Annotated in this window: 205 protein-coding genes, 1 tRNA gene and 4 pseudogenes (2 of these 210 cut by a window edge); 90 read left to right on the forward strand and 120 right to left on the reverse strand. The window is 72.4% G+C overall.

Annotated features, from left to right (window positions below):
* Both ACH4UM_RS10830 and ACH4UM_RS10835 read left to right on the forward strand, forming a co-directional pair.
* On the forward strand, positions 1-649 hold the 3' portion of the coding sequence (locus tag ACH4UM_RS10830) for a DMT family transporter (RefSeq protein ID WP_398176295.1). 305 nt of this gene lie to the left of the window's left edge; only the last 649 of its 954 coding nucleotides appear in the window; the start codon falls outside the window, past its left edge; it ends in the stop codon at positions 647-649.
* 94 nt (positions 650-743) lie between these two features.
* Positions 744-956: a DUF1918 domain-containing protein gene (locus ACH4UM_RS10835; RefSeq protein ID WP_398176297.1), complete on the forward strand. Its 213-nt coding sequence runs from the start codon at positions 744-746 to the stop codon at positions 954-956.
* A gap of 37 nt (positions 957-993) precedes the next feature.
* Here ACH4UM_RS10835 and ACH4UM_RS10840 read toward each other — a convergent pair whose 3' ends face one another.
* The gene (locus ACH4UM_RS10840) at positions 994-2,244 is read right to left on the reverse strand and encodes a glycoside hydrolase family 10 protein (protein WP_398176299.1); all 1,251 of its coding nucleotides are present in this window, start codon (positions 2,242-2,244) and stop codon (positions 994-996) included.
* A 168-nt stretch (positions 2,245-2,412) separates the two neighbouring features.
* Here ACH4UM_RS10840 and ACH4UM_RS10845 point away from each other — a divergent pair, with 168 nt between their 5' ends.
* Together ACH4UM_RS10845 and ACH4UM_RS10850 are read left to right on the forward strand one after the other, a co-directional pair.
* Complete coding sequence (locus tag ACH4UM_RS10845) at positions 2,413-3,273, forward strand: 3-hydroxybutyryl-CoA dehydrogenase (protein WP_398176301.1); 861 nt, start codon at positions 2,413-2,415, stop codon at positions 3,271-3,273.
* Positions 3,274-3,467: 194 nt separating this feature from the next.
* Positions 3,468-3,725 carry a hypothetical protein gene (locus tag ACH4UM_RS10850; protein ID WP_398176303.1) on the forward strand — a complete coding sequence of 86 codons (258 nt, stop codon included), beginning with the start codon at positions 3,468-3,470 and terminating at the stop codon, positions 3,723-3,725.
* Between the two features lie 16 nt (positions 3,726-3,741).
* Here ACH4UM_RS10850 and ACH4UM_RS10855 read toward each other — a convergent pair whose 3' ends face one another.
* The 10 genes and pseudogenes from ACH4UM_RS10855 to infC form a co-directional block, all read right to left on the reverse strand.
* Complete coding sequence (locus tag ACH4UM_RS10855) at positions 3,742-4,287, reverse strand: NUDIX hydrolase (RefSeq protein ID WP_398176305.1); 546 nt, start codon at positions 4,285-4,287, stop codon at positions 3,742-3,744.
* A gap of 95 nt (positions 4,288-4,382) precedes the next feature.
* Positions 4,383-5,723: a transcriptional regulator gene (locus tag ACH4UM_RS10860; RefSeq protein ID WP_398176307.1), complete on the reverse strand. Its 1,341-nt coding sequence runs from the start codon at positions 5,721-5,723 to the stop codon at positions 4,383-4,385.
* 275 nt (positions 5,724-5,998) lie between these two features.
* On the reverse strand, positions 5,999-7,048 hold the full coding sequence (locus ACH4UM_RS10865) for a PP2C family protein-serine/threonine phosphatase (protein WP_398176309.1): 1,050 nt from the start codon (positions 7,046-7,048) through the stop codon (positions 5,999-6,001).
* Between the two features lie 208 nt (positions 7,049-7,256).
* Positions 7,257-9,764: a phenylalanine--tRNA ligase subunit beta gene (gene pheT, locus ACH4UM_RS10870; RefSeq protein WP_398176311.1), complete on the reverse strand. Its 2,508-nt coding sequence runs from the start codon at positions 9,762-9,764 to the stop codon at positions 7,257-7,259.
* Positions 9,764-10,885, reverse strand: coding sequence for a phenylalanine--tRNA ligase subunit alpha (gene pheS, locus ACH4UM_RS10875; protein WP_398176313.1), 1,122 nt, complete (start codon positions 10,883-10,885; stop codon positions 9,764-9,766). The genes pheT and pheS overlap by 1 nt, the downstream gene beginning before the upstream one ends.
* Before the next feature lie 161 nt (positions 10,886-11,046).
* A complete protein-coding gene (locus ACH4UM_RS10880; protein ID WP_398176315.1) occupies positions 11,047-12,183 on the reverse strand; it encodes an ATP-binding protein in 1,137 nt (378 codons plus the stop codon).
* Positions 12,184-12,233: 50 nt separating this feature from the next.
* A pseudogene (locus ACH4UM_RS10885) lies at positions 12,234-13,095 on the reverse strand (TrmH family RNA methyltransferase).
* 193 nt (positions 13,096-13,288) lie between these two features.
* Complete coding sequence (gene rplT / locus ACH4UM_RS10890) at positions 13,289-13,672, reverse strand: 50S ribosomal protein L20 (protein WP_073947459.1); 384 nt, start codon at positions 13,670-13,672, stop codon at positions 13,289-13,291.
* A 110-nt stretch (positions 13,673-13,782) separates the two neighbouring features.
* Positions 13,783-13,977, reverse strand: coding sequence for a 50S ribosomal protein L35 (gene rpmI / locus ACH4UM_RS10895; RefSeq protein ID WP_007829094.1), 195 nt, complete (start codon positions 13,975-13,977; stop codon positions 13,783-13,785).
* Between the two features lie 108 nt (positions 13,978-14,085).
* Positions 14,086-14,850, reverse strand: a complete 765-nt coding sequence (gene infC, locus ACH4UM_RS10900) for a translation initiation factor IF-3 (RefSeq protein WP_398176317.1) — start codon at positions 14,848-14,850, stop codon at positions 14,086-14,088.
* A 305-nt stretch (positions 14,851-15,155) separates the two neighbouring features.
* Between infC and ACH4UM_RS10905 the strand changes: the two genes are divergently transcribed.
* A complete protein-coding gene (locus ACH4UM_RS10905; protein ID WP_398176319.1) occupies positions 15,156-15,533 on the forward strand; it encodes a DUF1844 domain-containing protein in 378 nt (125 codons plus the stop codon).
* A 159-nt stretch (positions 15,534-15,692) separates the two neighbouring features.
* On the opposite strand, the gene ACH4UM_RS10910 is transcribed toward ACH4UM_RS10905, so the two are convergent.
* Positions 15,693-16,439, reverse strand: coding sequence for an SseB family protein (locus ACH4UM_RS10910; RefSeq protein ID WP_398176321.1), 747 nt, complete (start codon positions 16,437-16,439; stop codon positions 15,693-15,695).
* Between the two features lie 106 nt (positions 16,440-16,545).
* Between ACH4UM_RS10910 and ACH4UM_RS10915 the strand changes: the two genes are divergently transcribed.
* Complete coding sequence (locus tag ACH4UM_RS10915) at positions 16,546-16,668, forward strand: hypothetical protein (RefSeq protein WP_398176323.1); 123 nt, start codon at positions 16,546-16,548, stop codon at positions 16,666-16,668.
* Between the two features lie 129 nt (positions 16,669-16,797).
* The gene (locus ACH4UM_RS10920) at positions 16,798-17,535 is read left to right on the forward strand and encodes a hypothetical protein (protein WP_398176325.1); all 738 of its coding nucleotides are present in this window, start codon (positions 16,798-16,800) and stop codon (positions 17,533-17,535) included.
* Between the two features lie 7 nt (positions 17,536-17,542).
* On the opposite strand, the gene mycP is transcribed toward ACH4UM_RS10920, so the two are convergent.
* Both mycP and ACH4UM_RS10930 read right to left on the reverse strand, forming a co-directional pair.
* Entirely contained in the window at positions 17,543-18,721 is a 1,179-nt protein-coding gene (gene mycP / locus ACH4UM_RS10925; RefSeq protein ID WP_398176327.1) for a type VII secretion-associated serine protease mycosin, read from the reverse strand.
* 68 nt (positions 18,722-18,789) lie between these two features.
* Entirely contained in the window at positions 18,790-19,602 is an 813-nt protein-coding gene (locus ACH4UM_RS10930; RefSeq protein ID WP_398176728.1) for a hypothetical protein, read from the reverse strand.
* 1,773 nt (positions 19,603-21,375) lie between these two features.
* Between ACH4UM_RS10930 and ACH4UM_RS10935 the strand changes: the two genes are divergently transcribed.
* Positions 21,376-22,578 carry an amino acid deaminase/aldolase gene (locus ACH4UM_RS10935; RefSeq protein WP_398176329.1) on the forward strand — a complete coding sequence of 401 codons (1,203 nt, stop codon included), beginning with the start codon at positions 21,376-21,378 and terminating at the stop codon, positions 22,576-22,578.
* Between the two features lie 23 nt (positions 22,579-22,601).
* Here ACH4UM_RS10935 and ACH4UM_RS10940 read toward each other — a convergent pair whose 3' ends face one another.
* From ACH4UM_RS10940 to ACH4UM_RS10955, 4 genes are read right to left on the reverse strand one after another with little or no spacing between them, the layout of a single operon-like run.
* Positions 22,602-23,579 (reverse strand): DUF2510 domain-containing protein, encoded by a 978-nt coding sequence (locus ACH4UM_RS10940; RefSeq protein WP_398176730.1) that lies wholly within the window; start codon positions 23,577-23,579, stop codon positions 22,602-22,604.
* A gap of 46 nt (positions 23,580-23,625) precedes the next feature.
* The gene (locus tag ACH4UM_RS10945; RefSeq protein WP_398176331.1) at positions 23,626-24,426 is read right to left on the reverse strand and encodes a 3-oxoacyl-ACP reductase; all 801 of its coding nucleotides are present in this window, start codon (positions 24,424-24,426) and stop codon (positions 23,626-23,628) included.
* The gene (locus ACH4UM_RS10950; RefSeq protein ID WP_398176333.1) at positions 24,423-25,838 is read right to left on the reverse strand and encodes an aldehyde dehydrogenase family protein; all 1,416 of its coding nucleotides are present in this window, start codon (positions 25,836-25,838) and stop codon (positions 24,423-24,425) included. Before ACH4UM_RS10950 ends, ACH4UM_RS10945 begins: the two co-directional genes overlap by 4 nt.
* An 11-nt stretch (positions 25,839-25,849) precedes the next feature.
* Positions 25,850-27,220, reverse strand: coding sequence for a glutamine synthetase family protein (locus ACH4UM_RS10955; protein ID WP_398176335.1), 1,371 nt, complete (start codon positions 27,218-27,220; stop codon positions 25,850-25,852).
* Between the two features lie 99 nt (positions 27,221-27,319).
* Here ACH4UM_RS10955 and ACH4UM_RS10960 point away from each other — a divergent pair, with 99 nt between their 5' ends.
* Complete coding sequence (locus tag ACH4UM_RS10960) at positions 27,320-28,057, forward strand: FadR/GntR family transcriptional regulator (protein ID WP_398176337.1); 738 nt, start codon at positions 27,320-27,322, stop codon at positions 28,055-28,057.
* Between the two features lie 201 nt (positions 28,058-28,258).
* Positions 28,259-28,975, forward strand: coding sequence for a gamma-glutamyl-gamma-aminobutyrate hydrolase family protein (locus ACH4UM_RS10965; protein ID WP_398176339.1), 717 nt, complete (start codon positions 28,259-28,261; stop codon positions 28,973-28,975).
* Here the strand turns inward: ACH4UM_RS10965 and ACH4UM_RS10970 are convergent.
* On the reverse strand, positions 28,961-29,911 hold the full coding sequence (locus tag ACH4UM_RS10970) for a LysR family transcriptional regulator (RefSeq protein ID WP_398176341.1): 951 nt from the start codon (positions 29,909-29,911) through the stop codon (positions 28,961-28,963). The genes ACH4UM_RS10965 and ACH4UM_RS10970 overlap by 15 nt on opposite strands.
* Before the next feature lie 71 nt (positions 29,912-29,982).
* Between ACH4UM_RS10970 and ACH4UM_RS10975 the strand changes: the two genes are divergently transcribed.
* Entirely contained in the window at positions 29,983-31,155 is a 1,173-nt protein-coding gene (locus ACH4UM_RS10975) for a TDT family transporter (RefSeq protein ID WP_398176343.1), read from the forward strand.
* On the opposite strand, the gene ACH4UM_RS10980 is transcribed toward ACH4UM_RS10975, so the two are convergent.
* Positions 31,067-31,786, reverse strand: a complete 720-nt coding sequence (locus ACH4UM_RS10980; RefSeq protein ID WP_398176345.1) for a helical backbone metal receptor — start codon at positions 31,784-31,786, stop codon at positions 31,067-31,069. The two genes, ACH4UM_RS10975 and ACH4UM_RS10980, sit on opposite strands and share 89 nt — an antisense overlap.
* On the reverse strand, positions 31,786-32,352 hold the full coding sequence (locus ACH4UM_RS10985) for a helix-turn-helix domain-containing protein (RefSeq protein ID WP_398176347.1): 567 nt from the start codon (positions 32,350-32,352) through the stop codon (positions 31,786-31,788). The genes ACH4UM_RS10980 and ACH4UM_RS10985 overlap by 1 nt, the downstream gene beginning before the upstream one ends.
* A 693-nt stretch (positions 32,353-33,045) precedes the next feature.
* On the opposite strand from ACH4UM_RS10985, the gene ACH4UM_RS10990 reads away from it, so the two are divergent.
* Positions 33,046-33,975, forward strand: coding sequence for a 5'-3' exonuclease H3TH domain-containing protein (locus ACH4UM_RS10990; RefSeq protein ID WP_398176732.1), 930 nt, complete (start codon positions 33,046-33,048; stop codon positions 33,973-33,975).
* Positions 33,976-34,078: 103 nt separating this feature from the next.
* Entirely contained in the window at positions 34,079-34,924 is an 846-nt protein-coding gene (locus tag ACH4UM_RS10995) for a siderophore-interacting protein (RefSeq protein ID WP_398176349.1), read from the forward strand.
* A gap of 50 nt (positions 34,925-34,974) precedes the next feature.
* Here ACH4UM_RS10995 and ACH4UM_RS11000 read toward each other — a convergent pair whose 3' ends face one another.
* The 3 genes from ACH4UM_RS11000 to ACH4UM_RS11010 all read right to left on the reverse strand — a co-directional run bounded on the left by ACH4UM_RS11000 (position 34,975) and on the right by ACH4UM_RS11010 (position 37,609).
* On the reverse strand, positions 34,975-35,751 hold the full coding sequence (locus ACH4UM_RS11000; protein ID WP_398176351.1) for an ABC transporter permease: 777 nt from the start codon (positions 35,749-35,751) through the stop codon (positions 34,975-34,977).
* Positions 35,748-36,776, reverse strand: coding sequence for an ABC transporter ATP-binding protein (locus tag ACH4UM_RS11005; protein ID WP_398176353.1), 1,029 nt, complete (start codon positions 36,774-36,776; stop codon positions 35,748-35,750). Before ACH4UM_RS11005 ends, ACH4UM_RS11000 begins: the two co-directional genes overlap by 4 nt.
* A 185-nt stretch (positions 36,777-36,961) precedes the next feature.
* On the reverse strand, positions 36,962-37,609 hold the full coding sequence (locus ACH4UM_RS11010; RefSeq protein WP_398176355.1) for a PadR family transcriptional regulator: 648 nt from the start codon (positions 37,607-37,609) through the stop codon (positions 36,962-36,964).
* 189 nt (positions 37,610-37,798) lie between these two features.
* On the opposite strand from ACH4UM_RS11010, the gene ACH4UM_RS11015 reads away from it, so the two are divergent.
* Positions 37,799-38,749: an RluA family pseudouridine synthase gene (locus tag ACH4UM_RS11015; RefSeq protein WP_398176357.1), complete on the forward strand. Its 951-nt coding sequence runs from the start codon at positions 37,799-37,801 to the stop codon at positions 38,747-38,749.
* Here the strand turns inward: ACH4UM_RS11015 and ACH4UM_RS11020 are convergent.
* From ACH4UM_RS11020 to ACH4UM_RS11095, 16 genes are all read right to left on the reverse strand, one after another.
* Positions 38,743-40,236 carry a cytochrome P450 gene (locus ACH4UM_RS11020; protein WP_398176359.1) on the reverse strand — a complete coding sequence of 498 codons (1,494 nt, stop codon included), beginning with the start codon at positions 40,234-40,236 and terminating at the stop codon, positions 38,743-38,745. The two genes, ACH4UM_RS11015 and ACH4UM_RS11020, sit on opposite strands and share 7 nt — an antisense overlap.
* A 70-nt stretch (positions 40,237-40,306) precedes the next feature.
* Positions 40,307-40,927, reverse strand: coding sequence for a GTP-binding protein (locus tag ACH4UM_RS11025; RefSeq protein ID WP_398176361.1), 621 nt, complete (start codon positions 40,925-40,927; stop codon positions 40,307-40,309).
* The gene (locus ACH4UM_RS11030; protein WP_398176363.1) at positions 40,908-41,315 is read right to left on the reverse strand and encodes a DUF742 domain-containing protein; all 408 of its coding nucleotides are present in this window, start codon (positions 41,313-41,315) and stop codon (positions 40,908-40,910) included. Before ACH4UM_RS11030 ends, ACH4UM_RS11025 begins: the two co-directional genes overlap by 20 nt.
* A complete protein-coding gene (locus ACH4UM_RS11035) occupies positions 41,312-41,719 on the reverse strand; it encodes a roadblock/LC7 domain-containing protein (protein WP_398176365.1) in 408 nt (135 codons plus the stop codon). The genes ACH4UM_RS11030 and ACH4UM_RS11035 overlap by 4 nt, the downstream gene beginning before the upstream one ends.
* The gene (locus ACH4UM_RS11040; protein WP_398176367.1) at positions 41,716-43,329 is read right to left on the reverse strand and encodes a sensor histidine kinase; all 1,614 of its coding nucleotides are present in this window, start codon (positions 43,327-43,329) and stop codon (positions 41,716-41,718) included. Before ACH4UM_RS11040 ends, ACH4UM_RS11035 begins: the two co-directional genes overlap by 4 nt.
* Positions 43,330-43,700: 371 nt before the next feature.
* Positions 43,701-46,553: a DEAD/DEAH box helicase gene (locus ACH4UM_RS11045; RefSeq protein ID WP_398176369.1), complete on the reverse strand. Its 2,853-nt coding sequence runs from the start codon at positions 46,551-46,553 to the stop codon at positions 43,701-43,703.
* 82 nt (positions 46,554-46,635) lie between these two features.
* A complete protein-coding gene (tatC, locus tag ACH4UM_RS11050) occupies positions 46,636-47,592 on the reverse strand; it encodes a twin-arginine translocase subunit TatC (protein WP_398176371.1) in 957 nt (318 codons plus the stop codon).
* A gap of 47 nt (positions 47,593-47,639) precedes the next feature.
* Complete coding sequence (gene tatA / locus ACH4UM_RS11055; protein WP_398176373.1) at positions 47,640-47,918, reverse strand: Sec-independent protein translocase subunit TatA; 279 nt, start codon at positions 47,916-47,918, stop codon at positions 47,640-47,642.
* Between the two features lie 258 nt (positions 47,919-48,176).
* A complete protein-coding gene (locus ACH4UM_RS11060; protein WP_398176375.1) occupies positions 48,177-48,371 on the reverse strand; it encodes a hypothetical protein in 195 nt (64 codons plus the stop codon).
* Between the two features lie 10 nt (positions 48,372-48,381).
* On the reverse strand, positions 48,382-48,675 hold the full coding sequence (locus ACH4UM_RS11065; RefSeq protein ID WP_398176377.1) for a hypothetical protein: 294 nt from the start codon (positions 48,673-48,675) through the stop codon (positions 48,382-48,384).
* Positions 48,672-49,778 (reverse strand): helix-turn-helix transcriptional regulator, encoded by a 1,107-nt coding sequence (locus tag ACH4UM_RS11070; protein WP_398176379.1) that lies wholly within the window; start codon positions 49,776-49,778, stop codon positions 48,672-48,674. The genes ACH4UM_RS11065 and ACH4UM_RS11070 overlap by 4 nt, the downstream gene beginning before the upstream one ends.
* An 18-nt stretch (positions 49,779-49,796) precedes the next feature.
* On the reverse strand, positions 49,797-50,831 hold the full coding sequence (locus ACH4UM_RS11075; RefSeq protein WP_398176381.1) for a helix-turn-helix transcriptional regulator: 1,035 nt from the start codon (positions 50,829-50,831) through the stop codon (positions 49,797-49,799).
* 140 nt (positions 50,832-50,971) lie between these two features.
* A complete protein-coding gene (locus ACH4UM_RS11080) occupies positions 50,972-51,343 on the reverse strand; it encodes an FKBP-type peptidyl-prolyl cis-trans isomerase (protein WP_398176383.1) in 372 nt (123 codons plus the stop codon).
* Between the two features lie 99 nt (positions 51,344-51,442).
* Positions 51,443-52,444, reverse strand: a complete 1,002-nt coding sequence (locus ACH4UM_RS11085) for an FKBP-type peptidyl-prolyl cis-trans isomerase (RefSeq protein WP_398176385.1) — start codon at positions 52,442-52,444, stop codon at positions 51,443-51,445.
* A 142-nt stretch (positions 52,445-52,586) separates the two neighbouring features.
* A complete protein-coding gene (gene pafA, locus ACH4UM_RS11090; protein ID WP_225076134.1) occupies positions 52,587-53,948 on the reverse strand; it encodes a Pup--protein ligase in 1,362 nt (453 codons plus the stop codon).
* A 9-nt stretch (positions 53,949-53,957) separates the two neighbouring features.
* Positions 53,958-55,214 carry an MFS transporter gene (locus tag ACH4UM_RS11095; protein ID WP_398176387.1) on the reverse strand — a complete coding sequence of 419 codons (1,257 nt, stop codon included), beginning with the start codon at positions 55,212-55,214 and terminating at the stop codon, positions 53,958-53,960.
* A 120-nt stretch (positions 55,215-55,334) separates the two neighbouring features.
* Between ACH4UM_RS11095 and ACH4UM_RS11100 the strand changes: the two genes are divergently transcribed.
* Entirely contained in the window at positions 55,335-56,351 is a 1,017-nt protein-coding gene (locus ACH4UM_RS11100) for a LacI family DNA-binding transcriptional regulator (RefSeq protein ID WP_398176389.1), read from the forward strand.
* 74 nt (positions 56,352-56,425) lie between these two features.
* Here ACH4UM_RS11100 and prcA read toward each other — a convergent pair whose 3' ends face one another.
* From prcA to arc, 6 genes and pseudogenes are all read right to left on the reverse strand, one after another.
* A complete protein-coding gene (gene prcA, locus ACH4UM_RS11105; protein WP_398176391.1) occupies positions 56,426-57,178 on the reverse strand; it encodes a proteasome subunit alpha in 753 nt (250 codons plus the stop codon).
* Between the two features lie 60 nt (positions 57,179-57,238).
* A complete protein-coding gene (gene prcB, locus ACH4UM_RS11110; RefSeq protein WP_398176393.1) occupies positions 57,239-58,084 on the reverse strand; it encodes a proteasome subunit beta in 846 nt (281 codons plus the stop codon).
* A pseudogene (locus tag ACH4UM_RS11115) lies at positions 58,036-58,251 on the reverse strand (endonuclease VII domain-containing protein); the annotation flags it as partial. The pseudogene ACH4UM_RS11115 and the gene prcB, both read right to left, overlap by 49 nt.
* A gap of 146 nt (positions 58,252-58,397) precedes the next feature.
* On the reverse strand, positions 58,398-58,616 hold the full coding sequence (locus tag ACH4UM_RS11120; RefSeq protein WP_398176395.1) for a ubiquitin-like protein Pup: 219 nt from the start codon (positions 58,614-58,616) through the stop codon (positions 58,398-58,400).
* A gap of 180 nt (positions 58,617-58,796) precedes the next feature.
* Positions 58,797-60,308 (reverse strand): depupylase/deamidase Dop, encoded by a 1,512-nt coding sequence (gene dop, locus ACH4UM_RS11125; RefSeq protein WP_398176397.1) that lies wholly within the window; start codon positions 60,306-60,308, stop codon positions 58,797-58,799.
* Positions 60,309-60,541: 233 nt separating this feature from the next.
* Complete coding sequence (gene arc / locus ACH4UM_RS11130) at positions 60,542-62,308, reverse strand: proteasome ATPase (RefSeq protein ID WP_398176399.1); 1,767 nt, start codon at positions 62,306-62,308, stop codon at positions 60,542-60,544.
* A gap of 243 nt (positions 62,309-62,551) precedes the next feature.
* Here arc and ACH4UM_RS11135 point away from each other — a divergent pair, with 243 nt between their 5' ends.
* Complete coding sequence (locus ACH4UM_RS11135; RefSeq protein ID WP_398176401.1) at positions 62,552-62,857, forward strand: ferredoxin; 306 nt, start codon at positions 62,552-62,554, stop codon at positions 62,855-62,857.
* Between the two features lie 59 nt (positions 62,858-62,916).
* Here the strand turns inward: ACH4UM_RS11135 and ACH4UM_RS11140 are convergent, their stop codons facing one another.
* The 3 genes from ACH4UM_RS11140 to ACH4UM_RS11150 all read right to left on the reverse strand — a co-directional run bounded on the left by ACH4UM_RS11140 (position 62,917) and on the right by ACH4UM_RS11150 (position 66,433).
* A complete protein-coding gene (locus ACH4UM_RS11140) occupies positions 62,917-63,495 on the reverse strand; it encodes a hypothetical protein (protein ID WP_398176403.1) in 579 nt (192 codons plus the stop codon).
* A gap of 209 nt (positions 63,496-63,704) precedes the next feature.
* Positions 63,705-64,607, reverse strand: a complete 903-nt coding sequence (locus tag ACH4UM_RS11145) for a tRNA (adenine-N1)-methyltransferase (protein ID WP_398176405.1) — start codon at positions 64,605-64,607, stop codon at positions 63,705-63,707.
* A 62-nt stretch (positions 64,608-64,669) separates the two neighbouring features.
* On the reverse strand, positions 64,670-66,433 hold the full coding sequence (locus ACH4UM_RS11150) for a site-2 protease family protein (RefSeq protein WP_398176407.1): 1,764 nt from the start codon (positions 66,431-66,433) through the stop codon (positions 64,670-64,672).
* 174 nt (positions 66,434-66,607) lie between these two features.
* Between ACH4UM_RS11150 and ACH4UM_RS11155 the strand changes: the two genes are divergently transcribed.
* A complete protein-coding gene (locus ACH4UM_RS11155) occupies positions 66,608-67,657 on the forward strand; it encodes a RecB family exonuclease (protein ID WP_398176409.1) in 1,050 nt (349 codons plus the stop codon).
* A gap of 44 nt (positions 67,658-67,701) precedes the next feature.
* On the forward strand, positions 67,702-68,373 hold the full coding sequence (locus ACH4UM_RS11160; RefSeq protein ID WP_086728460.1) for a response regulator transcription factor: 672 nt from the start codon (positions 67,702-67,704) through the stop codon (positions 68,371-68,373).
* A gap of 27 nt (positions 68,374-68,400) precedes the next feature.
* Here the strand turns inward: ACH4UM_RS11160 and ACH4UM_RS11165 are convergent, their stop codons facing one another.
* The 4 genes from ACH4UM_RS11165 to metH all read right to left on the reverse strand — a co-directional run bounded on the left by ACH4UM_RS11165 (position 68,401) and on the right by metH (position 76,513).
* The gene (locus ACH4UM_RS11165) at positions 68,401-69,981 is read right to left on the reverse strand and encodes an ABC transporter substrate-binding protein (protein WP_398176411.1); all 1,581 of its coding nucleotides are present in this window, start codon (positions 69,979-69,981) and stop codon (positions 68,401-68,403) included.
* 93 nt (positions 69,982-70,074) lie between these two features.
* Positions 70,075-71,679, reverse strand: coding sequence for an ABC transporter substrate-binding protein (locus ACH4UM_RS11170; RefSeq protein WP_398176413.1), 1,605 nt, complete (start codon positions 71,677-71,679; stop codon positions 70,075-70,077).
* 402 nt (positions 71,680-72,081) lie between these two features.
* A complete protein-coding gene (locus tag ACH4UM_RS11175; RefSeq protein WP_398176415.1) occupies positions 72,082-72,783 on the reverse strand; it encodes an HAD family hydrolase in 702 nt (233 codons plus the stop codon).
* A 217-nt stretch (positions 72,784-73,000) separates the two neighbouring features.
* Positions 73,001-76,513: a methionine synthase gene (metH, locus tag ACH4UM_RS11180; protein ID WP_398176417.1), complete on the reverse strand. Its 3,513-nt coding sequence runs from the start codon at positions 76,511-76,513 to the stop codon at positions 73,001-73,003.
* A gap of 298 nt (positions 76,514-76,811) precedes the next feature.
* On the opposite strand from metH, the gene ACH4UM_RS11185 reads away from it, so the two are divergent.
* The 6 genes and pseudogenes from ACH4UM_RS11185 to ACH4UM_RS11210 all read left to right on the forward strand — a co-directional run bounded on the left by ACH4UM_RS11185 (position 76,812) and on the right by ACH4UM_RS11210 (position 84,035).
* Complete coding sequence (locus ACH4UM_RS11185; protein ID WP_398176419.1) at positions 76,812-77,576, forward strand: IclR family transcriptional regulator; 765 nt, start codon at positions 76,812-76,814, stop codon at positions 77,574-77,576.
* A 339-nt stretch (positions 77,577-77,915) separates the two neighbouring features.
* Positions 77,916-78,710 (forward strand): MIP/aquaporin family protein, encoded by a 795-nt coding sequence (locus tag ACH4UM_RS11190; RefSeq protein WP_398176421.1) that lies wholly within the window; start codon positions 77,916-77,918, stop codon positions 78,708-78,710.
* 98 nt (positions 78,711-78,808) lie between these two features.
* The gene (glpK, locus tag ACH4UM_RS11195; protein ID WP_398176423.1) at positions 78,809-80,347 is read left to right on the forward strand and encodes a glycerol kinase GlpK; all 1,539 of its coding nucleotides are present in this window, start codon (positions 78,809-78,811) and stop codon (positions 80,345-80,347) included.
* A gap of 9 nt (positions 80,348-80,356) precedes the next feature.
* Complete coding sequence (locus ACH4UM_RS11200; RefSeq protein ID WP_398176425.1) at positions 80,357-81,973, forward strand: FAD-dependent oxidoreductase; 1,617 nt, start codon at positions 80,357-80,359, stop codon at positions 81,971-81,973.
* Positions 81,974-82,194: 221 nt separating this feature from the next.
* Positions 82,195-82,864: pseudogene (locus ACH4UM_RS11205) on the forward strand (FadR/GntR family transcriptional regulator).
* A gap of 142 nt (positions 82,865-83,006) precedes the next feature.
* Positions 83,007-84,035 (forward strand): PAC2 family protein, encoded by a 1,029-nt coding sequence (locus ACH4UM_RS11210; protein WP_398176427.1) that lies wholly within the window; start codon positions 83,007-83,009, stop codon positions 84,033-84,035.
* 55 nt (positions 84,036-84,090) lie between these two features.
* On the opposite strand, the gene mshC is transcribed toward ACH4UM_RS11210, so the two are convergent.
* From mshC to ACH4UM_RS11230, 4 genes and pseudogenes are all read right to left on the reverse strand, one after another.
* Positions 84,091-85,320, reverse strand: coding sequence for a cysteine--1-D-myo-inosityl 2-amino-2-deoxy-alpha-D-glucopyranoside ligase (gene mshC, locus ACH4UM_RS11215; RefSeq protein ID WP_398176429.1), 1,230 nt, complete (start codon positions 85,318-85,320; stop codon positions 84,091-84,093).
* Between the two features lie 764 nt (positions 85,321-86,084).
* A pseudogene (locus tag ACH4UM_RS11220) lies at positions 86,085-86,925 on the reverse strand (SCO1664 family protein).
* A complete protein-coding gene (locus ACH4UM_RS11225; RefSeq protein WP_398176431.1) occupies positions 86,889-87,479 on the reverse strand; it encodes a DUF3090 domain-containing protein in 591 nt (196 codons plus the stop codon). The pseudogene ACH4UM_RS11220 and the gene ACH4UM_RS11225 overlap by 37 nt, the downstream one beginning before the upstream one ends.
* Positions 87,480-87,570: 91 nt before the next feature.
* A complete protein-coding gene (locus ACH4UM_RS11230) occupies positions 87,571-88,257 on the reverse strand; it encodes a histidine phosphatase family protein (protein ID WP_398176433.1) in 687 nt (228 codons plus the stop codon).
* A gap of 62 nt (positions 88,258-88,319) precedes the next feature.
* On the opposite strand from ACH4UM_RS11230, the gene corA reads away from it, so the two are divergent.
* Positions 88,320-89,321, forward strand: coding sequence for a magnesium/cobalt transporter CorA (corA, locus tag ACH4UM_RS11235; RefSeq protein WP_398176435.1), 1,002 nt, complete (start codon positions 88,320-88,322; stop codon positions 89,319-89,321).
* 51 nt (positions 89,322-89,372) lie between these two features.
* On the opposite strand, the gene ACH4UM_RS11240 is transcribed toward corA, so the two are convergent.
* Complete coding sequence (locus ACH4UM_RS11240) at positions 89,373-90,161, reverse strand: ferritin-like domain-containing protein (protein ID WP_398176733.1); 789 nt, start codon at positions 90,159-90,161, stop codon at positions 89,373-89,375.
* A gap of 244 nt (positions 90,162-90,405) precedes the next feature.
* The gene (locus ACH4UM_RS11245) at positions 90,406-91,461 is read right to left on the reverse strand and encodes an LLM class F420-dependent oxidoreductase (protein ID WP_398176437.1); all 1,056 of its coding nucleotides are present in this window, start codon (positions 91,459-91,461) and stop codon (positions 90,406-90,408) included.
* 175 nt (positions 91,462-91,636) lie between these two features.
* Here ACH4UM_RS11245 and ACH4UM_RS11250 point away from each other — a divergent pair, with 175 nt between their 5' ends.
* A complete protein-coding gene (locus ACH4UM_RS11250) occupies positions 91,637-92,620 on the forward strand; it encodes an aldo/keto reductase (RefSeq protein ID WP_398176439.1) in 984 nt (327 codons plus the stop codon).
* Entirely contained in the window at positions 92,617-95,034 is a 2,418-nt protein-coding gene (locus ACH4UM_RS11255) for a helix-hairpin-helix domain-containing protein (RefSeq protein WP_398176441.1), read from the forward strand. The genes ACH4UM_RS11250 and ACH4UM_RS11255 overlap by 4 nt, the downstream gene beginning before the upstream one ends.
* Positions 95,035-95,148: 114 nt before the next feature.
* On the opposite strand, the gene ACH4UM_RS11260 is transcribed toward ACH4UM_RS11255, so the two are convergent.
* The gene (locus ACH4UM_RS11260) at positions 95,149-95,883 is read right to left on the reverse strand and encodes a hypothetical protein (protein ID WP_398176443.1); all 735 of its coding nucleotides are present in this window, start codon (positions 95,881-95,883) and stop codon (positions 95,149-95,151) included.
* 47 nt (positions 95,884-95,930) lie between these two features.
* Here ACH4UM_RS11260 and ACH4UM_RS11265 point away from each other — a divergent pair, with 47 nt between their 5' ends.
* The gene (locus ACH4UM_RS11265; protein ID WP_030244084.1) at positions 95,931-96,119 is read left to right on the forward strand and encodes a DUF5703 family protein; all 189 of its coding nucleotides are present in this window, start codon (positions 95,931-95,933) and stop codon (positions 96,117-96,119) included.
* A 139-nt stretch (positions 96,120-96,258) separates the two neighbouring features.
* Here ACH4UM_RS11265 and ACH4UM_RS11270 read toward each other — a convergent pair whose 3' ends face one another.
* The 3 genes from ACH4UM_RS11270 to ACH4UM_RS11280 all read right to left on the reverse strand — a co-directional run bounded on the left by ACH4UM_RS11270 (position 96,259) and on the right by ACH4UM_RS11280 (position 98,948).
* Positions 96,259-97,041 (reverse strand): chaplin, encoded by a 783-nt coding sequence (locus ACH4UM_RS11270; protein ID WP_398176445.1) that lies wholly within the window; start codon positions 97,039-97,041, stop codon positions 96,259-96,261.
* A 193-nt stretch (positions 97,042-97,234) separates the two neighbouring features.
* A complete protein-coding gene (gene chpH, locus ACH4UM_RS11275; protein ID WP_398176447.1) occupies positions 97,235-97,468 on the reverse strand; it encodes a chaplin ChpH in 234 nt (77 codons plus the stop codon).
* 154 nt (positions 97,469-97,622) lie between these two features.
* Positions 97,623-98,948, reverse strand: coding sequence for a M20/M25/M40 family metallo-hydrolase (locus tag ACH4UM_RS11280; protein ID WP_398176449.1), 1,326 nt, complete (start codon positions 98,946-98,948; stop codon positions 97,623-97,625).
* Between the two features lie 212 nt (positions 98,949-99,160).
* Between ACH4UM_RS11280 and ACH4UM_RS11285 the strand changes: the two genes are divergently transcribed.
* Both ACH4UM_RS11285 and polX read left to right on the forward strand, forming a co-directional pair.
* Positions 99,161-99,248: transfer RNA gene (locus ACH4UM_RS11285), tRNA-Leu, on the forward strand.
* A gap of 88 nt (positions 99,249-99,336) precedes the next feature.
* Positions 99,337-101,064 carry a DNA polymerase/3'-5' exonuclease PolX gene (polX, locus tag ACH4UM_RS11290; RefSeq protein WP_398176451.1) on the forward strand — a complete coding sequence of 576 codons (1,728 nt, stop codon included), beginning with the start codon at positions 99,337-99,339 and terminating at the stop codon, positions 101,062-101,064.
* 90 nt (positions 101,065-101,154) lie between these two features.
* On the opposite strand, the gene ACH4UM_RS11295 is transcribed toward polX, so the two are convergent.
* The 3 genes from ACH4UM_RS11295 to ACH4UM_RS11305 all read right to left on the reverse strand — a co-directional run bounded on the left by ACH4UM_RS11295 (position 101,155) and on the right by ACH4UM_RS11305 (position 104,202).
* A complete protein-coding gene (locus ACH4UM_RS11295; RefSeq protein WP_398176453.1) occupies positions 101,155-102,294 on the reverse strand; it encodes a CapA family protein in 1,140 nt (379 codons plus the stop codon).
* A gap of 249 nt (positions 102,295-102,543) precedes the next feature.
* Positions 102,544-103,878: a phosphoribosyltransferase family protein gene (locus ACH4UM_RS11300; protein ID WP_398176455.1), complete on the reverse strand. Its 1,335-nt coding sequence runs from the start codon at positions 103,876-103,878 to the stop codon at positions 102,544-102,546.
* 12 nt (positions 103,879-103,890) lie between these two features.
* Entirely contained in the window at positions 103,891-104,202 is a 312-nt protein-coding gene (locus ACH4UM_RS11305) for a dsRBD fold-containing protein (protein WP_398176457.1), read from the reverse strand.
* A 157-nt stretch (positions 104,203-104,359) separates the two neighbouring features.
* Here ACH4UM_RS11305 and ACH4UM_RS11310 point away from each other — a divergent pair, with 157 nt between their 5' ends.
* On the forward strand, positions 104,360-104,737 hold the full coding sequence (locus tag ACH4UM_RS11310; RefSeq protein ID WP_398176459.1) for a YchJ family protein: 378 nt from the start codon (positions 104,360-104,362) through the stop codon (positions 104,735-104,737).
* A 34-nt stretch (positions 104,738-104,771) separates the two neighbouring features.
* On the opposite strand, the gene ACH4UM_RS11315 is transcribed toward ACH4UM_RS11310, so the two are convergent.
* A complete protein-coding gene (locus ACH4UM_RS11315) occupies positions 104,772-105,473 on the reverse strand; it encodes a FadR/GntR family transcriptional regulator (RefSeq protein WP_398176461.1) in 702 nt (233 codons plus the stop codon).
* A gap of 143 nt (positions 105,474-105,616) precedes the next feature.
* Between ACH4UM_RS11315 and ACH4UM_RS11320 the strand changes: the two genes are divergently transcribed.
* Both ACH4UM_RS11320 and ACH4UM_RS11325 read left to right on the forward strand, forming a co-directional pair.
* Complete coding sequence (locus ACH4UM_RS11320; protein ID WP_398176735.1) at positions 105,617-106,162, forward strand: gluconokinase; 546 nt, start codon at positions 105,617-105,619, stop codon at positions 106,160-106,162.
* 73 nt (positions 106,163-106,235) lie between these two features.
* Entirely contained in the window at positions 106,236-107,633 is a 1,398-nt protein-coding gene (locus ACH4UM_RS11325) for a GntP family permease (RefSeq protein ID WP_398176463.1), read from the forward strand.
* A 324-nt stretch (positions 107,634-107,957) separates the two neighbouring features.
* Here ACH4UM_RS11325 and ACH4UM_RS11330 read toward each other — a convergent pair whose 3' ends face one another.
* The 4 genes from ACH4UM_RS11330 to ACH4UM_RS11345 form a co-directional block, all read right to left on the reverse strand.
* Positions 107,958-108,584 (reverse strand): cytochrome b/b6 domain-containing protein, encoded by a 627-nt coding sequence (locus tag ACH4UM_RS11330; protein ID WP_398176465.1) that lies wholly within the window; start codon positions 108,582-108,584, stop codon positions 107,958-107,960.
* The gene (locus ACH4UM_RS11335; RefSeq protein ID WP_398176467.1) at positions 108,568-109,293 is read right to left on the reverse strand and encodes a molybdopterin-dependent oxidoreductase; all 726 of its coding nucleotides are present in this window, start codon (positions 109,291-109,293) and stop codon (positions 108,568-108,570) included. The genes ACH4UM_RS11330 and ACH4UM_RS11335 overlap by 17 nt, the downstream gene beginning before the upstream one ends.
* Before the next feature lie 164 nt (positions 109,294-109,457).
* Positions 109,458-111,017, reverse strand: a complete 1,560-nt coding sequence (locus ACH4UM_RS11340; protein ID WP_398176469.1) for an amino acid permease — start codon at positions 111,015-111,017, stop codon at positions 109,458-109,460.
* A gap of 264 nt (positions 111,018-111,281) precedes the next feature.
* Positions 111,282-112,232, reverse strand: a complete 951-nt coding sequence (locus ACH4UM_RS11345; RefSeq protein ID WP_398176471.1) for a hypothetical protein — start codon at positions 112,230-112,232, stop codon at positions 111,282-111,284.
* Positions 112,233-112,687: 455 nt separating this feature from the next.
* On the opposite strand from ACH4UM_RS11345, the gene ACH4UM_RS11350 reads away from it, so the two are divergent.
* From ACH4UM_RS11350 to ACH4UM_RS11365, 4 genes are read left to right on the forward strand one after another with little or no spacing between them, the layout of a single operon-like run.
* Positions 112,688-113,581, forward strand: a complete 894-nt coding sequence (locus tag ACH4UM_RS11350; protein WP_398176473.1) for a DMT family transporter — start codon at positions 112,688-112,690, stop codon at positions 113,579-113,581.
* Between the two features lie 43 nt (positions 113,582-113,624).
* A complete protein-coding gene (locus ACH4UM_RS11355; RefSeq protein ID WP_398176475.1) occupies positions 113,625-114,140 on the forward strand; it encodes an NUDIX hydrolase in 516 nt (171 codons plus the stop codon).
* A 46-nt stretch (positions 114,141-114,186) separates the two neighbouring features.
* Positions 114,187-114,579: a YidH family protein gene (locus ACH4UM_RS11360; protein ID WP_398176477.1), complete on the forward strand. Its 393-nt coding sequence runs from the start codon at positions 114,187-114,189 to the stop codon at positions 114,577-114,579.
* On the forward strand, positions 114,576-114,908 hold the full coding sequence (locus tag ACH4UM_RS11365; RefSeq protein WP_398176479.1) for a DUF202 domain-containing protein: 333 nt from the start codon (positions 114,576-114,578) through the stop codon (positions 114,906-114,908). The genes ACH4UM_RS11360 and ACH4UM_RS11365 overlap by 4 nt, the downstream gene beginning before the upstream one ends.
* Before the next feature lie 156 nt (positions 114,909-115,064).
* Here ACH4UM_RS11365 and ACH4UM_RS11370 read toward each other — a convergent pair whose 3' ends face one another.
* Positions 115,065-116,030: an NADP-dependent oxidoreductase gene (locus ACH4UM_RS11370; RefSeq protein WP_398176481.1), complete on the reverse strand. Its 966-nt coding sequence runs from the start codon at positions 116,028-116,030 to the stop codon at positions 115,065-115,067.
* A gap of 490 nt (positions 116,031-116,520) precedes the next feature.
* On the opposite strand from ACH4UM_RS11370, the gene ACH4UM_RS11375 reads away from it, so the two are divergent.
* On the forward strand, positions 116,521-117,555 hold the full coding sequence (locus ACH4UM_RS11375; protein WP_398176483.1) for a phosphotransferase family protein: 1,035 nt from the start codon (positions 116,521-116,523) through the stop codon (positions 117,553-117,555).
* Positions 117,556-117,558: 3 nt separating this feature from the next.
* Positions 117,559-118,773, forward strand: coding sequence for an acyl-CoA dehydrogenase family protein (locus ACH4UM_RS11380; protein WP_398176485.1), 1,215 nt, complete (start codon positions 117,559-117,561; stop codon positions 118,771-118,773).
* A gap of 72 nt (positions 118,774-118,845) precedes the next feature.
* On the opposite strand, the gene ACH4UM_RS11385 is transcribed toward ACH4UM_RS11380, so the two are convergent.
* The 3 genes from ACH4UM_RS11385 to ACH4UM_RS11395 are packed head-to-tail and all read right to left on the reverse strand — an operon-like array spanning position 118,846 to position 121,905.
* Positions 118,846-119,439, reverse strand: a complete 594-nt coding sequence (locus tag ACH4UM_RS11385) for a TetR/AcrR family transcriptional regulator (protein ID WP_398176737.1) — start codon at positions 119,437-119,439, stop codon at positions 118,846-118,848.
* 25 nt (positions 119,440-119,464) lie between these two features.
* Positions 119,465-121,144: a class I adenylate-forming enzyme family protein gene (locus ACH4UM_RS11390; protein WP_398176487.1), complete on the reverse strand. Its 1,680-nt coding sequence runs from the start codon at positions 121,142-121,144 to the stop codon at positions 119,465-119,467.
* Entirely contained in the window at positions 121,141-121,905 is a 765-nt protein-coding gene (locus tag ACH4UM_RS11395; RefSeq protein WP_398176489.1) for an SDR family oxidoreductase, read from the reverse strand. The genes ACH4UM_RS11390 and ACH4UM_RS11395 overlap by 4 nt, the downstream gene beginning before the upstream one ends.
* A gap of 192 nt (positions 121,906-122,097) precedes the next feature.
* Between ACH4UM_RS11395 and ACH4UM_RS11400 the strand changes: the two genes are divergently transcribed.
* Together ACH4UM_RS11400 and ACH4UM_RS11405 are read left to right on the forward strand one after the other, a co-directional pair.
* On the forward strand, positions 122,098-123,342 hold the full coding sequence (locus ACH4UM_RS11400) for an exo-beta-N-acetylmuramidase NamZ domain-containing protein (RefSeq protein WP_398176491.1): 1,245 nt from the start codon (positions 122,098-122,100) through the stop codon (positions 123,340-123,342).
* Between the two features lie 82 nt (positions 123,343-123,424).
* The gene (locus ACH4UM_RS11405; protein WP_398176493.1) at positions 123,425-124,741 is read left to right on the forward strand and encodes a serine-threonine protein kinase; all 1,317 of its coding nucleotides are present in this window, start codon (positions 123,425-123,427) and stop codon (positions 124,739-124,741) included.
* Between the two features lie 24 nt (positions 124,742-124,765).
* Here ACH4UM_RS11405 and ACH4UM_RS11410 read toward each other — a convergent pair whose 3' ends face one another.
* On the reverse strand, positions 124,766-127,564 hold the full coding sequence (locus ACH4UM_RS11410) for a penicillin acylase family protein (protein ID WP_398176495.1): 2,799 nt from the start codon (positions 127,562-127,564) through the stop codon (positions 124,766-124,768).
* 252 nt (positions 127,565-127,816) lie between these two features.
* On the opposite strand from ACH4UM_RS11410, the gene ACH4UM_RS11415 reads away from it, so the two are divergent.
* The 3 genes from ACH4UM_RS11415 (at position 127,817) to ACH4UM_RS11425 (ending at position 130,495) form a co-directional block, all read left to right on the forward strand.
* On the forward strand, positions 127,817-128,419 hold the full coding sequence (locus tag ACH4UM_RS11415) for a hypothetical protein (protein WP_398176497.1): 603 nt from the start codon (positions 127,817-127,819) through the stop codon (positions 128,417-128,419).
* A gap of 164 nt (positions 128,420-128,583) precedes the next feature.
* Positions 128,584-129,342: a 3-keto-5-aminohexanoate cleavage protein gene (locus tag ACH4UM_RS11420; RefSeq protein WP_398176499.1), complete on the forward strand. Its 759-nt coding sequence runs from the start codon at positions 128,584-128,586 to the stop codon at positions 129,340-129,342.
* 85 nt (positions 129,343-129,427) lie between these two features.
* Positions 129,428-130,495 (forward strand): RNA ligase (ATP), encoded by a 1,068-nt coding sequence (locus tag ACH4UM_RS11425; protein ID WP_398176501.1) that lies wholly within the window; start codon positions 129,428-129,430, stop codon positions 130,493-130,495.
* A 49-nt stretch (positions 130,496-130,544) separates the two neighbouring features.
* Here ACH4UM_RS11425 and soxR read toward each other — a convergent pair whose 3' ends face one another.
* Positions 130,545-131,021, reverse strand: a complete 477-nt coding sequence (gene soxR / locus ACH4UM_RS11430; RefSeq protein WP_398176503.1) for a redox-sensitive transcriptional activator SoxR — start codon at positions 131,019-131,021, stop codon at positions 130,545-130,547.
* Positions 131,022-131,133: 112 nt separating this feature from the next.
* Here soxR and ACH4UM_RS11435 point away from each other — a divergent pair, with 112 nt between their 5' ends.
* Positions 131,134-131,595, forward strand: coding sequence for a MaoC family dehydratase (locus tag ACH4UM_RS11435; protein WP_398176505.1), 462 nt, complete (start codon positions 131,134-131,136; stop codon positions 131,593-131,595).
* Here ACH4UM_RS11435 and ACH4UM_RS11440 read toward each other — a convergent pair.
* From ACH4UM_RS11440 to ACH4UM_RS11450, 3 genes are all read right to left on the reverse strand, one after another.
* Positions 131,586-132,230 carry a TetR/AcrR family transcriptional regulator gene (locus ACH4UM_RS11440; protein WP_398176507.1) on the reverse strand — a complete coding sequence of 215 codons (645 nt, stop codon included), beginning with the start codon at positions 132,228-132,230 and terminating at the stop codon, positions 131,586-131,588. The two genes, ACH4UM_RS11435 and ACH4UM_RS11440, sit on opposite strands and share 10 nt — an antisense overlap.
* Positions 132,231-132,332: 102 nt before the next feature.
* Positions 132,333-132,620 carry a YiaA/YiaB family inner membrane protein gene (locus tag ACH4UM_RS11445; protein ID WP_398176509.1) on the reverse strand — a complete coding sequence of 96 codons (288 nt, stop codon included), beginning with the start codon at positions 132,618-132,620 and terminating at the stop codon, positions 132,333-132,335.
* 84 nt (positions 132,621-132,704) lie between these two features.
* The gene (locus ACH4UM_RS11450; protein ID WP_398176511.1) at positions 132,705-133,856 is read right to left on the reverse strand and encodes an acyl-CoA dehydrogenase family protein; all 1,152 of its coding nucleotides are present in this window, start codon (positions 133,854-133,856) and stop codon (positions 132,705-132,707) included.
* A 114-nt stretch (positions 133,857-133,970) separates the two neighbouring features.
* Here ACH4UM_RS11450 and ACH4UM_RS11455 point away from each other — a divergent pair, with 114 nt between their 5' ends.
* The 3 genes from ACH4UM_RS11455 (at position 133,971) to ACH4UM_RS11465 (ending at position 136,645) form a co-directional block, all read left to right on the forward strand.
* On the forward strand, positions 133,971-134,612 hold the full coding sequence (locus tag ACH4UM_RS11455; RefSeq protein ID WP_398176513.1) for a TetR/AcrR family transcriptional regulator: 642 nt from the start codon (positions 133,971-133,973) through the stop codon (positions 134,610-134,612).
* 75 nt (positions 134,613-134,687) lie between these two features.
* On the forward strand, positions 134,688-135,176 hold the full coding sequence (locus ACH4UM_RS11460; RefSeq protein ID WP_398176739.1) for a hypothetical protein: 489 nt from the start codon (positions 134,688-134,690) through the stop codon (positions 135,174-135,176).
* Between the two features lie 539 nt (positions 135,177-135,715).
* A complete protein-coding gene (locus ACH4UM_RS11465) occupies positions 135,716-136,645 on the forward strand; it encodes a DMT family transporter (protein ID WP_398176741.1) in 930 nt (309 codons plus the stop codon).
* 14 nt (positions 136,646-136,659) lie between these two features.
* Here the strand turns inward: ACH4UM_RS11465 and ACH4UM_RS11470 are convergent, their stop codons facing one another.
* The 8 genes from ACH4UM_RS11470 to ACH4UM_RS11505 all read right to left on the reverse strand — a co-directional run bounded on the left by ACH4UM_RS11470 (position 136,660) and on the right by ACH4UM_RS11505 (position 146,206).
* On the reverse strand, positions 136,660-137,742 hold the full coding sequence (locus ACH4UM_RS11470) for a Zn-dependent alcohol dehydrogenase (protein ID WP_398176515.1): 1,083 nt from the start codon (positions 137,740-137,742) through the stop codon (positions 136,660-136,662).
* 14 nt (positions 137,743-137,756) lie between these two features.
* On the reverse strand, positions 137,757-139,145 hold the full coding sequence (locus tag ACH4UM_RS11475; RefSeq protein WP_398176517.1) for an aldehyde dehydrogenase family protein: 1,389 nt from the start codon (positions 139,143-139,145) through the stop codon (positions 137,757-137,759).
* Between the two features lie 143 nt (positions 139,146-139,288).
* Entirely contained in the window at positions 139,289-140,653 is a 1,365-nt protein-coding gene (locus ACH4UM_RS11480) for an ABC transporter ATP-binding protein (protein WP_398176519.1), read from the reverse strand.
* Positions 140,654-140,880: 227 nt separating this feature from the next.
* A complete protein-coding gene (locus ACH4UM_RS11485; protein ID WP_398176521.1) occupies positions 140,881-141,675 on the reverse strand; it encodes a class F sortase in 795 nt (264 codons plus the stop codon).
* Positions 141,662-142,372 carry a hypothetical protein gene (locus ACH4UM_RS11490; protein WP_398176523.1) on the reverse strand — a complete coding sequence of 237 codons (711 nt, stop codon included), beginning with the start codon at positions 142,370-142,372 and terminating at the stop codon, positions 141,662-141,664. The genes ACH4UM_RS11485 and ACH4UM_RS11490 overlap by 14 nt, the downstream gene beginning before the upstream one ends.
* Positions 142,373-142,508: 136 nt before the next feature.
* Positions 142,509-144,740: a molybdopterin oxidoreductase family protein gene (locus ACH4UM_RS11495; RefSeq protein ID WP_398176525.1), complete on the reverse strand. Its 2,232-nt coding sequence runs from the start codon at positions 144,738-144,740 to the stop codon at positions 142,509-142,511.
* 143 nt (positions 144,741-144,883) lie between these two features.
* Complete coding sequence (locus ACH4UM_RS11500; protein ID WP_398176527.1) at positions 144,884-145,501, reverse strand: TetR family transcriptional regulator; 618 nt, start codon at positions 145,499-145,501, stop codon at positions 144,884-144,886.
* 105 nt (positions 145,502-145,606) lie between these two features.
* The gene (locus tag ACH4UM_RS11505; protein ID WP_398176529.1) at positions 145,607-146,206 is read right to left on the reverse strand and encodes a hypothetical protein; all 600 of its coding nucleotides are present in this window, start codon (positions 146,204-146,206) and stop codon (positions 145,607-145,609) included.
* A 151-nt stretch (positions 146,207-146,357) separates the two neighbouring features.
* Here ACH4UM_RS11505 and hmgA point away from each other — a divergent pair, with 151 nt between their 5' ends.
* Genes hmgA through ACH4UM_RS11520 form a run of 3 tightly spaced genes read left to right on the forward strand, consistent with a single transcriptional unit; the run spans position 146,358 to position 149,769 of the window.
* The gene (hmgA, locus tag ACH4UM_RS11510) at positions 146,358-147,674 is read left to right on the forward strand and encodes a homogentisate 1,2-dioxygenase (protein WP_398176531.1); all 1,317 of its coding nucleotides are present in this window, start codon (positions 146,358-146,360) and stop codon (positions 147,672-147,674) included.
* Between the two features lie 26 nt (positions 147,675-147,700).
* A complete protein-coding gene (locus tag ACH4UM_RS11515; RefSeq protein ID WP_398176533.1) occupies positions 147,701-148,450 on the forward strand; it encodes a GntR family transcriptional regulator in 750 nt (249 codons plus the stop codon).
* 26 nt (positions 148,451-148,476) lie between these two features.
* A complete protein-coding gene (locus ACH4UM_RS11520) occupies positions 148,477-149,769 on the forward strand; it encodes a type ISP restriction/modification enzyme (RefSeq protein ID WP_398176535.1) in 1,293 nt (430 codons plus the stop codon).
* Positions 149,770-149,776: 7 nt separating this feature from the next.
* Here ACH4UM_RS11520 and ACH4UM_RS11525 read toward each other — a convergent pair whose 3' ends face one another.
* Positions 149,777-150,490, reverse strand: coding sequence for a TetR/AcrR family transcriptional regulator C-terminal domain-containing protein (locus ACH4UM_RS11525; RefSeq protein WP_398176537.1), 714 nt, complete (start codon positions 150,488-150,490; stop codon positions 149,777-149,779).
* A 64-nt stretch (positions 150,491-150,554) separates the two neighbouring features.
* Between ACH4UM_RS11525 and ACH4UM_RS11530 the strand changes: the two genes are divergently transcribed.
* The 3 genes from ACH4UM_RS11530 to ACH4UM_RS11540 all read left to right on the forward strand — a co-directional run bounded on the left by ACH4UM_RS11530 (position 150,555) and on the right by ACH4UM_RS11540 (position 153,591).
* On the forward strand, positions 150,555-151,511 hold the full coding sequence (locus ACH4UM_RS11530) for an ATP-binding cassette domain-containing protein (RefSeq protein ID WP_398176539.1): 957 nt from the start codon (positions 150,555-150,557) through the stop codon (positions 151,509-151,511).
* Positions 151,508-152,329 carry an ABC transporter permease gene (locus ACH4UM_RS11535; RefSeq protein ID WP_398176541.1) on the forward strand — a complete coding sequence of 274 codons (822 nt, stop codon included), beginning with the start codon at positions 151,508-151,510 and terminating at the stop codon, positions 152,327-152,329. The genes ACH4UM_RS11530 and ACH4UM_RS11535 overlap by 4 nt, the downstream gene beginning before the upstream one ends.
* Positions 152,330-152,394: 65 nt before the next feature.
* Positions 152,395-153,591, forward strand: coding sequence for a CaiB/BaiF CoA transferase family protein (locus tag ACH4UM_RS11540; RefSeq protein ID WP_398176543.1), 1,197 nt, complete (start codon positions 152,395-152,397; stop codon positions 153,589-153,591).
* Between the two features lie 40 nt (positions 153,592-153,631).
* Here the strand turns inward: ACH4UM_RS11540 and ACH4UM_RS11545 are convergent, their stop codons facing one another.
* From ACH4UM_RS11545 to ACH4UM_RS11555, 3 genes are all read right to left on the reverse strand, one after another.
* Positions 153,632-153,898 (reverse strand): hypothetical protein, encoded by a 267-nt coding sequence (locus ACH4UM_RS11545; RefSeq protein WP_398176545.1) that lies wholly within the window; start codon positions 153,896-153,898, stop codon positions 153,632-153,634.
* A 115-nt stretch (positions 153,899-154,013) separates the two neighbouring features.
* Positions 154,014-154,826 carry an anti-sigma factor domain-containing protein gene (locus ACH4UM_RS11550; protein ID WP_398176547.1) on the reverse strand — a complete coding sequence of 271 codons (813 nt, stop codon included), beginning with the start codon at positions 154,824-154,826 and terminating at the stop codon, positions 154,014-154,016.
* Positions 154,823-155,365: a sigma-70 family RNA polymerase sigma factor gene (locus ACH4UM_RS11555; RefSeq protein ID WP_398176549.1), complete on the reverse strand. Its 543-nt coding sequence runs from the start codon at positions 155,363-155,365 to the stop codon at positions 154,823-154,825. Before ACH4UM_RS11555 ends, ACH4UM_RS11550 begins: the two co-directional genes overlap by 4 nt.
* 212 nt (positions 155,366-155,577) lie before the next feature.
* On the opposite strand from ACH4UM_RS11555, the gene ACH4UM_RS11560 reads away from it, so the two are divergent.
* The 4 genes from ACH4UM_RS11560 to ACH4UM_RS11575 all read left to right on the forward strand — a co-directional run bounded on the left by ACH4UM_RS11560 (position 155,578) and on the right by ACH4UM_RS11575 (position 162,344).
* On the forward strand, positions 155,578-157,122 hold the full coding sequence (locus ACH4UM_RS11560; protein ID WP_398176551.1) for a DUF4331 domain-containing protein: 1,545 nt from the start codon (positions 155,578-155,580) through the stop codon (positions 157,120-157,122).
* A gap of 105 nt (positions 157,123-157,227) precedes the next feature.
* The gene (locus tag ACH4UM_RS11565; protein ID WP_398176553.1) at positions 157,228-159,018 is read left to right on the forward strand and encodes a tetratricopeptide repeat protein; all 1,791 of its coding nucleotides are present in this window, start codon (positions 157,228-157,230) and stop codon (positions 159,016-159,018) included.
* Positions 159,015-160,652 carry a sulfite exporter TauE/SafE family protein gene (locus tag ACH4UM_RS11570; protein WP_398176555.1) on the forward strand — a complete coding sequence of 546 codons (1,638 nt, stop codon included), beginning with the start codon at positions 159,015-159,017 and terminating at the stop codon, positions 160,650-160,652. Before ACH4UM_RS11565 ends, ACH4UM_RS11570 begins: the two co-directional genes overlap by 4 nt.
* A 75-nt stretch (positions 160,653-160,727) precedes the next feature.
* Positions 160,728-162,344, forward strand: coding sequence for a serine/threonine-protein kinase (locus ACH4UM_RS11575; protein ID WP_398176557.1), 1,617 nt, complete (start codon positions 160,728-160,730; stop codon positions 162,342-162,344).
* Between the two features lie 4 nt (positions 162,345-162,348).
* Here ACH4UM_RS11575 and ACH4UM_RS11580 read toward each other — a convergent pair whose 3' ends face one another.
* Complete coding sequence (locus ACH4UM_RS11580; RefSeq protein WP_398176559.1) at positions 162,349-163,155, reverse strand: SGNH/GDSL hydrolase family protein; 807 nt, start codon at positions 163,153-163,155, stop codon at positions 162,349-162,351.
* 263 nt (positions 163,156-163,418) lie between these two features.
* Between ACH4UM_RS11580 and ACH4UM_RS11585 the strand changes: the two genes are divergently transcribed.
* From ACH4UM_RS11585 to ACH4UM_RS11610, 6 genes are all read left to right on the forward strand, one after another.
* Positions 163,419-163,844 (forward strand): hypothetical protein, encoded by a 426-nt coding sequence (locus tag ACH4UM_RS11585; RefSeq protein WP_398176561.1) that lies wholly within the window; start codon positions 163,419-163,421, stop codon positions 163,842-163,844.
* Position 163,845: 1 nt separating this feature from the next.
* The gene (locus ACH4UM_RS11590) at positions 163,846-164,940 is read left to right on the forward strand and encodes a GNAT family N-acetyltransferase (RefSeq protein ID WP_398176563.1); all 1,095 of its coding nucleotides are present in this window, start codon (positions 163,846-163,848) and stop codon (positions 164,938-164,940) included.
* A gap of 390 nt (positions 164,941-165,330) precedes the next feature.
* Positions 165,331-166,152: a glycosyltransferase family 2 protein gene (locus ACH4UM_RS11595; RefSeq protein WP_398176565.1), complete on the forward strand. Its 822-nt coding sequence runs from the start codon at positions 165,331-165,333 to the stop codon at positions 166,150-166,152.
* Positions 166,149-167,201 carry a glycosyltransferase family 2 protein gene (locus ACH4UM_RS11600; RefSeq protein ID WP_398176567.1) on the forward strand — a complete coding sequence of 351 codons (1,053 nt, stop codon included), beginning with the start codon at positions 166,149-166,151 and terminating at the stop codon, positions 167,199-167,201. Before ACH4UM_RS11595 ends, ACH4UM_RS11600 begins: the two co-directional genes overlap by 4 nt.
* Complete coding sequence (locus tag ACH4UM_RS11605; protein ID WP_398176569.1) at positions 167,198-168,001, forward strand: polysaccharide deacetylase family protein; 804 nt, start codon at positions 167,198-167,200, stop codon at positions 167,999-168,001. The genes ACH4UM_RS11600 and ACH4UM_RS11605 overlap by 4 nt, the downstream gene beginning before the upstream one ends.
* Positions 167,994-171,932: a lipopolysaccharide biosynthesis protein gene (locus tag ACH4UM_RS11610; protein WP_398176571.1), complete on the forward strand. Its 3,939-nt coding sequence runs from the start codon at positions 167,994-167,996 to the stop codon at positions 171,930-171,932. The genes ACH4UM_RS11605 and ACH4UM_RS11610 overlap by 8 nt, the downstream gene beginning before the upstream one ends.
* A 69-nt stretch (positions 171,933-172,001) precedes the next feature.
* Here ACH4UM_RS11610 and ACH4UM_RS11615 read toward each other — a convergent pair whose 3' ends face one another.
* Positions 172,002-173,423 (reverse strand): xylan 1,4-beta-xylosidase, encoded by a 1,422-nt coding sequence (locus ACH4UM_RS11615; RefSeq protein WP_398176573.1) that lies wholly within the window; start codon positions 173,421-173,423, stop codon positions 172,002-172,004.
* 134 nt (positions 173,424-173,557) lie between these two features.
* Here ACH4UM_RS11615 and ACH4UM_RS11620 point away from each other — a divergent pair, with 134 nt between their 5' ends.
* Positions 173,558-174,652, forward strand: coding sequence for a DUF5925 domain-containing protein (locus ACH4UM_RS11620; RefSeq protein ID WP_398176575.1), 1,095 nt, complete (start codon positions 173,558-173,560; stop codon positions 174,650-174,652).
* A 50-nt stretch (positions 174,653-174,702) separates the two neighbouring features.
* On the forward strand, positions 174,703-175,476 hold the full coding sequence (locus ACH4UM_RS11625; protein WP_398176577.1) for a DUF72 domain-containing protein: 774 nt from the start codon (positions 174,703-174,705) through the stop codon (positions 175,474-175,476).
* Positions 175,477-175,589: 113 nt separating this feature from the next.
* Here ACH4UM_RS11625 and ACH4UM_RS11630 read toward each other — a convergent pair whose 3' ends face one another.
* On the reverse strand, positions 175,590-175,961 hold the full coding sequence (locus tag ACH4UM_RS11630) for a GntR family transcriptional regulator (protein WP_398176579.1): 372 nt from the start codon (positions 175,959-175,961) through the stop codon (positions 175,590-175,592).
* Positions 175,962-176,047: 86 nt separating this feature from the next.
* On the opposite strand from ACH4UM_RS11630, the gene ACH4UM_RS11635 reads away from it, so the two are divergent.
* Together ACH4UM_RS11635 and ACH4UM_RS11640 are read left to right on the forward strand one after the other, a co-directional pair.
* Complete coding sequence (locus tag ACH4UM_RS11635; protein WP_398176581.1) at positions 176,048-176,977, forward strand: GNAT family N-acetyltransferase; 930 nt, start codon at positions 176,048-176,050, stop codon at positions 176,975-176,977.
* Complete coding sequence (locus ACH4UM_RS11640; RefSeq protein WP_398176582.1) at positions 176,958-177,467, forward strand: DUF402 domain-containing protein; 510 nt, start codon at positions 176,958-176,960, stop codon at positions 177,465-177,467. The genes ACH4UM_RS11635 and ACH4UM_RS11640 overlap by 20 nt, the downstream gene beginning before the upstream one ends.
* A gap of 377 nt (positions 177,468-177,844) precedes the next feature.
* Here ACH4UM_RS11640 and ACH4UM_RS11645 read toward each other — a convergent pair whose 3' ends face one another.
* Positions 177,845-178,471 (reverse strand): class I SAM-dependent methyltransferase, encoded by a 627-nt coding sequence (locus ACH4UM_RS11645; RefSeq protein WP_398176584.1) that lies wholly within the window; start codon positions 178,469-178,471, stop codon positions 177,845-177,847.
* 138 nt (positions 178,472-178,609) lie between these two features.
* Between ACH4UM_RS11645 and ACH4UM_RS11650 the strand changes: the two genes are divergently transcribed.
* Both ACH4UM_RS11650 and ACH4UM_RS11655 read left to right on the forward strand, forming a co-directional pair.
* Entirely contained in the window at positions 178,610-178,744 is a 135-nt protein-coding gene (locus ACH4UM_RS11650; protein ID WP_398176586.1) for a hypothetical protein, read from the forward strand.
* Positions 178,745-179,069: 325 nt separating this feature from the next.
* Complete coding sequence (locus ACH4UM_RS11655) at positions 179,070-180,083, forward strand: lytic polysaccharide monooxygenase (RefSeq protein WP_398176588.1); 1,014 nt, start codon at positions 179,070-179,072, stop codon at positions 180,081-180,083.
* Between the two features lie 62 nt (positions 180,084-180,145).
* On the opposite strand, the gene ACH4UM_RS11660 is transcribed toward ACH4UM_RS11655, so the two are convergent.
* Both ACH4UM_RS11660 and ACH4UM_RS11665 read right to left on the reverse strand, forming a co-directional pair.
* Positions 180,146-181,045: an esterase/lipase family protein gene (locus ACH4UM_RS11660; RefSeq protein ID WP_398176590.1), complete on the reverse strand. Its 900-nt coding sequence runs from the start codon at positions 181,043-181,045 to the stop codon at positions 180,146-180,148.
* A gap of 175 nt (positions 181,046-181,220) precedes the next feature.
* Complete coding sequence (locus tag ACH4UM_RS11665; RefSeq protein WP_398176592.1) at positions 181,221-181,667, reverse strand: MarR family winged helix-turn-helix transcriptional regulator; 447 nt, start codon at positions 181,665-181,667, stop codon at positions 181,221-181,223.
* A gap of 99 nt (positions 181,668-181,766) precedes the next feature.
* Between ACH4UM_RS11665 and ACH4UM_RS11670 the strand changes: the two genes are divergently transcribed.
* Entirely contained in the window at positions 181,767-182,141 is a 375-nt protein-coding gene (locus ACH4UM_RS11670; protein WP_398176593.1) for a cupin domain-containing protein, read from the forward strand.
* A gap of 17 nt (positions 182,142-182,158) precedes the next feature.
* On the opposite strand, the gene ACH4UM_RS11675 is transcribed toward ACH4UM_RS11670, so the two are convergent.
* The 7 genes from ACH4UM_RS11675 to ACH4UM_RS11705 all read right to left on the reverse strand — a co-directional run bounded on the left by ACH4UM_RS11675 (position 182,159) and on the right by ACH4UM_RS11705 (position 192,361).
* Positions 182,159-183,172 (reverse strand): DNA polymerase thumb domain-containing protein, encoded by a 1,014-nt coding sequence (locus ACH4UM_RS11675; RefSeq protein WP_398176595.1) that lies wholly within the window; start codon positions 183,170-183,172, stop codon positions 182,159-182,161.
* Positions 183,169-186,828 (reverse strand): DNA polymerase III subunit alpha, encoded by a 3,660-nt coding sequence (locus ACH4UM_RS11680; RefSeq protein ID WP_398176597.1) that lies wholly within the window; start codon positions 186,826-186,828, stop codon positions 183,169-183,171. The genes ACH4UM_RS11675 and ACH4UM_RS11680 overlap by 4 nt, the downstream gene beginning before the upstream one ends.
* Positions 186,829-187,080: 252 nt before the next feature.
* A complete protein-coding gene (locus tag ACH4UM_RS11685; RefSeq protein ID WP_398176599.1) occupies positions 187,081-188,160 on the reverse strand; it encodes a S1 family peptidase in 1,080 nt (359 codons plus the stop codon).
* A gap of 232 nt (positions 188,161-188,392) precedes the next feature.
* Positions 188,393-189,229, reverse strand: a complete 837-nt coding sequence (locus tag ACH4UM_RS11690; RefSeq protein ID WP_398176743.1) for a slipin family protein — start codon at positions 189,227-189,229, stop codon at positions 188,393-188,395.
* 160 nt (positions 189,230-189,389) lie between these two features.
* Positions 189,390-190,292 carry a S1 family peptidase gene (locus ACH4UM_RS11695; RefSeq protein ID WP_398176601.1) on the reverse strand — a complete coding sequence of 301 codons (903 nt, stop codon included), beginning with the start codon at positions 190,290-190,292 and terminating at the stop codon, positions 189,390-189,392.
* A gap of 240 nt (positions 190,293-190,532) precedes the next feature.
* Complete coding sequence (locus tag ACH4UM_RS11700; RefSeq protein ID WP_398176603.1) at positions 190,533-190,979, reverse strand: DUF1684 domain-containing protein; 447 nt, start codon at positions 190,977-190,979, stop codon at positions 190,533-190,535.
* 194 nt (positions 190,980-191,173) lie between these two features.
* On the reverse strand, positions 191,174-192,361 hold the full coding sequence (locus ACH4UM_RS11705; protein ID WP_398176605.1) for a DUF5685 family protein: 1,188 nt from the start codon (positions 192,359-192,361) through the stop codon (positions 191,174-191,176).
* Between the two features lie 289 nt (positions 192,362-192,650).
* On the opposite strand from ACH4UM_RS11705, the gene ACH4UM_RS11710 reads away from it, so the two are divergent.
* A complete protein-coding gene (locus ACH4UM_RS11710; protein WP_398176607.1) occupies positions 192,651-193,088 on the forward strand; it encodes a cell division protein SepF in 438 nt (145 codons plus the stop codon).
* A gap of 36 nt (positions 193,089-193,124) precedes the next feature.
* Here the strand turns inward: ACH4UM_RS11710 and ACH4UM_RS11715 are convergent, their stop codons facing one another.
* Both ACH4UM_RS11715 and ACH4UM_RS11720 read right to left on the reverse strand, forming a co-directional pair.
* Positions 193,125-194,309, reverse strand: a complete 1,185-nt coding sequence (locus ACH4UM_RS11715; protein ID WP_398176609.1) for an acyl-CoA dehydrogenase family protein — start codon at positions 194,307-194,309, stop codon at positions 193,125-193,127.
* A 156-nt stretch (positions 194,310-194,465) separates the two neighbouring features.
* Positions 194,466-196,073 (reverse strand): MFS transporter, encoded by a 1,608-nt coding sequence (locus ACH4UM_RS11720; RefSeq protein ID WP_398176611.1) that lies wholly within the window; start codon positions 196,071-196,073, stop codon positions 194,466-194,468.
* Between the two features lie 260 nt (positions 196,074-196,333).
* Between ACH4UM_RS11720 and ACH4UM_RS11725 the strand changes: the two genes are divergently transcribed.
* On the forward strand, positions 196,334-197,545 hold the full coding sequence (locus ACH4UM_RS11725) for a mannosyltransferase family protein (protein WP_398176613.1): 1,212 nt from the start codon (positions 196,334-196,336) through the stop codon (positions 197,543-197,545).
* Between the two features lie 237 nt (positions 197,546-197,782).
* A complete protein-coding gene (locus tag ACH4UM_RS11730) occupies positions 197,783-198,814 on the forward strand; it encodes a phosphatase PAP2 family protein (protein ID WP_398176615.1) in 1,032 nt (343 codons plus the stop codon).
* A 58-nt stretch (positions 198,815-198,872) separates the two neighbouring features.
* Here ACH4UM_RS11730 and ACH4UM_RS11735 read toward each other — a convergent pair whose 3' ends face one another.
* From ACH4UM_RS11735 to ACH4UM_RS11745, 3 genes are all read right to left on the reverse strand, one after another.
* Positions 198,873-199,088 carry an I78 family peptidase inhibitor gene (locus tag ACH4UM_RS11735; protein ID WP_398176617.1) on the reverse strand — a complete coding sequence of 72 codons (216 nt, stop codon included), beginning with the start codon at positions 199,086-199,088 and terminating at the stop codon, positions 198,873-198,875.
* A gap of 408 nt (positions 199,089-199,496) precedes the next feature.
* On the reverse strand, positions 199,497-200,795 hold the full coding sequence (locus tag ACH4UM_RS11740) for an ABC transporter substrate-binding protein (RefSeq protein WP_398176619.1): 1,299 nt from the start codon (positions 200,793-200,795) through the stop codon (positions 199,497-199,499).
* Entirely contained in the window at positions 200,764-201,351 is a 588-nt protein-coding gene (locus ACH4UM_RS11745) for a hypothetical protein (protein ID WP_398176621.1), read from the reverse strand. Before ACH4UM_RS11745 ends, ACH4UM_RS11740 begins: the two co-directional genes overlap by 32 nt.
* A 105-nt stretch (positions 201,352-201,456) precedes the next feature.
* On the opposite strand from ACH4UM_RS11745, the gene ACH4UM_RS11750 reads away from it, so the two are divergent.
* From ACH4UM_RS11750 to ACH4UM_RS11760, 3 genes are read left to right on the forward strand one after another with little or no spacing between them, the layout of a single operon-like run.
* A complete protein-coding gene (locus tag ACH4UM_RS11750) occupies positions 201,457-201,933 on the forward strand; it encodes a hypothetical protein (RefSeq protein WP_398176623.1) in 477 nt (158 codons plus the stop codon).
* 2 nt (positions 201,934-201,935) lie between these two features.
* Positions 201,936-204,779: an ATP-binding cassette domain-containing protein gene (locus ACH4UM_RS11755; RefSeq protein ID WP_398176625.1), complete on the forward strand. Its 2,844-nt coding sequence runs from the start codon at positions 201,936-201,938 to the stop codon at positions 204,777-204,779.
* Complete coding sequence (locus ACH4UM_RS11760) at positions 204,776-205,432, forward strand: ATP-binding cassette domain-containing protein (RefSeq protein ID WP_398176627.1); 657 nt, start codon at positions 204,776-204,778, stop codon at positions 205,430-205,432. The genes ACH4UM_RS11755 and ACH4UM_RS11760 overlap by 4 nt, the downstream gene beginning before the upstream one ends.
* Before the next feature lie 96 nt (positions 205,433-205,528).
* Here ACH4UM_RS11760 and ACH4UM_RS11765 read toward each other — a convergent pair whose 3' ends face one another.
* Entirely contained in the window at positions 205,529-206,245 is a 717-nt protein-coding gene (locus tag ACH4UM_RS11765; protein ID WP_398176629.1) for a transglycosylase family protein, read from the reverse strand.
* A 542-nt stretch (positions 206,246-206,787) separates the two neighbouring features.
* Between ACH4UM_RS11765 and ACH4UM_RS11770 the strand changes: the two genes are divergently transcribed.
* Positions 206,788-207,591, forward strand: coding sequence for a hypothetical protein (locus ACH4UM_RS11770; protein WP_398176631.1), 804 nt, complete (start codon positions 206,788-206,790; stop codon positions 207,589-207,591).
* A gap of 37 nt (positions 207,592-207,628) precedes the next feature.
* Positions 207,629-208,015: a hypothetical protein gene (locus ACH4UM_RS11775; RefSeq protein WP_398176633.1), complete on the forward strand. Its 387-nt coding sequence runs from the start codon at positions 207,629-207,631 to the stop codon at positions 208,013-208,015.
* A gap of 71 nt (positions 208,016-208,086) precedes the next feature.
* On the opposite strand, the gene der is transcribed toward ACH4UM_RS11775, so the two are convergent.
* From der to aroH, 5 genes are all read right to left on the reverse strand, one after another.
* Entirely contained in the window at positions 208,087-209,571 is a 1,485-nt protein-coding gene (gene der / locus ACH4UM_RS11780; protein ID WP_398176635.1) for a ribosome biogenesis GTPase Der, read from the reverse strand.
* A 242-nt stretch (positions 209,572-209,813) separates the two neighbouring features.
* The gene (locus ACH4UM_RS11785; RefSeq protein WP_398176637.1) at positions 209,814-210,521 is read right to left on the reverse strand and encodes a lysophospholipid acyltransferase family protein; all 708 of its coding nucleotides are present in this window, start codon (positions 210,519-210,521) and stop codon (positions 209,814-209,816) included.
* Positions 210,479-211,174, reverse strand: coding sequence for a (d)CMP kinase (gene cmk, locus ACH4UM_RS11790; protein WP_398176639.1), 696 nt, complete (start codon positions 211,172-211,174; stop codon positions 210,479-210,481). The genes ACH4UM_RS11785 and cmk overlap by 43 nt, the downstream gene beginning before the upstream one ends.
* 90 nt (positions 211,175-211,264) lie before the next feature.
* Complete coding sequence (locus ACH4UM_RS11795; protein WP_398176641.1) at positions 211,265-212,350, reverse strand: prephenate dehydrogenase; 1,086 nt, start codon at positions 212,348-212,350, stop codon at positions 211,265-211,267.
* Positions 212,347-212,709: a chorismate mutase gene (gene aroH / locus ACH4UM_RS11800; RefSeq protein WP_398176643.1), complete on the reverse strand. Its 363-nt coding sequence runs from the start codon at positions 212,707-212,709 to the stop codon at positions 212,347-212,349. Before aroH ends, ACH4UM_RS11795 begins: the two co-directional genes overlap by 4 nt.
* A 273-nt stretch (positions 212,710-212,982) precedes the next feature.
* Here aroH and ACH4UM_RS11805 point away from each other — a divergent pair, with 273 nt between their 5' ends.
* The 11 genes from ACH4UM_RS11805 to ACH4UM_RS11855 all read left to right on the forward strand — a co-directional run bounded on the left by ACH4UM_RS11805 (position 212,983) and on the right by ACH4UM_RS11855 (position 223,871).
* Entirely contained in the window at positions 212,983-213,441 is a 459-nt protein-coding gene (locus ACH4UM_RS11805; RefSeq protein ID WP_398176645.1) for a Rieske (2Fe-2S) protein, read from the forward strand.
* A 22-nt stretch (positions 213,442-213,463) separates the two neighbouring features.
* A complete protein-coding gene (locus tag ACH4UM_RS11810) occupies positions 213,464-214,204 on the forward strand; it encodes a DNA polymerase beta superfamily protein (protein ID WP_398176647.1) in 741 nt (246 codons plus the stop codon).
* A 133-nt stretch (positions 214,205-214,337) separates the two neighbouring features.
* The gene (locus ACH4UM_RS11815; protein ID WP_398176649.1) at positions 214,338-215,387 is read left to right on the forward strand and encodes a 2-hydroxyacid dehydrogenase; all 1,050 of its coding nucleotides are present in this window, start codon (positions 214,338-214,340) and stop codon (positions 215,385-215,387) included.
* A 3-nt stretch (positions 215,388-215,390) separates the two neighbouring features.
* Positions 215,391-216,920, forward strand: a complete 1,530-nt coding sequence (locus ACH4UM_RS11820) for an FGGY-family carbohydrate kinase (protein WP_398176651.1) — start codon at positions 215,391-215,393, stop codon at positions 216,918-216,920.
* A gap of 169 nt (positions 216,921-217,089) precedes the next feature.
* The gene (locus ACH4UM_RS11825) at positions 217,090-217,593 is read left to right on the forward strand and encodes an ATP-binding protein (RefSeq protein ID WP_398176653.1); all 504 of its coding nucleotides are present in this window, start codon (positions 217,090-217,092) and stop codon (positions 217,591-217,593) included.
* Between the two features lie 97 nt (positions 217,594-217,690).
* On the forward strand, positions 217,691-219,040 hold the full coding sequence (locus tag ACH4UM_RS11830) for an ABC transporter substrate-binding protein (RefSeq protein ID WP_398176655.1): 1,350 nt from the start codon (positions 217,691-217,693) through the stop codon (positions 219,038-219,040).
* Positions 219,041-219,128: 88 nt separating this feature from the next.
* Positions 219,129-220,091 carry a carbohydrate ABC transporter permease gene (locus tag ACH4UM_RS11835; RefSeq protein WP_398176657.1) on the forward strand — a complete coding sequence of 321 codons (963 nt, stop codon included), beginning with the start codon at positions 219,129-219,131 and terminating at the stop codon, positions 220,089-220,091.
* Positions 220,088-220,969, forward strand: a complete 882-nt coding sequence (locus ACH4UM_RS11840) for a carbohydrate ABC transporter permease (RefSeq protein ID WP_398176659.1) — start codon at positions 220,088-220,090, stop codon at positions 220,967-220,969. The genes ACH4UM_RS11835 and ACH4UM_RS11840 overlap by 4 nt, the downstream gene beginning before the upstream one ends.
* A gap of 82 nt (positions 220,970-221,051) precedes the next feature.
* Positions 221,052-222,086, forward strand: coding sequence for a zinc-binding dehydrogenase (locus tag ACH4UM_RS11845; protein ID WP_398176661.1), 1,035 nt, complete (start codon positions 221,052-221,054; stop codon positions 222,084-222,086).
* A gap of 244 nt (positions 222,087-222,330) precedes the next feature.
* Entirely contained in the window at positions 222,331-223,137 is an 807-nt protein-coding gene (locus ACH4UM_RS11850) for a DeoR/GlpR family DNA-binding transcription regulator (RefSeq protein ID WP_398176663.1), read from the forward strand.
* On the forward strand, positions 223,134-223,871 hold the full coding sequence (locus ACH4UM_RS11855) for an HAD family hydrolase (RefSeq protein WP_398176665.1): 738 nt from the start codon (positions 223,134-223,136) through the stop codon (positions 223,869-223,871). Before ACH4UM_RS11850 ends, ACH4UM_RS11855 begins: the two co-directional genes overlap by 4 nt.
* 94 nt (positions 223,872-223,965) lie before the next feature.
* On the opposite strand, the gene ACH4UM_RS11860 is transcribed toward ACH4UM_RS11855, so the two are convergent.
* The 4 genes in view from ACH4UM_RS11860 to ACH4UM_RS11875 are tightly spaced (at most 18 nt apart) and all read right to left on the reverse strand, a layout consistent with a single transcriptional unit that may run on beyond the window.
* The gene (locus tag ACH4UM_RS11860) at positions 223,966-225,045 is read right to left on the reverse strand and encodes a pseudouridine synthase (RefSeq protein ID WP_398176667.1); all 1,080 of its coding nucleotides are present in this window, start codon (positions 225,043-225,045) and stop codon (positions 223,966-223,968) included.
* A complete protein-coding gene (gene scpB / locus ACH4UM_RS11865) occupies positions 225,045-225,740 on the reverse strand; it encodes an SMC-Scp complex subunit ScpB (protein ID WP_398176669.1) in 696 nt (231 codons plus the stop codon). Before scpB ends, ACH4UM_RS11860 begins: the two co-directional genes overlap by 1 nt.
* Positions 225,737-227,050 (reverse strand): segregation/condensation protein A, encoded by a 1,314-nt coding sequence (locus tag ACH4UM_RS11870; RefSeq protein ID WP_398176671.1) that lies wholly within the window; start codon positions 227,048-227,050, stop codon positions 225,737-225,739. Before ACH4UM_RS11870 ends, scpB begins: the two co-directional genes overlap by 4 nt.
* Before the next feature lie 18 nt (positions 227,051-227,068).
* A protein-coding gene (locus tag ACH4UM_RS11875; RefSeq protein WP_398176744.1) for a hypothetical protein crosses the window boundary here: on the reverse strand, positions 227,069-227,547 show its 3' portion. Its footprint extends 112 nt past the window's final position; the window shows 479 of its 591 coding nt (coding positions 113-591); its start codon lies off the right edge, out of view — the gene reads right to left on this strand; its stop codon occupies positions 227,069-227,071.

Below are 227,547 nucleotides of genomic sequence, written 5' to 3' on the forward strand. Positions count from 1 at the left end.
GGCCGCCGGAGTGGTCCTCGGCTTCCCGCTGCTGACCACGCTCGCCCTGCAGACCTCGACCACCGCGCACGCCGCCGTGGTCGTGGGCCTGCTTCCGCTCACCACGGCGCTGTTCTCCGCGCTGCGCGTGGGGGCCCGTCCCTCGCGGACGTTCTGGGCGGCGGCGCTGGCGGGCGCGGCCGCCGTGGCCGGCTTCACCGTGCAGCAGAGCGGCGGCTCCCTGACGCCGGCCGACGGCTGCCTCTTCGGCGCCCTGCTGGTGTGCGCCGCCGGCTACACCGAGGGCGGCCGGCTGGCCCGGATCATGCCCGGCTGGCAGGTGATCGGCTGGGCGCTGGTGCTGTGCCTGCCGCTCGCCGTTCCCGCCGCCGTGCTCGCGCTGTCGTACGAGCCCGTGCACCTGGGTGTGCACGCCGTGACGGGGCTGCTGTGGGTGGCGGCCGGCTCGCAGTTCCTCGGACTGGTCCTGTGGTACCGGGGCATGGCGGCGATCGGGATCCCCAAGGCCAGCCAGTTGCAGCTGGCCCAGCCGCTGCTCACACTGGTGTGGTCGGTGCTGCTCCTCGGCGAGCACCTGACGCCGGCCGCCCCGCTGACGGCCGCCGCCGTGCTCGTCTGCATCGCCGTCACCCAGCGGACGCGCGACTGACCGGCGCGGCACGGACCGGTCCGGACGGTGCGGCGCGCCGTAGACTCGAAAGCCGAGGACCGCTGCTCCCGCACATGGTGAGGAGGCCCTGCAGATGCACGCATCCGTGGGCGACCAGCTTGTCCAGCACGGCAGGGTGGTCGGCCAACACGACCAGATCACCGAAGTCGTCGAAGTGATGGGCACGGAGGGCAGTCCGCCCTACCGCGTCCGCTTCCCGGACGGTCACGAGGCCGTGATGTCACCGGGTCCCGACTGCCAGGTCCGCCACAAGGACATCCGCCGTCAGGAAATGGAACACCACTAGATCAGCGAGACCAGCCGGATCAGCCGGATCGGCTGCGTCAGCGCGGGGGGTTCGCCGACTGCCGGTAGTGGTCGGCGACCACCCGCGCCATCGCACCCGCCGGGTCCGTCGCGACGTCCTTCGCGGCGAAGAAGACGTGCCCGCGCACTTCCGGGTGCTGCCCGGCGAGGGCGAGATGACGGGACAGCTCGTCCGGGTCCTGCCAGGCCGCGCCCTCGGCCGGGTCCTCCGCCCGGTACAGCGCCTCCCCCACGTACAGCTTCGTACGGCTGCCCCTCGCCACCTCCGCCCACCAGGACACGAGCGTGGCGTAGTCGGCGGCGGCGAAGCCGATGTTCCAGTACAGCTGAGGGACGACGTAGTCGATCCAGCCCTCCCTGGTCCACCTGCGGGTGTCCGCGTACAGGTCGTCGTAGGTCTCCACGCCCGCCTGGGTGTCCGAGCCGCGCGTGTCGGTCGAGGCGTTGCGCCATACGCCGAAGGGGCTGATCCCGAACTGCGTGCCGGGCCGGATCTGCCGGATGCCGGCGGCCGTCTCGCGGACCAGCCGGTCGATGTTGTCCCTCCGCCAGGCGGCCCGGCTGGTGAAGCCACCGCCGTGACGGTCGTAGGCTGCGTCGTCGTCGAAGGACTCGCCCGCCGCCGGGTAGGGGTAGAAGTAGTCGTCGAAGTGCACACCGTCCACGGGGTACTTCCGCACCGCGTCGAGCATCGCCTGCCGCACGAAGGCCCGGACGTCGGGAAGACCCGGGTTGTAGTAGAGCTTCCCGCCGTACGGGACCACCCAGTCGGGGTGCCTGCGGGCCGGGTGGGAGGCGAGAAGCCGGGACGGGTCGTCGTGGAGGGCGACGCGGTAGGGGTTGAACCAGGCGTGCAGCTGCAGACCGCGGGCGTGGGCCTCCTCGACGGCCGTGCCGAGCGGGTCCCAGCCCGGGTCCCGGCCCTGGGTGCCGGTCAGGTACTGCGACCACGGCTCGAACGGCGAGGGCCACAGCGCGTCGGCCGTCGGGCGCACCTGGAGGATCACGGTGTTGAGCCGGCAGCGCACCGCCGCGTCGAGCAGGGCGGTCAGCTCGCCGCGCTGCCGGGCCACGCTCAGCCCGGTGCGCGAGGGCCAGTCGCGGTTGTCCACGGTCGCCAGCCACATGCCGCGCATCTCCGTGACCGCCCGCCGGCGCAGCCCGTCGCCGGTCGTGCGCGGGTGCTGCGGGACGGCCGCCGCGTCCCCGGCCGCCGCCAGGGCCGACAGCGCGGCCACGGTGAACGCCCGTCGTGTCACTCGGCCCATCCGGGCACTCCCAGTACGCCGTGGATCCGTACGGTCACGGATCGTGTACCGGCCCAGCATGCCCGACCCGGACGATCGATCATCGCTGCGACAGGGGTAACGTGCACGATCGGAGCAGGCACCACATCCCGGCCGCCTGCCACACGCTGGATCAGCGAAAGGGACGATGTGACCGACATCGAACGCGTCGGAGTGGTGGGCTGCGGCCAGATGGGTGCGGGCATCGCCGAGGTGTGCGCCCGGGCCGGCCTGGACGTCAAGGTCGCCGAGACCACTGGTGAGGCCCTGGAGATCGGCCGTACCCGGCTGTTCAACTCCCTGGCCAAGGCGGCCGAGCGCGGCAAGATCACCGAGGAGGAGCGGGACGCGACGCAGGCGCGGCTGAGCTTCACCACCGACCTCGGCGAGTTCGCCGACAGGGATCTTGTGATCGAGGCCGTGGTGGAGAACGAGCAGGTCAAGACCGAGATCTTCCAGGTGCTCGACCAGGTGGTGACCCGCCCGGACGCGATCCTGGCCTCCAACACCTCCTCGATCCCGCTGGTGAAGCTGGCGGTCGCCACCGCCCGGCCGGACCAGGTCATCGGCGTGCACTTCTTCAACCCGGCACCGGTGCAGCAGCTGGTCGAGCTGATTCCGGCGCTCACCACTTCCGAGGGCACGCTGGGCCGGGCACAGCTGTTCACCGAGAAGGTGCTCGGCAAGCACGCGATCCGCGCCCAGGACCGCTCCGGCTTCGTGGTGAACGCGCTGCTGATCCCCTACCTGCTCTCCGCGATCCGGATGTTCGAGTCGGGCATCGCCAGCCGCGAGGACATCGACAACGGCATGGAGCTGGGCTGCGCCCACCCGATGGGCCCGCTGAAGCTGTCCGACCTGATCGGCCTGGACACGGTCGCCTCGGTCGCCGCTTCGATGTACGAGGAGTACAAGGAGCCGCTGTACGCCGCTCCCCCGCTGCTCCAGCGCATGGTCGACGCCGGCCGGCTGGGCCGCAAGAGCGGCTCGGGCTTCTACACCTACGGCTGATCACGGACGCTCGGAACTCGGCGGAGCCCGCGGGCCCGGCACCGGAGAGGGTGCCGGGCCCGCGGCATTCACACACCGTGCGCGCACCGGTCCCGCATATGCCGTTCGCACACTCTCCCCGCGTGCCCACCGGGCGGGTTGACTCCTCATGCGCATGCAAGGGACGCACGACGACCACGGAAGGGAGCGGACCTGTGACCGCCGATCCCGAGCATCCCGTCGTACCCGGAGAACTCGCGGAGTTACGGCGCCGTCTGGACGTGGCGTACGCCCGCGTCGAGGGCGGGCTGGCCCTGCTGAACCACCGCACCGAGGAGGCCGTGAAGGAACTGGACGAACTGAGCGCGCGGCTCGTCACGCTGGAGCACGCGCGCTGGCCGCTGCCCTCGGTCTCGGCCATCACGGCCGTGGGCGCCCTGGTCGTGACGATCTGGCAGGCGTGGGGACACTGAACACCCCATGCCCCGGTCAGGGCAGGGTGTCCTGCCCGAGCCTGAGGTGGTGCAGGAGCAGTAACGCGGCCGCCATGTTCGCGGCCGGGACCTCGCCGCGGGCGACCATGTCGGGAACGAGCTTGAGGGGGACCCATTTCCGGCGGTCGGACTCGAAGTCGTCCACCGGGTGTCCGACGTACTCGCCCTCGTCCGACCAGTAGATGTGGTGCCGGGCGTCGGTGAGTCCGTTGGACGGCTCCACGCTCATGAGGTGGTGCAGGGGCCCCGGCCGCCAGCCGGTCTCCTCCTCCAGTTCCCGGGCGGCCGCGCCGGCGATGTCCTCGCCGTCCTCGACGACGCCCGCCGCGAGCTCCCACCCCCAGCTGTCGGTGATGAATCGGTGGCGCCACAGCAGGAGGACCTCGTTGGCCTCGTTGACCACCGTGGCCACGGCGACGGGCCGCAGCCGTATCAGGAAGTGGTCGAGGTGCCGGCCGTCCGGCAGCTCGACATCCGCGAGGTTGACGGTGAACCAGCGGTTTGCGTACACAGTTTGTTCGTTCTGTTTCGTCCACTGCACGGTTCTGCCACCTTCCGTTGGGTCAGTGGCAATATCGCAGCCGGAGGGGTCTGACAGCAGGCGCACAGCCGGCCGCGCGCGGCGCGCGGCGGTCCTCACAGCGGCACGCGCAGTGCCCCGTCGATGAGTTCGGCCGCCTCCGCCGTGCCGGCGCAGCCGCTGCGCACCAGGTACTCGCGCACCGCGCGCAGTCTGTCCCGCAGCCGCTGGGACTCCATCCCGCGCGCCTGTTCGGCCATCTGCACCGCGGTGGCCACCGCCTTGTCGGCGTTGCCCCGGCGCAGTTCGATCGTGCTGAGCATGGCGAGCCGGTGCACCCGGCCGCGGTCGTGCGCGGGGTTGTCCACGGCGGCCGTGGCGTGCTCCTCGGCCGCGGCCAGTTCGCCGAGGCTGAGCAGCGCCTCCGCCACCTGGACGTTGACCAGGCCCGGTTGGACATAGCCGGTCTCGTCGGGTTCGTATCCGCGCCGGATGCGTTCGGCGGCCTGCTCGGCCCGCCGGATGCAGGACAGCGCGCTCGTGCCGTCGCCGAGGTGGGCGTACGCCTTGGCCTGCATCGCGTACAGGTCGGAGGCGAGCGCGGGAGTGATGTGCTTGCCGGCGGCGCGCAGCGCGGCCTCGGCGAAGGCGACGGCCTGGCGGTACTCGCGCATGAACAGCGACTGGTTGACCAGCAGGGCTATGACATACGCGCCAAGTCCCCGGTCCCCGCTGGCCTTGGCGAGCCGGAGCGCCTGGTGGAAGTAGCGCTGGGCGAGGCCGTGTGCGTCGGAGTCGTACGCGCAGATACCCGCGATGGCCACCAGTCCGCCGGTCGCTCGGTGGAGTTGGCGGCCGGTGGCGTCGGTGTAGCTGCCGCGCAGCAGCGGGGCGGCCTCGGCGTTCAGGAAGCCCACGATGCGGCTGCGGGTCGCGATGCCGCCGGCCTTGCGGTACATCTGCTCGTAGTGGGTGCGGGCGGCGCGCAGCATCTCGATGTCGGCGTGCGTGACCCGGTGCCGGCCGCCGCGGGAGACGTCGACGTCCTCGGGTGGGTTCTCCCACTCCCACACGGGCATCACCGCAGGCGTGCCGGTCACGGCGGGGGCGCCGAGTATGTGCGGGCGCTGCTGTTCGTCGGAGCGCCACAGGGCGGTGGCACGTTCCACGAAGCCGGACAGGGTGGTGCCGTGCGGGGCGGACGGCTCGCCGGGCACGCCCAGACCGATGTCGTCGAGGGTGACGGACCGGTGCAGCCGGGCGGCGAGCACCTCGCAGATCAGGTCGGGCACCTGCCCGCGCGGCCGCTGGCCCTTCAACCACCGTGCCACGGCGGTGTGTTCGTACCTCAGGGCGAGTCCGCGCGCCCGCCCGGCCTGGTTGACGTGCGCGGCCAGACCGGCGTGCGAGATCCCGGCCTCGTCCAGGATCGCGTCGAGCAGAGTGTTGGGCTGCATGAATGCCCCCCGGTGCCTCGGTGCGGACAGCGTAGTGCGTCGCCGTTCGCACGGGGTGTGAACGGAGTGCGCGAGTCCGCGCTGTGCGCGCGCTGTTGCGGAGAGTTTCCGGCCGGTTGACTGAAATGCCTCGTCAAGAGGCCGGCCGGGCCGCCGGCTCCCCCTCGTACAGTGCGGCGGCCCGCTTCCGCGCCGTCCGCCCGGCTGCCTGCCCGACACTCCGTGGCGGGGCGGGCGGCGCCGCCGGGCAACTCCGGGACGGCCAGGGCCTGGTACTACAGGTGCTTGCCGGCTGCGGCCGAGCGGGGGCCGGCCGCGCAGTTCCCCGCGCCGCCTGCTTCACCCCCGCGAGTCGAAGGGTCCCGGGCGTTGTTCACCACGAGAACCGCCACGTCGTCGGTGGGCCGCCGGCCGGCGTGGTGCAGCAGACGGGTGAGGACGGTGCGCAGGATCGTCTGCGAAGAGGCGGGGCCGTCACGCGTCGCCTCGGTCAGCACCGCCGGCAGCGGGAAGAACCTGCCGTGGGTGTCGCGGGCGTCCTCCACGCCGTCCGTGTACAGGACCAGCGTCTGGCCGGGCAGCAGGTGTCCCATCGGTACGGCGGCCAGGTCGGGCGGCAGGGGGAACGGGCCCAGCGGCGGCAGCGGGTCGGCACGGGAAACGTGATCGGCACCGGCGGCGCTCAGCAGGTACGGCCACGGGTGACCGCAGTTGAGCGCGTGCAACGCGCCGTCCGCGGCGATCTCCAGGAGCAGGACCGTGACGAAGTCCTCCGCGAACGGGTGCTCCGGGTCCCGGGCGTCCAGGTGGCGGGCCAGCGCCCGGTCCAGCCGGCGCAGTACGCCGGCGAGTTCGTCCTCGTCGTGCACCGCCTCGCGGAAGCTGCCGAGTACGGCGGCCACGGTGCCGAGGGCGGCGATGCCGTGGCCGCGGACGTCGCCCATCACGACCCGTACGCCGTGCTCGGTGGCGATCACCTCGTACAGGTCGCCGCCGACCGCCGCTCCCCGGTCGGCGGAGAGCTGGGCGGCCGCGACGCTCAGGCCGTCGACCCGTGGCGGCGGCGGGCGCAGCAGCACGCTCTGCGCGGCCCCCGCGACCGCGCGGGCCTGCCGCAGCTCGCGCAGCAGGGCCCGGCGGACGTGCAGGACCAGGCCCGTGCCCACGGCCAGGAACACGGCGCCGGTGGCGATCCGCGCCCCGAGCCCGTGCTGGTGCACCAGCGGGCAGGTGAGTCTGTACGTGACCGCCACGGCGCCCCAGACGGCGGGCGGCCCGAGCGACGACCACGCCCTGCGCGGAGTACCAGCCCTGATGCAGATCATGCCCATGGCCCCCCATACAGGCCCTGACAGCGCAGACCGGCCCCGAAAGGCCGCTCCGATTCTTTCGACCGTGTGCGGCACAGGGGCCGGATCGCCCGGGGTTCTCACCCGAACGAGTGAGTGATCTTCGCGCTTCCCGCATTTATGCAGATCACAGCGCGGGGGGCGGGTCCGGGGCAATCGGACCCGCCCCCCGCGCACGCTGCGATCAGGCCCCTCGGAGCTCCGCTCCCGTCCGCTCGGCGGCCAGCGCCACCGCCGCGTCGCGGGCCGCCGACGCCTCGTCGACCGTCAGCGTGCGGTCGGGCGCGCGGAACCGCAGCGCGTAGGCCAGCGACTTGCGGCCCTCGCCGAGCTGCCCGGCGTTCTCGTAGACGTCGAACAGCCGGATGGACTCCAGCAGTTCGCCGGCGCCCTCGCGCAGCGCGGCCTCGACCTCGGCGGCCGGGACCGGCCTGTCGACGACGAGGGCGACGTCCTGCGTGGCGACCGGGAAGGTGGAGATGCCCGGCGCCTGCGGGGTGTCGTCGCCGAGCTGTTCCAGGGCGTCCAGGTTCAGCTCCATCGCGCTGGTGCGCTCGGGCAGGCCCAGTGCCTTCAGCACGCGCGGGTGCAGCTCGCCCGCGTGGCCCAGGACCCGCTCGGTACCGCCCACGGCGACCGCGAGCTCGGCGCAGCGGCCCGGGTGCCACGGCCCGTACTGGCCCTTGCGGACGATCAGTTCGGCCCCCGCCTCACGGGCGACGGTGCGCGCGGCCTCGATCGCGTCGGCCCAGTCGGCCGGGCGCCCCTTGCCCCACCAGCCGGCCTGCTCGCGGGCGCCCGCGAGGACGGCGGCCACATGACGCGGCTGCTCGGGCAGCGCGGCGGTCAGCTCGGCGATCTCCTCGTCGGTCGGGCGCCGGTCCACGGGCGGCCGTTCGGCGACGCGCTGCTCCTCCCCCGGGTGGAAGACCAGACCGGTCTCGAACAGCGCGAGGTCGTGGCTGCCGCGGCCGTCGTTGCGGCGCAGCGCGCCGAGCAGCCCCGGCAGCAGCGTCGTACGGAGCGCGGGCTCCTCGTCGCTGAGCGGGTTGGTCAGCTTCACGACGCGGCGGGCCGGGTCGTCGGCCGCCAGGCCGAGGTGGTCGAAGACCTGCTCGCCCACGAACGGGTAGTTCGGTGCCTCGACGTAGCCCGCGCCGGCCAGCGCGCGGCCGACCCGGCGGTGCAGCCGCTGCCGGTGGGTCAGTCCGCGGCCCGAGGGAAGCTTGGGCAGCGTGGAGGGCAGGTTCTCGTAGCCCTCCAGGCGGATGACCTCTTCGGCCAGGTCGTTGGGGTCGGTGAGGTCGGGCCGCCAGGACGGCGCGGTGACGATCAGCTCGTCCTGCCCGTGGACGTCGCAGCCGATCTCCTGCAGCCTGCGCACGACGGTCTCGCGGCCGTACTCGACGCCCGCGACCTTGTCGGGGTGGTTCGCCGGGATGGTGATCGTGCGCGGCGCCGAGGGCGCGACGACCTCGGTGACGCCCGCGTCGGCCGTGCCGCCCGCGAGGAGGACCAGCAGGTCGACGGTGCGCTGGGCCGCGGCGGAGGAGGCCTGCGGGTCGACGCCCCGCTCGAAGCGGCGGGAGGCCTCGGAGGACAGCTTGTGGCGGCGGGCGGTGCGCGCGACGGCGACCGCGTCGAAGTGGGCGGCCTCGATGACGACCTCGGTGGTGGTGCCCTCGGTGTCGTCGATCTCGGTGTTGGCGCCGCCCATGACGCCCGCGAGGCCGATCGGGCCGCGGTCGTCGGTGATGACCAGGTCCTCGGCGTGCAGCGTGCGCTTGACACCGTCGAGGGTGGTGAACTTCTCGCCCTCCTCGGCCCGGCGCACCCCGATCGTGCCCTGGACACGGGCCCGGTCGTAGGCGTGCAGGGGCTGGCCCAGCTCCAGCATCACGTAGTTGGTGATGTCCACGGCCAGCGAGATCGGACGCATGCCGGCCTTCTGCAGCCGGCGCTGCAGCCAGATCGGGGAGCGGGCCTCGGGGTCGAGACCGGTCACCGTACGGGCCGTGAAGCGGTCGCAGCCGAGCGGCTCGGAGATCTGCACCGGGTAGCCGAAGGCGTTGGGGGCCGGCACGTCGAGGAGCGCCGGGTCGCGCAGCGGCAGGCCGTAGGCGATGGCGGCCTCGCGGGCGACACCGCGCAGGGACAGGCAGTAGCCGCGGTCCGGGGTGACGGCGATGTCGAGGACCTCGTCGACCAGCTCGAGCAGCTCGATGGCGTCCTTGCCGACCTCGGTCTCCGGCGGCAGCACGATGATGCCGTGGGTGCCGTCGTCGCCCATGCCCAGCTCGTCGCCGGAGCAGATCATGCCGTGGGAGGTCCTGCCGTACGTCTTGCGGGCGCTGATCGCGAAGCCGCCGGGCAGCACGGCGCCCGGGAGGACGACGACGACCTTGTCGCCGACGGAGAAGTTGCGGGCACCGCAGACGATCTCCTGCGGCTCGCCGGTGCCGTTGGCCTGCCCGACGTCGACGGTGCAGAAGCGGATCGGCTTCTTGAAGCCCTCCAGCTCCTCGATGGTCAGCACCCGGCCGACGACGAGCGGCCCCTTGAGGTCGGCGCCGAGCTGCTCGACGGTCTCGACCTCTAGGCCGGCCGAAATGAGCTTGGCCTGGACGTCGCGCCCGGACTCAGTCGCCGGCAGGTCGACGTACTCCCGCAGCCAGGAAAGCGGGACCCGCATCAGATCTCCATCCCGAACGGCCGGGTGAACCGGACGTCACCCTCGACCATGTCTCGCATGTCTTCGACGTTGTGGCGGAACATCAGCATCCGCTCGATGCCGAACCCGAAGGCGAAGCCGCTGTACTTCTCCGGGTCGACGCCGCAGGCGGTGAGCACCCGCGGGTTGACCATGCCGCAGCCGCCGAGCTCGATCCAGCCCTCGGACGAGCAGGTGCGGCAGGGCCGGTCGGGGTTGCCGACGGACTCGCCCTTGCAGACGTAGCAGAGCATGTCCATCTCGGCACTCGGCTCGGTGAAGGGGAAGAAGTTCGGCCGCAGCCGGGTCTTCATGCCCTCGCCGAACAGTGACTGGACCATGTGGTCCAGGGTGCCCTTGAGGTCGGCCATGGTCAGGCCCTCGTCCACGGCGAGCAGCTCGACCTGGTGGAACACGGGCGTGTGGGTTGCGTCCAGCTCGTCGGTGCGGTACACGCGACCGGGGCAGATCACGTAGACCGGCAGCTCGCGCTCCAGCAGGGAGCGGATCTGCACCGGCGAGGTGTGGGTGCGCAGCACGACACCGGACTCGGTGCCGCCCTCGGGACCCTGCACGAAGAACGTGTCGGCCTCGCCGCGGGCCGGGTGGTCCGGGCCGATGTTGAGCGCGTCGAAGTTGAACCACTCGGCCTCGACCTGCGGGCCCTCGGCCACCTCGTAGCCCATGGCCACGAAGATGTCCTCGATGCGCTCCGAGAGCGTGGTCAGCGGGTGCCGGGCGCCGGGCGGGACGCGGTCGTGGGGCAGCGTGACGTCGACGTCCTCCTCGACCAGCACACGGGCGTCCCGCTCCGCCTCCAGTTCGACCTGCCGGGCGGCGAGGGCCTTGTTCACCGCGCCGCGGGCCATGCCGACACGCTTGCCCGCGTCGGCCTTGGCATGCGGCGGGAGGGCGCCGATCTCGCGGTTGGCGAGAGCCAGCGGGGAGGCCGGGCCGGTGTGGGCGACCTTGGCCTCGTGGAGCGCGTCGAGTGAGTCCGCGGCGGCGAAGGCGGTGAGCGCCTCGTCCCGCATGCGCTCGATCTCTTCCGGTTTCAACGCCTCGACCTCGACAGGGTCGTACGACTTATTGGGTGCCGACATCTCTTCCCGTGCTTCCGATTGGCTGGCTGACGGTCCCCGTCACCGACTCGTGGACGAATCTTCTTTCGTGTTCGTCTCCGTGTTTGGGACGCAAAGGTGCCAAAGGCCGAGTCTAACGGGGCCGGGGAAAGCAAATGCGCCCGTGGGTCCTCGGCCGGTGTCTACAGCAGGTGTGCCGGGGTGCCCACGGGCAGGGTAAATCGGAACTCCGCGCCGCCGCCGGGGGCACGGCCGACCGTGATGGTGCCGCCGTGGGCCTCGACGATGCCCTTGACGATATAGAGCCCGAGGCCGGTGCCGCCGCGCTTGCTGCCCCGCCAGAAGCGGGTGAAGACGCGGTTCATGGACTCCTCCGGGATGCCGGGCCCCTCGTCGCTCACGGTGACCGACGTACCGGCGTCCTCTCCTTCACGGGGGGACGCCGCGGGTGTGATGTCAATGGTGACAGTTCCCTCACCGTGCCGCACCGCGTTTTCGATGAGGTTGCTCAGCACCTGGTCGATCTTGTCCGGGTCGGCCCACAGTGCGGGCAGCGGCTGCTCGATGCGCAGCAGGAAGCGGTCGGCTGGCCGGCCGGCGGCGACGTAGGCCTGGATGTGCCGGCCGACGGCGGCGCCGATGTCGACGATCTGGCGGCGCACCTCGAGCCGGCCGGAGTCGATGCGGGAGATGTCGAGCAGCTCGGCGATGAGCCGGGTGACCCGGTCGGCGTCGGCGTCGACGGTCTCCAGCATCAGCCGCTTCTGGTCGTCGGTGAACCTCTCCCACTTGGCGAGCAGGGTCGCCGTGAAGCCCTTGACGGAGGTGAGCGGCGAGCGCAGCTCGTGGGCGACGGTGGCGATCAGCTCGGCGTGACTGCGCTCGGTGCGCCGGCGGGCCTCGGTGTCCCGGAGGGAGACGACGACCCGGCGGACGGGGCCGGTGGGGTGGCTGCGGACGTACCTGGCCGACACGAGGACCTCGCGGCCCCCGTGCAGCAGGAGGTTGCGCTCGGGCTGGCCCACGCGGATGGCGAGGCCGCCGTAGGGGTCGGTCAGCTGCCACCAGCGCCGCCCCTCCAGATCCTCCAACGGCAGGGCCTTCTCCAGGCGCCGGCCGAGGGCGTCGGCGGCGGGGACGGCGGTGATGCGTGCGGCGGCGGCGTTGAAGCAGATCACTCGCCCGTGCTCGTCGGCGATCACCAGCCCGTCGGGCAGGTCGTCGGGGTCGATGCCGAGCTCGGCCGGATCACCGCGCCGGGGCACGGGCGGGCGCCGCGCGTCGGGCGTTCCCGGTGCGCGACTGGTGCCGACACTCATCCCCGTACCCCACCTCTCCGCCGCAGAGGGCCCCCGAGCTGGTCACCCTACTAGCTCTCGGTGACGAAGTAGCACCCTCCGTCAGGCGCGCTGTGCCCGGGCGGACGCGTAGAGACATACGGCCGCGGCGGTGGCGAGGTTCAGGCTCTCGGCCTTTCCATGGATCGGGACCCGTACGACGGCGTCGGCGAGATCACGGGTCTCCTGGGGCAGGCCCCAGGCCTCGTTGCCGAACACCCAGGCGGTGGGGCCGCCCATGGTGCCCTTGTCGAGCTCGTCGTCGAGGTCGTGCGCGCCCGTGCCGTCGGCGGCCAGGATGCGCACCCCGGCCGCCCTGAGGCCGTCGACCGCCTGTGCCACGGGGACGCCGACGGCGACGGGAAGGTGGAACAGCGAGCCGACGGAGGCGCGTACGGCCTTGGGGTTGTACAGGTCCACGGAGGCGTCGGTCAGCACCACGGCGTCGGCTCCTGCGGCGTCGGCACAGCGCAGGACGGTGCCGGCGTTGCCGGGGTCGCGGACGTGTGCGAGGACGGCGACCAGGCGGGGGCGGGCGGCGAGGATCTCCTCGAACGGCGTGTCGAGGAACCGGCAGATCCCGACCAGGCCCTGCGGGGTGACGGTGGTGGAGATGTCGGCGATGACGTCCTCGGCGGCGAGGTGCACCCGGGCCCCCGCGGCCCGGGCCGCGCCCACGATGTCGGAGTACCGCTCGGCGGCGTCGGGCGTCGCGAACAGCTCGACGAGTGTGGCGGCATCGCCGGCCCGGTGCGCGGCCGCCTCCCGTACGGCCTGCGGCCCCTCCGCGAGGAACAGCCGCTCCTTGCCCCGGAAGTTCCGCTTCGCCAGCCGCCGGGCGGCCAGGACGCGGGCGGAGCGGGGGGAGATGAGGTCGGGGGTGGCGGGAGGCATGGAGCTTCACCTTCGGTAGGAACTTCCCGCCGCGACGGCGATCAGCCACTACGGCGGTTTCCGGCGGTGGCGGTTTCCGGCGGTGGCGGACGAACGTGGAATCGCGCAGCGTGCGCAGCAGCGCACACACAACGGACCCGCGGGCAGAGCCCACGGGTCCGTACCGTCACGTCGGCCTAGGCCGGCGCAGCGATCACGCGGCCTTCGGCGCGTTGACGTCGCTCGGCAGAGCCTTCTGGGCGACCTCGACGAGCGCGGCGAACGCGTTGGTGTCGTTGACGGCCAGCTCGGCCAGGATCTTGCGGTCGACCTCGACGTTCGCGGCCTTCAGACCCTGGATGAAGCGGTTGTAGGTCATGCCGTTGGCGCGGGCAGCGGCGTTGATGCGCTGGATCCACAGCTGGCGGAAGTCACCCTTGCGCTTCTTGCGGTCGTTGTAGTTGTAGACCAGCGAGTGGGTGACCTGCTCCTTGGCCTTGCGGTACAGGCGCGAGCGCTGACCGCGGTAGCCGGAAGCCTGCTCGAGGATCGCCCGGCGCTTCTTGTGGGCGTTGACTGCCCGCTTGACGCGTGCCACTTGTTAACTCCTTGTAGCGGGGCCGTGGTTGTCCTCACACGGCCCGGAAACGATTGGGTCCCGGTCCTGACGTACGGCGCGCGGCGATCGGACGATCGGGCGCCGCCGCGTCACTTGCCGAGAAGCTTCTTGATCTTCTTGGCGTCGCCCGGGGCCATCTCGGCGTTGCCGGTGAGGCGACGCGTCAGACGGGACGACTTGTGCTCGAGCAGGTGGCGCTTGCCGGCGCGCTCACGGAGCACCTTGCCGGAGCCGGTGACCTTGAAGCGCTTGCTGGCACCGCTGTGCGACTTGTTCTTCGGCATAGCGCCGTTCTCTCCTCGTAGGTGGCGCTCCGATGCCCGGTCACGAAAACCGGGCACGGTGGAGCGTCGCTCGTGTATCGGTTACGTCCTGGGACTCGCGTCCCGGGATCACGCCTCGGCCGGGGCCTCGGTGTCGGCACTGACCTCGGTGTCGGCGCCGACCTCGACGTCGGCATCGGCGTCGGCATCGGCAGGGTTCTGCGAGCGACCGGGGTGGGCCTTCGCGGACGCCTTGCGGGCCTCCTGCGCCTGGCGGGCCTCGGCCATCGCCTCGGTCTTCTTCTTGTGCGGACCGAGAACCATGATCATGTTGCGGCCGTCCTGCTTCGGGTTCGACTCCACGAAGCCGAGGTCCTGGACGTCCTCCGCGAGCCGCTGCAGCAGCCGGTAGCCCAGTTCGGGCCGGGACTGCTCGCGACCACGGAACATGATCGTGATCTTGACCTTGTCGCCCTGCTTGAGGAACCGGACGACGTGACCCTTCTTGGTGTCATAGTCGTGCGGGTCGATCTTCGGCCGGAGCTTCATCTCCTTGATGACCGTGTGCGCCTGGTTCTTGCGCGCCTCACGGGCCTTCATGGCCGACTCGTACTTGAACTTCCCGTAGTCCATGAGCTTGCACACGGGCGGACGGGCGTTCGCCGCGACCTCGACCAGGTCCAGGTCGTACTCCTGCGCAAGCTCCAGTGCCTTCGCGAGCGGCACGATGCCGACCTGCTCGCCACTGGGACCGACAAGTCGCACCTCGGGAACGCGAATCCGGTCGTTGATGCGGGGCTCGGCGCTGATGGATCCTCCTCGGTAGCACCATACGGTCGTCTGGCGGACGACCGCGTATGTCTGACTGACATAGGACCAACCATCTCGGCGCATGAAAAATGCCCCGGACGGGACACAGGCGGGACTCCGAACCTTCCGGAGCACCGACGCGGTCAACCGCGGGGCGCACTCTCGGGCGACTCTCCACCGTCCGTACGGAACGGTGGTGGCCGCCTGACCGGTGACCCGCCGTCCGTGAGGACGGTCGGGTGGGAGATCGGAGCCTCCACTTGTGGGCCGGGCACATACATGTCCAGCCGGTCGTCACACCAGGCTAGCAGCAACGGCCGGCAACAGCTAATCGGGACCACCTGGGGCTCGGTGCGGCGCGGGGCCGTGCTCGGCCTATCGTGTGAGGCATGAGTGACACCTCCCCCGCGGACTCCCCCGAGACCCCCGGCAGCCCCGACTTCGACGCCATGGCCCGCGACATCGCGGAGGTCCCCGCGGTCGAGGTGATCGTGACGGTCGCCGTCAACCTGATGAGCGCCGCCGCCGTGAAACTCGGGCTGACCGAGGAGGGCGACAAGTACAAGGACCTGGACGAGGCCCGCAAGCTGGTGACCGCGCTGGCCGGGCTGCTGGACGCGAGCGCCACCGAGATCAGCTCCTTCCACGCGGCGCCGCTGCGCGACGGCCTGAAGTCGCTCCAGCTGGCCTTCCGCGAGGCGTCGGTGGTCCCGGACGAGCCGGGCCAGGGTCCGGGCGAGAAGTACACCGGGCCGGTCTACGGCTGACCCGCAGCCGGACCACGGCTGACCCGCAGCCGGTCTCCGGCTGACCCGCGACCGGACCACGGCTGACCCGCGACCGGACCACGGCTGACCCGCAGCCGGACCACGGCCTGCGGCTCGCGCGCGGCCGTACCCGGCTCACCCGCGACCTGCCCGCTCGCGCTACTCCGTCACGGACTTCACGTACAACGGCTCGCCCGGCGGCGTCGCCCCGGCCGGCAGCAGTGCCAGGTCGAGGCCGCGCACCAGGCGGGCCCTCAGCGTCTCGCTGGCGGCCAGGCGCCCGGCGACGGCCCGGGCGGCGTCGGCCGGGGCCACGGAGGCGGCCGGGTCGAGAACGAGGGCGAGGGTCCCGTCGGCCTGCCCCCGTCCGAGGTGCGCGCGCAGCACGGCCGGCTCGGCGGCCACGGCTTCCCGCACGGCCTCCACGACGGCGGGGTCGGCGAGCGGGTCCGTGGTGGTGCGGCCCTCGGCGAGCGCCAGCAGCGCGGGCCCGGTCACCTCGAACGGCACCGGCCCGGCCATGTCCAGCACCACCGTGTCCGCCTTCTCGTGCGCGGCGGCCTCCAGCGCCTGGCGCAGGGGTACCGCGACAGGGCGGGCCGCCGGGTCCCAGCGGGCCAGGGAGTCGGTGGAGGTGAAGGCGGGCAGCGCCGTGCGGGGGCCGGCCTTCAGGGTCGGTACGGCCATCTCGCTGGTCTTCTCACGGCGCAGACCGTTCTCGTCCTCCTCCACCTCGCCGAGCACGGCCACGACCGGGACGAGCAGCCGGGCGCCCTTGAGCGCCTCCAGGACGGGTCCGACTGCGGTGCGGTCCGCGGCCCAGGCGGCGAGCGCGGCGCTCAGCCGGGGGTCGGCGGAGCCGTCGTCGTCGGAGTACGCGGGGTCGGGGATGTTCTTGTTGGCCACGGTGTCCGACCCTATCCGGGCCGTTCACTCTCTTCTCAGGGTCCCCTGACCCACGTCTCACTTCCGTACCACGGCGCGCACGGCCGACGCCTGAGGCATCGCGGCCGTGGAGTCCCCAGAGCCCGTCGCCGCCGCGCACGCCGGTCCCGGCGGCGGGCGGCCGCTGCTGCTGTACACCGCCACCGCCACCGCCGCGGCCGTGGGCGCCACCTCGGCGGCCGCCGGGTAGGTGCGGGACCATGCCCACTCGGCCCGGCCGGGGACCGTATCGTCGGCATCGGCGTCGGCATCGGCGTCGGCATCGCCGACAGCCACAGCCACAGCCACGGCGACCGACGGGAGGGCGACGGTGGAGGCGGTGACGGAGCCGGCCGCTGACCCTACGGCGCGGCTGGCCGCGGCGATGCGTTCGGTGGCGGTGGCGGACGGCGCCACCGTCTCGGTCGCGGTCCTCGATCCGGACTCCGGGGAGAGTGCCGTCCACGGCACCGGCGTCTTCGACACGGCGAGCATCGTCAAGGTGGACATCCTGGCGGCCCTGCTGCTCCAGGCCCAGGACGCTGGGCGGCGGCTGACCGCCCAGGAGAAGACGTACGCCGCCGCGATGATCGGGAACAGCGACAACGACTCCGCGTCGGCGCTGTGGCAGATCATCGGCGAGGCCGGCGGGCTGGACGCGGCGAACCGGCGCTTCGGGCTGACTGAGACCTCCGGTGGCGACGGCACGCTCTGGGGGCTGACCCAGACCACGGCCGCGGACCAGCTCACGCTGCTCAAGCAGGTGTTCGGGGACGACTCCCGGCTGAGCGAGGCCTCACGGACGTATCTGCGGGGGCTGATGGGCGAGATCGCCGAGGGCCAGGACTGGGGGGTGTCGGCGGCGGCCGACGGCTCCGCGTGGGCGCTGAAGAACGGCTGGCTGGCGCGCAGCACGACCGGTCTGTGGGACGTCAACAGCATCGGGCGCGTGACGGCCGGCGGCCGCGACTGCCTGGTGGCCGCGCTGTCGAAGGGCAACACGACGAAGGAGAAGGGCATCTCGCTGGTCGAGGCGGCGGCGCGGGCGGCGGTGTCGGCGTTCGGCGGCACCGCCTGATCCGGGTCTACGGCTGGAAGCCGCCGTCGGCGTCGCCCTCCCGGCGGCCCCGCCACAGGACGACCGCTACGACCAGCAGCACCCCGCCCGCGCCGCCCGCGAGCGGACCGGCCCAGTCGGCGGTGCCGCCGTCCGCCGCGGCGGAGTCGGGGCCGGAGCCGAAGTACTTGCCGCCGTACGCCGCCGCGTGCAGGCCCGCCGGCTGGAGGCGGCCCGCGGCCTTCATGGCGGCGACGGGGTCGACGAAGCCGAATCCGCGGGAGTCGTCGTGGCGGCCGACGGGGGCGTTGCGGGCCGTGTCCTCCAGCAGCTTCTTGATCTGCGCGGGCGTCAGACCGGGGTGTGCGGCCTTGACGAGGGCGGCCGCGCCGGAGACGAAGGCGGAGGCCGCGCTCGTGCCCCAGCCCTCGTAGTACTTGTGGTCCGGGTCGGCGATGACGACGTCGACACCGGGTGCGCTGATGGTGGCGTACCAGCGGCGGGTGGAGAAGGCGGCGCGGGTGCCGTAGCGGTCGACGGCGGTCGCGGCGATCACTCCCGGGTAGGCGGCCGGGTAGGAGATGTGGTCGCCCTTGTCGCCGCCGTTGCCGGCCGAGGCGACCACGACGACGCCCTTGCTCAGCGCGTACTGGACGGCCTCGTCCTCGGTGGGCTCGGGGTGTGCGGAGGCCGAGTCGTCGCCCAGGGAGAGGTTGATGACGTCGGCGCCGTGGTCGGCGGCCCAGCGGATGCCGTCGGCGAGGGCGTTGCCACGGGTGGTGCGGGCCCGGCCGCGGGCGGAGTCGCCGTCCTCCAGGATGACGCGGACGGGCAGGATCTTCGCCTCCGGGGCGACGCCGATCACGCCGTCGGCGTTGCCGAAACCGTGGCCGTGACCGGCGATGATGCCGGCCATGGCGGTGCCGTGGCGGGCCCAGTCGCGGTCACCGGGCTGCGCGCCGAAGCCGATCATGTCCTTGGCGGGCAGCACGTTGCCGACGAGGTCGGGGTGGTCGGCCTCGACTCCGGTGTCCAGGACGGCGACGGTGACGCCCTTGCCCTTGGTGGTGCGCCAGGCCTGCTGGGTGTGCATGGCGTCCAGGGCCCACTGCTGGGCGCGGATGCCGTCGGCGTGCGCGACGGTGGACGGCACGAGGGCGAGGGACGCGGCGAGCAGCAGACTCAGCGCGGCGCTCCGGCGGGTCATTGCTTGCGCGGCGCTCCCGCGGGTCATTGCTTGCGCGGCGATTCGGCGGGTCATTGCTTGCGCGGCTTTCACGAGGGCTTCTCCGTGGCCGATCCTGCGGTCCTGCGAAGGCCCCGTTCGATGCGGTCGGCGAGGCCCTGCGCCTCGTTGCCCAGGCCCGCCTGGGCGGGAGCCGTGGTGGCGCCGGCCCGCATCGCGTCGGCGGCGGGCTGCGGGGCGTCGACCCCGCGGCCGTCGGCCCAGCCGGAGACGGCGTAGACGACGACCGGGACCTCGGTCAGCACGGAGACGGTCCAGGAGGCGCGTTGCCCGTCGCCGAAGCTCGCGGCGACGGTGCCCTTGGCTGCGTACGCGCGGGGCATGAGGTCGGTGCGCCGGCCGAGTCCCTCCCGCTTGAACCGGGCGGCCAGGGAGCTCATGGCGGGGGCGTCGGCCTTGGTGAAGAGCAGGCCGACGGTCGTGACGTAGCTCTGGGTGGCGTCCGTGTAGGTGGCGCGCAGCAGGCGGGCGCAGCCGGCGGGCGCGAGTGCCTTGCGCAGCAGCGGGTCGAAGGCTTTTGCGCAGCCGCTGTCCGGTGCGACGGCGACGCGGGTCCAGGTACGGTCGGCTCCGCCGGGTCCCGCGCCGCGGCCCTGCACGGTGGGCGGGAACAGCTGGTCGACGGGGACGCTGTGCCACAGGGTGCCCGCCACGGCGAAACTGCCGGCCGCGCCGCCCTGTCCCGGGTCACCGGTGAGCCAACTCCCGGTCACGGCACCGCCGATGAGCCCGAGTCCGAGCACGACGCAGGCGGCAGCCGCGGCGGTCCGCGGCCGCACCCGGACGCCGAGCGCCCGCGCCCGGCCCCGCTCGTCGTAGCCCTCGGGCTCTCCGAGGGCCACCACGGGCCGTCCCGCTCCGAGGACGGCGCCGGGTGCCATGGGGGCGCTCCAGGACAGGGCCGGGTCCGGGGACAGCGCGGCGAGACCGGGGGCGGCCCCGGGCCGGGGCGGGGCGCTCGGCCCCGGCGGCCGCTGCGCGGACACGGCACGCAGACGCGTGGTGGTCTCCGCCGGGCTCTCGGCCGGAACGTCACTGCGCGGCGCCGTCGCCGAGGGCCGGTGCGCCGGCCGCGGCGGCACGGAGCCGGAAACGGCGGTGCGATCGGGGTTCCGGTCGGTGGCGTTGTTGTGGCTCCGGTCGGCGGCCTGGCTGGGGTTCCAGCGGGTGGCTTGGCTGGGGTTCCGGGCGGCGGCCTGGCCGGCGTTCCGGTGGATGGCCTGGCCGGCGTTCCGGTCGGGGGTACGACCGGGGTTCCGATCGGTCGCCCGGCCGGCGTTCCGGTCGGGGGTACGGGGGCCGGGAGCCCCTTGGCCGGTCCTGGACGGCATGTCCTGGAACCGGGCCGGATTCCGGTCGGCGGTCCGGCCGGGGGTTCCCCGCTCCGGCCTGGGCGGCGCGTCCGGGGAGTGGACCGGGACCCGTCCGTCACCCGTGGCCGCGGGCGCGCCGCGTCCGCCGGCGGACGGTGCCCCGGGGAAGTCCGCCGGGGGCCGGCCGAAGTCCCGACCGTCGGAGGCCGGGAGCGCGTCCGGGCTCGGACGCCCGTCCGGAACAGGGCGCCCGGCCACCGTCGGACGCCCCGCCGACGCCGGACGCCCGGCGGTGGGTTGCGCGTCCGAGGAGCCCGCCGGGGGCCGGCCGAAGTCCTGGCCGCCGGGCATCGGGCGCGGGTTGGGGACGGGAGGCCCCGCCGACGCCGGACGGCCCGCCGTGGGTGGCGCGTCCGGGAAGCGGGCCGAGGCCGGGGGCGGGGGCGCTGTCGTGGGTTCCGTGGCGGGCCGGGCCGACGGCCCGAAGCCGGGGAAGCGGGGGCGGGCGTCCGCGGCGGCCGTGGGGCGGGCGTCGCCGGTGACGCGCGCGGCGCGCGGGACGGTGCGGCCGGAGCCGGAGTCACCGGTCCCGGTGGCGGACACGTGGGCATCCGTCGGAGCGTCCGCGTGACGGTAGGGCGGCCGCGCACCGTCCGGACGCACCGTCCCGCCGCCCACGGACGCACCGGGCGCCGAGAATCCGGGGTGCCCGGAGCCGTCGCGTGCCACGGAACCTGTGCGCATCGCGTCGTCCCGTGCCCCGGATCCGGGGAGCATCGCGTCGTCCCGTGCCGATCCGGTCCGACCGGGGGCGGCGCCCCCTGCGCCCTGGCGGGCGCCGCCCGCGCCGCGGGGCGCCGGTGCCGTCCGGTCGTGACCTCCGTCGGCGTCGCTCATCGACGTGTCGGGGAGCGGATCCCCGGGGGCAGTGGTGGGTTCGCCGGGGCGGGGAGCGGGGGAAGCCGGGCGCGGTGGTCTCGGCGGCCGGGGGGGAACGGGGGCGTGGCGCGCTTCCGTGCTCATGCACCCCCCGTTTCCTCGTGCCAGGGCCGATTGCTCGTGCGCGGCCGTCCTCATTGCCCCGCCCGGCACGGACTCGTCGTCACCGGGCACGCATACCGGTACGAGCGAACTGCCATCCCGGCTCAAGTCCGCGGCCGGGATCGTTCCGCCGTGCCGCGGTACGTCGCGCGTCACTCTACGGGTTGCCCCCGCCCGGACGGGAACCAGTCCACGAGCCCGGGGGCATCTGCCCGGATCGTCCCCCTACCCTGCGGTAATCCTGTCTGGCAGGCTGCGTTCATGACTGCGCGCGCCGCCGACCGGGCCCGTTACGACCGGGCCACAGCCCATCTCGACGCCCCTGTCGCGATCGTCGATCTGGACGCCTTCGACGCCAACGCCGACGACCTCGTCCGCCGGGCCGGCGGCAAGCCGGTCCGCGTCGCCAGCAAGTCCGTACGGTGCCGGGCCCTGCTCGAACGCGTCCTCGCCGGGGACGGCTTCGCGGGCCTCATGTCGTTCACCCTCGCCGAGTCGCTGTGGCTGGCGCGCTCCGGGTTCGACGACGTCCTGCTCGCCTACCCTTCGGCCGACCGCACCGCCTTCGCCGAACTCGCCGCCGACCCCAAGCTCGCCGCCGCCGTCACGGTGATGGTCGACGACCCGGCGCAGCTCGACCTGATCGACGCCGCGCGGGAGGGCGGCCGCGAAGTCGTCCGGGTCTGTCTGGAACTGGACACCTCGCTGAGGCTGCTCGGCGGCCGGGTGCGCGTCGGCGCACGCCGCTCCCCGCTGCACTCCCCCGCCCAGGTCGCCGAGATGGCCCGTACGGTGGCCCGGCGGCCGGGGTTCCGGCTGGTGGGGATCATGGCGTACGAGGGACATGTCGCGGGCGTGGGCGACGCGGTGGCCGGGCGGCCCCTGCGCTCACGCGCCATCCGGCTGATGCAGGCGGCCGCCCGCCGCGAACTGGCCGAGCGGCGGGCCGCGGTGGTGCGGGCGGTCCGTGCGGTGGCGCCGGAGCTGGAGTTCGTCAACGGTGGCGGCACGGGCAGCGTCCAGCACACCGCGGCGGAGGACGCCGTCACCGAGATCGCCGCGGGCTCCGGGCTGTACGTCCCGCGGCTCTTCGACAACTACACGTCCTTCCGGGGCCGTCCGGCGGCCCTGTTCGCCCAGCCCGTCGTGCGGCGCCCGGGCGTCGGGGTGGTGACGGTGCTGGGCGGCGGCTATCCGGCCTCGGGCGCGGCCGGTCCGGACCGCCTCCCGGTGCCGTACCTGCCCGAGGGGCTGCGCTACGACCCCCAGGAGGGCCCCGGCGAGGTGCAGACGCCGCTGCTCGGCTCGCCCGCCGACGACCTGCTGATCGGCGACAAGGTGTGGTTCCGGCACGCCAAGGCGGGCGAGCTGTGCGAGCGGTTCGACGTGCTGCACCTGGTCGAGGGCGACGAGGTGACCGCGACCGTGCCGACGTACCGGGGCGAGGGCCACACGTTCCTGTAGCCCGGCCCCGCGGGCCCCGGCGCTCAGCCGGACGGGCCCGTGCCGGTGCCGATGCTGCTGCCGACGCCGCCGCTCGTGGCGGCGTCGCCGACGGGCCGTATGCCCTCGGTGATCTTCTCCATGTCGGTCAGGGGCGGCCCGCCCTCACCCGCGTCGAAGACGAAGCGGACGATGACGGGCGCCTCGGTGCCGGTACTGGAGGCGAAGGCCAGCGACTCCACGTAGCCGCCGGGCCCCCGGGCGGTCCCGACCCGCCAGCGCACGAAGTACCCGGCGCGCCCGGCGACCGCGACCGGGCCGGACCTCACCGTCCGGTGGGAGGTGATCCCGCCGAAGGGGCGTTCGCCGGCCGCGTCCCGGTCGTACGCCTCGTCGGCCGCGTCCCCGATGTCGCTCTTCGCGAGGTCCTCGGCCGAGGTCCCGTCGGCCGCGCTCGCCGTGCGGGTGACGACCAGGCCGTGCCGGCACAGGCCGGTGCCGGCCGGGCAGTCGTAGGTGCCGTGGGTGGTCATGACGACGTCGTCCTCGGCCACGTACCGCGGTTTCTCCCAGCCGGCGGGCAGCGGCAGGGTGATGCCGTTGAGCTGGTCGACGACGAGGGACGGGTCGTCGGCGGCGGGTGCCGGTGCGGGCGCGGTGGTGGGCGGCGACGGGGACGGCGGGGTGGACGGAGCGGCGCTCGTGGCGGACCGGCCGGTGGGCCCGGTCTTCGCCCCGGTGCCGCTTGTGCCGTCGTGGCCGAGGACCGCCACCCCCGTGACGATCGCGGCGACCAGAACGGCCGCGGCGCCGGTGACGGCGACGGCCCTGGCCCGCGTCGGGCCGCCACCGGCGGGCGGTGGCGGCGCCGGCGCCGGCGATGACGGCGGAGACGGTGGCGCGGACGGCCGGCCCGGCGCCCCCTCGGGTGGGCGCCGGTGCTCGGTCCAGGCCGTGCCGTCCCACCAGCGTTCCAGGTGCGGGGCGGACGGATCCCGGTACCAGCCGGATGGGGGCGTCATGCTCACCCGGGCACTGTAGGACGCCGCGGGGCGGCTCGTGCGGGGACTACAGCGGTGTGACGTACGCCCCCGAGATGCCCCCGTCCACCAGGAAGTCGGTGGCGTTGACGAAGGAGGAGTCGTCGCTGGCGAGGAAGGCGACGGCGGCGGCGATCTCCTCGGCCTCCGCGAACCGCCCGACCGGGATGTGGACGAGCCGGCGCGCGGCCCGCTCCGGGTCCTTGGCGAACAGCTCCTGCAACAGCGGGGTGTTGACCGGCCCCGGGCACAGGGCGTTGACCCGGATGCCCTCACGGGCGAACTGCACGCCGAGCTCACGGGACATCGCCAGCACACCGCCCTTGGAGGCGGTGTAGGAGATCTGCGAGGTGGCGGCGCCCATCCGGGCCACGAAGGACGCGGTGTTGATGATGGAGCCCTTGCCCTGGCGCCGCATGTAGGGGATGGCGGCCTTGCAGCACAGGTAGACGGAGGTGAGGTTGACCTCCTGGACGCGCTTCCAGGCCTCGAGGCCGGTCTCCAGGATGGAGTCGTCGTCGGGCGGGGAGATGCCCGCGTTGTTGAAGGCGACGTCGACGCTGCCATAGGTCTCGTACGCCGTCCTGAAAAGTGCCTCGACCTGCTCGGGATCGGTGACGTCGACCTTCACGAAGAGCCCGCCGGCCTCCTCGGCGGCCGCCTTTCCGCGCGTCTCGTCGACGTCGCCGCAGACGACGTGCGCGCCCTCGGCGGCGAGCCGGCGCGTGGTGGCGAGGCCGATGCCGCTGCCGGCTCCGGTGACGACGGCGGTACGGCCGACCAGGCGGCGGCAGACGGGAGCGGCGGTCTGAGTGGTCTGTGAGCTCACTGTGCGGGGCCCTCCGTGCTGATGAAGACGTTCTTGGTCTCGGTGAAGGCGGTCAGGGCGTCGGGACCGAGTTCGCGGCCGAGGCCGGACTGCTTGAACCCGCCGAACGGGGTCCAGTAGCGGACGCTGGAGTGGGAGTTGACGGACAGGTTCCCGGCCCGGACCGCCTGGGAGACGCGCAGGGCGCGGCCGACGTCCCGGGTCCAGATGGAGCCGGAGAGTCCGTACGGGGTGTCGTTGGCGAGGCGGACGGCGTCGGCCTCGTCGTCGAAGGGCAGGACGACGGCGACGGGACCGAAGACCTCCTCGACGGCCACGGGGGCGCGCGGGTCGACGCCGGTGAGTACGGTGGGCGGGAACCAGAAGCCGGGGCCCTCGGGGGCCTTGCCGCGGATGCCGGGGGCGCACGCGCCAGCGTCGGCGTAAGGCTCGACGTACGCGCGGACGCGCTCCAGCTGGGCCCTGGAGATCAGCGGGCCCATCTGGGTGCTCTCGTCGGCCGGGTCGCCGACGCGCACAGACTCGACCGCCGGGGCGAGGAGTTCCAGGAAGCGGTCGTAGGCGCCGCGCTGGACGAGGACGCGGGTGCGGGCGCAGCAGTCCTGGCCGGAGTTGTCGAGGAAGGACATGGGGGCGGCGGCCGCGGCTGCTTCGAGGTCGGCGTCGGCGAACACGATGTTGGGGCTCTTGCCGCCCAGTTCGAGGGTGACGCGCTTGAGCAGGGCGGAGCCCTTCGCCAGCACCTGTCTGCCCACGGCCGTCGACCCGGTGAACACGATCTTCGCCACGCCCGGGTGTGCGACGAGGGCGTCGCCAGCGACCGGTCCGTGGCCGGGCAGCACCTGGAACAGTCCCTCCGGCAGCCCGGCCGCCAGGGCGAGTTCGGCCAGCCGCAGCGCGGTGAGCGGGGTGGTCTCGGCGGGCTTGAGAAGTACCGCGTTGCCCGCCGCCAGGGCGGGAGCGGTCCCCCAGGCCGCGATCGGCATCGGGAAGTTCCAGGGCGCGACGACGCCGACGACGCCGAGCGGTTCGAGGATCGTGATGTCCAGGCCACCTGGCACCGGGATCTGGTGCCCCGTCAGGCGTTCCACTCCCCCGGCCGCGTAGTCCAGCAGGTCCCGGACGTTGCCCGCCTCCCAGCGCGCGTTGCCGATGGTGTGGCCGGCCTCGCGGACCTCCAGCCGCGCGAGTTCTTCGAGGTGTTCGTCGACGGTCGCCGCGAACCGCCGCAGCAGCCTGGCCCGGTCGCCGGGCGCGAGGGCGGCCCACGCCGACTGGGCCCGCGCGGCCCGCGCGACGGCGGCGTCCACGTCGGCCGCGGTGGCGGCCGGGACCGTGGCCACGACCTCCTCAGTGGCCGGGTTGAGTACCTGGAGCGCGTGCTGGTCGGACAACGCGTGCTGGTCGGACAAGGAGGGACCTCTCACATGCGTTCGAAGGAGCGGCGCAGCTCCCAGTCGGTGACCGCGGCGTCGAAGGCGTCCAGCTCGACCCGCGCCATGTTGCGGTAGTGCGCGACGACCTCGTCCCCGAAGGCGGCCTTGGCGATCGCGCTGTTCTCCCAGAGCTCGGCGGCCTCGCGCAGGGTGGTCGGGACGTGCTCGTACTCGGCGGCGTAGGCGTTGCCCGGACAGGGCTCGGGCAGCGGCAGCTTCTGCTCGATGCCGTACAGGCCCGCCGCCACCAGCCCGGCCACCGCCAGGTGAGGGTTGACGTCGCCGCCGGGCAGCCGGTTCTCGAAGCGCAGTGAGCGGCCGTGGCCGACCACACGCAGCGCACAGGTCCGGTTGTCGTGGCCCCAGGCAACGGCGGTCGGGGCGAAGGAGCCGGGCTGGAAGCGCTTGTAGGAGTTGACGCCCGGCGCGTAGAGGAGGGCGAACTCGCGGAGCGCGGCGAGCTGACCGGCGAGGAAGTGCCGCATCACCTCGGACATGCCGCCCGGGTCCGCCGGGGAGCCCGCCATGACGTTGGTGCCGTCCGCGTCGGCGAGCGAGAGGTGGATGTGGCAGGAGTTGCCCTCGCGCTCGTTGTACTTGGCCATGAAGGTGATCGAGACACCCTCCTGGGCGGCGATCTCCTTGGCGCCGGTCTTGTAGACGGCGTGCTGGTCGCAGGTGACCAGTGCCTCGTCGTAGCGGAAGGCGATCTCGTGCTGGCCGGGGTTGCACTCGCCCTTGGCGGACTCGACGGTGAGCCCGGCACCGGCCATGTCGTTCCTCAGCCGCCGCAGCAGGGGCTCGATGCGGCCGGTGCCGAGGATGGAGTAGTCGACGTTGTACTGGTTGGCCGGGGTGAGCCCGCGGTAGCCGGCGTCCCAGGCCTGCTCGTAGGTGTCCCTGAAGACGATGAACTCCAGCTCGGTGCCGGCCTGGGCGGTCCAGCCGAGCTCGGCCAGGCGCTCCAGCTGACGGCGCAGGATCTGGCGGGGGGCGGCGGCGACCGGCGAGCCGTCACTCCAGGCCAGGTCGGCGACGACCAGGGCGGTGCCCGGGTTCCAGGGGGTGCGGCGCAGCGTGGACAGGTCCGGGTGCATGGCGAAGTCGCCGTAACCGCGGTCCCAGGAGGACATGGCGTAGCCGTCGACGGTGTTCATCTCGGTGTCCACGGCGAGCAGGTAGTTGCAGCCCTCGGTGCCGTGGTGGAGCACCTCGTCGAGGAAGAAGCGGGCGGCGAACCGCTTGCCCTGGAGCCGTCCCTGCATGTCGGGGAAGGCCAGGACGACCGTGTCGATCTCGCCGCTCGCGACGAGGGCGTGCAGCTCCTCGACGCCGAGCGGGGGTGTGCTCTCTGCCACGGGGGAGCCTCCTTCGGCTGCTACGGCCGGGTGGGAGCCATAACGTAGTGGCCATAAGGTATGGGCCAGAACCATTGCCTGGGAAGGGGGCGCGGCCGGATGGCGCAGGACACGGGCCCGGACGGGCCTGCCGACCGTCTCACGCCGGTGCTGCGGCCGGTGCGGGCGGGCAACGGCTTCGAGGAGGCGCTGGAGCAGATCCTGCAGGTGGTGCGGCTCGGCCTGGTGCCGGGCGGCGAACGGCTGCCCGCCGAGCGGGAGCTGGCGGAGCGGCTGGGGATCAGCCGGGTGACACTGCGCGAGGTGCTCAAGGTGCTCCAGGACCAGGGGCTGGTCGAGTCGCGGCGCGGGCGCTACGGCGGCACGTTCGTACGGGCGCGCACCGACGCGGCGGGTGAGGACGAGCTGCGGCGCCGGGTCGCCGGGGTCGACATCGAGGACGTGCTGCGCTTCCGCGAGGTCCTCGAGGTGGGCGCGGCGGGCCTGTGCGCGGCGCACGGGCTGACAAAGGGGCAGGCGGCGCGGCTGCGCGGGGCCCTGGACCGCACGCGCGACGCACCTGCGGCCGACTACCGCCGCCTGGACACGCTGCTTCACCTCACACTCGCCGAGCTGTGCGGCTCCCCGACGCTGACCGCGCAGTACGCGGGGGTCCGGGCCACGGTGAACGACCTGCTGGACTGCATCCCGCTGCTGGTGCGCAACCTGGAGCACTCGCAGCGGCAGCACGCCGCGCTGGTGGAGGCGGTGCTGGACGGGGACGCTGACGGGGCGCGCGAGATCATGCGCGAGCACTGTGCGGGCACGGCGGCGCTGCTGCGGGGTTTTCTGACGTGAGTGCGGCCTTGGCCTTCCGGCGTGAGGTCGGCGGGGGCTTTCCGACCTGCGGGGCCGGGGCTTTCCGACCTGCGGGCCGCGGGGGCTTTCCGACCTGCGGGGCCGGGCATTCCGGCCAGGGGCGGCGGGGGCGGCCTTGCCCCGGGCGACCGTAGGCCGTAAAGGTATTCCTGGGCACCATTACGGGTCAGGGAGGGCCGCATGACCGCATCGCTACCGCTGATCGGCATCAGTACGTACCTGGAGACCGGGGCGCGCTGGGGGGTGTGGGAGCTGGAGGCGGTGCTGCTGCCGGCCGGCTATCCGCGGCTGGTGCAGCGCGCGGGCGGGCTGGCCGCGATGCTGCCGCCCGACGAGCCGGAGCGGGCGGCGGCGGCCGTGGCACGCGTCGACGGGCTGGTGATCGCCGGTGGCCCGGACGTCGAGCCGGTCCGCTACGGCGCGCAGCGCGACCCCCGTACGGGGCCGCCCGCCAGGGCCCGGGACGCCTGGGAGCTCGCGCTGATCGAGGCCGCGCTGACCGCCCGCGTGCCGCTGCTCGGCATCTGCCGCGGCATGCAGCTGCTGAACGTCGCCCTGGGCGGCACCCTGGTCCAGCACCTCGAGGGGCACACCGAGGCCGTCGGCGTCTACGGCGCCCACCCGGTCAAGCCGGTTCCCGGCACCCGGTATGCGGAGGCGGTGCCGGAGGAGACGACCGTGCCGACCTACCACCACCAGTCCGTCGACCGCCTCGGCGCGGGTCTGATCGTGTCGGCCCACGCGGCGGACGGCACGATCGAGGCCGTCGAGCCCGAGGCGGCCGACTCCTGGGTGCTGGGTGTGCAGTGGCATCCGGAGATGGGCGAGGATCCGCGGGTCGTGCGGGGGCTGGTCCGGGCGGCCGCCGCGGGCCCTTCCGGTTCAGCCGCCTCCTGACCGGGTCAGGGACAGCAGCTCCCGCGCCGGGCCCACCGGGCGGTGCCCCGTCGGCCACACCGCCCGCAGGTCGCGCTTCAGGGCGACGCCGTCCACCGGGATGGTCACCAGGCGGCGCAGGGACAGTTCGTCCCCCACCGCGAGCTCGCTGAGCACCGCCGGGCCCGCTCCGCTCACCGCCGAGGCCTTTACCGCCGTCGTCGAGGACAGTTCGATCAGCGGGCGGGCCAGGCCCCCCAGGGCCGCGTCCAGGACCTGCCGGGTGCCGGAGCCCTTCTCGCGCAGGATGAGCGGGGTGGCGGCGAGTTCCGCCGCCGCCAGCGGGCGCCGGCGGCGGGCCCAGGGATGGGCCGGGGCCGTCACCACGATCAGCCGGTCGCGGGCGATCACCACGGAGTCCAGGCCGGACGGCACCGAAAGCCCCTCCACGAAACCGAGGTCGGCCTCGTCCGCCAGCAGCCGCTCCGCCACCATCGCCGAGTTCCCGGCGAGCAGCGACACCGCCGTGTCCGGCCGCCGTGCCCGCAGCGCGATCAGCCATCCCGGCAGCAGATACTCCGCGATCGTCATGCTCGCCGCCACCCGCAGCCGGGAGTCGCGCCGGTCCCGCAGCGCCTGGGCCCCCGCGTCGAACGCCTCCGCCGCCTCCACGACCCGCCGGGCCCAGTCCGTCACCAGCGCGCCGGCGTCCGTCAGCCGCGACCCGCGCGGCGAGCGGTCCACCAGCGCCACCCCCAACTGCCGCTCCATGGAACGGATCCGGCTGCTCGCCGCAGGCTGGGTGATGCCGAGCTCCCGGGCCGCCCCGCCGAGACTCCCCAGCCGGGCCACCGCCAGCAGCAGCTCCAGCGCCCCCAGATCCGGCACCCGGTGCGCCAGCGATCCCCCGGACGGCCGCCCTTCTCCGCTCTCCTCCGCCCTTGCCACCCATGTCATAAACCCAGCTTATGCCCCGATAGACACAAACCCCCTGGTGGCGGCCGAAGACCGGCGAAAACCTTGGGACCATGGTCATCGCAGCCCATTCCCTGCCCCGGCCGGCCGCACCCCGGCCGCGCGTCCCCGCCGTGCGTCACCTCGGCCCGAACTGGTACGCCTCCGTCATGGGCACCGCCGCCGTCGCCGGCGCGGGCGCCGCGCTGCCACTCCACATCCCGGGGCTGCGCACGGTCTGCACCGCCGTCTGGGCGCTCGCCCTGGTCCAGCTCGTGGCCCTGCTGGCCGCCCGCGCCCTGCACTGGACCCACCACCGCGACCAGGCCCGCGCCCACCTCCTCGACGCGACGGCCGCGCCGTTCTACGGCTGTCTGTCCATGGCGCTGCTGGCCGTGGGCGGTGGCGCGCTGTCGGTGGGCCGGGACTGGATCGGCACCCGCGCCGCGGTCGCTCTGGACGCCGGTCTGTTCACCGCCGGTACGGCCGTGGGACTGGCGGCCGCGGTCGCGGTGCCGTACCTCATGGCCGTGCACCACCGGATCGAGCCGCACCAGGCGACGCCGGTGTGGCTGCTGCCGGTCGTGGCGCCCATGGTGTCCGCGGCGCTGGGGCCCGCCCTCGTACCGCACCTGCCGGCCGGGCAGGCTCGGGAGACCCTGCTCCTGGCCTGTGTGGCGATGTTCGGGCTCAGCCTGCTGGCGACCCTGGTCCTGCTGCCGGTGATCTTCGCCCGGCTGCTCACCGCCGGGCCGCTGCCCCTCGCGCTCACCCCGACGCTGTTCCTGGTCCTGGGCCCGCTGGGACAGTCCACCACGGCCGTCGGGGCCTTCGCGGACGCCGCTCCCGTCGCCGTGCCGGCCCCGTACGGCGGGGGCTTCGCCGTCCTCGCCGTCCTCTACGGCGTCCCGGTCATGGGCTTCGCCGTGATGTGGTTCGCCCTCGCGGCCGCCCACGTGGTGCGCGCCGGCCGCCGGGGCATGGGCTTCGCGATGACCTGGTGGTCGTTCACCTTCCCGGTGGGCACCTGCGTGACCGGCGCCGCGGCCCTGGCCCGGCACACCTCGCTCGCCGTCTACGACGGTCTCGCGGCCGGCCTGTACGCCGTCCTCGTCACCGCCTGGGCCGCCGCGGCCGTGCACACCGCCCGCGGGCTGGTCAGCGGCGCGCTGCTCGCAGCGCCTCGCCCAGCACCCGCGGAGCCTCGGCCAGCGACGGCCCGTACCACGTCAGGTGCCGTCCGCTGACCAGCGCGCAGGGCAGCAGCGGGAAGGCCTCGGGGCCGTCGGCGGCGGTGAAGCGGTACGGCTCGTCCGGCAGGACGACGACGTCCGGGGCGGCTGCCCGAAGTTCCTCGACCGGGACGCGCGGGTAACGCTCGGCGTGCTGCGCGTAGAGGTGGTCGACGCCGAGGCGGGCCAGGACGTCGCCCGCGAAGGTGTCCCGGCCCAGCACCATCCAGGGCCGCCGCCAGATCGGCACCACGGCGGTCGCACGGCGCTGCGGCACCGGCAAGGACGACCAGGCTGCCTGCGCCTGGTCCAGCCATCGCGGCCGGGCCGCCGCCCCGCAGGCCGCCAGCACGCGGGCCAGTTCCGCGAAGGCCTGTGGCACGTCGCGCACCTCGGTCACCAGCACCTCGACGCCGGCCGCGCGCAGGGCGTCGAGGTCGGGTGCGCGGTTCTCCTCCTCGTTGGCGATCACCAGGTCGGGCGCGAGGGCCACGATCCGGCCGACATCGGGGTTCTTGGTGCCGCCGACGCGCACCACGCCGAGGTCCGCCGGATGGCTGCACCAGTTCGTGACGCCGGCCAGCACTCCGGGCAGCGACACCGCGACCGCCTCGGTGAGCGAGGGCACCAGGGAGACCACCCGCATCAGCGCGTCCGGTCCTGCACCGCCTCGATGTGTTCGGCCACCGCGACCACGATCACACGGGTGTCGGGCACGGTCGCCCGCCAGCGGTGGCGGACCCCGCCGGTCAGGTACATGGTGTCGCCGCGTACCAGCCGGTAGGCGCGGCCTTCGGCCTCGATCTCCACCGCGCCGTCGGCGACGTACATCAACTCGTCGTTGCGGTGCTGGAATTCGCGTCCGGCGTCGTGGTCGCCGGTGAACTCGGAGGCGTGCAGTTGGTGGTGGCCGCGGACCAGGGAGCGCACCCGGGGTTCGGGCTCGAGCTCGGTGGCCTCGGCGCGTACGACGTCGACGCTGCACGCCGGGTCGGCGGCCGCCAGCAGCTCCACGGCGGTGGTGCGCAGAGCGTCGGCGACCTTCTCCAGGGAGCTGCGGCTGGGGCGGGCCCGGTCGTTCTCGACCTGGCTCAGGAAGGGCACCGACAGGCCACTGCGCTCGGCCACGACGGCGAGCGTGAGGTCCAGCGCGCGGCGCCGCCGCCGTACGGCCGCGCCCACCCGAAGGGGCTGCTCTTTGTGGTCGCCCATCGCTCCGGCTCCCTCCTTCACTCGTCGCTGCGTCGTGCCGGTCCCGCCGTGCCGCCGCGCCGGTCCCGCTCAACGCGGGCCCGCCTCCGGGTGCACTTCTCCTGATGACTTCTCTGCACCCTACGCATGTTCGGCAAACCGTTTCATGCGGCCGTCACAACCCCGTCAGGATCGTGCGGAGCCGACCTCATGGTTCGCGCCAGTGGATGCGTCTTCCGCGGCGGCCGGGCGTGGGTCCGCTCCGGCGCGGGTAGGGCGGTCGAGCCCGTCCGGCGGGGGCGGGAGGAGGCGGGGTCACGGCGCGTGAGGTGCGGGCCGGCCGGCCGCAGTCGCCGGCCGCCGGGGTGCGGGCGGCACAGGCCGAGGGGGACGCCGTGGCGCTGCGTGGTTGGCCGGATCCTTGCCGTAGGGGCGCACCGGTGTGAGCCGGTCGCGCACCCGTACGCCACGGGGGGCGGGCTCCGCCCCACGCGCCACGGGCGGCTACGGCGACGCCCCCTCGGGCGGCGGTCGCGGCCGGGAGGCCGGGCCGGGAGGCCGGGCCGGGAGGCCGGGCCGGGAGGCCGGGCCGGGAGGCCGGGCCGGGAGGCCGGGCCGGGAGGCCGGGCCGGGAGGCCGGGTGCCGGCCGAGTACCAGGGGGTGCACACCGCGACTTGTTGCGCATCGGGTCGCTGTCGGTGCCGTACGGCATGATGCGAGGCGTGACCGGACGACTGATGCTCCTCGACACCGCCTCCCTGTACTTCCGCGCCTACTTCGGCGTCCCGGAGTCGGTCAGGGCCCCGGACGGCACGCCGGTGAACGCCGTGCGCGGGTTGCTCGACTTCATCGACCGCCTGGTCAAGGACCACCGGCCCGACCACCTGGTGGCCTGCATGGACGCGGACTGGCGGCCGCACTGGCGGGTGGAGCTGATCCCCTCCTACAAGGCGCACCGGGTCGCCGAGGAGCACACGGCCGGCCCGGACGAGGAGGAGGTGCCGGACACCCTCTCCCCGCAGGTACCGGTCATCGAGGCCGTCCTGGACGCCGTCGGCATCGCGCGCGTGGGCGTCGCTCCGTACGAGGCGGACGACGTGATCGGCACGTTCACCTCGCGCGCGGAGGGCCCCGTCGACATCGTCACCGGCGACCGGGACCTGTACCAGCTGGTGGACGACGCGCGTGGAGTGCGCGTGCTGTACCCGGTCAAGGGCGTCGGCACGCTGCAGACCACCGACGAGGCGGTACTGCGGGAGAAGTATGGGGTGGACGGCAGCGGGTACGCGGATCTGGCGCTGCTGCGCGGCGACCCGAGCGACGGACTGCCGGGCGTGCCGGGCATCGGGGAGAAGACCGCGGCCAGGCTGCTCGCCGAGTTCGGCGACCTGGCCGGAATCATGGCGGCCGTCGACGACCCGAAGGCGAAGCTCACGCCGTCGCAGCGCAGACGGCTCGACGAGGCGCGGCCCTACCTCGCCGTGGCGCCGAAGGTGGTGCGCGTCGCCGCCGACGTCCCGCTGCCGGACGTGGAGACGGCGCTGCCCCGCGCCCCGCGCGATCCGGCGGCGCTGGAGGAGCTGGCCGCGCGCTGGGGACTGGGCGGTTCCCTGCAGCGGCTGCTGGCCACGCTGACGGCGTGACGGCTGCCGCCGCGCGCGCTCATCAAGTCCCCAGGGGGGAGGTGTCGACTCGGAGAAGGTGCTAACTTAGGTAAGCCTAAGCATGGGGAACAGGGAGGCCGTCATGGCAGAACGTCCGGCGCGCAAGCCGCGAAGTGCCCACTCAGCGCGGGTCGTCCGTACCGAACGGCTGACCCCGCACATGCAGCGGGTGGTGCTCGGCGGCGAGGGGCTGGCCGGCTTCTCGGCCGACACCTGCACGGACCACTATGTGAAGCTGCTGTTCCCGGCCGAGGGCGTCACCTACCCCGAGCCCTTCGACATCCAGCGGATCCGCGAGGAGTTCCCGCGCGAGCAGTGGCCGGTGACCCGGACCTACACGGTACGTGCCTGGGACCCCGAACACCGCGAGCTCACCCTGGACTTCGTCGTCCACGGCGACGAGGGCCTGGCCGGCCCCTGGTCGGTGCTGGCCCGGCCGGGTGAGACCGTGCGCTTCACGGGCCCCGGCGGCGCCTACGCCCCCGACGTGAGCGCCGACTGGCATCTGTTCGCCGGTGACGAGAGCGCCCTGCCCGCGATCGCCCGCTCCCTGGAGGCGCTGCCCGAGGGCGCCACGGCCCATGCCTTCATCGAGGTCTCCGGCCCCGAGGAGGAGCAGAAGATCGACTCCGAGGTGGCGGTGGTCTGGCTGCACCGCGGGGACCGGCCGGTCGGCGAGGCCCTGGTGGAGGCCGTACGGGCGCTCGCGTTCCCCGAGGGCCGGGTGCACGCGTTCGTGCACGGCGAGGCCGGCTTCGTGAAGGAACTGCGCCGGCTGCTGCGGGTGGAGCGCGCGATCCCGCGCGAGGACCTGTCGATCTCCGGCTACTGGCGGCTCGGCCACAACGAGGACGGCTGGCAGGCCTCCAAGCGGGAGTGGAACGCGCGCGTCGAGACGGAGCAGGAGGGGGCGGCACCGGCCGCGTGAGCACGCCGAGGGCGGCGGCACCTCGGCAGGTGCCGCCGCCCTCGCGTTTCTCACACCGACCGCTGGTAGGACCGGAACGTCCGGATCGACAGCCACACCGCGACCACCGCGAGCCCCAGCAGCGCCCCGCCCCGGCTCCCCACCGCACCCCAGTCGGGATGCGCGGACATCGCCGAACGGCCCGCCACCATCGCCCAGTTGACCGGGTTGAAGTCGGCGATGTGCCGCATCCAGGACGGCATCTGCGCCGGCGCCATGAAGGCGGAGGACAGGAAGGTGAGCGGAAGCAGCAGGAAGGTGTTGATCCCGATGATCGACTCCCGCTCCCGCACCAGCATCCCCAGCGCGTTGGACAGCGCCCCGAAGACCGTGCCGAGCAGCACCGAGGCGAGCACCAGGATCGCGATGCCGCCGATGCCCCCGGGGTAGTCGGCGCCGCCCAGCAGGCCGAGCAGCACGATGACACCCGACTGCAGGGCGGTGACCAGACCGTTGTTGACGACGTTGCCGTTCATCAGGGCGGCCCGGCTGGCCGGGGTGGTGAGGAAGCGGTTGAGGGTGCCGCGCTGAATCTCCTCCAACGTGCCCATCCCGGCCCACAGGTTGGCGCTGAGCGCGCTCATCACGACCACCCCCGGCACCAGGTAGTCCAGGTAGGAGGTGGTGCCGAAGCCGCCGAGCTCGACGACCTCCTTGAAGAGGTTGCCGAACAGGAACAGCCAGATCACCGGCTGGACGAGCGTGATGACGGCGTACGCGGGCTGACGCGCGAACACCATGAGCTGACGCTGGGTCATGTACCAGGTGTGGGAGATCGCGGTGCTCATCGCGCACCTCCGGAGAGGACGAGGGCCTCGGCACCGTCGGCTGCGGCCGCCGCCTCGGCCTCGGCGTAACGGCGTCCGGCGTAGCGCAGGTAGACGTCGTCGAGGGAGGGGCGGGCCACCGTCGCGGCCAAGACGCCGACCCCGGCGCGTTCCAGCGCTGCGAGCAGAGCGGGTATCGCGGCGGCCCCGTCGTCGGCGCGGGCGCTGATCCGTCGCCCGTCGAGCAGTGTCTCGTGCACGCCGGGCAGTGCGCCGAGGGCGCCCGTCAGCAGCGTACGGCCGGCCTCGCCGACCGGCTCGCGCAGTTCCAGGTGGACGGCGTCGCCGCGGAGTTCGCCCTTGAGGGAGTCCGGGGTGCCCTCGACGACGACCCGGCCCCGGTCGACGATGGCGATTCGCTCGGCGAGCCGGTCGGCCTCCTCCAGGTAGTGCGTGGTGAGCAGGATGGTCAGGCCCTCCTCGCCGGCCAGCCGGCCGATCTCGGCCCACATCGCGGCGCGGGCCTCCGGGTCGAGGCCGGTGGTGGGCTCGTCGAGGAAGAGCACCTCGGGCCGGTGCACCAGCCCGAGGGCCACGTCGAGCCGCCGCCGCATACCGCCGGAGTAGCCCTTGACCGGGCGCCTGGCCGCGTCGGCGAGCGTGAAGCGCTCCAGCAGTTCGTCGACCCGCCGGTCCAGAGCGGCACCCTTGACCCCGTAGAGCCGGCCCTGCAGCCGCAGGTTCTCGCGGCCGGTGGCCACCGGGTCGGCGCCCGAGTTCTGCGCGACCACGCCGATCGCGCGGCGCACCCGGTCCGGGTGGCGCAGCACGTCGTGGCCGGCGACGGTCGCCGAGCCGGAGTCGGGACGGGCCAGGGTGGTGAGGATCTTGACGGTGGTGGACTTGCCGGCGCCGTTCGGGCCGAGCAGCCCGAAGACGGTGCCCGGCTCCACGGTGATGTCCATGCCGCTCAGGGCGGTGACATCGCCGGGATAGGTCTTGATCAACTGACGCGCCTCGACGGCGGGCGCGCGGGTAGCACTCATCACGGAGCTCTCCTGCTGCATGACTGACGAATGATCGACAAGTGATCCACGTGAGGAGCGCCGGGCTATCCTGGGTGTGCCGCACCTCGATCGCCCTATGAAGCCTCACGGTGGATTCGGCTCGGGGTTCGAAACCCTGGCGGGACTGCTGCAACAGTCCTGCCAGGGTCATCTTCACTGGGGTGTCACTTCTGGTAGTGGCGCTCCTCGATCTCCTTGAGCTCCGGGGGAATCTCCCCCGTTTCGTGGAACTGGCGCCAGCTCTCGACGCCGGGCAGCGAGCCCTCCCGGACCTCCCGGACGAAGCCACGGACCCACTCGGCCTGCGCCTCGACCATGTGCAGCTGGTACTCGACCTCGACGAGGAACAGGCGCGGCAGCGTCTCGTAGCACTTCTCCAGCACCGCCCGCCCGCTGGCCAGCTGCACGTCCAGAGTGGTCAGCCGCTCCTCCAGCAACCGCACGACGTCGTCCGGGGGCAGCACCCCCAGCAGCGACAGCGCGGTCTCGAAGATCGGATACTCCTTCGCCGGCACGGCCACGAGGTCCGACAGCCACTGCGTCGTCTCCTCACGACCGGTCCCGGTGAGCGCGTAGACCGTGCGCTCGGGGCGGTTGCCCCGCCGCTCCACGTCGACCACCTCGACGAGGCCGTACTTCTCGAGGTTCTGCACGACCGTGTAGAGCGAGCCGTAATTGATCTTCGTACTGGCGTCCTTGCCCTGACGGCGCAGGGTCTGGGCGATCTCGTACGGATGCATCGGCTTCTGCCAGAGCGTGGTCATGACGGTCAGCGCGAGCGGATTGCTCAGTCTGCGGCGCCTGCCAGCCATGTCCGGCCACCCCACTCACTCGCTCGATCCCGAATATCCGTAGACGAACATATCGCGACCCCGACGGAGAGTCAACATTCACGATGTATCGCGATCTCGCGAAGATATGGGGCCCGCCGGCCGCCCCCGCCACCCGCGCACCGCTCGCGTGGTCGCGGACCGCCTGCCGTGGCTCGTAGGCTTCGACGGATGAGACGCAAGACCCGCACCCCGTCCTCCCCCCTGCCGCAGCGGCAAGGGGTGGATCCGGTGCGGGTGCGGCTGCCCGCCGAGGGGCCGTGGGCCACCGTGGGCGAGCACCTGGTGGAGCGGCTGTCGGGGGCGGGACCCGGCGTGGTCGAGGCGATGCTGGCGGCGGGACGGATCGTCGGCGCCGACGGTCTGGCGGTGACGGCCGACGCGCCCTTCAGACCGGGGATGTTCGTGTGGTTCCACCGGGATCTGCCCGACGAGGTCCCGGTGCCGTTCCCGCTGGAGGTCGTCCACCGGGACGAGCATCTCGTCGTCGTGGACAAGCCGCACTTCCTCGCCACCACCCCGCGCGGGACGCACGTCACCGAGACCGCGCTGGCGCGGCTGCGGCGCGAACTGGGCATCCCGGCGCTCACCGCCGCCCACCGCCTGGACCGGCTCACCGCCGGACTGGTGCTGTTCACGGTGCGGCCCGAGGAGCGCGGCGCGTACCAGACGATGTTCCGCGACCGGCGGGTGCGCAAGGAGTACGAGGCCGTCGCGCCGTACGACGAGGAGCTCGCCCTGCCCCGCACCGTGCGCAGCCGGATCGTGAAGGAGCGCGGGGTGCTGACCGCCCGCGAGGTGCCGGGAGAGCCGAACGCGGTCACCCGCGTCGAGAGGGTCGAGCACCGCGCTGACGGGCTCGCCCGGTACCGGCTGGTGCCCGCGACCGGGCAGACCCACCAGCTGCGGGTGCACATGAACGCGCTGGGCGTGCCGATCCTCGGCGATCCGCTCTACCCGGTGGCGACCGGCCCCGGGCCGGCCGGTGACTTCCGGCGTCCGCTGCAACTGCTGGCGCGGAAGCTGGAGTTCACCGATCCGGTCACCGGGATGGAGCACCGCTTCCGCAGCGGGCGGGTGCTCCGGGCCTGGTCGTCATACGCCGAGTGGGCCGGTCAGTAGCCGCGCCACCAGCGCAGGAAACGCCGCCAGGCGCCCAGCGGGCGGGCCGGTCCGGCGACCGGCGCCGAATCGGGCCGCGGTGGGGTGGGACTGTCCTCGGCCGGGAGCTCGTCCGCCGGGCGGGCGGGCCTCGGGGGCGCGTTGCCGATCTCCCAGGCCGGGCGCTGCTGGGGAACCGGCACCGGGGTGTGGCTGGGCTTGGCCGTCTCGTCCTGCTGCGGCCGCGGGGTGAACCGCACCGGCAGCTCCACCAGGTGCTGCGAGGCGATCGACTCCGTCCAGCGCAACTCCTCCTCGTCGCAGTCGAGCTGGACGTCCGGCAGCCGCATCAGCAGCGCGTCGACCCCGACGTCCGCGATGGCCCGGCCGATGTCCTGGCCGGGACACTCGTGCGGGCCGCCGCCGAAGGCGAGGTGGGAGCGGTTGCCCTGCATGTCAGCCGTGGGGTCGGGGCGCACCCGCGGGTCCACGTTGCCCGGAGCGATGCCGAACAGCAGCCCGTCGCCCCGGCGGATCCGCTGCCCGCCGAGCTCTGTCTCCTGCTTGGCGAAGTAGCCGAGCACGGTGCTGAACGGCGGCTCGTCCCACAGCGACTGCTCCACCGCCTCCGGGACCGTCATCTGCCCGCCGTTGAGCTGAGCCCGGAAGCCGGGCTCGGTGAGCACCCGGCGGATCGTGTTGGCCAGCAGGTTCGCGGTGGCCTCGTAGGCGGCGATGAGCACGACCCGCAGGTGCTGGCCGATCTCGTCGTCGGTCAGGCCGGCCGGATGGTTGACGAGGTGGCTGGTGAAGTCGCCCTGGGGGTGCGCGCGGCGGCGGGTGGCCAGCCGCTGCAGACAGCCCATGATGTACTCGTTGCTGGCGATCGCGGTCTCGGTGCCCTTGAGCATGTCGCGGGCGGCGTGCACGATCCGGTCGTTGTACTCCTCGGGCATGCCGAGGACCTGGCACATCACGGCCATCGGCAGGTGCTCGGCGAACTGGTCGACGAGGTCGGCACGGCCGACCTCGCAGAACCGGTTGACCAGGCGCTGGGTGGCCCGGCCGATGTGCCGGCGCAGGCCCCGGTGGTCGATGGTCGCCACCGCGCCGGTGACCGCCCCGCGCAGCCGCTTGTGCTCGTCGCCCTCGGCGTGGGAGCAGATCGGCTGCCAGGCGATGTGCGGCATCAGCGGATGGTCGGGCTTGACCATGCCCTCCTTGAGCGGGGTCCAGATGCGGCTGTCCCGCGTGTACTGCGAGGGCGTGCGCACCATGTGCAGGTTCTCGGCGTGGCCGAGGACCACCCACATCGGCACGTCGTCATGGAGCAGTACCGGCGCCACCGGGCCGTAGCGCTCGCGGAGTTGGTCGTACAGCGCTCCGAGGTCCCGCGCCTCGTGGAGCCGGTGCAGCCCGCCGGGCCCGACGCCGTGCGCGGGACAGCCGGGAGGCGGGTCGAGAGTGAGGTCGTCCGTGCCGGTGGGAAAGTGGGGTTCAGGCGTCACAACGGTCGCTTTCGGGACGGAAAGAGAGGGAAGGAACAGTGCGTGCGGTGGGGGGCGGCGCGGGCGGCGGTCAGGTGAGCGAGCCCGTCATGGCCAGGGAGTGCAGGAAGCGCATCAGGGTCAGCAGCACGTCCCGGCTGGAGGCCCGGCGGCGCACGTCGCACTCGACCATCGGGATCTCCGCGGACAGGTCGAGCGCCGTACGCAGCTCCGCGATCGGGTAACGGGGCGCGTCGGGGAAGGAGTTGATGGCCACCACGAACGGCACCCCGCGCTCCTCCAGACGCCCTATGACGTCGAAGCTCACCTCCAGCCGGCGGGTGTCGACCAGGACCACCGCGCCGAGCGCACCCTCGAACAGCCCGTTCCACAGGAACCAGAAGCGCTGCTGGCCCGGGGTGCCGAAGAGGTAGAGCACCAGCTGCTCGGTGATGCTGATCCGGCCGAAGTCCATCGCCACGGTGGTGGCCGTCTTGGACTCGGAGCCGTAGTTGTCGTCGACCCCGATGCCGGCCTGGGTCATGGTCTCCTCGGTGGTCAGCGGCCTGATCTCGCTGACCGAGCCCACCATGGTCGTCTTGCCGACCCCGAAGCCCCCGACGATAACGATCTTCGCCGCGGCCTGGGCCGTGTGCGGCAGATGGTCCTCGGTCCGTGGACCGGGGATGGTGTCAGAGCCGTTGAAGTCCATGCATCACCGCTTCGAGAAGGGAACGGTCGGGTACCGCCTGGCGGACGATCGGGGCGCGCGCCTGCACCAGTTCGGCCGTCAGCAGTTCGGTGATCAGGACCGTCATCGCACTGAACGGCAGGTTGAGGTAGGCCGACAGCTCGGCCACGGACAGCGGAGCGGTGCACAGCCGCAGCAGCGCCGTCTGCTCCGGGGTGGCGGAGGGGGGCGGGTCGGCGCGCGCCACGACCAGGGTCACCAGGTCCAGGGCGGCGCGGGCACCGTCCTCGGCCGCGCCGGCGACCACGTACAGCCGCTCGGGGTTCTTCTCCTCGCCCTGCTGGGCGGGTTTCGGGGGCGGCGGCGGTTCGTGGGTGGGGTAGCGCCTCTGGCGTCGCGGAGGAGTCATACGGTCTGGCCGTTGCGCCGGGGCGGACTGGTCAGATGGGCGCCGATGCGGACCACCAGGTCTCGCATGCGGGCGCTCATCATGCCGGGTTCGGTCCGGACGTCGGCGAGCACCGCGAGGTAGGCGTTGGCGCCCGCGGACATCAGGTAGAAGTAGCCGCCGTTGATCTCGATGATGACCAGCTTCATCCGGCCGTCGCTGTCGGGGATCTCGACGGCGACGGCACTGGCCAGGCTCTGCAGCCCCGCGCAGGCGGCGGCGACCCGGTCGGCGGCGTCGGGGTCGCCGCCGTAGCGGGCGATGCGCAGGCCGTCGGCCGAGAGCACCACGATCATCTCGATGCCCGGCACGCCGTCGTGGAGCTCCTTGAGCATCCAGTCGAAGTTGGCTCGCTGCTGGATCACTTGAGGTCCCCCTCGCCGTCGGCCTCGGCGCGGGCCGGCTTCTCGATCAGGTGGGTGAAAGCGGTCGGGTTCTGCGTGAACGCGGTCGGGTCGGGGCCGGGGTTGTCCTTCTTGAGTCCGTCCCAGAAGGCCTCGACCCACAGGCCCGGTTCGGTTTCCTTCTGCGCGGGCACGGGGCCGGGCTCGGGCGTGGGCCAGAGGGAGCGGCCCTCCTTCTCGGCCCGCTCGGCGGCGACCTGCTCGGCGATGCGCTGGCTGAGCGGGGTCTTGACCCGGCTGCGGCGCTGCGGCAGTCCGTTCGGCGTCCACTCGGTGACCTCGGGGATGTCGTCGTCCATGGACACCGAGGCGGGCAGGCGCGGGCTGGTGGGGCGGCGGCGCTTGGGGGCACGTTTGGGGCCCTCCACCGCGTCCTCTCCGGGGCGGGGGATGGAGGTGGCGCCGATGCCGTGGGCGAGTCCGGGGGCCGGCTCGGTGGTCATCATGTTGCTGGGCACCACGAGGACGGCGCGGACACCGCCGTAGGCGGAGGCGCGCAGGGAGACCTCCATCTTGTACGCCGTGCACAGACGGCCCACGACCGCGAGGCCGAGGCGGGGGCTCTCGCCGAGTTCCTGCAGGTCGGCCCCGGCCTTGGCCTGCTCCAGCATGTTCTCGATCCGGGCGCGGGACTCCTCGGTGAGGCTGACCCCGCCGTCCTCGATCTCGATGGCCACGCCGGACTGCACCTCGATGGCGGTGACGTGCACCTTGGTCTGCGGCGGCGAGTAGCGGGTTGCGTTGTCGAGGAGTTCGGCCGCGGCGTGGATGACCGGTTCGACGTCCGTGCCCTTGATGTTGACCTTGGCGATGGAGTGCAGCTCGATGCGGCGGTACTCCAGGATCCGGGACATGGCGCCGCGCAGCACGCTGTAGAGGGTGACCGGGTTGGGCCACTGACGGCCGGGGCGGCCACCGCCGATGACGGAGATGGAGTCGGCGAGGCGGCCGATCAGTGCGGTGCCGTGGTCGATGCGCAGCAGGTCGTCGAAGACCTCGGGGCTGCGGCCGTGGTCCTCCTCCATCTCCCGGAGCTCCTTGGCCTGTTGGTGCACGATCGCCTGGACACGGCGGGCGAGGCTGACGAAGGAGCGCTGCGTGGAGTCACGCAGGACCTCCTCGCGGTCCACGATCTTCAGGGTCGTCCACAGCACCTCGCGCTGCGACTCGGGGATCCGGCTCCACTCGGCGTTGCCGTCGACGACGTCGCGCATCACCTCCTGGGGGGTGTTGTTGGCTCTCAGGTACCGGATGGCGGTGGGGATGATCTCCCGGCCGAGCCGGACGATCTCCGTGTCGTGGGCGGCGAGGCGCCGCTCCAGATACGCGCTGTGACGGGCGTGTTCCGCCCGCTGGTGACGGATGGTGCGGCCACGGCGCACCGCTTCGGCGGCCGTGGCGAGCACGAGCAGGGTGGCGACGGCGCCGCAGCAGCCAACAGCGAGGCGGGCCGGTTCCGTCACCAAGGCGACGGCGGCTCCGGTGGCCGCCGCCATCAGTATGGCCGGCAGCAACAGCACGCGCGCGTAGGGAAGTTCACGGCCACTGGGGGGCGATTGAACACTCACCATGTAAGCCCTCTGAGACGAATCGGCTGGGGTTCGGGGCAGCTTGCGGGGGGTAGGTCATGGAACTGTCGGGATACTCGTAATCTTTGGGAACAAGCGCACGAATTCACCGCAACCCGGTGCGCCGCGGGCGAGCTTAGCCCGACCGGATCATCGCCATGTCATATTCAGCAAGCACCTGAAACGGGTACCGCAGCGGGAGTACGCTCAGGTTATTTACACAGTCCGACCTTGTTCGAACACGGGCTGTCACGCCGTACGGGCATACGAAAAGCACTCACCACGACGGGTGAAGCAACACTCAAGGGCAGAGGTGGCCCGTAACCGGACTCGCGCCCCTGCCCTTGGACATGGTGCTCCTGGGGTCGGCCAGGTCAGCCGACCGACGAGTAGGCGACCACTCCCCGCAGCAGCCCGTCGACCGCCTTGCGCGCGTTCCTCGCCACCGTCGACCCCTCACCGGGAGCGGCGGCCGAGATCTGCCCGAGGACGTCGATCACCTGCTTGCACCACCGCACGAAGTCACCGGCCGGCATGTCCGCCTCGCGCAGCACCTCGTCCAGCCCCTTGCCCGAGGCCCACATGTACGCGGCCCAGGCGAAGCCGAGGTCGGGCTCGCGCTGGCCCACGCCCTCGGTCTGGTTGATGCGGAACTCCTCCTCCAGGGCGTCCAGCCGGCCCCAGATCCGCACCATCTCGCCGAGCGCCGCCCTGGCCTTGCCCGAGGGCAGCTTGGGCGCCATGGCGTCATCGCCGACCCGGGCCTCGTAGACCAACGCCGAGACACAGGCGGCCAGTTCGGCCGGCGCGAGGTCTTCCCACACCCGCTCGCGCAGGCACTCGCTGGCGAGCAGGTCGAGTTCGCCGTAGAGCCGGGCGAGCCGCTTGCCGTGCTCGGTCACCTCGTTGCCCCGCAGGTAGTCGAGCTCGGTCAGCAGCGCCACGATGCGGTCGAAGGTGCGCGCGATGGTGTTCGTACGGCCCTCGATGCGGTGCTCCAGCTGCTTGGTGTCGCGCAGCAGCCGGTGGTACCGCTCGGCCCAACGGGCGTGGTTCTCACGGTCGTCGCACCCGTGGCAGGGGTGGGCGCGCAGGGCGGCGCGCAGCCGGGCGATCTCGCGGTCGTCGGCCGCCTGGGAGCGACGCTTGCGATGCCGGTCCGGCGCGATGTGCCCGGCCTTGGTGCGCAGCGCGGAGGCCAGGTCGCGGCGGGACTGCGGCGAGCGGGGGTTGAAGGACTTCGGGATCCGCATCCGCTCCAGCGGCTCGACGGGCACCGGGAAGTCGATGGCGGCCAGCCGCTTGACCTGCCGCTCGGCGGTCAGCACCAGCGGGCGCGGACCGTCGTGGTGCTCGATGCCGCGATGGCCGCCCACGCGGCCCGCGGGCAGGCCCGGGTCCAGGACCAGGGCCAGGCCCGCGTACTTGCCGGTGGGTACGTGGATGACGTCGCCGGGCTTGAGCCGCTCCAGGGCGACGGCTGCCTCGGCGCGCCGCTGGGCCACGCCCTGCCGGGCCAGCTCGGTCTCGCGGTCCTTCAGCTCACGGCGCAGCCGCGCGTACTCGGAGAAGTCGCCGAGGTGGCAGGTCATGGACTCCTTGTAGCCCGCCAGGCCCTCCTCGTTGCGCTGCACCTGCCGGGAGATCCCGACCACCGACTTGTCGGCCTGGAACTGCGCGAAGGAGGTCTCGAGCAGCTCGCGGGAGCGGTGCCGGCCGAACTGCTCGACCAGGTTGACCGCCATGTTGTACGACGGCTTGAAGCTGGAGCGCAGCGGGTAGGTGCGCGTGCCGGCCAGACCCGCCACCTGCTCGGGGTTCATACCGCGCTGCCACAGCACCACGGCATGGCCCTCCACGTCGATGCCGCGGCGGCCGGCCCGGCCGGTGAGCTGGGTGTACTCGCCGGGGGTGATGTCGGCGTGCTGCTCGCCGTTCCACTTGACGAGCTTTTCCAGCACCACCGAGCGGGCGGGCATGTTGATGCCGAGGGCGAGGGTCTCGGTGGCGAAGACCGCCTTGACCAGACCGCGCACGAACAGCTCCTCGACGACCTCCTTGAAGGTCGGCAGCATGCCCGCGTGGTGAGCGGCGATACCGCGCTCCAGGCCCTCCAGCCACTCGTAGTAGCCCAGGACGTGCAGGTCCTCGGCCGGGATGGAGGCGGTGCGCTCCTCGACCAGGGCGCGGACCTGCTCCCGCGCCTCCTCGTCGTTGAGCCTCAGGCCCGCGTACAGGCACTGCTGGACAGCGGCCTCGCAGGCGGCGCGGCTGAAGATGAAGGTGATCGCCGGCAGCAGGCCCTCGGCGTCGAGACGCTCGATGACCTCGGGACGGCTCGGCGTCCAGATCCTGGAGCGCTGTCTGCGCTCGCGCTCGCGGTCCGCCTCGCGCATGGCACGGCCGCGTCTGCGGTCCTGGTACGAGGGGCGGCTGGCCTCCATGCGGGCCATCCGCGTCAGGTCGGGGTTGACGGCCTTCCGGTGGCCCTCGCCCTCCTCGAACAGGTCGTACATCCGCCGCCCGGCCAGCACGTGCTGGAACAGCGGCACGGGCCGGTGCTCGGAGACGATCACCTCGGTGTCGCCGCGGACCGTGTCGAGCCAGTCGCCGAACTCCTCGGCGTTGGACACGGTCGCCGACAGCGACACCAGGGTCACCGACTCGGGCAGGTGGATGATCACTTCCTCCCAGACGGCCCCGCGGAAGCGGTCGGAGAGGTAGTGCACCTCGTCCATGACCACGTAGCCAAGGCCGAGGAGGGTCTGCGAGCCGGCGTACAGCATGTTCCGCAGCACCTCGGTGGTCATCACGACCACCGGGGCGTCGGAGTTGAGGCTGTTGTCGCCGGTGAGCAGGCCGACCTTGCCGCTGCCATAGCGGCGGCACAGGTCGGAGTACTTCTGGTTCGACAGCGCCTTGATGGGTGTCGTGTAGAAGCACTTCTTGCCCTGCTGCAGGGCGAGGTGGACGGCGAACTCGCCCACGATCGTCTTCCCGGAGCCGGTGGGCGCGGCGACCAGCACGCCCTTCCCCGCCTCGAGGGCCTGGCAGGCCTCGATCTGGAAGGGGTCGAGGCCGAAGTCGTACATCTCGCGGAAGCCCGCGAGCGCGGTGGCCTGCTCGACAGCTCGCCTGCGCGCTGCCGCGTACCGCTCGGCCGGTGAGAGATCCTCTGTCATCGTGCTTTCGAGCGTACCGGGCCGCACTGACAACGTGACGATCATTATCCGGATCAGCCCGGATGCGTGAAAGGCCGGCCGCTCGCGGTGCGAGCGGCCGGCCCTGCGCCAGGGGTGCCCGCGGGACTCAGGTCACGTCGTCGAAGCCGTTGACCCGGTCGGTGCCCGCCTGCTCGGGCAGGGCCGCCCGGCTGGCGGTGACCGGCTCGATGTCGCCGATGTCCTCGGGGGTCAGATCGAGGTCGGAGGCCTCGTCGTCGGCGGGACCGCCCTCCTCGCGGCGGCGCTTGCGGCGGTCGTTGAGCAGCGAGAAGGCGACCGCGCCGAAGTACAGCACACAGATCGGCCCGGCGAGCGCCAGCATGGACAGCGGGTCGGTGCTGGGGGTGGCGACGGCCGCGAAGACCGTGATCCCCAGGATCATGCCGCGCCACCAGCCGAGCATGCGCTGACCCGTCAGTATCCCGGTGAGATTGAGCATGATCAGCAGCAGCGGCAGCTCGAAGGAGAGACCGAAGACGATCACCATGCGCGTCACGAGCTGGAGCAGGTCGTCCAGCGGCAGCAGGTTGTCGGCGCCGTCGGGCGTGAAGTCGATGAGCACCTTCGCCGTGGTGGGCAGCACCTTGTAGGCGAAGTAGCCACCACCCAGGAAGAGCGGAACACCGGTGCCGACGAAGGCGTAGGCGTACCTGCGCTCGTGCCTGTGCAGACCGGGCGCGACGAAGGCCCACAACTCGTAGAGCCAGATCGGGGAGGCGAACACGACACCGGCCGTCAGGGACACCTGCAGGGCCAGCGTGAAGGGGGCCAGCAAACCGTTGATCGTGATCCGAGCGCAGTGCTGGGACTGGGACTTGGCAGCCGTCGCCAGCTCTTCGAAGCTCTGCTTGCAGCCGATCGAGTCGAGGATCGGCTTCGTCAGGAAGTTGATGATGTCGTTGTAGAAGAAGGCAGCGACCACCGTGACGACGACGATGGCCAGCATTGCCTTCGCGAGCCGGTTGCGGAGCTCACGAAGATGATCCGCAAGGGGCATCCTCCCCTCGGGATCCTTCTCCTTCTTGCGGGCAGGCTTGAGCAACCCACGTCCTCATCTCGTGCGGCAGGCCGGAGCGGTCCGGCCGTGCGTCAGCGCTGGGTGGTGTCCGTCGGCTCGTTGACCGGGCGGGAGCTCGTCACGTCGCCGGGGGCGGCCTGGATGGTGCGCTGCGCGGGGGGCTGCTCGTTGCCGGGAGCCGGGGCGGAGGTGCTGTTGCCCTCCTCCTTCATCGCCTTGGCCTCGCTCTTGAGGATGCGGGCGGACTTCCCGAGCGAGCGCGCCATGTCCGGAAGCTTCTTCGCGCCGAACAGCAGGACGATGACGACGAGGATGAGAATGATCTCGGGAGCTCCGAGCCTTCCGAACATAAGCTTTACCTTCTCACCGAGGCGGCTGGGTGGGGGTGCTGTCCGACCGGCCGGACACGCGTCCGATCAATCGCCATGACAGCGATCGTAACGCTCAGGGGTGAACACGAGGCAATCCCTGTGCGTACGCCCGTCCGCGGCCCGGGCCTCGTTCTCCGGTCCGCGACCAGCAGCGTACCTTCCGGACGTCACAACATGACAGGGCGAAGCGGCTCAAACGGCACGCCTCGCCGCACTCGCACGACGTCCCGGCCGCGCTCACAGCGAGTCCACGGACCGGGCCGCGCTGACGCTCGCCCGCTCCAGAACCTCGGCGGCCCGGTTGATACGGCGCGCCGACTCCGAGACCTGCCTCCCGAGCCGCTGTGCCTCCACGAAGACCCGGACGGCCGGCACACCGAGGACGGCGAGACCCAGGAAACCCGCGGCTACCGCGAACATCGGCCAGAACATGCCCCTGAGCCTAGAGGGTCGAGTGCAGCCGCAGCGTCCTGACCCCACCGCCGGTGAGCAGTTCGACGATCCGCTCCCCGGCCGGCTTGCGGACCGCGACACCGCACTCGGGGCAGGTGAAGGAGTAGAACGTCGTACGGCTGCTGCCGCCGATGGCCAGGCGCAGCGCGCTCGCGGCGAGCTCGAAGCGGCCGCGGCAGTCCGGGCAGCCGGCCCGGAACACCACCGGGGCCACGCTTCTCATCCCGGCGAACGCCGCCGCCACCGACATCCCCCGCACACCACACGTCGCCGACTCGCTCAAAGTCCCTGCTCCTGCCTGTCGTACAACCCGTCCACCCGGTCCGGCCCGTCGTGCACCGGGCGCGCTCCCCCGGTCCCGTGCGGCGTGCGGCCGGGAGCGGCCTGGGCGGTCCGGCCGGCCTCGACGCCCTCGTACGCCGCCAAGGCCTCGCGCGCCGCCTGCCGGGCGCTGTCGGCCAGCTCGCGCGGCGCGACGATGCGGCCGTCCGGGCCCAGGCGCAGCGCCAGGCGTCTGAGCGACGCCGGATCGGGGGTGCGCAGAGTAATACGCAGACCGCCGTCGGGAAGCTCATCGGCGCTGTCGTGCGGGTAGTACTCGGCGACCCAGCGGCCACCCGGGCCGACCTCGACGACGACCTCGGGGTCCTCGGCGGCCGGCTGGACCAGGGCCTCCGACAGATCCCGCAGTTCCATCTCCGGCGGCGCGGACGGCTCGTCGAGGATCCTGATCTCGGCGACCCGGTCGAGCCGGAAGGTGCGGCGCGCCTCGGAGCGGCGGCACCAGGCCTCCACGTACGTGTGCCCGACGCTGACCAGACGGATGGGGTCGATCTCGCGCTCGGTGACCTCGTCGCGGGCGGGCGAGTAGTACCGGATCCAGAGCCGGCGGCGCTCGGAGATGGCCCGGTCGACGTCGGCGAAGACGCCTCCCTCGGACTCGAAGGTCACCGACAGCCGGGAGCTGGCCCCGGCGGCCTCGCCGGCCGCGGCCTCCACCTTGGCCGTCGCCCGCAGCAGCGCCTGCCGGTCGCCTTCGCGCAGGCCCGGCAGCGTGGCCACGGCGCGGGCGGCCACCAGCAGGGCGGTCGCCTCGTCCGCGGCCAGCCGCAGCGGCTCGGCCGCCTCCGCCCCCAGCGCGGCCGGGTTGTGCCACCAGATGCGCTCGCCGTCGGTGTCGATGTCCAGCAGGTCGCCGCCGCGGAAGCTGGTGCCGCACATGGGCAGCACGTCGAGGTCCGAGACCAGCTCGTCCTCGGTGATGCCGAAGGCACGCGCGACGTCCTCGATCCGGGCACCGGGGCGCTCCCTGAGATACGTCACCAGCGAGAGCATCCGCCGGGTCTGGTCGATGGCGCTCGTGGGCCTGACCGGTTTGCCTGCCACAGTGTTGCTCGCTCCCCCTCAGCCCTTGGCCACGGCACGCAGCCGGTCCACCACGCCGGCCCGCAGCTCGGCGGGCTCCAGGACCACCACATCCGGTCCGAACTCCACCAGCCAGGCGTCCAGCCCGTGCCCGTACGGGATGTCCAACTCGTCCCAGCCGTCGCCGAGTTCCCGCATGGCGGTGGCCTTCGCCCGAAGGGGGTACCCCGCGCCCGAGCGCAGCCGGATCCGCGCGGAGCGGTCGGCGATCTCGCCCGCCCAGCTCGCCACGGTCTCGCGCACGGTGACGACATCGGGCACCGGGGCGGTGAAGCCGGTGCCGCGGCTGCGCACCCGGCCGGTGATCCGGGAGAGCCGGAAGACCCGCTCGGCGCCGCGGTCGCGGTCCCAGCCGGCCAGGTACCAGTGGCCGCGCCAGCACTCCAGCGCCCACGGCTCCACGTGCCGGGGCTCGGGCCGGGCGGCGCTGGCCTTGCGGTAGTCGAAGACGACCGGGCGGCGGTCGCGGCAGGCGAGCATCAGCGGCTCGAAGGCGGCCTCGTGCACCGGGATGCGCGGCTCCAGGGCGCCGTGGGCCTCGTACGGGTCGACGTCCTCGGGCAGCCCGGCCGCGCGCAGCTTCTGCAGGGCCCCGCTGGCGGCGCCGGCCAGGCGGGCCTGCTGCCAGACCTTGGCGGCCAGGCCCAGGGCGGCCGCCTCCTCGGCGTCGAGGGTGATCGGCGGCAGCCGGTTGCTGTCCCGGCGGGCCAGATAGCCGACCTCGCCGTCCAGACTCTCGACCGTCTCGATGACCAGGCCGAGCTCACGCAGGTCGTCCTTGTCCCGCTCGAACATGCGGTTGAAGGAGTCGTCGGACCCCGCCATGCCCTTTCCCGGCCCCGAGGCGGCCGCGGCCCTCCCCGGCCCCGAGGCGGCCGCGGCCCTCCCCGGCCCCGAGGCGGCCTCGACGTATGCCTCGATGGAGTCCCTCAGCTCGCGCTTGCTGAGCGGTCGCCGTGTCCCGAGCAGACACAGCGCCAGGTTCATCAGCCGCTCGGCCTTGGCAATGGCCATCGACGCCCGTCACCTTCCCTATGGTGCTTACGATCGATGACCGTACCGCCCCGAAGTGCGGTGACAAAAGCCGAGGGCCCACGCCCGGACAGGCATGGGCCCCAGGTGGTCGGATCCCGCACGGATCCGGTGTACGACGATCAGACCGCGACCAGGTCGCAGACGAAGATCAGCGTCTCACCGGGCTTGATCCGGTCACCGGCGCCACGGTCGCCGTAGGCGAGGTGCGCGGGGATGGTCAGCTGGCGGCGGCCGCCGACCTTCATGCCCTGCACGCCCCGGTCCCAGCCGGCGATGACCTGGCCGACGCCCAGCTGGAAACGGAGCGGCGTACCGCGGTTCCAGGAGGCGTCGAACTCCTCACCGGTGGAGAAGGCAACGCCGACGTAGTGGACGGAGACGGTGTCGCCCGCCTTGGCCGCCGGCCCGTCGCCCTCCCAGATGTCCTTGATCTCGAGGTCCGCCGGGGGCTCGCCGCCCGGGAAGTCGATCTCGGGCTTCTCGATGCTCACGTCCTACGCTCCTGCTCATCTACGACAAGGCAACGCGCACAGTCTTGCATCCCTGCCCCTGTCCCGCCCGCACGAGCCCACGTGCCGCGGGGCGCCCCGCTACATCGCGGCCAGGATGTCCACCGAGAAGACCAGCACGGAGTCCTTCTTGATGCCGCTGTTTGGCGGGGGGTTGTCGCCGTAGCCCAGGGACGGGGGGATGACGATCAGGACGCGGCTGCCGACCTTCTTGCCGGTCAGGCCCTGGGCCCAGCCCTTGACGACCTGCTGGAGGGAGAAGGACGTCAGCGCGTGCCTCTTGTACGTCGAGTCGAACTCCTTGCCCGTGTCCCACAGCACGCCCTTGTACTGGACGAGCACGCTGTTCTCCGCCTTGACGACGGGACCGTCGCCCTCGATGACGTACTCGGCCACGAGGTTCTTCGGCGCTGCCGCCTTGGGCACGTCGATGGACGGGGCCGCGCCGTCGGTGTTGGTGCCCACCTTGGGCAGGTCGGCGTTGTTCTGGGGGACGTCCTTGCCCTTCGCCGAGCTCTTGGCGTTGAAGGAGTTCTCGATGTCGACCACGAACACCAGCGTGTCGGTGCCCTTGATGCCCGCCTGCGTGTTGCCCTGCGGCCCGTAGCCCCAGGTCGGCGGCACGGCCATCTCGACCCGGCTGCCGACCTTCTTGCCCACCAGGCCGTAGCGCCAGCCGTCGATGATGCTGCCCCGGGACAGCTGGATCACCAGCGGCGTCCTGCGGTCGTAGGAGTTGTCGAAGACCTTCGCCGTGGCCCAGACCTGACCCAGGTAGTTGGCCTGGATGTAGTCGTTCTCCGCCACCGTACGGCCACCGCCGGCGATGACCGTCTTGACGGCGAGGTCCTTCGACGGGGCGCCGCTGCCCTTGGCGACGGTCGGCTTCTCGCCGAACTTGGTGCCCGCGGTGATCGCCGGCAGCGGCCCGGAGACGATCTTGGGTGACGGCGCCGCGGACGGGGCCGCGGCGGACGGCGACGCGCTGTCGCTGGCCTTGCTCGAGTCGGCCTTGTCGTTGCCGCAGGCGGCCAGCGTGACCAGACCCGCGGGAACGGAAAGAAGGAGAGAGCGTCGACGCACGGTGGGGGCCTCGTAATCGGTCGATCTTGTTGATGGCGTGCGCGCAACTCTACGACGTGAGAAGGGCGCCGTACGCGAAACGTACGGCGCCCGTGTTGCGTTCCGGCAATTCGTGCGGAACGCGTACCGCGTCCCACGCGACTCACATTCCGGCGATCAGCTTCTCCACCCGGTCGTCCACCGAACGGAACGGGTCCTTGCACAACACCGTGCGCTGGGCCTGGTCGTTGAGCTTCAGGTGCACCCAGTCGACGGTGAAGTCCCTGCGCTGTTCCTGCGCCCGCCGGATGAAGTCACCGCGCAAACGTGCCCGAGTGGTCTGCGGCGGAACCGACTTGCCCTCGAAGATCTTCAAGTCGTTGCAGATCCGGGTGGCTTGGCCCTTCTTCTCCAGCAGGTAGTACAGGCCACGACGACGGTGGATGTCGTGGTAGGCGAGGTCTATCTGGGCGACCCGCGGATGCGACATCGTCATGTTGTGCTTGGCCCGGTAGCGCTCGATGAGCTTGTACTTCATCACCCAGTCGATCTCGGTGCCGATGCGGTCGAGGTCCTCGGTCTCGATCGCGTCCAGCGTGCGGCCCCACAGCTCCAGCACCTGCTCCACCGTGCCGGTGCGGATCCCGCGCCGCTCGCAGAAGTCCACGGCCTTCTCGTAGTACTCCCGCTGCACCTCCAGCGCCGAGGCCTCCCGGCCGCTGGCCAGGCGCACCTTGCGACGGCCCGTGATGTCGTGACTGACCTCGCGGATCGCCCGGATCGGGTTCTCCAGGGTCAGATCGCGCATCACCGTGCCCGCCTCGATCATGCGCAGCACCAGGTCGGTCGCCCCGACCTTGAGCAGCATCGTCGTCTCGGACATGTTCGAGTCGCCCACGATGACGTGCAGCCGGCGGTAGCGCTCGGCGTCCGCGTGCGGCTCGTCACGCGTGTTGATGATCGGCCGGGAGCGGGTCGTCGCCGAGGAGACGCCCTCCCAGATGTGCTCGGCCCGCTGGCTCACGCAGTACACTGCCCCGCGCGGAGTCTGCAGGACCTTGCCCGCCCCGCACAGCAGCTGGCGGGTGACCAGGAACGGAATGAGGATGTCCGCGAGCCGCGAGAACTCCCCGTGCCGTGCCACCAGATAGTTCTCGTGGCAGCCGTAGGAGTTGCCCGCCGAGTCGGTGTTGTTCTTGAAGAGGTAGACGTCGCCCGCGATTCCCTCCTCGTGCAGGCGTCGTTCTGCGTCTACCAGGAGTCCTTCCAGAATGCGCTCGCCGGCCTTGTCGTGGGTGACCAGTTCGATCACATTGTCACATTCGGGTGTGGCGTATTCCGGATGTGACCCCACGTCGAGATAGAGCCGGGCGCCGTTTCGCAGAAAGACATTGCTGCTTCGGCCCCATGACACGACACGGCGGAAGAGGTACCGCGCCACCTCGTCAGGCGACAGGCGGCGCTGTCCCCTGAACGTGCACGTGACGCCGTACTCGTTCTCCAGCCCGAAAATGCGGCGGTCCATGAGTGAACATTACGCCCGATCCCCCGAGCTGAAACGGGGTTCGGCAGCACGATTTGGATCATTTTCCGATGAAGCCGCAACCACCGCCCGCCCGGCGGGAGCTGCGAGGACCCGCCCCGTGGCCAGCAACACCAGCAACGACACGGCCCCCGCGGCACCCGGCACCGCGAAGCCCCACAGCGCTCCGCCCGCCTGGACCACCGGGCCCGCGACTCCCGTTCCCACCGACGCGCCGACGGTGAACGTCGTCACCAGCCAGGAGAACGCCTCCGTCACCGTCCCGGCCGGCGCGTGCCGGTCCACGATGATGAACGCACAGGCGATGCATGGTGCGAGGAACACTCCGGACAGCGCCGTCAGCCCCACCATGGCCACCGCGCCCGGCCTCAGCATCAGCGGCAGGTAACACACCGCCAGGAGGGCCACCAGCACCCGCAGTCGCCGTTCGGGCACACCCGCCCACTGCCGCGCGCCGTAGACCGCGCCGCCGGCCAGCGCACCCAGGCCCAGCGCCGCCATCAGCCGGCCGTACACCGCCTCGCCCCCGTGGCCGTCCGCGTACGGCACGGCGGCGACCGTGATGGACCCGAGCGCGATACCGACGAAGAGGAACGCGCCCAGCAGGGCCAGCAGCCCCGGCGAGCGCAGCGCGCCCAGCCAGTGCGCCTCGCGCGGTGCCGAACGCCAGGCCCGCGAGGGCGGCGAGACGACCACGGACAGCGCGCCCAGCACCCCGACCACGCTCAGCACCACCAGCGCGGCCTGCGCCGACCACAGGGTCACGAGCAACGGCCCGACGGTGAACATGACTTCCTGCGCCACGGCGTCCATGGCGTACGCCGTGTGCACCCGGTCCTCCCCGCCCAGCACGGCGGGCCACAGGGCGCGCAGACCGCCCTCCAGGGGCGGGGTGAACAGGCCGGCGGCCGCCACGGCCGTGTACGCCAGGGCGGGCGGCTCGGTGCCGGTCACGGCGAAGGCCGTCATCGCCAGGGCCGACCCCAGCGCGGCGGGCAGTTGCACGCGGGGCTGCCCGTGCAGATCCACCAGCCGCCCCAGCACGGGCTGGCCCACCGCGTTGGCCACGCCGTACACCGCCGCCAGCGCCCCCGCGAGGCTGTACGTGCCTCCCTCCGCGCGCACGAACAGCACGATCGCGATCGCCGCGGTCGCGTTCGGCAGCCGCCCCACGAGCGTGCCGGTCAGCAGCCGGGCGGCATGCCTCGTTGCGAGGATCTCCCGGTACCCCGCGAATCCCGCGGCCATCGCCCTGCCTCCGCCCACTCGCCCGGGATGCTGGAGAATCCCCGGGTGTTACGTATAACGTCCTCGGTCATACGTACCATGAGCGCTGTTCACCAGTCCAGACGAAGGAGCAGCCCGACGGTGGCACGAGGTAGCACGCGCCCCACCAGCCGTGACGTCGCCCAGGCCGCCGGGGTCTCCCAGGCCGCCGTCTCGCTCGTCCTCGGCGACAAATGGCGCGGCCGGGTCTCCGAGGCGACCGCCGGGCGTGTACGACAGGCCGCCCGTGATCTCGGCTACCGGCCCAACCTCGCCGCCCGCAACCTGCGCCTCGGCCGCACCCGTACGGTCCTCCTGGTCGTCCCGGCGCTGACGACGGAGTTCTTCGCCGGCGTCTACACGGGCGCCGCGCGGGTCGCCGCCGACCACGGCTTCGGCGTGGTCCTCTACCCCTCCCCCGAGGGCATCGGCCCGGCCAGGAACCCCTTCGCCTCCGCCCAGGCCGCCCTCGACGGCGTCATCGCCTCCTCCATGGCCGCCGACGCCCTCACCGCCATCCGCGGCGACCAGCTGCCCCTGGTCATGCTCGACAGCGACCCCGAGGGCAGCCTCGGCGCCGCCACCGTCAACCTGGACATCGCCGACGGCGTGCACCAGGTCGCCGACCACCTGCTGGACCTCGGCCACCGGCGCTTCCTGCACCTGGCCGCGGACGTGGCCTCCTGGACCTTCGAGGTCCGCGCCCGGGAACTGGCGGCACGCGTGAACACCGTCCCCGGCACCTCGGTCCGCACCACCCGCGCACCCATCTCCATGGACCAGGCTCGGGCCGCCACCGAGGCCGCCCTGAGCACCCCCGGCCCGCGCCCCACAGCACTGGTCTGCGACGACGACAAACTGGCCGCCGGCGCCTACAAGGCCCTGCGCCGCCTCGGCCTGGGGGTCCCCGACGACGTCTCCGTCACCGGTCTCGACGACCTCGCCCTCGCCACGGCCATCGACCCCGAACTCACCACCGTGCGGCTGGACGCCGAGCTGTTCGGCGAACGGGGCATGCGGGCCCTGCTGGCCGTCCTGGAGGGCCGCACGCCCGAGGGCGGCGACATCCCCGTGGAACTGGTCGTCCGCGGCTCCACCGCACCACCGGCCGCCCCCTGAAACGCGGGTGCCCCGGCCGCGTCTGCGGCCGGGGCACCCGGGCATGGCAAGGGCGAGTCACGGACAGGGCAGGACTACTCCTCCTCGGAACCGTCCTCCTCGGCGCTCTCCGCCTCCGTCGCGGCGCCGTCCGCCTCCAGCAGCCGGCCGAGCTGACGGCCGACGATCCGCTTGAACTTGCGCTTCTGCGGACGCGTACGGTCCAGCACCGCCACCTCCAGTCGCTCGGCGGGGATCTCCCGCTCGCTGCCGTTGGTGTCCCGGGACAGGGCCTGCACCGCCAGCTTCAGCGCCTCGGCCAGCGACATCCCGTCCCGGTGCCGCTGGTCCAGATAACTGCTGATCTGCTCGGCATTGCCACCGACCGCGACCGAGCCGTGCTCGTCCACGATCGACCCGTCGTGCGGGAGCCGGTAGATCTGGTCGCCGTCCGGGGTCTCCCCCACCTCGGCGACCACCAGCTCCACCTCGTACGGCTTCTCCGCCGCGCTGGAGAAGATCGTGCCCAGCGTCTGGGCGTAGACGTTGGCCAGGCCGCGGGCCGTCACGTCGCCGCGGTCGTAGGTGTAACCCCGCAGATCGGCATAGCGGACACCGCCGATCCGCAGATTCTCGTACTCGTTGTACTTGCCGGCGGCCGCGAAACCGATCCGGTCATAGATCTCGCTGAACTTGTGCAGTGCGCGGGACGGATTCTCACCGACGAACACGATTCCGTCGGCGTACTGCAGCACGACCAGGCTGCGGCCACGGGCGATGCCCTTGCGGGCGTATTCCGCCCGGTCGGCCATGGCCTGCTGAGGTGAGACATAGAACGGCGTCGACACCGGTTATCCGTCCCTTTCTGTCGAAGTCACTGGATCACCCTGAGCAAGAACCGACGCCGGCTACAGCAGCGCGGCCCGCGGGCCGTCGGGCTGCTCGAGACGCCGCTGGAGCACCGAACGGGCGATCTCGGAGGACTCGTCGTCCGTCAGCCGGCGGAAGCCGTCATCGCTGATCACGGTGACGATCGGATAGATCCGGCGGGCGACATCGGGACCGCCGGTCGCCGAGTCGTCGTCTGCCGCGTCATACAGGGCCTGCACCACAAGTGTGGTCGCCTCGGCCTCGGACAGGTCCTCACGGAACAGCTTCTTCATCGCACCGCGCGCGAAGACCGAACCCGAGCCCGTCGCCGCGTAGCCGTGCTCCTCGGAGCGGCCGCCCGTCACGTCGTAGGAGAAGATCCGGCCCCTGTCACGGTCCAGGTCGAAACCCGCGAAGAGCGGCACCACGGCCAGACCCTGCATGGCCATGCCCAGGTTGGAACGGATCATCGTCGACAGCCGGTTCGCCTTGCCCTCCAGCGAGAGCTGCGTCCCCTCCACCTTCTCGAAGTGCTCCAGCTCCAGCTGGAACAGCTTCACCATCTCCACGGCCAGACCGGCCGTACCGGCGATGCCGACCGCGGAGTACTCGTCCGCCGGGAACACCTTTTCGATGTCCCGCTGCGCGATGACGTTCCCCATCGTGGCGCGCCGGTCGCCGGCCAGCACGACGCCCCCCGGGAACGTCGCAGCCACGATCGTCGTGCCGTGCGGCGCCTCGATCACGCCCTGCGTGGGCGGCAGCTGCCGCTTGCCCGGCAGCAGCTCCGGCTGGTGCTCGGAGAGGAAGTCCATGAAGGACGAGGACCCAGGCGTCAGGAAGGCAGCTGGTAGACGCCCGGTGCTACGAGTGTTGGCTTCCACGCGATTCCTTCCACGTAAGCAGCAGCCCGCCTTGTGACATCGGGCCGATCCTTGAACTGCCCCAGTGCGGCGTTGCAGCTGAAGCACAGTACGCCACGGACCCTACCCGTCTCGTGGCAGTGATCCACATGAACAGCGGAAGCCTTCGGGCAGCCGACGCAGAGCCCTCGCCGAACCCCCCGCGGAGGTGGCCGGCACCCGGCGGCGAAGGCTGCGTGCGGCGCGACCTCATGTCACCGCACACAGCGCTTCGTCGGCCGAGTCGTCCGCCACCGCTTCACCCGTTTTCCTTCAGTTCGAAGGAAGAAGCGGTCTACTGACCACCCTTCTGAACGAAGGAGCGCACGAAGTCCTCGGCATTGGCCTCGAGGACGTCATCGATTTCGTCGAGGACGTCGTCCACGTCGTCGCTGAGCTTCTCGTGGCGCTCCTTGAGGTCCTCTGAAGCCTGGGCGTCCTGCGCCTGCTCCTCGACCTCCTCGGTCGAGCGCGTGGCCTTCTGCTGCCCGCCGCCGGTGTCCTTCGTTGCCATAACCCTCACCCCGCTCAGTTCGCCCGACATGGTCGGCATTACGCCGATCGGTGATGATCAGACCCTACAAGCCGGATCCGACATCGGCCCTGCAGTTTCTCCAACGTACGAGGGCCACCTCGATGATTCCCGGACGCCGGGATTTCCACCCCGGCCGAGCCGCCCCGTCCGGGTACCCGTTCAGCCGCCCGAGAGGACCCTGACCAGGTCTTCGGCCGTGCGGCAGCGATCCAGGAGCTCCTTGACGTGATTACGCGTTCCGCGAAGCGGTTCCAGGGTTGGGACGCGCTGGAGCGAGTCACGGCCCGGAAGGTCGAAGATGACCGAGTCCCAGGAGGCCGCGGCGACGTCGTCGGCGTACTGCTCCAGGCAGCGGCCACGGAAATAGGCGCGGGTGTCCTCCGGCGGCTTCGTACGGGCCCGGTCGACCTCGCTCTCGCCCAGGAGGCGCTTGATGCGTCCGCGGGCCACCAGGCGGTTGTAGAGGCCCTTCTCGGGGCGTACGTCCGCGTACTGGAGGTCGACGAGGTGGAGCCGGGCGGCGTCCCAGTCGAGGCCGTCTCGGCGCCGGTAGCCTTCCATGAGCTCCCGCTTGGCGACCCAGTCCAGCTCGCCGGCCAGGCTCATGGGGTCGTTCTCCAGGCGGTTGAGGGTGTCCTCCCAGCGCGCCAGGACGTCCTTGGTCTGGTCGTCGGCATCGGCGCCGAAGCGTTCCTCGACGTACTTGCGGGACAGTTCGAAGTACTCCATCTGGAGCTGGACCGCGGTGAGCGTACGGCCGCTGCGGAGCGTGATCAGGCGCTTGAGCGACGGGTCGTGCGAGACCTGGTGGAGGGTGCGTACGGGCTGGTCGACGGCCAGGTCGACCGCGATGAAGCCGTCCTCGATCATGGACAGGACCAGGGCGGTTGTGCCCAGCTTGAGGTAGGTCGAGATCTCGGAGAGGTTCGCGTCGCCGATGATCACGTGCAGGCGGCGGTACTTCTCCGCGTCCGCGTGCGGCTCGTCGCGCGTGTTGATGATGGGGCGCTTCAGCGTCGTCTCCAGGCCGACCTCGACCTCGAAGTAGTCGGCGCGCTGGCTGAGCTGGAAGCCGTGTTCATGGCCGTCCTGGCCGATGCCGACGCGGCCGGCGCCGGCGATGACCTGGCGGGAGACGAAGAAGGGCGTGAGGTGGCGCACGATGTCGGAGAACGGGGTCTCCCGTTTCATCAGGTAGTTCTCGTGCGTGCCGTAGGAGGCGCCCTTGTTGTCGGTGTTGTTCTTGTAGAGGTGGATGGGCTGGGCGCCGGGCAGCTGGGCGGCCCGTTCGGCGGCCTCGGCCATGATCCGCTCGCCGGCCTTGTCCCAGAGGACGGCGTCCCGGGGGTTGGTGACCTCGGGGGCGCTGTACTCGGGGTGGGCGTGGTCGACGTAGAGCCGTGCGCCATTGGTGAGGATCACGTTGGCCAGGCCGATGTCCTCGTCGGTGAGCTGGCTGGAGTCGGCGGCCTCACGGGCGAGGTCGAAGCCTCGCGCGTCCCGCAGCGGGTTCTCCTCCTCGAAGTCCCAGCGGGCCCGGCGGGCCCGGTGCATCGCCGCCGCGTAGGCGTTGACGATCTGGGACGAGGTGAGCATGGCATTGGCGTTGGGGTGACCGGGGACGGAGATCCCGTACTCCGTCTCGATGCCCATTACTCGCCGTACGGTCATGCGGCCCTCCTTGCCCGGCGGCACCCTCGGTCGTGGGCGCCGCTCAAGTACCGCTGGTGCTCAGGTGCCTGTGCGGTGCCCGTCCCCGCACTGCGCGACCCGGCGGTACGAAAGAGCCTAGAACGCCTTTGCGCTGGTGGGGAGATCATTTGCGTCATTGCCTGCTCCAGCCGTGGCCCGAAAAACAGGTCGGCTGCGGGTACCCGCCGAGGGCACCCGCAGCCGCCCCGCCTTTACAGGTACTGACCGGTGTTCGCCACCGTGTCGATGGAGCGTCCAGTGTCCGCGCCCTGCTTTCCGGTGATGAGGGTGCGGATGTAGACGATCCGCTCGCCCTTCTTTCCGGAGATCCGGGCCCAGTCGTCGGGGTTGGTGGTGTTGGGCAGGTCCTCGTTCTCCTTGAACTCGTCCACGCAGGCCTGGAGGAGATGGGAGACGCGGAGACCCTTCTGGCTCTTCTCCAGGAAGTCCTTGATCGCCATCTTCTTGGCGCGGCCCACGATGTTCTCGATCATGGCGCCGGAGTTGAAGTCCTTGAAGTACAGGACCTCCTTGTCGCCGTTGGCGTAGGTGACCTCCAGGAAGCGGTTCTCCTCGGATTCGGCGTACATGTGCTCGACCGCGGTCTGGATCATGCCCTGGACCGTCGTGTCCTTGTCGCCGCCGTGCTCCGCGAGGTCGTCCGCGTGCAGCGGGAGACGCTCGGTGAGGTACTTGCCGAAGATGTCCCTGGCCGCTTCGGCGTCCGGGCGCTCGATCTTGATCTTCACGTCGAGACGGCCGGGCCGCAGGATGGCGGGGTCGATCATGTCCTCGCGGTTGGAGGCACCGATCACGACCACGTTCTGCAGGCCCTCCACGCCGTCGATCTCGGCGAGCAGCTGGGGGACGATGGTGTTCTCCACGTCCGAGCTGACGCCGGAGCCGCGGGTGCGGAAGAGGGACTCCATCTCGTCGAAGAAGACGATCACGGGGGTGCCCTCGCTGGCCTTCTCCCGTGCGCGCTGGAAGACGAGGCGGATCTGCCGCTCGGTCTCGCCGACGTACTTGTTCAGGAGCTCGGGACCCTTGATGTTGAGGAAGAAGCTCTTGCCGGCGGCCTGGCCGGTCACCTCGGCCACCTTCTTGGCGAGCGAGTTGGCGACGGCCTTGGCGATCAGCGTCTTGCCGCATCCGGGGGGCCCGTAGAGCAGGACGCCCTTGGGCGGGCGCAGTTCGTGCTCCTTGAACAGGTCCGGGTAGAGGTAGGGGAGCTCGACCGCGTCGCGGATGGCCTCGATCTGGTTGCCGAGGCCGCCGATCTGCTCGTAGCCGATGTCGGGGACCTCTTCGAGGACGAGTTCCTCGACCTCGCTCTTGGGCACGACCTCGTAGACGTAGCCGGAGCGGGGTTCGAGCAGGAGCGCGTCGCCGGGGCGGATGGTGACGTCCAGCAGCGGCTCGGCGAGCCGTACCACCCGTTCCTCGTCCGTGTGCCCGAGCACCAGGGCGCGCTCGCCGTCCTCGAGGATCTCCTTGAGGGTGACGATGTCGCCGACACGCTCGTACTCCATGGCCTCGACCACGTTGAGCGCCTCGTTGAGCATCACTTCCTGGCCGCGCCTGAGGTCGTCGACCTCGACGCTGGGGCTGACGTTGACCCGGAGCTTGCGGCCGCCGGTGAAGATGTCGGCCGTGCCGTCCTCGTTGGCCTGCAGGAAGACGCCGAAGCCGGCGGGCGGCTGGGCGAGCCGGTCGACCTCTTCCTTGAGGGCCACGATCTGGTCGCGGGCCTCGCGGAGCGTGTTCGCGAGCCGTTCGTTCTGCGCGGACACGCCGGCCAGGTTGGTCTGCAGCTCGACGATCCGCTCCTCGAGAATCCTCGTGTGCCGCGGAGAGTCGGCGAGCTTGCGTCGCAGGACGGCGATCTCCTGCTCAAGGTAGGCGATCTGCCCGGCCGGGTCGTCGGACCCTCGTCCCGGGCGGATGCCGCGGTTCATGTCGTCGTCGTGGGCTGCCACGGTCCTCACCTCCTCCAAGGGGAGCTGGACGCTTCCAGACCCTACCTGGGTGGGTGTCGATTGAAACCCCTAGATCACAAAGACTGTCGGGGTGTGTCCGATCTTCACCCTTGCGCTCTCCCTCACGCCAGGGGAATACCCACCGAACATGATTGGAAAGCCGTCGGAGGTAGGGTCGAGACGTTCAACACCCGTCAGAGCTGGCCGGATTCCCGCCCGGTTCGACGCGATACGGCAGGAGACATGAGCGTGCAGCAGCGGACCTCGGACGGTGGCGAGGCACTGGAGGTCTGGATCGACCAGGATCTGTGCACCGGTGACGGCATCTGCGCGCAGTACGCGCCGGAGGTGTTCGAGCTGGACATCGACGGTCTGGCCTATGTGAAGGGCGCCGGCGAGGAGCTGCTGCAGGCCAGAGGGGCGGCAACGCCCGTGCCGCTGCCGCTTGTCACGGATGTGGTCGACTCGGCGAAGGAGTGCCCGGGCGAGTGCATCCATGTGCGCCGCGTTGCGGACAAGGTCGAGGTGTACGGGCCTGACGCGGAGTGATGCCTCAGGTGCGGCGTGTGACTACTGTCTGATTTCTCACACCTCCGGAGGGTGCGGGATCAGATACCGCGCGCCTGGGAGGGTGTGGAACGGATGAACGCGCCGTTCTTCCACTGCCACTTCGCGCCGCCCTTGAGGTCGGGGCAGCAATTCGGTACGGCGGGCGAGGAGTAGCCGAGCAGGGTGGCGGTGACCGCGCCCGCGCGCACGGTGAAGTCCGTGACCGTGTACCGGTCCTTGGGATCGACGAGGGTGGCCACCACACGGGAAGCGGTGGTGCCCGCGGCCCGGGTGAGGACGTATACGGCGTCGGGCGGGGTGCCCATGGAGCCGTCGCAGTGCACGACGGCCACGGTCTCGGGCAGGCCGTCGTGGTCGAGGTCCCCGGAGGCCTGCTTGGCGACCACGGCCTTCAGCGGGCCGCACTGGAGGGGAAACGTCACGCCCGTGGTGGTGGGGGGCGCCGCGGCGGCGGGGGCGGACTGCGCCCGGGTGCCGGACGGCTGGGCCGCGGTGGCGGAGCCGGGCTGGAGGACCGGGGAGAGGGCGACCACACCGGCGACAGCGGCGGCGGTGGCGACCCAGTGGATGGGGCGGGTGTGCGTGTGTGCCAGTTCCGGAACGGCGGAGTGCTGCACTAGGAGTGTCTCCTGTGAGGGCTGTGCCGGTGGGGTGGCCAGCATCGTGCCACACGTCACAGTGCGGGGGAACGGTGGGGTGGGTACTTGTCCGGGCTCGGCTCGACGTGTTCTGGTGCGGTGTCAACGCGAGGGCGCCGTGGCCGAGTTCCGGGTCGTCCCAGGGAACTCGGCCACGGCGCCCTTGCGTTGCCGGTGGCGGGGCCGCGTCAGCGGGCGGTGCCTCCGTCGGCGTTGGGGCCCTCGTAGTCCTCGCCGTATGCGCCCTTGGCGGGGCGGCGGCGGCGCATGGGCGGCTCGACGCCGTCGGCGAGGCGGCGGGCGGTGAGCAGGAAGCCGGTGTGCCCGATCATGCGGTGGTCGGGGCGGACGGCCAGGCCCTCGATGTGCCAGTTGCGGATCATCGTCTCCCAGGCGGTCGGCTCGTTGAAGCAGCCGATCTCGCGGATGGACTCCACGGTCCGGGCGAGCTGGGTGGTGGTCGCGACGTAGCAGCACAGGATGCCGCCGGGCACGAGCGCCTTGGAGACGGCCTCCAGACACTCCCAGGGGGCGAGCATGTCGAGGATGACGCGGTCGACGTCGGTGTCCGACAGGTTGTCCTGGAGGTCGCCGACGGTGAGCTGCCAGGCGGGGTGCGCGCCGCCGAAGTAGCGCTCGACGTTGGCCTGGGCGATCTCGGCGAAGTCGGCGCGGCGCTCGTAGCTGTGCAGCATGCCCTGGTCGCCGATGGCGCGCAGCAGGAAGCTGCTGAGCGAGCCGGAGCCGACGCCGGCCTCCACGACGCGGGCGCCGGGGAAGATGTCGGCGAAGGCGAGGATCTGCCCCGCGTCCTTGGGGTAGACGACGGCTGCCCCGCGGGGCATGGACAGGACGTAGTCGGGGAGCAGGGGACGCAGCGCGAGGTAGGCGACGTTGCCGGTGGTGCGGACAACGCTGCCCTCGGGTGCGCCGATCAGTTCGTCGTGCGGGAAGGAACCCTTGTGGGTGTGGAAGTTCTTCCCGGCCTCGAGCGTGAACGTGTAGTGGCGGCCCTTGGGGTCGGTCAGCTGTACCTGGTCCCCGACCTTGAAGGGCCCGCGGCGGCGGGCAGCACCGGTCGGTTCGGACATGTGACCAGCCTACCGGTCCGGCGGGGGGCCGCCGACCACGCACAGGGGCGGACGGCGGGGGCTCAGGAGGGCTGGGGGCGGGCCATGGCCTTGACGAAGGCCCGCTCGACGTCGCCGGCGGACAGCACGCCGTAGATCTCGCCGGTCTCCTCGACCACGAGGTACTCGGTGGCCGGGGTGGCGCGCAGGACGTCCAGGAGGTCCTCACCGGCGAGCTCGGCGGAGACGCGCATGCCGTCGGTGAGGTCCTGGGCGAGTTCGCTGGCGTAGACCCAGGGGCGCCGGTGCTCGGGTACACCGGCGATGGCGGACTCGCGGACGAGGGAGAGGGGCTCGCCGTGGCCGTCGACGACGACCAGGGCGCGGGCGCCGGCGGCATTGGCGCGGCGCAGCGCCTCGGCGAGGGAGGTGTTGGTCTCGACGGGGACCGCGCGGCGGGTGAGGTTGCGGGCGCGCAGCTCGGGGAGGTGCTCGCGCAGGCGGGCCATGCGCAGGCTGTTGCCGGCGCCGGTCCAGATGATGGCGGCGAGGATGGCGGCGAGCAGTGCGTCGGTGACGGTGTCCATGCCGACGCTGTTCTCGGCGGTGGTGCCGAGGGAGCCGGACTGGGTGAGCAGGGGCAGTCCGATGAGGACGGAGACGGCGAGGGCGCGGCCGACCCAGGCGGCGGCGACGGTGCCGCTCATCGGCCGGCCGGTGATCTTCCAGACGACGGCACGGAGCATACGGCCGCCGTCGAGGGGGAGGCCGGGCAGCAGGTTGAAGACGGCCACGATGAGGTTGGAGATCATCAGGCCGGCCAGCAGGACGCCGGGGACGGAGCCCCGTTCGACGGGCTGGAGGGCGAGGTAGAAGAGGCCGGCCAGGATCAGCGAGAGCAGGGGGCCGACGAAGGCGAGGACGAACTCGCGGCCGGGGGTCTCGGCCTCCTTCTCGATCTCGGAGACGCCGCCGAAGAACTGCAGCTGGATGCGGCGTACCGGGAGCTTGAAGCGGAGCGCGGCGATCGTGTGGGCGAGTTCGTGCACGAGGACGGAGCCGTAGAAGGCGACCGCGAAGAACAGGGCGACGAGATAGCGGGCGACGCCGAGCCCGGGCAGCACGCGGTCGAGCTGGCCGCCGAACACCCAGGTGATCAGGGCGGCCACGAGGAACCAGCTGGGCGCCACGTACACGGGCACGCCGAAGGGCCGTCCCATGAGCAGGCCGCCCCCGGGCTCCCGCGGCCTGCGCGGCGGCCGGACCCGCCCGGTACCGGAGTGGGCCAGGGTCCGGTCGGGGTGGGAGTCGTGCTCGACGTGGGCGCGGACGGGAGTGTGCGGGTGCGCGTCGGCGCTGTGGGCGTGGTCCCGGTCGGGGTGGGTGTCGGGGTGGGCGCCGGTCGAGCGGTCGGGTGCGGAGGCGGGCCCCGTGGCGTCGCCGCCGTCCGTGGCGGGTGCCGTGCCGCCGGATCGGTCCTCGTCCTGTGCGGCGGTGGCGCGGACCGGGTGTGCGACCGGGTGTCCGGTCGGGTCGTCGTCCCCGGCCGGCCCGGCCGGCCCCGGAGCGCCGGGGTCCGGCGACGGCTCGCCGGCCGTGACCGGGGCGCCCGGCTCCGGCGTCGCCGCGCGCGCCTCGTCGGCGTCGCCGCGCTCCGGGTCCTCCGCCTTCTTCGCCCTTCCCGCCGCATCCGCGTGCGCCTGCCCGGCCGGGCACTCGCCGGGCCCGGAACCGCGCGGGGCCGGGCCGGTGCCGGGGCGCTCCGTGCCGGCGGCCGGGCCCGTGTGGCGCTCGGCCGACTCGTCGTTGCCGGAACGCGGCTGCCCGCTCCTGCCGCTCACGTCCACGGTGTCCCCTCGTTAGAAGCGCCTCTCCCGCGCCAGGCGGCCGGAAGGTCTCTGATCGATGGTATGCGGCCGTGGCGAACGGTTCCGCCCGGCACCCCCTGTGTTTTTCCCGCCTTCGCGCCCTTCATGACCGCGGCCGGGTCACTGTCAGTGGCTGGCCGTAAGGTCTGTGGCATGGAGACGAGCACGGAGGGCGGGGCGGCGGCCCGCGGCGGCACCGTACCGGAGCAGGCGTCGGGCCGGATGCCGGCCGGGGCGCCGCAGGGGGAGGCGGTTGCCGTGCGGGCGGCCGGCGCGCACGGGGCGAGCACCGACGAGGCGATGACCTTGCGGGCGGCGGCCACCGCGTCCGAGACGGTCGCCGCGTCCGAGACGGTCGCCGTCACCGCGGGCCCGGCGGTTTCCCCCGCCGTACCGCCGTCCTCCCTCTCCCCCTCCCGGGCCGGGGACTTCATGCAGTGCCCGCTGCTGTACCGGTTCCGGGTGATCGACCGGCTGCCGGAGAAGCCGAGCGAGGCGGCCACCAGGGGCACGCTGGTGCACGCCGTGCTCGAGCGGCTCTTCGACGCCCCGGCCACCGAGCGGACCGCACCGCGGGCCAAGGCGCTGATCCCCGGTCAGTGGGACCGGCTGCGTAAGAGCAGACCGGAGCTCGTGGAGCTGTTCGCCGACGACGCGGACGGCGAGCGGCTGGCGAGCTGGCTGGCGCAGGCGGAGCAGCTGGTCGAGCGCTGGTTCGCACTGGAGGATCCGACGCGGCTGGAACCGGCCGAGCGGGAGCTTTTCGTCGAGACGGAGCTGGACTCCGGACTGCGGCTGCGCGGGATCATCGACCGGGTGGACGTGGCGCCCACGGGCGAGGTGCGGATCGTCGACTACAAGACCGGCAAGGCGCCCCGCCCCGAGTACGCCGAGGGCGCGCTGTTCCAGATGAAGTTCTACGCCCTGGTCGTGTGGCGGCTGAAGAAGATCGTGCCGCGCCGGCTCCAGCTGGTGTACCTCGGCAGCGGTGACATGCTGACGTACGACCCGGTCCCGGCCGATCTGGAGCGGGTCGAGCGCAAGCTGCTGGCGCTGTGGGAGGCGATCCGGCTGGCCACCGAGACCGGTGACTGGCGGCCGCGCCCCACCAAGCTGTGCGGCTGGTGCGACCACCAGGCCCACTGCCCGGAGTTCGGCGGCACTCCCCCGCCCTACCCGCTGCCCCTGGGACGAGCGACTTGACCGGTGCAGGGCAGAATGGGGCCGGACTAGCGAAGGAGACTCACGTGGCCATCCGCGTCCTACTGGTCGACGACCAGCCCCTGCTGCGTACCGGATTCCGGATGATCCTGGAGGCGGAGCAGGATCTCGCGGTCGTGGGCGAGGCCGGTGACGGTCTGCAGGCCCTGGACCAGGTGCGCGCCCTGCAGCCCGATGTGGTGCTGATGGACATCCGCATGCCGCGGATGGACGGTGTGGAGGCGACCCGGCAGATCACCGGCCCCGGGCGGGACGGCCCGGCGAAAGTGCTGGTGCTCACCACGTTCGACCTCGACGAGTACGTGGTGGAGGCGCTGCGCGCCGGTGCGAGCGGCTTCCTGCTCAAGGACGCGCCCGCCGACGAGCTGGTGCAGGCGATCCGGGTGGTCGCGGCCGGCGAGGCGATGCTGGCGCCGAGCATCACACGCCGGCTGCTGGACAAGTACGCCACGCACCTTCCCTCCGGGGACGAGCCGGTGCCGGACACCCTGCACACCCTCACCGAGCGCGAGGTGGAGGTGCTGAAGCTGGTGGCGCGCGGGCTGTCGAACGCGGAGATCGCCGCCGATCTGTTCGTCAGCGAGACCACCGTCAAGACACATGTCGGGCACGTGCTGACCAAGCTGGGGCTGCGCGACCGTGTGCAGGCCGCGGTGTACGCCTATGAGAGCGGCCTGGTGCGCCCCGGCGCGCAGTAGGCACCGGGGCGGCGGTGGGCGCCTGACTCAGTCCTTGCTGAGCTCCCCGAACCGGAAGACGGTCGAGGCGTCCAGGCAGTACTCCAGTCCGTAGACGCCGTTACGGGCGACCGCGTACTGCTTGGCCTGCCAGACCGGCAGGACGGGCAGTTGCTCGGCCACGATGTCCTGCAGCCGGCCGAACTCCTGGTCGGTGGCGGCCCGGTCGCTCTCGGCGGCGGTGTGCGGGATGAGCGTGCCGGTGATGGTGTCGTTCGTGTAGTGGTTGCCGAGCACGTTGCCCTTGCCGAAGAAGGGTGCCGTGAAGTTGTCGGCGTCGGGGTAGTCCGGGACCCAGCCCTTGACGTAGACGCCGTACCTGCCCTTGGCGATGTCCTTCTCGTACTGGTCGAACGGCACCGACCGCACGTCGGCCTGGAACAGTCCGCTGGCGTTGAGCTGGGCGGCGATGGCCTTCAGTTCCGCGTCGGTGGCCGGGCCGTAGCGGGACGGGGTGGACCAGAGGGTGAGTTTCACCTTGCCGGAGACGCCCTCGGCGCGCAGTGCCTCGGCGGCCCTGGACCTGGAGGGGCGGGCGCCGTAGGTGTCGAAGAAGGCCGTGTTGTGGCCGGCGATGCCGGCCGGGATGATCGAGTACAGCGGGGTGGCAGTTCCCTGGTAGACCTGCTGGACCAGGGCGTCGCGGTCGAGCAGGTAGGCGATGGCCTTGCGCACGCCGAGCTTTCCGGCCACCGGGTCGTCCATGTTGAAGACCAGGTGCTGGACTTCGGCGCTGCTGCCGTCGACGACCTCGACGCCCTGGGCGCCGTCCTGCCGGTCGATGTCGGCGATGTCCCGCGCGGTCAGGCCGCGGTAGGCGATGTCGAGGTTGCCGGCGAGCAGGTCCCGCTTCAGGGCGGCCTGGTCCCCGTGGAAGAACTTCAGGGTGACGCCGGTGTTCTTCGTCTTGGCGGTGCCCCGGTAGTTCTTGTTGATCGAGAAGACGGCCTTGTCCTTGCCGAAGGAGTCCAGCTTGTAGGGGCCCGAGCCGACGGCCCGGTCGTCCTTGCGCAGCCCGTCGGCGTCGTACTGCCGGTGGTCGACGATGGAGCCGGCGCCGGAGGCTATCTTGCTGGGGAAGGTGGCGTCGGGGGCCTTCAGCCCGAAGACGACGGTCTTCTCGTCCGGAGTCCGGATGGTGTCGAGCATGGGGAACATGATCGCCGGGCCGGCCGGGTCGTTGATCTTCAGCATCCGCTCGAAGGAGAACTTGACGTCCTCGGCGGTGAGCGGGTCGCCGTTGCTGAACTTCAGCCCGTCCTTGAGCGTGCAGCGGTATACCCGGGCCTGGGTGTCCGTGAAGGAGCACTGCTTGGCCACTTCCGGCTGCGGCTCCGTGCCCCCCTTGGGGAAGCTGAGCAGCGACTGGAAGACGTTGTTGAACAACAGCCACGAGCCGGGGTCGTAGCCGGAGGCAGGATCCGTGGCCAGGACGTCGTCGGACATTCCCACGACGATCTGGGAGCCGTCACTCCCGGAATCGCCGGACTCGGATCCGCATCCGGTCAACAGGCCGGAGGCCAGTCCGGCCACGATGGGCAGGACTGGCCACTGGTTGCGCATGTTCACTGCATGTGCCTTGTCTTTGGTTCTCGGAAGCCCGGGGGGGCGCAGTCCGTACCCCAGGCGAGGGCCCTGCGCCGGCAGGGCCCTCAAGAACCGTTAGCTTTTCACACCGCGGCCGAGCTCCCACAGCTGGAGGGTGGCGGAGGAGTTGAGGGCGTACGCGGTGCCGGTGACGTCGTCGCGTGCGGCGACGTACTGCTTGCCCTGCCACAGCGGCAGTATCGGGACGTCATTGGCAACGATGTCCTGGATGTCCGTCAGGCTGGAGGACGCGGAGAGCCGGTCGGCCTCGCGGCGGGACTGCGGGATCAGGGTGTTGCGGATCTTGCTGTTGGCGTACGGCGAACCGAGGAAGTTGTCCTTGTCGAGGAACGGGGCGAGGTAGTTGTCGGCGTCCGGGAAGTCGGGGAACCAGCCCATGCCGTAGACCTCGTACTGGCCCTTCTGCTCGGCCGGGCGGAAGGCGGACCACGGCGCGCCCTGGGTCTGGACGTCGAACAGACCGCTGGCGTTGAGCTGCTGCTGAAGGATCTCGAATTCCTTCTTGGTGGCCGGACCGTAGTGGTCGGTCGTGTAGTGCAGCGTCATCTTCACCGGCGTGGTGATGCCGGCCGCGCTCAGCAGCGCCTTGGCCTTGCTCACGCTGGGGTCGCCGTACTTGTTGAAGAACGCGTTGGAGTGGCCGGTGATGGTGGCCGGGACCAGCGAGTACAGCGGTTCGGCCTGGGAGCCGTAGACCTTGGCGACGAGTTCGCTGCGGTTGACGACCTGGGCCATGGCCTCGCGCACGGCCTTGCTCTTCACCGACGGGGCGTCGGTGTTGAAGGCCAGGTAGCGGATTTCCAGGCCGGGCATCTCGACCAGGTCGACGTTGCCGCCGGAGGCGGCCTGGAGCTTGCGGATCTGGTCCGGCGACATGGTGCGGGTCATCACGTCGATGTCGCCCTTGTCGAGCGCGGCGCCCATGGTGTCGGCGTCCGCGAAGGAGCGCATCTCCACCTTGTCGTTGCTGAGCTTCAACGTCCCCTTGTAGTTGGGGTTCTTGGTGAAGACGGCGTCGGCGAGCTCGCCGTTCTTGACGTCGGCCGCCATCGTGTACGGGCCGGAGCCGTCCACCGCGAAGCCCTCGCGCAGCTTGTTCTTCTCGTAGTCCTTGGGGTTGATGATGCCCGCGACCGGAGTCGACAGCTTGTACGGGAAGGTGGCGTCGGCGGTGTTGAGGTGGAAGATGACCTCGCGCTCGCCCTGGGTCTCCACGGTGTCGACGGTGGACAGCAGGGCGGCCACGCCGCTGTCGGCCTTGATGGCTCGGGCGCGGTCGATGGAGTACTTCACGTCGGCCGCGGTGATGGGGTCGCCGCCGGCGAACTTCAGGCCGTCGCGCAGGGTGCAGGCGTACCGCTCGTTGCCGCTGTCGGTGAAGCCGCACTTCTCGGCGGCCTCGGGTACGGGGTCGCCGTCACCCTTGGGCTGGATCATCAGGGTCTGCACGGTCTGTCGCAGGATGTTCCAGGTGCCGACGTCGTAGGCGTACGCCGGGTCGAGGGGCGCGGGCGCGTCCTTCGAGGCGGTGAACCGGTCCGTGGTGCCGACGACGATGGCGCCGTCGCTGTTGCTGCCGCTGCCGGAACCGCCGCAGGCGGCGAGGACCGGGGCGAGCAGACCGGCGACGGCCGGCAGCACCAAAGTCTTGCGGTTCATGCTCGAGTTTCTCCAGGGCGAGGGGCCCGTGTATCCGACATGCATGGGTGTTGCTGCGGATCACGGGGGTAATGGCGATGTTCTCGCGATGAGGTTAATCCGACTCCCCATGAAGGATTGCAGCCATCGGAGTTGAATACCCATCACGCAGGGAAACCGGGCGTGAACGGTGCGGAGCACCGGCCCGCAGAAGGATCCGTACAGCGTCCCACCAATCGGGACACAAGGGTGCACGGAGGCGACCCGCGAACACGCCTCGACCCCCTCACCGACCCCCCTGAGAGTGGCGAACATCACACCCTCAACTCGCCTGCGGAACAGCGGAATTCAGCCGCAAGTATGAATTCATGCTTCAGCAGGGCATGAATAAATGCATATATTCATGCCCTGCTGAAGTATGAATCAGCGCATCTCCGTCATCAGACCGTGCAGAAATGGCACGTCCACTTGTTCCAGCGAGGCGACGACGGTCCGCCGGGGAGCGGGTGAAATGGGCGCGACGGAGGGCACGGCGACCACGTGGCAGCCGGCGGCCTCCGCCGCCGCGACGCCGGTCGCGGTGTCCTCGACGACCGCACACCTGGCCGGATCCACGCCCAGTCCGCAGGCGGCCAGCAGATAGGGGTCGGGGTGCGGCTTGGTGCGCGCCACCTCGTCGCCGGCGACCGACAGGGAGAAGTGGTGGGTGCCGAGGGAGAGCAGGACGCGGTCGATGATGCGCCGGTGGGAGGCGGAGACCAGGGCGGTGGGGATCTCGTGCTCGGCCAGCTCGGCCAGCAGCCGTGCGGCTCCGGGCATCAGGGGCAGGGCGCTCTCGATGCGCTCCTCGAAGCCCTGGTTGAGCAGCACCGTGACCTCGGCGAGGGTGATGGCGGCGCCGGTGGCCTCGATCAGGAAGCCGGCGCTGCGGGTCATGGGGCCGCCGACCACGACGTGTCTCCAGGACTCGTCGAGTGTGTGTCCTAGGGCCGCGAAGACCTCCACTTCGACGTCCCACCAGAAGCCCTCGCTGTCCACCAGGGTTCCGTCCATGTCGAGGAGCACGGCCTGCAGGGCTGAGCCTTCGGCCGTACGGGTTCCGAGCGCGGGGACCGTGCTGGTCATCCGGGCGCACCTCCTTGAGGGACGATCAGGCCGGTTCCCGCGCGGGGAACCGGCCTGCAGTGGACCGACCAGTGTACGACTTCGGCGGTGAAATCGCCTCGTTTGAATCGCTGCGACCTGGGCACTCCCATTTCAGCCCCTTCGGGGGCCGGGGGAGCACGCCGGCGTGCCCGTGCGCGGGCCGGGAAGGGCGCGGGCCGCGGGCCGGGACGGCGCCTCAGCGTGCGTTGAAGTACTTCGCCTCCGGGTGGTGGATCACGATCGCGTCGGTGGACTGCTCGGGGTGGAGCTGGAACTCCTCGGACAGCCGGACGCCGATGCGCTCGGGCTGGAGCAGCTCGGCGATCTTGGTGCGGTCCTCCAGGTCGGGGCAGGCGCCGTAGCCGAGGGAGAAGCGGGCGCCGCGGTACTTCAGGGCGAACATGTCCTCGATGTCGGCCGGGTCCTCCCCTGCGAAGCCGAGCTCGGCGCGCACGCGCGCGTGCCAGTACTCGGCGAGGGCCTCGGCCAACTGGACGGACAGGCCGTGCAGTTCCAGGTAGTCGCGGTAGGAGTCGGCGGCGAACAGCCGCGCGGTCTCCTCCCCGATCCGCGAGCCGACGGTGACGACCTGAAGGCCCACCACGTCCGTCTCCCCCGACTCCTCCGGGCGGAAGAAGTCGGCCAGGCACAGCCGGCGGCCCCGGCGCTGGCGCGGGAAGGTGAAGCGGGTGCGCTCGTTGCCCCGCTCGTCCAGGATGATCAGGTCGTCGTCCTTGGAGACGCAGGGGAAGTAGCCGTGGACGACCGCGGCTTCGAGGAGGTTCTCGGTCTGGAGGCGGTCCAGCAGGCCGCGCAGCCGGGGGCGGCCCTCGGTCTCCACCAGCTCCTCGTAGGTCGGCCCGTCGCCGGTGCGGGCCTGCTTCAGGCCCCACTGGCCCTTGAACAGGGCGCCCTCGTCCAGCCAGGACGCGTACTCCTTGAGCTGGATGCCCTTGACCACCCGGGTGCCCCAGAACGGCGGGGTGGGCACCGGGTTGTCGGTGGCCACGTCGGAGCGGACGTGGCCCTCCTGTGGGCGCTCCTCGATCTCGACCGCGGCCGCCCGCACCCGGCGCGGGCGCAGTTCGGGCAGCTTGGCACCGGGTACGCCCCGCTTGACGCCGATGAGGGCGTCCATCAGGCGCAGTCCCTCGAACGCGTCGCGGGCGTAGCGGACCTCGCCCTCGTACAGCCCGTACAGGTCCTGCTCGACGTATGCCCTGGTCAGGGCGGCGCCGCCGAGGATGACCGGGTAGGTCGCCGCGAGGCCGCGCTGGTTGAGCTCCTCCAGGTTCTCCTTCATGATCACCGTGGACTTGACAAGGAGCCCGGACATGCCGATGACGTCGGCCCTGTGCTCGTGGGCGGCTTCCAGGATCGCGGAGACCGGCTGCTTGATGCCGAGGTTGACGACGTTGTAGCCGTTGTTGGACAGGATGATGTCGACGAGGTTCTTGCCGATGTCGTGCACGTCGCCGCGCACGGTGGCGAGCACGATGGTGCCCTTGCCGGCCTCGTCGGTCTTGTCCATGTGCGGTTCGAGGTGGGCGACGGCCACCTTCATGACCTCGGCGGACTGCAGCACGAACGGCAGCTGCATCTGGCCGGAGCCGAACAGCTCGCCGACGACCTTCATGCCGTCCAGGAGGGTGTCGTTGACGATGTCGAGGGCCTTGCGGGTCTGCAGGGCCTCGTCGAGGTCGGCCTCCAGGCCGTTGCGCTCGCCGTCGATGATCCGCCGCTTGAGGCGTTCCTCCAGCGGCAGGGCGGCCAGTTCCTCGGCCTTGCCCGCCTTGAGCGACTTGGCGGTGGCGCCCTCGAAGAGCGCCATCAGCTTCTGCAGCGGGTCGTAGCCCTCGGCGCGGCGGTCGTAAATCAGGTCGAGGGCGGTGGTCACCTGCTCCTCGTCGAAGCGGGCGATCGGCAGGATCTTGGAGGCGTGCACGATCGCCGAGTCCAGGCCCGCCTTGACGCACTCGTCCAGGAAGACGGAGTTCAGCAGGATGCGGGCGGCCGGGTTCAGGCCGAAGGAGATGTTGGACAGGCCGAGCGTCGTCTGCACCTTCGGGTGGCGCCTCTTCAGCTCACGGATGCCCTCGATGGTGGCCAGGCCGTCCTTGCGGGACTCCTCCTGGCCGGTGCAGATGGTGAAGGTCAGACAGTCCACGAGGATGTCCTCCTCGTGGATGCCCCAGTTGCCGGTCAGGTCGCCGATCAGCCGCTCGGCGATCTCGACCTTCTTCTCGGCGGTACGGGCCTGGCCCTCCTCGTCGATGGTCAGGGCGATCAGCGCGGCGCCGTGCTCCCGGGCGAGGGCGGTGACCCGCGCGAACCGCGACTCGGGTCCGTCGCCGTCCTCGTAGTTGACGGAGTTGATCACCGCGCGGCCGCCGAGCTTCTCGAGGCCGGCCCGGATGACGTCGACCTCGGTGGAGTCCAGCACGATCGGCAGGGTGGAGGCGGTGGCGAAGCGTCCCGCCAGCTCGGCCATGTCGGCGACGCCGTCCCGTCCGACGTAGTCGACGCACAGGTCGAGCATGTGCGCGCCCTCGCGGATCTGCTCGCGTGCCATCTCCACGCAGTCGTCCCAGTGGCCCTCGAGCATGGCCTCGCGGAACTTCCTGGAGCCGTTGGCGTTGGTGCGCTCACCGATCGCCAGGTAGGAGGTGTCCTGGCGGAAGGGGACGGTCTGGTAGAGCGAGGCGGCGCCGGGCTCCGGACGCGGGTTCCGCTGAACCGGGCTGGTGTCGCGGACCCGCTCCACCACCTGGCGCAGGTGCTCGGGCGTGGTGCCGCAGCAGCCGCCGATCAGGGACAGGCCGTAGTCGCGGACGAAGTTCTCCTGGGCGTCGGCGAGCTCCGGCGCGGTCAGCGGGTAGTGAGCGCCGGCCGCGGTCAGCACCGGCAGGCCGGCGTTCGGCATGCACGACAGCGGGATGCGGGAGTGGCGGGACAGATAGCGCAGGTGCTCGCTCATCTCGGCCGGGCCGGTCGCGCAGTTCAGGCCGATCATGTCGATGCCGAGCGGTTCCAGCGCGGTCAGCGCGGCGCCGATCTCCGAGCCGAGCAGCATCGTGCCGGTGGTCTCCACGGTCACCGACACGATCAGCGGGACCTCGTAGCCGGCCGTCTCCATCGCGCGGCGGGCGGCGATGACGGAGGCCTTGGTCTGGAGCAGGTCCTGGGTGGTCTCCACGAGCAGCGCATCGGCGCCGCCGGCGAGCAGTCCCTCCGCGTTCTGCTGGTAGGCGTCGCGGACGGCGGTGAAGGTGGTGTGCCCGAGGGTGGGCAGCTTGGTGCCCGGGCCCATGGAGCCGAGGACCCAGCGCGGCCGGCCGTCCCGGCCGGTGAACTCGTCCGCCGTCTCGCGGGCGATGCGGGCGCCGGCCTCGGACAGTTCGGTGATGCGTTCGGCGATGTCGTACTCGCCCAGGGCCGTGAGGTTGGCGCCGAAGGTGTTGGTCTCCACACAGTCCACGCCCACGTCGAAGTAGGCGGAGTGCACCGAGCGGACGATGTCGGGCCGGGTGGCGTTCAGGATCTCGTTGCAGCCCTCGAGGTTCTCGAAGTCCTCGAGCGTGGGCTCCTGAGCCTGGAGCATGGTGCCCATCGCCCCGTCGGCGACCACCACACGGGTGGCGAGCGCCTCGCGGAGGGCGGACACGCGGGTCCGGCTGTCGGTGGAGGGGGTCGGCGGCAACGAGGCCATGAAGGGGCTCCCTTGAGGTGCGACGGCTGTCGGCTTTGCGTCTTCCCGAAGAAGCCCCGCACGGAGCTTCCCAAGGAGGGCGCACGCCGCCAGGGTAGCCGGGACCGGGACCCGATGGTCAGGGCGTCCACGGTGCGGACGAGGATGGCGCCCGCTCACCTCGCGCAGACGGGTGACGTAACAGGTGTCGACCAACCATTAGCGGAGAGTCGGCATGGACCGGTAGTGTTCGACATTGCCGAACGGCGGCAGACCAGGTCGCCCGCCGACGGTCGAAGGGGACGGAGGCAGGACGGCGATGGCACGGAACATCCAGTCGCTCGAACGGGCGGCCGCGATGCTGCGGTTGCTGGCGGGCGGCGAGCGGCGGCTGGGCCTCTCGGACATCGCCTCGTCACTGGGCCTCGCCAAGGGCACCGCCCACGGCATACTGCGCACCCTCCAGCAGGAGGGCTTCGTCGAACAGGACGACGCCTCCGGGCGCTACCAGCTGGGCGCGGAGCTGCTGCGCCTGGGCACCACCTATCTCGACGTCCACGAACTGCGGGCCCGCGCCCTCGTCTGGACCGACGACCTGGCCCGCTCCAGCGGGGAGAGCGTCTACCTGGGCGTGCTGCACCAGCAAGGTGTACTGATCGTGCACCACGTCTTCCGCCCGGACGACAGCAGGCAGGTACTGGAGATCGGGGCGATGCAACCCCTGCACTCCACGGCCCTGGGCAAGGTCCTGTCGGCCTACGACCCGGTGGCGCACAGCGAGGCGCTGGAGGCCGACCGCAAGGCCTTCACGGACCGGACCGTGTGCGACATGGACAGCTTCGAACGCATCCTCGACCTCTCACGCGCGCGGGGCTACGCCGCCGACGTGGAGGAGACCTGGGAGGGGGTGGCCTCCATCGCCGCGCCCATCCACGACCGGCGGCGGATGCCGGTCGGCGCGGTCGGCATCACCGGCGCGGTGGAGCGGGTGTGCCGGGACGGCGAACTGCGCCACGAACTGGTGGCGGCGGTGCGGGACTGTGCCCGCGCGGTCTCGCGGGACCTGGGCGCCGGGCGGTTCTGAGCGCCGGCGGACGGTCCCGCATCCCCGCACCGCAAGGCCGGTACGCCCTGGGCGTACCGGCCTTCCGCGTGCCTGCGCGACCACGTGGCGTGCCCGCGAGGACCCCGGTGACCCGGGGCGATCAGTAACGATCGGGCTTTCACCAACAGAACTCTTGACGCCCGTGTGACAGCGAGGTGAGACTCCCGTCCAACGGTCGGCATTGTCGAACACCTTCCGGCAATACACGCTAGAGTGTGACAACGCCAAGGGCCGGAATCGCTCTCACCCCCGAGGGCGCCAGACCCCCGGAGGGACCCGGGGTTCGGCTTCCCTGGACGAAGGACAAAGGAGTCGCGGGTGTCCAGCTCCGACATCTTCATCGGCGAGACCATCGGTACCGCCATACTCATCCTGCTCGGCGGAGGCGTCTGCGCCGCCGTGACGCTGAAGGCCTCAAAGGCTCGTAACGCCGGATGGCTCGCCATCACTTTCGGGTGGGGCTTCGCCGTTCTGACGGCGGTCTACACCTCGGCGCCGCTCTCCGGCGCCCACCTCAACCCGGCGGTGACCGTCGCACTCGCGATCAAGGACCACGACTGGAGCAACGTTCCGACCTACCTGGCCGGACAGCTGCTCGGTGCCATGATCGGTGCGACCCTGGTCTGGGTCGCCTACTACGGCCAGTTCCACGCCCACCTGACCGACAAGGAGATCGTCGGCGGTCCTGGCGCGCAGGCCACGGCGGCCAAGGCCGTCGAGGCCCAGGAGCAGGGCGCCGGCCCGGTCCTGGGCGTCTTCTCCACCGGTCCGGAGATCCGGAACGTGGTGCAGAACCTGGCCACGGAGATCATCGGCACGATCGTGCTGGTGCTCGCCGTCCTCACCCAGGGCCTGAACGACAAGGGCAACGGCCTCGGCACCCTCGGCGCGCTGATCACCGCGTTCGTGGTCGTCGGCATCGGTCTCTCCCTCGGCGGCCCGACGGGCTACGCGATCAACCCGGCCCGTGACCTCGGTCCGCGCATCGTGCACGCCCTCCTGCCCCTGCCGAACAAGGGTGGCTCCGACTGGGGCTACGCCTGGATCCCGGTGGTCGGTCCGCTCATCGGCGGCGCCATCGCCGCGGGCATCTACAACGTCGCATTCGCTTAAAGAGCACCGCGCTTGAAGCTTCCCGGCACAGAGCACAGAGCCTCACAGCACGCGCCGTACGTAAGCCCTTTTAACCACGGAACCTCCAGGAGCACACAGTGACCGACGCGCACACCGCCGGCCCCTTCATCGCCGCCATCGACCAGGGCACGACTTCGTCCCGCTGCATCGTCTTCGACCGGGACGGCCGGATCGTCTCCGTCGACCAGAAGGAGCACGAGCAGATCTTCCCCAAGCCGGGCTGGGTCGAGCACAACGCCACCGAGATCTGGACCAACGTCCAGGAGGTCGTCGCCGGAGCCATCGAGAAGGCCGGCATCACCCGCGACGACATCAAGGCCATCGGCATCACCAACCAGCGCGAGACCACCGTGCTGTGGGACAGGAACACCGGTGAGCCCGTCCACAACGCCATCGTCTGGCAGGACACCCGCACCGACGCCCTGTGCAAGGAGCTCGGCCGCAACGTCGGCCAGGACCGCTTCCGCCGCGAGACCGGCCTTCCCCTCGCGTCCTACTTCGCCGGTCCCAAGGCCCGCTGGCTGCTCGACAACGTCGAGGGCCTGCGCGAGCGCGCCGAGGCGGGCGACATCCTCTTCGGCACCATGGACACCTGGGTCATCTGGAACCTGACCGGTGGTGTCGACGGCGGCAGGCACTACACCGACGTCACCAACGCCTCCCGCACCATGCTGATGAACCTGCACACGCTGGAGTGGGACGACAAGATCGCCGAGTCCATCGGCGTCCCGATGGCGATGCTGCCCGAGATCCGCTCGTCCGCCGAGGTGTACGGCGAGATCACCGGCGGCAAGCTGGGCGAGCTGCTCGGCGGCATCCCGGTCGCCTCCGCGCTCGGCGACCAGCAGGCGGCCCTGTTCGGCCAGACCTGCTTCTCCGAGGGCGAGGCCAAGTCCACCTACGGCACCGGAACGTTCATGCTGATGAACACCGGCGAGAAGATCATCAACTCCTACAGCGGACTGCTCACCACCGTGGGCTACCGCATCGGCGACGAGGCGCCGGTCTACGCCCTGGAGGGCTCGATCGCCGTCACCGGCTCCCTGGTGCAGTGGATGCGCGACCAGATGGGCCTGATCTCCACCGCCGCCGAGATCGAGACGCTCGCGCTTTCGGTCGAGGACAACGGCGGCGCCTACTTCGTGCCGGCCTTCTCCGGTCTGTTCGCCCCGTACTGGCGCTCCGACGCCCGCGGTGTGATCGCCGGCCTGACCCGGTACGTCACCAAGGCGCACCTCGCGCGCGCCGTCCTTGAGGCCACCGCCTGGCAGACCCGTGAGATCACCGACGCCATGACGAAGGACTCCGGCGTCGAGCTCGCGGCCCTGAAGGTCGACGGCGGCATGACCTCCAACAACCTGCTGATGCAGACGCTCTCGGACTTCCTGGACGCCCCGGTGGTGCGCCCCATGGTCGCCGAGACCACCTGCCTCGGCGCCGCCTACGCCGCCGGCCTCGCCGTCGGCTTCTGGACCAGCACCGACGACCTGCGCCAGAACTGGCGCCGGGCCGCCGAATGGACCCCCCGCATGGACGCGGACACCCGCGACCGTGAGTACAAGAACTGGCTCAAGGCCGTCGAGCGGACCATGGGCTGGCTCGAGGACGAGGAGTAAGAAACCGCAATGACCAGTCAGTCCACCCTGCAGTCCGTGCCTGCCCTGGGAACGCGCCCGGCCTACGGCGTAGGCCCGAGCCGTGCCGAGACCCGGGAGCAGCTCTCGAAGGCGACGTACGACCTCCTCGTGATCGGCGGCGGCATCCTGGGCATCTCCACCGCCTGGCACGCCGCGCAGTCCGGCCTCAGGGTGGCTCTGGTCGACGCCGGCGACTTCGCCGGCGCCACCTCCTCCGCCTCCTCCAAGCTCCTCCACGGCGGTCTGCGCTACCTGCAGACCGGCGCGGTGAAGCTGGTGGCGGAGAACCACTTCGAGCGCCGTGCGGTCTCCCGCCAGGTGGCCCCCCACCTGGCGAACCCGCTCACCTTCTACCTCCCCGTGTACAAGGGGGGACCGCACGGCGCGGCGAAGCTCGGGGCGGGTGTGTTCGCCTACTCCGCGCTCTCCGCCTTCGGTGACGGCGTCGGTCACCTGCTGAGCCCCGCCAAGGCCGCGCAGGACGTGCCCGAGCTGCGCACCGACAATCTCAAGGCCGTGGCCGTCTACGGCGACGACCAGATGAACGACGCGCGCATGGCGCTGATGACGGTCCGCGCGGCCGTCGAGGCGGGCGCGGTCGTCCTGAACCACGCCGAGGTCACCGGCCTGCGCTTCACCAAGGGCCGGGTCACCGGCGCGGAGCTCAAGGACCGGCTGTCCGGCGCCGAGTTCGGCGTGAGCGCCCGGCTGGTGCTGAACGCGACCGGCCCTTGGGTCGACCACCTGCGCCGTATGGAGGACCCGAATGCCGCGCCGTCCATCCGTCTGTCGAAGGGCGCGCATCTGGTCCTGAAGCGCACCTCCCCCTGGAAGGCCGCGCTGGCCACCCCGATCGACAAGTACCGCATCACCTTCGCCCTCCCCTGGGAGGACATGCTGCTGCTCGGCACGACCGACGAGGAGTACGAGGGCGACCCGGCCGATGTCGCGGTCAACGACAAGGACATCGCCCAGATACTCGACGAGGCCGCGTTCTCCATCCGCGACCAGCAGCTCGGGCGTGACCTGATCACCTATGCCTTCGCCGGTCTGCGGGTACTGCCGGGCGGCCCCGGCGACACCGCGAAGGCCAAGCGCGAGACGGTGGTGACCGAGGGCAAGGCCGGCATGCTGTCCGTCGCCGGCGGGAAGTGGACCACCTTCCGGCACATCGGCCGCATGGTGATGCAGAAGCTGGAGTCGCTGCCCGGCCACCCGCTGGGCGACGACTTCGAGCCGATCTCCTCGCTGCCGAAGAAGCTGCCGCTGCCGGGCATCGCCAACCCGCGCGCGGTGGCCCACCGCCTGCTGGTCGACCGTCCGGCGCCCGGCCCGCGCATGGCGGCGGACACGGCCCGGCACCTGGCCACGCACTACGGTTCGCTGGCCTTCGACATCGCCCGCCTGGCCAACGAGAACCCGGAGCTGGGCGAGCGCGTGCACCCCGACGCCCCGGAGATCTGGGCGCAGGTCGTCTGGGCCCGCGACCACGAGTGGGCCGAGACCCCGGACGACGTGCTGCGCCGGCGTACGACGCTGACCATCCGCGGCCTGGCCACGGACGAGGTCCGCACCAAGGTCCAGGACCTGCTCGACAAGAAGTGACCGCCGGGCAGTACTGACGCCCGGCTCCCACCGCACTGGGAGCCGGCAGCGCGAGAGGCGGCGGCTCCACGCCGACGGAGCCGCCGCCTTTCGTCCGGGCGTCCTCTTCATCCGGCCCTCTGGTGAGCCTCCATGGTGTCGCCCGGACATCGGATGTCTGGACGCCATACGACAGTGCTGACGCCGTACGACAGTGCTGAAGGGCAGGGAGGCCAGCAGCCGTGGCAGTCACCGACGAGGCGATCGAGAAGATCAAGGGAATGATCGTCTCCGGCGCGCTGCGGCCCGGCGGCCGGCTGCCCGGGGAGAGCGAGCCGGCCGCCGAACTCGGCCTGTCCCGCAGCTCCCTGCGAGGCCGTGCGGGCGCTGTCGCTGATCCGGATCCTGGACGTGCGCCGGGGCGACGGCACGTACGTCAGCAGTCTGGATCCCCAACTGCTGCTGGAGGCACCGGGTTTCGTCGTCGACTTCCACCGCGACGACACGGTGCTGGAGTTCCTGGCGGTGCGCCGCACCCCGGAACCGGCCGCGACCGCGATGGCGGCCCTGCGCATGAGCGAGCGGCAGCTCGACGAGCCGACCGCCCAGTTGGACGCGCTCGGCGCCGAATCGTCGGTACCGGAGCTGGTCGCCTGTGACCTGGAGTTCCACCGGGTCATCGTGCGGAGCTGCGGCAACTCGGTGCTCGGTTCCCTGCCCGACGGCCTGTCCGGGCCCACCACCCGGGCCCGGATCTGGCGCGGGCTGTCCCAGGAGGACGCGGTCGGCCGCACCCTGCGTGAACACCGTGCGATCCTCGGCGCGCTGCGCGACCGGGACGCGGAGGCGGCCCGCTCGTGGGCCACGATGCACATCGCGTCGGTGGAGCCGCGGCTGCGCCCCATCCTCTGATCGCGTCGTGATCTTGGGTGTTCGACCGCCGGGATCGGGGCAGTCATCCGTTCACTCCCCCGTGCAAGGGGGCTGCGGGCGCCCCCGCCGGACGCCGTAAGGTTGGTGGGTCAAGCGAGGGCACGTCGGAAGGAGGCACTGGGTGATCGAGCTCGAGGGGGTTCCCGAGCTGATCGACCCGGTCATGGTGGCCGCGTTCGAGGGCTGGAACGATGCCGGTGACGCCGCCTCCACCGCGGTCGCGCATCTGGAGAGGGAGTGGAAGGGCGAGGTGTTCGCGGCGCTGGACGCCGAGGACTACTACGACTTCCAGGTGAACCGCCCCACGGTGTTCATGGACGGTGGCGTGCGCAAGATCACGTGGCCGACGACAAGGTTGTCGGTGGTCCGGGTCGGCGGCGAGAAGCCGCGCGACCTGGTGCTGGTGCGTGGCATCGAACCGTCCATGCGCTGGCGCTCGTTCTGCAACGAGCTGCTCGGCTTCGCGCACGAGCTGGGCGTGGAGCTGGTGGTCATCCTGGGCGCCCTGCTCGGCGACACCCCGCACACGCGTCCGGTCCCGATCAGCGGGACCACGTCGGACTCGGACCTGGCCCGGCGCATGGACCTGGAGGAGACCAAGTACGAGGGCCCGACGGGCATCGTGGGCGTCCTGCAGGAGGCCTGCACGCACGCCGGCGTCCCGGCGGTCTCCCTGTGGGCGGCGGTCCCGCACTACGTCTCGCAGCCGCCCAACCCCAAGGCCACGCTGGCGCTGTTGAACCGCCTGGAGGACCTGCTCGACCTGCGCATCCCACTGGGCGAACTGCCGGAGGACGCACGCGCCTGGCAGGTGGGGGTGGACCAACTGGCCGCAGAGGACAGCGAGGTCGCCGAATACGTCCAGACGCTGGAGGAGGCCCGGGACACCGCCGAGCTGCCGGAGGCGTCGGGCGAGGCGATCGCCCGCGAGTTCGAGCGGTATCTGCGGCGCCGGGACGGCGGCGGTCCGCCCTCGGGCGGGCACGCCACGGCGGACGGCGGCGAGGGCGGCTCTTACCTGCGGGACGGCCCCGGCGGTCGTACGCGGCCGTCGAGGCCGACCAAGCCGGACACCGAGGCGGAGACGGAGGCCGAGGCGGAGACGGAGCCGGAGCCGGAAGCGGGCGACGAGGACTCCTCGGAGGACTGAGACGGTCAGGGGCGGTGCGCCGGATGCGCACCGCCCCTGATCGATGTCGCGAGGGTCAGAGAGCCACGCCCAGCAGGGCGTCCACGGCCCGGGACACCAGGCCGGGCGCCCCCGTGTCCGCGCCACCCCGCTCCTCCTGGAGCGCCGCCCACCGGTCGACCGCGGCGACCGCGGCCGGGGCGTTCAGGTCGTCGGCGAGGGCGTCGCGGATCTCCTCGACCAGCGCGTCGGCGGACGGGCCGTCGGGCCGGGAGACGGCCGAGCGCCAGCGGCCCAGGCGCGCAACGGCGTCCTGGAGCACCTGGTCGGTCCAATCCCAGTCGGAGCGGTAGTGGTGGGCCAGGAGCGCGAGCCGGATGGCGGAGGGGTCGACGCCGTCGCGGCGCAGCCGCGACACGAAGACCAGGTTGCCCTTCGACTTGGACATCTTCTCACCGTGGAGGGCGACCATGCCGGCGTGGACGTAGGCCTTGGCCATGGGGAACTCGCCGGTCAGCACCTGGGCGTGGGAGGCACCCATCTCGTGGTGCGGGAAGGCGAGGTCGGAGCCGCCGCCCTGGACGTCGAAGCCCATGCCGAGGTGGTCGAGGGCGATGGCCACGCACTCGATGTGCCAGCCCGGGCGGCCGCGGCCGAGCGAGTCGCCGTCCCAGCTGGGCTCGCCGTCCCGGGCGGCCAGCCACAGGACCGGGTCGAGCGGGTTCTTCTTGCCGGGCCGGTCGGGGTCGCCGCCGCGCTCGGCGGACAGCAGCCGCATCGCAGCGGCATCCAGGTGGGACACCTCGCCGAAGTGGGGGTCGGACTCGACGGAGAAGTAGACGTCCCCTTCGAGTTCGTACGCCGCGCCCAGGTCCCGCAGCCGTTCGACCAGCGGGACGATGCCGGGTATCGCCTCCACGGCGCCTATGTAGTGCCGGGGCGGCAGCATCCTCAGGGCGGTCATGTCCTCACGGAACAGGGCCGTCTCCTGCTCGGCCAGCTTCACCCAGTCGACGTCGTCGCGCTGCGCCCGCTCCAGCAGCGGATCGTCGACGTCGGTCACGTTCTGGACGTAGTGGACCTGCCGCTTGGTGTCGAGCCACACGCGCTGCACGAGGTCGAACGCGTTGTAGGTCGCCGCGTGACCCATGTGGGTCGCGTCGTACGGGGTGATGCCGCAGACGTAGATACGGGCGACGGGACCGGGGTCGAGGGCGACGAGCCCCCCGGTCGCGGTGTCGTGGATCCTCAGGTCGCGGCCCTGACCTGGCAGGGCGGGGACCTCGGAAGCGGGCCAGGCATGCATGTCATGAGCGTAACCGGACCGCGGTCCCGTCTACGAACCGGACCGGTCCTGATGGCCGGGAAGGCACTCTTGCCTGATCGCACCGGGTATGCGTCCCCGCGCCGGCGGCGTACGGCAGCCGTACCGGCGGCGAGCGACGGCCCGTACCGGCCGGGGACGGCAGCCCCGTGGCGACGAGGGGCAGCCCCCCATACCGGCCGTGGACGGCAGCCGGTACCGGCCCGGGCGGCAGCCCCGCACGGGCAGGGGGCGGCACGTACCGGCCGCGGGGCCGCCGGCGTCCCCGCACCGACGAGGCGGCGACCTCGTGCCCGCAGGGGGCGGCGGTCCTGCACCGACGGGCGAGCCCCGTACCCGCTGGGCACGACAGCCTCAGATCCGCAGGAGGGCGGTCCCGTACCGGGCCGGTCGGCAGCGGCCCGAACCGGCGCCGAGCGGCGGCTCCGTACCAGCCGGGCACGACAGCCCCGCACCGGCCGTGCACGAACTCCCCGGTGCGGCGGCCCGGTGCGGCGGCCCCGGGCCGCCCCGGGGGAGGTGGCACGTGCCAAGCCGGGCGGGGGCGGCGGCCCGCGCCAGCGCGACGGCGGCCTCGTGCCCGCAAGGGCGCGGCGGTGCTGTACCGACGGGCGGCCCCGTACCCGACGGGCACGGCGGCCTCGGTACCGGCATGCAGCGGCCGCCCGTACCAGGGGCCTGCACGACGGACCGCGCGGCAGGCCGTGGCGGCGGATCGTGGCGGTTCGTTCTGGTGGTCGGTGGGGCTAGAGCGGGGGCCAGGGGATCGCCGGCCAGTCGCCGTTCGGTTCCGGGTGGGTGCCCAAGGCGAGCAGGGTGTCGACGCGCGCGCGTGTGGCGTCGACCTCGGCCGGGGTGATCAGGCCGGCCAGCCGCACACCCAGGGTCCCCGCCGTCGCCCAGCGCGTCCTTGAGGACCTCGAGCACCTGGAGGGCCTCGGGTGCCAGTGGTTCGCCCGCCCAGCCCCACAGCAGCGTGCGGAGCTTGTTCTCGACGTTGAAGGTGACACCGTGGTCGATGCCGTACAGCCGCCCGTCCGAGGTGGGCAGCAGGTGCCCGCCCTTGCGGTCGGCGTTGTTGATCACCGCGTCGAGCACGGCCAGCCGGCGCAGCCGCACGTCGTCGGCGTGCACGAGCAGGGCCGTGCGTCCCCTGCCGACCTCGGCGAAGCCGATCGCCTTCCAGCCCGGGTCCGGCTCCTCGGCGTCGACGAGTGCGAGCAGCTCGGCCGCGGAGTCGTCGGCGGCCGTCTCGATCCAGAGCTGGACCATGCCCTCCCCGTACGGGCCGTCGCGCAGCACGGTGGGCGGGACGAGGCCCCAGCCGGTCGCCTCGGAGACCTCGTACGCCGCCACCTCGCGCCCGGCGAGGGTGCCGTCGGGGAAGTCCCACAGCGGCCGCTCCCCCGCGACCGGCTTGTACACGCAGGACACCTTCCGGCCCTCGTCCGCGACCGTGCAGAACAGCGCCGCGTTGGAGGCGTCACGGATGCGGCCGCGCACGGTCAGCTCGCCGCGGGCGAGCAGCTCGGCGGCCCCCGCGGCGGGCGTCACGCCCCGCGGCGGTATCCGTTCTGGCGCGGACATACGTGTCCTTCCGGATCGAGCGGGAGGCTGCACAGCGGGCACGGCGGCCGCCCGGCGTTGACGACGTCCAGGGCGCGTCTGGCGAAGGCTCTCGCCTGCGCGCCGGTGAGCCGGACCCGCAGCATCGGGGGGCCGTTCTCCTCGTCCTGCAGCAGCCGCTCCTCGGCCTCGGCGAGGTCCTCCTCGGAGTCGGCGTCGAGCTCCACGAGGGCCTGCGCCTCGACGATCATGCGCTGGTCCTCGCCGTCCCAGGCCAGTGCCATGGTGCCGACCCGGAACTCCTCCTCGATCGGGGTGTCCAGCGGGCCGGTGTCTGCCACTTCGCTGGGCGCCATCGCGGGCACGGCAGCGCTTCCGCCACTGCGGCGCACCACCTCGTCGAGCAGCTCGTCCATGCGCTCGGCAAGCGCGGCGACCTGGGTCTTCTCCAGGGCCACGCTGGTCACCCGGGAGCCGGCAGTGGCCTGGAGGAAGAACGTACGGCGCCCGGGCAGTCCGACCGTGCCGGCCACGAAGCGGTCCGGGGGGTCGTAGAGGAACACCTGACGGGACACGTCCTGTCTCCATGAGAATCGGGATGAGAATCGGGAAAACGACGGAATCGGGAAGTCGACGGCGACCGCTTCACCCTACTGCGGCCGACGATCACGGTGCGCCCGCGCCGCCTCCGACCGGTGCGTCGTCGTCCGCGGGCTCCTCGCGCGGCGCGAGGGAGGCGAAGTCCCCGGTGTCCCCGAGCCGTACGAGGAACGGCCGCAGCCTGGTGTACCGGATCGCGGTGACGGAACACGGTTCCACGGAGATCCGCTGGAAGAGGTCGAGATGAAGACCGAGCGCGTCGGCGACGAGGGACTTGATGACGTCGCCGTGCGAGCACATGAGGTACACCGCGTCGGCTCCGTGGTCGCGCTCCACGCGCGCGTTCCACTCGCGCACCGCCTCCGCGGCGCGGGTCTGCATCGCGCGCATGGACTCGCCGCCGGGGAACGCGGCCGCCGACGGGTGCGCCTGCACCACCTCCATCAGCGGCTCGTCCTTGAGCTCGGCGAGCTTGCGGCCGGACCAGTCGCCGTAGTGGCACTCCCCGATCCGCTCGTCGGTGTGCGCCGCAAGGTCTGGCCGCGCCTGAAGCAGTGGCCGTACGGTGTCCTGGCAGCGCTGCAGCGGGCTGGTGACGACCTCGGTGATCGGCAGCCCGTCGAGCCGCCCTGGCAGCGCGGCGGCCTGTGCGGCCCCGCGTTCGTCGAGTGCGACGCCTGGGGTCCAGCCGGCGAGCAGCCCGGCGGTGTTGGCGGTGGAACGTCCGTGCCTGACGAGGATCAGCGTGGGCATGCGGCCCAGGGTAGGCGTACGGACAACACCGGCGACGGCCGGGCGAAGGGAGAGCACACTCCGTGATCGTCGACTGCGCCATTTACCAGGACGGGCACCGCAGTGACGGGCCCAAGGACTTCTCGGACGCACTGGCCGACGCGCGAGCGGCCGGCGGCTTCGTGTGGGTGGGGCTGCACGAGCCGAGCGCGGAGGAGTTCGAGCTGGTCAGCGAGGAGTTCGCGCTGCACCCGCTGGCGGTGGAGGACGCCCTCAAGGCCCATCAGCGGCCCAAGCTGGAGATCTACGACGACTCGCTGTTCGTGGTGCTGAAGACAGTGATGTACGAGCCGCGCAGCGACACCGTCTCCACCGGCGAGATCATGATCTTCCTGGGCGACGGGTTCGTGGTGACGGTCCGCCACGGCGACGGCGACGGGCTGGCCGCCGTGCGGCACCGGCTGGAGCAGGAGCCGGAGATGCTCGGCAAGGGCCCGACCGCCGTGCTGTACGCGATCGCCGACAGCGCCGTCGACCACTACCTGGACGTGGCGACCGAGCTGCAGACGGATCTGGAGGAGCTGGAGGCGGAGGTCTTCACGCCGGACCAGGGCGGTTCGCGGCACACCGCCTCCCGGATCTACAACTTCAAGCGCCAGATCACGGAGTTCCGGCGGGCGACGGGTCCGCTGGCGCTGCCCATGTCCCGCCTCGCCGGCACCGGGGCGGGCTCCTTCGCCACCGGCGTCCCCTTCGTGGAGGACAGGGCGCGGCCCTTCTTCCGCGACGTCAGTGACCACCTGACCCGTGTGAACGAGTCCGTGGAGGGCCTGGACCGCCTGGTCTCGGACATCCTGTCGGCGCACCTGGCGCAGATCAGCGTGCAGCAGAACGACGACATGCGGAAGATCTCCGCGTGGGCGGCGATGGCCGCGATCCCCACGATGATCGCCGGTGTCTACGGCATGAACTTCGACCACATGCCGGAGCTGCACTGGGTCTGGTCGTATCCGGCGGTGATCGCGGTGATGGCCGTGCTGGAAGTGCTGCTGTACCGGCTGTTCAAGCGCCGGGGGTGGCTCTAGGAACCGGCGCAGGGCTGCGCCTTCAGGCGAAACCGGCGCAGGGCTGCGACTTCAGGCGAAATCCGGTGCCGGGACGCCGGGCCCGCCGAGGGCGTTGCGCCGCTCGGGCATCGTCAGGGTCACCATCCGGTGCCAGCCGGCGAACCGCTCGTAGGCGTAGACGGCGTGGATGCCTGTCGCGAGCAGCACCGATCTGGCCCTTGACCAGCCGAGGATGCGTCCCATCCGGGCCATGACCGCGAGGCTGACGTCGCGGTGGACGCGGATCTCGGCCAGGGCGCAGTCGCGCAGCGCCTGCTGGATGGTCCTGCCGTGTCCGGCGGACGCGAGGCGCAGCAGCTCCTCGTGGCAGTAGGCGAGGTGGTTGTCCTCGTCGCCGGCGATCATCCGCACGGCGCGGCCCACGTCGGGGTGGTCGCCGAAGTGCCGGCGCAGCAGGTCCATCTGCTCGGCGGCGCGCTGTTCGGTGACCCGGCTGTGCGCCAGGTAGACGATGATCTCGCGCTCGGTGAGCGGCTCGTCGGACCTGAGGCGCTCGTGCGCGAGGCCGATGCCCCGCTGCTCGAGGAGCATCGTGTAGTCGGTCTCCGCGGGGACCGGGACGGGTTCCAGGCCGCGCTTGCTCATCAGGGCGCGGAAGATCCGTCGGTGCTTGTCCTCGTCGTCTCCGTGGCGCGCGATCTTGGGGGCGAGGTCCCGCAGACCGGTCGGCACCAGTGCGGCGATCCGGCAGTTCTCCCAGCCGCCCTGGGCCTCCCCGCCGGCGGCGATCGAGCAGAACAGCCGGAATGACTCGTCGTGGTCGAGGATCTCCTGGAACAGGCTCCTGGGCGAAAGCATCATGGCCACCTCCCTGCGGGCCGCCGAACCGTCGGACTCTCGCAATGGACGAGTCAAGTGCGGGCGCGCGGGTGCCGCAACAGGGGCGCCGGACAACTGCGCCGAACGGAGGACCGGCCCTTCGCGGCGGGGGGCGTAACCGCCGGGGGGCCGGACGCGTTGTTCTCCGTGACGGCCGTGGCGGGGAAGACCCCCGAGCCCCCACCACGGCCGTGGAAAGTCCGGAGGCGTGATCAGGGCCGCGTCACGCCAGTCCGGCGCGCTCCAGGGCCTCGGTGCCGGCGCGGAGCGAGGCGATCCGCTCGTCCAGCGTGAAGCCGGCGGGGGCCAGGGTCAGCGTGGTGACACCGGCCGCCGCGTAGGCCTTCATCCGGTCCGCGATCCGGTCCACGGAACCGAGCAGCGTGGTCTGGTCGATGAGCTCCTGCGGCACGGCTGCCGCGGCGCCCTGCTTGTCGCCGGACAGGTACTTGTCCTGGATCTCGGCGGCTTCCTTCTCATAGCCCATGCGCTGGGCGAGCTGGTTGTAGAAGTTCTGCCTGCGGCTGCCCATGCCGCCGACGTAGAGCGCGGTGTAGGGGCGGAAGGTGTCCGCGAGCCGGGCCACGTCCTTGTCCTCGCCCACGGCGAGCGGCAGGGTCGGGCACACATCGAACCCGTCCATGGTCTTCCCCGCCCGCTCGCGGCCGGCGCGCAGGTGCCTGATCGCGGTCTCCTCGAGGTGGTCGGCGGAGGGGAAGATGAGCAGCGCGCCGTCGGCGATCTCGCCGGTCTGCTCCAGGTTCTTCGGGCCGATGGCGGCGATGTAGAGCGGGATGTGCTCGCGCTGCGGGTGCACGGTCAGCTTGATCGGCTTGCCGGGGCCGCCGGGCAGCGGCAGCGTCCAGTGCTCGCCGTCGTACGACAGCCGCTCGCGGGTCATGGCCTTGCGCACGATCTCGACGTACTCGCGGGTGCGGGCCAGCGGCTTGTCGAACTTGACGCCGTACCAGCCCTCGGAGACCTGCGGGCCGGAGACGCCGAGGCCGAGGCGGAAGCGGCCGCCGGACAGCGAGTCCAGCGTCGCGGCCGTCATCGCGGTCATCGCCGGCTGCCGGGCCGGGATCTGGAAGATGGCCGAGCCGACGTCGATGCGCTCGGTCTGCGCGGCGACCCAGGCGAGCACGGTGGCCGCGTCCGAGCCGTAGGCCTCGGCCGCCCAGCACACGGCGTATCCGAGCCGGTCCGCCTCCTGCGCGACGGCCAGATTGTCCGCGTCCATCCCGGCACCCCAGTAGCCGAGGTTGATCCCGAGCTGCATGCCGCTCCCCTTACCGATCAGTAACGTCCCTTGTGCGGGAGACACTAGCGCGGGGCCCCGGAATGCGGCAGTCGGCGGCCGGTGTGACGGTGCCCTCCCACCCGGCTCCGCTAGCGGAAATCGGGTTATCCACAGGTGACCCACGCCTCAGCCATGGCCAGTAATCTCGGCGTCCATGGAGCAGAGGCATCTCGGCCGTACGGGCCTGCGCGTGTCCCGCATCGGCCTCGGCACCCTCACCTGGGGCCGGGACACCGACGAGCACGACGCCGCGGACATGCTGAAGGCGTTCTGGGAAGCGGGCGGCACCCTCGTCGACACGGCGGACGTGTACGGCGACGGAGAGGCCGAGTACCTGCTCGGGCGCCTCATGGACGGCCTCGTGCCCCGACGTGATCTGGTCATCTCGACGAAGGCGGGCAGCGTCCCGGACCCGGAGCGGCGCTTCGACGGCTCCCGCGGCCATCTCCTGGCGGCACTGGACGACTCCCTGACCCGCCTCGGCACCGACTACGTCGACGTCTGGCACGTCCATGCCCATGACCCGTGCACGCCGCTGGAGGAGACCCTGCAGACCCTCGACCTGGCCGTCAGCAGCGGCCGGGTGCGCTATGTGGGAGTCTCCAACTTCTGCGGCTGGCAGCTCGCCAAGGCGGCGACCTGGCAGCTCGCGGCGCCCGGGGTGCGGACCCGGCTGGCGAGCACACAGATGGAGTACTCGCTGCTGCAGCGCGGCGTGGAACGCGAGGTGCTGCCGGCCGCGCTGGACCTGGGCATCGGCATGCTGCCCTCCTCCCCGCTGGGCCGCGGCGTACTGACCGGCAAGTACCGCAACGCGACTCCCCCGGACTCGCGGGGCGCCTCGGAGCACCTGGCGCCGTTCGTCGAGCCCTACCTCGACGACACGGCGAGCCGCATCGTGGACGCGGTGACGACGGCGGCGGACGGGCTGGCGGTGACTCCGCTCCAGGTCGCCCTGGCCTGGGTCCGGGACCGGCCCGGCGTGGCCGCCCCGATCGTCGGCGCGCGCAACGCGCAGCAGCTCACGGCGGCATTGTCAGTGGAGGCGCTTAGTCTTCCTGACGAGATCTGCCGGGCGCTCGACGACGTGTCGGCGCCCGTGCACCGCTATCCCGATCACGACTGGAGCACGCTGTGAGCACGGAGCCGGAGACCACGGAGGAAGCCGAGCCGGGGACCCCGGACACTGCGGCGAAGGGCGATGCCCCGAAGCAGGCCGCGCCGGAGGGCGACAGCACGCCGCCCGGCTCGGCCGCGAGCGAGGCGGACGAGGCCGCATCGGGCGACTCTGGTTCGGACGAGGCTGGTTCGGACGAGGCTGGTTCGGACGAGGCTGGTTCGGACGAGGCTGGTTCGGACGAGGCTGGTTCGAGTGGAGCCGGAGCGGGTGAGGCCGTAGCGGGTGAGGGGAACGGGGCCGCCGCCGGGGTGTCCGAGGCGGAGGCCGAGCTTGCGGCTCAGCGGATCGAGCGGGAGCGGATCGAGCGGCGGAAGGCCGAGAACAAGGGACGGATCCACAGCGGGGCCAAGCTCAGCGGCAAGGCGGCCGATCTGCTCGCCGCGGTGCGGGCCGTGGAGAGCGGGGAGAAGCCCACGGCGACCGTCTTCGCCGAACCGGAGCCCGCAAGACGCCGGACCACTCCCGAGCCGGTACGGCGACCGGGGCCCGTGTCGGCCGCGGCGGCCACCGCGGCGGCCGCCCCCGCACCGGAGACCGTCCAGGGCGTGCGCCAGGTGCTGACCGAGGGCGGTGCCCCGGACGCCCTGGCCCCTCAGGTCGCGACGGCCCTCGGCGAGGGCGCGCAGGAGGCCCTGCGCGCCGACCCCTGGCAGTTGCTGCGCATCCCCGGTGTGCGGCCGGAGCAGGCCGACGGGTTCGCGCGGGCCCTGCTCGGCGCGGAGTGCCGCCCCGAGGACGAGCGACGCGGCCGGGCCTTCATCGGCTGGCTCCTGGAGCAGGCCGCCCTCGCCGGTCATACGGCCCTGGAGGCACCCGCGCTCACCGCCGCCCTGGCCCAGCGGGGCGTGCCGGACCCCGACGCGGCCCTGCAGAGCGCGCTGGCGGAGGGCGAGGCCCTGGTGTTCCAGGACGCCCTGGAGGAGACGGGCGTTCCCGCTCACGCGCCCGCTCCGGTGGCCGCCGCCCACGACCCGGGCGGGTACGAGGACGGAAACGAGGGGGACGAGGGGCACGAGGGGGACGAGGGTGAGGACGGGCAGGATCGGCGTCCGGTACGGGTTCTGGTCGGGCTCGAACGGTACGCGCTGGCCGAGGAGAGCCTCGCCGACGGACTGGCCCGGCTGATCAACTCCGTGCCGAAGGAGGACGGTTCGGCCGAGGGCTGGGAGCGGGCCGCCGCCTCCGCCCAGGGCTCCGCCGCCGATCTGGTCCGTGCGGTCGCGGGCCACGGCCTGGTCCTGCACACGGGCGGGGAGGCGTCCCGCGTCGAGCCGGCCCGGCTGCTGGGCGAGGCACACCGGCTCGGGTTGCGGGCCTGGGCCGCCACGCACGGCCCGCTCGGCCGGGACGGCTTCGCCGAACTGCTCCGGCGGTTCCGGCAGGCGGACGGGCCCACCGAGGGAGCCGGTCCCGCCGTCGTCACGGTGGCCGGACTGCTGTCCGGCGCCGAGGGGCCGGGCCGGGACGCCGAAGGCGCGCTCGACCTGGACCTCCTCGTCGTGCTCGACGCTCCCCAGCTGGACGTCGAGACGGCGGCCCTGCTGGTGGAGTCGCTGCCGGACGGGGCCCGGCTGGTGTGGGCCGGGGACCCGGGCGTGCTGTGGTCCGTAGGGCCCGGGCGGGTCTTCGCCGACCTGCTGGCGGCGCGGGTGTGCCCCCAGATCGCCTCACGGGTACCGGACCCCGGCCCGCTGGGCGAGCTGGTCTCCGGCATCGGCGTCGGCGAGCTGAACCAGGTGGCGGCACCCGGCAAGGAGGTCGTGATCGTGCCGGTGCGGGACGCGGGCGAGGCCGTGCACCGGACCGTGCAGCTCGTCGCGGACTCCGTCCCGCGGGCCATCGGCGTCCCGGCCGAGGAGACCGTGGTGATCACCCCGGGCCACGGCGGCGCGGCGGGCACCCGCGCGCTCAACGCGGCGCTCAAGGAACGGCTCAACCCGGGTCCCGGCCGCTTCGGCGGGTTCGACCCGGGCGACCGGATCGCCTACTCCCCCGCTCCCGGCCGTACGCTGCCCGGCCAGGTGGTGGGGGCCGACGCCGAGGGCCTGCACCTGTCCTGCTCGGACGCCCCCGTGGTCGTACCGAGGGAGCGGGTGGAGAGCTGTGTGCGGCACGGCTGGGCGCTGACCGCGCACCAGGCCGCCTGCGGCCGGTGGCCCGCGGTGGTCGTGGTGCTGCCCGGCGACGCGGCGCAGGCGCTCAACCGGCCCTGGGTCTACACAGCGTTCGGCCGGGCGAGCCGCCATCTGTCGGTGGTGCACGGCGTGGAACAAGCGCTCCCACGAGCCGTGGCCGAGATCCCGGCCAAGCCCCGCACCACCCGTCTGCCCGCCCTGCTGCACACCCAGGCGCGGGCCCAGCCGGCCGGCTGAGGACCCGGCGACCGGGCCCGGCTCCGGGCGGGCTCCAGCTCCGGGATCCCGGCGGCTCCGGTCGCGGGGCTCCCGGCGCCGTGGAGGCCACCGCACGGGACCGAGCGCCGCCGTTCAGCGGTCGGTCGTCTCCATGGGTTCCAGGTCCTCGTCCTCGCCGAGGTCCGGGTCGAGGTCGTCCCCGTCGAGATCGGTGCCGATGACGTCGTCGTCCACGCCGTCCACGTCGTCCTCCTCCAGCTCGTCGTCGAAGACGGCGCTGACGTCGAAGCGGCAGACCACCAGCTGCGGATCGACGTGCTCGAAGGGTGCTTCGAGCCAGTCGCCGGGGTCGGCGGGCTCGTCCGAGGCCGTGACCCAGAGGGTGGAGTCGCCCTCCTCCAGGCCGAACTCCTTGTGCCGGGAGGCGATCTCGTCCGGTTCGAACTCGCCGAAGAGGATGCCGAGCGCGCCGGGCACCGTGCTGGAGGCGCCCTCTGGGGTGCCCACGCCGGTCTCGGGGTCCGCGGCCTCCACCCGCTGGGCCAGGGCCAGCAGCCGCTGCGGCTCCGCCACGGCGTAGTCGCGGCGGATCAGCACGCTGATGGCGTGCGGTTCCTCGGGGCCCGTGTACGGCGGCAGCGAGTCGTCACCGGGGATCTCGAAGGGCGTGACCTCGTCGTAGCGGTCGTAGAGCAGCTCGTCGTACGCCTCCGCGGCTGCGGCCAGCTGGTTGAACGCCTCGTAGACGGCCGGGTCGTCCTCCCCCGACCTGCGTTCGACCGCGGCCAGATGGCGGTCGAGCGCGGTCTTGACCTCCTCGGCGGCGGCGCGTACCTCGGCAGCGGTGGGCTGCGCAGCATCAGACATACTGCAGACGCTATCCGTACCGGGCCCCAGCCCGCACAATAGATGCGATGCCGGAATACGAATTTGTCGACGTCTACGTGCCGCGCGGGGTTTCCCGCAAGGAGACGGCACGTCTGCTGACGGACCACGCAGAGTACGGGCACTGGGAGTTGTACCGTCTGAGCCTGCTGCGCGACGGCAGCCGCAGGGTGCGGTTGCGCCGGCGGATCATCCGCCAGGTGCGCGCCACGTGGTGAGCTGAGACGGCCCGAACCAGAGCGGGCCCCGCCGAGGCGGGGCCCGCTCTGTCATGTGCGCCGCATCGTCATGTGCGCTGCCCTGTGCTGTGCGCTGCCCTGTGATGTGGGCCGGTCCGTCATGCGCACCCGCGGGGCCTCACTGGGCCGAGGCCCGCGCCCTGCGGTACAGCAGGGCGCCGGCGAGCAGTGCGCCCGCACCCGCCGGGGCAACGACGCCCATCGGCAGATCGCTGCCGGTGTGGGCGAGCTGTGCCCGGCCGGCGGGAGCCGCGACGGACTGCGCGCCCGGCTGGTTCACATGCGTCGAGCCACCGGGCGTCCCACCACTCCTGGAGGGCGGCGTGGCCGGCGTACCGGGGTGACCCGGCGTCCCCGGGGTGCCGGGCGTACCCGGAGTGCCAGGCGTACCCGGAGTGCCTGGAGTGCCTGGCGTACCAGGGGTGCCCGGAGTGCCGGGCGTACCCGGAGTGCCGGGCGTACCCGGAGTGCCGGGGTTACCCGGGTGGTCTCCGCCCCCGTTCGCGCAGTCGTTGCCCAGCGCCGCGTTGCCCGCGCCGACCACGTTGACGCTGTTGCCGCAGACGTTGACGGGCACGTCGACCGGCGCCTGGACGAGGTTGCCGGAGCCGACGCCCGGCGACGAACCGGTGCGCCCGACGGCATGCGAGCCGCTGCCGCCGTGGTTGGCGCAGGTGTTGCCCACCGCCGGGTTGAGCAGCCCGACGACGTTGACGGTGTTGCCGCAGACGTTCACCGGCACGTGCACCGGCGCCTGCACCGTGTTGCCGGACAGCACGCCCGGCGAGTCGGACGCGGAGCCGGTCGCGCCCGCGTCGGCGTGCGCGTAGCCGCTCGCGGCGGCGATCACGCCGGTGGCTGCGGCCACGGTCATCAGGCCCTTGCGGGTGACCTGTCGCATAGTGATGAATCCCTGCCTTCGACCTTTTTCGAACCTTCCGGAACGCGCGTTCGCAACCTGCACGGAAATTGCCGTTGCGACCGCGCGAAGCAAACCGGTCGACCCCGGAGCGCATGGCGTGCGCTCCGGGGCCGACGGATTCAGACCCCCACGGAGCCGATGGAGTCAGACCCTCACGGGGCGGGGCGCAACGTCAGTGGTTGATGCAGGTGTTGCCGAAGGTGGGGTTCAGCAGCCCGATCACCGAGATCGTGTTGCCGCAGACGTTCACCGGCACGTGCACGGGCACCTGGACGACGTTGCCGGAGAGGACACCCGGGGACTGCACGGCGGCACCCTGGGCACCGGAGTCGGCGGCGGCGAGGCCCGCACCCGCGAGAACCAGCCCACCGGTGGCAACCGCGGCAGCGACGACCTTCTTGATCATTATTCCTCCTCGTTGGCAAAAGCGATCTCGTCTTACTGATCGCACCACCTGTAACGAGGAGGGGCTGATGGAGCTACGAGCCTATGGTCTCATTCACTCTTCTCAGTCGGCTCCGCACGCGCGGCCGATTACCGAGGTCGTCCGATGACCACCGTCAGGACGCGTCGATGAACCGGTCGAGGACGCGCACCCCGAACTTCAGCCCGTCCACCGGCACCCGCTCGTCCACGCCGTGGAACATGCCCGCGAAGTCCAGCTCCGGCGGCAGCTTGAGCGGAGCGAATCCGAAGCCCCGGATGCCCAGGTCGTCGAAGGACTTGGCGTCCGTGCCGCCGGAGAGCATGTACGGAATGGCCTTGGCGGCCGGGTCCTCGGCCACCAGCGCGGACTGCATCGCCTCCACCAGCGCCCCGTCGAAGGTGGTCTCGACGGCCTTGTCGCAGTGCACGTCCTCGCGCTTGACCCGGGGTCCGAGGATCCGGTCGAGGTCGGCGAGGAACTCCTGCTCGAAGCCGGGCAGGAAGCGCCCGTCGACGTGCGCCGTGGCCTCGCCGGGAATGACGTTGACCTTGTAACCGGCGCCCAGCTGCGTGGGGTTGGCGGTGTTGCTCAGAGTCGCGCCGATGAGCTTGGCGATGCCGCCGAGCTTGGCGAGGGTCCCCTCCATGTTCTCCGGGTCCAGCTCGGTGCCGAGGGCGTCGCCCAGTTCGTCGAGGAAGGCCCTGGTGGTCTTGGTCACCCGTACCGGGAACCGGTGCCGCCCGAGCCGCGCGACGGCCTCGGACAGCTCGGTGATGGCGTTGTCCCGGTGGATCATCGAGCCGTGCCCGGCGGTGCCCGCGACGGTCAGCTTCATCCAGTGCATGCCCTTCTCGGCCGTCTGGATCAGATAGAGCCGGCGCTGCTCGCTGACCGTGAAGGAGAAGCCGCCGACCTCGCTGATCGCCTCGGTGACGCCCTCGAACAGGTCCGGGTGGTTGTCGACCAGGTGGCGTGCGCCGTACGTGCCGCCCGCCTCCTCGTCGGCGAGGAAGGCGAGCACGATGTCGCGCGGGGGCCTGCGCCCGCCGCGCAGCCGGTCGCGCACGACCGCCAGCGTCATCGCGTCCATGTCCTTCATGTCGACCGCGCCGCGCCCCCACACGCACCCGTCCGCGACCTCGCCGGAGAAGGGGTGGTGGGTCCAGTCGACGGCGTTGGCGGGTACGACGTCGGTGTGCCCGTGGATGAGCAGCGCGGGCCGGGACGGGTCCGTGCCCTCGATGCGGGCCACGGTGGAGGCGCGGCCGGGGTGCGACTCGAAGATCTTCGGCTCCAGCCCCACCTCGGCGAGCTTCTCCGCGACGTACTCGGCGGCCCGGCGCTCGCCCGGGCCCGAGTGGTCGCCGTAGTTGCTGGTGTCGATCTGGATCAGCTCGCGGCAGAGGTCCACGACCTCGTCCTCGCCGGTGACGCCCCTGGCCGTGTCCGTCTCGCTCACGCTGCTTCCTCCCGCTGTGCGCTGGTGGTCCACCTAGGGTGCCGGTGGTCCACTCATCCTCCCTCTCGCCCGGCCCGGCCCCAAGGGAGCACCCGGCCCGTCACACGCCGTTCACGCCGGGCCGGGACGCCGACGGAGGTGATCGGAGCCGCCCGAAAGCCTGGTAATGTTTCCCTCGTCGCGGCGGGGAGACCCCGCACGACAGACACCTCGTCCGGGTGGCGGAATGGCAGACGCGCTAGCTTGAGGTGCTAGTGCCCTTTATCGGGCGTGGGGGTTCAAGTCCCCCCTCGGACACCACACACACCAGAGGTGCCGACCGGATTCCGGTCGGTACCTCTGGTGTTTCGGCTGGGCCTTCGCCCACCGCGGTTCCTAGACTTGAGAGGTGGCCCGGCCCAACGAGGAGGTCGAGGCGCTCCTTCAGGAGTACGCGGACCTCGTCGCGATCACGGGAGGCGACGCCTTCAAGGTGCGCGCCTACGAGAAGGCCGCGCGTGCCATCGGCGGGTACCCCGTCGACATCTCGCACCTGGACGCCGAAGGGCTGCGCGAGATCCCGAACGTCGGCAGGTCGATCGCCGAGAAGGTCCTCGAGTATCTGCGCACCGGCAGCGTCGCGGTGGTCGAGGAACGCCGGGCGCGGATCCCCGCCGGGGTGCGGGAGCTCATCGCGATTCCCACGCTCGGTCCGAAGAAGGCGCTGCGGCTCCATGAGGACCTGCACATCTCGTCGGTGGCCCAGCTCGCCGACGCCATCGCCGCGGACGCGCTGCGCGATCTGAGGGGTTTCGGCGAGAAGACGCAGGACAACATCGCCCACGGCATCGCCCTCATGCGGCAGGCCGGTGCCCGGGTCCCGCTGCACCTGGCCCTCGGCACCGCCGAGGAGATCGTCGCCGAGCTGTCCGGGATCACCGGCTGCAAGCGCTGTGCCTACGCCGGTTCCCTGCGCCGTATGAAGGAGACCGTCGGCGACGTCGACATCCTTGTCGCCGCCGAGCGGTCCGCCCCCTTCATGGACGCGCTCGCCGCTTGGCCGTCCACCGCAGAGGTGATCGCCCACGGCCCGAAGAAGACGTCGATCCGCACCGGCAGGGGCCTGCAGGTCGACCTGCGGGTGTTGCCGCCGGACTCGTGGGGGGCCGGACTGCAGTACTTCACCGGTTCCAAGGCCCACAACATCCGCACCCGCACCATCGCCGTCCACGAGGGGCTGAAGCTGTCCGAGTACGGGCTGTTCGATGCCGAGAGCGGCCGGTCACTGGCCTCCCGCACCGAGGAGGAGGTGTACGCCCGCCTCGGCCTGCCGTGGATCCCGCCCACGCTGCGCGAGGACCGGGGGGAGATCGAGGCCGCGCTGCGCGGCGAGCTGCCGCAGGTGGTGACCGAGCGGAGCATCCGCGGGGACCTGCACACCCACACGGACCTCACCGACGGACTGGCGCCGCTGGAGACGATGGTGGCGGCCGCCGCCGAACGCGGTTACGCCTACTACGCGGTCACCGACCACGCACCCCGCCTGTACATGCAGCGCATGACCGACGAGAAGATCCTCGCGCAGCGGGAGCAGCTGCGGGCCCTGGACGGCGTCCACCGAGGCATGCGGCTGCTGCACGGAACCGAGCTCAACATCGGTCCCGACGGGGAACTCGACTGGCCCGACGGCTTCCTGGCGGGCTTCGACCTCTGCGTGGCCTCCCTGCACTCCCACTTCGACCTGGACCGCAGGGCGATGACCAGGCGGCTGGTGCGGGCCTGCGAGAACCCGCACGTCCATGTCATCGGCCACCCGAGGACCCGGCTGATCGGCAGGCGGGCTGGGGTCGACGCCGACTGGGACGAGGTCTTCGCCGCCTGCGCGCGCACCGGCACCGCGCTGGAGGTCAACTCCCAGCCCGACCGCCTCGACCTGTGCGACGAGGACATCCTGCGTGCCAAGCGGTACGGCGTGAGGTTCGCGGTGGACACCGACGCCCACTCCGTCCTCCACCTCGCGTACCTGCGCTACGGCGTGGGGACGGCACAGCGCGGCTGGCTGACCGCGGACGACGTGATCAACACCTGGCCGCTGCGCCGGCTGCGCCGGTTCCTGGCCAAGAGCGGGCCGGGCTGAGCGGCTTTGCAGCACCGGCCTTGCAGCACCGGCCTTGCAGCACCGGCCATGCAGCACCGGCCATGCAGCACCGCCCCCGCAGCGCGGGCCCTACGGCGCCGCACCCGCGCTCGGGGGGAGCAGGGGCCGCACAGTGAGCGTGCCGTCCTCTCCGTGCTCGATCCGGCTGCCGAAGTCCCGGCCGCACCGGTCGAGCGCCGTGCGCAGCCATTCGGTGTCCTCGTCCGACGCGTGCTCCAGGCGCATCCGGCGCGCCTGCAGGGGCACCATGCGCAGGCCGGTCAGCCGGCCGGTGCCGGACTCGGCCGACACCAGGTACAGCAGCCGAAGGTCGTCCCGGTAGCGCTCGTAGCCGCCGATGCCCTCGTAGTCGTCGACGAGGTCGCCGCAGCCGTACAGGACGAGCCTGCCCCGGTACACCTCCAGCGGGCGTGGGTGGTGCGAGGAGTGGCCGTGGACGATGTCCGCGCCGGCGTCGACGAGCGCGTGGGCGAACCGGATCTCGTCGCGGGAGACGGTGTATCCCCAGTTGGCGCCCCAGTGGACCGAGGCGATCACGATGTCGCCCGGCCGCTCGACCTGCCGCAGCCGGTCGGCGAAGGCGGCGGCCGCGGCCGCGGTCGGCGCGGCGACGAGGTCGACCCCTGCACGCTCGGCGGTGGCGGCCCAGCTGTGCGGGATCCCGCTGGACGGCATCCCGAAGGAGAAGACCAGCACGCGTCCGCCTTCCCGCAGCGGGACGGTCGCCGGCCGCCCGGCCGCGACCGCGTCCGGGCCCGCCCCGGACGTACGCAGCCCGGCGGCCGCCAGGGAGTCCAGCGTCTCCCGCAGACCAAGGGGACCGAAGTCGAGCACGTGGTTGTTGGCCAGCACGCAGACGTCCGGACGCGCCATGGCCAGACAGGGGAGATTGGCCGGGTTCATCCGGTAGTGGACACCCTTGCCCGGGGCGAAGTCCCCGTCCTGCGTGACCGCGGTCTCCAGATTGATCACCCGCACGTGGGGTGCGGCACGGTCCAGGACCGGCAGTGCCTCGCCCCAGGGCCAGGAGAAGTCCACCGGCCGGGGGATCGGGCCGTTCACGTCCTCCGCGAGGCCGACGTAGTCGCGGGCGTCGTGCAGGTACGTCTCCCGCAGGGCCGGATTCCCGGGGTGCGGCAGGATCTGGTCGACGCCCCGGCCGAGCATGACGTCACCGGCGAGGAAGAGGGTGACCACACCCTTGTTCATGCTCCCAAGCTAAGACGATCGCGGCCGGCGCACGAGACGGACGGCGGCCGCGGCCGGGGCGGCCGGGCGGCCGGTGACGCGAACACCCGCGAGCGCACACGCCCGCGTCCCGGGGTTCGCGGACCGACGTGGCCCGGTCACACGCCTGACACGGGTCCCGCACGGGCCTCCACGTGGCGGCGGACACGCAAGTCGGGACGGCGACCTCGGCACGGCGGCCTCGGCACGGCGGGCGTGGGGCGGGCGCGGTCAGACGTGTGCCGGCGCCATGTGGTCCGTGAACCACTCGCGTGCCAGGTCGGTCACCGTCTCCAGGGCGCCGGGCTCCTCGAAGAGGTGGGTCGCGCCGGGAACGATCGTGAGCCGGTTCTCGCAGCGCAGCCGGGCCTGGGCCCGCCGGTTGAGGTCCAGCACGGTCAGGTCGGCGCCGCCGACGACGAGCAGCGTGGGGGCGGTCACGTACGGGAGCCGCGGTCCGGCGAGGTCGGGGCGACCGCCCCGGGAGACGACGGCGGCGATGCGCGCGTCCGGTTCCGCGGCGGCCCACAGGGCGGCGGCCGCCCCGGTGCTGGCACCGAAGTAGCCGACGGCGAGCCCCTCGGCCTCGGGCCGGCCCTGCAGCCATTGAGTGGCGGCGGCGAGCCGCGCGGACAGCAGCCCGGTGTCGAACACGTTGCCCCGGTCGCGCGCCTCCTCCTCGGTGAGCAGGTCGAACAGCAGGGTGGCGAGACCGGCCCGGTTCAGGCCCGAGGCCACGAACCGGTTGCGCGGGCTGTGCCGTCCGCTGCCGCTGCCGTGCGCGAAGAGCACGATCCCGGCCGCCTCCCCGGGTACGGTCAGCCGCCCGCCCAGCCGCACGGCGCCGGCCGCGATCTCCACCTCCTGGTCCACCTGGTACTCCGGGTCCATCTGGTCCTCCTGGTCCATCCGGTCCACCGAGCGGCCTCCGCCGGAGGGCGCGCTCCGCAGGCAGGCGATCACGTCGGCGTCGTCGAGCTGGGCGAAGTCCTCGTAGAACTGACCGACCGCGAAGAAGCCGCGGGGGGTGGACAGACAGACCAGTTCGTCGGCCTCGCCGCCGAGCCGCAGCGTCCAGTCGGGCGGTGCGACGGGGACCGCCAGGACGATCCGCGCCGCACCACGGGCCCGTACCGTCCGGCAGGCCGCCCGCGCGGTCGATCCGGTGGCCACCCCGTCGTCGACGACCACGACGGTGCGCCCGGCCACGACTACCGGAGGCCGCGCCCCCCGGTAGCTCACGGCCCGCCGCTCGAGCTCGCGGCGCTCGCGCTCCTCGACCCGGGCCAGTGCCTCCGGCGGGACGTGCGCCTCGCGCATGACCTCCTGGCTGATCACGCGCACGCCGTCCTCACCGATCGCGCCCATGGCCAGCTCGGGCTGGCTCGGCACGCCCAGCTTCCGTACCAGGCAGACGTCCAGCGGCGCGCCGAGCGCCTCGGCGACCTGCGCGGCCACGGGCACTCCGCCGCGGGGAAGTCCGAGCACCACGACGTCCTGGCCGGCGAGGTGTTCCAGGCGGGCGCCCAGCCGGCGTCCCGCTTCGAGCCGGTCCGTGAAGAGCACCGTGCGGCCCCCTCACTCCCGGGGCGACCAGAGGGGGGCGGGCGGCGTCGCATCGGGCGCTCCCACCGCCTTGATGTCGCCGTCTGCGGCGCGCAGCAGCTCACGGCCGAGCGCGATCAGGGCGCGACCGGCCGCCAGTTCGTCGCCGATCTCGGGCACGTCCCTGTCGTAGGGGTTCCGGCGGGCCTCGGCGCGGCTCTCCAGAACGTTGTCACCGGTGTCCAGGACGATCCTGGCCGTGGTGTCCGGGTCGTGTTCGGACAGATACAGGTTCAGCCGCCACTCCTTGGCGGACGGAGGCCGGTTGCCGACGGGTCGGGTCATCGTCGGTCTCTCCTCAACTCCGGTGCGGCACAAACTCGAGGGCCGCGACACCCTCTTCCACTGTGCCCCCGACGCGCGCCGGCCGCACGGGCACGGTTCCCGCGGGGGTCGCCGAACCGGCGGCGGGCGGCCTCGCGGGCGCGGGCAGAATGGGGGCATGACCACGCGTTCCTGCCCGTGCGGGCTCCCCGAGCCCTATGAGAAGTGCTGCGGCCGCTACCACCGCGGAACCGCCGCCGCACCGACCGCCGAGGCGTTGATGCGGTCGCGGTACTGCGCCTTCGTGCGCCTGGACGCGGGGTATCTGCTGCGGACCTGGCATCCGCGGACCCGGCCCGCGCGGCTCGACCTCGATCCGGGGATGCCCTGGACGGGTCTTGAGATCCTCGGCACGACGGACGGCTCCGCCTTCCACCCGACGGGGACGGTGACGTTCCGGGCGTCCTACCGGGGCGGCTCGCTGTACGAGCGCAGCCGGTTCGAGCGGGTCGAGGGGGCGTGGGTGTACGTGGACGGGGACTTCCCGGAGCAGTGAGCGCCCGGCGGGCCGCGGCGCGGCTACGACGCGGCTACGGCGCCAGGATGTCCAGCTCCTGCAGGGCGCCGACGGTGATCTCGCGGGTCAGCCGCTCGGCGCGGTCCGCGTCGCCCGCGCGAACCGCCTCGGCGACCTGGACATGGAGGGTGACGGCGGCCGGGTCGGGGTCCTCGAACATGACCTCGTGATGGGTACGGCCGGCCAGGACCTCGGCGACGACGTCGCCGAGACGGGCGAACATCTCGTTGCCGGAGGCGCTGAGGATCACCCGGTGGAAGGCGACGTCGTGGACCAGGTACTCCTGCAACCGGTGGCCGCGCGAGTTGGCCACCATGCCGAGCGCGCACTCGGTGAGCTCGGCGCACTGCTCGGGCGTGGCGTGCTTGGCGGCCAGGCCCGCGGCGACCGGTTCGACCGCCGAGCGCAGCACGGTCAGCGAGCGCAGCTGGCGCGGGCGGTCGGCGCCCGCCAGGCGCCAGCGGATGACCTGCGGGTCGTAGACGTTCCACTCCGTCTGCGGGAGGACCGTCACGCCCACGCGGCGGCGGGACTCCACCAGATGCATCGACTCCAGGACGCGCACCGCCTCCCGCATGACGGAGCGTGACACCTCGAAGCGCTGTGCCAGCTCATCGGTGCGCAGAACGCTGCCCGGCGGGTACTCCCCCGCGGTGATGGCGGGGCCGAGGGTGTCCAGTACGTGGCCGTGCAGCCCCCGGCCCGGTGTGCTCATGCACTCAGCGTACGGGGTGGATCACGGGGCTAAAAAGTCAGACTTATTCATCACGACATCTTGAATTAGTCCTACCTAATGGGTTTCAGTGTGGCGGACGCCGGATGTCGGCGTCCCATGTCGAGGAAGACAGCGAGGCAGTGATGCGCACCCCCCACGTCGTCGTGGTGATGGGCGTCGCCGGCACGGGCAAGACCACGATCGGTCCCCTGCTCGCGGCCCGGCTCGGCGTTCCCTACGCCGAGGGCGACGACTTCCACCCGCAGGCCAGCATCGACAAGATGACGGCCGGGACCCCGCTCGACGACAAGGACCGGTGGCCGTGGCTCGACGCCATCGGAGCCTGGGCGGACGGGCGGGACGGGCTAGGTGGGGTGGTGAGCAGCTCGGCACTGAAGCGGTCGTACCGCGACCGGCTCAGGGCGGCCGCTCCCGGGATCGTGTTCGTCCATCTGACGGGCGACCGGAAGCTCATCGAGGACCGGATGGCGCACCGCCAGGGTCACTTCATGCCGACAGCGCTGCTGGACTCCCAGTTCGCCACGCTCCAGCCGCTGCAGGCGGACGAGCGGGGCGTCGCGGTGGACGTCTCCGGCTCTCCCGAGGAGATCACCGCGCGCGCCGCGGCCGCGCTCGACGCCCTCGACAGCTCCACGCAGTCCGACCGGGCGCGGCCCTCCCCGCGCTAGCGCCCCTCCCCCACGGTCACCGACTGCGGCACCACTTCTCCCCAACATCCCTCTTCATCTGCAAGGGAAAACCGTGACCAGACTCAGCGTCGAGATGCTGGCAGCGGACGCGCCCCCGCCGATCACCTCGGCCGGACACGCTCAGCTGGGCATCGCCGTCCTGGCGGGCATAGCCGTCATCGTCCTGCTCATCACCAAGTTCAAGTTGCATGCCTTCCTGTCGCTGATCATCGGGTCACTGGTGCTCGGCGCGGTCGCCGGGGCGCCGCTGGACAAGGCGATCATCAGCTTCACCACCGGCCTCGGCGCGACGGTCGCCGGCGTCGGCGTGCTGATCGCCCTCGGCGCGATCCTCGGCAGGCTGCTGGCCGACTCCGGCGGCGCGGACGAGATCGTCGACACGATCCTGGCCAAGGCCGGGGGCCGCGCGATGCCGTGGGCGATGGTGCTGATCGCCTCCGTGATCGGCCTGCCGCTGTTCTTCGAGGTCGGCATCGTGCTGCTGATCCCGGTCGTACTGATGGTCGCCAAGCGCGGCAACTACTCACTGATGCGCATCGGCATCCCGGCGCTGGCCGGTCTGTCCGTGATGCACGGCCTGATCCCGCCGCACCCCGGCCCGCTGATCGCGATCGACGCGGTCAAGGCCAACCTGGGCGTGACGCTGGCGCTCGGCATCCTCGTCGCCATCCCCACGGTGATCATCGCCGGTCCGCTGTTCTCCAAGGTCGCCGCCCGCTGGGTGGACGTGCCCGCCCCCGAGCGCATGCTGCCCCAGCGTCCTTCCGAGGAGCTGCAGCGGCGTCCCGGCTTCGGCGCGACGCTGTTCACCGTGCTGCTCCCGGTGGCACTGATGCTGGCCAAGGCCCTGGTCGACATCGTGGTGGACGACGCCACGAACATGACACAGCGCGTCTTCGACGTGGCCGGCTCCCCTCTGATCGCCCTGCTCGCCGCGGTGATCGTCGGCATCTTCACGCTGGGCCGTCCGGCCGGGTTCAGCAGGGAGCGGATCTCCTCCACCGTGGAGAAGGGACTCATGCCCATCGCGGGCATCCTGCTCATCGTCGGTGCGGGTGGCGGCTTCAAGCAGACGCTGATCGACTGCGGCGTCGGCCAGATGATCCTGGACATCTCCAAGGACTGGTCGATCCCGGCGCTGCTGCTGGGCTGGCTGATCGCGGTGGTGATCCGGCTCGCGACCGGTTCGGCGACCGTGGCGACCGTCTCGGCGGCCGGTCTGGTCGCGCCGCTGGCGGCCGGCATGTCGACCACCCACAGCGCCCTGCTGGTCCTGGCCATCGGCGCCGGCTCGCTGTTCTTCAGCCATGTCAACGACGCCGGCTTCTGGCTGGTGAAGGAGTACTTCGGGCTGAGCGTCGGGCAGACGGTCAAGTCCTGGTCGGTGATGGAGACGATCATCTCGGTGGTGGCCGGCGGTCTGGTCCTGCTGCTGTCCCTCGTGATCTAGGAGGGCGATGCCGGCCCACCGTTGCGGGGCGGGGCTCCTCACGCCGCCAGGTACCCGGTCCGGCCCGCACGGTCCGATGCCCGTACCCGTCGCTCTGGTGGGTACGGGCAGGCACCGTCCGTCGCCGGATCGGGAACCCGGGGCCACGTCGTCCGACCGCCACGGTGTGCGGTGGTGCCGGACAGGTCGTGGAAGAGGCGCTTCGGCTCGCCGACCGGGTTGCCGTGCGTGTCGAGCCGCCAGGCGGCGAGGTGGTGCCACCGCCCGGTGCTCACGCAGGTCCCAGCCGCGCGACGCGCTGCCGGACTTCGTGCCTGAGCCGCTTCACGGCCGCCACAGCGGGTGTTCACCGGCCGCCCAGTCGCGGCTCACCACCCCGGTGCGCAGACCCCGGCGGGCCTCCGGGTCGCCGATGGCCATGCCGATGTGGCCGGCCAGGACGATGCCGATGGTCAGGGCGAGCCAGTCGTGGACGAAGGTCGCGCTGGTCCGCCACATCAGCGGGGTGAGGTGGGTGAACCACATCAGCAGGCCGGTGCCGAGCATGACCAGTGTGGCCCCGGCGATCCAGGCGGCGTAGATCTTCTGACCGGCGTTGAACTTGCCGGCCGGGCGCGCGGAGGGCCGCCGGTCTCGGCGCAGGGCGGCGCGCAACCAGAGCCGGTCGTGCGGGCCGAAGCGGTTCAGGAAGCGCAGGTCGGTGCGGAAGGCGCGGGAGGCCAGGCCCAGCAGGACCGGTACGGGCAGGGCGACACCGGCGTACTCGTGGACGCGGACGACCAGCTCGCGGCGGCCGACGAGTTCGGCGAGCTGGGGAATGTACAGGCAGGCCGCCGTGACCACGCACACGCCCATCAGTGCGGCCGTCGTCCGGTGGACCCACCGCTCGGCCCGGGTGAAGCGGCGGACGTCCGCTCCGGGCGGGGCCGCGGAGTCAGCTCGTAGGGTCATCGCCGCGTCCGTTCGAACGGCCCACCCACGCGTCGACGTCGTAGCCCCGCTCCTCCCAGTAGCCGGGCTTCACCTCGTCGGTGACGGTGATGCCGGAGAGCCACTTGGCCGACTTGTAGAAGTACATGGGCGCGACGTAGAGGCGGACCGGACCGCCGTGGTCGTGGCCGAGGTCCTTGTTCTGCATGCGCAGGGCGACCAGTACGTCGGCGCGTCGGGCCTGGTCGAGGGTGAGGCTCTCCGTGTAGGTGCCGTCGAAGCAGGTGAAGCGCACCGCTCTGGCGCGCCTGCGCACCCCGGCCGCGTCGAGCAGCCGGGACAGCCGTACGCCCTCGAAGGGCGTGCCCGGCACCCGCCAGCCGGTGACGCACTGGACGTCGCGGACCGTGCGGGTCTGGGGCAGCGCCCTGAGGTCGGCCAGTGTGTAGGTCGCCGGATGGTCCACCAGACCGTCCACGGTCAGGCGGTAGTTGGTGGCGTCCCTGTGCGGGACGGACGCGGCGACCGAGTAGTAGCGGAAGCCGCCGCCGTTCGGGAGCAGGCCGGTCAGGCCGGTGGGGTCCTTGCCGGACGCGGCGCCGAGGAAGGACTCCAGGCCGCGTTGCAGGGTGGGCGCGGTGAGCACGCCGAGGGCGCCCAGGCCGAGGGTGCCGAGGAGGACACGGCGGCCTATCGGGCGGCCCTCCTCCTCGGATGGTTCGGAGTTCACCCCTTCATTCGAGCACCCGCGGCCCCCGGCAGGCCAGGGATCGCGGATGCTCGTCAGACTTCCGTCATTACTTCTGACTTGTTTCCCGGCCGGGATTCCCGCCGAGCGTGCTGCGGCGCGGGCTCGGTCAGGGCCCGCTTCCGCTTCGGCCAGGGGCTCTTCGGTCAGGGGGCCGCTTCGGTCGCCTCCGCCGCCTTCTCGAGCTGGAACGCCTCGTTGCCGAGCCCGATGCGGGCGTGCACCCCGGGGCTGCGGGAGCGCAGCAGGGCGCCCTGGACCAGGCCGACGGCAAGGGCGAGGGCGATGATGCCGGGCAGCGCCCAGCTCAGCGACGATTCGGGACCGGCGCCGACCAGGACGCCGAAGTCCTTGACCGTGTAGACGGCGATCACCGCCAGGGCCAGGCCCGCCAGCGCGGAGCTGACCAGCCGCCAGCCCTGCGCGGCCGCGGCGCCGCGCCGCACGAAGAAGACGATCACCGAAAACGAGGCCGCCGCCATCAGCACGATCACGCCGAGCGCCCCGACGTTGCCGAGCCAGGTGAACAGGTGCAGCACGGGCGCGGTCGGATCGCCGGCCGGCCGGCCGTCGGTGACGGCGAAGGCGATCACGACCACCAGCGAGACGGCGGTCTGTGCGAGCGAACCGGTCGCCGGGGCGCCACTGCTGCTCGAGGTGCGTGCGAACGCCGCGGGCAGCAGGCCCTCGCGGCCCATGGCGAAGGCGTACCGTGCCACGACGTTGTGGAAGCTGAGCATGGCCGCGAACATGCCGGTCACGAACAGCACGTGCAGCACGTCCGTGAAGGTGCCGCCGAGCCGGGACCCGGTCAGCGAGAAGAGCAGCCCGGCGCTCTCCTTCTGGGCCGTGCCGACGATCGCCGAGGGGCCGGCGGCGACGGTGAGGGCCCAGCAGCTGATCGCGAAGAAGACGGCGACGCCGGCGACGGCGAGGAACATCACGCGCGGCACCAGGATGTGCGGGCGGCTGGTCTCCTCCGCGTACACCGGGGCCTGCTCGAAGCCGAGGAAGGCGGCGATGCAGAAGCACAGCGCGGTGCCGATCCCCGCGCCGGTGAGGGTGTCGGGGTTGAAGGCGTGCAGGGACAGACCTTCCCCGGCGGGGTCGGCGACCGCGGCCACGTCGAAGATCACGACCAGGGCCACCTCGATGACCAGCAGTACACCGAGCACACGTGCATTGACGTCGATCTTCAGCCAGCCGAGCACACCGACCACGGCGACGGCCGCGAGCGCCGGGATCCACCAGGCCACGGTGACGTGGGCGTGGGTGGCGAACAGGTCGGACACCTCGAAGCCGAAGATGCCGTAGATGCCGGCCTGCAGGGAGTTGTAGGCGACGAGCGCGACGAGCGCCGCGCTCGCGCCGGCCGTGCCGCCCAGGCCCCGGGAGATGTACGCGTAGAAGGCACCCGCGTTGTGCACGTGGCGGCTCATCTCGGCGTAGCCGACGCTGAAGAGGACCAGCACCACGCCGAGTGCCACGAAGAGCAGCGGCTGGCCGACGATGCCCATCACCGCGAATGTGGTGGGCATGACACCAGCGACCACCATGAGCGGGGCGGTCGCGGCGAGCACGGAGAGCAGCAGGCCGCCCGTGCCCAGGCGGTCGGCACGCAGGGCGCGCTCCTGCCCCTTGAAGGTGCTGATGCCGCCGCCGTCGGCGGTGGGTCTGCTGCTCGTGCTCGAACTGCCCGTCGTCATCGGGGTCGTCCTTTCCGGCCTCGGGGGGCTTCCGGTCGTACGGGGGTTTCGGTCCTGCGGGGGTTGCAGTCCTACGGGGATCTCGGTCCTGCGGGGGTTGCAGTCCTACGGGCTTGCGACTTGCGGACTCAGGGCGCCTGCGGCTTGCGGACTCGGGGGCCTGCGGCTTGCGGACTCGGGGCCGTGCGGTCGTACGGCCTTCGGGGCGGGTGGGAGCGTGCGCATCCCGCGGCAGGGGCTACGGGCAAGTGCTCGGGCCGCGCACTATGCCGTGCCGAGGGCTGTGGCACGGGCCGTGCGGAAGGCGGTGCAGGGATCTCGGTCGGGGTAGGACCACGGCGCCGGGGTGGGGTGGTCCCCGATGCGGTGGAACAGGGCGGCGGCCTCGGCGCCACGGCCCTCGCAGTGCTTGGCGTGGGCGAGGAAGTTCAGGTCGGCCAGCCGTCGCGGGTGGCCCTCCTGGCCCCACTCCAGCCACCAGTCGAACGCGGCCTTCATCACCTGCCGGGCCCGGCGGCCCACCCAGTGCCCGGAGGTGACCGGTTCGGCCGGCGCGTGGCCGCCGGCGGCCAGGACGCGGTAGCGCTCGGCGTGCGCGACCACCGGGAGGATGGCCAGCGGCGAGTCCGCGGGGGCCTGTTCGGCCGCCCAGTCGGCGAAGTCGTAGACCTCGTGCAGCGGGTCCGGGCCGGTGTCGGCGCGGCGCTCGGCGAGCCGGGCCACCATCAGATGGTGGGCATGGTGGTGGTCGGGGTGGCGGTGGCGGATCTCGTCGAAGAGACGGACCACGTCCTCCTCACCGCCCAGGGTGCGCTCCAGCAGGAGCAGACCGAGCCAGGGGGTGGGATCGGCGGGTGCGAGGGCCGCCGCCGCCCGGCATGCCTCGCGGGCCGGGCCGGGCTTCTCCTTGCCGCGCAGGGCGCGCTCGACGAGCGACACACCGAGGAGGACGCACGCGTCGGCGGACTCCGGCTCGGCGAGCAGCCAGTCACGGGCCCATGCCGCGGTGTAGGGCTCCTGGGCGAGGACGGTGACGCGGTGCCCGCGCCGGTCCCAGTCGTCACCGGTGTGGACGAGGAGCGAACGGACCGCCTGCCAGCGGCCCTGGGCCAACGAGGAACGGGCGCCGACCAGTTCCGTGTCGTCGAGAGCGGCGTCGAAGACCTGAGCCGCACGTTTGCGGCCGCGGCCGAGGGGAGGCGGGGGTGGGGGCACCGCGGGACTTCCTCACGCGCTCTTCGTCTGTGACCCGTTGGGCCTCGGGGGCGGCGCTGCCCCGTCGGCTCACGCGCCGTGGCTCGCTCGTGGTCGTCGGCCTGCCATCGACCGATCACGGACAGCAAACCCTCAGCCATTGCTTCACGTCAAGGGTCACCGGGTCGTTACACGCTTCAACTTGCCTTGCGGGCAGGGCACTTGAGACTCGGCCGGCCGTACCGCCCGCCGGTCGGCCCCTGGTCGCCGGTCACCCATGTGGCGTACGTCATGGCGCGGTGGTCCCGGCCGTCCCACCATGGCGACACGGCCGTGCCATCGCCCGCGACCGCAGGGCGTCGTGACCGCGCCGACTGCCCGGAAACCGGGTGCTCCCCGCAGCAGACAGTGCTCCGGGACGCTACAGTCGGCCACTACGCACCCCGTGGCCCGGCCGGATGATCGAGGTACGCAGCGTGTCGGTTCTGGTTCTGATTCTCGCCGTGAGCGCCGCCTGCTGTCTGGGCTTCGGATTCGTGCTCCAGCAGAACGCGGCCCAGCAGGCACCGCTCAGTGACTTCCTCTCGCCCCGGCTGCTCCTTGACCTGATGAAGGTGCCCCGCTGGCTGGGCGGCCTGGGCCTGATGATCGCCGGCATGATCCTGGGCGCGATGGCCCTGGGCCGGGGCGAGATCTCGCTGGTGGAGCCGCTGCTGGCGACGAACCTGCTGTTCGCCCTCGCCCTGTCCCGCAGACAGACCCGGCAGCCGCTGGGCCGCCAGGGCTGGGTGGGCCTGATGCTGCTGGCGGGCGGCGTGACCGCGTTCATCGTGGCGGGAGAGCCCCGCGCGGGCAGCGCCGTGACCAACCCGCTGCGGCACTGGCTGATCATCGGAGCGATGGTGGGCCTCGCCCTGCTGCTGACCACCTACGCCAAACGCTCGCGGCTGAGCTGGGGCCCGGTGCTGCTGGCGGTGGCCGCCGGGCTGCTGTACGGCCTGCAGGACGCGCTGACCCGGGTCAGCGGGCAGCGGTTCTCGGCGGGCGGCTGGACGGAGCTGTTCACCGGCTGGCAGCCGTACGCGCTGCTGGTGATCGGCGCCACCGGGCTGATCCTGGTGCAGAGCGCGTTCGAGACCGCGCCGCTGCGCATGTCGCTGCCCGCGCTGACCGCGGCCGAGCCGCTGGCCGGGATCGCCTGCGGAGTGGGCTTCCTCGGCGACCGGCTGCGCACCGACACCGGCGCCCTGGCCTGGGAGGCGGCGGGGCTCGCGGCGATCGTCGGCGGCATCGTCCTGCTCGGCCTGCACCCGGCGATGCCCTGCGGCGCGTCGGTGGCGGAGCCGCAGCGGGATCTGCAGCCGCGCTGAGGTGCCACCCGCCGGCGCATCGGCGCCTGCTTGGATGGGCGCCATGAGCGCCGAAGAGGAGATCCTCGACATCGTCGACGAGAACGACCGCGTCATCGGCCGGTCCCCGCGCGGCCGGGCCTATGCGGAGAGCCTGCGCCACCGCTGCTCCTTCATCGAGGTCCGCGACGCCCAGGGGCGCGTCTTCGTCCACCGCCGCACGCCCACGAAGCTGGTCTACCCCTCCCTGTACGACATGTTCGTCGGCGGGGTCGTCGGCGCGGGCGAGTCCTACGACGACGCGGCGCTGCGCGAGGCCGAGGAGGAACTGGGCGTGACGGGCCTCGACCGCCCGGAGTTCCTGTTCAAGTTCCTGTACGACGACGGCGCCGGCCGGTCCTGGTGGTCGGCGGTCTACCAGGTCCGCTGCGACCTGCCGGTGCGGCCGCAGGCCGAGGAGGTGGCCTGGCACGGCTTCCTGCCCGAGGGCGAGGTGGAACGCCGGCTGCACGAGTGGGAGTGGACGCCGGACGGTCTCGCGGCCTACGAGCGGCTGAAGACGTACCGGGCGACGGGGTGAGGCGGGCCCGGCCGCAGGCGGCCCCGGGCTGGGTAAGGTCCCTGGCGTGATCGACTTCGTACGGAACGTCCGTCTGTGGTTCGCCCCCGAGGAGGTCAGGGAGGAGGGCCGCACGCCCGACTACCGCTTCTCGCTGGCGAACGAGCGCACTTTCCTGGCCTGGCTGCGCACCGCCCTCGCGCTGATCGGCGGCGGTTTCGCGGTGGACCAGTTCCTGCCGGACCTGCGCTGGGGCTGGCGCATCGGGCTGGCGCTCGCGCTGCTCGCCGCGGGCGTGCTGTGCTCCCTGCGCGCGGTCAACCACTGGGTGCGCTGCGAGCTGGCCATGCGCCGGGGCGAGGATCTGCCTGCGTCGCGCTTCCCGGCCCTGCTGAGCGTCGTCGTCGCGGTCGTCGCCCTCGCCATGGTGATCGTCGTCCTCGCCGGGTGGGCGGGATGAGCGACGGCATCCAAGCCATGGGGGCGAGCCGTGACCCGGGTCTGCAACCGGAGCGGACGCGGCTGGCCTGGCGGCGTACGACGCTGTCCAGCACGGTCGCCGCCGTGCTCGCCGTGAAAACGGCCCTGCACGCCGGAGCGTCGTCCGCGGGGATCGCCGTCTGCGCCCTGTGCGGTGCGCTCTGGCTGGGCTTCCTGCTGCTCGCCCACCTCCGCATCCGCGCCCTGGCCCGCACTCCCGTTCCGCCGGCCCTCACCCCGCGGCACGCCACGGCGGCGGTCCTGTGCACGGTGGCCCTGGCAGTCTGCGCGGCAGCGCTGGTCGTCTGAGACGCAGCGGTACCGGCGGCACCGGACCCGGCGGCACCAGCCGCCCGGACCCGGCGGCGCACCGGCCCGCCGGGGCGCGGCGGCGCCGGTCGTCCGGCCCCCGACCGCCCAGCCTGCTCGCTCTGCTCGCCGCTCGCGCCGCTCGCGCCGCTCGCCCTACTCGGTCCCGGCCCCCGGCTCCGCTTCCGGTGTCTCCCAGTCCACCGTCACCACGATCTTCCCGCGCGTCCGCCCCTCCTGGTTCAGCCGGTGCGCGTCCGCCGCCCGCTCCAGCGGGAAGGTCTGCGACACATGCACCGCCACCACACCCTGCTCCGCGAGCTCGGACAGCCGCAGCAGGTCCTCGGCGTCGGGGCGGACGAAACAGTAGCGGCCGCCGTAGTCGACGACCTCCGGGTCCGCGATGGAGGCCAGGCGGCCCCCGGGCGCGAGCAGGTTCGCGGACGTCTTCGTCGTCTCGCCGCCGATCGTGTCGAACGCGGCGTCCACGCCCTCGGGTGCGAGCCCGCGCACCCGCTCGGCCAGTCCGTCGCCGTACGCGACCGGCTCGCCGCCCAGGGACCGTACGAAGTCGTGGTTCCGTTCACTCGCGGTGCCGATGACGCGGGCGCCCAGATGGCGCGCGAGCTGGACGGCGATCGAGCCGACCCCGCCCGCGGCCGCGTGCACGAGCACGGTGTCACCGCGCCGCACCTGGAGCGCCTTGACCAGCACCTGGTAGGCGGTGAGCCCGGTGAGCGGCAGCCCGGCGGCCTCCTCGAAGGAGAGGTTGCGCGGTTTGCGGGCCAGGGTGCGCACCGGGGCGGCCACGTACTCGGCGAAGGTCCCGCGGGAGAGGAAGTCCTCGCGTACGTAGCCGATGACCTCGTCGCCGACCGCGAACTCGGTGACGGCGGCGCCCGGCTGCACCACCACGCCGGAGACGTCCCAGCCGGGGACCACCGGGAAGACGGCGTCGAGGATGCCATCCAGGTAACCCTCGCGGCACTTCCAGTCCACCGGGTTCACGGCCGCCGCCCGCACCTTCACGAGCACCGAGTCGGGGCCGACCTTGGGATCGCGCACCTCTCCGTACTCAAGCACTTCGGGACCGCCGTACCGGCTGTATCTGATGCCCTTCATGCCACCGACCCTCCGGGGTACCTGTGCGCCACGCAAGCCGGATGACCTTATATGCGCCATTTGCGTGGCAGCCTGTCCGTCGTCATCACCCGATACCCCTGAAGGTGAGCACCATGACCGTCCAGCACCAGGAACACACCTCCCACAGCCATGCGCACGGCCCGGACTGCGGCCACGCGCGCGTGCCGCACGACGACCACTGGGACGACCACTGAGACACGACGACCACTGGGACGACCACTGAAGCACGACGACCACTGGGACGACCACTGAGACCGGTCCCGAGACCGGTCCGAAGACCGGCCGTCGAGAACCGGCCGCCGGGACCGGCCCGGCCGGAAACCACCGCACGGCGGCTCCCGGAGCACCACGCGGGGAGCTGTCGGCCTATCGTGGCCCCGATCACGTTGGGTTCGCGCACTGGACGACATACCGACCGGTCGGCATCATAGGTGCGTCCCGTCCACTGCGCCCGTATGTAGGAGCAATGATGAGCCCCGACCACCCGCCCGGACTCGATCTCGACCGGCTGCGCGGCCTGCTCGACCGTGAGCGGCCCGGCCTGGCCCAGGGCCCCCTGACCGGCCGGCTGATCGAGGGCGGACGGTCGAACCTCACGTACGCGGTGTCGGACGGCGCCTCGAAGTGGGTCGTACGGCGGCCTCCCCTCGGCCATGTACTGGCCACCGCGCACGACATGAAGCGCGAGCACCGGGTGATCAGCGCGCTGCACCCGACCCAGGTGCCGGTGCCGGCTCCGGTGGTGCTGTGCGAGGACACGGAGGTGCTCGGGGCACCCTTCTACGTCATGGAGTTCGTCGAGGGGACGCCGTACCGCACCGCCGGCCAGCTCGCGCCGCTGGGCGAGGAGCGCACCCGGAACGCGGTGCTCTCGCTCGTCGACACGCTCGTCGAGCTGCACGCGGTGGACCCGGCCGAGGTGGGCCTTGCGGACTTCGGCCGGCCCGAGGGCTTCCTGGACCGCCAGCTGCGGCGCTGGGGCAAGCAGCTGGACGCCTCCCGCAACCGCGAGCTGGCCGGCATCGACGAGCTGCACGCCGCCCTCGGGCGCCAACTGCCCGTCTCCCCCGCGCCCGCCGTCGTCCACGGCGACTACCGCCTCGACAACGTACTGATCGGCGCCGACGACCGGATCAGGGCGATCCTCGACTGGGAGATGTCCACGCTCGGCGACCCGCTGACCGACCTGGGCCTGCTGGTGATGTACAGCACGCCGCTCGACCTGCCCGACTCGCCCGTCTCCACCACGGCCGCGGCGGCCGGGCACCCCTCGCCGGCCGAGCTGATCGAGCGGTACACCGCGCGCTCCGGGCGCGACGTACGCGCCGTCTCCTGGTACACCGCGTTCGCCTGGTTCAAGCTCGCCGTGATCCTGGAGGGCATCCACTACCGGTACACGCTCGGCCAGACGGTCGGCCGCGGCTTCGACCGCATCGGCGACCTCGTCCCCGTCTTCATCCAGCACGGCCTGACCACTCTTCACGAAGGCCTCCAGGAGGGCTGATCCATGGACTTCGCGTTCGACGCGCGCACCGAGGAACTGCGCGCCAAGCTCCTCGCCTTCATGGACGAGTACGTCCACCCGGCCGAACAGGTCGCGGAGGAACAGCGCGCTCGGCTCTCCTCGCCGTGGGAGAACCCTCCGGTGGTCGAGGAGCTGAAGGCCGAGGCGCGCCGGCAGGGGCTGTGGAACCTGTTCCTGCCGGACGCCGAGTACGGTGCGGGGCTGACGAACCTTCAGTACGCACCCCTGGCCGAGATCACCGGCCGCTCCCCGCAGCTGGCGCCCACCGCCACCAACTGCGCGGCCCCGGACACCGGCAACATGGAGGTGCTCTCCCAGTTCGGCGACGAGCGGCAGAAGAAGCAGTGGCTCGAGCCGCTGCTGGCGGGTGAGATCCGCTCGGCGTTCGCGATGACCGAGCCGGAGGTGGCCTCCTCGGACGCCACCAACATCACCACGCTGATCGAGCGGGACGGCGACGAGTACGTCATCACCGGCCGCAAGTGGTACATCTCCGGGGCCATGCACCCGGACTGCAACATCTTCATCGTGATGGGCAAGACGGACCCCGACGGCGCGGACATCCGCCGTCAGCAGTCCATGGTGCTGGTCCCGCGCGGCACCCCCGGCGTCACCGTCACGCGGGCGATGCAGGTCTTCGGGTACGAGGACCACTACCACGGCGGCCACGCCGAGGTGGTCTTCGACCACGCGCGCGTGCCGGTGTCGAACCTCGTCGGCGAGGAGGGCGGCGGCTTCGCCATCGCCCAGGCCCGCCTCGGTCCGGGGCGCATCCACCACTGCATGCGGCTGATCGGCATGGCCGAGCGGGCGATCGAGCTGATGTGCCGGCGGGCCGTCTCCCGCACCGCCTTCGGCAAGGCGCTGGCCCAGCAGGGTGTGGTCCACAACTGGATCGCGGACGCCCGGGTCACGGTGGAGCAGCTGCGGCTGCTGGTGCTGAAGACGGCCTGGCTGATGGACACGGTCGGCAACCGCGGTGCCCACACCGAGATCCAGGCCATCAAGATCGCCACCCCGCGCGCGGTGGTCGACATCATCGACCGGGCGATCCAGCTGCACGGCGCGGGCGGTGTCAGCCAGGACTTCCCGCTGGCCGAGCTGTACGCGGGGGCGCGGACCCTGATGATCGCCGACGGCCCGGACGAGGTGCACCAGCGGTCGCTGGCGCGGCGGGAGCTGAAGAAGTACCTGTAGTACCTCCGAGGAAGCGTGCGTAAGGGGCGGTCGCCGGGGCGACCGCCCCTAACCCCTGCCTCGTGCGAGCCGTCAGGGACGCAGTGCCCGCAGCAGCAGGTCGGCCAGGTGGTCGGCGACCTCCTGCGGGGTGAGCGGGCCGTCGGGGCGGTACCAGGTGGACAGGTGGTGGACGGAGCCGAAGTGGTAGTCGACCACCAGGTCGGCCGGGGTCGCCCGGGAGAAGACGCCCTCCTCCTGGCCCTCCTCGATCAGCGCACGGAAGCGTTCGTGGTAGCGACGGCGTTCGGCGCGCACCTGCTTGTTCTTCTCGGGGCTGAGGTGGTGCATGGAGCGGAAGAAGATCATCGCGTCGTCGAGGTTCTCGATCGTGGTGACGACGACGTCCGCGGCCGCGGCTCTCAGCCGCTTCTCGATCGGCTCGTCGGCGCCCGCGAAGGCGTCCAGCCGCTCCTGCTGGACGCGCAGCACGCGCGCGTACACCTCGTGCAGGAGGTCGTCCTTCGAGCCGAAGTAGTGGTACAGCGCGCCCTTGGTGACGCCTGCCGCCTCGACGATCTCCTGCACCGAGGTGCGGTCGTATCCCTGCTCGGCGAAGAGCCGGGTGGCGGCGGCCAGGAGCCGCTGCGGCACAGGAGTACCGGCTGAGTCCGTCGTCCTGGGCACTGCCGCCACCTGCCTTTCCTTGGTCCTACTGGTGCTGCTGACTGTCGTCGTGCCTACGGGAACGCAGTTCCCGTCGGAGGATCTTCCCACTTGCCGTCTTCGGCAGGTCCGGCAGGATCTCGACCTGCCGAGGGTATTTGTAGGCGGCCAGTCTCTCCCTGCAGTACGCGGCGAGCGCAGCCGGGTCGGTCTCGGCGCCCGGGCGCAGGCTGATGTAGGCCTTGACGGTCTCCCCGCGGTAGCCGTCGGGCACGCCGACGACGGCCGCCTCGCGCACCGCCGGGTGCGCGTAGAGGACGTCCTCGACCTCGCGCGGCCAGACCTTGAAGCCCGACGCGTTGATCATGTCCTTCTTGCGGTCGACGACGTACAGCCAGCCCTGTTCGTCCATGAACCCGATGTCGCCGGTGCGCAGTTCCCCGTCCGGGAAGGTCTCGGCGGTGGCCTCGGGGCGCCGCCAGTAGCCGGGCACCACCTGGGGGCCGCTCACGACGATCTCGCCCTGCCGGCCGAAGGGCACCTCCTCGCCCGAGTCGTCGACGATCCGTACGACCGTGTCCGGCCCGGGAGCGCCGACGGCCAGCGTCCCGGAGGCCGGGTCGACGGGGGCCTCGAGGCCGGGCGGTACGGAGGCGCAGGGGGCGGTGCATTCGGTGAGGCCGTAGCCGTTGCGGATGTACGGCCCGAAGCCGGCCCGGAACTTCTCCACCAGCGCGGGCGGCAGCGGGGCGCCGCCGGAGGAGATGATCGTGAAGGAGGAGAAGTGGTCCGGGCCGACGGCCGGGTGGGCGGTGAGCGCCATGAAGGCGGTCGACGGGCCGACCGTGTAGTGCGGCCGGTGCTCGGCGAACGCCTCCAGCACCACTGAGGGCTCGAAGCGGTACGCCAGCACCAGCGTGCCGGCGCTGTTCAGGCAGGCGCCGAACTGGCAGACCATGCCGGTGATGTGGAACAGCGGCGCCAACGCGAAGTACACGGGCGCCTCGGGCAGGCCCAGGCCGGTCCGCTGCCGCTCGGCGTTGTACATGATGTTGCCGTGCGTGTTGGTGGCGCCCTTGGGTGTGCCGCTGGTGCCCGAGGTGTAGCTGATCAGCGCTATGTCGGCGGGGGCGGGGTCGCGGCCCTCGGGCGCCGTGCGGCCCGCGCGGGCCACGGTCACCAGGTCGTCGGCGTCCGGGGCCTGCGGCAGCCGCTCGAAGGTGAGCACGCGCGTGTCGTCGCGGGTCTGGAAGTCCAGTTCGCACCCCGTGAGCACGATCCGCACCGGCGAGTCGGCGGCCGTCTCGCGCAGGTAGGACTCCCAGGCCCGGTCGGAGCAGATCAGTGCGGCCACCTCGCCGTCCTTCAGGACGTGGGAGACCTCCCCCGACTTGTACATCGGGTTGACCGGCACGACGGTGGCGCCCGCCTTCCAGGCGCCGAGGACGGCGAGCACGAAGTGCGGGGAGTTCTGCAGGAGGACGGCCACCCGGTCGCCCCGCTCCAGGCCGCGGGCGGCGAGGTGACCGGCGACCGAGTCGGTGAGCTCGTCGACCTCGCGGTAGGTGAGGCGGGCGTCGAAGTAGGCCAGGAAGGTGCGGTCGGGTGCCTCGGCCACCGACCGGCGCAGGGCGTGCACCAGGGAGTCGGCGGGGTCGATCGGGGCGCGCTGGGCGTCGTCCAGGAGGGCCAGCCAGGGCCGGGCCGCGTAGCGGGAAGCGGTCACCGGGTCTCCTCCCACCTCTGCTGGATGTGGTTCATGCTCGTCAGCCAGCGGTCGGGATCGGCGGCCCGGGCCTGATAGTACCCGGCGACCTCGGGGTGCGGCAGGATCAGGAAGCGGTCCTCCTCGATGCCCTTGAACAGGGCGTCGGCCACGTCCTCGGGCTCGATCGCGGTCGGCTGCAGGACCAGGTCGCCCGCGCTGCCGGTCGCGGCCAGCATGTCGGTGCGCACGCCCTGCGGACAGATCGCGTGGACCTTGATCCCGCGGTGGCGGTACGTCAGTGACAGCCACTCGGCGAAGGCGTACGCACCGTGCTTGGTGACGCTGTAGGGGGCGGCGCCGATCATGGTGAGCAGGCCGGCCGCGGAGACGGTGGAGACGAACCGGCCGCTGCCGCGCTCCAGCCAGGCCGGGAGCAGCACCTGGGCGGCGCGGACATGGGCCATGACGTTGACGTCCCAGGCCCGCGCCCAGACGTCCTCGCCGGCCGCCTCCGAACCTCCGGAGCCGAGGCCCGCGTTGGCGCAGTAGACGTCGACCGTGCCGCCGAGCGCGTCGCGGGCGCCGGCGACGACCGCGGAGGCGTCGCCCGGGAGCGCGACGGCGCCGATCTCCGCGGCGACCGCCTCGACCCTGGCGGCGTCGAGGTCGTTGACCACGACCCTGGCCCCAGCGGCGGCGAACCTGCGGGCCAGCGCGGCACCGATGCCACCCCCGGCCCCCGTGACGACCACTCCCGCACCCTGAACGGCTTCCACCATCGGTCTCCTTCGACACGACGCCGACACGACTTCGGCACGACGCGACTCGGCTCTGCGGCGTCAGACTAACCGGTCGGTATGTAGCGCGGAAGAGGTGTTCCGCGCGCGGGCCGGTCAGGTTCGTTCCGTGCCGCCTTCGTGCACGCTAGCGTGCGTGGGCATGACACCCGCCGCGATCACGGAGGTCACCGCGTGAAGCTGTCCAGACGGAGCCTGCTCGCCACCACGGCCGCGGTCGCGGCCCCGGGCGTCCCGGCCGCCTCCGCGCAGGCGGCGCCGGCGCGCGGCCGGGCACTCCGCACCGGCTTCGAGCGCCTGGCCGCGGACGGCTACGCCCCGCTCGGCGCGCAGCGGATCGGCATCGTCACCAACCCGACCGGCGTCACCCGGGACGTGCGCCACATCGTGGACGTGATGCACGCCGACCGGCGCGTGCGCCTGACCGCCGTCTTCGGCCCCGAGCACGGCTTCCGCGGCACCGCGCAGGCGGGCGGCTCCGAGGGCCGCTACGACGACCCGGCGACCGGGCTGCCCGTGTACGACACGTACCTCAAGAGCGGGCAGCCGCTCGCCGACGTCTTCACCGCCTCGGGCGTGGACACGGTCGTCTTCGACATCCAGGACGTGGGCGCCCGCTTCTACACGTACATCTGGACCCTCTACGACTGCATGGAGGCGGCCGCGCTGGCCGGCAAGCGGTTCGTGGTGCTCGACCGGCCCAACCCGGTGACCGGGCGCGCGGCCCTGGGACCTGTGCTGCACAAGGAGTTCGCGTCCTTCGTCGGGCGGCAGCCCGTCGCCCAGGCGCACGGCATGACGGTCGCGGAGCTGGCACGGCTGTTCAACGGGGAGTTCCTCACCACGCCGGTGCGGCTGGAGACCGTGCTGATGACCGGCTGGAAGCGGTCGGAGTTCCACGACGCCTCCGGGCTGCCCTGGGTACCGCCGAGCCCCAACATGCCGACCCCCGACACCGCCCTGGTGTACTCCGGGACCTGCCTGTTCGAGGGCACGAACCTGTCGGAGGGACGGGGCACCACCCGCCCCTTCGAACTGCTCGGCGCGGAGGGGATCGACGGACGCTGGGCGGCCGCGGCGAACGCGCTCGCGCTGCCCGGGGTGCGCTTCAGGGAGGCGTACTTCGCGCCCACCTTCTCCAAGTTCCAGGGAAGGACGGCGGGCGGGGTGCAGATCCACGTCCACGACCGGGCCGCGTTCGACCCGGTGCGGACCGGGATCGCCCTGCTCGTGACCGCGAGGCAGGTCTGGAGCGGCTTCGCCTGGCGCCCGGACGACTGGATCGACAAGCTCACCGGCTCCACGCTCGTGCGCACCATGATCGACGCGGGTGCCGGCACCGACGAGGTGGTGGCCGGCTGGCAGGAGGAGCTGGCCGCGTTCCGGAGGGTACGGAAGGAATATCTGCTCTACGGATGAGCCGTGACCTATGGCCAACTCCCCCCGTTGGCAGGACGATGCGCGACAGATCGCACCGCATCGGGCCACAAGGGGGTCGGTCATGGCGGATCCGGAGATGAGCGTGGCTCCCTACTGGGAGCTGACCTTCGACGCGGACGGGGACGTGGACGGTGCCGAGCGCGACCGGCTGCTCGCGGATCTCACGAAACGCGGGGTGCGCGACCTGATCGTCTTCGCGCACGGCTGGAACAACGACCGCTCGGGCGCGACCCGGCTCTACAGTCACTTCTTCGCCCCCGTTCCGCGCCTCGCGCCCGCCGCGCGGATCGGGTACGTGGGGGTGGTGTGGCCCTCGATGCGGTTCTGCGACGAGCCGATCCCCGACTTCCCGCGGTCCACCGCGGCCGGGCCGGTGCCGGCCGCGGCGCTCGACAAGGACACCCGGCACGCGCTCCTGGAGACCTTCCCGGGGCGCGCCACGGTGGTGGACCGGCTCGCGCGGATGCTGGACGAGCGCCCGTCGGAGGAGGCCGCGCTGGAGGAGTTCGGGCGGCTGGTGCGGCTGCTGGTCGAGGTGGTGCCGCCGGGGCCACAGGCGCCGTTCGCGGCGGACACCCTGGCGGAGGGCGTGCCGCAGAGCGAACCCGAGATGTTCGCGCGGCCCACGGCGGACGTCTGCGGCGAGTTCGCGCAGGCGGTGGCGCGGCTTCAGACGCCGGACGGGCAGGAGTCGTTCGGCCTGCCGAACCCCTGGGACGGTGCCAAGGAGTTGCTGCGGCAGGCGACGTACTACGCGATGAAGCGGCGCGCGGGCACGGTCGGCGAACGAGGGCTCGGCCCGGTGGTCGGGCGGCTCGCGGCCACGGCGCCGGAGACGCGGATCCACCTGGTCGGGCACAGTTTCGGTGGGCGGCTGGTGTCGTTCGCGCTGCGCGGACTGCCCGACGGGGTGCGGGCGGTGAAGTCCGTGACGCTGCTGCAGGGAGCCTTCTCGCACTACGCGTTCGCGGCCCGGCTGCCGGACGATCCGCGGGTGGGAGGGGTCCTGCAGGGCCAGGAACACCGCGTCGACGGTCCTTTGGTGTGCTGCTACTCCCGCTACGACTCGGCGCTCGGCACGCTGTACCCGCTGGCCTCGCGGATGGCGGACGACGACCGGTCGGTGCTGGGCGTCGACATCGGCGGGCTGGTGGGGTCGAAGTGGGGCGCGATGGGGCACAACGGCGTGCAGGCGGTGCCGGGCACGCACGCGTGCACCCTCGCCGACGCCCTCGGCGCGCCGTTGCCCGCATCGGGGTGCGTCAACGTCGACACGGCCGAGGTGGTCAGACGCGGCGGCCCGCCGAGCGGAGCGCACAGCGACATCGTGCACCCGGAACTCGCCCGGGTGGTACTGGCGGCGGGCCGCATCCGCTGACGCAGGCCCGCCGCCGTTCCGGCGCTACCGGTGGCTGGTGTACTCCACCACCTGCTGGTAGGTGGGCCGGTTCTGCCAGCTGATCTTCCCGTGCTTGATGCCGCCCAGGGTGCGCTGGACGATCGAGTCGGCGCACCACTGATCGCCCGCCGAGCACTGGTCGTCACCGGGGTAGACCTGGGCCGCCGTCAGGCCGGCCGCCTGCTTCAGGGTGCTGATCAGGACGTCCCGGCAGGAACTCAGGCTGCCGCCGCCGCAGTACTTCTGCGTCAGCGGACCTCGCACCGGCTCGCCGAGCACCGCCCGGATGTCCTTGTCGACATAGCTCCACCAGCCGTACTGGAAGGAACTGCCGGCGTGTGAACCGGTCGGGCCGTGCCCGGCCGAGGGCGACTCGTCGACCGGCAGGTTGCTGCCGAAGGCGGTGTACAGATCGCTGCCCAGACCCGGTTCGAACTCGGCCTTCACCAGCAGTGGCCACCAGGCGTCCAGGATCCGGATCGCGTCGGCGTCGGCGTACGTCCTGGAGCCGGCCGAGGTCTCGGTGCGCCGGGCGCCCGCCGCGACCCATGTCTGCAGCGTGCTCACCGCGGCCGCGGCCGTGGGATCGGTGACCGTCGAGCTGTTGATCACCTTCAGCAGCTTCGGCAGTACGTCCTCGGCCCGCAGGTCGGCGAGGGCCGCGTCCGCCATCGCCTTCACCAGCGCGGTGCGGGTCACCCCGCCCGCCGCGACCAGTCTCCTCACCCGGTCCTCGAGCAGGTTGCCGCGGTGGACCGAGCCGTCGCCCCAGGAGGCGGTGGTGTAGTCCGGCGCCTGCTTGTTGTTCCAGGAGACGTAGTAGTCCTGGTCGGCGGAGTTGGGGTGGGCGGAGGCCGGGGTGTAGTCGGCCGTGTTGGTCGCCGGGTCCCAGTTCCGCCACTCGTACGCCGCCTGCGCCCACACCGGGAACTCGGCGTCGACGCCGTTCGCGCGCACCGGGTTGTCGCCGCTGTTGTAGTACGCGGTGTGCGCCGAGTCGGCGTAGAACCAGTTGAAGGTGTAGTTGATGTGCTGCGCGGCCTTCTGGAAGTCCTGCGGTCCCTTCACGTAGTCGGGGTCGTTGAGCATCTGGAAGCCGATGATCGAGTCGGCCTCGTGCAGGAAGGACGAGCGCAGGGTGGTGTAGGCGACCTTCTTGCCGCCGACGGTGGCGCGGTACTCCACGGGGCCGTACTTCGTGCGCCACACGCGCATGGTGTAGGAGCCGGCCGCCGTTCCGTCGGCGACGGTGGGTTTCCAGGAGTTGGCCTGCTCGACCTTGTCCATCGCCGTGCAGGTGCCGTGGTACAGGTAGTGGTGGTCGTCCTGGCACAGCTCGACGGCGTAGGTGTCGATGATGTCCTGGCCGGAGGTCGTGGCGCTCCACGAGTAGTCCTGGCCGCGGCCGAGCTCGACGTACATGCTCAGCCCGGCGAAGGATGCGCCACGGGCGCTGATGCCGGGGCCCTGGATCTCCTGGAGCATCAGCAGCTGGGGGGCGAAGTAGCCGGTCTGCGGCCCGAAGACGGCGACCGGGTGGCCGCTCGCGGTGTACTTGCCGCTGACGACGAGGGCGTTGGACATGCCCCGCCTGGCCGAGGAGAAGGTCGTCTTCGCGGCCGTCGTGGAGGCGCTCCTGGCGGCCGAGGTGCCGGCGCTGGCGGTGCGGTCGTACACGAGCGGTTCCTGGGTCACCGAGCCGGAGTCGGGCAGCGCCTCGCCCTGTGCACCGTCCGGCCTCGAGGCGTAGGGGAAGCTCCGGCCGTCGTGCACCGTGAGTACGGCCTCGGGGTCGTTGCGCTCGCGGAAGGACTCCCAGACCTTGGTGCCCTCCTCGACGCCGTACCTGGCCTGGGCGGCCAGCAGGGAGAGGGCGTTGCCGACCTCACCCCCGCCGCCCGAGCCGAACAGCGAGCCGACCACCGAGGCCAGCGCGACCAGGTCGGTGACCTTGAAGTGCTCGATGGTGCCTGCGTTGGTGATCGCGTCCTTGTGGCCGGTCAGGACGTACTCGCCGGGGAAGTAACGGCCGGAGTCCGAGGCGTCGATGTAGGAGTTGACGCCGGCCAGGTAGGCGTCGGCGTCGGCGAGGGCCTGCCGGCCGCGCGCCCCGTTGCGGGCCACGGCATTGTCGATCTGCGCCTGCAGATCGGCCTCGGTGTAGGGCGCGTTGCGCCAGAACTCCTGCTCCAGGCCCTGGTTGGCGGCCGCGCCGCCGGCGAAGGAGGTCAGCTGGCCGCGGCCGACGTGCCGGAAGACGTCCATGAGCCACAGCCGGTCCTCGGCGGCGGCGTATCCGGCGCCGAACTCGGTGCCGTAGCGGGTGGTGCCCGTGATGTGCGGCACACCGGTCTTCTTGTCGCGGACTATCGTGACGTCGCCGCGGCCGGCGGGCTTCTCCGTGGAGGCGACCTGGTCGGCGGGGACCGAGAACGAGGCGTCGTTGAAGAAGCTGTTGATCTTCGCGTCGGTGAGCGCCGGGTAGCCGGTGGCCAGGTTGGCGTAGGGGCCGAGCTGGTCCTCGGCGTGGCTGGGCTGGGTGCCGAAGGCCTGGTTGAGGAGGATCTGGGCGAGGGTGGCGTTGCCGTTCTCGCCGGGCGGCAGGATGTCCGAGCACTGGCCGCCGCAGTAGTCGTTCGCGGCCGCCGCGTTCACAGCCGTCGTCTCGGCGGCCACCGCTTGGGAAAAGGGCGACAAAAGACCGGCAATGAGGACGCATACCGATGCGGTCTTCAGGAACCCGTGGAATCTGCGGGGAGTTCTCAGTCTGTCGAGCGCGATGTGTGGGGTGCGCCGTGACATTGGCAGCTCCTACCAACGGGGGTGGGGGGCGGGACGTTACCGCCGGTATCCCCGAGTTGGAAGATGAACATGCGTCACTTTTTGGAGACCTCGTGAAGGTCAAGCGGGGCGGCGTTATGGAGGGCATCGGAAAACGGATGGAGCCGAATCGCATGTCGATACGTCTACTCGGCGACGTCCGTACGACGACTCCGTACGACGACGCCGAAGTTGACCGAAGTGCAGGTGCAGGTGTGACGGAGGTGCAGGGCGATGGCCGGTTTCCGGAGTCTGGCGAGACAGGTACGAGATCCGCGGTGCGATCTGGCACTGCGGCGTTACTCACTGCGCAAGTGCCTTGAGCGGTTCGCCCCTTACGGGCACAGGGCGACCTGGGACCATCTGTGCTCCCGGGCCGGGTTCGGCCCGGAGGACAGGTCCCCCGATCCGGTGCGGCTCGTGGCCGCGCTGGAGGAGCTGGAGGAGGCGCGTTCGGTGTGGCTCGACTACGAGGTCGAGTTCGCCAGGCGCCGCAGGAAGGAGAAGCACGACGGGCTGCGCAGGCCCGGCAGCGTGGACGACTGGCACCGGCTGACCTGGGGCGGTTTCGGGGTCGCCTGGTGCGACGACCCGCGGGTCCACCCCCGTTCACCGCTCGCCGAGGTGCTGCGGCGGCTGATTGCGGCACTGGAGCGCGAGCCGGGCTCCTCGTGCCCGGTGTGCGGCGGGGAGCGCCTGCTCTGGCGCTACGACCTGGACCACGAACCGTCGTCCGGTCCGGTCTGCGTGGACTGCGGGATCCTCGTCCCGCGGCCGGTCCTGACACCCGAGGCCCTGGCGTACGCCAGGCGGGGGCGGTTGCTGGTGTCGGCCTGAGCAAGGCGGGGGGTGCGCTGGGGGATGCCGCACCCCTCTTGGAACGGGGGGCTTGCAGCGGGGGTCCCGAAACGGGGGGCTCGCAGCGGGGACCGCGCCGAACGGGGGTTTCGGCCGGGGACCGCCGCGAACGGGGGCCGTTCGGGCCAGGGCCGTTGTGGGTGGTGTCCGGCACCATCGGGGGCATCGTGCGGGTACGTCAGGTTTGCCCCAACGGGCCGCGGGCGGCGGCGGACGGCGTGGTGGTGCCGCTTGTTCCGCAGGCCATGGCGCAGTCCGCGGCGGAGGCCGTCGCGGCGGGGGCCACACGGATCCATGTCCGTCCCAAGACGCCGTGCGGGCGGGACAGCGTGTCCCCGCGCATGGTCGCGGCGGCGGTCGACGCGATACGGGCACGGGTGGACGTGCCCGTCGGGGCGCCCACGGGCGCCCGGGCGGAACCCGATCCGGCGGTACGGCTGGACCGCGTCCGCCACTGGGAGGTGCTGCCCGGCTTCGCCTCGGTCGGCCGGCACGAGCCGGGGGCGGAGCAGCCGGCCGCCGCCCTGCTGGACCTCGGGGCCGGCGTGGAGGCGGGCATCCGGTCCGGGACGGACGGCGCGGCCCGGTTCGCGACCTGGCCGCTCGGGCCGAAGGTGCTGCGGGTGCCGGCGAAGGTGACCGACCGGTACCCGCAGACAGCCGAGCAATCCGCGCGCGGCCTGCCGACCGGACTCGGCGACGCACACGGCCGCCCGGTACTGCTGCGCGGTGAGGAGGGCGGCGCCCGGCCGGTGCTGCGCCCGGCGGGACGGCTGGGGCTTGCCGCCCGCATCCGTCTGGAGGACACACCGTCCCTGCCGGACGGGCAGCAACGAGCATTGTCCAACGCCCAGTTGGTCGCGGTGGTGCTGCGCGAGCACACCGGCGACCGACGACCGTAGCAGTCGCCAAACCGGTGGCTCCACCCGTTTGCGGTCCGGACAGTGGGAGGCGATGAAACCCGTGTGAGGACCGTGAGGAGTCCCGATGTCGACGCTGCGCGTCACCGCCGAAGTGCTGACCGTCCATGAGCATCCCAACGCCGACGCGCTCGAACTGGCCCAGGTGGGCCTGTACCGGGCCGTCGTCGCCAGGGGCGCCTACCGCACCGGCGACGCCGCCGTCTACATACCCGAGCAGGCCGTGCTCCCGGCCGGGCTGATCGAGGAGCTGGGACTGACCGGGCGGCTGGCGGGCGGCAACCACGACCGGGTCAGGGCGGTGCGGCTGCGCGGCGAACTGTCGCAGGGCATCGTGTGCCGGCCGAGGGCGCTGGCGGACGTCGACCTGGCGCGTGCCGCGGCCGAGGGGACCGACTTCGCCGGGGTGCTGGGCATCACCAAGTGGGTGCCGCCGATCCCGCCCACCATGGACGGCGACGTCGAGGCCGCACCCGATCTGCTGCCCTGGGTCGACATCGAGAACATCCAGCGCTACCCGGACGTCTTCGCACCCGGTGAGCCGGTGGTCCTGACCGAGAAGCTGCACGGTTCGGCCTGCCTGCTCACCTGCTTCGCCGAGGACGGGCGGGTGCAGGTCTCCTCCAAGGGCTTCGGCGCGAAGTCGCTTGCCCTGAAGGAGGATCCGCGGAACCTGTACTGGCGCGCGGTGCGCGGGCATGGCGTGGCCGAGGCGGCCGCCCGGCTCGCCGGGCGGCTGGGAGCGCGCCGGGTCGGCGTCTTCGGCGAAGTGTACGGGGCCGGGGTGCAGGACCTGACGTACGGCGCCGACGGGCGGCGGAACACGCTGGGGTACGCCGTCTTCGACGTGTCCGCCGAGATCGACGGGGCGGTGCGCTGGCTGGACCCGGCCGAACTGCTGGCCGGGGAGCTGCCGTTGGTGCCACGGCTGTTCGAGGGGCCGTACGACGTCGAGCGGGTCCTCAAGTTCGCCGGCGGGCCGGAGACCGTGTCCGGGCGGGGGCTGCATCTGCGGGAGGGGGTCGTCATACGGCCGGTGCGTGAACGGTACAGCCCGGTGACCGGGGGGCGGGCGATCGCCAAGGCGGTGAGCGCGGCGTATCTGACGCGGAAGGGTGGGACGGAGTACGAGTGAGCGTGGCACGGGTGGGCCCCCGGCACAGGCGGGAATTCGACGACAGGGCCTAGGAGGGGCCCCGCCCGCTCCCCCGTTCCGCCAGCAGGCGCGAGCCCGTCAGCCGGTCGCCGAAGACGTCGTCCGGGTTGGACAGGACGCAGGTGTCCAGGGACAGGCAGCCGCAGCCGATGCAGTCGGTCAGGTGGTCGCGCAGCCGGTTCAGCTGCTTGATGCGCTCGTCGAGTTCGGAGCGCCAGGCCTCCGACAGGCGGGCCCAGTCCTCGCGGGTGGGCGTGCGTTCCTCGGGGAGCCGGGCGAGCGCCTCGCGGATCGTGGCCAGCGGGATGCCCACGCGCTGCGCGGCCCGGACGAAGGCGACCCGGCGCAGCGTGTCGCGGGAGTAGCGGCGCTGGTTTCCGGCGGTGCGGCGGCTGCTGATCAGGCCCTTGGACTCGTAGAAGTGCAGGGCGGAGACGGCGGCGCCGCTGCGCGCGGAGAGCTGGCCGACGGTCAGCTCGTGGATCTTCTCGGGAATCTGGGGCACCCGTCAGAGCCTACCGAGCGCGTCACACTCCCGGTCCGTTGACAGGAGCCCTTCGCCCTACCATGCTAAGCAGTTGCTTAGACATTGACGTGCGATACGAGAGGCCGGGCACATGGCAGAGCCGAGGATCTTCACGTCCGCCGAGGAGCTCAAGGCGGCGGTGGGCGAGCAGCTGGGGTACACCGACTGGCTGGACGTCGACCAGAAGCGGATCGACCTGTTCGCGGAGGCGACCGGCGACCACCAGTGGATCCACGTGGACCCGGAGAAGGCGGCCGCCGGTCCCTTCGGCACGACCATCGCCCACGGCTATCTGACCCTGTCGCTGCTCCCGCTCTTCGGGCCGCAGCTGATCGCGGTCGAGAACGTGAAGATGGGCGTCAACTACGGCACCAACAAGGTCCGTTTCCCCGCCCCCGTGCCGGTCGGCTCGCGGCTGCGCGCCACCGCCACGATCACCGCCGTGGACGACGTGCCGGGCGGGGTGCAGGTGACCGTCGCCTTCACCGTGGAGCGCGAGGACGGCGACAAGCCGGTGTGCGTCGCGGAGTCGGTGTCCCGGTACTACCTCTGAGCGGGCCGGGCCTGCTTCGCCCCGACCATCCGCAGGACGAGGTCGGCGTACAGCGTGCCGACCTCCTCCGGAGTGCGGGGGCCGTCGACGTTGAACCAGCGGGCGACGTCGATGCACAGGGACAGCACGGCCAGCGTGGTGCCCTGCACGTCCAGTACGTCGAACTCGCCCGCGGCCACGCCGTCCTCGATGATCTGGCGCACCTCGGCGTCGACCCGGCGGCGCAGCGCGAGGATCTCCGCGCGGGCCTCGGGGCCGAGCGAGTCCAGCTCGTACTGCACGACCCGCGCGGTGGTGCGCCCACCGGCGTGCCAGCGGACGAAGGAGCTCACCGCGTCGGCGAGCCGCTCGGTGGCGCTGCCCTCGCGGCCGGCCGCCGTGCGCAGGATCTCGAGGGCCTTCTCGTGGCCGATGCGGCTGATGCGGTGGAGCAGCTCTTCCTTCGTCTTGTAGTGGATGTAGAGCGCGGCCGGGCTCATGCCCGCGCGGCCCGCGATGTCGCGGGTCGTCGTCGCGTGGTAGCCCCGCTCGGCGAAGGCCTCCACGGCGGCCACGAGCAACCGCCGGGCCGCGTCAGGCGTGACCTCGCCCCACGGCTGTGCGTCGCCGCCGGCCGTCTCCTCCGCCGTAGTCATCGCTCGCTCGCCCCTTCCTCCGTCGGAGGCTCCACCATACCGCCGAAGGTGAGCGGCCGCTTAGCGTGCCCGGCCGGTACGGTGACCGCGAGACCCCGGAACTCAGAGTTTCTCGAAGGGGTCGTGCTCGGCAAGCAGCTTCTCCAGCCGGGCCTGGTCGACCCGGCTGACGATCCGCCCGGCCTCCTGGCGGTCCCGGATCACCTTGGCGAGCGTGAAGGCCGACGTGACGAGGTACAGGACGGCGATGGCCAGGAAGGCCCGCACCCAGGCGTTGGCGTTCAGCTGGAAGATGCCGATGGCGGTGGCCGCCATGGCGACCGCGAAGGAGGCGACGGCCTGCCCGTGGAAGGCGGCCGTGCTCTGCTGCTTGACCGGAGTCTCACTCATGGGGACAAGCATCGGCGGATGTGGCAGCCGCCACATCCGCCGGGATACTCAGATCAGGTACTCAGAAACCCGCGGAGCCGGCCCTCAGAACGCCGAGACCCCCGTCAGCGCCCGTCCGATGACCAGCTTCTGGATCTGGCTGGTGCCCTCGTAGAGGGTCATCACACGGGCGTCGCGCAGCAGCTTGCCCGCCGGGTACTCGTCGATGTAGCCGTAGCCGCCGAAGACCTGCAGGGCGTTGTTGGCGGCGCGCACGGCGGCCTCCGAGGCGAACAGCTTGGCCTTGGAGGACTCCACGGTGAAGGGCAGACCGCGGTCGACGAGGTCCGCGACCCGCCAGGTCAGCAGGCGGGCGGCGTCGACGTCGACGGAGATGTCGCTGATCAGCTCCTGGACGAGCTGGTGGTGGGCGATGGTCTTCCCGAACTGCTCGCGCTCACCGGCGTGGCGGACCGCCGCGTCCAGTGCGGCCTGGGCTATGCCGACGCAGCCGGCCGCCACCGACATCCTCCCCTTGGCCAGCGCGGACATGGCGACGGAGAAGCCCTTGCCCTCCGGGGCCAGCAGCGCGGAGGCGGGGACGCGGACGTCCTCCAGGACCAGCTCGGCGGTGGCCTGGCCGCGCAGGCCGAGCTTGCCGTGGATGGTGCGGCGGGTCAGGCCGGGGGTGTCGGTGGGCACGAGGAAGGCGGAGACGCCCCTGTGGCCGGGGGCGTCGGTGGAACGGGCGAAGAGCAGGACGACATCGGCCCAGGTGCCGTTGGTGATGAACATCTTGGTGCCGTTGATGACGTACTCGTCGCCGTCGCGCACGGCCCGGGTGGCGAGGTTGCCCGCGTCGGAGCCGGTGCCGGGTTCGGTCAGGCCGAAGCAGCCGACCAGTTCGCCGGCGGTCAGGCCCGGCAGCCACCGCCGCTTGTGCTCCTCACTCCCCCAGGCGGCGATCGTCTTGGCGACCAGGCCGAGCGAGACGGACACGATGCCGCGCACGGAGGAGTCACCGCGGCCGAGCTCCTCGGTCACCAGACAGTAGGCGAGGTGGTCGCCGCCCGAGCCGCCGTACTCCTCGTCGATCGTGAGCCCGAGGAAGCCGACCGCGCCGAGCTTCTTCACGATGCCCCGGTCGACCTCCTCGGCGCGGTCCCAGGCGACGACGTTCGGGGCGATCTCGCGCGCGACGAAGTCCCGGGCGAGCTGCCGGACTGCGGTCTGCTCCTCGCTGAGTTCGAGGTTCATGACGGATCACCCCACGGTTGACGCACGACTGGGCCGGCGCGACTTGAGAGCTTCGGAAGGCCGTACTTTAAATTAGCACTGCTAGTTTAATCCCGCAGCCCTACTATGTGCGCCATGGCCCGACCGCGCAAGCCCCTGCTCAGCACCGACCGCATCGTCGCGACGGCGCGGGACCTCGTGGACGCGGAGGGCCTGGCGGCCGTCTCCACACGCCGGCTCGCCGCCGAACTCGGCGTGAGCGGGCCCTCGCTCTACAACCACTTCCGCACCAAGGACGAGATCCTCGAGGTGGTGGCGGACTCGGTGAGCGCGCAGGTGGACCTGTCGATGTTCGAGGACGGCCGGGACTGGCGGACCGCGCTGCACGACTGGGCCGTCTCCTACCGGGCCGCCCTGCGCGACCACCCCAACATCGTCCCGGTCCTCGCCCGCGGCCCCGGCCGCCGCCCCGCGGCGCTGCGCCTGGCCGACGCCGTCTACGGCGCGATGGTCCGTGCGGGGTGGCCGCCGGCGCAGGCCACGTCCATCGGCGCGCTGATGCGGTACTTCATCATGGGCTCGGCGCTCGGCTCCTTCGCCGGCGGCTTCGTGGACGACGCCAGCGCCTACGACCCCGCCGACTACCCGCACCTCGGACAGGCCCACCTGCTGGCCGAGCAGCAGGAGAAGATCGACGAACGCGCCTTCGAGACGGGGCTGTCCGCCCTGCTGGACGGCCTGGCGCAGCAGTACGAGCGGGTCGGGCAGAGCGCGTAGGAACACTTCGGCGGCGGCCGAAGTGTTCGTGCCGCACTCTGGGCGCATGACCACCAAGGCCCCCGGGCGCCGGGCCTGGCCGCGTTCGCCGGGCTGATCGCGGACGAGACGCGGGCCGCGTGCCTTCTGGCGCTACTGGACGGGCGGGCTTCCGGTCGCAGCACTAGCGGGCCGGACGGGCGCGCCGGTGCGGAGAGTCCGGGCACGCTCGGGCCCGACGGGACCGCCGCGGCCGGGCCCTCCGCACCGGCCGGAGCGCCCCGCAGGCGGACGCGGGAGGAGAGCGGCACCGGGTTCGCGCTCACGGACGCGGGGGTGGGCTGGTTCGAGGCGGCCGGCATCGGCCTGGACCGCCGCGGCCGGCGCCCGCTGGCCCGCGCCCGCCTCGACTGGACCAAGCGGCGTCCCCACCTGGCGGGCGTCGCGGGCGCGGCCCTGTGCCCGCACGCGCTCGCCGCGGGCTGGTGCGTCCGCATCGGCTCCGAGCGCGCCGTGAAGGTCACGGCAACGGGCGAGCACGCCTTCTCCGACCTGCTGGGCACCGAGACGGCGGCGCTGCGGTGAACGAACCGGTGCAGCCCGCCACCGGCCGCACCGGCGGCTGTACCGGGCGCCTGCCGTACCGGGGCCGCGGGCAGCCACCCGCCCGGTGCACGCCTGCGCCGGTCCGCCGACCGGCCACCGCCGCCGAGCGGCGCCGGCCGCTGCACCCCCGGACGCGGGGCCGCGCCCGCAGGCCGCCCCGCTCCGGAGGGCGCACGCAGCCCCGCCATTCCGGCCGGCCCGCCTCCCGAGCCGCCGACCGCCGAGCAGCCCCGGCGGCTCAGTAACCACCCGGCCAACCGCCCCGGAAGACACCCACCCCCACCGACCCCACCGACCCCACCCTCCCCGTCGCCCCACACCCCGAGCCGCCGACCACCGAACGGCCCCCACAACCCGGGGACCACTTGGCCAACCGCCCCGGAACACTCGGGAACCACCCGGCCAACCGCCCCGGAACACCGGGGCGCCCATGCCGGAGGGCGCCCGCTCCCGGCGCACCGTGCCGTCCGGAATCCGCGAGCTTCCCGTTGTCCGCCCCGCCTAACCTCAGGAGCATGATGAACCTCTCCCCGTCCCGTCGGGCCGCCGGTGCGGCCGGGGTCACCGTGGTGCTGTGGGCCTCCGCCTTCGTCTCGATCCGCAGCGCGGGCGGCGCGTACTCGCCGGGCGCGCTGGCGCTGGGGCGGCTGCTGGCCGGGGCGGTGACACTGGGCACGATGTGTCTGGTGCGGCGGGAAGGGTGGCCGCCGCGGGCGGCCTGGCGCGGGATCGCGATATCCGGGCTGCTGTGGTTCGGGTTCTACATGGTCGCGCTGAACTGGGGCGAGCAGCAGGTGGACGCCGGCACCGCGGCCCTGGTCGTCAACGTCGGGCCGCTGCTCATCGCGCTGCTCGGCGCGCGCCTGCTCGGCGATCCGATGCCGCCGCGGCTGCTGGCGGGCATGGCGGTGTCGTTCGCGGGAGCGGTGACCGTGGGGCTTTCGATGTCGGGCAGGGGCGGATCGTCACTGCTCGGAGTGGTGCTGTGCCTGCTCGCCGCGGTCGCGTACGCCTCCGGGGTCGTCGCCCAGAAGCCGGCGCTGGGCCGGGCGAGCGCGCTGCAGGTGACGACGTTCGGATGTGCGGTGGGGGCGGTGGCCTGCCTGCCCTTCGCCGGTCAGCTGTTCCACGAGGCCGCCCGCGCACCGCTGCCGGCCACGCTCAACATGGTCTACCTGGGCGTCTTCCCGACCGCGCTCGCCTTCACGACGTGGGCGTACGCGCTCGCCCGCACGACCGCGAGCCGCATGGGCGCGACGACCTACGCCGTGCCGGCCCTGGTCGTGCTGATGTCGTGGCTGGCGCTCGGCGAGGTGCCGGGGCCGGTCACGCTGGCGGGCGGGGTGCTGTGCCTGGCCGGCGTGGCGGTGTCGAGGTCGCGGCCCGCACGGCGGGCGCCTGGGGCCCGGGACGCGGCGGCGCAGCCGCGGCCCGAGCGGGTGCGCTGAGGCCTTGCCGGGATTCAGAACACCACCAGCGCCCGGCCGCCCTTCCCGGCCGTCATGTTCTCGAAGGCCGCCGGGATGCCGTCCAGGGCGATCCGCTCGGTGACCAGCGCGCTCAGGTCCAGGCGACCGGCGCGGACGTGCTCGGCGAGCACCGGCAGGTCCTCGGCCGGGTTCGAGTTGCCGTAGACGCAGCCGGCAAGGGTGCGGCCCCAGTGGAAGATCTCCAGGGCGTTGAAGGTGACCTGCTGGTCCTTGCCGCCGATGCCGACGACCGTCGTACGGCCGCCGCGCCGGGTGGACTCCCAGGCGGCACGGATGGTGACCGCGCGGCCCACGCACTCGACGGAGACGTCGACGCCCTGCCCGCCGGTGAGGGCGCGGATCTCGCGCGGGGTGTTCTCGGAGGCGACGACGTAGTCCGTGGCCCCGGCCCCGCGCGCCAGTTCCTCCTTCTCCGGGGAGACGTCGACGGCGACGATCGTCGAGGCGCCCGCGATCCGGGCGGCCTGGAGGGTGGCGAGGCCCACCCCGCCGACGCCGAACACCGCGACCGTCTCCCCCGGCTGCACCCGCGCCGAGTGGTGGACGGCGCCGTAGCCGGTGAGGACGGCGCAGCCGAGGAGGGCGGCGTCGGTGAGCGGGACGCCGGCCGGCAGGGGCAGGACGCAGGAGGCGGCGACCACCGTCTCCTCGGCGAAGGCGGCGACGTTGAGACCGGGGTGCAGGTCGGTGCCGTCGGTGGTGCGGGCGTAGACGTCGGCGGCGCCGTTCAACGCGTTGGCGCACAGCCAGACCTCGCCGAGCGAGCAGGCGTGGCAGTTGCCGCAGGACGGCGCCCAGTTGAGGACGACCGCGTCGCCCGGCGCGACCCGCGTGACGCCCTCGCCCACGGCGAGCACGGTCCCCGCGCCCTCGTGGCCGAGGACGGCGGGGACCGGCACCCGCATGGTGCCGTTGGTCAGGGACAGGTCGGAGTGGCAGACCCCGGCGGCGGCGAGGCGGACACGGACCTGGCCCGGTCCGGGCTCCGGCAGCTCGATCCCGGTGATCTCCAGCGGGGAGCCGACGGCGGGCAGGACGGCGGCACGTACGGCCATGACTGGTGACTTCCTTAGAACTGGAGGGACTTGGTCTGCAGGTACTCGGCGAGTCCGTGCGCGCCGAGTTCGCGGCCCACGCCCGACTGCTTGTAGCCGCCGAAGGGGGCGCGGGGGTTGAAGCGGCCGCCGTTGATGTCGACCTGGCCGGTGTCCATCCGGCGGGCGAAGGCCACCGCCTCCGCCTCCTCCCCTGCCCAGACTGCGCCGGCGAGGCCGTAGACCGTGCCGTTGGCGATGCGCAGGGCGTCCTCCTCGTCCTCGTAGCGCAGGATCGTCAGGACCGGGCCGAAGATCTCCTCCTGGGCGATGGTCATGCCGGGCGTGACGTCGGCGAAGACGGTCGGGCTGACGAAGTAGCCCTGCTCGCGCGGGGAGTCGGGGCCGCCCGCGACGAGGCGGGCGCCCTCGGCGACGCCCTTGCCGATGTAGCCGCGCACGCGCGCCTGCTGCTTGGCGTTCACCACCGGGCCGATGCGGTCGCCGTATCTGGCGGCGGCCGTCGCGGCCAGCTCGACCGCCTCCTCGTACTGGTCCCGGTGCACCAGCATCCGGGTCCAGGCGCTGCAGGTCTGGCCGGAGTTGGACATCACGTTGGCGACGCCGACGTTGACCGCCTTGGCCAGGTCGGCGCTCGGCAGGATGACATTGGCGGACTTGCCGCCCAGCTCGAGGGCGACCTTCTTGACGGCGGCGCCCGCGGTCGCGCCGATCCGCCTGCCCACGGCCGTGGAGCCGGTGAAGGAGACCAGGTCGACGTCCGGGTGCTCGGCGAGGGCCTGCCCGGCGACCGGGCCGAGGCCGGTGACGAGGTTGAAGACACCGGCCGGGAGACCGGCCTCGTCGACCGCCTCGGCGAAGAGCTGGGCGGTGAGCGGGGTGTCCTCGGCGGGCTTGAGGACGATCGTGCAGCCGGCGGCCAGCGCGGGGGCGACCTTGGCGACGATCTGGTGCAGCGGGTAGTTCCAGGGGGTGATCGCGCCGACCACGCCGACCGGCTCGTGGAAGACGGTCGAGTTGCCGACCCTCTCCTCGAAGGCGTACGTCGCCGCGAGTTCGGCGTAGGAACCGGCGACCGCGATCGGCACGCCCGCGTGGACCGTCTGGGAGAACTGCAGGGGTGAGCCCAGCTCGGCGGTGACGGTCTCGGCGATCTCGTCCCGGCGGGAGGTGAGGACGTCCCGGAGGGCGGTCAGGCGGGCGGCGCGCTCGGCGGGCGGCGTCGCGGCCCAGGCGGGGAAGGCGGCGCGGGCGGCGCGTACGGCCGCGTCGACGTCCTCGGCGGTGCCCGCGGGGACGGCGGCGATGACCTGCTCGTCGGCCGGGTTCACCACCTCGATGGCGTCCCGGCCCGCGGCGGGGCGCCAGGCGCCGTCGATGTACATGCCGTCGTGTGCCTTCATGGTGCTCCTCCGGGGCGGGGGTGCGTCGTCCGCGTCCGCGTGGTCCACGGGTCGCGTCGTCCGCGTCACAACCTACCGACAGCCCCATAAACTAGCGCCGATAGTTTTCGGGCGCCAGGTGCCCCCACGCGGTGTCCGTGAGGTCACTCCTCCAGGTCCGGCAGGTGGTCCGGGGCCGGGCAGATGCGCTCGCCGTGCTGATCGAAGACGAACAGATGGGCGAGGTCGACCAGGAGCGGCACCTGCATGCCCTGGCGGAGCTGGATGTCGGGGGTGGTGCGGACCACCAGGTCACCGGGCAGCCGCGGCTCGCCGGACGCGGCGTGCGCGAGCGCGGGTCCGGGGTCGGTGTCGGCGCCGGCGCCGGCGGGGTGGTCCAGCACCACCACGGGCCCCGCGCGCAGGGCGCCCGCCCGCTCGCGCAGGCGCTCCAGGACCGTGCCGTCGCGGCGGCGCCGCCGGGCCGGGCGGTGGGCGGGGCGAGGGGCCTCCAGATCCGGTACGACGGCCGGGCGGGAGCCGGTGTCGAAGTGGACCAGGACCTCGTGCCCCTGGAACTCCATGTGCTCCACCAGACCGGTGATCGGCACCTCGCCGGGGCGGGCGGCCGCGGGCTTGGCGATGCGCACGGCCTCCGAGCGCAGACCCACGATCACCTCGCGGCCCTGCTGCACGCGCAGCAACTGGTGGTCCATGGAGAGCGGTTCGGGCAGGCGCAGGAACTGCTTGCCGAGGCTGATGGTCATGGCGCCGTCGAGCGGGGCGCGGACCAGCCCGCGCAGCAGGTTGATGCGCGGGGTGCCGATGAAGGCGGCGACGAACACGTTGCGGGGCAGCGCGTAGACGTTGCGCGGGGTGTCGACCTGCTGCAGGAGGCCGCCGCGCAGGACGGCGACCCGGTCGCCCAGGGACATGGCCTCGCCCTGGTCGTGGGTGACGTAGACCGTGGTGACGCCCAGCTCCCGGGTCAGCTTGGAGATCTCGGCGCGCAGATGGTTGCGCAGCTTGGCGTCCAGGTTGGACAGCGGCTCGTCCATCAGGAAGGCGGACGGGTGGCGGGCGATGGCCCGGCCCATGGCGACGCGCTGGCGCTCGCCGCCGGAGAGCTGGCTGGGGAAGCGTTCGAGGAGGTCCTCGATGCCCAGCATCCGCGCGGTGGCGTCGACGCGGGTGCGGGGGTCCGCGCCGGGCGTCTCGATGCGCAGCGGGAAGCCGATGTTGTCGCGGCTGGTCATGTTCGGGTAGAGCGCGAAGTTCTGGAAGACCATCGCCATGTCCCGCCCGGAGGGCGGCAGGTCGTTGCCGTACTCGCCGTCGAGCAGCAACTGCCCCTCGGTGATCTCCTCCAGCCCAGCGATCATCCTGAGCACGGTGGACTTGCCGCAACCGGAGGGCCCGAGCAGCACCAGGAACTCCCCGGGCGCTATGTCGAGCGACAGGCGGTCCACCACCCGGACACCCTTGGTGTAGGTCTTGCTCACGTCGTGCAGGGAGATGGCGCGTGTCATGAGGCATGCCCCCGGAACTCGGCCGGAGCGCTGGTGCTCCGCGGTTCGGACGCCTCGTGCGGGTCGTACGGGGCGTGTGAGTCACGGAAGTTAACGGAATGTGCGCGCCCGGGGGAAGACACCGGTCACGATCGGACGCTGCCGTCCACCAGGTGAGAAAGCGGACGCTCGCATTCAGGAGACGGGACGGACGGGGCCGGTGGCCCGCGCCCGCCCCGCCGGGGGCGTCACGTCGTCGACGTCAGGTGGGCGAAGACGACCACGTTGCTGGAGTAGCCGACGCTGTGGGAGTACAGGCCGCCACAGGTGATGACACGGAGCTCGGGGCGGTGGACGGGGCCGTAGACCTCCTTGTCGGGGAAGTGGGACTTGTCGAAGACCCGCACCTTGTCCACGGTGTAGACGGCGGTGCGGCCGTCCGCGCGCCGGACTTCGACGTGGCTGCCCGGCTTGGTCTGGCCCAGCCCGGCGAAGACGGCAGGGCCCGTCGTGGTGTCGCGGTGCCCGACCGCGACGGCCGTGCCGGTCTCCCCCGGTGTGGGGCCGCCCTCGTACCAGCCGACGAGCTTGGGCTTGTCGACCGGAGGGGTCTCCAGTTGCCTGTCGCGGTCGAGGCGGACCCCGATGACGGGGGCGTCGATCCCGAGCGAGGGGATCCGCAGCGAGGTCGCGCGGGACCGGGGCAGCGGCGCCGGCGGGGGCGCGGACGACGCCGGGCGGCCGGGCGAGGGGGACTTGCGGCCGTGGGAGCCGCTCTTCTTCGCGCTGTCGGTGTCGCCGTCGGTGTCACCGTCGGCGTCGGCGTCGGCATCGGCATCGGAGTAGTTCGAGGAGCCGGAAGAGGCCGGGGAGGCCGGCGCCACGGCGCCCGGGCCGGCGGCGTGGTCCGGCGTGGTGCGCTCGTGCTGCCCCCCGCACCGGACCCCCGCCGTCACCAGGACGACCGCGAGCACGGTCGTCCGGGCGAGGCGGTAGGCGCGGGTCCGGTGCCAGGGCCTGCGTCTGCGCCTACGCGGCACCATGGGGGCGCCGGCGGATCATCCGGAAGTACACGATGCCGCCGGCCACGACCAGCCCCACGGCAGCGGCTCCGGTCACCGGCGAGAAGGCTTCGGCCGTCCGGGCGAGACCGCCGCCGCCCGCGTGCACGCCGCCCTTGGGGCCACCGCCGTCACCGCGGCCCGACGCCGCCGCGCCGTGCTGGTCCTCGTGGCGCCCCGGGTCCTCGTTGCCGCGGCCCTGGTCCTCGATCTGGCCGCCGCCCGGCCCCTGCGCGCCGTCGTGACGGTCGTTCTCCTCACGGCAGTTGACGCGGAAGATCTTCTCCCTGGGGGTGACTCCCGTGGGCGGGTTGGCGGGCCAGGTGATCCGGTACTGCCCGTCGGCCAGCCCCAGCGGGTCGGTGTGACCGGCGCCGCCACCGAGGGTGATCGTGCCGGAGACGGTGGCACCGCTGGGCAGCGGGGGCTGCGGCTCGATCCGGTAGTCGACGGCCGTGTCGGCACCGAAGTTGGTGGCGTCGAGGTAGAACCGGCAGACGGCGGGGTCGTCCTTCGAAACGCCGAACGGGACACCCACCCGGTGGATCCTGATGTCGCCGTTGGTCTGGGCCATGGCGGACGGTGCCGCCAGCCAGGTGGCACCCGCCACGGTGAAGGCCGTGAGGGCGGTGGCGCCGACGCGGGTGCCGAAATTGCGTGGGAGTGGCAGGGTGGGCATACGCGTTCCTCCGAGTCAGACGATTTTCATACAAATCGCTCTTTCACCTGACTCTCTTTCACATCCCCGCCGAATATGACGGCACCCCGCCCGACGCGCCGTCGGATATCACTCGTCCGGCGCAGTCGCGGCCGGCTCAGCCCACGGGACTGAGCTCGACGGGCACGCCGTTGAGGACCGCGTTGCCCGACAGCGGGTCGAGCAGGCTGCCGTCGAGGAGCTGGTTGACGTTGACCCCGGGGTCGGCGGCCGCGTGCGTCAGCCGGGTGCCGGGCCGGTCGTGACCCCAGCCGTGCGGCAGGCTCACCACGCCGGGCCGTACCTGGTCGGTGACCTCGGCGGGCGCGGTGACCTCGCCACCGGCGCCCTTGACGCGCACCGCGGCCCCGTCGGCGATGCCCAGGCGGTCGGCGTCGTCGGGGTGGACGTGCACGGTGCAGCGGTTCGAACCGCCGGTGAGGGCGGGCACGTTGTGCATCCAGCTGTTGTTGGACCGCAGATGCCGGCGGCCGACGAGGACGAGCCCGGCCGGGCGCTCGCGCAGGGCCTCGCGCAGACGCGGCAGGTCGTCGGCGAGCGGCCGCGGCAGCAGCTCGACCTTGCCGGAGACGGTCTTCAGCGGCTGGGGCAGCCGGGGCCGCAGCGGGCCGAGGTCGAGGCCGTGCGGGTGCGCGAGCAGCTTCTCCAGGCTCAGCCCGTCGGGGCGTACGCCGAAGCCGTCGCCGTAGGGACCCAGCCGCAGCATCATGTCCAGCCGCCGCTCGGGGCCGCCGTCGCCGGTGAGCTGTGCCGCGAGTTCGCGCGGGTCGCGGCCGTGGACGGGCGAGTGCGGGTCCTTGACGGCCTTGCCGAGGGTCTGGTCGACGACCATCGCGTCGACCGCTCCCGGATCGGCGCCGCGGATGCCCCCCACGGCGAGGATCAGCCGGGCCAGGATCTCGGTCTCGGCCATCCGGCCGGGCTCGAGGGGGACGGCGGGGCGGGTGTAGCGGACCTGGTTGCGCACGGCCAGGGTGTTGAAGGCGAAGTCGTGGTGCGGGCTCTGCGAGGGCGGGGGCGGGGGCAGCACGACATGGGCATGACGTGAGGTCTCGTTCAGATACGGGTCGACGCTGACCATGAAGTCGAGGGAGCCGAGGGCCTTGTCGAGCCGGTCGCCGTCCGGGGCGGAGAGCACGGGGTTGGCGGCGACGGCGATGAGCGCCCGGACCGGCTCGCCCTCGTCCGTGGCCGTGTCGATCTCCTCGGCGAGCGCGGAGAGCGGCAACTCGCCCTTCGCCTCTGGGTGGTTGCTCACCCGGGAGTGCCAGCGGCCGAGCGCGAAGCCGCGGCCGGGGCCGGCGGGGCGGGGCACCCTGCCGGTGGCGGCCTGCGGGAAGAGGGCGCCTCCGGGCCGGTCGAGGTTGCCGGTGAGGATGTTGAGGACGTCGACGAGCCAGCTGGCCAGGGTGCCGTGCGGGACGGTGCAGCTGCCGATGCGGCCGTAGACGGCGGCGGTGGGGGCGGCGGCGAGTTCGCGGGCGAGGGTGCGGATCACCGGGGCGTCGACGTCGCACGCCCCGGCGACGGCCTCGGGCGTGAAGTCCCGTACGGCTTCGCGCAGTTCCTCGACACCCTGCACCTGGGGTGCCAGGTCCTTGAGATCGGTGAGCCCCTCCTCGAAGAGGACGTGGACCATCGCCGCGAGGAGCAGGGCGTCGGTGCCGGGGCGGACGGCTATGTGCCGGTCGGCGAGTTTGGCGGTGCGGGTGCGGCGCGGGTCCACGACGGTGAGGGTGCCGCCGCGGGCCTTCAGGGCCTTGAGCTTGCCGGGGAAGTCGGGGGCGGTGCACAGGCTGCCGTTGGACTCCAGGGGGTTGGCGCCGATCAGCAGCAGATGGCCGGTGCGGTCCAGGTCGGGGACGGGGATGGCGTTCGCGTCGCCGTAGAGCAGTCCGCTGGAGACGTGCTTGGGCATCTGGTCGAGCGTGGAGGCGGTGAAGACGCTGCGGGTGCCGAGGGCGCCGAGCAGGACCGGCGGGTACAGGGCGCCGGCCATGGTGTGCACGTTGGGGTTGCCGAGGACGACGGCGACGGAGTGCGGCCCGTACCGCTCGAGGACCGGCCGGATCCCGGCGGCCACCGCCTCGAACGCCTCCTCCCAGGTGGCCTCGCGCAGCTCGCCGCCCTTGCGCACGAGCGGGGTGCGCAGCCGGTCCGGGTCCCCGTCCACGGCGCCGAAGGAGGCGCCCTTGGGGCAGATGAACCCCTTGCTGAACACATCCTCCCGGTCGCCGCGGGCGCCGGTGACGCGGGTGCCGTCGATGGTGAGCGTCAGCCCGCAGGTGGCCTCGCACAAGGGGCAGATTCGCAGGGCGGTGCGGGACACGGGGCCTCCCGGAAGGGTCGCGGCGACGGTGCCGCAGGGACTGAGGGCGGTCGAACGTGGGCCGAGCATACCGACCGGTATGCCCGGAGGGGAGTCCTGGCCGGCAATGAGGCCCGAAGTCCGCCCGTGCCGTCCGGCACCGCTCAGTCCAGCACCCGCCCCAGATACGCCCGCAGCATCGCCCGCATCTCCTCGATGATCTTCTCGTCGCCTTCGGGGTCGACGCGGAAGGCGAGCTGGACGAGGGTGTCGGCGGTCTCGACGGCGATGAGGAAGACGCGGCGCAGGTCGTCGTCGGGCGCGCGGCGCAGGTAGCCGGAGAGCAGACCGGTGAGGCGGTCGGCCACGCGGTGGTTGGGCTCGGCGTTGCGGGCGCCGATGGGGATCTGGTTGCCGAAGTCGACGAGGGAGAAACCCGGGGCGGTCCGCTTCATCACCAGGTACTCGTCGAGCACGGCGTCCATGGCGGCCCGCCAGCCGCCGCCCCCGGCCTCCTTCAGACGCTCGCCGACCCGCTCGGTGTAGCGCTCGAGGTTGCGCTGGGCGAGGGCGTCGGCCATCGCGCGCTTGTTGCCGAAGAAGCGGTAGACCGAGCCGATGGGCACGCCGGCCCGCAGGGCCACGGCCCGGGTGCTCAGCGCGTCGTAGCCGACCTCGTCGAGAAGGTCGGCGCAGGCGTCGAGGATCCTGGTCAGCCGTTCGGCGCTGCGTCGCTGCACGGGCGCACGGCGTAGCGAGGTCGTGTGGGGCACGGACTTCATGATGCCTCTCCTCCACGATCGGGTGAAGCGCGCCCTCCTGTACGCCGGCGCCCACCGGCCACACTCAACGCCCCTGCGCCGCGCACCGGCCCGGCGGAGCTCCCGTCACAACGGCCGGGGCCGGCCGGCCGGTGACGCCGTCGCGGCCCGCGCGCCGGGCGTCCGGGCCGTCGCGGACGCCGTGGCGGTGGGGGCCGGGGCGGCCGGGGGCGCGGCCGTGATGTCGGCGGTGCTCTGCACCGCTTTGCCGGCCACCGCCCAGACCGTGCCGTCGTCGGCGTACAGGCGGGCCGTGACGTGGTGGGTGCCGCGGGGTACGAGGCGGGCGGAGAGACGGTACTCGGGGGCGCGCAGCCGGCCCACGAGGCGGCCGTCCACCAGGAGGTGGGCAAGGCCGCGCCCGGCGCTCGCGCGGGCCGCCGTACCGGCCGGGGAGAAGCGGAAGCGGCGGACGGTCAGCCGTACGTCCCAGTTGCCGCCGGCGTCGGGCTGCACCTCGACACCGACCTCGGGAGCGCCCTTGCCGTCCACCTCACGGTAGCGCCGCCCCTCCTCGTCGGTGCGGTCGAGGAGCCTGCCCACCGGAGCGGGCGACTCCCCCTCCGTATGCCCCCGCGCACCGCTCGAGCCGCAGCCCGCCGGCCCGGCGAGCAGCAGGACACAGACCGCGAGCGCAGCGGAGAGTCCGCGCGTCCACGACTTCATGCCGGGGAGAGTAGGGCAGCGGTCCCGCCGGCCGAATCCCCCTGGAGTCTGGTTCCGGCCCTCCTGTGGAAGGAGGGCCGAAGGACCCCTTGCGCACGGGAAAACGCAATCCTACGGTGTTGCATAGGAATCAGCTTGCAAGGGAGCAACCATGACCGGGGACGCACGCAAGACCGCCGAGGGACTGACCTACCTCTCCGGTTTCGGCAACGAGCACAGCTCGGAGGCGGTTCCGGGCGCACTGCCCGAGGGCCGCAACTCCCCGCAGCGCGCCCCCCTCGGGCTGTACGCGGAGCAGCTCAGCGGTTCGGCGTTCACCGAGCCCAGGGCGCACAACCACCGCTCGTGGCTGTACCGCATCCGCCCGTCGGCCGCCCACCCGGCCTTCACCCGCACCGGCAACGGCCAGATCCGCACGGCGCCGTTCAACCAGACCGTGCCCGACCCCAACCGCCTGCGCTGGAACCCGCTGCCCAAGCCCGCGCCGGGCACCGACTTCCTGGCCGGCCTGTGGACCCTCGGCGGCAACGGCGACGTCACCCAGCGCACCGGCATCGCCGTGCACCTGTACCACGCCGACTCCTCGATGGAGCGAGTCTTCAGCGACGCGGACGGCGAGCTGCTGATCGTCCCCGAGCGCGGCGGGCTGCTGCTGCGCACGGAGTTCGGGCTGCTGCACGCCGAGCCGGGCCACGTGGCCCTGATCCCGCGCGGGGTGCGCTTCCGCGTCGAGCTGCTCGACGCCACCGCCCGGGGTTACGTCTGCGAGAACTACGGCGCCCCCTTCCGCCTCCCCGACCTCGGCCCCATCGGCGCCAACGGCCTCGCGAACGCCCGTGACTTCCGCGCACCGGTCGCCGCGTTCGAGGACGCCGAGGGCCCGGTGGAGGTGGTGAACAAGTTCTGCGGCAACCTGTGGACCGCCACCTACGACCACTCGCCGCTCGACGTCGTCGCCTGGCACGGCAACCACGTGCCGTACGTCTACGACCTGCGCCGCTTCAACGTGATCGGCACGATCTCCTACGACCACCCGGACCCGTCGATCTTCACGGTGCTGACCTCGCCCTCGGACACCCCGGGCCTGGCCGGCGTCGACTTCGTGGTCTTCGCGCCGCGCTGGCTGGTGGGCGAGGACACCTTCCGGCCGCCGTACTTCCACCGGAACGTGATGAGCGAGTACATGGGCCTGATCGAGGGCGCCTACGACGCCAAGGCGGAGGGCTTCGTGCCGGGCGGCGGCTCGCTGCACAACATGATGTCGGCGCACGGCCCGGACCGGGAGACCTTCGACAGGGCGAGCGCGGCCGAGCTGAGGCCGCAGAAGGTCGACGACGGGCTGGCTTTCATGTTCGAGACCCGCTGGCCGCTGACGCTGACACCGCAGGCGGCCCGCTCGGAGCACCTGCAACAGCGCTACGACGACGTCTGGCAGGGCCTCGAGCGCCACTTCCACCCCTTGCACTGATCATTCCCTACCGGTACGGATGGCCCGTGACCTCCTTCGCCCCGGATTCGATCGTCCTGAACCGCAAGCTGCCGCTGTGGTACCAGGTGTCGCAGTCGCTGCGCGCCTCGATCCTCGGCCGCTCGCCGCGGGACCCGCTGCGCCTGCCCACCGAGGAGCAGCTGGCCGGGCACTACGGGGTGAGCGTGCTCACCATGCGGCAGGCGCTGAAGGAGCTGGAGGACGAGGGGCTGATCACGCGTCACCGCCGGCGCGGCACCTTCATCGAGCCGGACGTCCAGCGCGGCGTCCCGGTACGGCTGCTGGGCTCGGTGGACGCGATCGTGGCCCAGCAGTCCGGCATGACGACCGAGCTGCTGGACCACGGCACGGCCGTCGTGCCCGCCGAACTCGCCGAGTTCTTCCCCGACCTCGGCGAGGTGGCGACGTACCACCGGCTGCGCAGCGACGAGAAGACCGGCGAGCCGACCAACCACGCCCGCAACTACGTCCGTCCGGAACTGGCCCGGCGCATAGCCGTGGACGACCTGGTGCGGTGGCCGATGACCAAGGTGCTGCGGGACGTGGTGGGCGCGGACATCAGCCGCATCACGGACACCGTTCAGGCGCGGCTGGCCGATCCGGAGACGGCGCGGCTGCTCGAAGTCCCGCTGCTCAGCCCGATCCTGCACTACACGGGCATCACCTACGACGCGGCGGGACGGCCGCTGGACGTGGCGGTCATCCACTACCGCGGGGACCGGTTCTCCTTCACGGTCACGCTCGACGCCACGTGAGCCCCCTGTCCCGGCCCCGTCGTACCATGCCCGGCGTGACGCACGACGACGCTCCGCTGCTGGCCGACCTCATGCCGTGGTCCGTCGCGCCGCCGCGGCTCGGCCGGGCGTGGCCGGCGGCCCCCGACGCGGCCTGCCTGAAGGCCCGTTGGGACGCCCTGCTGAAGGCCGAGGGCCACGACCGGGAGGCCCTGTTCCAGCCCACGCGCGCGCGGACGCCGCACACGGCGGTCGGGCAGCTGCCGGGCCGGGCCGGCGGCACCGAGCGGCTGGTCCGCGCCTCGGGCCCCTGCCCGGAGCCGGTGCGCGTGCTGGCGGCGCCCTTCGACGAGCAGTGGCTCATCCCCGACCAGCGTCTGATCGACGCGGCCCGCCCGGAGCTGTGGCGGGTGGCGGACGCCCGGCAGATCTTCGTCGTCGAGACGGCCGCCGCCCCCGGCACCGCGGGACCGCCGCTGCTGGCGACGTCCCTGCTGCCCGTCCTGCGTCCGGGCCGGATCCGCCCCCTTTACCGCCGCCCAGGAGGGGCGGAGCCGAACCTGGCGCCCGGCCTGCTGGAGCACCTGGCCTCCCGTCTCGGGCATCTGCCCACCCCGGTGGACATGGTCGCCTGGACGCTGGCGACGGTGCGCCCCGGACCGAGGGGCCCGGCCGTCCCACTCACCGCGGATTCCGGACGGTGGGCGGCCGGCGTCGAGTCGGGCCGCCGCACGCTCTGGCTGATGCGCCGCGACGGTGACCGTCCCAAGCTCCCCGGCGGCCGCCGCCCCTACGTCCGTGCACCGCTGCCGGCCCGTCCGCTCACCCTCCACTACGACCGGGACGAGGAGGCCCTCCGCCTCGACGAGGGCCGTATCGCGCCGGTGCCGCCGCAGGCCTGGGACTTCGAGGCGGGCGGCGTCCGTGTCCTGGAGCAGTGGTTCGCGGCGAGGACCGCGCAGGGCGAGGGCGGCACCCTGGCGGCGATCCGCCCGGCGGCCTGGCCGCAGGCGTGGACCTCGGAGCTGCTGGAGCTGATCACCGTCCTGGCGCTGCTGGCGGAGCCGGGGCTCCGGCCGGACGCGCCGGACGCGCCGGAGCCGACGGAGCCGACGGAGCTGACGGAGCTGACGGAGCTGACGGAGCTGACGGACGAGCCTGATGCGGCGGACGCAACGGACTCGACGGACTCGACGGAGGCCACGGACGCGACGGACTCGATCACCGCCGCCGAGCTGCGCGCGGCGGGCGTGCTGCCCGTGCCGGACGCGGCTCGTCGGCCGGCCTCCGTCCTCGATCACCACGAGGAGGGCCCGGAGGGCCAGTTCGCACTGATCTGAGGGCGCCTCAGCCGCGCGGTGCGAACGCGTCCAGCACCCGGCCCAGCGTCCGCTCGAACACCGCCTCCAGGTCGATCGGCCCCGCGTCCTCCACGAAGGCCGCCGCCATCCGCGGATAGGCGCCGGTGGCGACCTGGCGTCCCAGATAGGCGATCCGCACCGCGCTCTCCTGCTCCGCGGACCAGGGCAGCGAGCGGGTGCGCTCGGCGGTGGCCAGCTCGTTGGCCACGTACATCGTCACCACGGCGTTGAGCATGGCGACCAGTTCCATCTTCGTGCCGTAGGACGCCTCGAGCGGGTCCAGGCAGGCCAGGCAGTGCTCCAGGTAGCGCAGGGCGTTGGGGCTGAAGCCGTAGATGCCGGACATCAGGCGGGGCAGCCAGGGGTGGCGGCGCATGAGGGCCCGGGTCTGGTGGCCCACCCGGAGCATGTCGGCCCGCCAGTCGCCCGACGGCTCCCACAGCTCGTGCTCGCCGCTGACGGCGTCCACCATCAGCTCGTACAGATCCTCCTTGCGGGGGACGTAGTTGTACAGCGACATGGTGCCGCAGCCGAGTTCGGCGGCGACGTGCCGCATGGACACCGCGTCCAGCCCGCCGGCATCGGCGATGCGCACGGCGGCCGCCGCGATGTCGCTCCGGCGGTACGCAGGCTTCGGTCCCCGGCCCGTCCGCCCGGGACGGGCCCAGATCACCTCGGGTTCGGCCGCTCGGCCAGCCATCGATCATCACCTCGCCCCACCATCGTAGTTACGTACACCGTACGTAATGCGCTACGGTCGACGCATGACAACTACGTACGCTGTACTTAGTGAGGGGCTGGAGAAGCGGTTCGGTGATGTCCACGCCCTGCGCGGGCTGGACCTGGCCGTGGCGGAGGGCACGGTCTGCGGGGTGCTCGGCCCGAACGGGGCGGGCAAGACCACGGCCGTACGGCTGCTGACCACGCTGCTGCGGCCGGACGCGGGCTCGGCCCGGGTCGCCGGTCACGACCTGGTGCGGGAGGCCGCGGCCGTACGGCGCCGGATCGGCGTCACCGGGCAGTGCGCGTCGGTCGACGGGGACCTCACCGGGCGGCAGAACCTGCGGCTGTTCGCCCGGCTGCACCGGGTCCGTGATGCGGCGGCGCGGGCCGGTGAGCTCCTGGACCGGTTCGGGCTTCAGGAGGCCGCCGACCGGGCCGTGTCCACCTACTCGGGCGGGATGCGGCGGCGCCTGGACCTGGCCGCCGGCCTGATCCGCCGCCCCGAGGTGCTGTTCCTGGACGAGCCGACCACCGGGCTCGACCCGGCCAGCCGCAACCGGATATGGGACGCCGTGCGCGAGCTCAAGCAGCGGGGCACGACGGTGGTGCTGACCACCCAGTACCTGGAGGAGGCCGACCGGCTCGCCGACGACATCGCCCTGGTGGACCGGGGGCGCATCGCGCACACCGGCTCGCCGGCCCAGCTCAAGTCCCTGATCGGGACGCACGCCGAGGCCGTCGTCGCACATCCGGACGCCATGGTGAAGGCCGCCGGGGTCCTCGACCGCCTGACCGGCACCGAGCCGGCGTTCGACCACGACCGGTGCGCGGTCGGCGCGGTCGCCACCGACCCCACCCTCACCCTCCCGCGCCTCGTGCGCGAACTCGACGCGGCGGGCGTGCCGTTGCTCGACGCGAGCCTGCGGCCGCCCACCCTCGACGACGTCTTCCTCCGGCTGACCGGGGAGTCCATCGACGACAAGGAGCCGGTGACATGAGCGCGTTGACGTACGACGGCAAGGCGATGGTGGGCCGGCAGCTGCGCCGGGTCCGCAACAGCCCCGGCCTGGCGATCATGACCCAGGTCATGCCGATCAACATGCTGCTGTTCTTCGGCTACGTCTTCGGCAGCGCGCTCGCGATGTCCGGCCGGGAGTACCGGACCTTCCTGGTGCCCGGCCTGCTGGTGGCGACCGCGGCGGGCGGGATCATGACCGGGATGTTCCAGGCCGCCCAGGACTCGCACCGGGGCGTGATGGACCGCTTCCGCACGATGCCGGTGAGCCGGGCGGCCGTGCCGCTCGGACAGGCGGTGGCGGACCTGGTGGTCACCGCCCTCGGAACGGTGCCGTTGCTGCTGGCCGGGCTCGCCGTGGGCTGGCGGGTGGAGGGATCGGTGGCGGCCGCGCTGGGAGCCGTGGGACTGCTGCTGCTGTTCCGCTTCGCGTGCACCTGGACCGGGATCCATCTGGGACTGCTCACGCGCAGCGAGGAGGCGGCCGGGCAGCTGGGCGCGTCGACCTTCGTGCTGCCGCTGCTGTCCAACGCCTACATCCCCACCGGCAACCTGCCCGGATGGCTGCGCACGCTCGCCGAGTGGAACCCGATCAGCGCGGTGACCACCGCCCTGCGCGACCTCTTCTCCCCCAAGCTCTCGGCTGCGCTCGAGCAGGGAGGTGCCCCCATCGCCCCCGTCCCGGAAGGCGCCGCCTGGCCGGTGGCCCACCCCGTCGCGGGCTCGCTGGCGTGGTGCGCGGCCCTGATCGCGGTCTTCGCACCGCTCGCCGTCCGCCGGTACGCGCGCGGCGAACGCTGACCGGCCGCCACTCGATGGTGCCCGCCTGCTGACAAAGCCGCCGGTCACGGGACATGATCCAGCCCATGGAGCATCTCCCCGCGCCCCTGGAGGGCATCACCGTCGTCGCCGTCGAACAGGCCGTCTCGGCCCCCTTCGCGACCCGGCAGCTCGCCGATCTGGGCGCCCGGGTCGTCAAGGTCGAGCGGATCGACGGCGGCGACTTCGCGCGCGGCTACGACACCGCCGCCGGCGGGCTCGCCTCGCACTTCGTGTGGTGCAACCGTGGCAAGGAGTCGATAGCGCTGGACCTGAAGGACCCGCGGGGCCTGGCGGTCCTGCGGCGGCTGGTCGCTCAGGCGGACGTGTTCGTGCAAAACCTCGCCCAGGGCGCCGCGGCCCGTCTCGGCCTGGACGCGGCCACGCTGTGCGCCGCGCACCCGCGGCTGATCGCCGTGGACATCTCGGGGTACGGAGCCGGCGGCCCGTACGCGGACAAGCGGGCGTACGACATGCTCGTGCAGTGCGAGGCGGGGCTGGTGTCGGTGACCGGGACGCCGGAGCAGCCGGTGAAGGCGGGCATCCCGGCGGCGGACATCGCGGCGGCCATGTACGCCTTCTCCGGCGTGCTGGCGGCGCTGGTGCGGCGCGGGACGACCGGGCGGGGCGGGCCGGTGGAGGTGTCCATGCTGGAGGCGCTCGCCGAGTGGATGGGGCACCCGCTGCACCACGCCATGCACGGTGGCGGCGCTCCGGCGCGCTCCGGACTCGCGCACGCCGTGATCGCGCCCTACGACGCGTACGGGACGGCGGACGGCGGACGGGTGCTGCTGTCGGTGCAGAACGACCGGGAGTGGCGCAGGCTCGCCGAAGAGGTGCTGGAGCGGCCGGATCTGGGGACGGACCCGGCGTTCGCGACCAATGCCGCGCGGGTCGCCCACCGGGACCGTACCGACGAGGCGGTCGCGAAGGCGCTGGGTGCGCTCGACGCCGACGAGGCACTGACCCGGCTGGAGGGGGCGGGCATCGCGTGCGCGCGGCTGCGGGACCTGCACGAGGTGGCGGCGCATCCCCAGCTGGCGGCCCGGGAGCGGTGGCGGGAGGTGGGGACGCCGGTCGGGCCGCTCAGGGCGCTGCTGCCGCCGATCACACTGCCGGGCGGGGCCGATCCGTGCATGGGGGACGTGCCCGCGCTCGGAGAGCACACCGAGGCGCTGCTGCGTGCCGTGGGGATGAGGGACGACGAGATCGCAGCGCTGCGCCGGGACGGCGTGGTGGCCTGAGCGCGGGCCTGCCGAGGGACTCGGGGAACGCCGGCGGCGCTCAGCGGCCGCCGAACAGCGAGCGGCGCAGCCGGCGCAGCGGCGCGAACAGCGACACCCGGCGGACTCGTGCGCCCCTGCCCGTGCGGTCGTGCGCGTCACGCGCGGTCAGCTCGACGATCAGCGACGTCGCCTCGGCCGTCTCGCGCTGTGGGACGGCGGGCCCCGACAGCACTGAGAGATGGCGGTCGAGGCGCGAACTGGTCGCGCTGCTTCCGCAGGTGATCGCAGGGACCCTCGCCCTGCTGCGCACTGTTATCTGCTCCATGTCACTCCCCACCCGTACGAGTCCACCCGGCCCGGGCAGAGTAACCCTATCGCCCCCTTGGGGCACTCGTGTATCGCGGTCACAGGATTCACCTTCCCTGTAAGGGTGTTGACGATTACTCTCCGAATCCGACCGATTTCAAGGCGAGTTGAACAATTGGCTGTGTGGTGGGCTGAGCTGACCCCCCGTCGGGTTCCACGGTCACGGCCAGTGACGTGGCCGATTTGGCGAGGCCGGAGGCGACCAAGGGCGTGTCCCCCGCGAAGAGCCCGAGGGAGCGCGGTTGTGCACCGGGGCGCATGAGCCACAGCTGACGCACCCGGCCGCTGGGCGGCGCCGCGTATCCGCTCAGGGTGACGACGGCCCGCCCCTCGGAGGCGGAAGCGATCACTCCGATACCGCGGCCCCGGGCATCCTGCCCGGTGGTGGCCCGGGCGTCGGCGGCGGAGAGAACGTGGGCGATCTCACGCGCCCGGTCCCGCTGGGCGTCCAGCTGGTCCTGGGTCCGGTTCGCCTGGACGGCGAAGAGCGCGGCGACGACGAGTGCCGCGGCGGCGGTCACGGTGGCGAACGGGACCAGCAGGGGGCGCGGCCGGGGCGCACGGGTGCGTCCGGGCGGCGGCTGGATGCCCCAGACGTGCGGGGGCAGTTGAGGCGTGTGCTCCCGGGCGGGCACGGGGTCCTGCGGAGTGTTCCGGACGGCGGCCAGCACCCGGTCGCGCAGCGCGGCCGGCGCCGGGGCGGCGGCGGACCAGGCCAGCCGCACCGCGTCCTCGGACAGGGCGCGTACCTCTGCGGCACAGCGCTCGCACTTCCTCAGATGCTTCTCGAAGCGGACCCGCTCGGCGGGCTCCAGGGCGTCGAGGGCATAGGGCGCGGCGAGGGAGTGCCAGTCCTCGCGACGAAGGAGGCGGGCGAAAAGGCTCATGCGGCACCTCCCAGGCACTCGCGCAGCCGGGTGAGTCCGTCGCGCATCCGTGTCTTGACGGTGCCCAGCGGCAGCGAGAGCCGCTCGGCCACCTCACGGTAGGTGTAGCCGTCGTAGTAGGCGAGGGTGACGGACTGGCGTTGCAGGGCGGTGAGCCGGGCCAGGCAGCGCCGTACCCACTCGCGTTCCAGGCCCGCCTCGACCTCCTCGGCGACGTGGTCGAAGGCGGGGAACCCGGCGCGCAGCGCCTCGCGCTGCTCGCGTTCGCCGGCGGCGCGGGCGCTGCGCACCCGGTCGACGGCGCGGCGGTGGGCGACGGTGAGGACCCAGGACAGGGCGCTGCCGCGCCGGGGGTCGAACTTCGCGGCGGACCGCCACATCTCCAGCAGTACCTCCTGTGCCACCTCCTCGGACTGGGCGGGGTCGCGCACCACGCGCCGCACCAGTCCGTACACGGGCCCGGACACCAGCCCGTACAGATCCTCGAATGCCTTCTGGTCGCCCCCTGCCACGAGCACCAGAAGCTCGTCCGCCTCCACTCGTCTCCCCCTCTCCCCGCCGGCCGCTTCGGGGCCGGTCCCGTCACACGGGGCGCGCGCGGCGGGCGCGCCCTTCAGACGGAATACGGATCAGCAGCGCCAAAACGCGGGTCGAGCAGGGAGAAAGAAATTTTCCGCCGCCGACCAATCCGGTCCCGCGGGCTCTCCGAATGCCCGAGCGACAGGCAAGTCGGCACTGAGGACGGAACGGCATGACACCACTCTCCAGTCTCTCCGGGGACCGTGCGGGACGCAGGGGCCTCGCCTCCCTCATCTGCGGCGCGCTGGCCGCCGGGAGTCTCGCGGCGGCCGGTGCGGCCACGCTGGAACCGGGGGCGGCCTCCGCCTCCAGCCACCGGGAGGCCCCGCTCATCTCGGGGACCCCGCAGTACGACAACACGGACGTGTACGCGTTCGTCAGCCCGGACAAGCCCGACACGACGACGATCGTGGCGAACTGGATCCCGTTCGAGGAGCCGGCCGGCGGACCGAACTTCTACACGTTCGCGGACGACGCCCAGTACGACCTGCACATCGACAACAACGGCGACGCGCAGAGCGAGCTGATCTTCCGTTACACGTTCAAGACGCACGTCAAGAACAAGAACACCTTCCTCTACAACACGGGTGCGGTGAAGAGCCTCGACGACCCGAACCTCAACGTCACGCAGACGTACGACATCGACCTCATCAAGCTGAGCCACCAGAAGCTGGTGTCCAAGACGCGGCTCGCGGACAACGTGCCGGTGGCGCCGTCGAACGTCGGCAAGGCGTCCATGCCGGACTACGGCAAGCTGCGCTCCCAGGCCATCCACAAGACGGCGGGCGGTGCCACCACCTTCGCCGGACAGGCCGACGACCCCTTCTTCCTCGACCTGCGCGTCTTCGACCTGCTGTACGGCGGGAACCTGTCCGAGGTCGGCAACGACACGCTCAAGGGCTACAACGTCAACACGGTCGCGCTGCAGGTGCCGAACGACCTGATCCGCGAGTCGGCGAAGCAGCCGGTCGTCGGCATCTGGTCGACCACCCAGCGCAAGAACGCCCGCGGCGGCTGGACCCAGGTCTCCCGCCTCGGCAACCCGCTCGTCAACGAGGTCGTCAACCCGCAGAAGGACAAGGACAAGTTCAACGCGTCCGCGCCGTGGGACGACGCGCAGTTCCTGAAGAACGTCACCAACCCCGAACTGCCCAAGCTGATCGAGCAGATCTACAAGATCAAGGCGCCCTCCGAGCCGCGCAACGACCTCGTCGACGTCTTCCTCAAGGGTGTGAAGGGCCTCAACCAGCCGCCGAACGTACGGCCCGCCGAGGAGCTGCGCCTGAACACCTCCATCAAGCCGAGCGCGCACCCCAAGCGGCTGGGCGTCCTCGACGGCGACAACGCGGGCTTCCCCAACGGCCGCCGGCTCACCGACGACGTGGTGGACGAGGCCCTGCAGGTGATGGAGGGCGAGCTGGTCGGCGCCAAGAACGACCTGGGCGACGCGGTGAACGAGAACGACAAGAAGTTCGAGAAGTACTTCCCGTACGTGGCCGAGCCGACGTCGGGTTCACGCGGACCGCTCGCCAAGGGCACGAAGAGCGGCACGGACGTGCGCAGCCAGCTGGGTGACGCGCTGCAGCCGGCGGGTGCGTCCGCGGGCTCGAACAACATGGTGCTGATCGCCGGTTCGGCGGCCGCGGGCGCGGCCGGGATCCTGCTGATCGGCACGGGCCTGGCCTGGTGGCGCCGCCGTATGCAGCGCCCGTACTGACCCACGCCCCCACCGACTGGCGCGGCCCGCGCTCACCCATCCCCCACGGCGCGCGGGCCGCGCCGCCCCGCGAATCCGAACCACCCAGGCGACCAAGGAGAGGGCATGGCCCGGCGGAACGACGACAGCACACCGGCCCACGGTCCCGACGGGACTCCCGCCGCGCCCGTGAGGCGTGAGGACGGCGGCCCGCAGGCGGCGCCGGTCGACGACACGGGTCCGGCCACGCGTGCGAAGCCCGACGGGCCGCCCGCCCCGTGCCCGGGCGCGGACACCGCGGACCGGACCGCCACCGCCTCGTCCGGGACCACCGCCCCCGGGGAGCGGATCTCCGCCGGCCCCCGCGAACAGCCCGATGCCCCGCGCCCCGCCAGTGGTGCGAGCGCCGAGGACGCCGAACGGCCCACCACCACCGGGTCCGCCAGGCCGGCACCCGCCCCGGCCGGTCCCGACGCACCCCCCACAGACGCACTCGCCGCGGACGGCACGGACGCACCCCCCGCAGACGCACCCCCCGCCGACGAGCGGGTCGCCGCCGTACGGCGGGTCGCGGCTGCCGGGCGGCGGTGGCGGGGCCTGCGACTCGCCGGGTCGGCGCTGCTGTTGGCCGTGGCGCTGACCGGGGGCGCCATCGCCATGGGGGCGGCGCGGGACGGTGGCGTCGCCCCGGTGGCGTCCGCGTCCGGGGAGGTGTCGCCGGAACTGCTCGCCGGTGGGAGTCTCGACGCCGGCATCGCCTCGCTGCAGGCGCATCTTCGCGGCCAGCCCAGGGACCACGACGGCTGGGCCACCCTCGGGCTCGCCTATGTCGAGCAGGCGCGGACCAAGGGGGACCCGTCACGGTATCCGCAGGCCGAGAAGGCGCTGGCGCGGTCCCTGGAGCTCGCGCCCGGCAACGACCAGGCCCTCGCCGGACGCGCCGCGCTCGCCGCCGCCCGGCACGACTTCGCCCACGCCCTCACCTACGCGGACCAGGTCCTGAAGCGGAACCCCTACAGCGAACGCGCCCTGTGCTCCCGTATCGACGCCCTCGTCGAACTCGGCCGGTACGCCGAGGCGTCCACGGCCGCCGACACCGCCGACGCCCGGCGTCCCGGCGTTCCGGTCTTCACGCGCTACGCCTACGTCCACGAGCTGCGCGGCGACGTCACCACCGCCCGCCGCGTCCTCGAACAGGCCCTCGCCACCGCCACCTCCCGCGGCGACATCGCCTACGTCGCCGCCCAGCTGGGCCAACTGGACTGGAACCAGGGCGACTACAAGACCGCGCTCACCTACTACGCCCGCGCGCTCGCCGCCGACGACACCTACCTCCCCGCCCTGGAGGGCCGCGCCCGCGCCCAGGCCGCGAGCGGTGACCGCGCCGACGCCGTCAAGGGCATGGAACTCGTCGTCTCCCGCTACCCGCTGCCCGGCCCGCTCGTCGAACTCGGCGAGCTGTACCAGGCACGCGGCGCCGCCGGGGACGAGGCGAAGGCACACGACCAGTACGCCCTCGTCGACGCCTGGATCGCCCTCGCCCGCGCCAACGGCGTCAACGCCGACCTCGACACCGCGCTCGCCGCCGCCGACCACGGGAACAAGGCCTCGGCCCTGCGCGCCGCCCGCGCCGAATGGGCCCGCCGGCACACCGTGCACACCGCGGACGCCCTCGCCTGGGCCCTGCACGTCAACGGCCGCGACCAGGAAGCCCTCAGCTACGCCCGGCAGGCCACGGCCACCGGCTACCGCAACGCCGCCTTCCTCTACCACCGCGGTGTGATCGAAGGCGCCACCGGCCACACCGCCGACGCGCGTACCCACCTCACGGCCGCCCTGAAGCTCAACCCCGGCTTCTCCCCCCTCGGTGCCCGCGCGGCGCGTACGGCCCTCACGACCATGGAGGCCGGCCGTTGAGCCCCCGCCGTCCGTTCGCCCGGGCCGCGGCCCTGCTCACCGCCGCCTGCGCCCTCCTGCTCGTCCCCGCCGGCGCCGCGAGCGCCCACCCGCTCGGAAACTTCACCGTCAACCGCTACGACGGCCTCGTCGCCGCCCCCGGCACGCTCCGCGACGACCATGTCGAGGACCTCGCCGAGATCCCCGCCACCCAGGCCAAGCCCGACATCGAGCGGCTGGGCATGACCACCTGGGCCCGGCAGCGGTGCGAGCGGGCCGCGCGGGGCAGCAGGGTCACCGGCGACGGCCGCGCCCTCGCCCTCACCGTCCTGAGCAGCCACGCGCGCGTGCGTCCCGGTCAGGCCGGCCTCAACACCCTCCGGGTGGAGTGCCGGCTGACGGCGCCGCTGCCCAAGCCGTCCCCGGGCCGGTCCGTCTCCCTCGGCTTCCACAGCGCCGGCGTGTCCTCCGGGCCCGGCTGGCGGGAGATCACGGCACGCGGCGACCGGATGACGCTCACCGCCTCCGACGTCCCGAAGTCCTCCGTCTCCCACGAACTCACCAGCTATCCGAAGGAACTGCTCTCCTCCCCGGCCGACACCTCCACCGCGTCCCTGCGGGTGCGGCCCGGCGGTACCGCCCTCGTCGACGACCACCGCGACGCGCCCGCCGCCGCCGTGCTGCCGCGCGGCGCCGACCGCTGGACGCGCGCCCTGGACAACCTGGTCGCCCGCCACCACCTCACCCTCGGCTTCGCCGCCCTGGCCCTGCTCATCGCGGTCGGCCTGGGCGCCATGCACGCCCTCGCGCCGGGCCACGGCAAGACCATCATGGCGGCGACGGCCGCGGCGCGCGGCGGCCGGGCCCGTCTGAAGGACGTCCTGCCGCTGGCCGCCTCGGTGACCGTCACCCACACCCTCGGCGTGGTCGCCCTCGGCCTCCTGGTCACCGCCGGGTCGGCCGCCACCCCCTCGGTGATCGCCTGGCTGGGCATCGCCAGCGGCGTCCTGGTGACCCTGGCGGGCGCCAGTCTCGTACGCCGGGCCTGGCGCAACCGGGGCCACGCACACGGGCACACGCACGGGCCCGGGCATTCCCACGCACACGGGCCCGGGCGTTCCCACGGGCACGCGCACGGCGACGCCCACACGCACGACCGCACGGACGACCCCGCCCACACCCACGACCCCGCCCACACCCACGATCACGCTCATCCCCGCGATCACGACCACGACCACTCCCACGACCACCCGGGCGACCACCCCGTCGAACACACCCACGGCGGTCACACCCACACCCATCCCACCGCCCCCACCCTCCGCGGCACGCTGCTCCTGGGGTTCGCCGGCGGGCTCGTGCCCAGTCCCTCGGCGGTGGTGGTGCTGGTGGGCGCGGCCGCCCTGGGGCAGGCCTGGTTCGGGCTGCTGCTGGTCGTGGCGTACGGCCTGGGGCTCGCCCTGACCCTCACCGCGGCCGGGTTCGCGGTCGTCAAGGTCGGCAGCGGCATGAACCGCGTGCTGGAGCGGCGTCCCCGCTGGACGGCGGGCCCCGCGGCGGCCCTGGTGCGCCGGACCGCGCCGCTCGGTTCGGCGTTCGTCGTACTGGCCCTGGGGGCAGGATTGATGCTCAGGGGGGCCGCATCCGCGCTGGGCTGAGCTACTTTGGGGAGAAATCACGCGAGGACACGACGTGGAGCGGAGACATCGCCCGGACGGGAATGGGGGGCGCCGGTGTCCGAAGAACCGGGCCGTGAACGTGTGATCGCCGGCCGCTACCGTCTCCTGTCCCCGCTCGGCGAGGGCGGCATGGGAACGGTGTGGCGCGCCCGCGACGAGGTGCTGCACCGCGAGGTGGCGGTCAAGGAGGTGCGCGCCCCGGCGGGGCTGCCCGCCCCCGATGTGGAGCGGATGTACGCCCGGCTGGAGCGCGAGGCGTGGGCCGCGGCCCGCGTCGCCAACCGCAACGTGGTGACGGTGTACGACGTGGCCACCGACGGCGGACGCCCCTGGATCGTCATGGAGCTGGTGCGCGGCCTGTCGCTGGCCGACCTGCTGGACGCCGAGGGCCCGCTCGCCCCGCAACGCGCCGCGCACATCGGCGCCGAGGTGCTGTCCGCGCTGCGCGCCGCGCACGACGTGGGGGTGCTGCACCGCGATGTGAAGCCGGCCAACGTGCTGCTGGCGAACGACGGCCGGGTGGTGCTCACCGACTTCGGCATCGCGACGGTCGAGGGCAGCTCCGCGCTCACCATGACCGGTGAGGTCATCGGCTCGCCCGAGTTCCTCGCGCCGGAGCGCGCCCTGGGCCGCAAGCCCGGCCCGGAGTCGGACCTGTGGTCGCTGGGCGTGCTGCTGTACGCGGCGGTGGAGGGCAACTCCCCGTTCCGGCAGGACACTCCGCTCAGCACGCTGCGCGCGGTGGTCGACGAGGAACTGCCGCCCCCGCGCCGCGCCGGACCGCTCACCGGAGTCATCGAGGGCCTGCTGCGCAAGAACCCGGCCGAGCGGCTGCCGGCCGAGCGGGCCGAGCAGGATCTGCGGATCATCGGGGCCGGCGGCACACCGCGCACCGGCACCCCGCCGCCCGGCGGGTACGCGCCCACGATCGCCGCCCACCCGCAGCAGCCGGCACCGACCCCGCCGGTGCCCGTCCCCACGGCCCGCACCCGGCCGGCGCCGGTCCCGGCGCCGGCCACCACGGCCGCGTCTGCGGACCGCAACCGCCGCGCGGCCGTCGCCCTGGTCGCGGGCGTGGTCGTACTCGCGCTGGCGCTGGCCGGTCTGACGTACGCGCTGCTGAACAGGAAGGGCGGAGGAAGCGGGGGTACGAGCGCGAGCACCGGCCGGGCCAGTACCACGCCGTCTCCGGCCGCGGGCGGCAGCCGCACCGACACCGGGGGCGGTTCGGGCCCCTCGCCCAGTACGGGCTCTGCCGGCACTCCTCCGCCGCAGTCGGTGTCCGTCACGCTGACCGGCGCCCACACGGCGTATTCGGGGACGTGCCCGCCGCCGGGCGCACAGGCTCCGTCCTTCACGGCGACGTTCACGGTGGGCCGGCTGCCGGCGCGCGTCGACTACCGGTGGGTGCTCAGGAGCGGGGAGATGTCCGACCCGGGATGGCGGACGCTGTCGTTCCCGGCGGGGGGCGGGAGGTCCAAGCGGGACACGGTGTCGGTCACCGCATACTCCGGCGGCGCGGAGAGCGGGACGTACCGGAACGCGGTCGGCGTGGAGGTCCGGTCCCCGGTGCACACGACGTCGAACACGGTGCCGTTCTCGGTGACGTGTGTGACGGAGACCCCGTCGGGCGGGGCCTCCGCGTCTTCCACGGTCTCGCCCTCTCCCTGAGAGGTCAGGCCGCGTTGGTGAGCACCGGCAGATAGCCACCGGACTGGCCGGCGGCCGTCGGGTGGTAGGACTCGCCGATGTTGAGCCAGTTGACGCTGTGCAGCCAGGAGCTGCTGGAGCAGATCTCGTGGCCGCTGAAGGTGGAGCGGACGTCGCCGAAGGTGAAGCCGTGGTCCGCGGCGACCTTCGCGATGGCGGCGTCGATGTAGTCGGCCGCGCCGTCGATGGCGGAACGCTTGGTTGCGGACAGGCCGAGGCAGCTCTGGCCGAGCAGGTAGAAGCGGGGGTAGCCGATCACGACCACGTGTGCGGAGGGCGCCTTGCTTCGGATCACCGAGTAGAGGTTGTCGAGCTTGCCGGGCAGCGTCGAGTCGACGTACGCCTTGGCGGTGTTGATGCGGGAGACGCAGTCGCTGTCGGACTGCAGCACACAGGTCGTCATGACGTCGGAGAATCCGGCGTCGTTGCCGCCGATGGTGATCGAGACCAGGGACGTGGCGGAGCCGAGCGGGCCGAGCTGGTTCGCCAGAACATCATCCGTTCGGGCACCCGAGCAGGCGGTGAAGTCGAACGACGAGGGTGAGTGCGCGGCGTTCCAGAGGTACGGGTACGCCTTGGTGCTTCGGTCGCAGCTGCCGCTGGAGCCGATGTAGCTGCCGGCCCCGACGCCGGAGGAGTAGGAGTCGCCGAGGGCCACATAGCCGCCGGCGGCGGCCATTTGGGATGCCTGCGCGGTTGCCGCTCCGGTGAGAGCCAGGCCGATGGACAGGAGGAGGGAGCCGATATGTACGGCAAGTCGGGAACGTCTCATGGAACCTCCCTTTAGCAGGATCTCTGCATAACTGTCGTAGCAGCTACGCGTGTTGACAGGAAGTGTCCATGCCAAAACTTTTCAGCACTCAACAAAACCCGGTGCGGTGTCGAGACGCCGGCGACGGTCCGTCAACCCGGGGGCGGAGGCGGGTTTGAAGACGGACAAGAACCCGTATGGGCGGCTTCCGCGTCTTGACGGCCCCCACGCGGCTGCGCGACATTGAAGCCCGGCATCCGGCGCTTCGGGGGGCAAAGTCGCCAATGCAGACCATACGCATCAAGACAGCTTCAACAGACGCCGGCGAGCGGGCGCGGGCAGGGCCGGGGAGGGACCTGCCACCACTGCTCGCGGGCGCCCTGACGGCCGTCGCCGCGGTCGGCGCGCTGCTCGCGCTGACCGACTCCGATTCCGCACTGCGCGGCCCGTTGACGCTGTTCTTCCTGCTCGCGGCGCCGGCCGCCGCCATCGCGGCCACCCTGCGCGGGCTGGACCCCTTCGGCCGCGTGCTCGCCTCGCTGGCGGGCGCGGTCGTCCTCGACATGCTGGTGGCCCAGGGGATGCTGGCCGTGCACCGGTGGTCCGTCCGGGGCGGGGTCGCGGCCGTGACGGTGCTCAGCTCCCTCGTTCTCCTGCTGGTTCTGATACGGCGCCTGCGGGGCCGTACGGCGAGAAGACAGGGCTTGTGACGTGGACATCAGCGTGTACCGCCCCGGCGAGCTGAGCGCCGCCGACCGGGCGGCGTGGACGGCGATGCAGTCCAAGGCCCATCTGCACGGTACGGAGGAGCTGGCGAACCCTTTCCTCTCGCCCGAGTTCGCGCTCGCGGTGGGCCGGTGCAGACGTGGGGTGCGGATCGCCGTCGTACGCGAGGACGGCGAGCCGGCCGCGTTCTTCCCGTTCCAGAGATCCGCCGCCGGCGTGGGCCGGGCCATCGGGCTCGGGGTCTCCGACTGCCAGGGCCTGGTGCACCGGCCCGGCTTCACCTGGGACGCCCACGACTTGCTGCGGGCCTGCGGGCTCGCCGTGTGGGAGTTCGACCACCTGGTGGCGGGCCAGGAGCCGTTCGAGGCGGGAGCCGGTGGCACCTTCCCGTCCCCGGTCATGGACGTCGACCAGGGATTCGACGTCTACCTGCGCGAACTGCGCGCCCGCTCGCCCAAGTTCACCCGCACCACGCTCGCCAAGGAACGGAAGCTGGGCCGCGAGGCGGGCCCGGTGACCTACGTCCACGACGAGCGCGACCCGGCCGCCCTGCGCACCCTGATGGGCTGGAAGTCCGCACAGTACCGGCGGACCGGGCGCAGCGACCGCTTCGCGCACGAGTGGATCACCAGGCTGGTCACCCGGCTGTTCCACACCCGCTCCGAGCCGTTCGCCGGCGTCCTGTCGGTGCTGTACGCCGGCGGCCGCCCGGTCGCCGCCCACTTCGGGCTTCGCACCGAGCGCGTGCTGGCCTGTTGGTTCCCGGCGTACGACCCCGCGTACGCGAAGTACTCCCCGGGGCTGATCCTGCATCTGCGCATGGCCGAGGCGGCCGCCGCCGACGGCATCGCGTATCTCGATCTCGGCCGGGGCCAGAAGGAGTACAAGGACTCCCTGAAGACGCGCGAACTGAGCGTGTCCGAGGGGTGGGTGACCCGGCCTCATCCGGTGGCGGTCGGGCACCGGGCGCGCCGCGCCCCGGTCCGGGCACTGCGCAACGCGGTGCAGTCCCGGCCGGAACTGTTCGAGCCGGCCGACAGAATTCTCAAACGGATGGGAAAAATCCGTTCGAGGCACTGAACTCCAGGTACAAATCTACGTAACGGGAAAACCAACAAAAACGTGAGGCCTCGTTCCAGGTCTTGCCATACTGGTTCAATCGTCAATACCGTCGTACATCTCACCCGCATCGGTCCGTCTGCACGCGGTTCCAGGGGAGGGCTCAGGACCGGGACGTTCCGGCGCGGGGCGCGGTAGGGGGGTGCCGTGCTCGGTGACCGAATGTGTGACCGAGCCGTGCCGCGCGACCGGCTGCCGTCGATCCGGTGGTCCGGATTGCTTTGCCAGCTCATCCGACGTGCGCGGAGATCCATTCCGCCGTGCTCCGGGTGAGGAACCCCCCTTTCGAACCGGATACACAGCAGGGCCGCCCAGGGGCGGGCGGTCCGCCGGACGAGAGGGACAAGACTCATGAGCTTCGTTCTGCGCCCGCTGTCCTCGGATCAAGATCCGTTAATGGCCGCCCAATACCGGCCGATCTCCTCTCACCTGGCCATCGCGCCACCGGTGAGCGTGGTGATCCCCGCCATGAATGAGGCGGAGAATCTCCCCTACGTCTTCAAGACACTTCCGGACTGGATACACGAAGTGGTTCTTGTGGACGGCAATTCCACCGACAACACCGTCGAGGTGGCCCGTGAGCTGTGGCCGAAGGTGAGGGTCGTCCCGCAGCAGGGCAAGGGCAAGGGCGACGCCCTGATCACCGGCTTCGAGGCGTGCACCGGCGACATCATCGTGATGGTCGACGCCGACGGCTCGGCCGACGGCGGGGAGATCGTCAGTTACGTCTCCGCCCTCGTCTCGGGCGCGGACTTCGCCAAGGGCTCCCGCTTCGCCAACGGCGGCGGCACCGACGACATGACCTTCATCCGCAGGCTCGGCAACCGGGTCCTGTGCGGGGTGGTCAACCGCAAGTTCGGCGCCCGTTACACCGACCTGTGCTATGGATACAACGCGTTCTGGCGGCACTGCCTGGACAAGATCGAACTCGACTGCACCGGCTTCGAGGTCGAGACGCTGATGAACATCAGAGTGGTCAAGGCCGGGCTCAAGGTGCAGGAGATACCCAGCTACGAGTACCTCCGCATCCACGGGGCCAGCAACCTGCGCGCCGTGCGGGACGGGTTGCGGGTCCTGAAGGTGATCCTCGGGGAACGCTCCAACCGGCGCGAACTGCGCCGGCATGCGCACCACTCCCCGATGTTCGACGACGTCCGGGGAGAGGTGTCTTGAGCGATCCCGGCATCTCCGTCGTGATCTGCGTCTACACCGAGGACCGCTGGGAGGACATCCTGGCGGCGGTCTCCTCGGTGCGGGCGCAGTCCCGGCCGGCCCTGGAGACGCTCCTGGTCGTGGACCACAACCAGGCGCTCCTGGAACGGCTGACCAAGGAGTTCGAGGAGTTCGAGGCGAGTGGTCCGGAGGCGAGGGGTCCCGGGGCGAGTGGTCCCGGCGTGTGTGGTGAGGTGCGTGTGCTGGCCAACGCCGGTCCCCGCGGCCTGTCCGCCGGCCGCAACACGGGCATCGCCGCCTCACGTGGCGAGGTCATCGCCTTCCTCGACGACGACGCGGTGGCCGAGCGGGACTGGCTGCTCCGCTTCGCCGAGGGCTACGCCGACCCACGCGTGATGGCGGTCGGCGGCCGGACGATGCCGATCTGGGCGTCGGGCCGCCGGCCCGACTGGTTCCCGGAGGAGTTCGACTGGGTGGTGGGCTGCACCTACAAGGGGCTGCCGCCGGGCCGGGTCCGGGTGCGCAACGTCCTGGGCGGCAACGCCTCCTTCCGCCGGACGGCGTTCGACGCGGCGGGCGGTTTCGCCACCGGCATCGGACGCGACGGCGACAAGCGCCCGCTGGGCTGCGAGGAGACGGAGCTGTGCATCCGGCTCAGCCGGGCCCGGCCGGACGCGGTCCTGCTGATCGACGACCGCGCGGTCATCCACCACCGGGTGCCCAGGGCACGCGAGCACTTCCGCTACTTCCGCACCCGCGCCTACGCAGAGGGCCTGTCCAAGGCGCTGGTGGCGCGCAGCGTCGGCGCGGACAAGGGGCTGGAGTCCGAGCGCCGCTACACCACCCGCGTACTGCCCGCCGGGGTGGCCCGCGGGCTGCGGGACGTGCTGCTGGCCCGTCCGGGCGGCGCGGGCCGGGCCGGCGCGATCGTCGCCGGGGTGCTCACCGCAGCGGGCGGGTACGCCGTCGGCAGCGTCCGGGCGCGCCGGGGCGGCGCGGCCTTCCCGGTCGTGGAGATCGGGGACGGCGAGGGGGGTGGAGCCGTATGAGCGCACCCGTGCCGGTGCTGATGTACCACGCGGTCTCCCGGGAGCCGAACGAGGCCACACGCGGGCTGTCCGTGAGCCCGGAGGCGTTCGCGGAACAGATGGACGTCCTGCGCGACCTGGACCTCCACCCGGTCACCACCGCCGAGCTCGCCACCCACTGGCGCACGGCGGGCTTTTCGCCGCTGCCGCCCGGCCCCGTCCTGATCACCTTCGACGACGGCTACGAGGGCGTGCACCGGCACGCCCTGCCCGTGCTCGCGAAACACGGCTTCCCGGCCACGCTGTTCGTCTCCACCGGCTGGATCCGGGGCAGCCACGACATGGGCGGCGGCCTGGACACGATGCTCGACTGGGACCAGGTCCGCGAACTGGCCGCCGGCGGGGTCGAGATCGGCGGGCACAGCCACACCCACCCGCAGCTCGACCAGCTCGACGACGAGCGCCTGTGGCCGGAGCTGATCCGCTGCAAGGAGATCGTCGCCGGCGAACTGGGCACCGTTCCCGTCTCCTTCGCCTATCCCTACGGCTACTCCAGCCGCCGGGTGCGCGAGCGGGTGCGGGAGGCGGGCTTCGCGCAGGCGCTCGCGGTCGGCAACGGCCTGGCGCGCCGCACGCAGGGCCCGTACGCCCTGCAACGGCTCACCGTGCGCCGCAGCACGACCGCCGAGGAGTTCGAGCGACTGGTCCAGGGCCGCGCGATCGCCCGGAACTTCGCCAGGGACCGCGCCCTCACCAAGGGCTACGCCATGGTCCGCAGAGCACGACAGGTCCGCCGGAAGGCCATCCGTACCCGTGTCTGACACGACGACCACCACCGAGGCATCGGCCACCGCATCCCAGGCGCCCGGACAGCCGGGGCGCCGTCTGCGGCTGCCCGGCCGGGGCCGGTCCCCCGGCGGCAACCAGCTGTTCCGCAACGCCTACGCGCTGATGCTCAACACCGGGATCTCCGCGGTGCTGGGCCTGGGCTACTGGCTGATCGCCGCCCGCTACTACTCCGACTCCGCGGTCGGCCAGAGCTCGGCCGCGATCGCCGCCATGAAGCTCCTGGCCGGGCTGACCGCGGTGACGCTCACCGGCGCCCTGGCCCGCTTCATCCCGGTCGCCGGCCGCTTCACGGGGCGCCTGATCGGCCGCACCTACGCGGGCAGTTCACTGGTCGTGGCGTGCGCGGCGGGGGTCTTCCTGCTCACGCTGGACATGTGGGGGCCGTCGTACCGCTTCCTGCACGGGTTCCTGCACGGCGTGGGCTTCATCGTGGTCGTGATGGCCTGGAACCTGCTCACCCTGCAGGACGGGGTGCTGACCGGGCTGCGCAGCGCGCCCTGGGTGCCGGTGGGCAACACCGTGTTCTCGGCGGTGAAGCTGGCGCTGCTGGTCGCCCTGGCCGCGGTGATCCCGACGACGGGTGTGTTCGTCTCCTGGGGGCTGGCGATCGCCACCTCCACCGTGCCGCTGGGCTGGCTGGTGTTCCGGCGTCTGGTGCCCCGGCATGTGACGGCCACGAAGGAGCACGCCAAGCCGCCGACGGTGCAGGAGATCGGGCGGTTCCTGGCCGGCGACTACACCGGTTCACTGTTCTCGCTCGCGGTCGTCTACCTGGTGCCGGTGATCATCGCCTCGCAGGTCAGCTCCGCGGACAACGCGTACTTCTACATCACCACGACCATCGGCGGCACGGTCAACCTGCTCGCCATCAACATGGGCGCCTCGCTGACCGTCGAGGGATCGCACGACCCGGCGCGGCTGGCCGCCAACACCCGGGCGGCGCTGAAGCGGATGGCCCGGATCATGGTGCCGATCTGCGGGCTGCTGTTCCTGCTGGCGCCACACATCCTGCGCGTCTTCGGCGAGGGCTACTCGCACGCGGCCACCCCGCTGCTGCGCTGGTTCGCCGTCGGCGCGCTGCTGCGGGTCGTGATGGAGACGTACTTCGCGGTGCTGCGCGCGCAGAGCCGCACCGCCGGGCTGGCCTGGCTGCAGGGTCTGCTGTGCGTGCTGGTGCTCGGTCTGACACTGCTGCTGCTCCCCCGCATGGGGCTGACCGGCGCGGGCGTGGCGGAGATCTCCAGCCTCGCCGTGATCGTGGCGATCGCCGCGCCCAGGCTCTACAGGACCGTCCGAGCCGCGCCCGCCGCCGACGTCCCCGAGGACGCGGCACCGGACGGGGACCTCGCCGACCTGGGGGCGCGCGAGGTCCCCGCCGGGACCGCACCGCACCGGCGGCCCGCCTGGGCGCTGGACTCCGACACCCTCGCCCTCGGCATCCACGTGGACTTCGACCACGTGGAACGCCGGCCCGACGTACGCCCGGGACCGGGCACCCCGCCCGCGGGGACCGCCGTGGCGGGGCCGGACCACCGGCCGACGTGGGCGCTGGGGTCGCGGCGGCCGGACGCGCCGGGGCTGCCCGTCGAAGCGCGGGAGCCGGGCTCGGAGGCCTCGCTGGGGCCGGCCGGGCGGGCGGCCCTGCCGGACGCGCCGTTCGGGGCGGAGGAACGGGCGGCCCTACCGGACGCGCCGTTCGGGGCGGAGGAACGGGCGGCCGTACCGGACGCGCCGTTCACCACCGGGGGGCGGGCCGTCCTGCCGATGGCGGCGGGTCCGGCCGAACAGGCCGCGGCAGAAGGGGCCGTGGCAGATGAGGCACCGCACCGGCATCCGGAGCCGCCGGGGCCGGACGAGCCCGCGCGGTCCTGGCGCGAGCGTCTCGCGCCCACCCGGCCCGGGGTCGTCCTCGGCTGTCTGCTGACCGCGGCACTGCTGCTGTACTGGGTGCCCGCGCTGCGGCTGGACGACTCCGACCTGGCCCGGATGGGCGGGCTCGGTCTGATCTCCGTGCTGCCGCTGCCCACACTGGCCGGCGCGGCGCTGCTGATCACGGTGTTCGCGCTGCTGCTGTGGCTGCGCCGCGAGCACCGGGCACTGCTGCTGGTCACCCTGCTCGCGACCGTGGTCTCCCTGCACGCGCTGCCCGCGGTGATCGAGGGTGAGCCGCGGTTCGCGACGGCCTGGCAGCACCTCGGCTTCATCGACTACATCGACCGCACCGGGTCGGCCGTGCCGGATCTGGACGCGCGCTGGAGCTGGCCCGGCTTCTTCGCGGTGGCCGCGTTCGTCGCCCGGGCCTGCGGGCTGAGCGACTTCACCGAGGTCATCCGCTGGTGGCCGCTGACCGTCCAGCTCCTCTACCTGGCGCCGATGTTCCTGCTGACCCGTTCGCTGCGGGCGAGCTGGCGGGCCCGGTGGACCGGTGTGTGGATCTTCGTGCTGAGCGGCTGGGTGGGACAGGACTACTTCTCCCCCCAGGGCTTCACCTACCTGCTGTACCTCGCCTTCGTGGCGATCCTGCTCGTCTGGTTCCGGGCGCCGCGCATGATCTGGGCCAGGGCGCGGCCGGGTGAGGCGGAGGTCGAGCCGGCGGACCGGCGGCAGCGGGCCGTGCTGCTGATGGTGGTGATCGGCCTGTTCGCCGCGAGCGTCCCGGCCCACCAGCTCACACCGTTCGTGATGCTGGGCGTGCTGGCCGTCCTGGTCCTGGTCGGCCGGTGCGAACTGCGCGGGCTGCCGGTCCTGTTCGCGGTGCTGGTGGCGTTCTGGCTGGGGTTCATGGCCGAGCCGTACTGGTCCGGGCACTTCGACGAACTGTTCGGCGGGGTCGGCGGGGTCGGCAGCAATGTGTCGACGTCCGTCTCGGGCCGGATCCAGGGCGGCGACCCGACGCACAAGCTGGTGCTGTACACGCGCGTGCTGCTGGCCGGCGCCGTGATGGCCTTCGCCTGCTGGGGCTGGTGGCGGCGGCGCGTGCACAAGTACCGCGAACGGTCGCTGCTGGTGCTGGCCTTCGTGCCGTTCCTGGGCTTCGGCATGCAGTCCTACGGCGGCGAGATGGCACTCAGGGTCTTCATGTTCGCCCTGCCCGGGGCCGGTCTGCTCGCCGCGCTCGCGCTCTTCCCACGGGCCGGCGTCACCGCCGGGGAACGCCACAAGGACCGGGCGAGCCTGGCGCCCGTCGCCGCGCTCATGGCCGGACTGCTGCTCATGGGCGGCTTCCTGGTGGCCCGCTGGGGCAACGAGTCCTTCGAGCGGATCCGGCCCGGCGAGGTCGCGGCCATGGACTACGTGTACGCCCACGACAGGCCGACGGTACGGCTGCTGTGGCTGAGCAACGACCCGGTCACCAACGTCACTCCGGCCATGCCGTGGGGCGCGAGGGACATGGAGCGACTCGACTACGTACCGACCCTGGCGCCGGCCGATCCGGTGCTGGTCTCCGGCCTGGTCAAGGCACTCAGGGACGCGGGCCCGAACTCGTATCTGATGGTCAACGCCAGTCAGGTCACCTATCTGCGGATGGACGTGGGCTACTCGGCCGGCTGGGAGTCGCGGCTGGTGAAGAACCTCGACGACCGGCAGGAGCTGAAGAAGGTCCTCGTCAACGACGACGTGACCATGTACGCGCTGCGCAAGCGGCCCGCGGGCGCCGTGCCCCAGCCGCATCCGGGGCCGATCGGGCCGAAGGTGACGTGGACGCCGTGGTCGGTGGTCGGCGGGCTGGCGGCGCTCACCCTGATCGTGATGCTGACCGCCCGGGAACTCGTCCGGGTCGCGATGCGGCCGAGTGTGCGCCGGGTGCGGCTGCTGCAGAGCAGCTTCTGGTTCTCGCTGCCGCTGCTGACCGTGCTGTTCGCCTCGCTGGTGCAGCGGTTCATGACGATGGGGCGCGGCTGAACTCAAGGGCGGTCGGCCGGTCCTCGGGCCGTCGGCCGGTCCTCGGGCCGTCGAGGTGGCTCGGGCGGTCTACCGCTCGAGCCACCTCACCTCGTACGCCTTCATGTCGAACCGTCTGCCGTCGATCCGCGCGCTGATCGTCCGATCGAGGGTGTTGACCACCAGGACGGTCCTGGCGCTCGCCAGGACACGGACGTTGGGGACGTCGTCCGGGGCGACGGACACGTTCTCGTACCCGGTCCCGGGCGGGAACGCCCGGGCGAAGCGGGAGACCAGGTCGTACATGGGCAGCGGCCGGCCGCCGCCGGCCGTGCCGGTGGGCGTCCACAGGCAGCCGGGGCAGCCGGCGCCCTTGTCCTCCTCGGGGTTCCAGTAGAAGCCGGAGGAGGCGCCGCCCCTGACCATGGCGATCATTCCGGCGGCCTGGACGGCGACGCGGTGCGGTTCGGCCCAGCCCTTGCGGTCGTCGTTGCCGTCGGCGGGCTCGACGTAGTACTCGGCCCACCACAGCGGCAGGCCGTGCGTCTGCTGCCGTACCCACGCCCCGACGGCCGTGAGCTTGTCGGTGGCCGCGAACTCGTCGGGCAGCAGGTCGTCGTCCTTGGTGTAGCTGGAGCCGTCGACGACCACGAAGTCGGCTCCCGCCTTGTGCTGGTTCCAGTAGGCGAAGGCGTCCAGGACCCGCTGGTCCATGGCTCCCCAGGTGCCCCGGAGCGCGTCGGAGGCGTTGTCCTTCTGCCGCGGGTCCACACTGTCCATGACGAGGTACGGGCCACCCACCATGATCTTGGGATCGACCTGCTTGAGCGCCTTGTAGACCAGGTTGTACAGCTCGGTGTACCCCTCGTAGTCCCAGCGGCCCCGGGTGTCGTTCCAGAAGCCCTTGAACTCGTTCCAGACGATGAAGTGGCGTACGTCCGGGTAGCGCTTGGCGACGGTCGCGGCGAGCGCGGCGTAGTCCTTGAAGTGGCCGGGCGTCGGGGCGGTCTCCAGGGCGGCCTGACTCCAGTCGGTGTTGCCGACGCCGGCCCGGCCGCCCTTCATCCAGTCCGGGGCGCAGCACAGGGTGATCACCGGAACGCCGCCGGAGGAGCGGACGAAGTCGATCCGGCGGTCCAGCGCGGCGAAGTCGTAATGCCCCTCGACGGGCTCGGGGTTGTCGGCGCCCCAGCCCATGATCGCCTGGTTCTGCGGCAGCCCGCCGCCCTTCGACAGCAGCCCCTCGACCCGGCCGGTCGCCGCGGCGCCGCCCTCGTCGGCGCTGAACCGGGTGTGTGTCAGGCCCCATCCGACGTCCGGCCGGTCCGCGTCCCGCGGGGCCGCCGGTGTGCCGTGCACCTTGTCGCCGTCGCGTGTGGTGCCCTCGGTGCTCGCGCCGCCGGGCAGCGCGTTGAGCAGCGCCACCACCAGGGCCACGGCCGCCACGCCCACGCCGAGCAGCGCGGTGAGCCGCCACCGCCCCGCCCCCGAATTCCACCCATGACGTCCCATCAAGGACAACACTAAGGGCGGAAATCGCCCGTGGGACAGGGTTTGGGCAGGCTCGGCCCGGCGGCGGAGCCGACACGTGGCGCGCACCCGGGAAACGGGGTGCGTACGGCGGCCGGGTGCCGGATCATGGCGGCATGTCTGCGAACCCACACGACGCTCTGCCGATCCGGCTCAACGTCGACGACTCCGACTCGCCGTCCGACGTCGTCGACGCGCTGTTCCTCGGCCGCTTCGCGACGGGCGAGCAGCCGTATTCGCATGCGGTGAACATCGACCGCGTCCGCTCCGGCGCCACCCTTCTGCCCAGCGCCGCGCGGGTGCTGCGGGTGGCCCGCGACGACGACCGCAGCGCGACCCTCGCCGAGGGCGACGGCTGGACCCTGCTGATCTCCCGCTGGAACCGGGGCGCCGACGTCACGGTCACCGCGACCACCGCCGAGCTGGCCGCGAAGGTGCTGGACGAGGCGACGGACGGCGCGGCGGACGAGCCGGAGCCGCAGCCGGAGAACGTGACGATGGGCTTTTGGTACGTCTCTCCCAGGCGCGGCCCGCACCGCACCACCCGGCAGATCTCCGCGGGCACCTGGGACGAGGTCAGGGCCAACTACACCGCCCCGGTCGCGGACGCCATGGACCGCCTGATGAAGACGACCCCCGAGGACATCGCGGGCCGGCTGCTCCTGCTGCACGGCCCGCCGGGCACGGGCAAGACCTCGGCCCTGCGCACCCTGGCCCGCTCCTGGCGGGACTGGTGCCAGGTGGACTGCGTCCTGGACCCGGAGCGGCTGTTCAGCGACGTCGGCTATCTGATGGACATCGCCATCGGCGAGGAGGACGCGGCGGGCAAGGGCCGCTGGCGGCTGCTGCTGCTCGAGGACTGCGACGAACTGATCCGGGGCGAGGCCAAGCACACCGCGGGCCAGGCGCTGTCCCGGCTGCTGAACCTCACGGACGGCCTGCTCGGCCAGGGCCGCAACGTCCTGGTCGGCGTGACGACCAACGAGGACCTGGAGCGCCTGCACCCCGCGGTGGTCCGCCCGGGCCGCTGTCTGGCGCGTATCGAGGTGGGCAGGCTGACCCGGCGCGAGGCCGTGAACTGGCTGGGCACGGAGGAGGGCGTGAGCCGCGACGGGGCGAGTCTGGCCGAGCTGTACGCGCTGCGCCGGGGCACCTCTCCGACGGCGCTGCCCGAGCCGCGGGGCGGGGAGGACGCGGGGCTGTACCTGTGACCGGACGGCCGTGGCGGGCCCGGTGAGGCAGCCGGTGCTTTGATGGGCGTATGACCCTGTTCGTCGGGACGTCCGGCTGGCAGTACAAGGACTGGCGGGGGGTGCTGTACCCGGAGGGGTGCCCCACGCGGCTGTGGCTGGAGGAGTACACGGCGGCCTTCGCCACGGTGGAGATCAACAACGCCTTCTACCGGCTGCCGGCGCGGGAGACCTTCGAGGCCTGGCGGCAGCGGGTCCCGCCGGACTTCACGGTCGCGGTCAAGGCGAGCCGCTATCTGACCCACATCAAGCGGCTGAAGGAGCCCGCGGAGCCGGTGCACCGCCTGATGACCCACGCTGCGGGCCTCGGCGACCGGCTCGGCCCGGTGCTGCTCCAGCTCCCGCCGACACTGCGCGCCGACCCGGGTCTGCTGGACGCCTGTCTCGCCTGCTTCCCGGCCGGGACACTGGTGGCGGTCGAGCCGCGCCACGATTCGTGGTGGACACGGGAGGTCCGCAAGGTCCTGGAGCTGCGGGGCGCCGCTCTGTGCTGGGCCGACGCCTACGCCCGCCCGGTCACACCGCTGTGGCGGACCACCGACTGGGGCTACGTCCGCTTCCACGTCGGCCGCGCCCGGGCCTGGCCGCACTACGGCCGACGGTCCCTGGAGACCTGGGTCGACCGGGTCGCGACCGCCTGGCCGGACGAGCGGGACGTGTACGCCTACTTCAACAACGATCCGACGGGCGCGGCGGTCCAGGACGCGGTGGAGTTCGGGCGGGCGGCGGCCAGGGCGGGCCTGACCGTGACACGCACCCCACGGCGGCTGTCCGCGCACCGCTGACGCCGGTCGCCCATGGCCGCCGGCGCCCACCTGCCGCGCGCCCACCTGCCGTGCGGCCGCCGTCCGCGCCTGCCCCCGTGCGCGGCTGGCGCCTGCCGTGCGCCGGGCCGCGCCTACTGCTTCCCGTACGCCGCCCGCAGGGCGTCCCGTGCGGCGGCGAGCGCCGCCCCCTCGTCCAGCCCCAGCCGCCGTACCCGCTCGGCGTAGGACTGTGCGGCCGCCGCGGCCTCACGCTCCGCGGCCGAGCCGGCCGCGGCCACGAAGGTGCCGTTGCGCCCGCGCGTCTCGATCACCCCGTCCGCCTCCAGCGCCCGGTAGGCCTTGGCGACCGTGTTCGCCGCCAGCCCGAGCGACTGCGCCAGTCCGCGTACCGTCGGCAGCCGGTACCCCACCGGCAGCTCTCCCGACCGGGCCTGCTCCGAGATCTGCGCCCGCACCTGCTCATAGGGCGGCAGGCCGTCATCGATGTGGATCTTCAAGGTCACGGGATGATTGTCGCGTACCCGCGGGAGGAAGACCCGGCGGAAAATGGGAGGCGCACCGTCGCGTTCCCTCCGTAGCGTGCGCCTCCATGACTGTGATCGTCCGCGACCTCCGCCCCGACGCGCGGGCCGACCTCGAGGGCTTCGCCCGCGTCCGGCATCACGCGCTTCCCTACATCCTGTGCACGCCGGACTCCCTCGCCCACGAGCTCACCCGCATGCATCCCGGCGCCCACTACCGTCCCCTCGTCGCCGTGGCGGACGGCGAGGTGATCGGCACCGCCCAGGTGCACCTGGTCCACGAGAGCGCCGAGCCCGGTCAGGGCAACGTCAACGTGTACGTGCATCCGGAGCACACCCGCCGCGGCGCCGCCACGCTCCTCGTGCGCGCCGCCGAGGAGCACCTGGCCGCCCACGGGGCGACCAAGCTCTTCACCTGGGTGCTGGACGAGCCGGAGAACCGGGTGTTCGCCGAGCGGCACGGGTATCGTGCGAGCCGTGCCGCGCACTTCCTCCGCCTGGACCTGGCGGGTGGCGCGCTCCCGCCGCGGCAGGACCCGCCGCCGGGCGTGGAACTGCGCCCGGGCTCCGACTTCGCCGGCGACCCGCGCCCCCTCTTCCAGCTGGACGCGGAGACCTCGCGGGACGAGCCGAGCGATGTGGACTTCGAGTTCACCGACTACGAGGCCTGGCTCGAGGAGACCTGGCGGCACCCGCTGTTCAGTCCCGAACTGACGTCGGTGGCGGTGGCCGACGGACGCCCGGCCGCCTTCTCGGCGGCCCGCACGGACGGCGGCGCCCGGTACGGCACGGTGATGACGGGCACCGCCCGCCCCTTCCGCGGCCGGGGCCTGGCCAAGCTCGCCAAGAACGACTCGCTGCACCGGGCGCGGGCCGCCGGATGCACCGAGGCGTTCACGGGCAACGACACCGGCAACGGGCCGATGATCGCCATCAACAAGTGGTTCGGGTACGAGGTCTGCGCGACGGAGGTGCGTTATGTCCGCGAACTCGGCTGAACCGGGCCCGCCCGGAGGGCGGCTGGACGTCGTCCTCGTCAAGGGCGGCCGCACGAAGATCCGTTACGGAGCGGAGCTGCTGGCCGACGACGGCACCAGGATCGCCGTCCGCGCGCCCTGGGCGGGCGCCGGCGTACGCGACTTCGGCTTCGTGCGCTTCGAGCCGGGCGACGTCTTCACCGAGTACTACTGGCGGAACCGCTGGTACTCGGTGAAGGAGGTCCGGGCGGCCGACGGCGTCCTGAAGGGCTGGTACTGCGACATCACCCGCCCCGCCGTCCGCTCCGGCACGGAACTCGTCGTCGAGGACCTCGACCTGGACCTGTGGCGCTCCGCCGACGGCACGGACGTACGGCGCCTGGACGAGGACGAGTTCGCGGCGAGCGGCCTGACCCGGTCGGACCCCGGGGCCGCGGCCGCCGCCACGGCCGCCCTGGACGAACTGGAGACGCTGGCCCGCGAGGGCGGCTTCGAGGCACTGACGGCCTGAGCCGGACGCCCCGGCCCGGGTCTCCAGCGGCCCACGCGGCCACCGGACACCCGTGGCCGCCCCGCCCGCGGCCGCCGCCATCGACGTCTGCGGCCACCAGGCGACCGCGGTCTCCGGCTTCGGGGGGCACGGGAGGTCCGCAGCCACGAGCCGGCTGCCACCACGAGCCGTCTGCCACCACAAGTCGTCTGCCACCACCGACGAGTGCGGCCACCAGGGACCTGCCGCCACCGACCTCTGCCGCCGTCGGACACCGGGCCACGCGGGACCGGCGGGCCCCCGGCACCCGCGGGCCACCCGGCGTTCGTGGCCGCCAGGCCTCATCGGCCGGTCCGGGCCTGCCCGGCCTCCCTGGCCGCCTGGGCCCGCGCGGGGACTCACACCGCCGCGACCACCGCGTACCGCTCGTCGTCCACGGCCCCGCCCCACAGACGCGCGTCGTGCGACAGCCGCTCCACGCGCGTGTGTTCGGTGAGCGGTGCCAGGAGAGTGAGGAGCCGCTCCGTGGGTATGCCGACGGGCGTGACCGCGCCCCAGACGCCCTCCACCAGGACCAGCCGGCCCGACGGCCGCAGCAGCCCGCGCCAGTGCCGCAGGGCGGCGGCGGGGTCGGGCAGCGCCCACAGGACGTGGCGGACGAGGACGACGTCGAAACGCCGCTCGCCCACCGGCGGATCGGCCGCGTCGCCGACGAGGAACACCGCGTCCCGCCCGGCGGGCTTCGCGCGCGCCCGCGCCACCATCGCCGGGGAGAGGTCGACGCCGGTCACCCGGTGTCCCAGCCCGGCGGCGAGGAGCGACAGGCTGCCCGTGCCGCAGCCGAGGTCGAGCAGTTCGGACGGGCGGTCCGGCAGCCAGCCGCGCAGCCGCTCGGCCCAGGCGGCCCGCACCCCGGGGTCGCGCAGCCCGTGATCGGGCTCGTCGTCGAAGACGGCGGCCTGGGCGTCCCAGTCGACTTCGGCCCAGGCCGGCGCGTCGCCATCGGTCGTCGTGTGCTCACTCATGCGCCCAAGAGTGACACCCGCCACTGACAACCGAATCGTGACAGCGGCCACAGACAGACCCGCACCGATGAGGAACTCTCGCCCGAAAGGTCTACCCCCGTGAGAACACGGAACCCGGTAGGCGCGAAGGAGGCAGCCATGCGCCGCATGACAGTGCAGAAGCCCCTGAGGAAGACGGACGCGCGCCGGGTCCGTGAGGAAGTCGACGAGCGTCCCGCCGGGCGGCCGGAGGTCCGCAAGGACATCGCACGCACATGGTGGCCGGAGGGCTGACCGGGCGGGCCGGGCGATGAGACGCATGGGACGAGCCGGCTGAGCCGCCCGCTTCCGCCCGCTTCGGACAGTTCTTCCGGCTCTCGAACTCCAGCAGCCGCCGTCACCCCACTGCCGTACGCGTCGGGGTGGACGGCGGTGCTGTCGCGCCCGGGGCCTGTCTGAGCGCAGCCTCAGCGCCGGCTTAACGCGAGCATAAGGATCTCCTTCGACCGCCCTCAGCAGGCGATTCCGCGGTTTCTTGGGACTAGCTTCTGATCACCCCCACGGGATCCGTCTTCCCGTAGCAGGACCGTCAGAACCGATCGTTCCGAGGAGTTCCCCCATGTCCCGACGCCGCACGGCCACCACGTTCGCCGCCCTCGGCCTGGCCCCGCTCGGGCTGACCGCGCTCGCCGCCGCGCCCGCGTCGGCGCACGGCTCCATGGGCGACCCGGTCAGCCGGGTCTCCCAGTGCTACGCGGAGGGCCCCGAGAGCCCGAAGTCGGCGGCCTGCAAGGCGGCCGTCGCGGCCGGGGGCACCCAGGCGCTGTACGACTGGAACGGCATCCGGATCGGCGACGCGGGCGGCCGGCACCAGAGGCTGATCCCGGACGGCAAGCTGTGCAGCGCGGGCAACGAGGAGTTCAAGGGCCTGGACCTGCCCCGCGCGGACTGGCCCGCGACCAAGGTGAGCAGCGGCTCGTACACCTTCAAGTACCGCGTGACCGCCCCGCACAAGGGCACCTTCAAGGTCTACCTCACCAGGCCGGGGTACAACCCGGCGAAGCCGCTGGCCTGGGCCGACCTGGATCTGGAACACCCCGTGGCGACGGCCACCGACCCGGTCGCCTCGGGCGGCTTCTACACGTTCTCCGGCACGCTCCCCGAGCGATCCGGCAAGCAGCTGCTGTACGCCGTCTGGCAGCGCTCGGACAGCCCTGAGGCCTTCTACTCCTGCTCGGACGTCACGTTCGGCGGCGGCAGCGGCAACGGCGGTACACCGGGCGGTGCTTCGCCCGCGCCGGCCGCCTCCGCGCCGACCGAGCGGCAGATCGAGCACGGTGCCGGCAGATCGACGATCGAGCACCACGGCCACGGGGACGCCGACGCCCGTACGACGACGGACCCGGTCACGAACCCGACGGCGGCTTCGGGAGGCACTGCGAAGGCCGCCGCGGCCGGCGAGCCCAACCTGCCCAGGGCCGCCGGTGGTTCACAGAACCTCGCGGAGACCGGTGGCAACGGCAGCACCCCGTACCTGGCCGTCGGCGGCGCCGCCGCCCTGGCGCTCGGCTCGGCGGCCCTGTTCGCCTCGGTCCGCCGGCGCGCGACGGGCGGTGGGCGCCAGGGCCGCTGAGGCGGCCGCGCGAACGCGGGGCCTGTCCGGCGGCTCAGGCCGGACAGGCCCCGGAGCGCACGTCAGCTGAATACCGACGCGCAGGTGGTGGCGGTGGCGTGCGCCGGGTCGAGCGCGTTGGCCACCTCGTGGTAGGCGATGCGGTCGAACAGCCCGATCGCCACGTGCTCGGACAGGTCGACCGGGCACAGGTCCTGCAGCAGGACGTTGCGGACGTCGGGGCCGGTCAGGTACTGGGTGCGCCACGGCGTGGCCACCTCGTCGTACTTGGTGGCGATGACCGTGTAGTGCACACCGGGCACGGTGTCGCCGCCGTCGTTGAGCTTGGTGATGAAGTCGGACCCGGCGACCTGGTCGGCGAGCCCCGGGGTGACGGCGGAGAGCAGGTCGCTCGCGCCGGGGAAGTACGGCAGCAGGTTGGCGAGGCCGCTGAGGGTGGTGCCGTGGTTGTCGGGCGCGAGTCCGACGAGGGCGTTCACCTTGGCGGCGCCGCCGAGGAACTTCAGGTAGTAGCGGGGCATCATGCCGCCCTGCGAGTGGCCGACGAGGTCGGCCTTGGCGGCGCCGGTCGCGGCGAGCACCTTGTCGACGAAGGCGGACAGCTGCCCGGCCGACTTGTCGATGGGGCCGAGGCCGTGGAACAGCGGGACGCCCTGCAACTGTCCGTAGTCCAGGGAGAAGACGCAGTACCCGCGGTGCTGCAGGTACGGCGCGAGGGACAGCCAGTTGTCGACAGAGTTGCCGAGGGTGCCGTGGACCAGGACGACGGGGCGGGGGTGGGCGGCGGACGGCCTGCAGCTGTAGTCGTTCCAGCCTCCCCCGAGCTCTCGGCTTCGCTCGAGCAGGGGGGACCCCCAGCTGGGGGCGTCCGAGGCGTGTGCGGTGGCGGCGGGGAAGGTGGCGACCGCGGCGGCCAGGAGGAGGGCAGCCAGTGGTCTGAGGGCGCGCTTGAAGGGCAGCATCGTGTGGTCTCCTTGCGGCTCAAGGGAGGTGCGACGGCACTGCGCCCTGTGATCCGGATCACGAGGATGCTGTTCACCCGACAAGTTACGGGCGGGTAGTGGAAGTGTGAAGTTACGCGTCAGTAAAAACTTCCAGTGGTAACCAGGGATGTGTGATAGAGCCCCTGGCGTACCGTCACCAAGCGGGCCGAACGGGGCCGTAGGGCGCGATACGCGCCAACTGCCGCCACAGCGACTGGAGTTCACCCTCACCAATGAGCCCGGCCCAGGCCCGCACGGCCTCCGCGGCCGCCTCCTCCGCCGCACGGGTGCAGGCCCACCCCCGCTCGGTCAGCACGATGAGCCGCGCCCGCGCGTCCGCGGGATGCGGCCGCCGCTCCGCGTAGCCCTTGCGCACGATCTCGTCGACGAGCTGACTCGCGGCCTGTTTGGTGACCCCGAGGTGGGCGGCGAGCTCGGTGGCCGTCGCGCCGTCCGGAGCCATCCGCGCGAAGGCGAAGCCGTGCGCGGGCCTGAGCCCCTCGAAGCCTCGGGCGACGACCCCCTCGTGAATGCGTTGCGTGAGCTCACCGGCGACGGCGAGCAGGGCGGCGGACAGGGCCATGGCCTCGGAGTTCTGCACGGAGGCATTGAAACACCCTTGACGAATTGGTCAAGCAGCTTGACCATAAGGGCGGAGAACACAGTCAAGCAGGTTGACCATTCATCCCGGAGGAGCCCCATGCCCGTCGTCCGTCCGTCCGAAGCCGTGACCCACGAGATCCACGGCGCCCGCTTCGTCTCGCACGCCACCCCTCGCACCGGCGCCAGGGAACTGTGCGCCTGGCGCGGCGAGATCCCCGCGGGCACCAGGGCCCCGGCCCACACCGTCAACCGCGAGGAGATCTTCCACCTGCTCGACGGCGAGCTGCTGATCACCCTCGACGACCGCACCGAACGCGTCACCGCCGGCGACACGGTGATCATCAACCCCGGCGCGACCCTCACGGTGGAGAACCCCACGGACCGTACCGCGGTCTCCTGGGTGACCACGTCCATCGGCCTTCAGGCGCAGCTGGCCGACGGCACCCGTCTCTCCCCGCCATGGGCCAACTGACCTCCCTTCGAGGGGAGTCACGCGGCCAGCGTCCCCGGCATCACCGCCCGCGGGCCGAATCTGGCCCGCGCGCGGTCCGCGACCTCCTCGATCCGGCGGACCTTCTCGTCCACGGGGTCGAAGGTGAGCTGGTGGGAGGCCTGCTCGGCGGGGCCGAGGCCCTCGGCGCGCAGGACGAGCGCGCGCACTCGGGCGCGCTGGAGGCCGAGCGCCTCGTACATGCCGTACGCGGCCCTGGTCAGCGCGGCCGAGTGGGCGGTCGGTTCCTCCAGCGTGCGGCTGCGGGTGGTGGCGGAGCGGTCGGCGTAGCGCACGGTGAGGGTCAGGGTGCGGCAGACCTTGTCGACGGCGCGCAGCCGCGCCCCCAGCTCCTCGGCGGCCGACAGCAGCGCCCTGCGGTGCCGGTCGGGGTCGAGCTCGTCGCGGTCGAAGGGGCGCTCCGTGGCCAGGAGGGGGGTCCCCCCTGCTCGAGCGCAGCCGGGAGCCTGGGAGAGGGAGACGGCGTTGGGGACGACCCTGCCGCGGTCGACGCCGTTCGCCTTCTCGTGCAGCTCGCGGCCGGTCTTCGCGCCGACCAGACGCTGCAGCGTCGACAGCGGCGCGGCGGCGACCCGGCCGAGGGTGTCCAGGCCGTACTCGCCCAGGGTGCGGGCCGTCGCCGTACCGATCCCGGGCAGCGCGACGACCGGCCGGCCGGCGAGGAACTCCACGACGGCCTCCGGGTCGCCGGGCACCGCGCGGGTCAGTCCGGGCCGGGCGTCGCGCAGGGCCATGCGGGCCAGCATCGGGCCCGGCCCGGCGCCGATCGTGCAGTCGACGCCGTGCAGCGCGAGGGCACGGACGCGGATCACCGACGCCAGTTCGACCGCGTCGCGGCCGAAGTACCGTTCGGCGCCGCGCAGATCGGCCAGCGCCCCGTCCGGCGGCAGCGCCTCCACGACCGGGGTGAACTCCTCCAGGAGCCCGAGCAGCCCCGGCAGGGCCGCCTCGTACATCGGCGGCAGCTGGAAACGTACGCAGAGAATGGTCATCCCGCACTCCCCGGACTCTGGTGCCACAACTTCCTTCCACTCGCGGGCCCTTCGCCCGCGGGCCGCAGGTCCGCCCACGGATGCATCTCGTAGCCGGTGGACATGCGGATGCTGCGGGCGCGGGCGGCCTCCATCGGGTCCTGCGCCGCGGAGCCGGCCGGCGCCGGCCGGCCGTCCGACCCGGCGAGCCGGGCCCGTCGCGCGCCCTCGCCGTCGCCGCCACCGCCCTCGCCACCACCGTCGTCGCCGTCACCGTCGCCGTCGCCCGGGGCGCTCTGTGGCGGTCCGCCGGGGCGGGCCAGCCGGGCCGCCACCTCGTCGAGGCCGCCCTCGGCGCGCAGTTCGGCCAGTTCGGCGAGGTTCCAGGCGGCGGAGCCCACCACACTGAGGCTGCGCGGGCCGCGCCGCTGCACCACTCCGCGCACCAGCAGCAGCCAGGAGTGGAAGACGGTGTGCGCGCAGGCGTCGTGGGAGTCGTCGAAGAAGGCGAGGTCGACCAGGCCGGTGCCGTCGTCCAGCGTGGAGAAGATGACCCGTTTGCCGGACCGGATCGGCGGGGTCTGGGTGGCCGCCTTGGCGCCCGCGACCAGCACGGTCTCGCCGTGCCGGGCCTCACGCAGCCGGCGTGCCGGGACCACGCCCAGTTCGTCGAGGAACTCCCGGTGGTCGTCCATCAGGTTGCGCGAGGCGTCCATGGACAGCACGCCCAGTTCAGCGCTGAGCTTCTCGGCGTCGGACAGGTCGGGCAGTCCGGCCGCGGCCGTGTTCCGCCCACCGGCCAGGGGCAGTTGGCCGCCGCCCCCGCCCCGGGCGACCCGGTGCAGCTCGGTCAGGTGCAGTTGCAGGTCGCGGCGGTTGGCGCCGAACGTGTCCAGCGCGCCCACCTGGGCGAGCCGTCCGGCGACGGGGCGGCTCGGCCGGGCCCGCTCCCAGAAGTCGAGCAGCGAGGCGTACGGCTGTCCGTCCGCGATCCGTGCCGCTTCCGCCCCGCTGATGCCGTGCACGTCGGAGAGGGCCAACCGCAGCCCCCACACCTTCGATTCAGACACCAGTTCGATCCGGTGTGCGACCCCCGAGCTGTTCACGTCCAACGGCAGGATCGGCACCCCGCGCCGCCGCGCGTCCGCCAGCAGCAGCCGCTTCGGGTACATCCCGGGGTCGTGCGTGAGCAGCCCCGCGTAGAAGGCGGCCGGGTGATGGGCCTTCAGCCACGCCGACTGGTACGTCGGCACGGCGAAGGCCACCGCGTGCGCCTTGCAGAAGCCGTACGACCCGAAGGCCTCGACGATCTCCCAGGTCCGCCGGATCGTTTCCGCGTCGTACCCCTTCGCCGCCGCGTGCTGCGCGAACCACACCTTGATCCGCCCCTGCGACTCCGGGTCGGACAGCCCGCGCCGCACCCGGTCCGCCTCGTCGCGTCCGCAGCCGGTCATGATGTGCACGATGTGGATGATCTGCTCGTGGAAGACGACGACTCCGTACGTCTCCTCCAGCGGTTCCCGGAGGTCGGGGTGCGGATAGCGCACCGGCGCCCGCCCGTGCCGCGCCTCGATGAACGGCCGCACCATGTCGGCGGCGACCGGCCCGGGCCGGAACAGCGAGATGTCGACCACCAGGTCGTGGAACGTGGCCGGCTGCAGCCGGCCCACCAGGTCCCGCTGGCCCGGGGACTCGATCTGGAAGCAGCCGAGGGTCTCGGCGGAGCGGATGAGCCCGTACGTCGCCGGGTCGCCCTCCGGCACCGCGTCCAGGTCGATCCGCTCCCCCGTCGCCCGCTCCACCTCCGCGACGGCGTGCGCCATCGCCGACTGCATCCGCACACCCAGTACGTCCAGCTTGAGCAGCCCGAGATCCTCCACGTCGTCCTTGTCGAACTGGGACATGGGAAAGCCCTCGCCGCTGGTGGGCATGACCGGCGTACGGGAGAGCAGGGAGGCGTCGGACAGCAGCACTCCGCAGGGGTGCATGGCGACCCCGCGCGGGAGGGCGTCGAGGGCCTCGACCAGCTCCCAGAGCCTGCCGTACCGCGCACCTTCCCGCTGACACTCCCCTGCCAGTTCCTTGAGTTCGGGCAGTTCCTGAAGCGCCGCGCGGGCGTCGCGGGCGCGGATGTGCGGGAAGGACTTGGCGATGCGGTCGATGTCGGCGGGGTCCATGGACAGGGCGGCCCCCACGTCGCGGACGGCGTGCCGCACCCGGTACGTCTCCGGCATGGCGACCGTCGCGACCCGCTCGGTGCCGAACCGGTCGATGATCGCGCGATAGACCTCGAGCCGGCGCGCGGACTCCACGTCGATGTCGATGTCGGGCAGGACCGTGCGGCGCTTGGACAGGAAGCGCTCCATCAGCAGCCCGTGCTCGACCGGGTCGGCGTGGGCGATGCCGAGGAGGTGGTTGACCAGGGAGCCGGCGCCTGAGCCGCGGGCCGCCACGCGGATGCCCATCCGCCCTACGTCGTCCACGACCTGGGCGACGGTGAGGAAGTAGGAGGCGAAGCCGTGGTGGGCGATGATGTCCAGCTCCTGGTGCATCCGCTCCCAGTAGTCGCGCCGGCCGGCGTAGCCGCGCAGCACCATGCCCGCCGCCGCCCGGGAGGCGAGCGTGCGCTGGGCGGTGCGGCGGCCGGCGCCGACGAGGTGCGGCTCGGGGAAGTGGACGGTGCCCATGCCGAGGTCGTCCTCGGGGTCGACCAGGCACTCGGCGGCCGTGGCCTGCGTCTGCTCCAGCAGGCGGCGGGCGGTCTCGCGGCGGAAGCCCGCGGCCTCGACGATCCGCTCGGCCGCGCGCAGCATGGCGCCCGGGTCCTTCAGCCAGGCCTCGCCGGAGTCCAGCTCCTTGGTCGCGTCGACGGGGACCAGGCGGCGGGCGGCGTCCAGGACGTCGGCGACCGGGCCCTGGCCGGGGTCCGCGTAGCGGACGGCGTTGCTGAGCACGGGCCGGATCCGCTGCTCGGCGGCGAAGCCGACGGTACGGGCGGCCAGGCGCAGGGAGCCGGGGCCGGTGCCCTTGCGGCCGTGCCAGACGGCCTCCAGGCGCAGGGCGTCGCCGTAGACCTCGCGCCAGGGGACGAGGAGCCTCGCGGCCCGGTCGGGGCGGCCCGCGGCCAGCGCCCGGCCGACGTCGGAGCCGGGGCCGAGCAGGACGGTCAGGCCGTCGGCGTGGTTGTCGGGCCAGGCGAGCAGCGGGGTGCCCGCGAACGGGGAGCTCCCCTGCTCATGGGGCTCTCCCCTGTTCGGGCGAAGCCGAGAACCCGGGGGAGAGGCCGAGGACTCGGGGGAATGGGCGGCGCTGACCAGGCGGCACAGGTCGGCCCAGCCTCGGGCGCCGCCCCGGGCGAGGAAGGTGACGCGGGGGGTCGACTCGTCGATGAAGGCACCGCCGCGCACCGGGGCCCGGCGCCGCTCCCGCCGGGCGGACGCGTCGGGCCGTACGGGCTCGGGGCCGGCCACCGCCAGGTCCGCGCCGAACAGCGGGCGGACGCCCGCCGCCGCGCAGGCCTTGGCGAAGCGGACCGTGCCGGCGAGGGTGTCGCGGTCGGTGAGCGCGAGGGCGTCCATCCCCCGCTCCGAGGCGCGCTCGGCCAGCCGCTCCGGGTGCGAGGCGCCGTAGCGCAGGGAGAACCCGGAGACGGTGTGCAGATGCGTGAAACCCGGCACCCGCACCTCCCGCACTCGTGAGCCCGCACAGGCTCTCGAACATCAGTTCCCAACTCTCCCACCCACCATACCCTCATCCCCGAACATGTGTACGACATCCGTTCGAGCATGTCCCACCTGCGCAAACGTCCGCCGCCACGGAGCGTGAGGGCATGACACACGACGTGCGGACCCCGCCCTCGCGCGCGAGGGCGGGGTCCGCACGGATCCCGTGGGGGGTGCCGTTGAGCCGGGGTGCCGGGCGTCGGGCGGTCAGCCGATCCGGCTGCCCGTCGCCGACAGTGCCTCGGTGACCGGCTGGAAGAACGTCTCGCCGCCGGAGGTGCAGTCGCCGCTGCCGCCGGAGGTCAGGCCGAGCGCGGTGTCGCCGTCGAACAGCGAGCCGCCACTGTCACCGGGCTCGGCGCACACGTCGGTCCGGATGAGGCCGCTGACCGTGCCCTCGGAGTAGTTCACGGTGGCGTTCAGGCCGGTGACCGTTCCGGTGTGCACGTGGGTCGTCGAGCCGCTGCGGGTCACCTTCTCGCCGACGGTCGCCTCGCCCGCCTTGGTGATCGCCTGCGTCGAGCCGTTGTAGAGGTCGACCGCGCTCGGGTGGTCGACGTTCGCGGTGTACTTGACCAGGCCGAAGTCGTTGCCCGGGAAGCTGGACTGCTCGTTGCTGCCGATCACGGCGCCGCTGGAGCCGGACCAGGTGGAGATCGCCTGGGTGCAGTGGCCGGCCGTGAGGAAGTACGGCTGCCCGCCCTTGACCACGTTGAAGCCGAGCGAGCAGCGGCCGCCCGAGCCGGTGATGGCGTCGCCGCTGGCGACGAAGGGCTTGAACCGGCCCTTCGAGCGCTTGAGTTCGGCCTTGGCGCCGAGTCCGTCGACGACCTTGGCGAGCTTGGCCCACCCGGCCCTGGAGACGGTCGTGTCGGCGGTGACGACGACCTTGTCGCTGACGGGGTCGGTCGCCCACGAGGTGCCGGGGATGGTCGCGTCCTCCTTCAGCGTGGTACGGGCGCCGTCCAGTTCGGCGAGGGAGTTCTCGACGACTCTGGCCTTGGCTCCCGCCTGCTGGACCGTCCTGGCGGCGGCCTCGTCGAGCACGTTGACCACGAGGCTTCGGGCCTGCGCGTCGTAGTACGTGCCCGCGGCGTCGGTGCCGAGGTCCTGCAGCAGGGTCGAGGCGAGCTTTCCGGCCGCCGGGGCGGACAGGGTGCGGGCCGCGGGGGTCTTCGCGGCCTCACTGGCGTTCGCACTCTGGAAGGTGAGTCCCGCGGCGACGAGCGCGGCGATGCCCGCGCCTGCCACGGCCACACGGCGCCTGGGTATGCGTCGGTGCTTCAACTGACGTCCTCCTGTGGGGGGTCGGCCCGGGAGATTGTGGGGACCTCGCAGACCGGAAGGCGGTTGAACGGCGCCCACTATTCCGAGGCCCACAGGGAGCACACAAGGTCGAGTTCTGGACGCACGTACGTCAACCGGCGTACGCCCCCTATGCCTTGACCGTCCGGGATCATCGCGCCCGCGTTCGCACCGCAAACACTACGCGCGAGTAACATTCGGCTCTCCGTGAGGTCTAGTCCTGTCTTGATTCCGACCCCTCGGAACCCGGACCGACGCGCGGTTCCGACACCGGTGACGGCGTGGGCAGTTGCGGCTGCGCCCGCTCCAGGAACCGCAGCAGCTCGACCGGGAACGGCAGCACGAGCGTGGAGTTCTTCTCGGCGGCGACCGCCACCACGGTCTGCAGCAGCCGCAGTTGCAGGGCCGCCGGCGTGTCCGCCATCTGCTGGGCGGCCTCCGCCAGCTTCCTGGATGCCTGGAGCTCGGCGTCCGCGTTGATGATGCGGGCGCGCCGCTCCCGGTCGGCCTCGGCCTGCCGGGCCATGGACCGCTTCATGGTCTCGGGCAGCGACACGTCCTTGATCTCCACCCGGTCGATGGTGACCCCCCACTCCACCGCCGGACTGTCGATCATCAACTCCAGCCCCTGGTTGAGCTTTTCGCGGTTGGACAGCAGATCGTCCAGCTCGCTCTTGCCGATGATCGAGCGCAGCGAGGTCTGCGCCATCTGCGAGACCGCGAACCGGTAGTCCTCCACCCGGACCACCGCCTCGGCCGGCGCGGTCACCTTGAAGTAGACGACGGCGTCCACGCGCACCGTGACGTTGTCCCGCGTGATGCCCTCCTGCGCCGGCACGGGCATCGTCACGATCTGCATGTTGACCTTGCGCAGCCGGTCCACGAACGGAACGATCATGGTCAACCCCGGCCCGCGCACCTGGGGGTGCAGCTTGCCGAGCCGGAACACCACGCCCCGCTCGTACTGCTTGACGACCCGGGCCGCCGCCATCACGTACACCGCCCCGGCGGACGCGAGCGCCACTCCCGCCGCCACCAGTTCCTCGACCATCACGGCCCCCACAATCCGACGCGGGCGCATCAGGGTGTCCCTCGACGGTAGCCCCGTCCCCGTACAAGGGGGAGCCCCCGCACGCCGGTTGCGCACGGGGGCCACCTGCCGCCGGCTGCGTTCACCGGCCGTGCGCACGGCCGGGTGCGAGGGGGAGGCGTCAGTAGACGTGGACCCCGTAGGCGCTCAGCGCCTCGGTGACCGGCTGGAAGAAGGTCGTGCCGCCGGAGGTGCAGTCGCCGCTGCCGCCGGAGGTCAGACCGTACGCGGTGGTGCCGCCGTAGAGCGGGCCGCCGGAGTCGCCGGGCTCGGCACAGACCGTGGTCTGGATGAGGCCGTAGACGATGTCGCCGCCACCGTAGTTGACCGTGGCGTTGAGCGCGGTGACGCGGCCGCTGTGCGTTCCGGTCGTGGAGCCGCGACGGTAGACGGTGGTGCCGACCGACGGGGTGGCCGCGCTGGTGATGTCCTGGCTGCCCACGGCACCCGGCTTGCTCACCGAGCTGTTGGTGTAGCGCACGATGCCGTAGTCGTTGCCGGGGAAGGAGGAGCCGGCGGTGGTGCCGAGCGTGGTCGAGTGCGACGAGTTCGACCACCAGGTGCCCGCGCCGTCGGTGCAGTGACCGGCGGTCAGGAAGTAGTAGTTGCCGCTGGAGTCCTGGACGTTGAAGCCCAGCGAGCAGCGCCAGCTACTCGCATAGATGGCGTCGCCGCCGGAGATCAGCTTGTTGAACCTGCCCGGCGTGTGCCTGATGGTCAGGGCGGCGGAGTTGGCCCCCGCCTGCTGCTTGATCCTGGCGATCCCGGCCTGGGAGACCGTGCTGTCGACGGTGACGACGACCCGGTTGGTCCTGCCGTCGACCGCCCAGGCGGTACCCGGGATGTCGGCCTTGAGCACCGAGTCGCTCGCCTTGGCGAGCTGGGCGGCGCTGAAGGTTCCGGCGTCGGACGCGTTCGCGCTGGGGACGGCGAACGAGGCGGCGGCCACGAGTCCGGAGGCGACGGCGATCAGCCGGGTCCGTCTCGTAATGCCACTGCGGGGAGTGGTGCGCTTGATCCTCACTTTTCGTTCCTCCACAAAGGAAGTCGGGGGCCCGCGTGGGGTCGGGGTCCGTGAGGCGCAGCCGGGGGTATGACGTCCGGATGTCGAATACGTCGTGTCCCTGACAAGCGCTGTGGGGGAGTATTCGGCCGAATGGCCGGTCGGCGCAAGGGTGCCTTTCGGCCGTGCGACTGTGTGCGATTCGAGTGAACTGTGTGCGATCGAGGTGGATTGACGCCCGGTCAGCGACGGGAACCAGCCTCAGCGCAGAGTGCACTCCCCCGCCGGTATCGCACGGTCCGGGGTGTCCCCCGGCGGCGGGCAGGGACGGATGAGGTGACCGGCGGACGCGCACGGCGGCAGCACGGCCCGGGTGAAGTCGGCGGTGACACACCCCTCGGCGTCCGGCGCCTCGGGACGCACGAACCGGAAGCGGAAGCCGCCGTCCGCGCCGGCGGCGTCGGCGAACACCGCCCACAGCGCGCCGCCCTGCGGCTGAGCCGCCTTCAGTGGCCCGTCCGCCCCGGCAGCGCCGAGCACGGCCGCGTCGCCGCCGGCCGCCCAGGTCCCGGGGATGTCCGGAACTAAACCGTCCGGATAGTCCTCGAGCCCGTACGTGCCGGCGGCCGCGAGCGGGCCGCAGGGCGCCGGCACCGTATCCGTGCGGTGCTCGTGCCACTGCTCCCACTGGCCGGATGCGTCCGTCATGTGATCAACCCTTCCATGCCCGGCCGGCCGGCCAAACCGGCGTGCGAGCGCGAAGTGGCGCCCGCGTACCGCGTGCGGAACGCGCCCCGGTCCTGGGGCAGCGGCACCACGCGGCCCGCGAAGTCGTCCCGCCCGTCCGCAGTGATGTGCGCGAGGCGGACGAAGCCGCCGGCCACGTCCCGGCGCAGCAACTCCTAGCAGTCGCAGCAGGAGCAGCACTCACAGCACTCGCAGCACTGGCAGACCTCGCAGCACGAACCGTCGCAGTCGCAGTCGCAGTCGCTGCACCAGCCCTCGCGCCTCTTCCGGGACCAGGGCCCCTCGAACTCCTCGGCACAGCAAACCTTGCAGGTGCAGCACAGCCCGATGGCCGCCGCGCAGCCGGCCCAGAGGCCGCGTGTGCCGTGCGGCTTCTGCGGGGCGTAGGGCCCCTGCGGCGGGCCGAAGGAGCCCTCGGGGGTGACGACGGACGTGTCCCCGGAGGTGTCCCCGGTGCCCTCGTGCGCGTGCCCACACGATTCGGTGCCGAAGGCGCGGTCGACGGAGCGCCCGAGTTCGTGGGCGAGCAGCAGGTGCGCGAGGCGGCCGTCCTCGAACTCCACTTCCCGCAGGGCGAGCCGGATGCCGTGCACCGCGTCGTCGGCGAGCCGGCGGGCCTCGGTGAGCGAGGTGCCGGTGGCGGTGAGCGGGTTCCAGGCGCCGGACGCGGCGTCGGCCTCGCGGTCCTCCACCGCGTCCAGGAGGTGGGCGAGCCGGCCGAAGAGGCGCCCGGCCTCGGCGAGCGGTTCGGCGTTGGCCGGCCGTCCGGCGAGTACAGCGGTGTGCGCGAAGGCCGCTGCGGTGGCGGTCTCGGTGGGCTCGGTGACGGTCAGGACCGGCGTCCCTGGCCCGGCGAGCGCCTCGACGCCGGCCTGCCGGTCGACCGCGTCGACGAGCACGGCGGTGTCGAAGCCGACATCGGCTCCGGTACGGGCGCCCGCACGCCCCCAACTGTCGGCGACCCGGCGGGCGGCGAGCGCCACCGGCCGTCGGGCCAGCACCCCGTCGCCGTCGGCGACGTGGTCGCGCACCTTGGCCGAGGCGAGCACCAGGGAGACGGCGGCCGCGAGCCGGGCGCCCTCGCCCTGGGCGACGGACGCGGTGCGCATGCCGCGCAAGGGACAGGGGCCGGCCGTGCGCCGCCATCCGCCGGCCGTGCCCACGCGCTCGGCCTGAGCCTCCGTCAGGACCGATACGAGAAGGCCGTCATAGTTCGTCACGACACGCGCGAACTGTCCGTGGTCACCGCGCAGTGCCAGGCACAGCCCGCACAAGTGGGCCATCCACTGGGTCTTGAGGCTCTCCCCCAGACGGTGCCGACAGGGCCTGACGATTCCGAACATGAAGATCCCCCGTGACGCGTACGACGTTGAGCCGACGCATCGTATCGACCACTTCGTTCACCCGTACGCACCGTCCGTCACCCATGTGCCGCGGACAATCATATTTCACTCACAGTCAGCAGCCGTGTAGACCAGGACCCTTGGGGCACACGGGCTCTCGACGGATCGCCTGTGCACCAGTACCGTCACAAACCCCCCGTGCGGCGTCTATTCACTTGGCGCGCTGTCAGCATCATGGATGACCATAGGGATGCGGAAAGCAGAAAGACCGCTGTGAGAGGAGGCGTCCATGGGATCGGTACGCAAGGCGAGTGCGTGGCTCGGCCTCGTCGACGACAACGATGACGAGCGCTACTACGACGACGACTACTCCGAGGGCACCGAGTCCGGGGACGCCTGGGTCACCGACCCCCGGGTCAAGGTGGCCACGGACACGGCCGAGGAGAAGGGCCGCCGGATCGGCACGGTGACGCCGGACAGCTTCCGGGACGCGCGTGCGATCGGCGAGCTGTTCCGCGAGGGCGTGCCCGTCATCGTGAACCTGACGGCCATGGAGTCGGCCGACGCCAAGCGCGTGGTGGACTTCGCCGCCGGGCTCGTCTTCGGGTTGCGCGGCTCCATCGACCGGGTGTCCACCCGGGTGTTCCTGCTGTCCCCCGCCGACACGGAGATCGTGGCCGGGGACCCGGGGGCGCACCGGTCGGACGGGTTCTTCAACCAGAGCTGAGGCAGGGCCGTACGCCGGCCCTGCCCCGCCCGGGGCTCACCGGAAGGCGTCGAGACCGGTGAGCGCCTTGCCCAGCACGAGCTGGTGCATCTCCACGGTGCCCTCGTAGGTGAGCACCGACTCGAGGTTGGTCGCGTGCCGCATCACGGGATACTCGAGGGAGATCCCGTTGGCGCCGAGAATCGTCCGCGCCGTGCGGCAGATCTCGATCGCCTCTCGTACGTTGTTGAGCTTGCCGAAGCTGACCTGCTCGGGACGCAGGCGGCCGGCGTCCATGCGCCGCCCCAGGTGGTGGGCGAGCAGAATTCCCTTGTGCAGTTCGACCGCCATGTCGGCGAGCTTGGCCTGGGTGAGCTGGAAGCCGCCGATGGGCCTGCCGAACTGTTCGCGTGACTTCGCGTAGTCGACGGCGGCCTCGAAACAGGAGCGGGCCGCGCCCATGGCGCCCCAGACGATGCCGTAGCGGGCGTGGGACAGACAGCTGAGCGGTCCGCGCAGCCCGCTGACCTCCGGCAGCACGGCGTCGGCGGGCAGCCGTACGTCGTCGAGCACGAGCTCGCTGGTGACCGAGGCCCGCAGCGACCACTTGTGCTTGATCTCGGGGGCGGAGAACCCGGGGGTGCCGGTGGGCACGACGAAGCCGCGGATGCCGTCCTCCGTCTGCGCCCACACCACGGCGACCCCGGCCACCGAGCCGTTGGTGATCCACATCTTGCGGCCGTTGAGGACCCAGTCGGTGCCGTCGCGCTTGGCGTGGGTGCGCATGGAGGCGGGGTCGGAGCCGTGGTCGGGCTCGGTGAGGCCGAAGCAGCCGATCACCTCGCCGGCGGCCATCCGGGGCAGCCATGCCTGCTTCTGCTCCTCGCTGCCGAAGCGGTGGATGGCGTACATCGCGAGGGAGCCCTGCACGGAGACCAGGGACCGGATGCCGGAGTCGGCGGCCTCCAGCTCCAGGCAGGCGAGCCCGTACTGGACGGCGGTGGCGCCGGCGCACCCGTATCCGCTGAGCGACATCCCGAGCGCGCCGATGCCGCCGAGTTCGCGGGCCAGCTCCCGGATGGCGGGCAGTTCACCGCTCTCGTACCACCCGGCGACGTGCGGCAGGACGCGGTCGGCGGCCCAGTTCCGCACGGTGTCGCGGATGGCCAGGTCCTCCGGGTCCAGCAGATCGTCGATCCCGAGGGGGTCGGCGGGGTCGAACGGGGGCAACGACGCCGGCATGGGCACCTCCGACTAGGGAAAACTAGCACCGCTAGTTACGCACTCTGGCCCGACGGTACGACGCGGCGTCGCCCACGTCCAGCGTGCTCCCCCACTCGCGCACCACTCGTGACGGCCGCCGGAGGCATGAGAGGCCCGCCTCGCGACGACGAGCGGTCACGCGGAGACGCGGGGCCGTTCGGCCTCCCGCTGCACGGGCAGCTCCACCGGCGCCCCCTCCTCCTCGCACTGCATCACCCTCGGCAACCGCAGTGCCATCACCGCCCCGAGCAGCAACAACCCCGCGCTCACCAGCAACGTCACATGCAGCCCGTGCACAAAGGAGTCCCGAGCCGCGCGTCGCAGGGCGTCGCCCGCCGCCCCGCCCAGCCGTGCGGCGACCCCGTACGCCTCGCCCAGCGAGTGCGAAGCCGGTCCCGAGGCCGACGCCGGCACCCCCGGCACATCCGTGAGCCCGGGCGCGTACGCCGCGTTCATCACCGTCCCGAGCAGGGCGATGCCCATCCCCGCCCCCAGCTGGTACGACGTCTCGCCGATCGCCGCGGCCCCGCCCGCCTGCGCGGGCGGCGCCTCGCTCAGCATCGACTCGTACGCCCCGAACAGCGTGGTCTCCAGGCCGAAGCCCAGCAGCACGAAGCCGAACAGCAGCAGCCCGGCGTTGTCCTCGCCGCCCATCGCCGTCAGCTCCACCACGGCGGCGGCGGTCACGCAGAAGCCGACGCAGACCATCCGCCGCGGCCCGAACCGCCGCAGCATCCGCGCTCCCAGCAGTCCGGCCGCCATCGCGGCGAACGTCAGCGGCAGCAGCCGCAGGCCGGTCTGCAGCGGGGACAGCCCGAGCACCAGCTGCAGGTACTGCGCCGCGATCAGCTCCAGGCCGACCAGCGCCAGCATCGCCAGCACGATGCAGCCCACCGAGGTACTGAACGCCGGCCGCGCGAACATCCCGAGGTCCACCAGCGGATGCTTCCGCCTCCGCTGCCGCCGTACGAACGCCACCAGCAGCGCCGCGCCCACCACCAGCGGCCCCAGCGTCAGCGCGTTCAGCGCCGGCCCCCCGCCGCCGAGCCGCTTCACACCCAGTACCGCGCCGAACAGGCCGGCCGCGGCCATCAGCGCGCCGACCACGTCCCACGGCCCGTCCCCGTCGCCGGTCGACTCGGGCAGCAGCAGCCGGCCCACCGGCAGGCTGACCAGCATCAGCGGGATGTTGACGAGGAAGACCGAGCCCCACCAGAAGTGCTCGAGCAGGAAGCCGCCGAGCAGCGGCCCGACCGCCGCGCCGACCGCCGCGACCGCACTCCAGAGGCCGATCGCCAGCGCCCGTTCGCGCCGGTCGGGGAAGACCTGCCGCAGGATCGACAAGGTGGCCGGCATGATCATGGCGCCGCCGACGCCGAGCAGCCCGCGGGCGAAGATCAGCATCTGGGGGTTCTGTGCGAAGGCCGCCAGGGCGGAGGCGACGCCGAAGAGGGCGTAGCCGAGCAGCAGGATCCGTCTGCGGCCCACCCGGTCGCCCAGCGTGCCGAAGAGGATCAGCAACGAGGCGCAGACGAGGGGATAGGTGTCGACGATCCAGAGCAGTTCGATGGCGCCGGGCCGGAGGTCCGCGGTGACGGCCGGGACCGCCACGTGCAGGACGGTGGCGTCCACCGCGACCAGCAGCAGGCTGACGCAGAGCACGACCAGGACGACCCAGCGATTGGCACCGGCCCCGGCCGCCCGACGGCGCAGCTGGGCAGCCGCCGTGGTCGTCCCGGACATGTACGTACCTCCCAGATGAACCCTCGCGTTCGGCGGGCCGGCGGGGTGGGGACTCCCCGCGGCTCGGCCGGAGAGGAGCGGTGGTCCCCGGCCCGCGCATCGAAGTGCGAGTGACACGTCAGCGTACGCGAGAGCGCTCCGGTGACGCGTGGCCCAGCTCTCAGACTTCGCGGGGAATCAATGTGGCGTACACCACTCTCTCCCTCGGCATCACGCCCCGCCGGTACGTCCGGTTCCGGGCGCCGTCGATAATCGAGCCCGTGACCGATCTTGCAACGCGCGTGGCGGCGGCCCGCCCCGGGACCCTGCGCCGGGCCGCCCCGGCGCTCCTCGGGTACGCGGCCGTCCGCTCCCTGGGCCTGGTGACCCTGGCCGTCTGGAGCGCCGCGCACGGCAAGAGCGCGTACACCCTGCTGACCGCCCGCTGGGACGCGCTCTGGTACACGCGGGTCGCGGAACTCGGCTACGGCTACGAGGTGCGCCTGCCGAACGGGGACGTGCACTCCAACCTGGCCTTCTTCCCTCTGCTGCCCTGGCTGGAGCGGCTGCTCGCCGCGGTGACCCCGCTGTCGTGCGCCGACGCCGGGTTCGCCGTCTCCCTACTGGCCTCGCTCGCCGCGGCCTGGGGGATCTTCGCGGTCGCGGACCATGTGTACGGCCGGGACGACGGGCGGGCCGGGGTCTGGGCGGTGCTGCTGTGGGCGGTGCTGCCGGTCGGGGTCGTGCAGTCGATGGCGTACAGCGAGTCGCTGTTCACGGCACTCGCCGCATGGTCGCTGTACGCCGTGCTGACCGGCCGCTGGGTGACCGCGGGCGCCCTGGCCCTGTTCGCGGGGCTGACCCGGCCGGTGGGGCTCGCCGTGGTCGCGGCGGTGTGGGCGGCGGCCGTCGCCTCCTTCGTGCGATCCCGGAGCGCACCGGCGGCGGACGGCGCACTACAGGCGGCACACGCCCCGGCGTTCACCGCGCACGCCCCTGCCCGCCGCCTGCTCGGGATGCTGCTCGCCCCGCTCGGCGCGGCCGGCTATGTGCTGTGGGTCGGCCACCGCACCGGCAGGGGCCCACTCGGCTATCTCGATGTCCAGGCGGGCTGGCGCAACGGCTTCGACGGCGGCTACGCCTTCGCCCGGTTCGTCGCCGGAAAGTTCACGTCCTGCCCGTCGGCCCTGGCCGGGCTCGGGCTGATCATCGGCGTCGCCCTGGTGATCTGGCTGTACGTCGTCTGCGTACGCCAGGGGCAGCCGCTCGCGCTGCTGGTGTACTCGGGTGCGGTCACCGCGCTCGCCCTGTGCGCGTCGAGCTACTTCGGTTCGAAGCCGCGGCTGCTGCTGCCCGCCTTCCCGCTGCTGCTGCCGCTCGCCCTGGCCCTGGCCCGGCTGCGCACCTCCCGGCCGGCGCTGGTGGTGGGCGGCGTCGCGGTCGCGTCGGCGATCTACGGAGCGTTCTGGCTGAACGGCTCCGGTCCCCCGTGATCCGCTCCGCACATCCGATGAGCACACGGGTAATTCCATCCGAGCGTTCGGTTAACCCATTCATAAGCGCCATATAAGCAACTGCCGGAATGATCAAAAGAAATGCGGGACAGGGCCACCGCGGATTGCGGAATCCGTGGAAATAAAGCCCGGTTGAGAGCAATCCCACATCACATCGTCATCACAAACCCCGTGATTCGCCCGGGAACTGAGCTCACTCGCTGTAACGTCGATTAGGTGCGTACCGAAGGAACCCTCACCCGCCTGGACCGGGTGTTCGCCAGGCTGGACCGTGAGCCGCAACGGCCGGCGCACATCAACATGCCGAGAATGAGCAGGCACCGGGTGGTGCTGTTCTCGGCGACCCTGGCCTTCTACCTGGCGATCGTCTGGGCCGTGGTGACCACCTCCTGGCTGGTCCGGCTGGACTGGCAGGTCATGTTCTTCCGGCCGTACCAGCAGTGGCCGCAGATCCACGCGTTCCTCGACTACTACGTGGTGCTGGGCCAGCGCGGCCCCACCGCCGTGATGGTCTCCGCCTGGCTGGGCTGGCGCTCCTGGCGGCAGCACACGCTGCGCCCCCTGCTCACCCTCGCCGCGTCACTGCTGCTGCTGAACATCACGGTCGGCGCCGCGAAGCTCGGCATGGGGCGCCTCGGACCGCACTACGCGACCGTCATCGGCTCCAACGAGATGGGCCTGGGCGGCGATATATTCCCCAGCGGCCACACCGCCAACGCCGTGGTGACCTGGGGCATCCTGGCGTATCTGGCCTCCACTCCGAGAGCGCGCCGCTGGCTGTCCGCGGTGTCGGCGGTCACATCGCTCGGCGTCGGCCTCACCACCGTCTACCTGGGTACGCACTGGCTCAGCGACGTGCTGCTCGGCTGGGCCGCCGGGCTGCTGATCCTGCTGGCGCTGCCCTGGTTCGAGCCGCTGATCGCCCGGTCCGAGGCCGGTCTCTTCGACCTGCGCGACCGCCGGCGCGCCCGCCGCGGCCGCCGGGCACCGGTGCCCGCGCCGGTCGTCCCCGTCGGCGTCCCCGTGGTGCTCAAGCCGCGTACCCCCGTCCCTGACGAGGCGCCGGCCACCCGCGAGACGGTCGGCGCGAGCCGCTCGGCCCGCACGCCGGCCTACCTCGCCCCCGGTCCGCACACGACCCGCTCGGAGCGCACCCCCCTCACTCCGACCGGCAGCCGCCGGCCCCCGCACGCCGACCGCGTCCCGCGCGGCACGGCCCCGGCGGCCCGCCCCCTGGCGGGCAGTTGACCTTCCGGCGGGCACCGGCGGTCACCGGCGGGCAGTCACCGCTTCCGCGACGAGTCGCTCAGCCCTTCCAGGCGCGGGCCACTTGCCCGTTCTCGACCTCGAAGTTCAGCCGCCCGGCCCGGTACTCCATGGTGATGATCGTGCCGGGCGGCAGTGACCGCACCGTGGTCCAGCCGCGTTCGCGCGCGAGCCGCTCGGCCCGCTCGGCCTCGAGGCCGACATAACCGTCCGGGTTGTCCTGGGGCTCCGCCGGCGGAGTGGGAATCGATGCCATACCGCCACGCTAGGCCCTGCCCCATGAGCGGGGAAGCCCGCGCCGAGCGGTCACGCCTCTCCCACCTTCCCCTCCTGTCACGCTTCTGTCACAGGATGCCAACGCCGTGATGGAGCGCACTCCGTCACGCTCGCGGGTGGGTGCGGCCCTCTTCCGCGGGATTCGAACGCAATTCCCGCGCCTGGGAGCGGCGCCCGGAAAACCCCGGCGGAAAGCATCCGGCTAACCGGGCAGAGGCCGCTCCGGCAGGCCGTTGCATTCCGATTCCGCGGGTGATCGCCGAAGCCTGCGCGCATGGGTATTTCACGGTTCGGGCACCGAGCACCCGCGTCGTCTCCCGCCGCCGCGGCGGCTGCGGGCCGGCGTGGCGAGCCGGTGGACGGCGGCTGTCCGCGCTCCGCGCGCGGATCACGGCTCGTACGGCAGTTGCGGCACCTCGAAGCAGGTGCTGTTCATGTCCCCTTGCGACACCCAGCCCCTGCCGTCCTGCCAGCGGGCGACCGACAGACATGTGCGGCGGGTCCTCGGCGGCTCGGCCGACCTCTCGAAGGAGACGGGGAGCAGCAGTCCGTCGGCGTTGTAGTTCTCGCTGCGGTTCATGTAGTCGTCGACGCACGCGCGCGTGATGCCCTGCCGTGCGCAGGACCGGGCCGCGTCCGTGAACCACATGGCGGCCGCCCAGCCCTCCAGCTGCCACTGGGAGTGCGTCTTCAGTCCCTTCGTGGCGTCCCGGAACTCCCGTACGGCCTTGTGCCCGGTGTCCTCGTAGTTGCGGCCGGCCCCGGTCGCCCACAGCGCGTTGCGGCAGTTCGGGGAGTCCTTGTAGTCCTCGGGGACCGTGGACGTCCAGTTCTGCACATTGGTCACCTTGGCGGTGATCCTGGCGCCGACCGCGTCCATCGCCCGGCACAGCTGTGCGTTGCCGTGGGTGTCGAGGGCGTCGAAGACCAGGTCGGCGCCCTGCTGGCGCAGATCGGCCGCCGCCGCGCGGAAGTTGGGCAGCGCGAAGTCGACCTGTTCCGTGACCACCTTGTACCCCTCGGCCCTCAGGCCGTGTTCGACGAGCCGCGCGTAGGCGGCGGAGGCTGCCTGGTTGTACGACACCACCGCGGCGGTACGGGCGCCCTGCTCGCGTTTGAAGTAGCGGTAGACCTCGGTGCCGCCGTACAGCGTGCCGCCCCAGCCGGGCGTGCCCTCGCGCGGCGCGAGGCTGCCGTAGATGCCGTACAGGTGGGGCCAGGTGTCGTAGGCGGCCCCGATGGGCTGGCCGCCGATGTCGGGCACGCGCGCGTGGGACACGCGCGGGGCGCCCGCGTAGTCGAGGGCGGTGGTGGCGACCAGGGCGACCACCTTGTCCTCGTCGATCAGCCGGTGCACGCAATCGTTGTTGCCGATGCCGCTGCCGCCGTCGTCGCACAGGTGCACCTCGACCGGGTGGCCGTCGATGCCCCCGCGCGCGTCGAGACGGCCGAAGAACGCCGTGGCGCCGTCGCGGGGCCCGGTGAAGGTGTTGCCGCCGACCGGGCTGGTGGCGCTCGTGATGATGCCGACCGGGACGGGCGCGGTGCCGCCAGGCGCGGGTGCGGGCGACCGGGCGCCGTGCTCGAAGTCGCGCTCCGGCAACCGGCTGCCGCAGGCCGTGCCCGCGAGGAGCAGCAGCACCGCGGCGGCGGTCTCAGCAGCCCGGCAGCGCCGACGCCGAGGCATTGCCGCTCAACTGGACCAGGGCGCACAGAGTCCGGTCGGACACCTTCCAGGTGCCGTTCTGTTCGACCGCCGTCCCCCGGGCGTCGGGCAGCGCGGTCGCGCCCTTCAGGGTCAGGGTGTACGTCACGTTCGCGGCCGTCGGCGAGGTGAACTCGGTCTTCGTCACCGTGGCCTGCACCTGGCCGCCGCGCCGGTCACCGCCGAAGGCCCGCAGCACCAGCGCCATTCGGTCGCCGTTCTCCAGGACGGCCTGCTTGTCCTTCGTGGACGTGGCCGGGTCGAAGAACCTCCGCCAGTTCTCCCTGATCTGCGCCGTGGCCGCCGCCGGGTCGGCGGGGGCGGTCGCGGCCGGACTCGGCGCCGCGGTCGTGGTGTTCTCCACGGAAGGGGTGGGCGGTGCGCCGTCACTGCCGCCGCCGCTGTCGTCGCCGCAGCCCCCGAGGGCCACGGCGAGGAGGAGGACCAGCGCGGCCGCAGGTGCCGCACGGGGCCCAACCGCCGCCGGACCGCCTCCCCTTCCCGCGTCGTCCCGCCTGAGGTCGCTCCCGAGAACCATCTGGCTCACCACCGGGTGTTCGGTCGTCCGGGCCCTGTGTGCCCGGAGCTTTCAGGGTCGGCTTCCAGAAGGCATAGTGCAAGCAATCGGCTGAGGGAGCCAGCGATGCGGACATCCCGACTGCGGACCGTGCACCCAGTCCTCTGGGCCGGCTGGGCCGCGCTCGCCGCGGGCGCGGTGCTGTGCGTGATCGGCTGGTACGGCGTCTCGGGCGAGCGGTACACCGGACGTCAACTGCCCTACCTGGCCTCCTGCACGGTCCCCGGCGCCGCGCTGATCGTCACCGGGGCCGTGCTGCTCACGCATGGACGGCAGGCGCTCGCGGCCTCGCGCGTGGAGGAGTTGTACGGCCTGCTGGTGGCTGCCGCGCCCGAGGACACCGACGCCTCGGCGGAGGCCCTGACCGCGCCCCTGGCGGTCAGCGGGAAGCTGGCGACGGTTCCGGGCGGCACGCTGTACCACCGCGCCGACTGCCCGCTGGTCGCCGGCAAGGCGGAGGCGGTGCCCGTGGACGCCAGGCTCCTCGCGGGCGGCGAACTGCACCCGTGCCCGATCTGCGAGCCCGGTGCCGGGGACGACTGACCATGTCCTCGCTGACGTACGACCTGACCCTGGCCGGACTGTCCGTCGGCAGCGCTGCCGCGCTCAGCGGGATCGGCCTGATCGTGACGTACCGCGCGACCGGCGTGCTCAACTTCGCGCACGGCGCGGTCGCGATGGTGTGCGCCTATGCGCTGCGGCAGTGCGTGGTCGGCTGGGGCTGGCCGCTGTGGCTGGGTGCCGTGGTCACGCTGGTGGTCCTGGCACCCGGGATCGGTGTGCTGCTGGAACGCTTGGTCTTCCGGCCGGCCGCGGTCCTGGGCGGCGACCCGGCGCAGACGCTGGTCGCGTCCATCGGGGTGTTCGTGCTGCTGGTGGGTGGGGCGGCGCTGGTGTGGGGGCAGGGGGCGCGGGACGACGCACCCGATGTGGTGCGGGCCGATCCGTGGGGGCAGTTGGCGGTGGCGCTGGTGCTGGCGGCGGGGGTCGGGGTGGTCGTCCGCCACACGCGCTTCGGCCGTGAGCTGCGGGCCGTCGTCGACGACCGGCGGCTGGCCGTGCTCGGCGGGATCGACGCGGACCGGGTGGCGGCGGCCGGCTGGGCGTTCGGATCGTTCACGGCGGGTCTGACGGGGGTGCTGCTCGCGCCGTACGTCCGGCTGGACCCGTTCGGGCTGCCGCTGCTGGTCATGGAGGTGGTGGCGGTCGCGGTGGCCGCGCGGATGCGCAGCCTGCCGGTCGCGGTGCTCGTGGCGCTCGGCACCGGGATCGCCCAGAGCCAGCTGACGCGGCTGCACCCGCCGGGCTGGGGCGGGCCGTTGCTGCAGGCGGTCGGCGCCAACCTGTTCGTGGTCGCGCTGCTGGTCGCGGCCCTGGTGCTGCCCGGCGTGGGCACCCGGGACGCGCTGCCGGTCCCGGCGGCCGCGCGGATGCCGGCGCCGTACGGCGCCCGGGTCGTGGCCGTGGTGCTGTTCCTGCTGCCGCTGGGCTTCGCCGGCTCGGACCTGCACACCTCCGTCCAGGTGCCGGCGCTGGGCGTGGTGCTGCTGTCCCTGGTGGTGGTCACCGGCCGGGGCGGCCAGATCTCGCTGGGGCAGGCGGCGTACGCCGGGCTGGGCGCGCTGTTCACGGCGCTGCTCGCGGCGGGCCGCTTCCCCGGTCTGCCGCGCCTGCCCGAACTCGCCGCGCTCGCCGTGGCCGTGGTCATGGTCGCCCCGCTGGGCGTGCTGACCGGCTGGCCCGCGATCAGCCGCCGGGGCCTGGCACTCGCGCTGGCGACGTTCGCGGTGGGGGTCGGGGTGAGCCGGTTCGTCTTCGCGCAGCCGTACGCCACGGCCGGGCCGGGGCCGGGCCGTCCGGCGGGCTTCGACGGGGACCGGGCGTACTACGTCCTGGAACTGGCCCTGCTGGCGCTCGCCCTGTTCGCCACCCGCGCGCTGCGTCGGGGCCGCACGGGCCGGGCACTGGCCGCGATGCGCGACGACGAGGGCGGCGCCTCGGCGGCGGGCGTCCGGGTGCCCGCCCTGAAACTGCTGGCGTTCGTCTGCGGCGCCGCCCTGGCCGCGCTCGGCGGGGGCATGCTCGGCATGGGCGTGCGGGCCTTCGACCCCACCGCCTTCGACCCCGTGCGCAGCCTGCTGTGGTTCGCCGCGGTGGTCGTCCTCGGCGCCGACAGCACCCTTGGTGCCCTCGCCGCCGCCGCGTTGCTGGTGGGCCTCGACGCGGGTACCCGGGGCGGTGTGGCGGCCGCGCTGATCGGAGTGCTGGCGGCACTGTCCGGCCGCTTCCCCGGCGGCCCCCACGAGGCCCTGCGGGGCGCGGCGTCCCGTCTGCGGCCACGCCGCCGAACGGGTCTGACGCCGCTGGGGACACGGGTACGGCAGACGCTGCGGCCGGCTCCGGCGAGGGCGGCGGCCGCGATGCCCGTAACGGCACGGCGGTACCGGGTGGGGGAGACCGCGCACACGGAGGCGGCCCGCGCCGTGGGGAGCGGCGGGGGCACTGCGGGTGCGGGTCCAGGTGCGGGCCCGCGTGCAGGTGCGGGTGCGGGCCCGGGTCCGCACGCGCACGGCGCCGCACCGCTCGCCCCGGCCGCACCGCTCGCCCCGGCCAAACCGCTCCCGGCCAAACCGCTCCTGGCCGCCCGCGCCCTGCACGCCCGTTACGACGGCTTCACCGCCCTCGACGGGGTCGATCTCGATGTCCCGGCCGGGCGGGTCACCGCCGTGGTGGGGCCCAACGGGGCCGGCAAGAGCACCCTGTTCCACTGTCTCGCCGGGACTCTGCGGCCCGCTCGGGGCCGCGTGGTCCTCGGGGGACGTGACGTCACACGGCTCCCGGCGCACGCGCGGACCCGGCTGGGAATCGCGCGGACCTTCCAGCAGCCGGCCGTCTTCCCCACGTTGTCGGTGGCCGACAACGTCCGCGTGGGCGCCGAGCAGGGGCGGATCACCGATCCGGAGGCCGTCGAGCGGGCGCTGCGGCTGCTCGGCCTCGACGGGCCCGTGCGCGCACTGCCCGCCGCCGGTCTGCCCACCGGCACCCTGCGCCGGGTCGAGCTGGCCCGCGCCCTCGCGGGCGGCCCGCGCGTGCTGCTGCTCGACGAGCCGGCCGCCGGCCTGGACACCGCCGAGGTCACCGCGCTGACACGCGTGCTGGGGGCACTCGCCGCCGAGGGCACCGCCCTGCTCGTCGTCGAGCACGACCTCGACCTGGTCGCCGGCCTCGCCGACGTCGTGCATGTGATGACCGCGGGCCGCATCGTCGCCTCGGGTCCGCCCGGGCGCGTACTCGACGGCTTCGACGGCCCCGATCGCTTCGACGGTCCCGGGGGCTTCAACGGCGTCAACGGCCTCGACGGTCCCGGCGTCCGGGCGGCCGGCTCGTGACCATCTCCCTGCGCCACGCGCGCGTGCGCTACGGCCCCCTGGAGGCCCTGCACGGCGTGACCCTCGCCGCTCCCGCCCCCGGGCTCACCGTGCTGCTCGGCCGCAACGGCTCCGGCCGTACGACGGTCCTGCGCGCGCTGGCGGGAACCGTGACCCTGTCCGGCGGTGCCGTGGTGTGGGACGGCGCCGACGTGACCCGGATGCCGGCGTACCGGCGGGCGCGGCACGGGCTGTGCCTGATACCCGAACGGCGGGCCGTGTTCGGGTCGCTCACGGTCCAGGAGAATCTCCGGCTGGTCGCGCCCGACCCCGGCCCGGCGCTCGACGCCTATCCGCAGCTTCGCCCGCTGCTCCGCCGCCGCGCCGGCACCCTCTCGGGCGGCGAGCGGCGGATGCTCGCCCTGGCCCGCGCCCTGCCGGCACGCGCGCGCGTGGTGCTCGTCGACGAGCCCACACAGGGAATGTCGCCTGCGGCGGCGGCCCGCACGTACGACCTGCTGGCCGCACTCGACGCGTGCGTGGTCCTCGCCGAGCAGCGGCTGCCGCCCGCGCTGCGCGGCCGCCCGGCGGTGGTGGTCCACGAACTGCGCCGGGGCCGGGTGGTGTTCAGCGGTGAGGCGGGCGAGTGGGCGCTCCGGGCCCAGGAGCGATGAGCGCTCCCCACGGACCGGCCCCGCCCCCACGGACCGGCCCCGCCCGGCCGGCGGACCGGGCGGGGCCTGGGTGCCCCGGGCATGAGGGGGAGCGGCTCAGAGTGCGAGGCGCTGCCCGGGCACGATCAGGTCGGGATCACCGCCGACGACGGCCTTGTTGACGGCGTAGAGCCGCTGCCAGGTGGTCCCGTGCCGGGCGGCGATGCCGCTCAGCGTGTCGCCCGCGCGGACGGTGTAGTCGCCGCGGGACGTACCGCGGTCGGTGTGGCCCGGCTCGCGCGCAGGCGCCTTCGGCGGCTGCTGCGACGGGGCTGCCTCCCCCGTGTTCTTCCGGGCCGATCCATGGGCCGGGTCCTGCGCCGACTTGTGGGTGGACTTGTACGTCGACTCGGTCGTGGCCGGACCGGAACCGGCCGAGGGCGCGCTGCCGGACGCGCCGGCCCGGGCCGAGCAGACCGGCCACGCGCCCCAGCCCTGGGCCTGCTGGACCCTGGCGGCAACGGCGATCTGCTGGGCCCTGGAGGCCTGGTCGGCCCGGGGCGCGTAGGCGCCGCCCCCGTAGGCGCGCCAGGTGCCGGCGGCGAACTGGAGCCCGCCGTAGTAGCCGTTGCCGGTGTTGATGTGCCAGTTGCCGCCGCTCTCGCACTGGGCGATGCGGTCCCACACGCCGCCGTCCGCCGCGTGGGCGTTGCCGGTCGCGGCCAGCACCCCGAGCGGGGCGAGCAGAACCGCGCCGGCGAGAGCCGCCGTCGTCCGCGTCCTGCGGGCGTTGTCGCGTGTGGAGTCGGCGCTCTTATCGGCACATTCGGACATGAAGATCCCTCTCGAACAACCCGGGGTCCCCCAAGGCGGTGCGCGCTCCCCGCGCATGGACGCGGTCGGCGCGCTCGCCCCGTCCGCCGTACGAGGTCGTGCTGGGTGCTGCTGGCTTGGTGCGGTCGGCGGACGTACCCGAGCGGTGCTCGTTGCACACGGCCGAGGAATGTAGGGAGCATGGCGAGCCGGAATCAACCAATTGCCAGTACTGGCAGGCCAGTTGGCCGTTACCGAAGGTATCGGCTTTTTTCGGCCACCCACTTCATTCGCTGATTTCCTGATTTGTCGACCAGTGACACCGGCGACCTGTGACCCACCTCACCAGGTCAAGCTCCCAGAGTCTGCGGCGAGTTGACGGTGAGTGCCGGATTCCGCACCCGACGTGACCCTGTGCGCAGGATGGTTCGATTCCGTTCGCGGGAGAGCGTGACTCCCGCCACAGATCACCCGTTGTCATCTTCATGAGCCGGGGGCCCTCCCGGTTCATGGGCCGGGAGCCACCCGGTCCCGCCACGCACCGCATCCCGAGGGAGCCACCCGTGCCGCGCATGCTCGACGTCAGCGACGCCGTACGCGCCGAGATCGGCGACGAAGAAGCCGACCGGCTGCTCGCCGGAGAGAACGCCCCGGGCAGTTACGACTGCACGTCCTGCCGCACCCCGGGCGACTCCGAGCAGGAGCGCACCAGCACCGTCCTGTTCGTCGGGGACGAGACCGCCGTCCTCGCCTTCGCCCACGCCACCTGCCTGCCCTCGCAGGTCGTCCAGGTCACCGAGGAGCAGCTGCGGGGCGCCGTCCGCTCCATCCACGCCGACCCGGGAGCCGTCGGCCAGGTGCCCGCGCAGGCGGCGCCCCCGCAGGCCGCGCCCGAGCAGGCCGTGCTCGGGGTGACCAGCGGACTGCTCCTGGTCGCAGGGGAGTTGCACCCCGCCCTGGTCGTCGAGCCGACCGCGCCCATCGCGCGCCCGGGCACGACCGGCCCCGGCGACGACTTCCTCCCGCTGCTCATCGAGCAGGGCTACCTGCCGGTGACCGAGCTGACCTCCGTGCCACCCGTGCTGCACGGCTGGTCGGTACTGCTCGCCATGGGGCAGCTGCACGCCATCCTGCAGCCCGGCGCGGTCCCCGGTCAGACGGTGGCCTGGTGGCAGGCGCATCAGCCGCTGCAGGTCACCGACGGCTGGCGGGCGGCCGCCAACAAGCACCAGCAGGTGCTCCTGTTCGCGGCGCCGGTCGGCTCCATCGGACGCCAGCCGCGGGAGGACCTGCTGCGGGACGCCCTGGACAAGGCGGCCGCGGGCGGCAAGCTGGTCGCGGCCACGCTGCCGCTGGCCGGGACCTGAGCCGCATCCCTTCCGGTTCGGGGTCGTTTGGACATACGTGCACGCATACGACGTTTCCCGCCGCCAGTCCTATCAGCCGATCCCGTCCGCGCGGTCTGCCGTGCGGCCGGCCCAGGATCCGCACGGCGGCCCCTCGGCCACGCCGATCTACGACGCGCTCTACGCCGAGTACGTCAAGTCCTACCGCGCGCTGCCGGGTGACCGGAGCGGCGAGGAGGACCTGGGCTTCGTCGCCTTCGGGAACCTCCCGCACGGTACGGGCCCGAACACCTACGGCGCCTACGGCGCGGGGGCCTACGGCACCCGGCACGGCACCGGCCAGCAGCAGGCGCAGTGGCAGCGCGTCGGGACGCTCGGACGGCAGGACACCGCGATGCACCACGTCCCGGCGGCCCTGCCGCCCGGCCCGCGCCGCGGCCTGTGAGACACCGGTTGCGGAAGGGCGGCCCCTGAGACAGGGACCGCCCTTCCGCAGCCGTTCGTCTTGCGCTGCTGCTACTTCTTCTTCGTGCCGCGCTTCTCGCGCACCCGCACCGAGATGTGGATCGGCGTCCCCTCGAAGCCGAACTCCTCGCGCAGCCGCCGCTCGATGAAACGCCGGTAGCCGGCCTCGATGAAGCCGGAGGCGAACAGGACGAACCGCGGCGGCTTGGTGCCCGCCTGGGTACCGAACAGGATGCGCGGCTGCTTGCCGCCCCGGATCGGGTGCGGGTGGGCGGCGACCAGCTCGCCGAGGAAGGCGTTGAGGCGGCCGGTCGGCACCCGGGTCTCCCAGCCGGCCAGTGCCGTCTCGATCGCCGGGACCAGCTTCTCCATGTGCCGCCCGGTGTACGCCGAGACGTTGACCCGCGGCGCCCACGCGATCTGCGCGAGGTCGGTCTCGATCTCCCGCTCCAGGTAGTAGCGGCGTTCCTCGTCGAGGGTGTCCCACTTGTTGTAGGCGACGACGAGCGCACGGCCCGCCTCGACGGCCATGGTGATGATCCGCTGGTCCTGCACCGAGACGGACTCGGAGGCGTCGATCAGCACGACGGCGACCTCCGCCTTCTCGACGGCGGCGGCGGTGCGCAGCGAGGCGTAGTAGTCGGCGCCCTGCTGGAGGTGGACGCGCTTGCGGATGCCGGCGGTGTCGACGAACTTCCAGGTCTTGCCGCCCAGGTCGATCAGCTCGTCGACCGGGTCCCGGGTGGTGCCCGCCAGCTCGTTGACGACGACGCGCTCCTCGCCGGCGACCTTGTTCAGCAGCGAGGACTTGCCGACGTTGGGACGGCCGATCAGGGCCACCCGGCGCGGGCCGCCGATGCCGCCCCCGCCGAACGTCTCGCGCGGTGCCTCGGGCAGCGCCTCCAGGACGCGGTCCAGCATGTCGCCGGTGCCGCGGCCGTGCAGGGCCGAGACCGGGTGCGGCTCGCCGAGACCGAGCGACCACAGGTAGGCGGCGTCGGCCTCGCCACTCGGGCCGTCCACCTTGTTGGCGCACAGCACCACGGGCTTGCCCGCCTTGCGGAGCAGCCGGACGACCGCCTCGTCGGTGTCGGTGGCGCCGACCTTGGCGTCGACGACGAAGACCACCGCGTCGGCGGCCTCGATCGCGTACTCGGCCTGGGCGGCCACGGAGGCGTCGATGCCGAGGACGTCCTGCTCCCAGCCGCCGGTGTCGACGACCTTGAAGCGGCGGCCGGCCCACTCGGCCTCGTAGGTGACGCGGTCGCGGGTGACGCCCGGCTTGTCCTCGACGACCGCCTCACGGCGGCCGATGATGCGGTTCACCAGAGTCGACTTGCCGACATTGGGGCGGCCGACGACGGCGAGCACGGGCAGCGGGCCGTGACCGGCCTCCTCGATGGCGCCCTCGACGTCCTCGAGGTCGAAGCCCTCTTCCGCGGCGAGCTCCATGAACTCCGCGTACTCGGCGTCGCCGAGCGCCCCGTGCTCGTACTCGTGCTCGGCCGAGCCGTCGGGCTGGATGTCGTCGTTCATGAAGTCCGTACCTCGTAGTTCATCGTGGTGGTCGGTGGAGCACCACGTGTCAGTGGTGATCCACTACTCGAGTGCCGCCCCAGGGTCTGTCCGCGGATCCTGCCGCGGACGCGGGGCACGGCCGGCACATCCGGCCCCGCTCACTTGAGCCTAACGGGCGGCGCTGCCTTTCTCCGACCCGATCCGGTGGCCGGACCCCGGGTCCTGTCGTCGCGGGGCAGGCGGGAACCCGACGGCGGGGCCTAGTGCCCGGTGAGGCGCCTGGCGTTCTCCAGGTGGGCGGTGAGCTGCTTCTGGATGCGCTCGGTCGCCTCGTCCAGGGCCTTGCGCGTGCGCCGTCCGGAGCCGTCGCCCGCTTCGAACGGGTCGCCGAAGACGACGTCGACGCGGGAGCGCAGCGGTGGCAGCCCCTTCATCAACCGTCCGCGCCGCCCGGAACTTCCCAGCACGGCCACGGGGACGACGGGCGCACCGCTGCGGACCGCGAAGTAGGCGAGCCCGGCGCGCAGGGCGGCGAAGTCGCCATCGCCACGGGTGCCCTCGGGGAAGATCCCGAGGACACCGCCCTGCTCCAGGACGCCGAGGGCGCGGGTGATCGCCGTACGGTCCGTGCTGTGGCGGTCCACCTCCACCTGGCCGATACCGGTCAGGAAGGAGCCGAGCGGGCCGATGAACGCCTCCTTCTTGATCAGGAAGTGCACCGGCCGGGGAGCCACGCCCATGACCATCGGCCCGTCGATGTTGTGGGAGTGGTTGACGGCGAGGATCGCAGGCCCGGTGGCGGGCACCTTCCAGGCGCCCAGCACCCGCGGGCGCCACAGCCCGTACATCAGCCCGACCCCGATCCGGCGGCCGACGTCGGCACCGCGCTCCGACGGAAGGCCCGCCGTACGCTCCGGCGAAAGGCTCACTTGGCGGCCCGCTTCTCCTCGACGAGAGTGACGACGCACTCGATGACCTGCGCCAGCGTGAGGTCGGTGGTGTCCACCTCGACCGCGTCGCCGGCCTTGGCCAGCGGTGAGGTCTTGCGGCTGGAGTCGGCGGCGTCCCGCTTGATCAGGGCCTCACGGGTGGCGTACACGTCCACGCCCTTGAGCTCGCCGCTGCGCCGTGCGGCGCGCGCCTCCGGGGAGGCGGTGAGGAAGATCTTCAGGTCGGCGTCGGGCAGCACGGTGGTGCCGATGTCGCGGCCCTCGACGACGATGCCGGTCTCGGCGGACGCGGCCAGCGAGCGCTGCAGCTCGGTGATCCGGGCCCGCACCTCCGGTACGGCGCTGACCGCGCTGACCTTGGAGGTGACCTCCTGGGTGCGGATCGGGCCGGCCACGTCCACGCCGTCGACGGTGATCGTCGGGTGGGCCGGGTCGGTGCCCGAGACGATCTCCGGCTTGCCGGTCACGGCGGCGATCGCGGAGGGGTCGTCCATGTCGATCCCGTTGGTCACCATCCACCAGGTGATCGCCCGGTACTGGGCGCCGGTGTCCAGGTAGTCCAGGCCGAGCTGCGCGGCGACGGCCTTCGACGTGCTCGACTTGCCCGTGCCGGAGGGGCCGTCGATGGCGACAATCACGGGCTGGGCGGTCCGGGCGGCGCCGTTTTCCACAGCGGGGCACCTTCCTGGTGAAGGGTGGTGGACGAGTGTGCGGGACGCGAGGGCGCCCCGCACAAGGTTACTGGCTTCCCGGACACCCTCTTACTGGCGGAGGGCCCAGCCCCGCTCCCGCAGGGCCGCCGTCAGGACGGGTGCCGCCTTCGGCTCGACCATCAGCTGCACCACGCCCGTCTGCTGCCCGGTCGCGTGCTCGATCCGCACGTCCTCGATGTTGACCCCGGCCATGCCCGCGTCCGCGAAGATACGGGCCAGCTGGCCCGGCTGGTCGTCGATGAGGACGGCCACGACCTCGTAGGCCCGCGGTGCGGACCCGTGCTTGCCGGGGACGCGGACCTGCCCGGCGTTCCCCCGCCGCAGCACGTCCTCGATGCCGGCGCTGCCCTCGCGGCGCTTCACCTCGTCGGAGGACTGCAGCGCGCGCAGCGCCCGCACCGCCTCGTCCAGGTCGGTGGCGACGTCGGAGAGCAGGTCGGCGACCGGGCCCGGGTTCGCGGACAGGATGTCGATCCACATCCGCGGGTCGGAGGCGGCGATCCGGGTCACGTCCCGGATGCCCTGCCCGCACAGCCGTACGGCCGACTCCTCGGCGTGCTCCAGGCGGGCGGCGACCATGCTGGAGACCAGGTGGGGCATGTGGGAGACCAGCGCCACGGCGCGGTCGTGGGCGTCGGCGTCCATGACCACCGGGACCGCCCGGCAGTGCGAGACGAGTTCCAGCGCCAGGTTGAGGACCTCGGTGTCGGTGTCCCGGGTCGGGGTGAGCACCCAGGGGCGGCCCTCGAACAGGTCGCCGGTCGCGGCGAGCGGACCCGACTTCTCCCGGCCCGACATGGGGTGGGTGCCGATGTAGCCGGTCAGGTCCAGGCCGAGGGCCTGGAGCTCGCGGCGCGGGCCGCCCTTGACGCTGGCCACGTCCAGGTAGCCGCGCGCAACACCCCGGCGCATGGCGTCGGCGAGCACCCCGGCCACGTGCGCCGGCGGGGCGGCGACGACGGCGAGGTCGACGGGGCCGTCCGGGGCCTCGTCCGTGCCGGCGCCGAGCGCGGCGGCCGTACGGGCCTGCTCCGGGTCCTGGTCGGCCAGGTGCACGGTCACACCACGCTGGGCGAGGGCCAGGGCGGCGGAGGTGCCGATGAGGCCGGTGCCGATGACGAGTGCGGTTCTCACTGGGCGATGTCCTTGCGCAGGGCGGCCGCCGCTCCGAGGTAGACGTGGGCGATCTCGGCGCGCGGCTTGTCGGACTCGATGTGCGCGAGGACGCGGACCACGCGGGGCATGGCGCCCTCGATGTCCAGTTCCTGCGCGCAGATCAGCGGCACGTCGACGATGCCGAGCTTGCGGGCGGCAGCCGCCGGGAAGTCGCTGTGCAGGTCGGGCGTGGCCGTGAACCAGATGCTGATCAGGTCGTCGGCGGTCAGGCCGTTCCGTTCCAGGACGGCAGTCAGCAGGGCCCCGACCTGCTCGTCCATGTGGCCGGCCTCGTCCCGCTGAAGTTGGACGGCCCCCCGGACCGCTCGTACCGCCACGGCGCTGCTCCTTGCTGATGTGTGTGTCCGGGCTGTACCGGCCTGGATCGGCCTCAACCCGCTCCCGGACGTCCAGCGTAGTCAGACCGCGTGGGGCGGGTGCGCGGCGACCGCCCGCTGAGACGGAGGAGGAACGGAAGGGAGACGGAGGAAGAAAGGGATATTCTGCGGCACTCCACCCCGATTTGCTTCGTCTTGGGTGCTTTCGATGCGAAGATGCTGCTGCTCCGCCCGGAGCTCTTCCCCCCTCCCCGGCCCCCTCGGAGTGACGACATGACCCAGGGCTCGACGCGGCGCACCGTTCTCGTCACGGGCGCGGCCGCACTCGCGGCCACCGGGTGCGGCAACACGGGCAGCGGCACCGAGAACTCCAGCGGGACCTTCCCCGCCGCGGCGACCTCGCCCCCGGCTGCCCCTGCCGCCTCCGCCTCCGCCACCGGTGGGGCCCCGGGGCTGGCGAGCACGAGCGACATCCCGGAGGGCGGAGGCGCGGTCTTCGCGGCGCAGAAGGTGGTGGTCACCCAGCCGGTCAAGGGTGAGTTCAAGGCGTTCTCGGCGATCTGCACCCACGAGGGCTGCACGGTCAGCACGGTCGCGGACGGCACCATCGACTGCCCCTGCCACGGCAGCCGCTTCCACATCGCCGACGGCTCCGTGGCGGACGGCCCGGCGACCCGGCCGCTGGCCGCCAGGCAGATCAAGGTGGAGGGAAATTCGATCAGCCTGGCGTGAGGATCCGCGTACGCTCCCGGCCATGCAGCCCGAGGACCTGGTACGCGACCACACGATCTACGCCTGTGTCATGGGCTCGCGCGCCTTCGGGCTGGCGACCGACGGCAGCGACACGGACCGCCGGGGCGTCTTCGTCGCCCCCACTCCCCTGTTCTGGCGCTTCGAGAAGCCGCCCACGCATGTGGACGGGCCGCTGGACGAACAGTTCAGCTGGGAGCTGGAGCGCTTCTGTGAACTGGCGCTGCGCGGCAACCCGAACGTCCTGGAGTGCCTGCACTCCCCGCTCGTGGAGTACGCCGACGCCACGGGCCGCGAACTCCTCGCCCTGCGCGAGGCGTTCCTGTCCCGGCAGGTGTACGGGACCTTCACCCGCTACGCCCTCGGCCAGCGCCGCAAGGCCGACACCGACGTCCGCACACACGGCGCCCCGCGCTGGAAGCACGCGATGCACCTGCTGCGCCTGATGATCAGCGCCCGCGACCTGCTGCGCACGGGCCACCTGACGATCGACGTCGGTGAGGAGCGCGAGCGCCTGCTGGCCGTGAAGCGGGGCGAGGTCCCGTGGCACCGGGTCGAGTCCCGGATGGCCCGCCTCGCGGCAGAGACCGAGGAGGCGTCCCACCGCACCCCGCTCCCCGAGCGGCCCGACCGCCGCCGGGTGGAGGATTTCCTGGTGCGCGTCCGGCGGGTCTCGGCCCTGCGGCACGCGGACGGCGAACGCGTCCGGAACGTCGTACGCCCCCGGGGTCCCGGGCAGGGCTGAGGCGGTCTGCGCAGCGCCGTCCGCCTCCGGCTGGAAGTCTCCCGCCCGACCGCGCACGCTGCTGTCAGGGCGGCCGGCCGGGTCACCCGCGGAACAGCCGGGCTCGGCGAGCCCGGCGGACGAGGAGACCGCGGTGCGCGTTCTGATCGTCGGTGATGGTTTCATCCCCGCCACGTCCTACGCCGACGCCCTGGCGGAGGTCTGCGGTCCGCACTTCGGCCCGGTCCGCAGCGTCGACTGGCGGGGCACCAAGGCCGAGCAGCACGCTGCACAGCAGATCATGGAGTGGCACGGGCCCGGGGCCGTGGCGGTGCCCGACGAGATCGTGGACGCGGTCGGCGAGGCCGAGGTGCTGGCAGTGCACTTCGCTCCGGTCCCTGCCGCCGTGCTCCGGGCCGCCCCGAAGCTGCGGGCCGTGTGCGTGGCCCGCACGGGGCTGGAGAACGTAGACGTCGCCGCCGCGACCGCACGCGGCGTGGCCGTGGTACCGGTTTTCGGCCGCAATGCCTCGGCCGTGGCCGAACTCGCCGTCGGACTGATGCTCGTGGAGGCGCGGGACATCGCCCGCGCGGACGCCTCGGTCAAGGCCGGCGGGTGGCGGAAGGAGTTCGTCCCGCCCCGCCGCGAGATCGGCGACAGCACGGTGGGCCTGATCGGCATGGGGCATGTGGGGCGCGCATTCGCGGAGCGGCTGCGCGGCTTCGGGCCGCGCCTGCTCGCACATGACCCGTACGTGCCCGACGACGTCCTGGCGCGGCACGGTGCGGTGCGGGCCGACGACCTGGACGCGCTCTTCCGCGAGTCCGACTTCGTGCAGCTCTTCGCCCGGCTCACACCGCAGACCGAGCGGTTCATCGGCGCGCGGCACTTCGCGCTGATGAAGCCGACCTCGTACTTCGTCAACACGGCGCGCAGCCGCCTGGTGGACACCCGCGCCCTGTACGAGGCCCTGGCGGCGCGCCGCATCGCCGGGGCCGGGCTCGACGTGCACGACCAGGAGCCCCTCCCCGCGGACAGTCCCTGGCGTCGGCTGGACAACGTCACCATCACCACCCACTACGCGGGTGACACGACGACCACGACGCTCCGTTCGGCCCGGCTCGTCGCCGAGGCCGTCGCCGAACTGGCGGTGACCGGCCGGTGCGCGGCCGCCGTCAACGCCCGTGAGCTGGGGTGGGTGTGAGCGGTGGCCCGTGATCTGGTGCTCGGTGTCGATGCGGGACACACCATGACCAAGGCCGTGCTGTTCGATGCCGCCGGCCGGCAGGTGGCACGGGGATGCGGCACGCTGCCGCTGAACACCCCCCACCCACGCTGGGTGGAACGTGACATGGACGACGTGTGGCGGACGGCGCTGAGGGCCGTCGGGGCCTGTCTCACCGCCGCCGGCCCCGGGGCCGGCCGGGCCGTCGCCGCCGTGGGGCTCACCGGTCACGGCGACGGTCTGTACGCGGTCGACGAACAGGGCCGTCCGGTACGGGCCGCGATCGTGGCGATGGACACGCGTGCCGAGCCGGTACTGGAGGTGTGGCGGAGCACGTCGGTGTGGCCCCGCGCCCTCGCGCTGTCGGGCATGGTGCCCTTCGCCGGTTCCCCGGCCGCCCTGCTGGCCTGGCTGGCACGTCACGAGCCGGACGCGCTGGAGCGGGCCCGCTGGCTGCTGTCCTGCAAGGACTGGCTGCGGCTGAGGCTGACGGGGACGGTGGCAACCGATCCCACGGACGCCAGCGCCTCGTTCACCGACATGCGCCGGGGCGGCTACTCGGCCGAACTGCTCGAGCTGTACGGCCTCGGCTCGCTCGCCGGCAAGCTGCCGCCGGTCCTGGCCTGTGACGCGGTCAGCGGAAGGGTCACCCGCGAGGCCGCGGCGGCCACCGGGCTCACCGCCGGGACTCCCGTCGTCACCGGCGCGCACGACGTCGACGCGGCCGCGATCGGGATCGGCGGCGCGGTTCCCGGCGAACTGTGCCTGATCGCCGGAACGTTCAGCATCAACCAGGTGGTCAGTGAGCACCCCGTCGTGGATTCCCGCTGGCAGGTCCGCAGTTTCGTCCGCCCGGGGCAGTGGATGACGATGTCCACCTCGCCCGCGTCGGTGGCGAACCTCGAGTGGTTCCTGAGGGTCACGGGGGCACCGGCCGAGCAGCGGGACGGGGTCCACGAGGCGATCGGCCGGGAGGTCGAGGCACACCTGAGCGGCCCGTCGGAGGTGTTGTTCCACCCGTTCGTCTACGGCTCACCCCACCCGCAGCCCACGTCCGGTACGTTCCTCGGCCTGCGCGGCTGGCACGACCGTGGCCACCTGCTGCGCGCGCTGATGGAGGGCGTGGTCCTCAACCACCGCTGGCACGTCGACGCCCTCTGCTCGCGGTTGCGGATCACCGGGTCCGCCCGGCTGACCGGCGGCGCAGCACACAGCCGGGTGTGGAGCCAGATGTTCGCCGACGCGCTGCGCCGGCCGGTCGTGGTGACCGACGTGGCGGAGAGTGCCGCCCGGGGGGCGGCGCTGATCGCCGCCGGCGCCGTGGGGCTGCTCGACGGGATCGAGGACCCACGCGCCGGCGCCGCCGTCCTCAGGTGCCATGAGCCCGACGCCGGCCGGGTGGCCGTGCTGGAGGAGGCGTACCAGGTGTACCAGGAGACGCTGCCGGCTCTCGGGCCGATCTGGGCACGCCTCTCCTGCGCCGATCCTGCTCCGAATAGAAAGATCACTTAACATACTATTCGAGATTTTTCGCGCCAATCTATTGAGATATGACCCTCGGGGGCGTAGACAGGGATCTACGACGACCCTCGCGGCGGACTCTCCCCGCCATCCGCAGCCGGTCACCCGCCACGCACGACAGTGGCATCGCGCTCCGCCCGCAAGCCCGAAAGCCCCGGTCATGTTCCCCTACGCCGTGACCTTCCCCGAACCCTCGTCCGCCGCGCCATGGACGGACGTCGCACCCCCCGGACGGAAGACCCCGGCTCCGCCCTGTTCGCCCAGGGCCCAGCTCACCCTTCCCGCGCAAGAGGCCCTGGTCGGGCGCCTCCGCGGCATCGCCTCCGCCCTGCTCACCTGCTGGCGCCTGCCGGACGACGAGCGCGACTCGGCGGTCCTGATCGTGGGAGAACTCGCCGCCAACGCGGCCAGGTACGGGCGCAGCGAGATGACGCTGTGCCTGGCCCTCGATCCGGGCACCCTGCGCATCGTCGTGAGCGATCACGGAGATCCCGCCCCCGCGCGTGCGCCGTCCGCGGACGAGGACCCCGACGAACACGGTCGCGGCCTGGACATCGTCCGCAGCCTCTCCACCCACGTCGACCTGCGGCATCACGACGCCGGAACCTGGGTCCTGGCTCACCTCTCGATAGATACCCAAAGTTTTTCTCGCATTATGCGTTAACAATCGAGCGTTTCTCTGCTACTACTTTCGCCATCGTCGCCACCGCGGCCGCTGAGCAGCCGCCCCACGGTCCCCACCCGCACGAGAGGTCCCCCTCATGCCATCGACCAGATATGCCCTCATCGCCGGCGCAGCCGCCACCGCCCTGCTGGCCACCGCGTGTTCGGGTGCCGGAGCCGGCGGGTCCGCCGACGGCGGGAAGAGCATCAACGTGCTGATGGTCGGCAATCCCCAGATGGAGGACATCGCGAAGCTGACGCAGAGCACCTTCACCAAGGACACCGGCATCAAGGTGAACTTCACGGTGCTGCCCGAGAACGAGCTCCGCGACAAGGTCACCCAGGACATCGCCACCCAGGCCGGCCAGTACGACGTCGCCACCATCGGCGCCTACGAGGTGCCCATCTGGCAGAAGAACGGCTGGCTGCACGAGCTCGGCTCCTACGCCGACAAGGACGCGAGCTTCGACAAGGCCGACCTGCTCAAGCCGATGGTGAAGTCCCTGTCCGGCTCGGACGGCAAGCTCTACGCCATGCCGTTCTACGGCGAGTCGTCCTTCCTCATGTACCGCAAGGACGTCTTCGCCGAGAAGGGCCTGAAGATGCCCGAGCACCCGACCTGGCAGCAGGTGGCCGACCTCGCCGCGAAGGTGGACGGCGCCAAGCCGGGGATGAGGGGCATCTGCCTGCGTGGCCTGCCCGGCTGGGGCGAGCTCGGGGCGCCGCTGACCAGCGTGGTCAACACCTTCGGCGGCACGTGGTTCACCAAGGACTGGAAGGCCCAGGTCAACACGGGCGGCTTCAGGGACGCCACGAAGTTCTATGTCGACCTGGTCCGCAGGCACGGTGAGGCCGGCGCGGCGCAGGCCGGGTTCACCGAGTGCCTGAACGCTATGAGCCAGGGCAAGGTCGCCATGTGGTACGACGCCACCAGCGCGGCCGGGGCGCTGGAGGACCCGAGCACCAGCAAGGCCGCGGGCAAGATCGGTTACGCGTACGCGCCGGTGGAGAAGACCGCCAGCAGCGGCTGGCTGTGGGCCTGGGCGTGGGCGATGCCGAAGACCACCAAGAAGGCCGACCTCGCCTCGAAGTTCATGCTCTGGGCCTCCAGCAAGAAGTACGAGAGGCTCGTCGGGGAAAAGCTGGGCTGGCCGCGCGTGCCGGCCGGCAAGCGCGGCAGCACCTACCTGATTCCCGAGTACAACAAGGCCGCCGCCTCGTTCGGAGACATCACCCTGAAGTCCATCCAGCAGGCCGACCCGGCGAACCCGGGCGTGCAGCCGCGGCCCACGGTCGGCATCCAGTTCGTCGCCATCCCCGAGTTCCAGGACCTCGGCACCAAGGTGACGCAGGAGATCTCCGCCGCCATCGCCGGCAAGACCAGCGTGGACAAGGCACTGAACGACGGACAGAAGCTCGCGGAGGACGTCGCCAAGAACTACCACTGACCGGCTCCGCCCCGGCCGGCCGCAGGGCCGGCCGGGGCGCCGCCCGCGAACTCACCGTCCCCCGGCCGCCGACGGCGGAGAAAAGTACATGACCACACTCATGCATCCCCCCAAGAAGACCATGCGACCACCTGCCCGCCCGGCCCGGCTCACGGGCGAACGCAAGTGGCGGCGGCGTTTCCCGCTGTTGCCGGCGCTGGTCTTCACGATCGTCGTCACCCAACTTCCCTTCGTGGCCACGCTCGTGATCTCCACGTTCCAGTGGAACATCCTGCGGCCCGGTGACCGCCACTTCACCGGCCTGTCCAACTACGGGTTCGTCTTCACCGACGAGCGGCTGCGGAACGCGGTGCTCAACACCGTGGTCCTCACCGCGTCCGTGGTGGTCATCAGCGTCGTCCTCGGACTGGGCCTGGCCCTGCTGCTCGACCGCCGCTTCCTCGGCCGGGGCCTGGCGCGCACCCTGCTCATCGCCCCGTTCCTGGTGATGCCGGTCGCCGCCGCACTGCTGTGGAAACACGCCATCTACAACCCCGACTACGGGCTCCTGAACGGCACCCTGAACGCCGCCTACCGGCTGTTCGGGGCCGAGAACGGCCCCACCGTCGACTGGGTGTCGTCCTTCCCCATGCCGGCCCTGGTCGTCGCGCTGGTGTGGCAGTGGACGCCGTTCATGATGCTCATCCTGCTGGCCGGTCTGCAGGCCCAGCCCGGTGACGTCCTGGAGGCCGCCAGGGTCGACGGGGCCTCCGCGCTGCAGACCTTCCGCCACATCACGCTGCCGCACCTGCGGCAGTACATCGAGCTGGGCGTCGTGCTCGGCAGCATCTTCGTGGTGCAGACCTTCGACGCCGTCTACACCATCACCCAGGGCGGTCCCGGCTCCCAGACCACCAACCTGCCCTACGAGATCTACCTGACCATGTTCCGCAAGTTCGAGTACGGCCAGGCCGCGGCCGCCGGTGTCGTCGTGGTGATCGGCTCGATCGTCATCGCGACGTTCGCCCTGCGGGTCGTCGCTTCCCTGTTCCGCGAGGAGGTATCACGATGAGCGCCCACGCAGGCCCCCTCGCCACCGGCCGGAGGTTCCGCCGCCGGCAGCACACCGATCACGGGCAGGCACCGCGGCTGTCACCGCTGTGGACCTTCGTCGCGTGGCTGGCCACCCTGGCGTTCTTCGCCCCGGTGGCCTGGATGGTCCTCACGTCCTTCCACCGCGAGTCCGACGCGGCGACCAACCCGCCCAGTCTCCTCGCGCCGCTCACCCTGGACCAGTACAAGCTGCTGCTGGGCCGGGACATCACCCCCTACCTGCTCAACTCGGCCATGGCCGCCGTCCTCTCGACCCTGCTGGTCCTCTGCCTGGCGGTACCGGCGGCGTACGCGCTGTCCATCAAGCCGGTCCAGAAGTGGACCGACGTGATGTTCTTCTTCCTGTCGACGAAGTTCCTGCCGCTCATCGCGGCGCTGCTGCCGATCTACATGATCGTCAAGGACGTCGGCATGCTCGACAACGTCTGGACGCTCATCGTCCTCTACACCGCGATGAACCTGCCGATCGCGGTGTGGATGATGCGGTCGTTCCTCGCCGAGGTGCCCAGGGAGATCCTGGAGGCGGCCGAGGTCGACGGTGCCGGGCTGCCCACGGTGCTGCTGCGCGTCGTCGCGCCGGTCGCCATGCCGGGGCTCGCCGCCACGTCGCTGATCTGCTTCATCTTCAGCTGGAACGAGTTCATGTTCGCCGTGAACCTCACCGCGACCCAGGCGTCCACCGCGCCCGTGTTCCTGGTGGGCTTCATCACCAACGAGGGCCTGTTCCTGGCCCGGCTGTGCGCGGCGGCCACGCTGGTGTCCCTGCCGGTCCTCATCGCCGGTTTCGCCGCCCAGGACAAGCTCGTGCGCGGTCTGTCCCTGGGAGCCGTCAAATGAGGACCGCCGCCGGCGCGCAGCCGCATCCCCAGCCCGGTACCGCCACCGCGTGAACGCCCGAGACGAACGGAACCCCGCCACCATGACCCAGCAGATCCGCCGCGTACTCGTCCGCTCCCTCACCGACATCGTCATCGAGCACGTTCCCGTCCCCGTGCCCGCGGACGGCGAACTCCTGGTGCGTACGACGGTCGTCGGCGTGTGCGGCTCCGACACCCATGCCGCGGCCGGACACCATCCGTTCATCGACCTGCCCTACCGCCCCGGCCACGAGGCGGTCGGCGTGGTGGTCGCCACAGGCAGGGAGGCCGAGGACTTCGCCCCCGGCGACCGGGTGATCGTCGAACCGAACCTGTACTGCGGCCGGTGCCCCCAGTGCCGCTCCGGCCGCTACAACATCTGCCAGGAACTGAAGGTCTTCGGCTGCCAGACACCAGGCGCCCTGGCCGACCTCTTCACCATCCCGGCCGGCCGCGTCCACCGCGTCCCCGACGGCATGACCGACCTCGAGGCCGTCCTCGTCGAGCCGCTGGCCACCCCCGTGCACGCCGTGGCCAAGGCCGGTGACCTCACCGGTCGCACCGTCGCCGTCCTGGGCGCCGGCCCCATCGGGCTGCTCACCCTCGTGGCCGCACGGCACGCGGGCGCCGCCCGGATCGCCGTCACCGACCTGCTGGAGGGCAAGAGGGCAAGGGCGCTGCGCCTCGGGGCCGACGTGGCGCTGCCCGCCGGCGCCCCGGATCTGGTCGGCCGGGCCCACGCAGCGCTCGGCGGCCCGGCCGACGTGGTCTTCGACTGCGTGGCCCGCGGGCAGTCCATGGCACAGGCCACCGATCTGGTGGCCAAGGGCGGCCACATCGTCGTGGTGGGCGTGGGCGCCGCCGGCACCACCCCGGTCCGCCTCGACCTGGTCCAGGACCGGGAGATCCGCATCGAGGGCACCCTGATGTACACGGCCGAGGACTACCGCACCGCCATGTCCCTCATCGCCGCCGGCGTCGTCGACACCGCCGAGATCGTCACCGCCACTTACCCCCTGGAGGACGCGGCCCTGGCCTTCTCCGCGTCCCTCGATCTGGAGCAGGTCAAAGTGCTGGTCACCGTGGATGGCCGGTAGCCGTGGGCGCCGGTTCGGACCCCGTCGGCGACTGGGCGGCCAGCCGCCCGGCCGCCGACGGGGTCCCGGCCTCCATCGGCCCGTGCACGGGACGCCCCGTGTGCGAGACTGCGAGACCGGAGCCACCCGCCGCGCCGCGGGCCCGCAGCGCCACGCGGGCAGCGATCCGTCCGGCCGCGTCGGTCCGGCGGTCCGTCCCGTGCCGTCGGACCGCCCAGGACCCAAAGGGGAAGGAGGGGCCGCCGTGCCCGCCCGTACGAGACCGTCGCAGGCCGCCGTCGAGGAGCGGCGGCAGGCCGTTCTCCGCTATGTCGCGGAACACGGCGACACCCGCATCGACGACCTCGCCCGGCAGTTCGACGTGAGTCTGATGACGATGCACCGGGACCTGGACGACCTCGCGGGGCGCCATCTGCTCCGCAAGGAGCGCGGGCGGGCCGTCGCCTTCCCCGCCCTCACCATGGAGACCGCCACCCGCTTCCGGGAGAGCAGCGCCCTCGCGGCCAAGTACGCGCTGTGTGCGGCCGTCGCGGACCGGATCAGGCCGGGCAGCACGGTGCTCATGGACGACTCGACCACGCTCTTCCCCCTGGTGCCCGCGCTGGCCCGGCTGGACCAGCTCACCGTGGTCACCAACTCGGTCGGCCTCGCCCAGCGCCTGGGGTCCGCGCCCGGGGTTAACGTCACCCTGCTGGGCGGTCGCTACCGCGGCGACTTCAACTCCTGCACGGGTCCGGCCGTCACCCGCGCCCTCTCCCAGCTCCACGCCGACCTCGCTCTGATGTCCGCCACCGCCGTCCTGGACGGCCGGCTCTTCCACCCGCTGAACGACTACGTCGAAGTCAAGCTCGCCATGCTCGCGTCCGCCGAACGGGCGCTGCTTCTGGTGGACCACTCGAAGTTCGGCAAGACCGCCACCTACGCCTACGGCACCGTGGCGGACTACCACACCGTCATCACCGACACCGGCGCCCCCGACGCGGAGCTCGCGGCCATCCGCGCGCTGGGGGTCCCGGTCGAGACGGTCGAGCCCGAAGAGCCCTCCCAGTGATCCAGACCCTGTTCGAGACGCCCAGTTCCTACAGTCCCACCGAGGCCGAGATGGCCGCCCCCGTGCCAGGGGTCCAGGCCGTGCTGTTCGACTTCAGCAACACGGTCTTCCGGATGATCGGGCTGGAGACCTGGCTGCGCCGGGTCGGCGCCGCCTCCGGCCGCCTCGGCCTGCTGGAGGAGCCCGGTGCCGTGGCCGGGATCTCCCGGCAGCTGCGCCGCGCCTTCCGGTTGCCCTCCGTCGTCGCCCTCCAGGAAGGCCGGGACCTCTCCCGCGAACGGCACCGCCGCGCCATGCACGGCTGGTGGGAGCAGGTGGACTTCCTGCGCGGCGCGGAGGAGGCGGCATACCGGGAACTCACCCGCGCCGACGCCTGGGCCCCTTATCCGGACACCGAACCGGTCCTGCGCTCCCTGCACGACCGGGGACTGCGCATCGGCATCGTCAGCGACTTCGCCTGGGATCTGCGCACGCACCTCGCCCACCACGGACTGGACGCCCTGTTCGACAGCTGTGTCATCTCCTGCGAACAGGGCCGGGAGAAGCCCGACCCACAGCTGTTCCTGAAAGCCTGCGCCGACCTCGGCGCGGATCCCCGCGCCACGCTCATGGTCGGCGACAACCCGGTCCGCGACGGCGGCGCGACCGCCTGCGGTCTGCGCACCTACATCCTGCCGGCCGAGGACCGCACCGGTGACCGCGGTCTGGCGGACGTCCTGCGGCTCGTCGGCTGACGGCGGCGGTCCGCGGAAGCCACGGGGTGGCCCCGTCGAGCACCGGCAGGGCTCGACGGGGCGTGATCCGAGCGAATCGCTCCTGCGGCGGGGCCTAGAGGTCGACCTCGTTCATCAGCATGCCGACCTCGGTGTTGGACAGCCGGCGCAGCCAGCCCGACTTCTGGTCGCCCAGGGTGATGGGCCCGAAGGCGGTGCGGACCAGTTTGTCGACCGGGAAGCCGGCTTCCGCGAGCATCCGGCGCACGATGTGCTTGCGGCCCTCGTGCAAGGTGACCTCGACGAGGTAGTTCTTGCCGGTCTGCTCGACGACCCGGAAGTGATCGGCGCGCGCGTAGCCGTCCTCCAGCTGGATGCCGTCCTTCAGTCGCTTGCCGAGATCGCGCGGGATCGGGCCGACGATGTGCGCGAGGTAGGTCTTCTTCACGCCGTACTTGGGGTGGGTCAGGCGGTGCGCCAGCTCGCCGTGGTTGGTGAGCAGGATCACACCCTCGGTCTCGGTGTCCAGCCGGCCGACGTGGAAGAGCCGGGTCTCACGGTTGGTGACGTAGTCGCCGAGGCACTGCCGGCCCTCGGGGTCCTCCATGGTCGAGACGACACCGGCGGGCTTGTTCAGCGAGAAGAACTGGTACGACTGCGTAGCCACCGTCAGGCCGTCGACCTTGACCTCGTCCTTCTCCGGGTCGACCCGCCGGCCCTGCTCCAGGACGATCTCGCCGTTGACCTCGACCCGCGCCTGCTCGATCAGCTCCTCACAGGCGCGCCGGGAGCCGTATCCCGCGCGCGCGAGCACCTTCTGCAGCCGCTCGCCCTCCTGCTCGGCGCCCGGGAAGGTCTTGGGCACCTTCCGCTCGGAAGTGCCCGCGTACCGCTCCCGGTTGCGCTCCTCGACCCGCGCCTCGTACTCGCGGGAGCGGGCCGGGGCCGTACGGCCGCGTCCGCCGCCGCCCTGCTGCTGGGCCTGCTTCGGGCCGCCCTTGGCGCCGCCGCGGGCCGCGCCTCCGCGCCCCGCCTTCGGGCCGTCCTTCGTGGCGCCGGGGCCCACGTCGTAGCGGCGCTCCTCGGGGCGGGGCTTGCGGGGGCGGCCCTGCCCCTGCTTGTCGTCCCTGCTGTTGCCGGCACCGCGGTGGTTGCCGCGCCCGCCGTTTCCGCCGTTACTGCCGCTGCTTCGCATCAAAGTTCCGTCTGGTCGTCTACGTCGTCGTCGGTGCCCGGCGGCACTGGGGTACCCCGGGTGCCCGGACCGTCATCGGGTGCGTCCGGGTCGAACGACGGCACCCCTTCCTGGGTCTCGGCCTCGATCGCCTCCGCCTCCGGGAGGAAGGGCGCGAGCTCCGGGAGCTCGTCCAGACCGCGCAGGCCCATCCGCTCCAGGAAGTAGTTCGTCGTCCTGTACAGGATCGCACCTGTTTCGGGTTCCGCGCCCGCCTCCTCGACCAGACCTCGCTGCAGCAGGGTGCGCATCACGCCGTCGCAGTTGACTCCGCGGACGGCCGAGACGCGGCTGCGGCTCACCGGCTGCCGGTAGGCGACCACGGCGAGGGTCTCCAGGGCGGCCTGGGTGAGCCGGGCCTGCTGGCCGTCGAGTACGAAGCCCTCGACGGCGGCGGCGTACTCGGGCCTGGAGTAGAAGCGCCAGCCACCGGCGATCAGCCTGAGCTCGAAGCCGCGGCCCTGCACCGTGTACTCGTCGGCCAGCTCGCGCAGCGCGTCCGCGATCTGCCGCCGGGGCCGCTGGAGTATTTTCGCCAGGTGCTCCTCGGTGGCGGGTTCGTCCACGACCATGAGGACGGCCTCCAGGGCGGGCTTGAGGTCGAGGTCGGCGACGGTGCGCACACCGGCGGGCACGTCGAGGGTCTCGTCACTCACGCCTTCTCCTCCTCCTTGGGTGCCTTGGCCTGCCTGGACTCCTCGGGTTCCGCGGGCGGCCGGTCGAACTCGTCGGTCACCCGCGGTGTCCCGTCCCCCTCCCCGCCGGTCCAGCGCACGATCAGATCACCGAGGGCCGTCTCCTGCTCCAGGGCGACCGCCTTCTCGCGGTACAGCTCCAGCAGCGCGAGGAAGCGGGCCACGACGGTGAGGGTGTCGTCGGTGTCCTCCACCAGCGTGCGGAAGCTCGCCTCACCGAGCTCCCGCAGCCGTGCGACGACGACTCCGGCCTGTTCCTGCACGCTGACCAGCGGCGCGTGGATGTGGTCGACATACACCTGCGGCTTGGGCCTGGGCTGCATCGCCTTGACCGCGAGCCTGGCGAAGCCCTCGGCGCCGATGCTGATGACGACCTCGGGCAGCAGCTCTGCGTGGTGGGGTTCGAGACCGACGGTGCGGGGGTAACGCCGTGCCTCCTCCTCCAGCCGCCGGTTGAAGATGTCGGCGATCTGCTTGTACGCGCGGTACTGCAGCAGCCGGGCGAACAGCAGGTCCCGGGCCTCGAGGAGCGCCAGGTCGCCCTCGTCCTCCACCTCGGCCGCGGGCAGCAGCCGGGCCGCCTTCAGATCGAGCAGCGTGGCCGCGACCACGAGGAACTCGGTCGTCTCGTCCAGGTCCCAGTCCGGCCCCATCGCCCGGATGTGTGCCATGAACTCGTCGGTCACCTTCGACAGCGCGACCTCGGTGACGTCGAGCTTGTGCTTCGAGATCAACTGGAGCAGCAGATCGAAGGGCCCCTCGAAGTTCGAGAGCCGCACCTTGAAGACACCGCCGTCGTCCTCGCCGGGCGGGACGTCGCCCCCGGCGGCCTCGGGCACCTCGGGCACCTCGGGCACCGCTTCGGGCGAGGGCTGCCCGTCCGCCTCCGGCCCGTCGTCGGCCAGGGGCCGCGCCCGGGTGGCCGCAGTCGGCGGAACGGCCGTCGGCCTCCGGTCGGCAGCCGCGTTCCCCGGGGCCGCTCGCTCGTCTGCCTCGTGTCCCGGCCGGGGTTCCAGAAGCCCGCCGGGCGTCTCGGGCGCTGCCGCGGGCCGCTCGCGCCGCTCTTCGGCCGCCTCTGCGGGTGCGGCCGACTCGGCGGGTGCGGCGGGCTCGGCCGACTCGGCGGGCTCATCCCGAGTGTGAGGCTGGTTCGGCTCCGCGGGGGGAGCCGTTCGGGGGGTACTCGTGCTCGTGCCCGGTCCACGCCCCAGCGCGCGCCGGCGGCCGGCGAAGGCGCCGGGGGCGGAGTCGGGAGCGTCGTTCGAGGTCATGGCCCCCGCAGGCTACCGCTACCGCCCACGCAGCCGTCGTACGAGGATGCTGGCGTCCCCGCGGGTCTCCAGGTCGGCGAGGACCACCGCGACCGCCTCACGGACGATCCGGCCCCGGTCGACGGCCAGGCCGTGCTCGCCGCGCAGTACCAGCCGGGCGTGCTCCAGGTCCATGAGCTCCTCGGCGGACACGTACACCGTGATCTTCTCGTCGTGCCGCTCGCGGCCGCTGGGCCGACGCGCCGCGGCCCGGCCGCGCTTGCGCGGCTGCGCGGCGGCGGGCCCCGCCGTGCCGCCCGCGGCAGAACCTTCCTGCGCGTCCTGGCGCCGCCCGGAGCGCTCCGCGGCCGGTCCGGTCGCGCCGCGGCTGCGGGACTCGCCCGCCTCGGCCTGCTCGGCGTCGGCGGCGACGTGCTCCGCACCCTCGCCGTCCCCGCCCTGGGCGGGCACCGACTGCGGGGCGTCCTCCGCCGCCGCGGCCGCCGGGTCGCTCTCCC

It is taken from the genome of Streptomyces sp. NPDC020801 (assembly GCF_044334385.1).
GTDB lineage: Bacteria > Actinomycetota > Actinomycetes > Streptomycetales > Streptomycetaceae > Streptomyces.

Bases quoted from the DNA above. Each gene is read 5' to 3' on its own strand.
- ACH4UM_RS10835 (WP_398176297.1), top strand. From the start codon at position 744: ATGCACGCATCCGTGGGCGACCAGCTTGTCCAGCACGGCAGGGTGGTC.
- ACH4UM_RS10840 (WP_398176299.1), bottom strand. From the start codon at position 2,244: ATGGGCCGAGTGACACGACGGGCGTTCACCGTGGCCGCGCTGTCGGCC.
- ACH4UM_RS10860 (WP_398176307.1), bottom strand. From the start codon at position 5,723: ATGCAGCCCAACACTCTGCTCGACGCGATCCTGGACGAGGCCGGGATC.
- ACH4UM_RS10865 (WP_398176309.1), bottom strand. From the start codon at position 7,048: ATGATCTGCATCAGGGCTGGTACTCCGCGCAGGGCGTGGTCGTCGCTC.
- pheT (WP_398176311.1), bottom strand. From the start codon at position 9,764: ATGCGGGTCCCGCTTTCCTGGCTGCGGGAGTACGTCGACCTGCCGGCG.
- pheS (WP_398176313.1), bottom strand. From the start codon at position 10,885: ATGTCGGCACCCAATAAGTCGTACGACCCTGTCGAGGTCGAGGCGTTG.
- ACH4UM_RS10880 (WP_398176315.1), bottom strand. From the start codon at position 12,183: ATGAGTGTCGGCACCAGTCGCGCACCGGGAACGCCCGACGCGCGGCGC.
- rpmI (WP_007829094.1), bottom strand. From the start codon at position 13,977: ATGCCGAAGAACAAGTCGCACAGCGGTGCCAGCAAGCGCTTCAAGGTC.
- infC (WP_398176317.1), bottom strand. From the start codon at position 14,850: ATGCGCCGAGATGGTTGGTCCTATGTCAGTCAGACATACGCGGTCGTC.
- ACH4UM_RS10905 (WP_398176319.1), top strand. From the start codon at position 15,156: ATGAGTGACACCTCCCCCGCGGACTCCCCCGAGACCCCCGGCAGCCCC.
- mycP (WP_398176327.1), bottom strand. From the start codon at position 18,721: ATGACCCGCCGGAGCGCCGCGCTGAGTCTGCTGCTCGCCGCGTCCCTC.
- ACH4UM_RS10935 (WP_398176329.1), top strand. From the start codon at position 21,376: ATGACTGCGCGCGCCGCCGACCGGGCCCGTTACGACCGGGCCACAGCC.
- ACH4UM_RS10940 (WP_398176730.1), bottom strand. From the start codon at position 23,579: ATGACGCCCCCATCCGGCTGGTACCGGGATCCGTCCGCCCCGCACCTG.
- ACH4UM_RS10960 (WP_398176337.1), top strand. From the start codon at position 27,320: ATGGCGCAGGACACGGGCCCGGACGGGCCTGCCGACCGTCTCACGCCG.
- ACH4UM_RS10965 (WP_398176339.1), top strand. From the start codon at position 28,259: ATGACCGCATCGCTACCGCTGATCGGCATCAGTACGTACCTGGAGACC.
- ACH4UM_RS10970 (WP_398176341.1), bottom strand. From the start codon at position 29,911: ATGACATGGGTGGCAAGGGCGGAGGAGAGCGGAGAAGGGCGGCCGTCC.
- ACH4UM_RS10975 (WP_398176343.1), top strand. From the start codon at position 29,983: ATGGTCATCGCAGCCCATTCCCTGCCCCGGCCGGCCGCACCCCGGCCG.
- ACH4UM_RS10980 (WP_398176345.1), bottom strand. From the start codon at position 31,786: ATGCGGGTGGTCTCCCTGGTGCCCTCGCTCACCGAGGCGGTCGCGGTG.
- ACH4UM_RS10985 (WP_398176347.1), bottom strand. From the start codon at position 32,352: ATGGGCGACCACAAAGAGCAGCCCCTTCGGGTGGGCGCGGCCGTACGG.
- ACH4UM_RS10990 (WP_398176732.1), top strand. From the start codon at position 33,046: ATGCGAGGCGTGACCGGACGACTGATGCTCCTCGACACCGCCTCCCTG.
- ACH4UM_RS10995 (WP_398176349.1), top strand. From the start codon at position 34,079: ATGGCAGAACGTCCGGCGCGCAAGCCGCGAAGTGCCCACTCAGCGCGG.
- ACH4UM_RS11000 (WP_398176351.1), bottom strand. From the start codon at position 35,751: ATGAGCACCGCGATCTCCCACACCTGGTACATGACCCAGCGTCAGCTC.
- ACH4UM_RS11005 (WP_398176353.1), bottom strand. From the start codon at position 36,776: ATGAGTGCTACCCGCGCGCCCGCCGTCGAGGCGCGTCAGTTGATCAAG.
- ACH4UM_RS11010 (WP_398176355.1), bottom strand. From the start codon at position 37,609: ATGGCTGGCAGGCGCCGCAGACTGAGCAATCCGCTCGCGCTGACCGTC.
- ACH4UM_RS11015 (WP_398176357.1), top strand. From the start codon at position 37,799: ATGAGACGCAAGACCCGCACCCCGTCCTCCCCCCTGCCGCAGCGGCAA.
- ACH4UM_RS11025 (WP_398176361.1), bottom strand. From the start codon at position 40,927: ATGGACTTCAACGGCTCTGACACCATCCCCGGTCCACGGACCGAGGAC.
- ACH4UM_RS11030 (WP_398176363.1), bottom strand. From the start codon at position 41,315: ATGACTCCTCCGCGACGCCAGAGGCGCTACCCCACCCACGAACCGCCG.
- ACH4UM_RS11040 (WP_398176367.1), bottom strand. From the start codon at position 43,329: ATGGTGAGTGTTCAATCGCCCCCCAGTGGCCGTGAACTTCCCTACGCG.
- ACH4UM_RS11045 (WP_398176369.1), bottom strand. From the start codon at position 46,553: ATGATCGTCACGTTGTCAGTGCGGCCCGGTACGCTCGAAAGCACGATG.
- tatA (WP_398176373.1), bottom strand. From the start codon at position 47,918: ATGTTCGGAAGGCTCGGAGCTCCCGAGATCATTCTCATCCTCGTCGTC.
- ACH4UM_RS11060 (WP_398176375.1), bottom strand. From the start codon at position 48,371: ATGTTCTGGCCGATGTTCGCGGTAGCCGCGGGTTTCCTGGGTCTCGCC.
- ACH4UM_RS11075 (WP_398176381.1), bottom strand. From the start codon at position 50,831: ATGGCCATTGCCAAGGCCGAGCGGCTGATGAACCTGGCGCTGTGTCTG.
- pafA (WP_225076134.1), bottom strand. From the start codon at position 53,948: ATGGACCGCCGCATTTTCGGGCTGGAGAACGAGTACGGCGTCACGTGC.
- ACH4UM_RS11095 (WP_398176387.1), bottom strand. From the start codon at position 55,214: ATGGCCGCGGGATTCGCGGGGTACCGGGAGATCCTCGCAACGAGGCAT.
- ACH4UM_RS11120 (WP_398176395.1), bottom strand. From the start codon at position 58,616: ATGGCAACGAAGGACACCGGCGGCGGGCAGCAGAAGGCCACGCGCTCG.
- dop (WP_398176397.1), bottom strand. From the start codon at position 60,308: ATGACCGTACGGCGAGTAATGGGCATCGAGACGGAGTACGGGATCTCC.
- ACH4UM_RS11135 (WP_398176401.1), top strand. From the start codon at position 62,552: ATGAGCGTGCAGCAGCGGACCTCGGACGGTGGCGAGGCACTGGAGGTC.
- ACH4UM_RS11145 (WP_398176405.1), bottom strand. From the start codon at position 64,607: ATGTCCGAACCGACCGGTGCTGCCCGCCGCCGCGGGCCCTTCAAGGTC.
- ACH4UM_RS11155 (WP_398176409.1), top strand. From the start codon at position 66,608: ATGGAGACGAGCACGGAGGGCGGGGCGGCGGCCCGCGGCGGCACCGTA.
- ACH4UM_RS11170 (WP_398176413.1), bottom strand. From the start codon at position 71,679: ATGAACCGCAAGACTTTGGTGCTGCCGGCCGTCGCCGGTCTGCTCGCC.
- ACH4UM_RS11175 (WP_398176415.1), bottom strand. From the start codon at position 72,783: ATGACCAGCACGGTCCCCGCGCTCGGAACCCGTACGGCCGAAGGCTCA.
- metH (WP_398176417.1), bottom strand. From the start codon at position 76,513: ATGGCCTCGTTGCCGCCGACCCCCTCCACCGACAGCCGGACCCGCGTG.
- ACH4UM_RS11185 (WP_398176419.1), top strand. From the start codon at position 76,812: ATGGCACGGAACATCCAGTCGCTCGAACGGGCGGCCGCGATGCTGCGG.
- ACH4UM_RS11200 (WP_398176425.1), top strand. From the start codon at position 80,357: ATGACCAGTCAGTCCACCCTGCAGTCCGTGCCTGCCCTGGGAACGCGC.
- mshC (WP_398176429.1), bottom strand. From the start codon at position 85,320: ATGCATGCCTGGCCCGCTTCCGAGGTCCCCGCCCTGCCAGGTCAGGGC.
- ACH4UM_RS11230 (WP_398176433.1), bottom strand. From the start codon at position 88,257: ATGCCCACGCTGATCCTCGTCAGGCACGGACGTTCCACCGCCAACACC.
- ACH4UM_RS11240 (WP_398176733.1), bottom strand. From the start codon at position 90,161: ATGCTTTCGCCCAGGAGCCTGTTCCAGGAGATCCTCGACCACGACGAG.
- ACH4UM_RS11245 (WP_398176437.1), bottom strand. From the start codon at position 91,461: ATGCAGCTCGGGATCAACCTCGGCTACTGGGGTGCCGGGATGGACGCG.
- ACH4UM_RS11250 (WP_398176439.1), top strand. From the start codon at position 91,637: ATGGAGCAGAGGCATCTCGGCCGTACGGGCCTGCGCGTGTCCCGCATC.
- ACH4UM_RS11260 (WP_398176443.1), bottom strand. From the start codon at position 95,883: ATGTCTGATGCTGCGCAGCCCACCGCTGCCGAGGTACGCGCCGCCGCC.
- ACH4UM_RS11265 (WP_030244084.1), top strand. From the start codon at position 95,931: ATGCCGGAATACGAATTTGTCGACGTCTACGTGCCGCGCGGGGTTTCC.
- ACH4UM_RS11270 (WP_398176445.1), bottom strand. From the start codon at position 97,041: ATGCGACAGGTCACCCGCAAGGGCCTGATGACCGTGGCCGCAGCCACC.
- chpH (WP_398176447.1), bottom strand. From the start codon at position 97,468: ATGATCAAGAAGGTCGTCGCTGCCGCGGTTGCCACCGGTGGGCTGGTT.
- ACH4UM_RS11295 (WP_398176453.1), bottom strand. From the start codon at position 102,294: ATGAACAAGGGTGTGGTCACCCTCTTCCTCGCCGGTGACGTCATGCTC.
- ACH4UM_RS11305 (WP_398176457.1), bottom strand. From the start codon at position 104,202: ATGACCCGACCCGTCGGCAACCGGCCTCCGTCCGCCAAGGAGTGGCGG.
- ACH4UM_RS11310 (WP_398176459.1), top strand. From the start codon at position 104,360: ATGACCACGCGTTCCTGCCCGTGCGGGCTCCCCGAGCCCTATGAGAAG.
- ACH4UM_RS11315 (WP_398176461.1), bottom strand. From the start codon at position 105,473: ATGAGCACACCGGGCCGGGGGCTGCACGGCCACGTACTGGACACCCTC.
- ACH4UM_RS11320 (WP_398176735.1), top strand. From the start codon at position 105,617: ATGCGCACCCCCCACGTCGTCGTGGTGATGGGCGTCGCCGGCACGGGC.
- ACH4UM_RS11330 (WP_398176465.1), bottom strand. From the start codon at position 108,584: ATGACCCTACGAGCTGACTCCGCGGCCCCGCCCGGAGCGGACGTCCGC.
- ACH4UM_RS11340 (WP_398176469.1), bottom strand. From the start codon at position 111,017: ATGACGACGGGCAGTTCGAGCACGAGCAGCAGACCCACCGCCGACGGC.
- ACH4UM_RS11355 (WP_398176475.1), top strand. From the start codon at position 113,625: ATGAGCGCCGAAGAGGAGATCCTCGACATCGTCGACGAGAACGACCGC.
- ACH4UM_RS11365 (WP_398176479.1), top strand. From the start codon at position 114,576: ATGAGCGACGGCATCCAAGCCATGGGGGCGAGCCGTGACCCGGGTCTG.
- ACH4UM_RS11370 (WP_398176481.1), bottom strand. From the start codon at position 116,030: ATGAAGGGCATCAGATACAGCCGGTACGGCGGTCCCGAAGTGCTTGAG.
- ACH4UM_RS11375 (WP_398176483.1), top strand. From the start codon at position 116,521: ATGAGCCCCGACCACCCGCCCGGACTCGATCTCGACCGGCTGCGCGGC.
- ACH4UM_RS11380 (WP_398176485.1), top strand. From the start codon at position 117,559: ATGGACTTCGCGTTCGACGCGCGCACCGAGGAACTGCGCGCCAAGCTC.
- ACH4UM_RS11395 (WP_398176489.1), bottom strand. From the start codon at position 121,905: ATGGTGGAAGCCGTTCAGGGTGCGGGAGTGGTCGTCACGGGGGCCGGG.
- ACH4UM_RS11405 (WP_398176493.1), top strand. From the start codon at position 123,425: ATGGCGGATCCGGAGATGAGCGTGGCTCCCTACTGGGAGCTGACCTTC.
- ACH4UM_RS11410 (WP_398176495.1), bottom strand. From the start codon at position 127,564: ATGTCACGGCGCACCCCACACATCGCGCTCGACAGACTGAGAACTCCC.
- ACH4UM_RS11415 (WP_398176497.1), top strand. From the start codon at position 127,817: ATGGCCGGTTTCCGGAGTCTGGCGAGACAGGTACGAGATCCGCGGTGC.
- ACH4UM_RS11425 (WP_398176501.1), top strand. From the start codon at position 129,428: ATGTCGACGCTGCGCGTCACCGCCGAAGTGCTGACCGTCCATGAGCAT.
- ACH4UM_RS11435 (WP_398176505.1), top strand. From the start codon at position 131,134: ATGGCAGAGCCGAGGATCTTCACGTCCGCCGAGGAGCTCAAGGCGGCG.
- ACH4UM_RS11440 (WP_398176507.1), bottom strand. From the start codon at position 132,230: ATGACTACGGCGGAGGAGACGGCCGGCGGCGACGCACAGCCGTGGGGC.
- ACH4UM_RS11445 (WP_398176509.1), bottom strand. From the start codon at position 132,620: ATGAGTGAGACTCCGGTCAAGCAGCAGAGCACGGCCGCCTTCCACGGG.
- ACH4UM_RS11450 (WP_398176511.1), bottom strand. From the start codon at position 133,856: ATGAACCTCGAACTCAGCGAGGAGCAGACCGCAGTCCGGCAGCTCGCC.
- ACH4UM_RS11455 (WP_398176513.1), top strand. From the start codon at position 133,971: ATGGCCCGACCGCGCAAGCCCCTGCTCAGCACCGACCGCATCGTCGCG.
- ACH4UM_RS11465 (WP_398176741.1), top strand. From the start codon at position 135,716: ATGAACCTCTCCCCGTCCCGTCGGGCCGCCGGTGCGGCCGGGGTCACC.
- ACH4UM_RS11470 (WP_398176515.1), bottom strand. From the start codon at position 137,742: ATGGCCGTACGTGCCGCCGTCCTGCCCGCCGTCGGCTCCCCGCTGGAG.
- ACH4UM_RS11475 (WP_398176517.1), bottom strand. From the start codon at position 139,145: ATGAAGGCACACGACGGCATGTACATCGACGGCGCCTGGCGCCCCGCC.
- ACH4UM_RS11480 (WP_398176519.1), bottom strand. From the start codon at position 140,653: ATGACACGCGCCATCTCCCTGCACGACGTGAGCAAGACCTACACCAAG.
- ACH4UM_RS11485 (WP_398176521.1), bottom strand. From the start codon at position 141,675: ATGGTGCCGCGTAGGCGCAGACGCAGGCCCTGGCACCGGACCCGCGCC.
- ACH4UM_RS11490 (WP_398176523.1), bottom strand. From the start codon at position 142,372: ATGCCCACCCTGCCACTCCCACGCAATTTCGGCACCCGCGTCGGCGCC.
- ACH4UM_RS11500 (WP_398176527.1), bottom strand. From the start codon at position 145,501: ATGAAGTCCGTGCCCCACACGACCTCGCTACGCCGTGCGCCCGTGCAG.
- ACH4UM_RS11505 (WP_398176529.1), bottom strand. From the start codon at position 146,206: ATGAAGTCGTGGACGCGCGGACTCTCCGCTGCGCTCGCGGTCTGTGTC.
- hmgA (WP_398176531.1), top strand. From the start codon at position 146,358: ATGACCGGGGACGCACGCAAGACCGCCGAGGGACTGACCTACCTCTCC.
- ACH4UM_RS11520 (WP_398176535.1), top strand. From the start codon at position 148,477: ATGCCCGGCGTGACGCACGACGACGCTCCGCTGCTGGCCGACCTCATG.
- ACH4UM_RS11525 (WP_398176537.1), bottom strand. From the start codon at position 150,490: ATGGCTGGCCGAGCGGCCGAACCCGAGGTGATCTGGGCCCGTCCCGGG.
- ACH4UM_RS11530 (WP_398176539.1), top strand. From the start codon at position 150,555: ATGACAACTACGTACGCTGTACTTAGTGAGGGGCTGGAGAAGCGGTTC.
- ACH4UM_RS11535 (WP_398176541.1), top strand. From the start codon at position 151,508: ATGAGCGCGTTGACGTACGACGGCAAGGCGATGGTGGGCCGGCAGCTG.
- ACH4UM_RS11540 (WP_398176543.1), top strand. From the start codon at position 152,395: ATGGAGCATCTCCCCGCGCCCCTGGAGGGCATCACCGTCGTCGCCGTC.
- ACH4UM_RS11545 (WP_398176545.1), bottom strand. From the start codon at position 153,898: ATGGAGCAGATAACAGTGCGCAGCAGGGCGAGGGTCCCTGCGATCACC.
- ACH4UM_RS11550 (WP_398176547.1), bottom strand. From the start codon at position 154,826: ATGAGCCTTTTCGCCCGCCTCCTTCGTCGCGAGGACTGGCACTCCCTC.
- ACH4UM_RS11560 (WP_398176551.1), top strand. From the start codon at position 155,578: ATGACACCACTCTCCAGTCTCTCCGGGGACCGTGCGGGACGCAGGGGC.
- ACH4UM_RS11565 (WP_398176553.1), top strand. From the start codon at position 157,228: ATGGCCCGGCGGAACGACGACAGCACACCGGCCCACGGTCCCGACGGG.
- ACH4UM_RS11580 (WP_398176559.1), bottom strand. From the start codon at position 163,155: ATGAGACGTTCCCGACTTGCCGTACATATCGGCTCCCTCCTCCTGTCC.
- ACH4UM_RS11585 (WP_398176561.1), top strand. From the start codon at position 163,419: ATGCAGACCATACGCATCAAGACAGCTTCAACAGACGCCGGCGAGCGG.
- ACH4UM_RS11595 (WP_398176565.1), top strand. From the start codon at position 165,331: ATGAGCTTCGTTCTGCGCCCGCTGTCCTCGGATCAAGATCCGTTAATG.
- ACH4UM_RS11605 (WP_398176569.1), top strand. From the start codon at position 167,198: ATGAGCGCACCCGTGCCGGTGCTGATGTACCACGCGGTCTCCCGGGAG.
- ACH4UM_RS11615 (WP_398176573.1), bottom strand. From the start codon at position 173,423: ATGGGACGTCATGGGTGGAATTCGGGGGCGGGGCGGTGGCGGCTCACC.
- ACH4UM_RS11620 (WP_398176575.1), top strand. From the start codon at position 173,558: ATGTCTGCGAACCCACACGACGCTCTGCCGATCCGGCTCAACGTCGAC.
- ACH4UM_RS11625 (WP_398176577.1), top strand. From the start codon at position 174,703: ATGACCCTGTTCGTCGGGACGTCCGGCTGGCAGTACAAGGACTGGCGG.
- ACH4UM_RS11635 (WP_398176581.1), top strand. From the start codon at position 176,048: ATGACTGTGATCGTCCGCGACCTCCGCCCCGACGCGCGGGCCGACCTC.
- ACH4UM_RS11640 (WP_398176582.1), top strand. From the start codon at position 176,958: ATGTCCGCGAACTCGGCTGAACCGGGCCCGCCCGGAGGGCGGCTGGAC.
- ACH4UM_RS11645 (WP_398176584.1), bottom strand. From the start codon at position 178,471: ATGAGTGAGCACACGACGACCGATGGCGACGCGCCGGCCTGGGCCGAA.
- ACH4UM_RS11650 (WP_398176586.1), top strand. From the start codon at position 178,610: ATGCGCCGCATGACAGTGCAGAAGCCCCTGAGGAAGACGGACGCGCGC.
- ACH4UM_RS11655 (WP_398176588.1), top strand. From the start codon at position 179,070: ATGTCCCGACGCCGCACGGCCACCACGTTCGCCGCCCTCGGCCTGGCC.
- ACH4UM_RS11660 (WP_398176590.1), bottom strand. From the start codon at position 181,045: ATGCTGCCCTTCAAGCGCGCCCTCAGACCACTGGCTGCCCTCCTCCTG.
- ACH4UM_RS11670 (WP_398176593.1), top strand. From the start codon at position 181,767: ATGCCCGTCGTCCGTCCGTCCGAAGCCGTGACCCACGAGATCCACGGC.
- ACH4UM_RS11675 (WP_398176595.1), bottom strand. From the start codon at position 183,172: ATGACCATTCTCTGCGTACGTTTCCAGCTGCCGCCGATGTACGAGGCG.
- ACH4UM_RS11690 (WP_398176743.1), bottom strand. From the start codon at position 189,229: ATGGTCGAGGAACTGGTGGCGGCGGGAGTGGCGCTCGCGTCCGCCGGG.
- ACH4UM_RS11700 (WP_398176603.1), bottom strand. From the start codon at position 190,979: ATGACGGACGCATCCGGCCAGTGGGAGCAGTGGCACGAGCACCGCACG.
- ACH4UM_RS11705 (WP_398176605.1), bottom strand. From the start codon at position 192,361: ATGTTCGGAATCGTCAGGCCCTGTCGGCACCGTCTGGGGGAGAGCCTC.
- ACH4UM_RS11710 (WP_398176607.1), top strand. From the start codon at position 192,651: ATGGGATCGGTACGCAAGGCGAGTGCGTGGCTCGGCCTCGTCGACGAC.
- ACH4UM_RS11715 (WP_398176609.1), bottom strand. From the start codon at position 194,309: ATGCCGGCGTCGTTGCCCCCGTTCGACCCCGCCGACCCCCTCGGGATC.
- ACH4UM_RS11720 (WP_398176611.1), bottom strand. From the start codon at position 196,073: ATGTCCGGGACGACCACGGCGGCTGCCCAGCTGCGCCGTCGGGCGGCC.
- ACH4UM_RS11735 (WP_398176617.1), bottom strand. From the start codon at position 199,088: ATGGCATCGATTCCCACTCCGCCGGCGGAGCCCCAGGACAACCCGGAC.
- ACH4UM_RS11740 (WP_398176619.1), bottom strand. From the start codon at position 200,795: ATGCCTCGGCGTCGGCGCTGCCGGGCTGCTGAGACCGCCGCCGCGGTG.
- ACH4UM_RS11745 (WP_398176621.1), bottom strand. From the start codon at position 201,351: ATGGTTCTCGGGAGCGACCTCAGGCGGGACGACGCGGGAAGGGGAGGC.
- ACH4UM_RS11750 (WP_398176623.1), top strand. From the start codon at position 201,457: ATGCGGACATCCCGACTGCGGACCGTGCACCCAGTCCTCTGGGCCGGC.
- ACH4UM_RS11755 (WP_398176625.1), top strand. From the start codon at position 201,936: ATGTCCTCGCTGACGTACGACCTGACCCTGGCCGGACTGTCCGTCGGC.
- ACH4UM_RS11765 (WP_398176629.1), bottom strand. From the start codon at position 206,245: ATGTCCGAATGTGCCGATAAGAGCGCCGACTCCACACGCGACAACGCC.
- der (WP_398176635.1), bottom strand. From the start codon at position 209,571: ATGAACGACGACATCCAGCCCGACGGCTCGGCCGAGCACGAGTACGAG.
- ACH4UM_RS11805 (WP_398176645.1), top strand. From the start codon at position 212,983: ATGACCCAGGGCTCGACGCGGCGCACCGTTCTCGTCACGGGCGCGGCC.
- ACH4UM_RS11810 (WP_398176647.1), top strand. From the start codon at position 213,464: ATGCAGCCCGAGGACCTGGTACGCGACCACACGATCTACGCCTGTGTC.
- ACH4UM_RS11825 (WP_398176653.1), top strand. From the start codon at position 217,090: ATGTTCCCCTACGCCGTGACCTTCCCCGAACCCTCGTCCGCCGCGCCA.
- ACH4UM_RS11830 (WP_398176655.1), top strand. From the start codon at position 217,691: ATGCCATCGACCAGATATGCCCTCATCGCCGGCGCAGCCGCCACCGCC.
- ACH4UM_RS11835 (WP_398176657.1), top strand. From the start codon at position 219,129: ATGACCACACTCATGCATCCCCCCAAGAAGACCATGCGACCACCTGCC.
- ACH4UM_RS11840 (WP_398176659.1), top strand. From the start codon at position 220,088: ATGAGCGCCCACGCAGGCCCCCTCGCCACCGGCCGGAGGTTCCGCCGC.
- ACH4UM_RS11845 (WP_398176661.1), top strand. From the start codon at position 221,052: ATGACCCAGCAGATCCGCCGCGTACTCGTCCGCTCCCTCACCGACATC.
- ACH4UM_RS11860 (WP_398176667.1), bottom strand. From the start codon at position 225,045: ATGCGAAGCAGCGGCAGTAACGGCGGAAACGGCGGGCGCGGCAACCAC.
- ACH4UM_RS11870 (WP_398176671.1), bottom strand. From the start codon at position 227,050: ATGACCTCGAACGACGCTCCCGACTCCGCCCCCGGCGCCTTCGCCGGC.